The organism is Oceanobacillus sp. HCA-5259, from assembly GCF_037892815.1.
GTDB lineage: Bacteria > Bacillota > Bacilli > Bacillales > Amphibacillaceae > Oceanobacillus > Oceanobacillus indicireducens.
Genome location: NZ_JBBKBV010000001.1, coordinates 115,344 through 297,275, shown reverse-complemented (window position 1 = coordinate 297,275; position 181,932 = coordinate 115,344). Strand labels below are relative to the sequence as shown.

General features: G+C 42.0%; 153 protein-coding genes, 1 pseudogene and 2 riboswitches (1 of these 156 cut by a window edge). Of the genes and pseudogenes, 47 read left to right on the top strand and 107 right to left on the bottom strand.

Annotated features, from left to right (window positions below):
- Positions 1-26 precede the first annotated feature (26 nt).
- Positions 27-1,316, bottom strand: coding sequence for a transcription termination factor Rho (gene rho, locus WKU33_RS01300; RefSeq protein ID WP_156854229.1), 1,290 nt, complete (start codon positions 1,314-1,316; stop codon positions 27-29).
- 195 nt (positions 1,317-1,511) lie between these two features.
- Here rho and WKU33_RS01295 point away from each other — a divergent pair, with 195 nt between their 5' ends.
- Positions 1,512-1,634: a hypothetical protein gene (locus WKU33_RS01295; RefSeq protein ID WP_255454317.1), complete on the top strand. Its 123-nt coding sequence runs from the start codon at positions 1,512-1,514 to the stop codon at positions 1,632-1,634.
- A gap of 173 nt (positions 1,635-1,807) precedes the next feature.
- Here the strand turns inward: WKU33_RS01295 and glpX are convergent, their stop codons facing one another.
- The 17 genes from glpX to WKU33_RS01210 form a co-directional block, all read right to left on the bottom strand.
- Positions 1,808-2,782 (bottom strand): class II fructose-bisphosphatase, encoded by a 975-nt coding sequence (glpX, locus tag WKU33_RS01290; RefSeq protein WP_156854227.1) that lies wholly within the window; start codon positions 2,780-2,782, stop codon positions 1,808-1,810.
- 351 nt (positions 2,783-3,133) lie between these two features.
- Positions 3,134-4,420, bottom strand: coding sequence for a UDP-N-acetylglucosamine 1-carboxyvinyltransferase (locus tag WKU33_RS01285; RefSeq protein ID WP_156854225.1), 1,287 nt, complete (start codon positions 4,418-4,420; stop codon positions 3,134-3,136).
- Positions 4,421-4,552: 132 nt separating this feature from the next.
- On the bottom strand, positions 4,553-5,200 hold the full coding sequence (gene fsa, locus WKU33_RS01280) for a fructose-6-phosphate aldolase (protein ID WP_156854223.1): 648 nt from the start codon (positions 5,198-5,200) through the stop codon (positions 4,553-4,555).
- A gap of 120 nt (positions 5,201-5,320) precedes the next feature.
- Positions 5,321-6,175 (bottom strand): class II fructose-1,6-bisphosphate aldolase, encoded by an 855-nt coding sequence (fba, locus tag WKU33_RS01275; RefSeq protein ID WP_156854221.1) that lies wholly within the window; start codon positions 6,173-6,175, stop codon positions 5,321-5,323.
- Positions 6,176-6,436: 261 nt separating this feature from the next.
- Complete coding sequence (locus tag WKU33_RS01270; protein WP_340452823.1) at positions 6,437-6,811, bottom strand: response regulator; 375 nt, start codon at positions 6,809-6,811, stop codon at positions 6,437-6,439.
- Positions 6,812-7,451: 640 nt separating this feature from the next.
- Positions 7,452-9,059: a CTP synthase gene (locus WKU33_RS01265; protein WP_156854217.1), complete on the bottom strand. Its 1,608-nt coding sequence runs from the start codon at positions 9,057-9,059 to the stop codon at positions 7,452-7,454.
- A gap of 201 nt (positions 9,060-9,260) precedes the next feature.
- The gene (gene rpoE, locus WKU33_RS01260; RefSeq protein WP_229782526.1) at positions 9,261-9,758 is read right to left on the bottom strand and encodes a DNA-directed RNA polymerase subunit delta; all 498 of its coding nucleotides are present in this window, start codon (positions 9,756-9,758) and stop codon (positions 9,261-9,263) included.
- 733 nt (positions 9,759-10,491) lie between these two features.
- Positions 10,492-13,734 (bottom strand): fused isobutyryl-CoA mutase/GTPase IcmF, encoded by a 3,243-nt coding sequence (icmF, locus tag WKU33_RS01255; protein ID WP_156854215.1) that lies wholly within the window; start codon positions 13,732-13,734, stop codon positions 10,492-10,494.
- A gap of 25 nt (positions 13,735-13,759) precedes the next feature.
- Entirely contained in the window at positions 13,760-14,377 is a 618-nt protein-coding gene (locus WKU33_RS01250) for a TetR/AcrR family transcriptional regulator (protein ID WP_156854525.1), read from the bottom strand.
- Entirely contained in the window at positions 14,370-15,317 is a 948-nt protein-coding gene (gene meaB / locus WKU33_RS01245) for a methylmalonyl Co-A mutase-associated GTPase MeaB (protein ID WP_156854213.1), read from the bottom strand. The genes WKU33_RS01250 and meaB overlap by 8 nt, the downstream gene beginning before the upstream one ends.
- Before the next feature lie 199 nt (positions 15,318-15,516).
- On the bottom strand, positions 15,517-16,656 hold the full coding sequence (locus WKU33_RS01240; protein ID WP_156854211.1) for an acyl-CoA dehydrogenase: 1,140 nt from the start codon (positions 16,654-16,656) through the stop codon (positions 15,517-15,519).
- Between the two features lie 12 nt (positions 16,657-16,668).
- Positions 16,669-17,802 carry an acyl-CoA dehydrogenase gene (locus tag WKU33_RS01235; RefSeq protein WP_156854209.1) on the bottom strand — a complete coding sequence of 378 codons (1,134 nt, stop codon included), beginning with the start codon at positions 17,800-17,802 and terminating at the stop codon, positions 16,669-16,671.
- A 33-nt stretch (positions 17,803-17,835) separates the two neighbouring features.
- Complete coding sequence (locus tag WKU33_RS01230; protein ID WP_198042538.1) at positions 17,836-18,687, bottom strand: 3-hydroxybutyryl-CoA dehydrogenase; 852 nt, start codon at positions 18,685-18,687, stop codon at positions 17,836-17,838.
- 14 nt (positions 18,688-18,701) lie between these two features.
- Positions 18,702-19,883, bottom strand: coding sequence for an acetyl-CoA C-acetyltransferase (locus WKU33_RS01225; RefSeq protein ID WP_336251714.1), 1,182 nt, complete (start codon positions 19,881-19,883; stop codon positions 18,702-18,704).
- A gap of 273 nt (positions 19,884-20,156) precedes the next feature.
- On the bottom strand, positions 20,157-22,259 hold the full coding sequence (locus WKU33_RS01220) for a (Fe-S)-binding protein (protein WP_340452818.1): 2,103 nt from the start codon (positions 22,257-22,259) through the stop codon (positions 20,157-20,159).
- Between the two features lie 532 nt (positions 22,260-22,791).
- Complete coding sequence (argS, locus tag WKU33_RS01215; RefSeq protein ID WP_156854201.1) at positions 22,792-24,462, bottom strand: arginine--tRNA ligase; 1,671 nt, start codon at positions 24,460-24,462, stop codon at positions 22,792-22,794.
- The gene (locus WKU33_RS01210) at positions 24,459-24,896 is read right to left on the bottom strand and encodes a DUF1934 domain-containing protein (RefSeq protein ID WP_156854199.1); all 438 of its coding nucleotides are present in this window, start codon (positions 24,894-24,896) and stop codon (positions 24,459-24,461) included. The genes argS and WKU33_RS01210 overlap by 4 nt, the downstream gene beginning before the upstream one ends.
- A gap of 426 nt (positions 24,897-25,322) precedes the next feature.
- Between WKU33_RS01210 and WKU33_RS01205 the strand changes: the two genes are divergently transcribed.
- Both WKU33_RS01205 and mgtE read left to right on the top strand, forming a co-directional pair.
- Positions 25,323-27,353, top strand: a complete 2,031-nt coding sequence (locus tag WKU33_RS01205; RefSeq protein WP_232334277.1) for a transglycosylase domain-containing protein — start codon at positions 25,323-25,325, stop codon at positions 27,351-27,353.
- Between the two features lie 110 nt (positions 27,354-27,463).
- A riboswitch (M-box (ykoK) riboswitch) is annotated at positions 27,464-27,630 on the top strand.
- A gap of 547 nt (positions 27,631-28,177) precedes the next feature.
- Positions 28,178-29,539 (top strand): magnesium transporter, encoded by a 1,362-nt coding sequence (gene mgtE / locus WKU33_RS01200; protein ID WP_156854197.1) that lies wholly within the window; start codon positions 28,178-28,180, stop codon positions 29,537-29,539.
- A 197-nt stretch (positions 29,540-29,736) separates the two neighbouring features.
- Here the strand turns inward: mgtE and WKU33_RS01195 are convergent, their stop codons facing one another.
- The 3 genes from WKU33_RS01195 to WKU33_RS01185 all read right to left on the bottom strand — a co-directional run bounded on the left by WKU33_RS01195 (position 29,737) and on the right by WKU33_RS01185 (position 32,148).
- Positions 29,737-30,249, bottom strand: a complete 513-nt coding sequence (locus tag WKU33_RS01195; protein WP_156854195.1) for a YwhD family protein — start codon at positions 30,247-30,249, stop codon at positions 29,737-29,739.
- 92 nt (positions 30,250-30,341) lie between these two features.
- Positions 30,342-30,839, bottom strand: coding sequence for a YwgA family protein (locus tag WKU33_RS01190; protein WP_156854193.1), 498 nt, complete (start codon positions 30,837-30,839; stop codon positions 30,342-30,344).
- Positions 30,829-32,148, bottom strand: a complete 1,320-nt coding sequence (locus WKU33_RS01185) for an HD domain-containing protein (protein WP_156854191.1) — start codon at positions 32,146-32,148, stop codon at positions 30,829-30,831. The genes WKU33_RS01190 and WKU33_RS01185 overlap by 11 nt, the downstream gene beginning before the upstream one ends.
- 82 nt (positions 32,149-32,230) lie before the next feature.
- Between WKU33_RS01185 and WKU33_RS01180 the strand changes: the two genes are divergently transcribed.
- Positions 32,231-33,073 (top strand): lipoate--protein ligase family protein, encoded by an 843-nt coding sequence (locus WKU33_RS01180; protein WP_156854189.1) that lies wholly within the window; start codon positions 32,231-32,233, stop codon positions 33,071-33,073.
- Between the two features lie 417 nt (positions 33,074-33,490).
- Here WKU33_RS01180 and pta read toward each other — a convergent pair whose 3' ends face one another.
- On the bottom strand, positions 33,491-34,459 hold the full coding sequence (gene pta / locus WKU33_RS01175) for a phosphate acetyltransferase (RefSeq protein ID WP_188855809.1): 969 nt from the start codon (positions 34,457-34,459) through the stop codon (positions 33,491-33,493).
- Positions 34,460-34,864: 405 nt separating this feature from the next.
- Here pta and hemQ point away from each other — a divergent pair, with 405 nt between their 5' ends.
- The 3 genes from hemQ (at position 34,865) to WKU33_RS01160 (ending at position 36,617) form a co-directional block, all read left to right on the top strand.
- A complete protein-coding gene (gene hemQ, locus WKU33_RS01170; protein ID WP_156854185.1) occupies positions 34,865-35,614 on the top strand; it encodes a hydrogen peroxide-dependent heme synthase in 750 nt (249 codons plus the stop codon).
- 154 nt (positions 35,615-35,768) lie between these two features.
- Entirely contained in the window at positions 35,769-36,218 is a 450-nt protein-coding gene (gene gerQ / locus WKU33_RS01165; RefSeq protein WP_156854183.1) for a spore coat protein GerQ, read from the top strand.
- 147 nt (positions 36,219-36,365) lie between these two features.
- Entirely contained in the window at positions 36,366-36,617 is a 252-nt protein-coding gene (locus WKU33_RS01160) for a hypothetical protein (RefSeq protein WP_156854181.1), read from the top strand.
- On the opposite strand, the gene WKU33_RS01155 is transcribed toward WKU33_RS01160, so the two are convergent.
- The 4 genes from WKU33_RS01155 to WKU33_RS01140 all read right to left on the bottom strand — a co-directional run bounded on the left by WKU33_RS01155 (position 36,612) and on the right by WKU33_RS01140 (position 39,727).
- A complete protein-coding gene (locus WKU33_RS01155) occupies positions 36,612-36,980 on the bottom strand; it encodes a DUF423 domain-containing protein (protein ID WP_156854179.1) in 369 nt (122 codons plus the stop codon). The two genes, WKU33_RS01160 and WKU33_RS01155, sit on opposite strands and share 6 nt — an antisense overlap.
- Before the next feature lie 15 nt (positions 36,981-36,995).
- Positions 36,996-37,304, bottom strand: a complete 309-nt coding sequence (locus WKU33_RS01150; RefSeq protein ID WP_336251721.1) for a YwdI family protein — start codon at positions 37,302-37,304, stop codon at positions 36,996-36,998.
- A gap of 461 nt (positions 37,305-37,765) precedes the next feature.
- Positions 37,766-38,068 (bottom strand): phasin family protein, encoded by a 303-nt coding sequence (locus WKU33_RS01145; protein WP_156854175.1) that lies wholly within the window; start codon positions 38,066-38,068, stop codon positions 37,766-37,768.
- Between the two features lie 3 nt (positions 38,069-38,071).
- Positions 38,072-39,727 (bottom strand): ABC1 kinase family protein, encoded by a 1,656-nt coding sequence (locus WKU33_RS01140; RefSeq protein WP_336251723.1) that lies wholly within the window; start codon positions 39,725-39,727, stop codon positions 38,072-38,074.
- Positions 39,728-40,044: 317 nt separating this feature from the next.
- Between WKU33_RS01140 and WKU33_RS01135 the strand changes: the two genes are divergently transcribed.
- Entirely contained in the window at positions 40,045-41,391 is a 1,347-nt protein-coding gene (locus WKU33_RS01135; protein ID WP_156854171.1) for a YjiH family protein, read from the top strand.
- Positions 41,392-41,660: 269 nt separating this feature from the next.
- On the opposite strand, the gene WKU33_RS01130 is transcribed toward WKU33_RS01135, so the two are convergent.
- From WKU33_RS01130 to WKU33_RS01110, 5 genes are all read right to left on the bottom strand, one after another.
- Positions 41,661-42,647, bottom strand: coding sequence for an acyltransferase family protein (locus WKU33_RS01130; protein ID WP_340452813.1), 987 nt, complete (start codon positions 42,645-42,647; stop codon positions 41,661-41,663).
- Between the two features lie 193 nt (positions 42,648-42,840).
- Entirely contained in the window at positions 42,841-44,235 is a 1,395-nt protein-coding gene (locus WKU33_RS01125; RefSeq protein WP_156854521.1) for an L-cystine transporter, read from the bottom strand.
- Between the two features lie 184 nt (positions 44,236-44,419).
- A complete protein-coding gene (locus tag WKU33_RS01120) occupies positions 44,420-44,860 on the bottom strand; it encodes an OsmC family protein (protein WP_156854167.1) in 441 nt (146 codons plus the stop codon).
- A 337-nt stretch (positions 44,861-45,197) separates the two neighbouring features.
- Positions 45,198-45,989, bottom strand: coding sequence for a TerC family protein (locus WKU33_RS01115; protein WP_340452810.1), 792 nt, complete (start codon positions 45,987-45,989; stop codon positions 45,198-45,200).
- Between the two features lie 338 nt (positions 45,990-46,327).
- The gene (locus WKU33_RS01110; RefSeq protein WP_340452808.1) at positions 46,328-48,067 is read right to left on the bottom strand and encodes a phospho-sugar mutase; all 1,740 of its coding nucleotides are present in this window, start codon (positions 48,065-48,067) and stop codon (positions 46,328-46,330) included.
- Positions 48,068-48,238: 171 nt separating this feature from the next.
- Between WKU33_RS01110 and WKU33_RS01105 the strand changes: the two genes are divergently transcribed.
- The 3 genes from WKU33_RS01105 to recQ all read left to right on the top strand — a co-directional run bounded on the left by WKU33_RS01105 (position 48,239) and on the right by recQ (position 52,067).
- On the top strand, positions 48,239-49,342 hold the full coding sequence (locus tag WKU33_RS01105) for an AI-2E family transporter (protein ID WP_445321668.1): 1,104 nt from the start codon (positions 48,239-48,241) through the stop codon (positions 49,340-49,342).
- Positions 49,343-49,663: 321 nt separating this feature from the next.
- Positions 49,664-49,852 (top strand): SE1832 family protein, encoded by a 189-nt coding sequence (locus tag WKU33_RS01100; RefSeq protein ID WP_340452804.1) that lies wholly within the window; start codon positions 49,664-49,666, stop codon positions 49,850-49,852.
- Between the two features lie 70 nt (positions 49,853-49,922).
- Positions 49,923-52,067 (top strand): DNA helicase RecQ, encoded by a 2,145-nt coding sequence (gene recQ / locus WKU33_RS01095; RefSeq protein WP_340452803.1) that lies wholly within the window; start codon positions 49,923-49,925, stop codon positions 52,065-52,067.
- Positions 52,068-52,102: 35 nt separating this feature from the next.
- On the opposite strand, the gene WKU33_RS01090 is transcribed toward recQ, so the two are convergent.
- Complete coding sequence (locus tag WKU33_RS01090) at positions 52,103-53,347, bottom strand: aminopeptidase (protein ID WP_340452801.1); 1,245 nt, start codon at positions 53,345-53,347, stop codon at positions 52,103-52,105.
- A gap of 212 nt (positions 53,348-53,559) precedes the next feature.
- Between WKU33_RS01090 and WKU33_RS01085 the strand changes: the two genes are divergently transcribed.
- On the top strand, positions 53,560-53,904 hold the full coding sequence (locus tag WKU33_RS01085; RefSeq protein WP_156854155.1) for a winged helix-turn-helix transcriptional regulator: 345 nt from the start codon (positions 53,560-53,562) through the stop codon (positions 53,902-53,904).
- 387 nt (positions 53,905-54,291) lie between these two features.
- On the opposite strand, the gene WKU33_RS01080 is transcribed toward WKU33_RS01085, so the two are convergent.
- The 3 genes from WKU33_RS01080 to megL all read right to left on the bottom strand — a co-directional run bounded on the left by WKU33_RS01080 (position 54,292) and on the right by megL (position 57,752).
- A complete protein-coding gene (locus tag WKU33_RS01080) occupies positions 54,292-54,813 on the bottom strand; it encodes an acyl-CoA thioesterase (protein WP_336251728.1) in 522 nt (173 codons plus the stop codon).
- 21 nt (positions 54,814-54,834) lie between these two features.
- Complete coding sequence (cls, locus tag WKU33_RS01075) at positions 54,835-56,271, bottom strand: cardiolipin synthase (protein WP_156854151.1); 1,437 nt, start codon at positions 56,269-56,271, stop codon at positions 54,835-54,837.
- Between the two features lie 296 nt (positions 56,272-56,567).
- Positions 56,568-57,752, bottom strand: coding sequence for a methionine gamma-lyase (gene megL, locus WKU33_RS01070; RefSeq protein ID WP_340452799.1), 1,185 nt, complete (start codon positions 57,750-57,752; stop codon positions 56,568-56,570).
- A gap of 267 nt (positions 57,753-58,019) precedes the next feature.
- Here megL and rarD point away from each other — a divergent pair, with 267 nt between their 5' ends.
- The 6 genes from rarD to WKU33_RS01040 all read left to right on the top strand — a co-directional run bounded on the left by rarD (position 58,020) and on the right by WKU33_RS01040 (position 65,236).
- On the top strand, positions 58,020-58,925 hold the full coding sequence (rarD, locus tag WKU33_RS01065) for an EamA family transporter RarD (protein WP_156854147.1): 906 nt from the start codon (positions 58,020-58,022) through the stop codon (positions 58,923-58,925).
- Between the two features lie 280 nt (positions 58,926-59,205).
- Positions 59,206-59,323, top strand: a riboswitch (SAM riboswitch).
- Positions 59,324-59,443: 120 nt separating this feature from the next.
- On the top strand, positions 59,444-61,153 hold the full coding sequence (locus tag WKU33_RS01060) for an O-acetylhomoserine aminocarboxypropyltransferase/cysteine synthase family protein (protein WP_156854145.1): 1,710 nt from the start codon (positions 59,444-59,446) through the stop codon (positions 61,151-61,153).
- Positions 61,154-61,323: 170 nt separating this feature from the next.
- Positions 61,324-62,208: an SGNH/GDSL hydrolase family protein gene (locus tag WKU33_RS01055; RefSeq protein ID WP_340452798.1), complete on the top strand. Its 885-nt coding sequence runs from the start codon at positions 61,324-61,326 to the stop codon at positions 62,206-62,208.
- Positions 62,209-62,212: 4 nt separating this feature from the next.
- The gene (locus WKU33_RS01050; protein ID WP_156854141.1) at positions 62,213-62,851 is read left to right on the top strand and encodes a YpmS family protein; all 639 of its coding nucleotides are present in this window, start codon (positions 62,213-62,215) and stop codon (positions 62,849-62,851) included.
- Between the two features lie 170 nt (positions 62,852-63,021).
- Positions 63,022-64,647 (top strand): catalase, encoded by a 1,626-nt coding sequence (locus WKU33_RS01045; protein WP_340452797.1) that lies wholly within the window; start codon positions 63,022-63,024, stop codon positions 64,645-64,647.
- Between the two features lie 85 nt (positions 64,648-64,732).
- On the top strand, positions 64,733-65,236 hold the full coding sequence (locus WKU33_RS01040; RefSeq protein WP_188855826.1) for a hypothetical protein: 504 nt from the start codon (positions 64,733-64,735) through the stop codon (positions 65,234-65,236).
- Between the two features lie 118 nt (positions 65,237-65,354).
- Here WKU33_RS01040 and WKU33_RS19035 read toward each other — a convergent pair whose 3' ends face one another.
- The 3 genes and pseudogenes from WKU33_RS19035 to WKU33_RS01030 form a co-directional block, all read right to left on the bottom strand.
- The gene (locus WKU33_RS19035) at positions 65,355-67,574 is read right to left on the bottom strand and encodes a Cna B-type domain-containing protein (RefSeq protein WP_445321670.1); all 2,220 of its coding nucleotides are present in this window, start codon (positions 67,572-67,574) and stop codon (positions 65,355-65,357) included.
- Positions 67,548-72,617: pseudogene (locus WKU33_RS01035) on the bottom strand (Cna B-type domain-containing protein); the annotation flags it as partial. The gene WKU33_RS19035 and the pseudogene WKU33_RS01035, both read right to left, overlap by 27 nt.
- Positions 72,618-73,030: 413 nt before the next feature.
- Positions 73,031-73,663: a hypothetical protein gene (locus WKU33_RS01030; RefSeq protein WP_336251736.1), complete on the bottom strand. Its 633-nt coding sequence runs from the start codon at positions 73,661-73,663 to the stop codon at positions 73,031-73,033.
- A gap of 269 nt (positions 73,664-73,932) precedes the next feature.
- Between WKU33_RS01030 and WKU33_RS01025 the strand changes: the two genes are divergently transcribed.
- Positions 73,933-75,552 (top strand): ABC-F family ATP-binding cassette domain-containing protein, encoded by a 1,620-nt coding sequence (locus WKU33_RS01025; protein ID WP_188855828.1) that lies wholly within the window; start codon positions 73,933-73,935, stop codon positions 75,550-75,552.
- Positions 75,553-75,921: 369 nt separating this feature from the next.
- Here the strand turns inward: WKU33_RS01025 and WKU33_RS01020 are convergent, their stop codons facing one another.
- The 4 genes from WKU33_RS01020 to WKU33_RS01005 all read right to left on the bottom strand — a co-directional run bounded on the left by WKU33_RS01020 (position 75,922) and on the right by WKU33_RS01005 (position 80,384).
- The gene (locus tag WKU33_RS01020) at positions 75,922-76,881 is read right to left on the bottom strand and encodes an L-threonine 3-dehydrogenase (protein WP_336251738.1); all 960 of its coding nucleotides are present in this window, start codon (positions 76,879-76,881) and stop codon (positions 75,922-75,924) included.
- Positions 76,882-76,922: 41 nt separating this feature from the next.
- Entirely contained in the window at positions 76,923-78,116 is a 1,194-nt protein-coding gene (locus tag WKU33_RS01015; protein WP_188855830.1) for a glycine C-acetyltransferase, read from the bottom strand.
- A gap of 276 nt (positions 78,117-78,392) precedes the next feature.
- Positions 78,393-79,187, bottom strand: a complete 795-nt coding sequence (locus WKU33_RS01010) for a LysM peptidoglycan-binding domain-containing protein (RefSeq protein ID WP_340452796.1) — start codon at positions 79,185-79,187, stop codon at positions 78,393-78,395.
- A 309-nt stretch (positions 79,188-79,496) separates the two neighbouring features.
- Entirely contained in the window at positions 79,497-80,384 is an 888-nt protein-coding gene (locus WKU33_RS01005; RefSeq protein ID WP_340452795.1) for a DUF1002 domain-containing protein, read from the bottom strand.
- Positions 80,385-80,798: 414 nt separating this feature from the next.
- On the opposite strand from WKU33_RS01005, the gene WKU33_RS01000 reads away from it, so the two are divergent.
- Together WKU33_RS01000 and WKU33_RS00995 are read left to right on the top strand one after the other, a co-directional pair.
- On the top strand, positions 80,799-82,001 hold the full coding sequence (locus WKU33_RS01000; protein WP_188855922.1) for an MFS transporter: 1,203 nt from the start codon (positions 80,799-80,801) through the stop codon (positions 81,999-82,001).
- A gap of 159 nt (positions 82,002-82,160) precedes the next feature.
- A complete protein-coding gene (locus WKU33_RS00995; protein ID WP_188855923.1) occupies positions 82,161-82,406 on the top strand; it encodes a DUF1450 domain-containing protein in 246 nt (81 codons plus the stop codon).
- 438 nt (positions 82,407-82,844) lie between these two features.
- Here WKU33_RS00995 and WKU33_RS00990 read toward each other — a convergent pair whose 3' ends face one another.
- The 5 genes from WKU33_RS00990 to WKU33_RS00970 all read right to left on the bottom strand — a co-directional run bounded on the left by WKU33_RS00990 (position 82,845) and on the right by WKU33_RS00970 (position 88,576).
- A complete protein-coding gene (locus WKU33_RS00990; protein ID WP_340452794.1) occupies positions 82,845-83,222 on the bottom strand; it encodes a RidA family protein in 378 nt (125 codons plus the stop codon).
- A gap of 46 nt (positions 83,223-83,268) precedes the next feature.
- Positions 83,269-84,615: an MATE family efflux transporter gene (locus WKU33_RS00985; protein WP_340452793.1), complete on the bottom strand. Its 1,347-nt coding sequence runs from the start codon at positions 84,613-84,615 to the stop codon at positions 83,269-83,271.
- 116 nt (positions 84,616-84,731) lie between these two features.
- Complete coding sequence (locus tag WKU33_RS00980) at positions 84,732-86,768, bottom strand: TRAP transporter permease (protein WP_340452792.1); 2,037 nt, start codon at positions 86,766-86,768, stop codon at positions 84,732-84,734.
- Entirely contained in the window at positions 86,761-87,291 is a 531-nt protein-coding gene (locus WKU33_RS00975) for a DUF1850 domain-containing protein (RefSeq protein WP_188855836.1), read from the bottom strand. The genes WKU33_RS00980 and WKU33_RS00975 overlap by 8 nt, the downstream gene beginning before the upstream one ends.
- 244 nt (positions 87,292-87,535) lie before the next feature.
- A complete protein-coding gene (locus WKU33_RS00970) occupies positions 87,536-88,576 on the bottom strand; it encodes a TAXI family TRAP transporter solute-binding subunit (protein ID WP_340452791.1) in 1,041 nt (346 codons plus the stop codon).
- A gap of 291 nt (positions 88,577-88,867) precedes the next feature.
- Between WKU33_RS00970 and WKU33_RS00965 the strand changes: the two genes are divergently transcribed.
- On the top strand, positions 88,868-90,145 hold the full coding sequence (locus WKU33_RS00965) for a hypothetical protein (RefSeq protein WP_340452790.1): 1,278 nt from the start codon (positions 88,868-88,870) through the stop codon (positions 90,143-90,145).
- Positions 90,146-90,206: 61 nt separating this feature from the next.
- On the opposite strand, the gene WKU33_RS00960 is transcribed toward WKU33_RS00965, so the two are convergent.
- Positions 90,207-93,374, bottom strand: a complete 3,168-nt coding sequence (locus tag WKU33_RS00960; protein ID WP_340452789.1) for a DEAD/DEAH box helicase — start codon at positions 93,372-93,374, stop codon at positions 90,207-90,209.
- 73 nt (positions 93,375-93,447) lie between these two features.
- Positions 93,448-94,653 (bottom strand): MFS transporter, encoded by a 1,206-nt coding sequence (locus WKU33_RS00955; RefSeq protein ID WP_340452788.1) that lies wholly within the window; start codon positions 94,651-94,653, stop codon positions 93,448-93,450.
- 745 nt (positions 94,654-95,398) lie between these two features.
- Here WKU33_RS00955 and WKU33_RS00950 point away from each other — a divergent pair.
- The 3 genes from WKU33_RS00950 (at position 95,399) to WKU33_RS00940 (ending at position 99,564) form a co-directional block, all read left to right on the top strand.
- Positions 95,399-96,331: an ABC transporter ATP-binding protein gene (locus WKU33_RS00950; RefSeq protein ID WP_156854104.1), complete on the top strand. Its 933-nt coding sequence runs from the start codon at positions 95,399-95,401 to the stop codon at positions 96,329-96,331.
- A 4-nt stretch (positions 96,332-96,335) separates the two neighbouring features.
- The gene (locus tag WKU33_RS00945; protein WP_232334276.1) at positions 96,336-97,568 is read left to right on the top strand and encodes an ABC transporter permease; all 1,233 of its coding nucleotides are present in this window, start codon (positions 96,336-96,338) and stop codon (positions 97,566-97,568) included.
- An 841-nt stretch (positions 97,569-98,409) separates the two neighbouring features.
- Positions 98,410-99,564, top strand: a complete 1,155-nt coding sequence (locus WKU33_RS00940; protein ID WP_340452786.1) for an N-acetylmuramoyl-L-alanine amidase — start codon at positions 98,410-98,412, stop codon at positions 99,562-99,564.
- A 479-nt stretch (positions 99,565-100,043) separates the two neighbouring features.
- On the opposite strand, the gene WKU33_RS00935 is transcribed toward WKU33_RS00940, so the two are convergent.
- Positions 100,044-100,949 carry a LysR family transcriptional regulator gene (locus WKU33_RS00935; protein ID WP_336251750.1) on the bottom strand — a complete coding sequence of 302 codons (906 nt, stop codon included), beginning with the start codon at positions 100,947-100,949 and terminating at the stop codon, positions 100,044-100,046.
- Positions 100,950-101,084: 135 nt separating this feature from the next.
- Here WKU33_RS00935 and gdhA point away from each other — a divergent pair, with 135 nt between their 5' ends.
- Positions 101,085-102,467 (top strand): NADP-specific glutamate dehydrogenase, encoded by a 1,383-nt coding sequence (gdhA, locus tag WKU33_RS00930; protein WP_340452785.1) that lies wholly within the window; start codon positions 101,085-101,087, stop codon positions 102,465-102,467.
- Between the two features lie 85 nt (positions 102,468-102,552).
- Here the strand turns inward: gdhA and WKU33_RS00925 are convergent, their stop codons facing one another.
- From WKU33_RS00925 to WKU33_RS00910, 4 genes are all read right to left on the bottom strand, one after another.
- Complete coding sequence (locus WKU33_RS00925) at positions 102,553-103,080, bottom strand: CueP family metal-binding protein (protein WP_340452831.1); 528 nt, start codon at positions 103,078-103,080, stop codon at positions 102,553-102,555.
- 104 nt (positions 103,081-103,184) lie between these two features.
- Positions 103,185-103,979 (bottom strand): ABC transporter ATP-binding protein, encoded by a 795-nt coding sequence (locus WKU33_RS00920; RefSeq protein ID WP_340452784.1) that lies wholly within the window; start codon positions 103,977-103,979, stop codon positions 103,185-103,187.
- Positions 103,980-103,982: 3 nt separating this feature from the next.
- On the bottom strand, positions 103,983-104,966 hold the full coding sequence (locus WKU33_RS00915; protein ID WP_156854090.1) for an ABC transporter permease: 984 nt from the start codon (positions 104,964-104,966) through the stop codon (positions 103,983-103,985).
- Between the two features lie 230 nt (positions 104,967-105,196).
- Positions 105,197-106,195 (bottom strand): ABC transporter substrate-binding protein, encoded by a 999-nt coding sequence (locus WKU33_RS00910; protein WP_340452783.1) that lies wholly within the window; start codon positions 106,193-106,195, stop codon positions 105,197-105,199.
- A gap of 261 nt (positions 106,196-106,456) precedes the next feature.
- On the opposite strand from WKU33_RS00910, the gene WKU33_RS00905 reads away from it, so the two are divergent.
- On the top strand, positions 106,457-107,746 hold the full coding sequence (locus tag WKU33_RS00905) for a GGDEF domain-containing protein (RefSeq protein WP_340452782.1): 1,290 nt from the start codon (positions 106,457-106,459) through the stop codon (positions 107,744-107,746).
- 190 nt (positions 107,747-107,936) lie between these two features.
- Here the strand turns inward: WKU33_RS00905 and WKU33_RS00900 are convergent, their stop codons facing one another.
- From WKU33_RS00900 to rlmN, 3 genes are read right to left on the bottom strand one after another with little or no spacing between them, the layout of a single operon-like run.
- Positions 107,937-108,056 (bottom strand): acetyl-CoA hydrolase/transferase C-terminal domain-containing protein, encoded by a 120-nt coding sequence (locus tag WKU33_RS00900; protein ID WP_340452830.1) that lies wholly within the window; start codon positions 108,054-108,056, stop codon positions 107,937-107,939.
- Between the two features lie 34 nt (positions 108,057-108,090).
- Positions 108,091-108,354, bottom strand: a complete 264-nt coding sequence (locus tag WKU33_RS00895; RefSeq protein ID WP_336251756.1) for a hypothetical protein — start codon at positions 108,352-108,354, stop codon at positions 108,091-108,093.
- Between the two features lie 35 nt (positions 108,355-108,389).
- Positions 108,390-109,466, bottom strand: a complete 1,077-nt coding sequence (gene rlmN, locus WKU33_RS00890; RefSeq protein WP_340452781.1) for a 23S rRNA (adenine(2503)-C(2))-methyltransferase RlmN — start codon at positions 109,464-109,466, stop codon at positions 108,390-108,392.
- Between the two features lie 685 nt (positions 109,467-110,151).
- On the opposite strand from rlmN, the gene WKU33_RS00885 reads away from it, so the two are divergent.
- Entirely contained in the window at positions 110,152-111,168 is a 1,017-nt protein-coding gene (locus tag WKU33_RS00885) for an LLM class flavin-dependent oxidoreductase (protein WP_340452780.1), read from the top strand.
- 52 nt (positions 111,169-111,220) lie between these two features.
- Here WKU33_RS00885 and WKU33_RS00880 read toward each other — a convergent pair whose 3' ends face one another.
- From WKU33_RS00880 to WKU33_RS00850, 7 genes are all read right to left on the bottom strand, one after another.
- On the bottom strand, positions 111,221-111,604 hold the full coding sequence (locus WKU33_RS00880) for a Na+/H+ antiporter subunit G (RefSeq protein WP_156854080.1): 384 nt from the start codon (positions 111,602-111,604) through the stop codon (positions 111,221-111,223).
- The gene (locus WKU33_RS00875; protein WP_156854078.1) at positions 111,582-111,866 is read right to left on the bottom strand and encodes a Na(+)/H(+) antiporter subunit F1; all 285 of its coding nucleotides are present in this window, start codon (positions 111,864-111,866) and stop codon (positions 111,582-111,584) included. Before WKU33_RS00875 ends, WKU33_RS00880 begins: the two co-directional genes overlap by 23 nt.
- Positions 111,866-112,348, bottom strand: a complete 483-nt coding sequence (locus WKU33_RS00870; RefSeq protein WP_156854076.1) for a Na+/H+ antiporter subunit E — start codon at positions 112,346-112,348, stop codon at positions 111,866-111,868. The genes WKU33_RS00875 and WKU33_RS00870 overlap by 1 nt, the downstream gene beginning before the upstream one ends.
- 61 nt (positions 112,349-112,409) lie before the next feature.
- A complete protein-coding gene (locus tag WKU33_RS00865) occupies positions 112,410-113,885 on the bottom strand; it encodes a Na+/H+ antiporter subunit D (RefSeq protein ID WP_156854074.1) in 1,476 nt (491 codons plus the stop codon).
- Positions 113,878-114,219: a Na(+)/H(+) antiporter subunit C gene (locus tag WKU33_RS00860; RefSeq protein ID WP_156854072.1), complete on the bottom strand. Its 342-nt coding sequence runs from the start codon at positions 114,217-114,219 to the stop codon at positions 113,878-113,880. The genes WKU33_RS00865 and WKU33_RS00860 overlap by 8 nt, the downstream gene beginning before the upstream one ends.
- A 3-nt stretch (positions 114,220-114,222) precedes the next feature.
- Positions 114,223-114,645: a Na(+)/H(+) antiporter subunit B gene (locus WKU33_RS00855; protein WP_156854071.1), complete on the bottom strand. Its 423-nt coding sequence runs from the start codon at positions 114,643-114,645 to the stop codon at positions 114,223-114,225.
- Entirely contained in the window at positions 114,632-117,043 is a 2,412-nt protein-coding gene (locus tag WKU33_RS00850) for a Na+/H+ antiporter subunit A (protein WP_340452777.1), read from the bottom strand. Before WKU33_RS00850 ends, WKU33_RS00855 begins: the two co-directional genes overlap by 14 nt.
- Before the next feature lie 466 nt (positions 117,044-117,509).
- On the opposite strand from WKU33_RS00850, the gene WKU33_RS00845 reads away from it, so the two are divergent.
- A complete protein-coding gene (locus WKU33_RS00845; protein ID WP_156854069.1) occupies positions 117,510-118,196 on the top strand; it encodes a universal stress protein in 687 nt (228 codons plus the stop codon).
- A 171-nt stretch (positions 118,197-118,367) separates the two neighbouring features.
- On the opposite strand, the gene WKU33_RS00840 is transcribed toward WKU33_RS00845, so the two are convergent.
- Positions 118,368-119,051 (bottom strand): phosphoribosylaminoimidazolesuccinocarboxamide synthase, encoded by a 684-nt coding sequence (locus WKU33_RS00840; RefSeq protein WP_336251759.1) that lies wholly within the window; start codon positions 119,049-119,051, stop codon positions 118,368-118,370.
- A 167-nt stretch (positions 119,052-119,218) separates the two neighbouring features.
- Here WKU33_RS00840 and WKU33_RS00835 point away from each other — a divergent pair, with 167 nt between their 5' ends.
- The gene (locus WKU33_RS00835; RefSeq protein ID WP_340452775.1) at positions 119,219-119,836 is read left to right on the top strand and encodes an NUDIX hydrolase; all 618 of its coding nucleotides are present in this window, start codon (positions 119,219-119,221) and stop codon (positions 119,834-119,836) included.
- Positions 119,837-120,112: 276 nt separating this feature from the next.
- Here WKU33_RS00835 and WKU33_RS00830 read toward each other — a convergent pair whose 3' ends face one another.
- The 3 genes from WKU33_RS00830 to WKU33_RS00820 form a co-directional block, all read right to left on the bottom strand.
- On the bottom strand, positions 120,113-121,633 hold the full coding sequence (locus WKU33_RS00830; RefSeq protein WP_340452772.1) for an acetyl-CoA hydrolase/transferase family protein: 1,521 nt from the start codon (positions 121,631-121,633) through the stop codon (positions 120,113-120,115).
- 140 nt (positions 121,634-121,773) lie between these two features.
- On the bottom strand, positions 121,774-122,418 hold the full coding sequence (locus WKU33_RS00825; RefSeq protein ID WP_188855862.1) for a LytTR family DNA-binding domain-containing protein: 645 nt from the start codon (positions 122,416-122,418) through the stop codon (positions 121,774-121,776).
- A gap of 36 nt (positions 122,419-122,454) precedes the next feature.
- Entirely contained in the window at positions 122,455-122,934 is a 480-nt protein-coding gene (locus WKU33_RS00820; RefSeq protein WP_445321667.1) for a PaaI family thioesterase, read from the bottom strand.
- 342 nt (positions 122,935-123,276) lie between these two features.
- Here WKU33_RS00820 and WKU33_RS00815 point away from each other — a divergent pair, with 342 nt between their 5' ends.
- Positions 123,277-124,338 carry an NAD(P)/FAD-dependent oxidoreductase gene (locus WKU33_RS00815; protein ID WP_336251761.1) on the top strand — a complete coding sequence of 354 codons (1,062 nt, stop codon included), beginning with the start codon at positions 123,277-123,279 and terminating at the stop codon, positions 124,336-124,338.
- A 401-nt stretch (positions 124,339-124,739) separates the two neighbouring features.
- Entirely contained in the window at positions 124,740-125,387 is a 648-nt protein-coding gene (locus tag WKU33_RS00810) for an SDR family oxidoreductase (protein WP_336251762.1), read from the top strand.
- Between the two features lie 289 nt (positions 125,388-125,676).
- Here the strand turns inward: WKU33_RS00810 and WKU33_RS00805 are convergent, their stop codons facing one another.
- Together WKU33_RS00805 and WKU33_RS00800 are read right to left on the bottom strand one after the other, a co-directional pair.
- Entirely contained in the window at positions 125,677-126,255 is a 579-nt protein-coding gene (locus WKU33_RS00805; RefSeq protein ID WP_188855865.1) for a bifunctional transcriptional activator/DNA repair enzyme AdaA, read from the bottom strand.
- A gap of 131 nt (positions 126,256-126,386) precedes the next feature.
- Positions 126,387-127,652: an APC family permease gene (locus tag WKU33_RS00800; protein ID WP_340452769.1), complete on the bottom strand. Its 1,266-nt coding sequence runs from the start codon at positions 127,650-127,652 to the stop codon at positions 126,387-126,389.
- A gap of 240 nt (positions 127,653-127,892) precedes the next feature.
- Between WKU33_RS00800 and WKU33_RS00795 the strand changes: the two genes are divergently transcribed.
- Positions 127,893-128,450, top strand: coding sequence for an AAA family ATPase (locus WKU33_RS00795; protein WP_340452767.1), 558 nt, complete (start codon positions 127,893-127,895; stop codon positions 128,448-128,450).
- A gap of 379 nt (positions 128,451-128,829) precedes the next feature.
- Here the strand turns inward: WKU33_RS00795 and WKU33_RS00790 are convergent, their stop codons facing one another.
- The 9 genes from WKU33_RS00790 to WKU33_RS00750 all read right to left on the bottom strand — a co-directional run bounded on the left by WKU33_RS00790 (position 128,830) and on the right by WKU33_RS00750 (position 138,979).
- Positions 128,830-129,810 (bottom strand): ring-cleaving dioxygenase, encoded by a 981-nt coding sequence (locus tag WKU33_RS00790; RefSeq protein ID WP_340452765.1) that lies wholly within the window; start codon positions 129,808-129,810, stop codon positions 128,830-128,832.
- A 132-nt stretch (positions 129,811-129,942) separates the two neighbouring features.
- On the bottom strand, positions 129,943-130,272 hold the full coding sequence (locus WKU33_RS00785; RefSeq protein WP_340452763.1) for a DUF378 domain-containing protein: 330 nt from the start codon (positions 130,270-130,272) through the stop codon (positions 129,943-129,945).
- A 150-nt stretch (positions 130,273-130,422) separates the two neighbouring features.
- Complete coding sequence (locus tag WKU33_RS00780; protein ID WP_340452761.1) at positions 130,423-133,050, bottom strand: cation-translocating P-type ATPase; 2,628 nt, start codon at positions 133,048-133,050, stop codon at positions 130,423-130,425.
- A gap of 664 nt (positions 133,051-133,714) precedes the next feature.
- Positions 133,715-134,404 carry an LrgB family protein gene (locus WKU33_RS00775; RefSeq protein ID WP_340452760.1) on the bottom strand — a complete coding sequence of 230 codons (690 nt, stop codon included), beginning with the start codon at positions 134,402-134,404 and terminating at the stop codon, positions 133,715-133,717.
- Positions 134,397-134,768, bottom strand: coding sequence for a CidA/LrgA family protein (locus WKU33_RS00770; protein ID WP_198042615.1), 372 nt, complete (start codon positions 134,766-134,768; stop codon positions 134,397-134,399). The genes WKU33_RS00775 and WKU33_RS00770 overlap by 8 nt, the downstream gene beginning before the upstream one ends.
- Positions 134,769-135,031: 263 nt before the next feature.
- Complete coding sequence (pstB, locus tag WKU33_RS00765; protein ID WP_156856224.1) at positions 135,032-135,853, bottom strand: phosphate ABC transporter ATP-binding protein PstB; 822 nt, start codon at positions 135,851-135,853, stop codon at positions 135,032-135,034.
- A 42-nt stretch (positions 135,854-135,895) separates the two neighbouring features.
- A complete protein-coding gene (pstA, locus tag WKU33_RS00760) occupies positions 135,896-136,780 on the bottom strand; it encodes a phosphate ABC transporter permease PstA (RefSeq protein ID WP_336251771.1) in 885 nt (294 codons plus the stop codon).
- 2 nt (positions 136,781-136,782) lie between these two features.
- Positions 136,783-137,736 carry a phosphate ABC transporter permease subunit PstC gene (gene pstC, locus WKU33_RS00755; RefSeq protein ID WP_340452758.1) on the bottom strand — a complete coding sequence of 318 codons (954 nt, stop codon included), beginning with the start codon at positions 137,734-137,736 and terminating at the stop codon, positions 136,783-136,785.
- Positions 137,737-137,974: 238 nt separating this feature from the next.
- On the bottom strand, positions 137,975-138,979 hold the full coding sequence (locus WKU33_RS00750) for a PstS family phosphate ABC transporter substrate-binding protein (protein WP_156856221.1): 1,005 nt from the start codon (positions 138,977-138,979) through the stop codon (positions 137,975-137,977).
- Between the two features lie 221 nt (positions 138,980-139,200).
- Between WKU33_RS00750 and WKU33_RS00745 the strand changes: the two genes are divergently transcribed.
- On the top strand, positions 139,201-139,998 hold the full coding sequence (locus WKU33_RS00745) for an N-acetylmuramoyl-L-alanine amidase (protein WP_340452755.1): 798 nt from the start codon (positions 139,201-139,203) through the stop codon (positions 139,996-139,998).
- A 93-nt stretch (positions 139,999-140,091) separates the two neighbouring features.
- On the opposite strand, the gene WKU33_RS00740 is transcribed toward WKU33_RS00745, so the two are convergent.
- Positions 140,092-141,249, bottom strand: a complete 1,158-nt coding sequence (locus WKU33_RS00740) for an ABC transporter permease (protein ID WP_340452753.1) — start codon at positions 141,247-141,249, stop codon at positions 140,092-140,094.
- Positions 141,239-141,991 carry an ABC transporter ATP-binding protein gene (locus tag WKU33_RS00735; protein ID WP_156856239.1) on the bottom strand — a complete coding sequence of 251 codons (753 nt, stop codon included), beginning with the start codon at positions 141,989-141,991 and terminating at the stop codon, positions 141,239-141,241. Before WKU33_RS00735 ends, WKU33_RS00740 begins: the two co-directional genes overlap by 11 nt.
- A gap of 181 nt (positions 141,992-142,172) precedes the next feature.
- Between WKU33_RS00735 and WKU33_RS00730 the strand changes: the two genes are divergently transcribed.
- From WKU33_RS00730 to WKU33_RS00715, 4 genes are all read left to right on the top strand, one after another.
- Positions 142,173-142,874, top strand: a complete 702-nt coding sequence (locus tag WKU33_RS00730) for a LytR/AlgR family response regulator transcription factor (RefSeq protein WP_336251773.1) — start codon at positions 142,173-142,175, stop codon at positions 142,872-142,874.
- A gap of 82 nt (positions 142,875-142,956) precedes the next feature.
- Entirely contained in the window at positions 142,957-143,955 is a 999-nt protein-coding gene (locus WKU33_RS00725) for a sensor histidine kinase (protein ID WP_340452752.1), read from the top strand.
- Between the two features lie 17 nt (positions 143,956-143,972).
- The gene (locus WKU33_RS00720) at positions 143,973-144,626 is read left to right on the top strand and encodes a lysoplasmalogenase (protein WP_188855875.1); all 654 of its coding nucleotides are present in this window, start codon (positions 143,973-143,975) and stop codon (positions 144,624-144,626) included.
- Between the two features lie 456 nt (positions 144,627-145,082).
- Positions 145,083-145,655, top strand: a complete 573-nt coding sequence (locus tag WKU33_RS00715; RefSeq protein WP_156856217.1) for a CDP-alcohol phosphatidyltransferase family protein — start codon at positions 145,083-145,085, stop codon at positions 145,653-145,655.
- A 58-nt stretch (positions 145,656-145,713) separates the two neighbouring features.
- Here WKU33_RS00715 and WKU33_RS00710 read toward each other — a convergent pair whose 3' ends face one another.
- Positions 145,714-146,277 (bottom strand): NADPH-dependent FMN reductase, encoded by a 564-nt coding sequence (locus tag WKU33_RS00710; RefSeq protein ID WP_156856216.1) that lies wholly within the window; start codon positions 146,275-146,277, stop codon positions 145,714-145,716.
- A gap of 321 nt (positions 146,278-146,598) precedes the next feature.
- Positions 146,599-147,726: an alanine racemase gene (gene alr / locus WKU33_RS00705; protein ID WP_188855877.1), complete on the bottom strand. Its 1,128-nt coding sequence runs from the start codon at positions 147,724-147,726 to the stop codon at positions 146,599-146,601.
- 260 nt (positions 147,727-147,986) lie between these two features.
- Between alr and WKU33_RS00700 the strand changes: the two genes are divergently transcribed.
- Positions 147,987-148,370, top strand: coding sequence for a hypothetical protein (locus tag WKU33_RS00700; RefSeq protein ID WP_188855878.1), 384 nt, complete (start codon positions 147,987-147,989; stop codon positions 148,368-148,370).
- A 67-nt stretch (positions 148,371-148,437) separates the two neighbouring features.
- Here the strand turns inward: WKU33_RS00700 and WKU33_RS00695 are convergent, their stop codons facing one another.
- The 4 genes from WKU33_RS00695 to htpG form a co-directional block, all read right to left on the bottom strand.
- Positions 148,438-148,722 carry a hypothetical protein gene (locus tag WKU33_RS00695; protein WP_188855879.1) on the bottom strand — a complete coding sequence of 95 codons (285 nt, stop codon included), beginning with the start codon at positions 148,720-148,722 and terminating at the stop codon, positions 148,438-148,440.
- Between the two features lie 3 nt (positions 148,723-148,725).
- Positions 148,726-149,136 carry a transcriptional regulator Spx gene (spx, locus tag WKU33_RS00690; RefSeq protein ID WP_156856212.1) on the bottom strand — a complete coding sequence of 137 codons (411 nt, stop codon included), beginning with the start codon at positions 149,134-149,136 and terminating at the stop codon, positions 148,726-148,728.
- Between the two features lie 25 nt (positions 149,137-149,161).
- On the bottom strand, positions 149,162-149,773 hold the full coding sequence (locus tag WKU33_RS00685) for a TetR/AcrR family transcriptional regulator (protein ID WP_156856211.1): 612 nt from the start codon (positions 149,771-149,773) through the stop codon (positions 149,162-149,164).
- Between the two features lie 1,044 nt (positions 149,774-150,817).
- Positions 150,818-152,701 carry a molecular chaperone HtpG gene (gene htpG, locus WKU33_RS00680; RefSeq protein WP_340452749.1) on the bottom strand — a complete coding sequence of 628 codons (1,884 nt, stop codon included), beginning with the start codon at positions 152,699-152,701 and terminating at the stop codon, positions 150,818-150,820.
- 152 nt (positions 152,702-152,853) lie between these two features.
- On the opposite strand from htpG, the gene WKU33_RS00675 reads away from it, so the two are divergent.
- Positions 152,854-153,567: an NAD-dependent protein deacylase gene (locus WKU33_RS00675; RefSeq protein WP_156856209.1), complete on the top strand. Its 714-nt coding sequence runs from the start codon at positions 152,854-152,856 to the stop codon at positions 153,565-153,567.
- 98 nt (positions 153,568-153,665) lie between these two features.
- Here WKU33_RS00675 and adhE read toward each other — a convergent pair whose 3' ends face one another.
- The 3 genes from adhE to WKU33_RS00660 all read right to left on the bottom strand — a co-directional run bounded on the left by adhE (position 153,666) and on the right by WKU33_RS00660 (position 157,664).
- Positions 153,666-156,269 carry a bifunctional acetaldehyde-CoA/alcohol dehydrogenase gene (gene adhE / locus WKU33_RS00670; RefSeq protein WP_188855880.1) on the bottom strand — a complete coding sequence of 868 codons (2,604 nt, stop codon included), beginning with the start codon at positions 156,267-156,269 and terminating at the stop codon, positions 153,666-153,668.
- Between the two features lie 331 nt (positions 156,270-156,600).
- Entirely contained in the window at positions 156,601-156,945 is a 345-nt protein-coding gene (locus WKU33_RS00665) for a hypothetical protein (RefSeq protein WP_188855881.1), read from the bottom strand.
- A gap of 110 nt (positions 156,946-157,055) precedes the next feature.
- Positions 157,056-157,664, bottom strand: coding sequence for a YpjP family protein (locus WKU33_RS00660; protein ID WP_188855882.1), 609 nt, complete (start codon positions 157,662-157,664; stop codon positions 157,056-157,058).
- Positions 157,665-158,062: 398 nt separating this feature from the next.
- On the opposite strand from WKU33_RS00660, the gene WKU33_RS00655 reads away from it, so the two are divergent.
- Positions 158,063-159,475 carry a LysM peptidoglycan-binding domain-containing protein gene (locus WKU33_RS00655; RefSeq protein WP_336251778.1) on the top strand — a complete coding sequence of 471 codons (1,413 nt, stop codon included), beginning with the start codon at positions 158,063-158,065 and terminating at the stop codon, positions 159,473-159,475.
- A 277-nt stretch (positions 159,476-159,752) separates the two neighbouring features.
- On the opposite strand, the gene hprK is transcribed toward WKU33_RS00655, so the two are convergent.
- The 5 genes from hprK to mqo form a co-directional block, all read right to left on the bottom strand.
- Entirely contained in the window at positions 159,753-160,673 is a 921-nt protein-coding gene (gene hprK, locus WKU33_RS00650; protein ID WP_156856204.1) for an HPr(Ser) kinase/phosphatase, read from the bottom strand.
- Between the two features lie 152 nt (positions 160,674-160,825).
- A complete protein-coding gene (locus WKU33_RS00645) occupies positions 160,826-161,335 on the bottom strand; it encodes a QueT transporter family protein (protein ID WP_156856203.1) in 510 nt (169 codons plus the stop codon).
- A 175-nt stretch (positions 161,336-161,510) separates the two neighbouring features.
- Positions 161,511-162,266 carry a 3-oxoacyl-ACP reductase gene (locus tag WKU33_RS00640; RefSeq protein WP_188855883.1) on the bottom strand — a complete coding sequence of 252 codons (756 nt, stop codon included), beginning with the start codon at positions 162,264-162,266 and terminating at the stop codon, positions 161,511-161,513.
- 61 nt (positions 162,267-162,327) lie between these two features.
- Positions 162,328-162,549 carry a DUF2829 domain-containing protein gene (locus WKU33_RS00635; RefSeq protein ID WP_188855884.1) on the bottom strand — a complete coding sequence of 74 codons (222 nt, stop codon included), beginning with the start codon at positions 162,547-162,549 and terminating at the stop codon, positions 162,328-162,330.
- Between the two features lie 142 nt (positions 162,550-162,691).
- A complete protein-coding gene (mqo, locus tag WKU33_RS00630) occupies positions 162,692-164,242 on the bottom strand; it encodes a malate dehydrogenase (quinone) (protein ID WP_340452746.1) in 1,551 nt (516 codons plus the stop codon).
- Positions 164,243-164,704: 462 nt separating this feature from the next.
- Between mqo and WKU33_RS00625 the strand changes: the two genes are divergently transcribed.
- Positions 164,705-166,123, top strand: coding sequence for an aspartate ammonia-lyase (locus WKU33_RS00625; protein ID WP_340452744.1), 1,419 nt, complete (start codon positions 164,705-164,707; stop codon positions 166,121-166,123).
- A gap of 19 nt (positions 166,124-166,142) precedes the next feature.
- On the opposite strand, the gene WKU33_RS00620 is transcribed toward WKU33_RS00625, so the two are convergent.
- Positions 166,143-167,003: a TetR/AcrR family transcriptional regulator gene (locus tag WKU33_RS00620; protein ID WP_336251779.1), complete on the bottom strand. Its 861-nt coding sequence runs from the start codon at positions 167,001-167,003 to the stop codon at positions 166,143-166,145.
- 99 nt (positions 167,004-167,102) lie between these two features.
- Between WKU33_RS00620 and WKU33_RS00615 the strand changes: the two genes are divergently transcribed.
- Positions 167,103-170,186 carry an efflux RND transporter permease subunit gene (locus tag WKU33_RS00615; protein ID WP_156856197.1) on the top strand — a complete coding sequence of 1,028 codons (3,084 nt, stop codon included), beginning with the start codon at positions 167,103-167,105 and terminating at the stop codon, positions 170,184-170,186.
- 122 nt (positions 170,187-170,308) lie between these two features.
- Here the strand turns inward: WKU33_RS00615 and WKU33_RS00610 are convergent, their stop codons facing one another.
- From WKU33_RS00610 to WKU33_RS00585, 6 genes are all read right to left on the bottom strand, one after another.
- Complete coding sequence (locus tag WKU33_RS00610) at positions 170,309-170,662, bottom strand: hypothetical protein (protein WP_340452741.1); 354 nt, start codon at positions 170,660-170,662, stop codon at positions 170,309-170,311.
- A 16-nt stretch (positions 170,663-170,678) separates the two neighbouring features.
- Complete coding sequence (locus WKU33_RS00605; protein ID WP_340452738.1) at positions 170,679-171,128, bottom strand: hypothetical protein; 450 nt, start codon at positions 171,126-171,128, stop codon at positions 170,679-170,681.
- 306 nt (positions 171,129-171,434) lie between these two features.
- Complete coding sequence (locus tag WKU33_RS00600; protein ID WP_188855888.1) at positions 171,435-171,704, bottom strand: (Fe-S)-binding protein; 270 nt, start codon at positions 171,702-171,704, stop codon at positions 171,435-171,437.
- Between the two features lie 14 nt (positions 171,705-171,718).
- Entirely contained in the window at positions 171,719-171,955 is a 237-nt protein-coding gene (locus tag WKU33_RS00595; RefSeq protein WP_268239571.1) for a FadR/GntR family transcriptional regulator, read from the bottom strand.
- 149 nt (positions 171,956-172,104) lie between these two features.
- Positions 172,105-172,731, bottom strand: coding sequence for a fumarylacetoacetate hydrolase family protein (locus tag WKU33_RS00590; RefSeq protein ID WP_188855889.1), 627 nt, complete (start codon positions 172,729-172,731; stop codon positions 172,105-172,107).
- A gap of 620 nt (positions 172,732-173,351) precedes the next feature.
- Positions 173,352-173,672: a general stress protein gene (locus WKU33_RS00585; protein WP_188855890.1), complete on the bottom strand. Its 321-nt coding sequence runs from the start codon at positions 173,670-173,672 to the stop codon at positions 173,352-173,354.
- Between the two features lie 330 nt (positions 173,673-174,002).
- Between WKU33_RS00585 and codB the strand changes: the two genes are divergently transcribed.
- The 4 genes from codB (at position 174,003) to WKU33_RS00565 (ending at position 178,788) form a co-directional block, all read left to right on the top strand.
- Positions 174,003-175,262, top strand: coding sequence for a cytosine permease (gene codB / locus WKU33_RS00580; protein WP_340452736.1), 1,260 nt, complete (start codon positions 174,003-174,005; stop codon positions 175,260-175,262).
- Positions 175,252-176,520 (top strand): cytosine deaminase, encoded by a 1,269-nt coding sequence (codA, locus tag WKU33_RS00575; protein ID WP_340452734.1) that lies wholly within the window; start codon positions 175,252-175,254, stop codon positions 176,518-176,520. Before codB ends, codA begins: the two co-directional genes overlap by 11 nt.
- A gap of 627 nt (positions 176,521-177,147) precedes the next feature.
- Positions 177,148-177,663 carry a DoxX family protein gene (locus tag WKU33_RS00570; protein ID WP_336253342.1) on the top strand — a complete coding sequence of 172 codons (516 nt, stop codon included), beginning with the start codon at positions 177,148-177,150 and terminating at the stop codon, positions 177,661-177,663.
- Between the two features lie 363 nt (positions 177,664-178,026).
- Positions 178,027-178,788, top strand: coding sequence for a transposase (locus WKU33_RS00565; RefSeq protein ID WP_340452731.1), 762 nt, complete (start codon positions 178,027-178,029; stop codon positions 178,786-178,788).
- A gap of 103 nt (positions 178,789-178,891) precedes the next feature.
- Here the strand turns inward: WKU33_RS00565 and WKU33_RS00560 are convergent, their stop codons facing one another.
- From WKU33_RS00560 to WKU33_RS00540, 5 genes are all read right to left on the bottom strand, one after another.
- The gene (locus tag WKU33_RS00560) at positions 178,892-179,470 is read right to left on the bottom strand and encodes a GbsR/MarR family transcriptional regulator (protein WP_340452729.1); all 579 of its coding nucleotides are present in this window, start codon (positions 179,468-179,470) and stop codon (positions 178,892-178,894) included.
- Positions 179,471-179,630: 160 nt separating this feature from the next.
- Complete coding sequence (locus WKU33_RS00555) at positions 179,631-180,293, bottom strand: ABC transporter permease (protein WP_340452727.1); 663 nt, start codon at positions 180,291-180,293, stop codon at positions 179,631-179,633.
- A gap of 1 nt (position 180,294) precedes the next feature.
- Positions 180,295-181,185: an osmoprotectant ABC transporter substrate-binding protein gene (locus WKU33_RS00550; protein ID WP_188855927.1), complete on the bottom strand. Its 891-nt coding sequence runs from the start codon at positions 181,183-181,185 to the stop codon at positions 180,295-180,297.
- A 41-nt stretch (positions 181,186-181,226) separates the two neighbouring features.
- Positions 181,227-181,874 (bottom strand): ABC transporter permease, encoded by a 648-nt coding sequence (locus tag WKU33_RS00545; protein ID WP_156856184.1) that lies wholly within the window; start codon positions 181,872-181,874, stop codon positions 181,227-181,229.
- A gap of 16 nt (positions 181,875-181,890) precedes the next feature.
- A protein-coding gene (locus WKU33_RS00540) for a betaine/proline/choline family ABC transporter ATP-binding protein (protein ID WP_156856183.1) crosses the window boundary here: on the bottom strand, positions 181,891-181,932 show its 3' portion. The gene runs 1,119 nt beyond the window's last position; only the last 42 of its 1,161 coding nucleotides appear in the window; the start codon falls outside the window, past its right edge — the gene reads right to left on this strand; it ends in the stop codon at positions 181,891-181,893.

Below are 181,932 nucleotides of genomic sequence, written 5' to 3'. Positions count from 1 at the left end.
CCAAAAAGTTATACCTAAAGCACGATTTATTTTTCTGTGCGCTTGATGCCTTTGCGTTTCATTTCTTCTTCCATCTCATATAAGAATTCTTCGTTTGTTTTTGTGCTCTTGAGTTTTTTCAGGAAACGTTCAAGAAAATCATTGGAATCTTGCATTGTTCTGCGAAGTGTCCACATTTTATCTAAGTGATCTTTGTCGACGAGTAATTCTTCTTTCCGTGTACCGGAACGCAGAATATCGATCGCTGGGAAAATACGGCGGTTCGCGAGATTACGATCAAGATGAAGCTCCATATTCCCTGTTCCTTTAAATTCTTCATAAATAACATCATCCATACGGGAGCCAGTATCAACTAAAGCGGTTGCTAAAATAGTGAAACTGCCACCTTCTTCAATATTACGCGCCGCTCCAAAAAAGCGTTTCGGACGGTGAAATGCTGCTGGGTCAATCCCTCCAGATAGCGTCCGTCCACTTGGCGGAATAACAAGGTTATAAGCCCGAGCTAGTCGTGTAATACTATCCATCAACACAATCACATCGCGCTTATGCTCAACAAGACGCATCGCACGCTCTAAAACAAGCTCAGAGACGCGGATATGACTTTCCGGTACTTCATCGAAAGTTGAACTTACGACATCGACATCTGGTGCGACAGATCGTTCAATATCGGTAACTTCTTCCGGACGCTCGTCCACTAAAAGGATAATTAATTTTGCTTCAGGATGGTTCTTGGAAATGCTATTCGCGATTTCTTTGATAAGCATTGTTTTTCCAGCTTTTGGTGGGGCGACGATTAACCCACGTTGGCCATACCCAACCGGTGTCATCAAATCTATGATTCTTGTTGATAATTTATCAGATTCTGATTCCAGTTTCATAAACCGGTCCGGATAAAGGGCGGTCAGTGCCGGGAAATGAACCCGGTCTTTTGAAGAATCCGGGTCTTCACTGTTTACAGCATCTACATGGAGCAGACCGTAGTAACGTTCATTTTCTTTAGGTGGTCGCACTTTTCCAGAAATTTTATCTCCATTACGGAGATCGAATCTACGAATTTGGGAAGCTGAGATATAGATATCTTCCGCGCTCGGTGAATAGTTGATGGGGCGCAGGAAACCGAATCCTTCCGACGGGATGATTTCGAGCACCCCATCCATGAACAGGAAGCCATCTTTTTCCGCTTGGCTCTTTAAAATAGCAAAGATAAGTTCCTTTTTCGTTAATTTCGCATAATAGGAAATTTTGTACTCTTTTGCTAATGCATATAATTCTTTTAGTGTTAATGTTTCCAATTGGGAAATTGTTAATTCCGCCATAAATATATCACGCCTATTCTTTTGTCTTTGGTTTGCTATTATTTTATAAATTTATCACGTATTAACGGTCTGTAATACCCCCTCCTCTAAACATGAGTGAAACCCAATATTTGAAGGCTGGGGGATAAACAGTCCGTAAATCCCTGATTCTGTTTAACTAACATTCAGTGAGGGAGATAAGGGTACGCCCACTGAATGAGTTTCACTTTATGTCCATTTCTATGGTTGAATGGTGTTCCTGGAAGAAATGAAGAGAAATTGGAAGTAAGATTGGAAGTGTGCGATTGGCTAGCTTTCATTCTTTTATTGATAGAATAACCAAATAACACGTGTTCTAAACATATCTTATATTACACGTTTACTCTGGATTATTCAACATCTTCTCGTCCATTTAACGTAATATTTTGCTGAAAATTTTCTTATTAGAGGAAATCAGGAGGAAAGAGGTTGGGACATCCACTTAAAGTCTCAACCTCTTCCTTATTCTTAGTCTATTCGGCTTCATTCATTACTAAGTTTGGTTTTTTGATTAGACTATGTTCGCCTTGGATAAAGCGGACGGTGCCGCTTTTAGCGCGCATGACGACACTTTCAGTTGTTGCTTTGGACCCTTTGAACTGGACACCTTTCAGCAATTCTCCGTCGGTTACGCCGGTTGCTGCGAAGATGGCGTCGTCTCCTTTACAGAAGTCTTCCATTTTAAATACTTTATTGATATCTTCTATTCCCATTGCTTTACAACGAGCAAGTTCTTCATCATTTTTCGGCAGTAGTTTTCCTTGGATTTCTCCGCCAAGACATTTTAATGCTGCAGCCGCAAGAACACCCTCAGGTGCACCACCGCTGCCGAGTAAAATATCGACACCTGTCCAATCAAAAGCAGTATTGATCGCACCTGCTACGTCACCATCTGCAATCACTTTAATCCGGGCACCTGCTTCACGGATTTCTTGAATCAGTTTGGCATGACGCGGGCGATCGAGTACGGTGACAAGTACGTCTTCAATTTTTTTATTTTTTGCCTCGGCTACACTGCGGAGGTTATCGATGACGGGTGCGTTAATATCTACTTTTCCAACTGCCGCCGGGCCAACTGCAATTTTATCCATATACATATCCGGAGCGTGGAGCAACGTATCTTTATCCGCAATTGCAACAACTGATAGGGCGTTCCAGGATCCGTGGGCGACAAGGGATGTACCTTCCAGCGGATCGACTGCGACATCCACCTTAGGACCTTCTCCGGTACCAAGTTCTTCACCAATATAAAGCATTGGCGCCTCGTCCATTTCCCCTTCTCCGATTACGACTACCCCTTCCATCGGAATCGTATCAAATACATCCCGCATCGCTGAGGTCGCGGCATCATCTGCATCGTTCTTCTCACCTCTCCCCATCCAACGGGCGGATGATAAAGCTGCTGCTTCCGTTACTCGAACTAACTCCATTGATAAACTTCTTTCCATCTGTTGTCCTCTCCCCTTCAAGAAGTTGTTCAAAAAGTCCGGTGAAAAGGACATTTCGTGAAAAAGGAAGTTCTACTAAAACAATCCACGTCTGTAGACAACGTAGAACTCACCACACACGCAAAAAACTCGTTGCCTCATGTACCGGTCCGACGTACATTCCGGGGCCGGAAGCCCTCGCACCTCGAAATTAGACGCACACCACGTACCAGCGTTGGTGTTGCAATAACGATTAGCGCACACTTAATCGACTTCGGTCCTTTTCATCCTCTTTTTGAACCCTCTTCAATAAAATATCCTCATCCCAAAAGGAAATTTTATTGTATGAACCTACAGAACAGGCATCAAAAGTTACGAATTCTGCAATTGGATAATTTCTTCTTCTGTCATTTCTTCACGCCAAATACTGGCACCAAGAGCGGAAAGTTTCTCTGTAATCTGTTCATAGCCTCTATCGATATGATCTATACCAGTTATCTCTGTGATTCCATTGGCCATAAGACCGGCAACAATAAGGGAAGCGCCTGCTCTTAAATCAGATGCTTTCACCTTCGCCCCTTCCAACTGGACTGGCCCGGAGACGATGACCGAACCGCCTTCCACCTTGATTTCAGCATTCATACGCCTTAATTCATCAATATGCTTTAAGCGGGCGGAATAAATTGTGTCTGTAATGACCCCGGTATCTTTAGCTTTTGTCAACAACGATGTAAACGGTTGCTGGAGGTCGGTTGGAAATCCAGGATATACTAACGTTTTGATATCGACACTATGCAATTTTTTACCCGGTTTAATAAGAAGTTGCTCATCACTCTCTTCAATGGTGACACCCATTTCCCGAAGCTTGGCGATAAGTGATTCGATATGCTGGGGGATGACATTGTCAATCACGACTTCCTCCCCTTGAGCTGCTGCTGCAATTACGTATGTACCTGCTTCAATCCGGTCAGGGATAATCGTATGCGTGCACCCTTTCAGGCTCGGAACCCCTTCAATACGGATTACATCGGTTCCTACTCCTTTAATTTTTGCTCCCATGTTACTCAGGAGGGTTGCTACATCAATGATTTCCGGTTCTTTTGCCGCGTTTTCAATTACGGTTTTCCCTTTTGCCCTTACCGCTGCAAGCATAATATTAATCGTTGCACCGACACTGACGACGTCTAGATAAATCCTTGCACCGCGCAATTCTTCGGCACGAAGGTAAATGGCTCCCTGTTCATTCGTGACGGTCGCCCCCAGTGCTTCAAAACCTTTAATATGCTGATCAATCGGTCTTGGTCCAAGATAACATCCACCAGGTAAGCCGATGACGGCCTTTTTAAACTTGCCGAGCATTGCTCCCATGAAATAATAAGAGGCACGGAGTTTTTTCACTTTCCCGTTTGGAAGTGGCATAGCTACCATGTTTTCGGGGTTGATTGTAATGTCGTTCCCGTTTCGTGATGTTGTTCCACCGATTTCTTCTAAGAGGTCACTTAAAGTGTGTACGTCGGATATGTTTGGCAAGCCTTCGATCGTTACTTCCGAATCGGCTAAAATCGATGCTGGAAGTAAGGCCACTGCACTGTTTTTTGCACCACTTACTCTTATTTTTCCATTAAGCGGATGTCCACCTTCAATTAATATTTTCTGCATATCTTGATTCGCTCCTAAATGAGGCTATTTGAAATCTGTTCTTGAGGCCGGTACTTGATGTCCCGGCCTCAAGTCACTCCGAATGAACAGATTCCCATTCTTTTTATCTTTCCTGTGTTTTTCGATTTTATACTATTTGTTTGCGTTGTTCCAGTCGGCTAGGAAGCGTTCGATTCCTTGGTCTGTGAGTGGGTGTTTCACAAGCTGCTCAAGAACGTTGTAAGGGATCGTTGAAATATGTGCTCCGTTTAAAGCTGCGTCTGTTACGTGCAGCGGGTGGCGGATGGATGCTGCGATGATTTCTGTTTTGACTTCATGACGGTCAAAGATTTCCGCAATTGTCGCAATTAATTCCATTCCGTTATGACCGATATCGTCAAGACGTCCTAAAAACGGTGATACGTACGTTGCACCTGCCCGAGCTGCAAGTAGCGCCTGATTCGCATTGAAGATCAGGGTAACGTTAGTTTTAATATTTAGGTCGCTGAATGCTTTTACAGCTTTTAAACCTTCTAGAGTCATTGGCACTTTAACCGTAATGTTCGGTGCAATTGCCGCCAACTCCTTACCCTCTTCAATCATGCCTTCTGCGTCTTCAGCGATTACTTCTGCACTGACAGAGCCAGATGTTACTTCTGTTGTAATTTCACGAAGCCTGTCATGGAAAGATACGCCTTCCTTCGCTACAAGGGATGGGTTGGTTGTTACACCAGCCAGTACCCCTAGGGCATTTGCCGCTTTGATTTCTTCTATATTCGCTGTATCAATAAAAAATTTCATCGTAATCCCTCCATGTGAAGATTTTTTATCACGTATTAACGATCGATCCGTAAATCCCTGATTCTGTTCAACTAACATTCAATGGAGGGGTAAGGGTACCTCCACTGAATGAGTTTCACTTTATGCTTGTTGAGAAGAACCAAATTCACGCATTTTCTCTTTAACTGTTGCTTTAATTGCTTCTGTACCTGGTCCTAAATATTTACGTGGATCATATAGATCTGGTTTTTCGTTAAGAACTTTACGCACTGCTTCTGCCTGTGCCATTTGGTTCTCCGTATTTACGTTAATTTTTGCAGTTCCAAGTGAAATCGCTCTTTGGATATCTTTTAGTGGAATCCCTGTTCCACCGTGAAGCACAAGTGGGATTTGTACGAGGTTCAGGATTTCTTCCATTTCTTTAAAGCCAAGGTTAGGTTCTCCTTGATATGGTCCGTGAACAGAACCTAATGCTGGTGCAAGACAGTCAACATTTGTTTCGTCAACGAGCTTTTTACATTCATCTTTGTCAGCATACATGATTCCGCCAATGACTCCGTCTTCTTCCCCACCTACTGTACCTACTTCCGCTTCAACGGATACTCCGTGGATATGAGCGAGTTCGACTACTTTTTTCGTTGTTGCGATATTTTCTTCAATTGGTGAGTGTGATGCGTCAATCATAACGGACGTAAAGCCAGCATGAATTGCTTCTGCACATAACTCAAAGCTTGTACCATGGTCTAAGTGAATCGCAACAGGTACGGTTGTTCCGTATGACTCCATTAACGATTTCACCATTGCTACAACTACTTTCAGACCGCCCATATATTTACCGGCACCTGCGGAAACTCCTAGAATAACCGGAGATTGCTCCTCTTCTGCAGCTTGTAGGATTGCTTGAGCATATTCTAAATTATTAATATTGAACTGACCAACGGCATACCCGTTTTCTTTCGCTTTTTCGAGCATGTCTTTCATTGATACTAATGACATGGTAATTCCTCCTTTGATGTATGAAAAGCAACTGCCCAATTCGAATTCGTCCTTCTAACGACATCTTTCGTCTTTAGAGCAAAAAATCCGCATCGGCATTTATACTATAAGAATACCAACTCCTAATCATTGGTGCAACTGATTCTCATACTTGTCTCTTAGATGTAATATCCCCCTATTTCCCCCAAGAAGCCGATTGTAGCGCTGTTACAGGCGATTGACGTCCTTTTGGTTGTGAAAAATGTAACAAAATTTTCGAGTTTACTCCATTAATACATCACCGATCGCATCTTCCACGATAACCGGAATGTCTTCAATATTGAACGGTTTTGCCAAAATTTTCTTCACCTGCGGAAAATCTTGCAGTTCCATTTCAATTTTTTCCACGAGTCCACTCATCACAATTGTTGGGACCGATTGCTCCATTTCTCTTATTCTCTCCAGAACTCCAATCCCGTCGACCAATGGTAACTTGTAGTCCAACATTACTAAATCAAATCGCTTCTCCCCAAGCAAGTCAATAGCTTCCTTCCCATCAGATGCTGTCGTGATCTCATAGCCGGCGTTCATTAAGATGTCAGTAAGCAGTAGGCGTATCCCTGGTTGGTCATCTACAATCAATAACTCCTTTGTCATTATTTTTTGCCCCCTTTTTCATTCTCCCCATTTCTTAAGTTCGCTAAAAAAAGAAAATATCCTGCTTTTTTAATGAATTATGCAAATTGTTTACAGGGAAATATTGGATAAAGACATATTTTTAAGGTCCTAAGTCAATTTTCGCAAATGTTGATTGCTTTCATTCAGCGTAAGTGTCGGCAACTTTCTTCTGGAGGTTCGCAGTCCAGACACCTCTCGCTTTCCGCGGGCGGCTGGTGAGCCTCCTCGTGGGCAAGCCCACTGCGGGGTCTCACCAAGCCTACCCTCCCGCAGGAGTCTCGAGGTGTCTGGACTGCTCCGAGGAAAGGCTAAATTTGGAGCACTATTTTTCAATTTAGGAATAGAATGCTGATCTGAAGAGAATAGTTTCCATTTATAATAATTGCTCCTATCAGTTCAATTGCCCGGCGGACGGTGACTCCTACGGGAATAGCACGAGTCCAGACCTGAGCAGGAAGCGGTTTTCTTCCGAGGAGGCTGAGGCCGTGCCTTAGGATGCGCATCCGTCCGCCGGGCAACTGAACGGTAATTAGAACGCCAATAAAATGAATGCGCAAAATACTTACGCTGAATGAAAGCAATAAGCAAGGGTCAATTAAAAAAGCCGATGCATAAAGCATCAGCTCTTGTCTCCATTTACAATTTTTTCAATAAAACCTTTAAACAGTGGTTGAGGGCGGGTTGGTCGTGATGTGAATTCTGGGTGGAATTGACAAGCGACAAACCACGGGTGGTCTTTTAATTCAATAATCTCTACTAACCTTTCATCGGGGCTAAGTCCTGAAATAATGAACCCATTTTCCTCAAGCTGTTTCCGATATGCATTGTTAACTTCATAGCGGTGACGGTGACGTTCTTCAATCATATCACTTTCGCCGTAAGCCGCTTTCGCTTTCGTTCCCGCCACTAGTTTACATGGGTAGGCACCGAGACGAAGTGTTCCGCCAAGGTCTTCTACGTCCTCTTGTTCTGGACGAAGCGAGATAACTGGATGTGGTGTTTCCGGATCAATTTCTGTAGAGTGAGCATCTTCCAGGCCGAGCACATTACGGGCAAACTCGACTGTTGCAAGCTGCATTCCTAAGCAGATTCCAAAGAATGGAATTTTATTTTCCCTTGCATAGCGAATCGCCTCAATTTTCCCGTCAACGCCTCGAGTACCGAAGCCGCCTGGTACAACAATTCCGTCCACATGAGATATTTCTTCTTCAATCGCTTCTTTTGTTAGTGTCTCTGAATTAATCCAGTGGATATTAATGTCTGCATCATAGTCGTAACCTGCATGTTTCAAGGATTCTACAACAGAAAGGTAAGCATCCTGCAGTTCCACATACTTCCCAACAAGTCCGATGTCAATTGTTTTCGATAGGTTTCTTACCCTTTCAAGCAGTTGGAACCAGTCATCCATTTTTGCTTGCGGGTATTCCAAACCGAAATGCTTCAAAACGATGTCATCCAAATGTTGTTCCTGAAGGGAAATCGGCACTTGATAAAGGGTATCCGCATCCGGCATTTCAATTACCGCATCTTTTGCTATATCACAGAATAAAGCAATTTTTTCTTTTTGTTCTCTGGAAACCTCCACTTCAGTACGAAGCACGATAATATCTGGTTGAATCCCTAGTGAACGTAATTCCTTCACACTGTGCTGTGTCGGTTTCGTTTTAAGTTCACCGGCTGCTGCAAGGTAAGGAACAAGTGTACAATGGATATACATGACACTGTTTCTTCCTACTTCATTTTTAATCTGGCGAATAGCTTCAAGGAAAGGAAGTGACTCAATATCGCCGACCGTACCGCCTATTTCAGTAATGACGACATCCGCATTCGTTGCGCTGCCTGCACGGAAAACTTGGTCTTTAATTTCATTTGTAATATGTGGGATGACTTGGACGGTACCGCCGAGATAATCGCCGCGTCTTTCTTTTTTAATAACGGTGGAATACACTTTACCCGTTGTGATATTACTGTATTTGTTCAGATTAATATCAATGAACCGTTCATAGTGACCAAGGTCCAAATCCGTTTCCGCACCATCATTCGTTACGAAAACCTCTCCGTGCTGATACGGACTCATTGTGCCCGGATCCACGTTGATATATGGATCGAATTTCTGAATGGTCACCTTCAAACCACGATTTTTCAATAAGCGACCAAGTGAGGCAGCTGTAATACCTTTTCCTAATGAAGAGACAACTCCACCTGTAACAAAAATATATTTAGTCACTGCTCTTTCCCTCTTTCTTTCCTAAGATTCTATTTATATGTTGCCCGAAGACAAACATTTATAACTTATTTGGCAGCACCCTCTAAAATAATAAAAGCGCCTTCCCATTTTTTTCTGGGAAAACGCCTGTTTGTCGATTAAGGAGCCCAAATAAAATTCTACTTATCCTATGAAAAAAAGTCAAGTGGGCTTCCTCATTTTTTATTCTTCTTCCTCGTCGTCGAGGTCGATTTCTACATCGAGTTCTTCCTCGTCTTCTTCGTCTAGATCCTCGTCAAAGTCTTCATCGAATTCATCAATTCCCACTATCTCTCCGTCCTCGTCAACCTCTTCTTCGCCAAGCTCAACAAGGTCTCCTTCGTATTCCAGTTCTTCCTCTTCATCAAATTCGTCTGCTTTTTTCTTTTTCCGTTTCTTAGGTGTTTGTGTGATTTGTTCGTCTGCTTGGTCGATTGGGTACCATTCTTTTAGGCCCCATATATTTGAGCCTAGTGTTATAAAGCGACCGTCAACATTGAGCTCTGTGTAGAATTGAGCGATTTGATTTTCTTTTGCTTGTTTGGTTAGTCCTTTTAGTTCTGTAATTTGGTTATAGAGTTCCTGGAAATCTAATGCTTTTTTTGTGTCTTTTAAAATGAGACTGGCTAGGCCGAGCATGGATTTTCCTTTTAATTCTTCGCGGCTGTATTGATCTAACACAAATACGCACTCCTTTTACTGTATATTAATAAATGATTGATTACATTTCTATATTACTAAGATAAACATACCTTTCATTATATACAAGTATGTAGTGTTTATGCTAGGGTTTTTGGCTAAAAAGTTAAGTTTTCAGTGGGATATTTCATATTGACTTCCTTTTTCCAAGGATAAGACGTTGCATAAGGAAAAAAACATCTTTTATTTTCTCTTTTAGACAGATGTAGCGCGGCATTGGGAAAACAAATAACGGTTCTTTTCCCTTTTGGAAGGGAACTGCGTAATAATGGGAAGAGAAATACCGTTTATTTTCCCATTTGAACGGAGGATGCATAGTATTGGGAAAAGAATTGCCGGTTATTTTCCCATTTGAACGGTGGGTGCATAGTATTGGGAAAAGAATTGCTGGTTATTTTCCCATTTGAACGGCGGGTGCATAGTATTGGGAAAAGAAACGACGGTTATTCGCCCATTCGGACAAAGTGACCCTATGATTTGGAAAAGAAACACCGGTTATTTGCCCATTCGAACAAAGTGACCGCAGGATTGGGAAAAGAAACACCGGTTATTTGCCTATTCGGACAAAGTGAGCGCACGATAGGGAAAAGAAACGCCATCCCGAGCAGTAAAATACATAACTACCCTATACACGAAAAATCCGAACAAAACGCTCTCCCTCGATTTGTTCGGATTTACAATCTTAATTATGAACGTTATATTTTACCCAAAAAAATCACATATTCCTTCGATACTGCCCGCCGACTTCATATAAAGCAGTTGTGATTTGGCCGAGGCTCGCAACTTTGACGGTTTCGAGGAGTTCGGCGAAGATGTTGCCTCCTTGGACTGCTACTTGTTTGAGACGACTTAGAGCTGCTTCTGTTTCATCTGCATGCTGCTTTTGGAATTTGCGCAGTTCTGTAATTTGATGTTGTTTCTCTTCCTGGGAGGCACGGGCAAGCTCCATGGAATCAATCTCTTCATCACTTGGCGGGTTCGGGTTTACATACGTGTTCACCCCGATAATCGGAAGTTCACCGGAATGTTTCTTGCTTTCATAGTAAAGTGATTCTTCCTGGATTTTCCCCCGCTGGTATTGCCGTTCCATTGCTCCGAGCACACCTCCACGGTCATTCATCCGCTCAAACTCTTGGAGCACTGCTTCTTCGACAAGATCCGTCAATTCCTCGACGATAAAAGAACCTTGGGTAGAGTTTTCATTTTTCGTCAGTCCGAATTCTTTATTGATGATCATTTGGATCGCCATCGCTCGGCGCACGGATTCTTCTGTCGGTGTCGTGATTGCCTCGTCATATGCATTCGTGTGTAAGGAATTTGTATTATCTTGGATTGCTAGAAGTGCTTGCAGTGTTGTACGAATATCGTTAAAGTCAATCTCTTGGGCGTGTAGGGAGCGTCCAGAAGTCTGGACATGGTATTTAAGTTTTTGACTTCGCTCATTTGCTCCGTATTTTTCCCTTAAAACGATCGACCAAATCCTGCGGGCAACCCGGCCAATTACCGTATATTCCGGGTCCAGTCCATTCGAAAAGAAGAAGGACAGGTTTTGTGCGAATTTATTCACGTCCATGCCCCGGCTTAAATAATATTCCACATAGGTGAACCCATTTGCGAGTGTGAAGGCGAGCTGGGTAATTGGATTTGCACCAGCCTCCGCAATATGGTAGCCCGAGATGGAGACAGAATAATAGTTGCGCACATTTTTTTCAATAAAATATTCCTGGATATCCCCCATCATGCGCAGGGCGAATTCTGTTGAGAAGATACATGTGTTTTGCCCTTGATCTTCTTTTAAAATATCGGCTTGAACGGTTCCGCGAATGGTGGAAACTGTTTTATTCTTAATAGCTTCATATTCCTCATCTGTCGGTTTCCGGCCATGTTCTTCTGTAAATTTATCAATTTGTTGATCGATTGCTGTATTGAAATACATCGCTAAAATAATTGGGGCCGGTCCGTTAATCGTCATAGAGACGGAGGTGAGTGGGTTCGTCAAATCAAAGCCTGCATACAATTTCTTCATATCTTCGAGGGTACATATATTGACGCCACTTTCCCCGACTTTTCCGTAAATATCCGGGCGCTCTGCCGGGTCTTCACCGTATAGAGTAACAGAGTCAAAAGCGGTCGAAAGCCGTTTTGCCTCGGAATCTTTTGATAAATAATGGAATCTCCGGTTCGTCCGCTCTGGCGTCCCTTCTCCAGCGAATTGACGGGTTGGATCTTCCCCTTCCCGCTTGAACGGAAATACTCCTGCTGTGAATGGGAATCTGCCCGGAACGTTTTCTTTCATAAGCCAGCGGAGGCGTTCACCCCAGTCTTGGAATTTCGGGAAGGCGACTTTCGGGATCTTGAGACCAGACAAGGATTCTGTTGTGATTTCCGTAACGATATCCTTATCACGGACTTTAAAGGTCATCGTGTCCTGACTATATTTTTCCTGCGTATCATCCCATGATTCAAGCAGCTCTAGCGAATGATTGCTCAGCTGTTTTTTATATTGGGTTATAGTTTGTTCTAGTAATTCTTTCGCTTCAGGGTCCTCGATGATTTCCAAAGTTCCTTGCAGCTGATACAGTTTTCGCGCTATCTCGCTTTGATTTTCGGTTTGTTTATTATAATCACGGACGATACTAGCAATTTCCCGTAAATAATGGCGGCGATCTCCGGAGATGATTTGATTTTGCTTCTCGGAAAGGACATGCCTTTCAAACTCAACCTCCTCCTCCCATCCGTAGCGCTCGTTCAGCGTATCGATAATGGAAGCAAATAGAGAATTCGTTCCTGTATCATTGAATTGGCTCGCAATCGTTCCGAATACTGGATATTTTGTTTTGTCTTGACCGAAAAGCATGCGGCTCCGCTCATATTGTTTACGTACTTGATTCAACGCATCTTCTGAACCCCGTTGTTCGAACTTGTTAATGACGATAAAATCCGCGTAATCAATCATATCAATCTTCTCAAGCTGAGTGGGAGCACCGAATTCAGCGGTCATGACGTACATGGAAAGATCTGTGACATCGGTAATTGCAGCATTTCCTTGGCCAATCCCGCTCGTTTCCACAATGACAAAGTCAAAACCAGTTGCCCTGACGACATCAAGGACATCATTAATTGCCGTGGAAAGTTCGTCCCGCGATTCCCTCGTTGCAAGTGAGCGCATATAGACGCGATCATGAAAAATAGCATTCATACGAATCCTATCACCGAGTAATGCTCCGCCAGTTTTCCGTTTCGTCGGGTCGATGGAGATGACGGCAATCTTTTTATCGGGAACTTCATTAAGGAAGCGGCGTATGAGTTCATCCGTAAGCGAACTTTTCCCCGCTCCACCTGTACCCGTAATCCCAAGCACGGGAATCGCTTGATCTGCTTTACTGCGAAATTCTTCGAGAAGCTGTTGTTTCTCCTTGGAATCACTCGGCGTGTTTTCCATATACGTAATGAACTTCGCCATAGCGTCCCGCTCACTCTTGTATAAACGCTCTTTCTCCTTTTCAATCTGAAGCGGCGTTGGAAAGTCGCTCGCTTCCATCATTCGGTTAATCATACCTTGAAGACCGTATTTACGACCATCCTCAGGGGAAAATATCCAGTCAACCCCATAATTATGAAGTTCTTTAATTTCCCTCGGGATAATCGTTCCACCTCCACCACCGAAAACTTTAATATGGTCGGCATCGTTTTCTTTTAATAGATCGATAATATATTTAAAATATTCGACGTGTCCGCCTTGATAAGAAGAGACGGCAATCGCTTGAGCATCTTCCTGAATCGCAGCGTAGACGACTTCTTCCACGGAACGGTTATGACCGAGGTGGATAACTTCTGCCCCTGTTGCTTGCAGGATTCGGCGCATTATATTGACCGAGGCATCGTGGCCATCAAATAGGCTTGATGCCGTGACAAAACGAATCGGATTTTTCGGTTTGTAAACTTCTACTTGTTGCATGATGTTTCTCCTCCCCTTTGGATCATCATTTTTTATGCAAGAGGCCATGGAGGTTCAGCTTAATTTGGATATCGATGTATTCTTCTATCGTGAACTTCTGTTGCAGAATCCACCGACGAAAGCCCCACATATGGCCTTGAACAAAGATATTATTCGCTGCTATGCTTACTTCCTCTTCATTTAATGCATCCGGGTAGCAAGAAAGGATAAGCTTCTCAAGCATAGCGACCATATCTTTCTCCTTTTGCAGCACATATTTCCTCGTCTCCTTATTTAAGCCTTTTATTTCTTGATAGAGAACGAGAATTTCTTCCTGCATGTCATCCATAAGCTCATAATAAAACTTGAAAACTGCCTTCAAATTTTCCTCTGAAGGGTTTTCCAGCTGCAGCTCTGTTTCAAAATGATCGCGCACGCCATCATAAATGTAATCGCAAACAAGAAAAAGGACATCTTCCTTCTTTCTAATATATTCATAAAGTGTACCGATACTGAAGCCAGATTCTTTAGCGATTTCCCTCGTTGTCGTCCGGTGGAAGCCCTTCTCTTTAAAAAGCCGAATCGCGCCTTGAATCATCTGATCGCGGCGTTTTTTGATCAGGTCTTCGTCTTTTACGGAGGAGATAATTCGACTCTTATCCATCATCTGTAAAGCCTCCTTCCTTCTTCCATCTTGCGTACCAGTCTATCGCGAGTTTGTAAGGATCCGCATCTGCTTTAATTGGCTCAAGGTGTCTCTTTGATTCGATAAATTGTTTCACCTCTCGCCAAATTTCTTCGCGGATGAGTTCATAGACTTCAAGTTCTTGCTGCATCTTACGTTTTCTTTTTCCTTCGTGGGTCTTGTAGAGATATTCATGATGGTCTTTGATTTTTCCCCACAGTTTATCGATTCCTTTATTTTCCGTCGTGATCGTCTTGATGATCGGGGTTTCCCGTTCTTCGGTTGCGGTGATCATGACAAGTTCTTTCAGTAATGCCTTCAATTTACCGAAGCCTGGGAGGTCTGCTTTGTTGACGACGAAAAGGTCGGCGATTTCCATAATGCCTGCTTTAAAAATCTGGAGCACGTCTCCGCTGTTCGGTGTAAGGACGACGGCTGTTGTGTCGACGATTTTCATGATGTCGAGCTCGGACTGGCCGACACCGACTGTTTCGACTAAAATCACATCAAACCCGTAGGCATCACATATGCGCACCGCATCCTTTGTTGCCCGGGCAAGGCCACCGAGACTACCGCGCGTCGCCATACTGCGGATGAACACGCCGTCATCAAGGAAATGTTCATTCATACGGACCCGGTCCCCGAGGAGTGCGCCACCACTAAATGGACTTGTTGGATCAACCGCGATAACAGCACACGTTTTCCCCTCACTCCGGATCTGGGTGACAAGCCGGTTTACAAGTGAGCTCTTACCTGCACCAGGTGAGCCAGTCAGCCCTACATATACAGCGTGTTTCCGCTCGCTGAACACCGCACTTAACAGCTCCAGCTTTTCCGGATGATCATTCTCCACCATCGTAATCGCCCGAGCAAGCGCACGTATATCCTTTTGTTTCAACCTTTCAACCAACTCATACATGATGCCCTTCCTTTCCACCGGGACATGGGGTCAGAGCTGTTGTCCCAGTTTGCTGGGACAACAGCTCTGACCCTAGTGTCCCACTTCTTACTGGGACAGGTGCTCTGACTCCACTGTCCCGCTTCATACTGGGACAGGCGCTCTGACCCCACTGTCCCGCTTCATACTGGGACAGGCGCTCTGACCCCAGTGTCCCAGGTTATTTTGTGATGGTGCGGCCGATGACGAGGCGTTGGACTTCTTGGGTGCCTTCGTAGATTTGGGTGATTTTCGCGTCACGCATATAGCGTTCGACCGGATAATCTTTCGTATAGCCGTAACCGCCGAAGATTTGGACTGCTTCTACAGTAATCCGCATGGCTGCGTCTCCTGCGAATAGTTTGGACATGGCGGATTCTTTTCCGTATGGTTTTCCGTTACTCTCAAGCCATGCTGCCTGGTACGTTAATAAACGAGCGGCTTCGACTTCTGTTGCCATGTCAGCAAGTTTAAATGAAATTCCTTGGTTATGGGCAATTGGTTTTCCAAACTGTTCTCTTTCTTTCGCGTAATTTATCGATGCGTCGAGTGCTCCTTGGGCAATCCCGACAGCTTGGGCAGCGATTCCGTTTCTCCCGCCATCTAGAGTTGTCATCGCAATTTTAAAGCCTTCCCCTTCTTCGCCAAGTAAGTTCTCTTTCGGTATCCGACAGTTTTCAAAAATTAATTCGGTCGTAGGTGACGAACGAATACCGAGTTTTTTCTCCTTTTTACCAAAGGTGAAGCCTTCTGTTCCTTTCTCCACGATGAATGCACTGATGCCCTTGTGGTTTGCAGCAGGATCCGTTTTCGCAAAAACGATATAGATATCAGCAACTCCACCATTTGTAATCCAAACCTTATTGCCATTTAATATATAATCGTCGCCATCTTTTTTCGCAATGGTCTTCATTGCTGCAACGTCACTTCCTGCACCTGGTTCAGATAAGGCATAGGCACCAAGCGCTTCCCCAGTCGCAAGCAGGTAAAGAAACGTCTTCTTCTGCTCCTCCGTACCGTACGTATAAATCGGCCAGCTAGCAAGGGATAGATGGGCAGACAATGTCACACCGGTAGACGCACAAACACGGGATAATTCTTCAACCGCAATACAATAACTTACGAAGTCTGCACCAATTCCACCGTATTTTTCCGGCCACGGGATTCCAGTCAGACCGAGTTCAGCCATTTTATCAAAAATCTCCCGGTCAAAGCGTTCTTCCTCATCTCTTTCGGCTGCAGTCGGTTCCACTTCATTCATTGCAAATTCGCGGACCATTTTCCGCAGCATTTCCTGTTCTTCCGTCAGTTGAAAATTCATTTTTGTTCACTCCTAATCCAGTAAGTTTTTCGATATGACAACATGTTGGATTTCATTGGTACCTTCATAAATCTGGGTAACTTTCGCTTCCCGGAAAAACCGTTCGACAGCGTAATCTTCGGTATATCCGTAGCCGCCATGTATTTGTACCGCTTCAATCGCGGTCTTCATCGCCGTGTTTGATGCGTACATTTTCGCCATGGATGCTTCTTTGCTGAGCAAAAGATTTTTTTCAACGTGATCTACTGCCCGATAAACTAATAACCTGGCAGCTTCAACCTCTGTTGCCATATCGGCAAGTTTAAATGAAATCCCTTGATGGTGGGCGATTGGCTTGCCGAATTGTTCACGCTCTTTCGCATAATGGATTGCATGCTCAAGAGCGGCCTCTGCAATACCAAGGCCTTGGGCAGCGATACCAATACGCCCGACATTCAGGTTCGCCATCGCAATTTTAAAGCCTTCCGTTTCTCCTCCGAGGAGTTGCTCTTTCGGTACTTTACAGTGGTCAAAATTCAGTGTAACCGTCCCAGTACCATGCATGCCCATCTTCTTCTCAGCTTTCCCAATGGAAAAACCGGAGGTTTCCCTTTCCACGATAAAGGCACTAACTCCAGTCGCCCCTTCACCGGTTCTTGCAAATGTAATGAACGTATCTGCATGGGTACCATTCGTGATGAACAGTTTCGAGCCGTTTAAAATATAGTGATCCCCGTCTCTTTTTGCCGTTGTTTTAATATTTGCGGCGTCCGAGCCCGCACCAGGTTCCGTGAGCGCGAATGCTCCCACGTATTCTCCACTTGCAAGCTTCGGGATATATTTTTCTTTCTGTTGTTCCGTACCAAATTTTAAAATCGGGTTCGTACCAACGGATGTATGAACAGATAAGATAGCGCCGATACCAGCACTCACCTTTGAAATTTCGTTAATAGCGATAATGTACGATGTAAAATCCATTCCACTTCCACCGTATTTCTCTGGAATTGGAATCCCCATTAAACCGAGCTTACCCATTTTCCGGATCACTTCTTCTGGAAAGCGGTCTTCACGCTCCATCCGCTCCACTTCATTCGCAATCTCTGTTTCGGCAAAATCACGGACCATTTTACGGATCATTTCCTGTTCTTCGGTAAATGTCAAATCCATTCCGGTTACCCCCTTTGCTGTTCTCTTGCTGTATTAGCTATATACGTAAAAGCCACGACCGGATTTCTTACCGTGCCAGCCTGCTTTCACATATTTTCTAAGTAATGGGCACGGACGATATTTACTATCTGCAAAACCATCATAGAGCACTTCCATAATGTAGAGACATGTATCAAGCCCGATGAAATCTGCCAGCTGAAGTGGTCCCATCGGGTGATTCATACCGAGCTTCATCACCGTATCAATATCTTCTGGTGAAGCGACACCTTCGTAAACCGCATAAATTGCTTCGTTAATCATCGGCATTAAAATCCGGTTCGCTGCAAAACCTGGGAAATCAGCAACTTCAACAGAAGTCTTTCCTAGTTCTTCTGCCATCTGAGAAATTTTTTCATATGTCTCATCATTTGTTTGAATCCCGCGGATGACTTCGACGAGCTTCATAACCGGGACCGGGTTCATAAAATGCATGCCGATAACTTGTTCCGGACGATTTGTTACAGCGGCAATTTCCGTAATCGGTAAAGATGATGTATTCGTCGCTAAAATTGTATGAGCTGGAGTAATTTCATCCAGTTCACGGAAAAGTTTTGTTTTCACGTCCATATTTTCAACAATTGCTTCGATGACTAAATCACAAGTACGCGCATCTTCTAGTTTCTTTGCTCGCTTTAGATTGTTCAGCGTTGATGCCTTCTCTTCATCTGTGATTCTCGTCTTTTGGACGGCTCGGGTGAGGAGTTTTTCAATTCGTTGTATCCCTTCATCAAGCGCTGTTCCATTTGCATCGTGTAAAAGCACTTCAAAACCAGCTTGGGCCGCCACTTGGGCGATCCCTGCCCCCATTTGACCTGCACCGATTACCATTACGCGTTTAATTGTCATCATCGTTCCCCCTCTTATTTCACTTCAATTAAGATGGCATCTCCTTGACCACCGCCACTACAGATCGCAGCAATTCCGAGACCGCCGCCTCTTCTTTTCAGTTCATGGATAAGTGTTAAAATAATTCTTCCGCCACTTGCTCCGATTGGGTGACCAAGTGCTACTGCCCCGCCATTGACATTTACTTTCTCCATATCAATTCCAGCGATTTCCCCACTTGCGAGCGACACAACAGCGAATGCTTCATTGATTTCATAGAGTTCAATATCCTCTTTCGTATAGCCAGTTTTCTTTAAAAGTTCGTTAATAACAAGACCTGGCGTTTGCGGGAAATTCTCTGCTTCAACGGCAACTTCTGCGTGACCGAGAATCGTTGCGAGCGGTGTTTTCCCAAGTTTCTCTGCTGTATCATCACCCATCACAACAAATGCACAGGCTCCGTCGTTTACGCCTGGTGCGTTACCAGCTGTGATTGTTCCGTCTTTATCAAATGCCGGGCGCAATTTCGCAAGTTTTTCGATACTCGTATCTTTCCGTGGTGCTTCATCTGTATCAATAAGGACCGGATCCCCTTTTCGCTGCGGAATTTCAACAGGGACAATCTCATCTTTGAATTTACCTTCTTCAATTGCTTCAACTGCCCGCATATGACTCCGGTAGGCCCACTCATCTTGAGCTTCGCGGCTGACATCGTATTTATTCGCTGTGCTGTTTCCATAATTCCCCATATGGACACCTTCAAAGGAGCAGGTGAGTCCGTCGTGAATCATTAAATCTACAACAGGTCTGTCACCCATCCGGTGTCCCCAGCGGGCATCTTTTAAAATATAAGGGGCATTACTCATGCTTTCCATTCCACCTGCTACGATCGTGTCCTCATCTCCTAGACGAATGAGTTGATCGGCGAGAGTAACGGCGCGAAGTCCGGATGCACAGACTTTGTTGATTGTTTCTGTTTTCACGTTCCAAGGGAGTCCGGCTTTTCTTGCTGCTTGGCGGGAAGGGATTTGGCCTTGGCCACCTTGTAGTACAGTTCCCATAATCACTTCATCGATTTGGTCACCTTCCAAGTTTGCTTGTTTGACCGCTTCAGAAATAACTTTTCCACCAAGGTCTGTTGCTTGGAGAGGTTGTAATCCGCCTCCGAATCTTCCAAATGGAGTTCTTGCACCTGACACAATTACTGATTTTCTCATTATGATCCTCCTAAAAAAATATATTAGCGCGTCTGATTGATCGCTCGCTCATTATAGGTTAGTAAATTTAGAGGTTGGGAAATAGATTAAAATAGTTCATTTCCCAACCTCAATTTATCACGTATTAACGGTCTGTAATACCCCCATCTCTAAACATGAGTAAAGCCCGAGGTGTGAAGGTGGGGATATACAGTCCGTAAATCCCTGATTCTGTTCAACTAACATTCAGTGGGGAGGGAAGGAATCCTCACTGAATGAAGGTTCACTTTATTATTACGCTGTTTTCTCTTCTTCTTCAGCAAATACGGAGATTGCTAGAATTTCAGCTACGTCAAGCGTGCCGATATCTTCGTCGACTTCTTTCGCTTTTGTTCCGTCGCTGATCATCGTCAAGCAGTATGGACAACCTGTCGAAATCATCGATGGGTTCACTTGTAATGCTTGTTCTGTACGGGCGACGTTGATGCGATTTCCGGTTGTTTCTTCCGTCCACATTAAGCCTCCGCCGGCCCCGCAGCACATGCCGTTTTCACGGGTACGGACCATTTCTACTAATTCCAGCCCCGGAATCGATTTCAAGATTTCCCGCGGTGGGTCATATACGCCATTATATCTGCCCAAATAACAGGAGTCATGGTACGTTAGGCGTTCATTGATCTGGCCGGTTGGCTGCAATTTTCCTTCCATGATTAAATCATAGAGTAATTGCGTATGATGGTAGACTTCCGCTTCAAAGTCAAAGTCTGGATACTCGTTTTTAAAGATATTATAGGCGTGCGGGTCAATTGTAACAATCTTCTTCACATTATATTTATTGAATTGCTTTATGTTCTTTTCTGCAATCTCTTGGAAAAGAAATTCATTTCCGATACGGCGGGCTGTATCTCCTGAGTTTGCTTCAGTGTTTCCTAAAATCGCAAAGCTGACACCTGCCCGGTTCATTAGTTTCGCAAAAGCAAGAGCGATTTTTTGGCTACGGCTATCGTAGGCCCCCATCGAACTTACCCAGAACAGGTATTCAAACTCTTTGTCTTCTTTCTTCAATTCTTTTACCGTCGGAATGTATACTGTTTCATCTTCTTCGCGCCATTTCACGCGATCTTTTTTCGATAGACCCCAAGGGTTACCTTGACGTTCGATATTTTGCACGGCACGTTGGATTTCAGAATCCATCTTCCCTTCCGTCATCACTAAGTAACGACGCAGGTCAATGATCGTTCCAACGTGTTCGTTATTTACTGGGCAAGCATCTTCACAGTTCCGGCAAGTCGTACATGCAGAAAGCTCTTCAGCAGTAATGACGTCACCTGCAAGACTCATATTTTGAATTGTTGCTGCAGCCTCTCCCTCGCTACTGGCCATATTTCCAGTAGAATTCGAGAATGCATAGCTCGGCACCCAAGGTGAATTACCAGTTACTGCTGCTCCCTTTTCTGTAAGATGATCACGCAGTTTAATCATAATATCCATTGGGGAAAGCATCTTCCCGGTACCTGCAGCTGGGCAGACGTCGGTACAACGGCCACATTCCACGCAGGCGTAAAAATCAATCATCTGGTATTGGCTGAAGTCCTCAATTTTCCCTACACCGAAGGAAATTTCTTCTTCCTCGTCTTCCGCGTCCATTTCAAAATCAATTTTTTCTAACTTTCCAGGAACCTTTTTACTTAAAAATACGTTGATTGGTGCTGCAATCAAGTGGAAGTGCTTGGATTGCGGAACGTATACTAAAAAGGTAAGCAACGTGAGCGTATGCACCCACCAAGCAACGAAAAACAGTACCATCGCTGTCTCTGGTGATAGAAAACTAAAAGCTGTTGCAATTAAACTCGCAACAGGCTCTGTCCAGGTTACTGCCCGTTCCTCCCAGAGCATGAGCATCCCATTTCCAGCAAGGACAGAAAGCATGAGTGTCCCGATGAAAATAAGTACAAGACCTGCTTTAAATCCGCGCTTCAGTCGGACAAGCTTTTCCATATAACGGCGGTAAAATGCCCAAAATACCGCTACAAGGATCATCAACGTAACGAGTTCTTGGAAAAAGACGAACCCTGGATAAAGCGATCCGAATGGCAAATGGTTGCCCGGTGATAATCCTTTGATGAACATGTCAATTGCGCCGAACTGGACAAGGATGAATCCATAGAACATCATCACATGAATCGTTCCAGACTTCTTATCCTTCAGCAGCTTCGATTGACCGAAAACAATTTTCCCTACGCGTTTTAGACGTAATTTGATTTCGCCATCAAACTCTGACTTTCTCCCAAGTTTGATATAGGACATTCTCGTTGCAATGACTCTAGCAAATAAATAGATTGCATAGATGGTTACAACTAAGAATGCGATCCAGTTAATAATTTGAAATGTATCCATTTAAATGCCCCCTCTTTTTTCATTTATTCAGAATGATAGCGATTACATGGTGTTCTAAAAAAATTTCTCGTCTGAAATGATATAGATACATATCATTATAGTACATACTACTTTATAGGTGAATGACCATTCAGTCAATAGTTTTGTCGAAATCTTTTAGTTTGTTTTGTCATTCATGCGAGATGGGGATGCTAATTAGGAAAATAATTGCTATTTGTTTGCCCATTCATACTGGATAAACTCGATAATCGGAAAATAATTACCGTTTGTTTTCCCATTCACGCTAGTTCAACACGAGAATGGGAGAATAAACACCGTTTGTTTTCCCATCTACACTGGATCAACACGATAACGGGAAAATAAACACCATTTATTTTCCCACTCAAGCTAGATCAACACGGTAATGGGAAAACATCTACCACTTGTTCCCCCATTAATGTAAGAAGAACCCTAATCATAAAATCTTTCAAACAACAAAAAAGAGCCAAATCAATTCCTTTCACAAAAGAAATTAATTTGGCTCTTATGTTCTTTACATTTTCTCCGGTGCGGTTACGCCGATTAGGTTAAGTGCGTTGGCGATAGTGATACGGACTGCTTTCATTAAGGCGATTCTTGCAGTTGTCCGTTCCGGTGCATCTGCATCAAGTACTTTCTCTGCGTTGTAGAAGCTATGAAGTAAGCTTGCGAGTTCGAATACATAATTCGTTACGCGTTGAGGTGCATGCTTTTCCGCTGCGTCAGCGACCGTTTGCGGGAAGGAGCCGATCTTCATAAGGAGCTCTTGCTCTTTTTCTGATGTAAGCTCTGCAAAATCAAACTTCCCATTAACATCGAAACCTCTTGTTTCCGCTTGAGAGAGCATCGTACAGATCCGTGCATGTGCATATTGCACGTAGTAAACCGGGTTTTCGTTGGACTGAGAACGAGCAAGGTCTATATCGAAATCAAGCTGGGAATCGTTGGAACGGGCGACGAAGAAATAACGGGTTGCATCAATTCCGACCTCTTCCATCAGTTCACGCAAGCTCACAGCTTTTCCGGTACGTTTACTCATTCGTACCTTTTCCCCGCCTTCAAAGAGATTCACCATTTGAATGATTTTTACTTCCAGCTTATCTGCCGGGTAACCGAGCGCTTGAATCGCTGCGTTCATACGAGCGACATAGCCGTGGTGATCGGAACCCCAGACGTTGATGAGTTTATCGAAGCCACGGTCCAATTTATTTTTATGGTACGCGATATCCGGTGTCAGATACGTGTAGTTACCATCCTGTTTAATGATGACACGGTCTTTATCATCACCAAATTCCGTCGTCTTGAACCACGTTGCACCATCTTTTTCATAAATATAGCCACTCTCTTTCAGCTGCTGGACTGCATTCGGTATTTGATCATCTTCATATAAGGTGCGCTCCGAGAACCAGTTATCGAATTCGACATGGAAGTCTTTCAGGTCACGTTCAATATTTCGCAGTGAAGCCTTAAGTCCATACTCTTTCATGTATTCAAAGCGTTCTTCATGAGATTTTTCCAGCCATTTATTGCCGTCTTCTGCGACAATTGCTTTTGCCATATCGATAATGACTTGTCCGTGATAACCGTCTTCCGGCATCTCAACGTCTTCACCGAGCTCCTGCAAGTAGCGTGCTTCAACCGAGAACCCTAGCTTATCGATCTGGCTGCCGGCATCGTTAATATAATACTCCCGTTCGACATTATAGCCTGCCGCCGCGAGCAAACTACTAAGCACGTCCCCATAAGCTGCTCCGCGGGCATGACCAAGGTGGAGGTCACCAGTCGGGTTTACCGAAACGAACTCTACTTGGATACGTTTGCCTTTACCAGCATCACTTTTCCCGTAATTGTCCTGCTCTCTAAGAATTGTCGGGATGATTTGCTCGAGAAGATCATTTTTCATAAAAAAGTTAATAAACCCAGGTCCTGCGATTTCGATTTTTTCAATTGATGCTTCTGTCTCGTTGATCACTTTTACAATCTCGTCAGCAATCTGCCGTGGCGCTTTCTTTGCAATTCGGGCAAGCTGCATGGCAATATTCGTTGCAAAGTCACCGTGGGATTTATCTTTTGGTTTCTCTAAAATAATTTCCGGAAGTTCTTCTGCGCTTGCAAGGTCTGACTTAAGTACGGCTTCCGAAATTTCTTGTTTCAATTTCTGTTCTGTTTGTTCCAGTACGTTCATCTGGGGTCCTCCTCTATAATAATAAGTTCCAATGTATGCTTTCGTTCATCTTGCCCATTTAGTTTAACAGTGTAATCCAGGTTCAATCGCGCTGGTATGCCTTGCCCCAATGGCTGATACATCATCAGCTGCGTGAATGTTTCCATATGCAGGTTTCCATGCGGGTGTTTGTAAACATTTTCTGTTACTTGACCAAGGCGAAATTGCTGATGCATCGAGACGGCACCGGTTCGTTTAATCGTCACTTTCTCTTTCTGGATTGTGATAAGTGATGAAATTTCCATATCATCTATTGTTTCTTCAAACCTTAGTACATCCAGCTTGCCCTTCCGGAAGAATACACCGGTTGCTTTTATATGATTTACTTCCTTGTCTGAAGCATCCTGAATCTTCATTTTCAATTGAAGCGCAACACGCTTTTCTGGCTCGTTCATCCTATCGCCTTTCCTTTTTGAATAATGACCTTATTATATCGGTAAGTTGACATGGTAATCAATAAAAAGATGTGTTTTTCTTTTACTCACACTTTGTTGGCTACTTTTTAGATATATTCCAAGTTGGTGGATTAACAAATCAGGAGGGAAAATCTATTGGTGTTCAGTGCGGTGATCCGGTTTATCCTTGATACATAAGGATTTCAAAAAAATGCACCACGATCATGCAGTCTATATACTTTTGGAGGAATTATTTTGGTTAAAGTTGGTATTATTACAGGAAGCACGAGTAGCTTTGAAAACCGTAAGAGAATTAACGAGTTTGATACACAAGGAATGGGGCGTCCTCCTTTCTTTTTTATTGTTTAAAATCGGCCAATTTCTCCCATACTGTAAAAAAAGCTAGGTTTAGGGAGCTGGGTGTCAGTGAAGAGGCGAAGAAAGCATCGGTTGCTGTGGCGGTTGGTGCGGCTCGGTATTTATATGGTCATAGCGCTTATTCTTTTTGCAGTTTTTTTCTTAGCATTCATTTACCTCTTGGGACCACCCCCAATGGGAGCGGAGCAGGATACGAAGATTTACAGCAGGGATGATGCGGTAATTGGAATTGAGAGCGGGATACGGAACCAGTATTGGGTCGAGAAGGAAGATCTATCGGAAAAAGTGATTGCTGCAACGATTTTAATCGAAGACCATCATTTTTATGAGCATCATGGTTTTGATTTCATACGTATTGGCGGAGCGATTATTAAAAATATCCGTTCTGGTTCACTCCGGGAAGGTGCGAGTACGATTACCCAACAGCTCGCTCGGAATTTATATTTGACCCATGAAAAGACATGGATCCGGAAGTTGAAAGAAGCGTTTTATACCGTGCGGCTTGAGATGCATTATACGAAAGATGAGATCCTGGAAGGGTATTTGAACACGATTTATTACGGTCATGGTGCTTACGGGATTGAGGCGGCGAGTGAGTATTTCTTCGGTAAACCGCAAACGGACCTGTCGTACGCGGAGACAGCGATGCTTGTTGGGATTCCTAAGGGACCGACCTATTATTCGCCTTTTAATAACGAAGCAAATGCCGAAGCACGAAAAGAATTGATTTTAAAGCGTTTATGGCAAGAAAAGATAATCGATGACGCAACATATCATACGGCAATTAGAGAAAAACTTGAGTACCGAACGGATAAAGATGAAGGACGCGAGGAATTTGCCGGGCATTTCCAGGACATGGCGATGAAAGAGGCAGCTGCGATTCTTGGAGTAACGGAGCAATTAATTCGCGCGGGTGGTTATGAGCTCTATACGACGATTGATGAAACCGTTCAGGAACAGGTAGAAACGGCCATGAAGGAAATTATTCCAGAAACGACAGAACTAGAGGCGGGGGTTTTCTCTGTAGATATCCATTCAGGAGAAGTCCTCGCCCTTGCTGGTGGAAGAAGCTATCAGGCAAGTGAATTTAATCGGGTACGGAATGCTTTTCGGATGCCAGGGTCAAGTTTCAAACCTTTTTTATATTATGCTGCACTGGAAAACGGCTTTACACCACTGACGAAATTGATGAGCGAACCGACTACATTCCGGCTCGAGAATGGGAACGTGTATGAGCCGGGAAATTTCAATCATTATTATGCTTATGGGCCTATTACACTCGCCGAAGCAATCGCCCTTTCCGATAATGTGTATGCCGTTCGCACAGGTCTGCAGCTTGGTATCGAACGGTTCATTGATACTGCGCAAATTTTTGGTTTTGAAAAAGAGTTGCCTGCCGTCCCTTCCCTTGCGCTTGGGACAGCGTCTGTTACGTTAGAAGAGCTTGTCACAGCTTACGGGATGCTTGGAAATGGAGGAAAAGAGCTGGAAACATATACGATTCGAAAAATCACGGACAAAAATGGCCAGGTACTATATGAGCGAAAAAGTTCAAACGGACGACAAGTATTGAATGAGCAGACGAGTTTTATTTTGACCCAGCTGCTTACCGGGATTTTCGAACCGAAGCTGAATGGCTATATGCCGGTCACTGGAAGTCCGATTTCCCATCATCTAACAAGACTCTATGCGGGTAAATCCGGGACGACAGAGGCCGATAACTGGATGATCGGTTATAGTCCTTCTGTTGTGACCGGTGTATGGACCGGATATGATGACCACCGCGTTATTACAGCAGTGCAAGAAACGACGTATGCGAAAGAGATTTGGGCCCGTGTGATGGAAAAGGCACATGAAGGGGAACAGCAGGAAAACTTCCCTATCCCAGATGGTGTCGTTGGGGTTCCGATTGATCTTGAGACAGGTTTACGGGCGACTCCCTATTGCGGAGAAAGCCTTATGATGTATTTTAAAAAAGGGACGGAACCAGTTGATTATTGTGAGCCAACAATTGCCCCGGAACAGGAAGATAATGATGATGGATTTTTCAAAAAATGGTTTCAGCTGTTGTTCGAGTAGCTTTTTACTTTCGAGTCTTTGAAAAATATTTTAAGACACGGGAGGTGCAGTAACTTTTCGGTAAGGTTGACTAATGCCCAGAATACCTGTACCATTGTATTCGTATGTAAATAGACCTTCGTTAGGTAAGGCTCCTGTGTTGGAGATACGCTACTGCCCAAAAATGTCCAAAGACGCCAATGGGTCAACAGGAACCATCGACATAAGGTGGTTTTTAATGTAGCTGGATATGATTCCTATGCCACACAGTGCTAAAGCTCTACGATTGGAGGATATTTGATAAGCTTTTTTAACTGTGTTCGTAATCAGAACTCTTCTTAATTATGCTTTTTTCAATACACCTTCTAGCCGTAGAAGGTGTATTTTTATTTTTATGAACAAAGGCGCAAGCGCCCGTTTAGCAACGTACAAACTGGAGCACTCCGGAATGAGATAAAGGAAACATGCCCCTTTAGGGGTATGCCGATGTTGGGCTTTAGCCCGTATTTAAGCGGCCCTCCTTTAGTTTTGAGTTGATGTTGACTTATCGATTGGAGGAGTGTGAAGTTTGGGACTGCGCACTGCTCGTCCCACCAAAAGATCTGCTAGTTGCTGGGCGCTGGAGCCGGACGTGGCTAACCCTGGATACCTAAGATATCACAGCATTTTAATTTGTAGTTTCTTATATATTTAGAAAGGATGTGGGATAGATTGGATCTTATTCCCGAACCCAATTCGGAATCATATTTTTGTTGCATGATGGAAAAGTTAAAACAATTCAGGAGTCTATTCTCACATATTTTTTTATTTTAGTAGATTGACTCCTGTCAAAGGAGGAAATTACGATGGTTAAACTAACCAAAAAAACACGGGAACAATATACAAAATTAATTTTAGATACTTTAGATGCTGGCGATAAGGAAAAGTTTCGAGATACTTTCTTAGACTTACATCCATCCGATCAACTCGATATTTTCGTAAAATTGGATGGTGACGCTAGGTCGCGGGGGTATTCCTATCTTACACCAGGGGAATTTGCAGAGATTTTTGGCGGATTAGACATAAGCGACCAAAAGCTTTTCTTTTTAGAATTGGATGAAGACTACTCTATTCGTATGTTTAATCAAATGTTTACAGACGATGTTGTGAACTTTTTGACAGAAATTAATAGTGAACGAGCTGAAGATATTTTACTCCAAATGGATAAAGAAAAGGCCGAGAAGATAAAAGCTTTGCTGTCCTATGCTCCTAAAACTGCTGGAGCGATTATGACAAAAGAACTGATCAGTATCTCGTCTACAGATACTGCTGCCGATGTATTAGAGATGCTTAGAAAAGAGGCTCCAAGTGCCGAAAGTATTTATTATCTTTATGTAGTCGATTGTGAGGGAATACTAGTAGGGGTCGTCTCCTTGAGGGACTTGATCATCGCTGCTCCCGACGAGGTAATAAAAGATATTATGACTACAAGAACAGTGTCTGTTCCAGAGGATATGGATCAGGAAGATGTTGGCCGGATGATTAAGAAGTATGACTTTCTTGCCGCTCCTGTTGTTTCCAAAGATAATCATCTACTTGGTATTGTTACATTTGATGATGTCATGGATATCCTTGAAGAAGAAGTTACAGAAGACTTTGGAGAAATTTCAGCTACCAAAGGGGCCACAGATTTGACATTAAGTCCATTTACAGCCGCAAAAAAACGTGCGCCTTGGATTATCATTCTCATGCTCTTTGGATTAGTTACCGGTGGTGTAATCAGACAATTTGAGGAAACACTTGAAGCTGTCGTCGTGCTTGCTGCTTTTATTCCTATGATTATGGGTTCTGCGGGAAATATCGGAACGCAATCACTAGCTGTTGCAGTGCGTGGACTAGCACTTGAGACGATTGAAGACGGAGGATTCTGGAAAATGATTAGGCGGGAATTCAGTACAGGAATTCTAATTGGAATTATATGTATGGCACTGATCAGCGTTATGATTACCATTATATTTGGTAACTGGATGGTAGCATTAATTGTCGGTGTGTCCATCCTCTGTACATTCGGTATTTCGGCTGTCATTGGTTCAACTATCCCATTAATCATTAATAAACTAAAACTTGATCCAGCAATTGCATCCGGTCCTTTCATTACAACTGTTAATGACATAGTCGGTCTGCTTATTTATTTCTCAATTGCGACTTCTTTAATGGCGTATCTTTAACAAAGGCGCAGAGCGGACGTGGCTAGTCCTCTCATAAAAAGTAACCAACGAGCAGTGAATGTCCAGTTCAGCTGCTGTTGGTTACTTTTTTGTCCTAGTAATACATTAACGTCCATGTATACTCATTTTACAAATTCCCACGTTAAAGTACAACTTTTTATATCCATTTTTAACATCCGTCACAATTTGTTCACTTTTTATAGAGAGAGGGCTTTTTTCAATTCATCCGAGGAGTTGTTCCACATTTCTTCGTTGAATTCCCTTAAGTAATCACCCAACAGCTTTTTCGAATGGTCATCCATATGGTCGACGACAATCTTCCCTTTTAAAGATTGTTCCATATGTTTCACATGTTCGCCCATTGATTTATAGGCGCGCTTGATTTCCCGGTCGACACGAATCTCACTCGCAGCAACTCCGGCGTAATATGTTCCTTGATCATTGCGATCAAGGTTCACCCACACGATCCAGTACAGCTTCCCATTCGGCACTTCTTCTTTATTCGGTATCCATTTCACCCGGCGCTCGACATCACTCCGCGCATGCATCGCGGCCATGTCAACATATGCTTTATTTTCATTCGGGTCAACGATAATGGATGACATGTTTTCGAGGCTGATCACCCCAGCTCCATATCCACCGTGCCCGTCGGTTGAGTCATCTTTAATGATCGTAAAACGATTTTTCTTTTTCTTCTGTTCATCGTTCATTTGAATAACTCCCTTCCTGATATTTTAAGTTGGGACATGGGGTCAGAGCACCTGTCCCAATCTGGGACAAGTGCTCTGACCCCATGTCCCAGTCACGTGCTGCGTATTTGTTTGATGAATTGGTAGGCTTCGTTTATTTCTGCTTCGGTGAAGTTTTGTTTTGGTTTCATTTGGTGCAGTTTTTCAATCTGCTCGCGCTTATCCAGATGTTCAAAGAAAAGAATCGTGGATACGAGTTCGAGAAATCTGGAACTTCGCAACTGGAGCAGTTCCGTTTTATCCGTAATGTCTGGCATATCGAGGGTGAATTGCTTAAGAAAATCCTCTCCCGCCTTTGTGACATCATAATGATACTGGAAATAATTTGCTTTATCTTCCCGCGTCTCTTCTATAAATCCAAGATTACAAAGCTCCTCTACCCGTAAAGTCAGTTCTTCGGAATAAGGTCCGTAGAAATGAAATTGGTATTTCTCTTCGAACGGGACCGCAGATTTTTGTAAAATATAAATCATCTTCTGTAACTTTTTCCTCCCAGTGACTCCACCTGTCAACTGGAAAAAGTGAATTAATTTTGCATGGTTAATCAACATTGCTACTCTCTCCCTGCCCATAAAGAATTTCCAAAATCGCATTCCTAACCCGCTTGTCTGTCAGGGCCTTCAGCAAATCCTCGGGGAAATATAATTTATGATCGGTCCGTTTTTTCCCTGAAATGGATTCGACAATATCGGAATGCCGGGATAATTCCTTCAGATTCCCATTTGGCATCTGTAAGTGGATTGGCAACCGTTCTTCCTCTTCCCCAGGCCGGTAAAAATCATACGGCAAATCAGAGGAAGAATCAACGACTAAATAGTATTCCGGATCAATGCCCGCTTGCTTGAACAGCCTCATGAGTTCCATGTAGTCATTCATTTGCAAATTCGGATTGAATTCCACATATTTAAGCAACCGGCGATTCATAAACCGCTCACAGAGATCACTTAGAATAGCATCATCTTCCTCTTGCCAGAGGTGAAAATAGTACTGGACGATGGTTTCATCGAGTTTCACATAATCTGCTAGCGTTACATTTTCCTCGAAAAAGGAAATAAAATGAGTCGGTTCCAGTTTGAATTCATAATCCGGATCTTGGTAGAGCGCTTTTGCCCGCCCGAAGATTTTCGATAAAATTACCTCGGCACTGCGGGTAACCGGATGGAAATATACTTGCCAGTACATCTGATAACGGCTCATAATATAGTCTTCCACCGCATGCATCCCGGTCGATTTAATAACGACCTGATCTTCAATCGGACGCATGACACGCAAAATCCGTTCCATATCAAAATGACCGTAGCTCACTCCCGTATAATAGGCATCCCGCTGGAGATAATCCATCCGGTCCGCATCAATTTGACTGGAGATCAAGCTAACAACAAGTTGGTCTTCATATGTTTTCCCAATTACATCGGCAACACGGTTCGGAAAGTCAGGGCCCACCTTCTGTAAGACCTCATTTACTTTCGTATCCCCGACGATAATCGCTTGTGTGAAGTACTCGTGATCCAGTTTGAAAACCTTCTCGAAGGAATGGGAGAACGGACCGTGGCCTAAATCGTGAAGCAGTGCTGCAGAGAGGCATAGCAAGCGTTCTTCGTTATTCCAATGCTCGCGGCCTTTAAAATTATTAAGGATCCGCCGGACGATTTCATAGACCCCGAGGGAATGGTTGAAACGGCTATGTTCTGCACCATGGAAGGTCAGATTCGTTGTGCCAAGCTGTTTGATCCGTCGCAACCGCTGGAACTCTGGGGTAGCGATCAAATCCCAGATGACACGGTCCCGAACATGCACATACCGGTGAACCGGATCTTTAAAAACCTTCTCCTCTGATAATTGTTCATCTTTATATGCCAAATTTTCCACCCGTTTCTTTTCGGTCATTGTTCATTATATTATATAATAGATTCGTACAGGAAAAAAGGATAAGGAGATAACGATGAAAAATTGGGATGAAATAATAAATTATGAAACATTTCGCTATATAGATCATACCAAACTTAAGGAATTCGAGGGGAAACCGAATTCGGCAATCACTTCCTTTGCGATCGATGACTCGATTGCGACAGCGGTAAGTGAGAAAAAGTCCCCTCCTGCAATTCGGCTTTGGGCGCATCCGAAAACGATTGTACTCGGAATCCCGGATGGCAGGCTTCCTTTTATTGATGAAGGTGTTTCTTATTTGCAAAGCTTAGGATATCATGTGATGATACGGAATTCCGGTGGGCTTGCGGTGGCACTTGATGAACATGTGCTGAATTTATCCCTTGTCATACCCGATGTAAAGCATGTCTCCATTCACGATGCATATGACGCGATGTTCCAGTTCGTCCAGCATATGTTCCGCGATTTGACGGCAAATATTGCAGCGTACGAAATCGTCGGCTCTTATTGTCCCGGGGATTATGATTTAAGTATTAACGGGGTAAAATTCGCCGGCATCTCTCAGCGTCGGATTAAGGATGCTGCGGCAATTCAAATCTATTTGGATGTGAGTGGTGATAGTAAGAAGCGCGCACGTCATATTCAGAAGTTTTACAAGTTGAGCAAGAAAGATGAAGAAACAACATTCGTTTATCCTGAGGTGAAGCCAGAAGTGATGGGGTCCCTTTCTGAACTATTGAATTATCCGCTGACGGTCGAGGATGTGAAGCAGCGAACCCTTGATGCTTTAAAGGAATTGAGCGGTGAAATCATTACTACCGAGTTTTCAGAACTGGAAAAGGAAACCTTCATAAAAAGGTACGAACAAATGGTAAAACGAAATGAAAGAATTAAATAAAAGGATAGGGAGCGAGAAAAGGAAGGTGCAGCTGTTCGAGCGATTAGAGAGCTTGTAATCAAACGAACGAGAGAGGGTCACAGCTGTTCGAGCGATTAAAGAGCTTGTAATCAAATGAACAAGAGAGGATCACACTTGTTCGACCGATTAGAGAGATTGTAATCAAATGAACAAGAAGATTGTCACAGCCTTTCGAGCGACTAAAGGACGCCTAAGCTTCCAAATTCGTATCTCCTTCATGTGCGCAGAATTAAAAAGCAGTGAACCAACATATGGTCCACTGCTTGCATTATTTTTATAAAATACGAAATCAATATTCTACCAATCCCTTGTTCCGTCTGCTCGAGCTGATAAGCAAGCTGGGTCAGAGGTGTTCCCCACTTCAAGTGGGACAACACCTCTGACCCCATGTCCCAATTATGCTTGGGCGGCGGTGATGATTGCTAGTTTGTAGACGTCTTCTGTGCTACAGCCTCGGGATAGGTCGTTTACTGGTTTGTTCAATCCTTGTAGAATCGGTCCTACCGCTTCAAAGTTACCGAGACGTTCTGCGATTTTGTAGCCGATGTTTCCAGCTTCAAGGCTTGGGAATACAAAAACATTCGCGTCCCCTTTGATTTCTGAATCTGGAGCTTTTTTCGCGGCAACGCTTGGTACGAAGGCTGCGTCGAATTGGAATTCACCATCAATGACGAGCTCTGGATTATTTTCTTTCGCTATTTGAAGCGCCTCTGCTACACGCTCTGTTTCTTCTGATTTTGCCGATCCTTTTGTAGAGAAGCTTAGCATTGCTACACGTGGATCAATTCCGAAGAGATCTGCTGTGGTTGCACTTTCTGCGGCAATTTCTGCAAGATCGTTTGCGTCAGGTGCAATATTGATAGCACAGTCGGCAAATACATATTTTTCCTCATTTCGGACCATAATGAATACACCGGAAGTTTTCTTCACTCCAGGTTTTGTTTTGATGATTTGTAATGCAGGACGCACGGTGTCTGATGTGGAATGAACCGCTCCACTTACAAGACCATCTGCTTCTCCCTGATACACAAGCATCGTCCCGAAATAATTCTCGGTCTGTAAGATTTCTCTTGCGCTTTCCGGGGTGGCTTTTCCTTTACGGCGCTCGACAAAGGCATCCACCATCGCGGCGAATTCCGAATAATTCGTTGGGTCAACAATCTTACATCCGCTAATATCAAAGGATAAGGATGCTGCCTTGTCTTTAATTGCAGCTTCTTCTCCAATTAGTACAGGGGTAAGAATGCCCTCCCCCGCTAGCTTCGATGCTGCTTCAAGAATACGCTCATCTAAGCTTTCTGGGAATACAATTTTTTTATTTGCAGCTGATACTTTCGGTTTTAGTTGTTCGAATATATCGCTCATATTATTGCCTCCACTAAAATTGACTTTAATTTTATTTTACGCGATTCGACTTGAGATTTAAAGAAATAACCATTGAGGGAGTGCAGATATTCGACAAAGTAATGACAGACACGTTCCGAGGTGAATCAACATTCGTAAATATGTTATAGTAAAACCAGAATTCATTAATTTAAGGTAATGTTCAAATAGGAGGATAAAAAGGACCGAGGTCGGCTAAGAGCGCAACGTCCTGTTGCAACGCCGACACTAGCACGTCCTATGCGTCGAAATTCGAGGCGGCGAAGCTTTGAGCACCGGAATGTACGTCAGTAGGTACATGAGGAGCGAAAAAGCAAGCCAACGAAGAAGTTCGAAGTGTCATTTTTACCGGACTTTTTGAACAACCTCTATAAGGGAGAGATCATAATGGCTGAAGCAGTAGTAACCATGGATGGTTGGTGTAAGTTACATGATACACGTACTTTTGATTGGTCGACATGGAAATTAACATCAGAAGAAGAACGCAATGCGGCAATTCAAGAATTTCAAGAATTAATGAAGAAATGGGATGCTGTTGAAGCAGATAAAGCAGGCAGTCAATCCGTTTATAAAGTTATTGGAAACAAAGCAGATTTACTATTTATTTTCCTGCGTCCGACAATGGATGAGTTAGAAGAGATTAAGCGTGATATTAATAGATCAAAATTAGGTGATTTCCTTATCCCGAGTCATTCGTATGTGTCCATCGTCGAAATGACGATGCATAATCCAATGGAGGAAGGGAAAGACCGGGAGCTATCTCCTCAAGTTGAAGCAAGATTGAAACCAATTTTACCGAAATGGGAGTATGCTTGTTTCTATCCGATGAATCGTCGTCGCGAGCAAAATGCAAACTGGTTTGAAATTTCAAAAGCAGAACGTACTCGCCTGCTTTATGAGCATGGAATGACAGGTCGTAAGTATGCTGGAAAAGTAAAGGAAATTATTAGCGGATCTATTGGGCTTGATGAGTGGGAATGGTGTGTGACATTGTTTGCGCACGACCCATTGCAGTTCAAAAAGATTGTTTATGAAATGCGTTTTGATGAAGTGACGACAAAATACGGCGAATTTGGTGACTTCATCATCGGTGCATACTTGCCAAATGATGATTTCGCAGAATACTTTAGTTTATAAGAGTTTGTATCAAGGGTCCGGAACTTGAAATATAAGTTCCGGGCTTTTTTTGTCATCATTTTGCCCAACTCACATACATATAATTAGTGAATATTCATCCTGACTGTCCGAATGTTTATCATTAATCTTGTTTTATATGAGGAGGTTTTTCAAAATGAGTGAGGAAAAAGAAATAAATCAGAATCAAGAGGAACAAAGCTTTTATAATTATCCTAACCAGGTGTATTATCCGCAGCAACAACAGCAGACTTACGGATTCTACCCGATGTATCCTGCTGTTCGGCAAATGACACCCCCGCAGCAACAAGCAGGAAGCCATGGCATGCTTCCGCTCCAGCAATCGTATATTGAAAATATTTTACGTTTAAATCGCGGGAAAATGGCAACCGTCCATATGACATTTGAAGGGAATAATAGCCGTACTTTTACGGGGATCATCGAAGCTGCGGGGAGAGATCATATTATCTTAAGCGAAGAAGGAACCGGCCGTCGCGTGCTTTTACTCATGGTCTACTTGGATTATGTCACCTTTAACGAAGAAATCAACTACGACTACCCCTTCGCCGCAACGGGTCAACAATTAGCCAACTTCCCACCACGATAAAAACAATAAAGGCGCAGATTCGGACGTGGCTAGCCCTGGATACCTCCTAGGTTAGCCACAGCATTTTTATTTCATCGTACGCTATGCAATAAAATAGGATGGCAAGTTAATTTGCCATCCTCATCTTTCAATAAAGGGGTGAAACCCGTGAAACAGACATATGAAAAAGTTATACAGATTGAGCTCCTAACGTTAGGCCTGTCCGTTGTGCTTGGTTTCATCGCCCTTTTCCAAAGTTCTATCTTCCTTGTCATTTTTTCCTTTTATCTGCTTAGCATTAGCTTAATTTGTGACGCATACAGCCATCAGTACACTTCGTCCCGCATGCTTCAAGGGAAGAAGCAACTCATTCGCGCGGTTGTCATCCTCCTGCTCGCAAGCTCACTCTTCTTTTTATAAATGTTTCAGAACCGCTGTTCCAAGCAGGACCCAACCAACAAGGAAGGAAACCCCGCCAAATGGAGTAATCATCGCAAGTGTCCGAACGCCTGTCGTGGAATATAAGTACAAGCTTCCAGAAAACAGTACGATTCCAAGAACAAACATCCAGCCTGCCCACGTAATACTTGCCGCCTGGACTTTCAACATTAAGATTCCCGTTGCTAGAATCGCTGACGTATGGAACATTTGATAATTAACGGCTTTTTCCCATGTCTCCAATTGCTTTTCCGTAAGTCTACCTTCAAGGCCGTGCGCACCAAAGGCTCCTAAAGCAACGGCCAGAAATCCGTTAATGACACCAACTAGTAACAATGCTTTCATTTTTTCTTATCTCCTTTAAAAGTCAAAAATTGAATCACCATTTGCTCCATCATGATCAATCGTAGCAGGTGCGTTCTGATTCTCTATTACAGTACTCTTCTTCTCCCCAAGCATTGCCTTAATTTCTTGTTCGGAAAACGTATTTTGTGATTGGGATGCTTGGACCTCCCGAACCGGCTCGCCTGCTTCTTCAAGAAATAGTTCAGAGAGCAATTTAATATTATTTATATGCTGAAGGAAATCTTGACCATCCTGTTCCTTAGCTATCGCAGTGTTAAGTTCCTTCATCATTTTAGTTAAGACTGTTCGATTCTCCATGCTCATCCTGTCACTCCTTTAAGTGTTCTGCAGTTCCTTCCATTATAGCACGAGTTGTGCGCTGGATGAACTTGAGAGATAAACAAAGGAGCTGAGCGGACGTGGCTATCGCTAGCAATTCCAGTCATCCCTAGCATCTTTAATTTTTAATTTCCGACACACAAAAAAGCCTCAGCTTACCGCTAAGACTCCTGCTCGGATTTATGAGGTCTGCTTGCTGCCCCTAATTGCTGCTCCTCTAGATACCGATTGTAAAGCCATGACAAAAATTCCAGTTCTCTTTGCTCTAGCGCTCTCCCTAGGACTATTTCCGTGTTTAAGCAAAACTGATTGTATTCTTCCAAAGCTTTACTTCCCCCTTTGAAAGGTCGATTGTTTGGGTCAATTATAAAGTACATTATAGCCTTTTTCAAGAACTTTACAGAAAAAAAAGAACCGGCTGATGATTCAACCAGTTCTCGTTAAGTTTATTCTTGACTCTCCAGTTTTGACTCCAGTTCTGTGATTCGTGCGTGCAAGGCGGCAATGTCCTCTTTTGTAGCAAGACCTAAGTCCTCAGCAGCTCTGCGTTTCTGGTCGTCTTGTTTCTGTGACCATTCTTCCGTTTTTTGTTCTCCTTTTTCAATGAAGTCATTCATCATTTGTTTCGCTTGCTCTTGGGAGATCTCATTTTTAGAAACGAGTTCGTCTAGCTTACTTTCCAGCTTTTCTTTACTTGCAATTGCAGCACCAAGTCCTAGTAAGAAGCCTTTCTTTAAGTAATCTGTCATCAATTACACCCCCTTTTTATTTTGCTTGCGTATCATTCTACGATGGAATAGTAATAGGATATTCAATAAAACAAAAAAAATTACGGCAATGGTCCAACCTGTATAGCGAATAGCAGCTTCATCGATCGCATAGCTGTACACGCTGATTAATGTTCCTACTACTACCATAATAAAGGAAAAAACCTCTAACAGTAAATAGTATTGATGCTTCATTTTTATCTGATTCTTTTCTTTATCCCAGACCCGGTCCCGTTCTCCGCTTTCTAAGAAATTAAGTAGAGCCCGCGGGTAAGACAACAACGGATCAGTCGCACGCCTCACATACTGCTTGGTAACAGATTCGACGATACTCTTCGTGCCGAACCAGTCCTTAATCTCATCTTTCCCCCATTTCACGATATCAATCTCCGGATTAATGGTATATAATATCCCAACGACGATCGATATCGCTCGGAGCAGATAAGCATAATCGGCAGGAAGCTGGATTGGCTGTTCTTTTACAATCTCGCTTATCTCGTCGAATACTTGATTTATCGCCTGTCTATCTAAATTTTTTAATGAAACATCGGAATACATTTCAACGGCATCAATCAACACTTCTTTAATTTTCTTCTTATTCGCGTTCGGGAGGAGGAAATTCATTTTATCCAATGCATCAATGACAATTTCATAATTATCGATAATAAATCCTTGGATGAGCAGTTTAAAATTTTCAGTATCCTGTTTCTTAATCTCTCCAATCATTCCGAAATCAATGATCGCAACGGTACCGTCCTCACGCAGCAGGATGTTTCCCGCATGGGGATCCGCATGAAATTTACCAGGATTCAGGAATTGATCGATGTAAAAATCGAAAAGATTCTTGGATATCTGTTCCCGGTTCAGGTGATGTTCCGCGAAGAATGCAGTATCCGTAATTTTTTCCCCGTGGATCCATTCCATCAAAAGGATACGTTTCGTACATTGTTCTTCATAAAAGTATGGAATATGAATATTCTCCATATCACCATAGCGTCTTTTAAAATACTTTCCGAATTCAAGCTCCTGCCCGTAGTCAAGTTCACGTTCCATGACGGTGACCAGTTCATGATACAGTGCTGTTAAATCAGCTTTCTTCCCAAAGTTTGTAAACACTTTAAGAATCCAGAACACCATCCGCAGTGCGACAAAATCTTTATGGAATACTTCTTCAATCCGGTGGCGCCTTACTTTGATTGCAACTTCTTGGTCATTTTTTAAAATACCGTAATAGACTTCACCAATCGATGCCGAGGCGACTGATTGTTTCTTAATATACTTCACATGTTCATATATGTTCTCTCCCCAGTCTTCCCGGAGAATCTTTTCCGCATATTCAAAAGGCATTGACGGCACATGGTCGACAAGGCCGGTTAACTCTTGGATGAAAACATCGGGAAGAAAGTCGGTTCTTGTACTTAAAAATTGTCCCACTTTAATGAGTACGCCGCCGAGGTTTTCTGCTTTCTCCCGGTACTTCTTCCCGAGCTCTTCAAGCAGTTTGTTCCATTTCTTATTCGTCTGCTCATCCCATACGGAATGAAGGAGCAGGAATAGATATATTCTCGTTATAAATGAAATCGTAAGGGTGATAATTACTAAATAGCGATAAAGGAAATTATATTTGAGCAGCTTCCGCAAATGAACCACCTCTGTTCCTATCTTCCCTACTTTCACCTTATCTTAATTATCCGATTTACACAAACCTAAACTGAAACTTTAATCAATGGAGGTCTTGCTTCATTTCCCACTGATTGTTAGTTGAATGAATCAGGGTTTTAGCGTCCGTTATCTCCCTCCAAAACTTCCTTGACATGACCTAAAGTTTTTGTGGTAGGAGTTTTACGAACGGTTACATCGGGGCAGAAGTTAGAATTCACTGAAATTTTATTCAGCTATTGCATGTTTTATCAGCCGGATGTATAATTATGCAGTACGTTAATTTGGAGGATGAAAAAATGTTAAAAGGATACACATGGAAGAACTATTTATTATTCATTATCCCTTCCCTGATCGGGATTCTTTTATTTATTACCCCGATTTCAACTAGTGACGGGACGACGATTCCAATTGCATTACTTGCGGGATTTATCGAGGATGCACTTGCACCTTATCTATCACTAATTATGTTGCTGATCATCTTGATTACTGCAATCTGTACAATAATCGGCTTTGTATCGCAAGGTAAAGTTTATGCACGAACACCTTTCTTCAAGCAATTATTTACTACTTCATTATTCTGGACGATTACCCGGACGATTGCTGCCGTGTTTGCGATCATGGTCTATTTCAAACTGGGACATGAGGCATTTTATAGCCCGGACACCGGTGGAACATTACTTAATGGTTTATTGCATACGTTATTCGCGGTTTTCTTGTTTGCCGGATTATTTTTGCCATTATTGACGAACTTTGGCTTACTTGAGTTCTTCGGTTCATTGATGACGAAAATTATGCGTCCTGTATTTAAACTTCCGGGACGGTCTTCGATTGACGCACTCGCTTCATGGGTTGGAGATGGGACAATCGGAGTACTACTAACAAGCAAGCAATATGAAGACGGATTTTATACGAAGCGGGAAGCGACGGTAATCGGGACAACGTTTTCCATCGTGTCGATTACATTTTCTTTAGTTGTATTATCCGAAGTCGGACTGGAGCATATGTTTGTTCCTTATTACATCACAATTGTGATTGCCGGCGTTGTTGCTGCACTGATCATGCCGCGAATTCCACCGCTTTCACGAAAAAAGGATAGCTATATCGACGGAAGTAACGATGTTCTTGATGAAACCATTCCTGAAGGATATAACGTGTTGAGTTACGGTCTGAAAAATGCGCTGGAACGTGCAAAGAAAGAAACGAATGCGTCTAAATTCTTTAAAGAGGGCTTCCAAAACATTTTAGATATGTGGATGGGGGTTGCTCCTGTTGTGATGGCATTCGGTCTGATTGCACTTATCATCGCCGAATATACACCATTCTTCAGTTGGATCGGAACACCGTTTATCCCGCTCTTAGAACTTATGCAAGTACCAAATGCTGTGGAAGCATCCGAAACGATTCTAATCGGTTTTGCGGATATGTTCTTACCGGCAATTATCGGTTCCGGTATTGAGTCAGAAATGACACGTTTCATCATTGCCGCTTTATCCGTGACCCAGTTGATCTACCTATCCGAAGTCGGAGGATTATTACTAGGTTCCAAAATTCCAGTTTCCTTCATCGACCTAGTCGTCATCTTCTTATTACGGACGATCATCACACTCCCAATCATCACACTAATCGCACACCTCTTGTTTTAGAAATCGGGACAGAGAGTCAGAGCAGTTGTCCCTCCTTTTGAGCGGGACATGGGGTCAGAGCAGTTGTCCCAGTGAGCTAAGTGAACGGGAGACTCTCATCCCTTCACTTCCGGGATTAAAAAATGAAGAAAGCAGTGGACCATCACCCGGTTCACTGCTTTCTTCATTTTTTGTAAAGATTATAGGAATCCCGTATCGGGACAGTGCCTCTGACCCCGCTGTCCCAGATCTCGAATTGGGACAGTGTCTCTGACCCACTGTCCCAGATCTTAATTTAGTTTTTCTCTTAGGAGGGTGGTGCGGCCTTCAATTAGTGGTTGGAAGATGCCGAGTACTGGTTTCCATGCTAAGAGATAGACGATTCCTGCTGAGATGGCGGCAAGGCCAATGAGGTCGAGTGGACTGTCGACAGAAAATAATCCCGCTTCACGGAAGTATTGGATAAAGAATCCGTGTAATAAATAGACGTAGATTGTCCGGGCTCCAAGATGGGTAACCCCTTTTATCCGTTGTTGCGGAATCCAGGCAAGGACGCTTATAACCATCAATGCCGACCCCGCATAGACGAGCAGACGAACAATTCCTCCATAGTTCTCCACCCCTAAATCACCATACGATTTCGAAGCGAGCAACCAACCGGTATTAATTTCCGGTAAATAATAGATTAAGAAGGCGAACACCGCCATAATGACAATTCCCGCTATTTTGACAGTTCTCTTTTTCACAAGCATGAATTGCTCTTCCGTGAGCCAGTAGCCAATTAGGAAAAATGGGAAAAAGACAAATGTCCGCGACAAACTTAATGTATGGCCAATCTCGCCAAAGTAACCGACCACAATCCCAATCAGTAAAGCGATGCTAATGCCTAGCATTGGTTTTAGCTTCTTAAATTGTTCGAGTAATATGTGCCAGCAAAATAGGCTTATTAGGAACCAGAGCGACCATTGCGGGTAAAATAAGCTCGCCTGCCAGTCCGCTTTACCAATAAGGTAATAATAGCCAGTGTACAACATCTGGAAAATAAGGTATGGCAGAAGTAATTTATTTACGAGTTTCCAAATATATTTGCTATCCCCTGCCCCCCTTGCAAAGAAACCGGAGATTAAAATAAAGGCAGGCATATGGAAAATATAGACCCATGTATATAATGTGTTCATACCAAGTGAATCCGTTGCGAACGGTTGAATCAAATGACCAAATACAACGAGGAAGATCAATATCGTTCTAGCATTATCAAAATACGCATTTCTTTCCATTGTTCTTCATCCTTTTTGTTCATGATTATTTTATTCGTCACTAAAACCATTGTACCCGCTACAGCCCCAAATAGCTGGAATGATGCGGCGTTTTCATTGTTTTGTTAGCCTCATGTAAACTAGATGACAAAATGTAATATTTTTGAAATCAAAAAAAACCATCCCTATGGAGAGACGGTTTTTTCGCGTAAACTTATACGATTGCTTCATCAGCAACGGAATCTTTATCATTAAATTTGTCTGAATCATGTGTGCCGAGAATACGGGATGTAAGTGTGCCGGCAACCATACTTCCATTCACGTTCAAAGCAGTACGCCCCATGTCGATTAATGCTTCAACAGATATCAATAAACCTGCCAGACCGACTGGAAGACCCATGGAAGAAAGGACGATAATTGCTGCAAATGTAGCTCCACCACCTACACCCGCTACACCAAATGAACTAATTGCTGTGATGATAACAAGCGGGATTAGAAAGTCAAATGCCAATGGATTGATTCCTGCGGTTGGAGCGATCATAACGGCAAGCATAACCGGATAAATACCAGCACAACCGTTTTGTCCCATTGTCGCACCGAATGAGGCAGATATATTCGCTGTTCCGTCATCTACTCCAAGTCCGTTCTTCTGTGCTTGAATATTGATTGGAATCGCTCCGGCACTTGAACGGGATGTAAATGCAAATGCAAGGGCAGGGAAAGCTTTTTTCACGTAAATGAATGGGTTCAAACCACTGATTGACACTAGGACCAAATGGATGATAAACATGACAATTAACGCTACATAAGAAGCAAGAACGAATTTACCGAGTTCAAGCACTCCCGCATAGTTCGTTGTCGCAACCATATTTGTCATTAGCGCGAGTACTCCGTATGGTGTTAGACGAAGAATCAATGTAACGATCCGCATGACAACCGCATAAATCGCATTTACACCTTTAACAAAGAGCTCTGCCTGTTCCGGCTGTTTCCTTCTGACACCTAAAACGGCGACACCTGTAATAAATGAAAAGACAACGACACCAATAACAGATGTCGGACGCTCTCCAGTCATATCAAGGAAAATATTGTTTGGAATAAAGTTTAAAATTCGTTGAGGCGTTGTCTGCTCTTCCATATCCGAATAGCGCTCTTCAAGTGCTAACGCTCGGTCACTCTCCGCTTGACCCGATTCAATCTGGTCGGCAGAAAGATCAAAAATAAGTGCAGAGCTAATTCCGACAACAGCTGCAATCATCGTCGTACCAATTAAGATACCGATAACCCAGCCAGCCATTTTCCCAAGTTGTTTCGTTTTCTCCAAGTTGATGATTGCCCGAATAATGGAAACCATTACGAGTGGTACGACAATAAGCATCAGGAGACGGACATATCCGCTTCCTACAATATCGTACCAGTCAAGCGTCCCGGTTAACACATCCGACTCCGCTCCGTAAATAATCTGCAGGACGGCACCAAGAACAATCCCCAGACCCATTGCAGTAAAGACACGCTTCGCAAAGGATACATGTTTTTTCTGCATTGTATACAGCAAGCCAATAATTGCTAATAAGACAATAATATTTATAACTATAAAGACGATATCCATCATTTCCCTCCTAAATTATTATTCCCATAGAATTAGTCTGATATAGACTATACTATGAATTAATCCGATGTGCAAGAAATGAGTTTATCAGGAAAATTTACATGTTTATTAGCTTTTCTTTAAGAGATTAAAGCTTTCTGTAAATAAAAGAAATGATTCCACAATCCGAGGTGGAATCATTTCTTCATCTTAGATTAGCCTTAAGTTCGATTTCAACATTTCCTTTAATTGCACGGGAAATCATACAGCTCGTTTCTGCTTTTTTGACTAACTTTTTCAATTTCGCATGTTCTTCATCCGTTGCGGAAGCTTTTAAGACTACGGTCGGCTTATGGATTATTTTTTTATACGTAAACACACCATTTGTCACGTCGACAATTGCTTCAGCATCGTGGGACATTTCCTCCAGTGGCAAATTCGCCCGTTCGATCATCGCCGCTAGTGTGATGACATAACAGGTCGCAGCTGCTCCAAGCAGCATTTCATCCGGATTCGTACCAATACCCGGACCATCCATTTCTTTAGGGATTGAAATCTCTGTTTTTAAATTCCCAGCATCAATCCGACCGCTACTATTTCTTCCACCCGGCCATTCCGCCTTCAAATAAAAATTATGTTCCGCCATGTAATCACCTCTTAGCCCGATTGTAGCATAATTTTTGCTATTTACTTAACAGGAAGCAAAAAAACAAAGGCGCAAGTGCCCTTACAGGCTAGGTACGCGATTCGTTACGCGGGCGCCTGGGACTGTGATTACTCGTCCCACCGAAGAGCGTTTGTACTAGCACGTCCAGTAGTCGCAGCAACGTACAAACTGTGCCTTACAGGACGGTAGATAGTTCGATGTTGTCCCATACGTGAGCGTACTTAATCAAACTTACCCTTTTATAGTTGCTTAAAAGAAAAAAACCAAGGAAAAATCCACCTCGGTCGTTTTTCTTCATAGCTCATCTATCTAGCATTTATTGAATGTCTTCTGTATCCGTTGTCGTCTTTTTCGATGAGAACCAACCGATGACTGCGATTAGGACGAGCACGATGTAAAACGTTAGCTTCCAGCCCGTTGTATGCGGGAATCCTTGTGGAATAAGCGCAATATCTTTATGGGCTAGGACAAGAACAGCAAGCTTCACCCCGACCCAACCGACAATGAGAAATGCCGCTACCTCGAGACCTGGTCGTTTAGCAAGTAAACCAACGAAAATATTCGCTGCAAAACGCATAATGATTAGTCCGATCATCCCGCCGGCAAAAATAACTGCAAACTGTCCAGCGTCAAGACTTCCAATATGACCGAGTCCAGTAGGCGGCAGGGCTACTGCAAGTGCAACAGCTGCCAATATGGAGTCGATAGCAAAAGCAAGATCGGCGAATTCAACTTTAAATACTGTAAACCAAAATTCTTTCGGTGTTGCTTCCTTGAGGGGTTCTCTATCCCTTGGAATGCTCGCTTCCTCTGGACTTTTCGGTTTGAAACGGTCGTATAAGTTTTTAGCTGCAATTCCAAGTAAGTATATCGCGCCTAGCGCTTGTATCCACCAAAATTCTACGAGGTAAGAAATGACTAATAAAGAACCGAAACGAAGGACAAAGGCACCTGCCAGTCCATAAAACAGAGCTCTTTTTCGTTGTTTTTCCGGTAAATGCCTTACCATAATCGCTAATACGAGCGCATTGTCTGCAGCAAGCAGCCCTTCCAGACCGATTAAAACGATCAATACCCATAAATATTCTAAAATCAAATCTGCACCCATTGGTACACACTCCTTCTCCTGCTTCCCTCAGCGTGGTTTTAGGCACAAAAAAATGGCCTTTATAGATAAAGGCCACAGAAAAAGACCTTTACCTGCGATGGGTAAAGGTCTCGCTAACAACAATTGTTGCCAATCAAGCCGGAGATAGGTATCTCGTAATGACGACTTAAATTGTACAGCTACTCCCCTTTAGGAATCATTAGGAATATTAAACACTATTCTAGTTAAAATGTCAATCTTTACCCCATACAGGGAAAACATATGCGATTTATGAAAACTTTTTCTATTCTACTGTTCCCCAAATCAAAATAAGTATACGTAAATAGGAAAGTTTTCTGCTATTTTTTGATGATTTCTGCAAGAATTTCATCTAGTGCAATTTGTATCGTTTCTAACTTTTTCGTGCTTGCTTCTTCGCTCTTGTCCCGGACACCGTAGTAGTATTTCAATTTGGGTTCGGTTCCTGACGGGCGGAAACAAACCCAGGCGTCTTCTTCAAGAATGAATTTCATCATGTTTTCTTGCGGCAAGTTAATCGTTTCAGTCGTGCCGGTTGCTATCTCCGTACGTTCACTCGTAAGGTAATTCTCGACTTTTTCCACACAGATTCCAGCAACTTCTTCCATTGGCCGTTGACGGATCTCTTCCATAATTTTAGCTATTTGTTCCGAGCCTTCTTTTCCTTCGAGTGTTAAGGAATTGAGCCCTTCGAGGTAATAGCCGTGTTTCTCATATAGAGAATGAAGGGCATCTAAAACAGACTTCCCTTGGCTTTTCCAGTAATGAGCCATTTCCGCAGTTAACATCGCTGCTTGAACAGCATCTTTATCACGGGTAAATCCACTTGCAAGGTAACCGTAACTTTCCTCGTAACCAAACATGAATGTTTCACCAGTTGAATCAAAACCTGCAATTTTCTCTGCGATATATTTAAAGCCAGTGAGTGTTTCAATCGTCTCTACTCCATAGGAGTCAGCAATCGCTCGGCCTAGTTCTGTCGTGACGACTGTTTTAATCATCCGGGCATTCCGGTAAACGTTCAGATTGCTATGGGATAAAATATAATCGAGCAATAAAGAACCGAGCTGGTTTCCAGTAAGGACGACATATTCACCTGCCTTATTTTTAACAGCCGCTCCAAGCCGGTCGGCATCCGGGTCTGTCGCAAGTAAGATATCGGCATTCTCCTTTTCCCCGTACTGTATCGCCAGCTTAAATGCCTGATGTTCTTCCGGGTTCGGTGATTCAACGGTCGAGAATTCTGGATCTGCGACTGCTTGTTCCTCCACAATCGTGACATTTGGGAAATTCAGTTGTTTAAATCCGCGCGCAACCAAGTCTGTCCCTGTTCCGTGAAGCGGCGTGTAAATGATTTTCAGATCCTTTTCTCGTTCAAGTTCTTCCTCGTCCATCTTCGTCATTCCAAAAAGATTTTCCAGGTAAGAGCGGTCTACTTCTTCACCTAGCCAGTAAAGTAGCAATTCATCTTCTAATTCCTTCTTGTCACGGACCGGTACTTGCAGTTCATCCCCTGTCGCTTGAATTGCTGCTGTAATTTGCTCCGCTTCTTCCAGTAAAATTTGGCCGCCTTGTTCGTTGTAGACTTTAAGCCCATTGTATTGTGGCGGGTTATGACTTGCCGTAATCATAATACCTGCTGCTGCGTTCAAGTAACGAACCGCATAGGAAAGGACAGGGGTTGGCCGGATCGATGTAAAGACAGACGCGCGGATCCCATATGCCCCTAATACTTTTGCCGCTTCAACAGCAAATTCCTGGGACATGTAACGTGAATCGTAAGCGATGGCAACACCACGTTGTTTTGCATTCACAACATGCTCCAATAAGTAATTTGCAAGACCATTGACTGCTTTTCTTACAGTATATATATTCATCCGGTTCGTGCCGGGTCCGAGCACGCCGCGGATACCTCCTGTTCCGAACGTCAACTCTTGGTAAAAAGCATCTTCCGTTTCTTTAGGATCGTTTTTCAAATCCTTTAATTCGGCTTGGAGGTTACTATCTAAGTTCTCGAAAGCAAGCCATTTTTCAAAGGTTTGTTCCCAGTTTTTCGCCATTTCGCTCCCCCTAAATATGTATATATATCAAAATATTAACACAGCAGATTCTTTTATTCTATGAATCATGAATAAAATCATGAGTTTTTGTTAATAATACTATTATATAGTATAAATTTAAAAGCACAAAAGCAGGGACAATGAGAATAATAGATTAGTGGGTTCGGGGGTATGGTTTTGGTGAGGAATAAACGTTTTTTTGAAGTGATTGTTGGTCTGATTTTGATTTTCTTATTGATTTGGCTAGTTTCAATTAATGACTTTATATTTATGCCTTTGTTTAAATTGGTTGGCGCGGTAGCATTTCCGATTATCGGAGCAGGGATTCTTTATTATCTGACGAAGCCGTTGATGCACTTTTTTGAACGTTTTAGAATCCATCGTATTGTCGCGATTCTTATGGTATTCGTCATTATTTTGCTCGCCGCCTTTCTCTTTGTCATTTATATTTGGCCAATTGTCCGTGATCAGACGGCGAATCTAATAAAAGGAATCCCGGCGATGGTTAAAGTTGCTGAAGACTTCATCAGTTACTGGGAAACGAATTATACGATCATACCAGATCAAATACTGCAGGCAGTTGATGATTTCGCCGACAAGATTCCTTCTCGCATTGACGATATTATCAATCATTTATTTTCCTTCGTTGGTGGATTGATCGGTCAAGTTATCAGTATTGTAGCAGGGATTGTGCTGATTCCATTTTTCCTTTTCTTTATGTTAAAGGATGGGGAAAAATTATTGCCGTTTATTATGAAATTTTTCAAGCCGAAGAAGGCTTATAATATCCGAAGTTTGTTGCTAAAAATCAATCAAGTCTTAACGGCATTCATCCAGGGACAGTTGATTGTAAGCTTTTTTGTCGGAGTGCTTCTCTTGATCGGGTATTCGATTATCGGTTTGGACTATGCACTAGCACTTGCTTTGTTCGGAATGTTAACGAATGTGATTCCTTATCTTGGACCCTTTCTCGCTGTAACGCCGGCGATTATTGTTGGGACGTTTCAAGATCCATGGAACATTGTTTGGGTATCGATCATTATGATTGTTGCCCAGCAGATTGAAAGTACACTGATTTCACCAAATGTAATGGGGCAAGTGTTGCATCTCCATCCACTTACAATTATTACAGTCATCCTTGCAGCAGGAAGTATCGCCGGCTTTCTCGGCATCCTATTCGCCGTCCCCTTCTATGCCGTCATCCGAACGATCATTATTCATTTTTACGAAACATATGTGGATTCTAAGAAAAATAGAGAAGACGCGTTGTTTTGATCAGTGTGTCTAATTCCGGGAAATACTCTGCGCTTGTACTTTCTCCTGCAGTTCGCAGTCCAGACTAAATTAGAATGAAAATCGAACAATCCACTTCATTAGCTCCGGGAATATAGGGAGACTCCAACAGGCTGAGAGGCATCGATGAGACCCCACAGCGGGCTTGCCTGCGGGGAGGCTCATCAGTCGCCCGCGGAAAGCGCAGTATATTCCCGGAGCGGGGCTAACCCTCTAATTATGGTTTAGCTTTTTCCCTAGGAATCTATCCGAAATCACATTACAATAGATACAAAGGCTTTGGGAAAGGGGACTTTTTAGAAGATGAATAAAGAGCAGCTTTTGGGTAAATTGGATGAACTGAAGTCGGATTACGTCCGGATTCAAGGTGATATGGATAAATTGGAATATGTAAAAGGCAGAGTATCCTCAGCAGAAGGCCAACTCGTACGCCTCGAAGGAGAAATTGCCGAAGTACGCAAACAACTAGAAGAACTCGAGAAAGAAGAGTAAACTTGCAATTTTACTCTTCTTTTTATGTAAAAATATGATACGATTATTTTCATAGAAAGGAGTGTTGGACATGCTCGTCAAAGAAAAAAACATACTGCAAACCTACTTCGGTTATGAAGCATTCCGCCCTGGGCAAGAAGAAGCAATCTCCCATATACTCGAACGAAAAAATACGCTTGCTGTCATGCCTACAGGTGGAGGTAAATCCCTAATCTATCAAATCCCCGGATTATCCATGGAAGGTACTGCAATCATCATCTCCCCTTTAATTTCACTGATGAAAGATCAGGTGGATGGACTTGTATCCCTTGGAATTGCCGCAACCTATATCAATAGCTCCCTGTCTGCCGCTGAACAGGATATGCGGATGCGGGAAATTGCGGCAGGCAGATATAAGTTTGTCTATGTCGCTCCAGAACGTTTTGAGTCCTATCGTTTCACCGAACTGATGCAAGAGATTCATATTTCGCTCGTCGCTTTTGATGAGGCGCATTGTATTTCCCAATGGGGGCATGATTTCAGACCGAGTTACCGCTCGATTGTCCCGCGCCTAAAAGAGTTTGGCAATATTCCTGTCTTTGTCGCGCTTACTGCAACGGCGACAGAGGAAGTTGTTGAAGATATTCAGTCCCTACTAAGCATTCAAAACGAACAGACCGTAAACACCGGCTTTGCTAGGGAAAACCTCTCCTTTCATGTCGTTAAAGGGAAAGATAAGCAGACGTATATTCGCAGCTTCCTTACCGAACATAAAAATGAGCCGGGAATTATTTACACGGCAACTCGAAAACAGGCGGACAATCTGCAAACGCAGCTAAGTCAGCGTGGTTTTTCTGTGGCGAAATATCATGCCGGGCTTACGGAACTCGAGCGGCAGGAGGCTCAATCCGCTTTCCTCCATGATGAAGTGACGGTTATAATTGCGACGAACGCATTTGGTATGGGAATCGATAAATCAAACGTTCGTTTTGTAATTCACTATGCGATGCCGATGAATATTGAATCCTATTACCAGGAAGCAGGAAGAGCCGGCCGTGATGGAGAAGCGAGTGACTGTATTCTTTTATTTTCACCACAGGATGTGCAAGTTCAGAAGTTTTTAATTGAACAATCCATGATGGAAGAAGATGCGAAACAAAATGAATATCGCAAGCTCCAAGCAATGATTAATTACTGTCATACCCACGGATGTCTCGCGAACTTCATCTTGGAATATTTTGATGATGCCACTCCATATGCAAGCTGCGAACGTTGCAGCAATTGCACGGAACTTCAGGAGAAAACTGATATTACGGAAGAGGCGCAAATGATTCTTTCGTGTGTCAAGCGAATGAATGAACGGTTCGGTGTCAGTATGACAGCCAAGGTGCTGAAAGGGTCAAGGGATAAAAAGATTATTCAATTTGATCTAACACGCCTTACAACATACGGGCTGCTTTCTCGGTATACCGAAAAGGAAATTACTGAAATGATTCACTTTTTAATTGCGGAAAATCTGCTGGCAATTGAAGAAGGACGTTATCCAACGATCCGCTTGAATCAGAATTCTGTCGACGTCTTGAAGGGTGAACGACCGGTAGAAATGTATACTGCGCCAATTCCGACAACAGGAGATTCTGATTTCCATGTTGGATTGTTCACCGAACTGCGAGCACTTCGGAAGGATATAGCGGATGAGAAGAATCTGCCGCCGTATATTCTCTTTTCCGACGCTACCTTAAAAGAACTAAGCCGATATTTCCCGCAAACGAAAGAAGAGATGCTGCAAATCAAGGGAATTGGTGAGGTTAAGTTTGAACAATACGGGGAAAGCTTCCTTGCCCTCCTACAAGACTGGCGTGCACGTAATCCAGATGTGGAAGAAAAAGTGCTTATTTCTGCCGACGCACCGGTTGTCCGGAAAAAGGATACAGATGACGAAGGGCCAAGTCATCTCGTTAGCTACAATCTTTTCCAATCCGGCAAAACAATTAAAGAAATAGCTGCAATTCGCGGATTTAAGGATCAAACGATTGAGAATCATTTATTTAAAGCATATAAAGATGGATTTACCCTTGCTTGGAATATCTTTTTTAATGAGGAAGAAGAAGCGGAAGTACTGAAGGCAAAAGAAGGAATTGAGGAAGAACGGTTAAAACCGCTGAAAGAAGCCTTACCTGAAAGCTATACGTATTTGAAAATTAAAGCTGTGTTAGTGAAAAATGGCATGATGTAGTGGGACAAGGGCTCTGACCCCAATGTCCCACTTTTTTATTCCCCTTTTACATTCAGTGCCCATGTACCTTTACGGAAGACAGGTTCGGTTGTGCCGTCTTGTTTGACGCCGTCGATATCAAGCTTGTCGGAACCGATCATGAAGTCGACGTGGATGAGGCTATCATTAACACCGTGTTTGTCCAATTCCTCATCACTCATTTCAGAGCCGCCTTTTAAGTTGGTCGGATAAGCTTTACCCAACGCAATGTGGCAAGAGGCGTTTTCGTCAAAAAGCGTGTTATAGAAAATGAGTCCAGATTGAGATACCGGGGATTCATCTGGGACGAGCGCAATTTCACCGAGACGACGAGCTCCTTCATCGGAATTGAGTAAGTGCTTGAGTACCTCTTCTCCCTCTTCCGCTTTGAAATCGACTACTTTACCATCTTTGAAAGTCAGCTGGAAGTTGTCGATTAAGCTTCCGCCGTAGTTCAATGGTTTCGTGCTTGAAACCGTACCGTTTACACCATATTTATGCGGCAAGGAGAAGACTTCTTCTGTCGGGATGTTCGGATTGAACGTAACACCGGTTTCCGCAACCGCCGAACCACCCTTCCAAATATGCCCTTCTGGTAATTCGAGATCGAGCTCTGTACCTGGTGCTTTTAAGATTAACTTTTTATAATTCTTGTTATTTAGAACTTCACGAGCCTTTTTCAATGTTGCATTATGCTTATCCCATGCGGCAAGCGGATCGGCTTGGTCAACACGGACGATTTTCAAGATGGCTTCCCATAAACTTTCTACCGCATCCTCTGGAGATTTATCAGGGAAAATCTTTTGGGCCCAGTCTTTAGATGGAATGGATATAATTGACCAAGGAATCTTGTCATTCATCGTATATTTGCGGAAATTAACCATTGCTTCAGCTGCTGCTTTATTTGCTGCGGCTACACGAGATGGATCAATATCTTTTAATAAATCCGGGTTTGTCGAACGGATATGAAGGATGGCTGCCCCATCTTCTGCAAATTCATCATGCAATTTAACGCGCCATTCCGGGAATGAAGCAATGACCTCGTCCGGTGCATACTGGTATTTCAAGAGCGTTAACTCATCATCCACCCAGTTGATATGGACATCTTTCGCCCCGATTTCGTATGCCCTCCTTGCCACAATCTTTGTAAAATCTGCACCCTCGAGTGGAGCATTGATCATGAGTGCCTGCCCCTTCTGTAAGTTGACGCCAGTTTTTAAAGCGAGTTCAGCATATTTTTCTTGCAATTCGATACTTGCCATTTTATGACCTCCAATTGGTTCAAATTGTATACATTCTATTATTTCATAAATTGAAGAATTCACCAACTTTTTTGTAGACAAAATCATTGGACCTGCCTTATCCCTTATTGCGAACGAAGCTATTTTATGGTAAACTTAATATTAAGTTACTTTTTGTAATTACTGTAATCCCTTTTCTTAAGGCTTGACATTGGATTAGTGAGGTGATCAATATGGAGGAAATCTTATGTCCACGTTTTGAAAAGGCGATGGGGTTATTAAGTACCCGCTGGGTAGGCTTAATCTTATTTGAGTTGCTGAAAGGGACAAAACGTTTCTCAGAGATGGAAGCTAATTTACCTATTAGTGGCAGATTGCTCTCCGATCGCTTGAAGATGCTCGAAAAAGAAGGTATTGTCGAGCGGAAAATATATTCTGAGTTCCCTGTCCGGATTGAATATTCGCTTTCTGAAAAAGGCCGTGCGCTCGAGCCGGTCATCCGCGAAATTCAGGCTTGGGCGGAGGAGCATGTTACGAAAGAAGAGGTAGAGACGGAGAAAGAGGACAAGGTAAAATAAATAGACAGATGTGCGCCTGATTTCATTACCTTGGGCACATTTTGAGGGCTTAGCGGATTTACTTCCCTAAGCCCTATTTTATATTCACCCAATTTCGCAGCCTGAAAGAGTGGATTACTTTCATTTGGCGTAAGTACAGCTTTCATCTGGGGGTCTGTAATTCCGATACCTCTCGCTTTTTGCGGGCTTTCTTCTAATTTAATTCATTTTCCTAACCCCGTGTTTTGCAACGTTTTTAAAAGGAGGCAATAGTTGTAAAACCATGCCTCCTTTTAAGTTGTAGCGTATGAGTTTGTTTTTTAACATAGGGACACCTCATTTTTGCTATGAGGTTGTTGTGTAGCCGCTCTAAATAGAAAATGATTAAGAGCTGCTGGGTCCTCTCTTCTACTTGTTTCTGTCCCAAATATATTCGGAGCCAATTTTTTGAGCGAAAGTTTTCGATTTATTCCGGCGTTCTCTGCGTTGTTCGGCACGTTCGGGTGCAGACTCGTGCAGCGTCTTCTCATAATCGGTCTCCGGGTAAACTGGCGGGACTGGGGTTGGTCTGCCGTATTCATCAATCGCTACAAAGGTAAGAAAAGCGGTGTTACATACTTCCTTTTCCTCCGTTACGAGATTCTCCGTAATAACCCGGACAAAAACTTCCATCGATGTATTCCGTGTCCACGTAACGAATGATTCGATTAAAATCGCGTCCCCTGCCCGTACAGGGGTTAAGAAGTCAACCGAGTCAATCGACGCCGTAACGACAGGATTTCGGCAATGCTTTACAGCCGAAATTGCCGCTAAGTCGTCAATATGCGCTAAAAGCCTTCCACCGAATAATGTATTATGGACGTTTGTATCCGGCGGGTGAACGTGAGTTGTTTTAATTGCTAATGAGTTGGAACAAGGTTTTGCTTTCATGGTGTCCTCCTTGATGTTCTCTTATAGAACTGGTGATAATAAGCGTGATATCGATTCTTTCAATTTGATTCCAAGCGAGCGTTTCTCATACAGTTTCTTCGTCATTTGTGTGGAGCGGCGAATGTCGTCATGGAATGCTTCGACGAGCTCTTCGGTAATTTCCTTATCATAGATTAAGGCACTCACTTCAAAATTCAGGCGAAAACTGCGTACATCAATATTCGCCGTTCCAACCGTTGATATTTTTCCGTCGACGATTAGTGTCTTCGCATGCATGAAACCGTTCTGGTAAATATAAATTTCTCCGCCTGCTTCGAGCAAGTCCCCACTGTAGGATAAAGTTGCCCAGTAGACAAATGGATGATCCGGTTTATTCGGGATCATGACCTTTACATCCACACCAGATAATGCTGCAAGTCTTAGCGCATCCCGCAAGCTTTCATCCGGAATGAAGTAAGGCGTCTGAATATAAATATATTCCTTTGCCTCGAGAATCATCTTTATATACGCATTCTTTATCTGTTCTAAATCCTGATCCGGACCGCTCGAGACGATTTGCATGCCGGCGTCTCCTGCTTTTTCCGATTGATAATAGTGGTCTTCATAATGGATATTACTTTTAGCTGCTTGGTTCCAGTCAAGGATAAACCGCGTCTGCATCCCTTCGACGGCAGAACCCTTTACACGCAGATGGGTATCGCGCCAGTAACCAAATTTTTTATCTTTACCAAGATACTCATCACCGATATTGAATCCCCCGATATAGCCGATTTTCCCATCAATGATTGCGAGTTTTCGGTGGTTACGGTAATTTATTTTAAAATTGACGAGTTTTGCTGGGAAAAAAGCTTCGACTTGAACACCGGCATCGCGAAGTCGCTTCACATATTTTTTACTTAAACGGCGTGAGCCCATTGCATCATAAAGGAAACGGACGGTGACACCTTCATTGGCCTTCTTGATCATGACATCGGCTAGTTTCATGCCGAGCTCGTCATTGCGAACAATATAATAAATTAAATGGATATGTTCTTTCGCCCGCCGCATGTCTTGCATCAAGCGTTCAAACTTCTCCTCTCCGTCGAGAAGTATATCAACCGCGTTGTTCTGAGATAAAAGGGAAGAATCTGTTCGTAAATTTAAATAAACCAGGCTCGCATATTTTTTCATATCTGCGTCGCTATATTCGAGTTCATCATTTTCAATATCACGAAGCTGAGACTGAACCGCCGCCTTTAATCCGAGTTTACTCTTCGTGTCCCAGACAAAAATCCGTCCATTACTGATTGGCTTTCCAAAGATTAAATAAAGAATAAATCCAGCAACTGGGATAAATAAAAGGACCATAAGCCAAGCCCAGGTGGACGAAGCGTTTTTCCGCTCCAGAAAGATAATCGACAACCCGAGAATGATATTAACTAATATTGTAATGTTCAACAAAATTGCAACTAAACTCATCCAACCAGCCCTCTTCATCAATCAAATCAACTAATATACTATAATATAGCACAACTCCCCCACCACTTCGAGCGGGACATTGGGGTCAGAGCATTTGTCCCGGTGTGGTGGGACATCGGGGTCAGAGCTTTTGTCCCGGTTTCTGTTAGAAAGTGGGGCAAAGCATTTACCTCAATTAATATACCCTACGAAGACAGCTTGAACACAAAAAACATCCTACCCCAAATCGGAATAAGATGCTTCTTTCCATTTATACGTATTAACAGTCTGTAATACCCCACAGAATGAGTTTCACTTTATACATGCTCTAGCGCTTGTTCCAAGTCATCCCAAATATCTTCCCAAGCTTCAAGCCCGATCGAGAGCCGGATCAATTGATCGGTAATGCCCATCTTTAAACGAGACGCTTCCGGCACGACTGCATGTGTCATTGTTGCTGGATGTTCAATCAATGTCTCCGCATCCCCGAGACTCACTGCAATTTTAATAAAATTCAAGCGGTTCATAAAGTGCTGGGCATCTTGTTTACTTCCTTTTATTTCAAAAGAAATCATTCCGCCACTCTTACGCATCTGCTTTGCTGCAATTTTTCCGTCACTTGATTCCGTATCGCCCGGAAAATATATCGAAGCAACTTTTGGATGCCCTTTTAACTTTTCAAAAATATTAGCTGCATTTTCACAGTGGCGGTCCATTCGAATGGGCAATGTTTTCAAGCCGCGGAGCAGCAACCACGCATCAAATGGTGACATTATTCCGCCAATGTCCTTACGTGCGGTGATTGCCAAATCATCAATAAAATCTGCTTTACCGACGACAAGACCAGCAATGACATCACCATGGCCTCCAATATATTTCGTAGCACTATGAAGAACGACGTCACAGCCTAAATCAAGCGGGCGCTGTAAATAAGGTGTAGAGAACGTATTGTCCACGACGACTGGAATACTATATTCTTTCGCAACTTTTGTTACAAGTTCCAAATCAATAAGCTTCATTGTGGGATTGATCGGTGTTTCAACATAAATCAATGCGGTTTCTGGTTTTATTTTAGCGTGGATTGCATCTTCTGAGTCAAGCAGGGAGAAGTCTGACGTGATATTGTATTTTTCCTTCATCAGTGTTAATAATCCGTACGTGCAGCCGTAAAGCCCAGCAGAGCATAGAACATGATCATTTGCCTTCGTTAAGTATAATAAAACCGCCGAAACAGCCGCCATACCTGAAGCAAAAGCAAGACCTTTCTCTCCATTTTCAAGCCTGGCAATCCGCTCCTCAAGGACACGAACGGTCGGATTTCTTAAACGCGAATAGACAAATCCCTCCTCTTCCCCGCTAAATCGTCTTTCGCCTTGTTCTGCCGTGTCAAAAACATAAGTGGATGTTTGAAATAGTGGAATGGACAGACTTCCGAGCATTTCCTTCTCATCATAACCCTCATGAATCACTGCAGTTTCAAACCTTTGATATTTCTTTGTCATATGCTTCCTCCCCTTTACTTCTCATTTCAAAATGAAGCAATATCTCTATAACTAGCATACAAGAAAAAACACTATTATGAAAGCGTTTTCCGAGGGAGTTGGGACACTTGGGGTCAGAGCATTTGTCCCAATGGGACAGCTACACTGACCCCAATGTCCCACCTACCAGCGGGACAAATGCACTGACCCCCCGTCCCGATTCTTGCGTAATTAGTCTTAATATTGTTTTTATACTTACAGAGGGGTTAGGATGGGGGATTGGTGACGATGGAATCGAGGGAAATGAAGTTAGGTACGTTATATACGTTTAGTGCATATTTGCTTTGGGGTTTCTTAACAATGTACTGGAAACTTCTCGATCATGTGAATCCAATGGAAACGCTCGCCCATCGAATTGTCTGGTCATTCATTTTCATGATTGCTTTACTGCTTACAATCAAACAATTCCGTTCGTTTCTCCATACGTGCCGAAATTTATTACGAAATCCAAAGGACCTACTAGCTATTGCAGCTGCTTCAATTCTTATCTCGACGAATTGGTTCTTATTCATTTGGGCAGTCGCGAATGGTTACGTCCTCCAAGCAAGCCTAGGCTATTATATTAATCCATTAATGAGCATTTTCTTAGGTATTGTCGTTTTAAGGGAACAAGTAACGATGCGACAAGGATTTGCCTTTCTTCTGTGTGCCATAAGTGTCCTTTATCTGAGCGTATCAAGCGGTGTCTTTCCCTGGGTCTCACTCGCCCTTGCAACAAGCTTTGCAATCTATGGGCTTCTAAAAAAGAAAATCAACATTAGCTCCACCCATGGCCTAACGATTGAAACGATGCTAGTTACACCAATTGCAGCGGGCTACCTTTTCCTGCTACCACGTCAAGCTTTCACTCTGTCCTCTGCTATATCCGGGACAAATCTTTTACTTATTGGCGCAGGGATCGCCACAGCAATTCCACTTTTATTATTTGCTAATGGAGCAAAAGCAATTCCGCTATCTATGGTAGGGATTTTACAATTCATTACACCGACGATCATGCTCTTCCTAGGAGTATTCGTCTATCATGAAGCTTTTTCAATAGAAAAATTTATCGCCTTTTTATTTATCTGGTTTGCATTAATTCTCTATTTAAGCTCGGTATATCATCACCCAGCGAAAAGACAGGCAAATACATAAGAATGGGGTCAGAGCACTTGTCCCAGTGGGACAGATACACTGACCCCAATGTTCCAGCGCCTGCGGGACAATTGCTCTGACCCCCATGTCCCAGACCAGCGGGACAAACGCTCTGACCCCATGTCCCGGTAACCCCATGTCCCGGTATCAATCTTTTTTAAAAAACCAACTAAAGGGGTTGACATTAGTCTGGATTAAACGTTATAATCATCTGTAAATTTATAAAAGATTTTTAAGTAGCGCAATTAACGCGCTTCTAGCAAATCTGAAGCAAGAAATCTTCTTATCAAGAGCGGCGGAGGGATTAGGCCCGATGAAGCCCGGCAACCTTGAAGTAAGCAATTTTACTTTTAATGGTGCTAAATCCTACAGATCTACCCGGATCTGGAAGATAAGAGGAGGATATGTATAGTAAACTATACGCCCCTCTTCTTAAGGAAGGGGGGCGTTTTAATTATTCCCCTCTCTCCAAAACATACCAAAGCTACATATTTTTCAAAACCAAGGAGGAATTATCAATGTCAGAATTCAACATTTTCAATTTAGAAACACAAGCTCTTCACTCTGGTCAGGAGGAAGCAGATCCAACATCACGGGCAAGAGCGGTTCCGATTTATGAAACAACTTCCTATGTTTTCCGGGATACGGAGCATGCACAAAATCTTTTCGGGCTCACAGAAGCAGGAAACATTTATACAAGAATCACCAACCCGACCGTCGGAGCTTTTGAACAACGGATTGCGGATCTTGAAGATGGTGTAGGAGCAGTGGCAACATCTTCTGGAATGGCTGCTATTACGCTCGCTATTCTAAACATCGCTGGAACCGGTGATGAAATCATTGCGGACAGCAATCTTTACGGTGGAACGTATAACCTGTTCCTAAACACCTTACCGAAATACGGAATCACATTTAAGCTAGTAGACGGAACAAACCCGGAGAATTTCCGTGCAGCAATCACGGATAAAACGAAAGCAATATTCGGGGAAACGATTACGAACCCAAGCTTGAACGTATTTGATATTGAAGCAGTTGCTGAAATCGCGCATGAAAATGGGCTTCCACTCATTATCGATAATACATTTGCAACCCCATTCATCACAAAACCAATTAGCTGGGGCGCAGATATTGTGATCCACTCGGCAACGAAATGGATTGGCGGTCATGGTTCAACTATCGGCGGTGTCGTTATTGACGGTGGACGCTTCAACTGGGATAACCCGCGTTTCCCTGAGTTCACAACACCGGACGATAGCTATAAAGGTTTAAAATACGCAGATGTAGGACCGGCTGCATATGCAACAAAATTACGTGTTCAACTTCTACGTGATATTGGTGCATCACTAAGTCCAAAGAGCGCATTCACTTTCATTCAAGGGCTAGAGTCTTTACAAGTACGTATTGATCGTCATTTGGAAAATACGAAAGAGGTCGTTAAGTACCTAAAGAACCACCCAGCTGTTGAATGGGTCAACTATCCAGGGCTTGAGGAGCACCCATCCTATGAATTGGGGAAAAAGTATTTAAACCGAGGCGCAGGATCTATAATTACATTTGGTATTAAAGGTGGCCGGGAAGCAGGACGTAAGTTGATCGATAACATTACCCTCTGGTCCCATGTGGCAAACGTTGGAGATTCGAAATCCCTTATTATTCATCCCGCTTCAACGACACACCAACAACTAAGTGCAGAGGACTTACAAAAGAGTGGTACGCCTGAAGAGCTTGTCCGGCTATCAATTGGTCTTGAGTCAACGAAAGATATCTTGAAAGACCTTGACCAAGCTATTGCAAAAGCAACTGGTGAAGCACCACAATTCACACCGACTGCGGATGACGCAGCTAACTGGTTGCTCCATTCGCCTTTCGATCGCTCCAATGGGTTGAGAAAGAAAACAATTGCAGTTACTGGTGTTGATGAAGCAACCGAGAAGAAGTTGCGTAACTACGGTTTTGAAGTTGTAGCGGTTGAGGAGCCAAAACAATTGAATGGCACTTCCGAAACACTTGATGCTCTTGTAGTAAATGCAGAAGAACTTCCGAAAGAAACAATCGAGCAACTTATAAATAAAGAAAGTAAAATTCTTTGGATTGAAAATAACATCGATGATGCAGCAGCAGAATATGCACAAGCAGCAGGCATTCACGTGATCGAAAGCAAGTCCATTGCGGATGAATTAGACCGTATCCGTGGCAGTAAAGCAGCAAAAGAAGCAATCGAAATATAACAATTTTTTTATTAAAGAAACGAATGCAAGGTGCGTTCGTTTCTTTTTTGTTCCTGTCTCCTCGTTTAACTTCAACTTTTTGTGCGTAGAATAATTGGGTAGATAGAGCATACTAGACAAATTAAATCCACGTTTTATACTGGTAGTAGACAGATTATAGGTGTGATACGATGAAAAAAATATTATTTATTCTTTTTGCAATCATTCTTTTAACAATAGGAATACTTTATTATATCGATGGTCAGCCCCCAGCATTAACCCAACCGTTGATCCCTGAGGAAAATGCAGAAGAATTGAAGGAAGAAATCGAACCCGAACAAGATGAACTGGAAGATAAGGAAGAAACTGAAGAAGAGGAAAACAGCTTTTCCGAACGATTATCCCATATTGTCCGAGAGACGATTGGCCGGATTTTCCAACGGGAAGTGAAAATTGTTGCGATTGGTGACTCGTTGACCCGTGGAGTTGGTGATGCAACAAATAGTGGCGGCTATGTCGGCATTTTAGAGCGTTCCATCAATCAAGAGGACGAGATTGCAACATTTGAAAACTTCGGTATTCCCGGAAATCGGACGGATCAGCTTTTAATCCGCTTGGGGCAACCTGAAATCATTGAAGCACTGGAAGAGGCAGATATTGTTCTCGTCACGATTGGCGCCAATGACATCATGCAAGTGGCAAAAGAAAATATTACGAACCTCGAAATGGATGACTTTATTGATGAACATAGCGATTATGAAGAGCGGCTTGAAGAGGTTCTTAAAAGGCTCTCTGATATTAATTCAAATGCCGATATTTACTTGCTTGGGATCTATAATCCTTTTGAAAAGTATTTCCAAGATATCGAGGAATTAAATCAGATTGTAAATACATGGAATGAGACAGGAAGCAGCTTGGCGAACGAAATAGATAATATTACTTTCATTCCGATTATCGATTTATTTGCAGGGAATGAAGACCCTATATTTGCCGATGATAATTTCCATCCGAATTATACGGGATATTATTTGATGGCAGAGCGTGTGTTAGACTATATTTCTAGAGAAGAAGGTTGACAGCATGGCGAGAACCGATAAGCACCGACAGAAGATCAATTGGAAAACAGGTTTTTTCTTGATTTTAGCATTGAATATTGCCGGCCTCCTGCTGCTTGTCAGTTTGATCTTTTGGCCGGCGGAAGATGTGGAATTACCTAGTGAATCAGCGGAGATCAAGCAGGAAAGCTCCCAATTCATTGTAAGGACATCAAAGCAAAATTTAAATAATCTAATTAACGCTTATATTGAACATCTAACTGAAAATACACGGCATAAGTACCGGATTGAATTGGAAGAAGATGTGCATCTGATTGGAGAACTGCCAGTGTTTTCAACGACGGTCCCCCTATCTATGCATTTTGAACCGGAAGTCGCCCAAAATGGGGATATTATTTTAAAACAAGAATCTATTTCACTTGGATTGCTGGAATTACCGAATCGGAGAATTATGCAATACTTGGCTAGATACTTACCAATGCCAGATTGGGTTACTGTCAATCCAAATGAAGAAGAGATTTATATTGCCATTTCCGACATGGATATTCGCAGTAACTTCGAACTAGCCGTCGAAACCATCGACCTGAAAGAAAACAACCTCGCCTTCCGCATCAGCGTCCCATACGAAACATTCGGCATCGAAAGCTGGAAAATGTTCCCCTGATCGGGACACGGGGTCAGAGCAGTTGTCCCTCCTTTTGAGCGGGACATGGGGTCAGAGCAAATGTCCCAGATATTTGGGACAAAAGCTCTGACCCCATGTCCCGTTTTGCATGAAATCTTCTTATCTGGGTAGGCTATTCATTGATAACTTTAGGAAATGAGGGACGAACAATGAGTAAAGAGCTACCCAAAGATGATTACGAAACGCATAAGGAAGATGAGAACACGTTAACGACACGGCAAGGGCATCCGGTTACGAATAATCAGAATATCCGAACCGTAGGAAATCGCGGACCGGCGATGCTTGAAAACTATGACTTTATTGAGAAAATCAGCCATTTCGACCGTGAAAAAATCCCAGAGCGGATTGTCCATGCTCGAGGTGCCGGGGCTCATGGTTATTTTGAAACGTATGGAACGGTCGGTGATGAACCGGTTTCTAAATACACACGAGCGAAAGTTTTTCACGGCAAGGGGAAACGAACTCCTGTATTTGTCCGCTTTTCCACTGTTGTACATGGGAACCATTCTCCAGAAACTGTCCGTGACCCGAGAGGATTTGCAGTGAAATTTTACACAGAAGACGGGAACTGGGACTTAGTCGGAAATCATATCAAAATATTTTTCATCCGAGATGCGATGAAGTTCCCTGATATGATCCACGCATTCCGCCCAGACCCTGTGACCAACGTTCAGGACAGTGAGCGTTTCTTTGATTTCTGTGCGAACTCGCCGGAATCTTTCCATATGGTGACTTTTATTTATTCGCCCTGGGGAATTCCAGCCAATTACCGCATGATGCAAGGTTCCGGAGTGAACACATATAAATGGGTAAATGCTGAAGGTAAAGCAGTTCTCGTGAAATACCACTGGGAGCCGAAACAAGGAATCAAGAATCTCACGATGAAAGAAGCTCAGGAGATCCAAGGGAAAAACTTTAACCATGCAACACAGGATTTATATGAAGCGATTGAAAAAGGCGATTATCCCGAGTGGGAATTATTCGTCCAAATCATGGAGGATGGACCACATCCGGAACTTGATTTTGACCCGCTCGACGATACGAAGCTCTGGCCGGATGATCAGTTCCCGTGGCTTCCAGTTGGAAAAATGGTACTTAACCGTAACCCGGAGAACTATTTTACCGAAGTGGAACAAGCCGCTTTTGGAACGGGAGTACTTGTGGATGGCTTAGACTTTTCTGAAGACAAGATGCTCCAAGGCCGCACCTTCTCCTACTCTGATACACAACGATACCGTGTTGGCGCAAACTATTTACAACTGCCGATTAACGCAGCGAAAAGACGGGTGGCAACTAACCAGGAGGGCGGCCATATGCGCTTCGATAACGATAAAGGGCCTAAACAGAATTTGCATGTGAACTATGAACCATCCAGCTTGGGCGGGCTTGAAGAAGCCGAACAAACCGGGAAAGAGTACACTCCGTTTGTGGAAGGTAATATTGTCCGTGAATCCATTGACCGAGACGATAACACGAAACAAGCTGGGGAAACCTATCGTAAGTTCGAGCAATGGGAGAAAGATGAGCTTATTAATAATCTCGTGAACGACCTTTCTACCTGTGCGAAGGTAATTCAAGATAAAATGATTGCGCTTGCGGAGTCAGCAGATGAAGAGTATGGCCGAAGATTACGCGAAGGTCTAGAACTTACAAGTAAACAAGAATCTTCCACCGGGATGGAGGCTGCAGAAGAAATGCATCCACTCGGTGCAAAAGACGCAGACAAAGCAGTAGATGAAGCAATCCGAAAAGGCCACGACGCCGAACCATATTAAATGGGACAAATACTCTGACCCAATGCCCCTCTCCACTCTATTCAACTTCGATTCCATCTAATGTTTTATTATTTTTTTATGTGGAATGAGTAACTATGGAGTTGATACTGTGTTTGAGTGGGGAGACTTTATTACAGCGTTCTGGGCTTTTTTCGTAAACCTTCCATTAGTGACATTCATTCATCAACTAGGGCATTATTTGATGGCCCGTTTATTCGGTGGGCGTTCGGAGATAGTTCTGGGTCGAGGAAAGCAATTATTTAGAATCGGCGCTGTAAAAGTGAATCGCTTTTATTTCCTTGATTCATTTTGTCACTATGAGTCGCTAAAAGTGAATTCAAAAGCTTCACATATCCTTGTATATGCTGGGGGTGTGTTGCTTAATTTATTTTCTCTGCTACTAATCAATATCTTAATTATGAGCAACACACTGCCAGAGACTTCTTTTTTCTACCAATTCGGTTATTTTACAATCTACTTCATGTTTTATTCCCTCTTTCCCATCCAATATTCGGAAAAACATGCGAGCGATGGGAAGCAAATTATTAATATTTTAAGAAACAAATCAGCATCTAATATTTTTGATTAAAGCGGGACATTGGGGTCAGAGCATTTGTCCCGCCTCTTGGGACAAATGCTCTGACCCCATGTTCCACTGGAAAATAGACTCTAACTGTCATTTAGACGGTTAGAGTCTTTTTGTTTATTTATGCGGATTTTCTTCGTCGATAGATTGTAATGGCCGCTGCCAGAACAATTAAGCCGATTCCGATAGCCAACAAATTAAAGATATTTGTCGCTGTTCTTGGAAGTTTGCTGCCTTTTCCAGAATCTGAATCTGTTCTATCCACACCTGCTGATGTTTCTTTCTCTTCTTTATCAACTTGTGTGCCCGGAGTTTTATCTTTGTCTTCCCCGTCCTTTGGATCTTCTGCACCTTCCTCAACCCCTACTGTATACGTGTTCGTAATATCGTAGCCGTTGATCGTTGTTTCGTAATCTTTCACTGCTTCTTCCTCAATGGTGTAAACATATGCCGCACCCTCTTCGTCAAACGCTGGAAGATCGGTGAAGCTGTATTTCCAGTTGTCTGTTACCGTTACTTCTTTCGTATCGATGACGACATTATTCTGTAAAAGATGGACTGTGATGGATTCCGGCCGCACTTCTTCGCTGTCACCAACCCATGTTTTCACACCTTCTACATCCATCGTACCGACACGGAGGTTCGTTATGTTATAACCATCAATGATTGTTTCATATCCTTCTACCGGGACTTCTTCAATCGTGTAGATAATCTCTTTACCAGCACTGTACTTCGGCAAGCCTGTAAATTGATAGCTCCAGTCTTCTGCCTCCGTCGCATTCATGCTCGCAACAACTTCACCGTTTGCCAAGAGATCAACTGTAATCTCTTCCGGTCGGTCATTCGCTTGGTTGTCACCATCGAGCCACGTCTTCTCACCGGAAATAGTAATGGTTTCTGGTGTGTAGCTGTTTGAAATAATGATGTTGCCATGATTTTCATCATTGATTTCTGTATCATACTCCGGTACTTCTGTTAATTCTTCTACAGAGTAAACAATCGTTTCGCCTGCAGCTTTCTCGTCAAGCTTAGTCCAAGTATGCGTCCAGTTATTCTCTTCTGATAATTCAACAGGGTCACCAACCGGCTTACCATTGGCAGTTAGCTGAACTTCGATAGCATCAAGTCGCTTGCCATCTTGGTTACCAGCATCATCCCAATGCTTTGTTACAGTTACTGCGGTCTCGCCTGGTGTGTAATGGTTTGTAATATCATAACCATTGATTTCTTGCGTGTAATCCGTGACCGTATTTTCTGTAACCGTGTAAGCAATTTCTTCGCCGTTATCGTATTTCGGTAGATCTATAAAGCTATAGCTCCAGTTATCTTCTGCTGTTACTTCTACAGAATCAAATTGATTGCCATTTGCTAAAAGATTGACCGTGATTGAGTCTGGGCGAACGCCGTCTTGGTTGTCAGCATCATCCCACGTTTTCGTGCCGGTTACTTCGGTTAGTTCTGCTGTATGGCTGTTTGTAATGTTAAAACCATTAATTATCGTGTCATAGCCTTCCACCGCATCTTCAGTGATCGTGTAGACAATTTCATTACCATTTTCGAATTTCGGTAAATCTGTAAATTGATACTTCCAATCGTCTGCCTCCATCACGATAGCTGTTTTAATTAATTGATCGTTGCCGTATAGATTCACAGTAATCGAGTCTGGACGAATTCCATCTTGGTTATCGGCGTCATCCCACGTTTTAGTCCCACCGATATTGATCTTTTCCGGTGTATGGCTATTTGTAATAATGATGTTCCCACTATCTTCATCATTAACTTCTATCTCATACCCTGGTAAATTGGTTAATTCTATTATAGAATAATCAATTACTTCTCCTGCTGCTTTTTCATCGAGTTCTGTCCATGTGTAAGTCCAGTTATTCTCTTCTGATAATTCAACAGGGTCACCGATCGTATCACCATTTGCTGTTAACTGTACTTCGATAGCATCAGGGCGTTTGCCATCTTGATTATCTTTATCTTGCCAATTTTTAGTAACCGTGACACTTGTCTGTCCAGGTGTGTAATGGTTTTTAATATTATAACCATCAATTTCTGTTGTATATTTGTCTACTGAGTTTTCAGTAACGGTATATACAATTTCTTCACCGGCATTATATTTCGGTAAGTCTGTGAAGCTGTATTTCCACTTGTCTTCTGCAGTTACCTCAGCAGAATCAACTTGCTCACCATTTGCTAGTAAATTTACAGTGATGGAATCTGGACGTTTACGATCTTGGTCGTCACCATCATTCCATGTTTTTGCTCCAGAAACTTTAGTTACCTCAGGTGTGTAGCTGTTTGTGATGATAATGTTACTGTGATCCTCATCATTCACTGCCATATCATATTCCTCTAGTTCTGATATTTCTTTTACGGAATACTTGATTGGTTTTCCATCACTATTTAATGGTAGCTCTGACCATGTGTGAGTCCAATTATTTTCCTACGTTAACTCGATTGGTTCACCAAATGATTCGCCATCTGCCGTTAATTGTGCTTGAATGCTTTCTGGACGATTACCATCCTGGTTATTCGCATCATCCCAATGCTTCGTCACAGTGACTACTGTTTCTTCTGGTGTGTAGCTGTTCGTAATATTATAGCCGTCAATTTCTTGAGAATAATCTTCTACCGTACTCTCTGTAACGGTGTAGGTAATTTCTTTTCCAGCTTTATATTTTGGCAAACCTGTAAAACTGTACTTCCAATTGTCTTCTTCTGTTACTTCAACAGAATCAAGTTGCTTACCATCTGCTAAAAGATTTACCGTAATAGTTTCTGGGCGATTACCATCTCGGTTATTGGCGTCATCCCATTTTTTTGTGCCTTCTACATTAATTAATTCCGGTACATGGGTATTTGTAAGCTTGAAATCAAATGGATTTTCTTCATTAACTTCTACTTCACTTTCATAACCCTTAACAGCTACTTCCTCGATTGTGTAGGTGATTTCATTCCCTGCACGGTCTGTTGCTGGTAATTCAGTGAATGCACCTTCCCAGCCGTTTTCTGCATTTAGAGTTAATTCAAGATCTGTTTCCTCATTATTTGCAAGCAGTTTCACTTTGATAAAATCAGGACGCAAGCCGTCTTGGTCATTTGCATCTACCCATTCCTTATTCACAGAGACAGTTACTTGTTCAACCTGATATTCGTTTGTAACAGTTAAGCCATCTCCTGATATTGTCTTCTTAAAATTGTCTGGAACCTGAACTTCATCAACCGTGTAATCATATACCTTTCCATCAATATCTGTTACATCTAAATCAGTCCAAGTATATTCTGTTTCTCCATCTTCTAAGGTAACAGGTTCACCATAGGCTTCCCCACCTCTATATAATTGAAGCTGGATAGAATCTGGTCTAACGGATTCTCCGTCCTTCCATACCTTAGTTCCAGTTATATCTTTTTTTTCCTTTGTATTCTCAAAATCTACTTCAAAAACTTTTTTGTTGTTACCATATGGTTCATCCACGTTCATTTCTATTTCTTCATTTGATAAAACATATCCATTTGGTGACTCCACCTCTATAAGATAATAGGTTCTAAGAGGCAAGTTACCTATTTCCAGAACACCATTTTCTGTAGTGAATTCATCTCCAAATTGGACTCTTTCACCATTTAAGTCAAACTCAAGGATAAAGGTAGCTTCATTATTTGCAATTACTTCTTCTTCCTCAGAGTCTACCTTTGTAACCACAATTGCTCCTCTTTTTGGGTTAAATTCTCCGCCTACCCAAGAAAATTCTCTTGCACTTATACGTTCAGATTCAACCGTTTTTTCATCGATGCCAGTTCCTTTAAAACTAACAGTATTGTTAACTTCACCATCTGTTTCTGTTACAACAGTTGTGTAGTTTAACACTAAGGTCTCTTCTAGATCATCTAATAATTTGATTTCTAATATGGTCTCGTCATTCTCATTTACGGTTACTTCAAGAGAGTAATCTTCGCCTTTCACTAAAGTGGGTTCACCCAATTTAGTGATTTTCAGACTGTCTTCAACGTAAACTAATCCGGGACTTATCGTATCTGTAATGACAACATCCTGCAAGATAGTTGATAGACCTTCATTCACAGTAACTTGCCAGTCAATTTCCTCTCCGGTGAAAACTTGATTACCGTCCAGTCCAATCGTTCCTTTTTCCAGGAATCGATTATGTTTGTCATAATTAACCGTTCCTGAGTAAAGATATTCATCCCCGCCAACTTTAACTTTTGCGTTGTTTGTGTATTTTGGTTGCGAAATATTTGGAACTGTTGTTGTAAATTCGATGACATATCTTTCTTTTACTTCAAAATTATCATTAAATGTTAAAGTGAACTCATCACCTTCAACGGTAACTGTATAGTCATCTATCTCAGGTCCTGTAATGTTTGTTCCACCATTAGCAGCTACCTCATAGACTGATACTTTGATACTGTTTGGATCAATCGTTCCTTCATAAGCCAATGTATCTGTAATGACAACACCCGGTCCAAGGTTTTGCTTTTGGTAGTTCGTATATAGCTGCCAAGCAATTTTTCTTTCTGAACCACTTTGCCAGCCATCAACCAGGTTTCCTTTACTGTCTTTGCGGACACGTTGGCCTTCTTTTTTACCACTGTTCCAAGAATCTTCTCTCACTGTTGTTTGTGCATCTCTCTCTACTGTAAAATCATTATTATTTACAGTTTTTCCGATGAATGTAGCTTGGTTTTTATAAATTCTCGCTTGGTTTTCTTCACCTATATGCGGATCTGGATTATGACCTTCAACTTCTAATTGTGGATCATATGACGTTTTATACGTTATATTAACCTGAGCATTTAACGGTAAGCTATCTCCAGAAAATTCAAGTATAAATCCTTTGTGATAGCCAGTCTCTTCCCCCTCTGTATTTGGCGATAAATTATAATCTATACCTTCTTTAAGAGTTTGATTTCCAATGGTTACTTTTAGTGTTTCCGGTAACAGTATCAACCCTTTGTTAGGAAAGGTGTCAACTATTTTTAATTCAGCTATATCTTCTCTTATTGGATTAACTGTAAGATTCCAATCAATAGTTTTCTCATTATAATCTATCCCACCAAATTTTTTGGCAAAGCTATTTGCTGGGGGCGTTATTTCATGATTATCACCAGGTGTACCTTCACCGATGCCATCACCTTCCATAAAAGCGGCATTGTCAAAGTTATCGATCTTAAAGTTTTCAATTTCAGTTGTATAGGTAATTTTAATATGTTTGTCACCAATATTTCCTAAGTCTATTCTAACTTTCTGTTTTCCATCATCTGCATCTGAAATTGTTATACTTTCAGCCGTAATTTCATTTCCTTCTTCATCTTTTATAAGAATATCATCTTCAGAAATGTTCAATCCCGCTGGAATCAAATCGGTTACAACAACATTATTTACTGGATGTTTCGCTTTATTAACATCAATCGTCCAAGTAAGTGTTTTATTGTCATAATCTACATTGGAGTTTCCTGATTTTTCAAGGAGTGACTGTCTCGAATACTCTACCTTCGCATCATCTTCCCCTATTTTCATTTCTCCATCGTATAATTCAGTGTGATTCGTAAATTCATTGTCAAGTTGATAATCCCCATCATTAACTTTTGACCAGTCGATATTTGTGCTAAATGTAATTTGATAAATTTCATCAGATCCTACTTGACCTAAATTGATTGGGAACTTCTCAGCACTTCTTTCTTCTATCCAATTCCAATTGCTATTAAACTTATGAACTTTTATAGATCCTTCTACTAAACTCAATTCATCTGGTAGTTCATCCCTTACAATTGCCTCATCAATCTCACCACCAGATTCATTAACTATAATCGTCCAGTCTATTTGTCCAGTTTTATCATTATACACTCCACTTTTTTCTATTGGATTGCTTCGCTCAAGTCCACCTACAGTTGCCTCCGCATGTAATTCCGAACCTTCATAAGAAAACAATGCGTCATTTGTAAAACTATCAATCGTATAATCTTCTATCGTTGTTGTATATTGAATTCTATAACCTTGGTATGGTGCTATATTTTCAAATTCAATATTAAATTTATTGCCATCCACTTGCGGATTTGCATTAAATTCATCACCAACGCGCTTATCTCCATTCAATCCAACAGATAATTTATTGATAACAAAATCTCTTGGTACACCTAAGCCATCTGGAATAACATCCTCTAAAGTTGCATTTGTCATTGGTTCCTCATGGTCATTCATAATATCGATTGTCCAAGTTATTTCTCTTGCATTCAAATCTCGATCAGGATGACCTTCTTTTGTGATAGCACTAATATCCCCTTTTGGTTTTGCAATGACCGTAAGTGTTTTATCACTTTTATCATTAAAATGGATCTCTTGTATTGTATTTTCTTGGAATTTTTCTAAATTAAATTGTAAATTTAAACCTACAAAGCCGTTTTGAACAGCACTATCTTCAATATTTTCATTAAAGACAAATCTAAGTTCGCCATCAATAATACTATACTCTCCAACATTTACACCGTCAGTTATTATTGGTTGATTTGTTATATTAACCTGTTTAAATATGTCCGGAAGCTGCATCGATACGGTGTCACCGCTTTTAGCATGGTTGTCTGTTTCCCAATGAAATTCTATTTGGACTACAGTACCGTCATCTATATCAATGATAGAACCGTCTTCTATCTCATTACCATCAAATGTAAAGCTTTTAAAGGTAAAGATATTCTTCAATTCAGCAAACGTACCAGCTGTTCTTTCCTTCTCCTCTTTCTTTTCTGCTGATTTATCTTCTGAATCTTTTTCATCAGTAAGTTCTTCATCTTCCACATTTGCTATATCTTGCTCAGTGGAATCCTCTTCAGATGTTTCTTCGTTTCCCACTTCCTCTGAAGCTTCCTCGTCTTCTTCAAGAGTTTCTTCTACCACATTAACCTCCTCTTCAAGATTTGTTGTAGATTCATCTTCCTCTTCAGCAACTTCTTCTGAGCTAACATCTTCACTTTCCACATGTAGCTTCGTCGCCTCCACAACAAATTCTCCCTTAGCGTATGGATATTCTTCCGTTGCTTCCTCGAAGGTTACCACTACGGTATTGTTTGTTGTAGCTGCATATTCCCCAATATCCACTCCCTCTTTCGTAAGAAGTCTTCCTGTTTGATTCTCATCTATTGACAGATCATCAGAAAGTTGAAGCGAGTCCGTGTTTCCTGGTTCAATCTCTAGATGTTCGATGGACCAATTAATTTGTACGTCGACCAATTCAACTGTTCCATGCCAGGAATCCTGTTGTTCGCCTGTCTCTTCGGCCACAATACCGGTAAAGACAGAGTCATTATAACCTGTTGCAAAAATCTGGCCCGGATAAGCAAAACTGCTTAGCAAGGTTTGAAACAGTAACATTACTGCGAACAATATACTGATTCTACTGCCCATTTCCCTAGACATTCCTCGTATCCCTTTCCCTTCATTTTTTACCAAACCTAAGTATAGATATGCTTTCTAAACAAAAACTATACAAATCTTTTGAAGGCCATCGAAATTATTCGAATTATGAGTACAAGGAACTATCTTGGCGGTGAGTATTTAATGAAAAACCTTTGTCCTTTATAGAGAACGGTCTAACAGCTTATTGTTCACATCAAAAAAAGTCCCAACTCCTAAAGAGCTGGGACTCCAAATCTTCCTTATTATATACTTTCTTCCTTTCACTCAGCACACTTCACCCTCCTTCCGCACCTGTTCCACCAAAACAAGCGATTCTTAACGATAATCCATAAAAAAAGGAGCCTCTCGCTCTGCAGCGACGGTTCCTCCTATTTAATGACTAAACGTTTAAATTTATTAGATATATGAAATAAAAATGATTGCTTTGGTATGGTGCGTTCACCCAGGACTAGCTGGGGTGCCGGAAGCGGTTGTAAGCTTTCTCTGTAATATTTTAGTTTCCCGTAGTAGATCAGTTTGTTTTCCAATGACTTCCGGATATCATACGGTGTTATAAAATAGGTCGGCTTTTCAAAATTGAATTTCGCTGAATCTTGGACTACAGTCGCCACAAATTGGGAACAGAATAAGGCCGAACGCCGTTTTATTTTAACTCGGAACAGAACACCGAACAATCCGATGAAATTATAACGATATTCATGCTGCCTCATCTCTATCTCTTGTATTTTCCTCACCATCGTTCGGTATTCTTCTTCACTGACCGTTTGTGAATAAACGGCACAGTTCGCGTTTGCCATGAAGTCACTCGTTATATCCTCTTGGACAAACCCACCAATAAATGGATTTTTAGGCCGTTTCCTACCAAAACTATATACTGTTGTAAAATCCTTCGTAAAGGATATGGAGACATGATTCAAATCCCGCCTCGTAAAGAAGTTGATCACTTTTGCTAAACTGGTTCCCGTATCTGTAAATAGAAAATAAATCTCTCTTTCTTTCATTATCATTCCCCCTTTCTTCAGTCCATATAAAGAGGCGAGCTACAATCTACTATTACACAAAAATCATTTTTCGCCAAGTTCTTTTTTTAACCATTTTATTATTTTTTTCGGGTACTTGTTCAATCCCTGTTAAAATGCGTAAGACAAGCGATTTTTCATTGACGAATCCCTTCAAATAACGTAAGCTTACTGTGGATAGTTACGATTAATACGAATCGTGCAGGTTGTTCGTTTTAAACAGCCTGGATTTTTTATAATGGAGGATTTATATGATTACAGTTACAAATGTCAGCTTACGTTTCGGCGATAAGAAGCTGTTTGAAGATGTCAATTTGAAATTTACTCCAGGTAACTGTTATGGAGTAATTGGTGCGAATGGTGCAGGTAAGTCCACTTTTCTTAAAATTTTATCCGGCGAGATTGAGCCTCAGACTGGAGGAGTGTCCCTTACTCCTGGCCAGCGGCTTGCTGTATTAAAACAGGATCACTTCGCTTACGAAGAATATCCAGTGCTTGAAGTCGTTTTAATGGGTCATAGTAAATTATACGAAGTAAAGCAAGAAAAGGATTCAATTTATATGAAAGAAGACTTCTCTGAAGCTGATGGAATTCGAGCTGCTGAGCTTGAGGGCGAATTCGCGGAAATGAACGGCTGGGAAGCAGAGTCTGATGCTGCAATTCTTTTGAAAGGATTAGGTATTGGTGAAAAGCTTCATGATAAGTTGATGTCCGAGCTTGCAGATGATGAGAAGGTTAAAGTCCTGCTTGCCCAAAGTTTATTCGGGAATCCTGATATTCTCTTACTTGACGAGCCGACGAACGGTCTTGATATCCAAGCGATTCAGTGGTTAGAAGAATTCCTGATCAACTTTGAGAATACCGTCATTGTCGTCTCCCACGATCGTCATTTCTTGAACAAAGTTTGTACTCATATTGCTGACGTAGACTTCGGTAAGATTCAGATTACGGTCGGAAACTATGACTTCTGGTATGAATCGAGTCAATTAGCGGCACAAATGGCAGCCGACGCCAATAAGAAAAAGGAAGAGAAGATTAAAGAGCTCCAAGCCTTTATCGCTCGTTTTAGTGCGAATGCCTCGAAGTCAAGGCAGGCGACTTCCCGGAAAAAGATGCTTGATAATATTACGCTTGATGATATCCAGCCTTCTTCGAGAAAATATCCATATGTTGCTTTCACACCGGAGCGGGAAATCGGGAATGACTTACTGCGCGTAGAAGGGTTAACGAAGAAAATTGGCGATACGGTCGTGCTTGATAATGTAAGCTTCATCATGAATAAGGATGATAAGATTGCACTCGTCGGCCGCGATGATATTGCGAAAACGACATTGTTTAAAATTTTAATGGGTGAAATGGAACCTGATGCTGGGACATTTAAATGGGGCGTGACGACTTCCCGGTCCTATTTCCCAAAAGACAACTCAGAGTACTTCGAGGGAGTAGAATTGAATCTTGTTGACTGGCTCCGGCAATACTCACCAGAGGACCAAACAGAAACATTCCTCCGTGGCTTCCTAGGGAGAATGCTGTTCTCCGGAGAACAGGCGTTGAAGAAGGCGAAGGTCCTTTCCGGTGGAGAAAAAGTTCGCTGCATGCTTTCGAAAATGATGCTTTCCAATGCGAACGTGCTTCTCTTGGATGAGCCGACAAACCACCTGGATTTAGAATCGATTACATCCCTAAACAATGGATTGATCAAATTTAAAGGCTCCATGCTGTTTACATCTCATGACCATCAATTTGTAAATAGTATCGCGAACCGCCTGATTGAAATTACACCAAGCGGGATTGTCGATAAACAGATGAGCTACGATGATTATGTGCGTGATCAAGCATTGCAGAAAGAAATCGATAAAATGTATGCATAAGATGAACGTTCCTCTTTTTATGGAGGGACGTTTTTCGTATTGCATCATACTAAAATAGCGATTTGTGCTCGGGTGCTGGGTGCTAGAGCACTTATAATCGGTTGAGGGAACTGACTTTAGTAGTGGCTCGAACGGATAGAACTTCTGTAAACAACAAAAGATTTGACGTCAGCAGTATTCCTAACGACTAGTGTACTCCTTATCAACCAAAGGAACGATGTCAGCGGCTGTTCAAGCGATTAGAGCACTTCTATTCAACCAAAGAAACAGCGTCTGCAGCTATTCAACTACAAAAGTATTTCAACAAGAAAAAGACATGAACGAAATACACACGTATTTCTTCATATCTTTTTTCTGATTCGCTTAATCTCAAGATACATAGTTTAACCCTAATTTATTACTTAACAGCTCAAGCATTTCCTTCGCCATTTTTTCCAAATCATAATTATATTTAAATCCCCACTCTTCTCTAGCCGCTGTTGCGTCAAGGCGGTTCGGCCAGCTATCCGCAATCCTTTGCCGGACCGGGTCGACTTCATAAGTCATCTGGAAATCCGGGATATACTGTTGAATCACCTCCCCGAAATCTTCTGGGGCGGCGGAGAATGCTGTAATATTAAATGCGTTTCGGTGAATGAGTTTATCCGGATCTGCTTCCATTAAATCAATCACCGCCTGAAGCGCATCGGGAAGATACATCATATCCATATATGTCCCCTCAGCAATATAGCACTTATATTTTTTATTTTTCAGTGCTTCATAGAATATCTCGACAGCATAATCGGTCGTGCCTCCTCCTGGCAATGTTTTGGAAGAAATGAGTCCAGGATAACGAACACTTCTCGTATCAACACCATAACGCTCGAAGTAATAGTCCGCGAGTAGCTCTCCCGCCACTTTATTAATCCCATACATCGTGGTAGGCCGTTGCAATGTTTCCTGTGGGGTGTTTTCCTTTGGTGTTTTCGGACCAAAGGCACCGATGGAACTTGGTGTGAAAAACTTTAGATTAAGCTCGCGAGCAACTTCTAAGGCGTTTACCAAGCCGCCCATGTTTAATCTCCAGGCAAGCCTTGGCGTTTCCTCTGCTTTAAATGATAATATTGCAGCTAAGTGCAGCACCGTATCCACTTGATGCTTTTTCGCAGTTTCATAGAGATGCTTCTCATCCATGACATCTACTATTTCAAATAAGGAATCTTCTGACCCATCTTGCGGTTTCTTAATATCTGTCGCAACCACATTATTTTCTCCATAAAGCTCTCGTAGTTTAATCACCAATTCCGAACCGATTTGGCCGCATGCGCCTGTTACGAGAATTTTTTTCATGGCAAAATTCCTTTCACTCTTTTTCTATATCTATATTCTTCTTATTCAATCATGCCCATCTCTTTCCCAATTCTTTTATAAACTTCAATCGCCTCATCAAGCATTTCCTTCGTATGTGCTGCTGTTGGCATATTGCGGACACGTCCAGTACCCCGCGGAACCGTCGGGAAGACAATCGATTTTGCATAGACACCAGATTCAAACAAACGTTTGCTGAATTCCTGTGTCACTTTCTCCTCGCCGATAATGACTGGGGTGATTGGTGTTTCACTATTCCCAATATCAAAGCCTAACTTTTTCAATTCCGCTTTCAAATAAGCACCATTTTCCCAAAGCTTCTCAACTAATTCATTGCTTTCCATTAATAGTTCGATTGCCTTTGTACTCGCTGCTGCATCTGCCGGGGTAACTGCTGTCGAGAATAAAAACGGACGAGAAGCGACCTTCAACCAATCAATCAGGTTTTGTTTCCCTGCTACATAACCTCCGACAACGCCAATTGCTTTTGATAACGTCCCCATCTGCAGGTCAACTTTATCCTGGAGACCGAAATGTTTTACTGTTCCGGCACCGTTTCCAAGTACACCAGACCCGTGAGCATCATCGACATATGTGATGAGGTCTAGTTCTTCCGCAATCTCCACGATTTCAGGAAGTTTTGCAATGTCCCCATCCATTGAAAAAACGCCGTCCGTTATGACCATAATTTTATTATATTTACCAGACTCAACCGCTTCCTTTGCTTGCTTTCGTAAGTCATTCATATCCGAATGCTTATAGCGAATGATTTTCGCTCGGGAAAGCCGGCAGCCATCAATGATCGAGGCATGGTTTAATGCATCGGATAAAATAGCGTCATCCTTGTTCATGACAGCCGAAATGGCAGCCATATTACAATTAAAACCAGACTGATAGGAAATTGCCGCTTCTGTTCCTTTAAATGCTGCTATTTTTTCTTCTAACTTCTGATGTAAATCAAGTGTGCCATTGATCGTTCGGACTGCCCCTGCTCCTACTCCATGGGTGTCAATTGCCTCTTTCGACACTACTTTAAGCGTATCGTTCGTTGCAAGTCCCAGATAGTTGTTTGAGGAAAGATTGATCAGCTTTCGGCCGCCGATTTGTATCTCCGGTCCATTCGCTCCTTCCACCGTATCAATTTCATTATATAAACCCCTGTTCTTTAAATCTGCAATATTATCACGCAGAAACTGCTCCAACGCTTTACTAGACATATGAATAAACCCTCCCTAACACAATGATGTATGCGCTTACTTTTCTCTCTATAAGTTTAACATAGACACGAGCAAAAGTTAAAAGCTACCCCGATTTTTTCCTCCATAAAGTGGAACTTCATTCATTGGGGGTATTACAGACCGTTAATGCGTGATAAACTTCCTGTCACTCTAATCGCATTCACCAAAGGAAATATATAAATTAAGCACAAAAGGAAAGCACCCCATTTAAATGGATGCTTTCCTTTTTATCTATGTGTTAGTATTCTAAATCTATTACTCTACAATTGTTACGTTAACAGTACGCACACCCCAGTTAGTTGCTTCGCCTTTCGATGGGACGTGAACGTCAATTTTATTTCCTTTAATTGCTCCGCCGGTATCACCTGCAATTGCGTAACCATAACCTTCTACATGAACTTTCGTACCTAAGGGAATCACACTTGGGTCTACCGCGATTACTTTAGCGTTCGGATCCTTATTCAAGTCAATGCCAGTGGCAGTAACTCCTGAACAACCATCACAACTTGCTGTATATGCAGTTGATGTTACGGAAATTGTTTTCCCCTCGGGCTTTTGTTCTTTTGTTTTATTAGATGAATCTTCTTTATTGCTGCTTGTTTGTTGTTCTGGTGCCGGTTGTGTTGCTTGTGCTTCTTCCTTCTTCGCAGCCGGTTGTTCTTCTTTTGCTTTAGGAGCCTCGCTTACCGTTTGATCGACAGCTACACCTTGGATTTCTAATTTCTGACCAATGACAATCAGTTCTGAATCCAAGTCATTCCACTGTTTTAGTTCCTCGAGGGAAACTTGGTGTTCTTTTGCGATGCTGAGTAAGGTATCTCCTTGTTGTACGACGTATGTGTTATTTATATATAAAGTTTGCTTTGGTTGAATTACTGTCGTTTTTAAATCATTGACTTGGACAAGTTTGTCAACCGTTGTATTGTACTCATTTGCGATATCCCATAGGTTTTCTCCTGATTGAACTTCGTGCTGTTCTGCTGAAGCAGTAGTTACAGCTGCACTTGACAAGACTAATCCCGTCACTAAAGCCGCTACTATTTTCTTCAAATCAATTCCTCCTTAATTTCTGACAATCACTATAGTACCACAGGAAAAAGAGGAATACAGTTACAGGAGAATTAAGAGTCCGTGACAGGAGTTACAGTTTTCCTACATAATCGCCTAGGTGTAATGTTCTTGAAATATTAGCAGGTATAAGCATAAAAGTATATTACAATATTACAAAAAAAAGACAGGGAGTATAAAACACCCCTGCCTTTGTACTTACACGAGGAACCACAAAATGGAAATGCTGCAGATAACTAACTATGAGAGTACTAGCCACGTCCGCTCTGTAAGGGCACTTGCGCCTTTGTTTTAGTTAAATAATCCTTTAAAGAAATTGCTCAATGCTCCGAACATCTCGGAGAAGAAGTTGGCAACTTTTTTCCAAAATCCTTCATCAAGACCTAGCTCTTCAGCCCGATCAGCAACACTTTTTGCGATATCCTTTAATTGATCACGCACACTACCGAAATCAATATCCAACTCGCGCATCCGGTCCACTAGGTTGATCAACATTTGCCTGTCTTCATCACTTAAATTGATTTCCAGTCTACTTAATTGTTCAGACACAATTTCTTCTACTTCTTCCCGCGTTACCGGGTTCTGTTCGGCGATCATTTGCTTAATTTCCGTTAAAAGATGAGCGACATCTTCTTCTGAGACATCTTCATTTTCAGCGAGATCTGTCGCTACAACGAGCTCATCATTTGCAAGCTCCATCCGCTCCTTATCGAGCTCTACCCCTTCCACATCATACGCTTTATAAATACCAGTTAGTGCCGAGTGTCCGGTTACCGCAACTGGCGAGACGACATCAACCGTCACATTTTCAGCACCGGCAGTAAGCAGTGCGTTCTCGTACATTTCACTTGTTACCTTCGTAATGTTTCCCGGTGTCAAGATATTAACGACGAGCCCTTCTCCGCCATTGTCCATCGTAATCAGTGCAGAAGAATACATATTCGCATTTGGGTTCCCGTCAATGTAATTCGCATAATCTTGTCCGGTCACATCATGTTCTTCCACCGCAGCATTCTCACCAATCTTTAATGCAGCCCGGACTTCCTGACGCTGGGACTCTGAAAGTTTCTCCCCATAAATGAGGATGCTTTCAGATACGGCCCCTGCAGGTGTAGCAAGGCCGACCGATAATACTGCTATTAATAGAAGGGATAATATCGATTTTGTTAGTTTTCGCATTGTAAACACTCCTTTAGTAGAGAAGTTAACTGTCTTCTTCCCTTGCTCCCTATTTACAGAAAGGGAACTTGCACTTATTATACCTTTTCTCTGGAAAAATGAACACTATAAAATAGCCGCCTTTACATTTTGGAACTTTATGTATTTATAATAGTAGTACTGGAGATAAGATTACTCCATCAAAAAATTTCAGGAATATAGATAGCTAGATAGGGAGATTTAACAACCAGCAACGGCCCGATTGGCTCACGTAACATTCAGAGGAAAGACCCTCTAAATGAAGTTTCACTGTATGAGCTAATCCCTTTATTTTTACTTCGGGATACGTTATATTTAGAGTAACGAAACATTTCGTTGGAAGGAAGGGCATTACAAATTAGTTATCATCGAATAACAAATCGGAATTTGGCAATCATGTGGTTTGCTAACTTTTTTGTTAGCGGAAGTATGACAATGGTAGTTCCATTTATTTCATTGTACATCGCTTCAATGGGTAATTTCTCTGATGCGTATGTGCAAACGTGGTCGGGACTGACATTTGCAGTTACGTTCATTACTGCATTTATCTTTTCACCGATCTGGGGTAAAATTGGCGACCGTTACGGAAGAAAAAAGATTTTGATCATGTCCGCCGTCGGGATTGGACTATCTGTACTATTGATGGGGTTTGCCACAACAGTTTGGCAGCTTTTTTTATTGCGATTAATTATGGGAATTGTGACAGGCTTTATTCCAATGTCCCAGGCGCTTATAGCTGTTCAAACACCTAAAGAAACAGCTGGTAAAGTACTTGGCACCCTACAGACAGGTAGTGTCACCGGTGCATTAATGGGACCAATGCTCGGCGGGGCTTTAGCAGATGCGTTTGGATTTATGAATACATTCAAATGGGTATCCGTTACAATCTTCATCTCTGCTATTCTCGTATTCTTCGTTAAAGAAGTTCAAATTAAAGTTTCAAAAGATGAACGAGACTATAAAACATATACTAGTAAAGAAGTGCTGAAGCATATTATCAGTAGACCGGTACTGCTTGTCGTTATGTTGTTATCGTTACTCATACAAGTGGCGCATTTCAGTATCCAGCCAATCCTCTCTTTATTCGTAGAGGAAATTCATGGACCAGTGAACATCGCCTTTTTCGCCGGAATGGCATTCTCGGCAGCAGGACTCGGGAATCTTCTATTTTCGCGCAGATTAGGTAAGCTCGGAGATAAGGTTGGTCATGTCAAAGTACTAACGGTCCTCTTATTCGCTGCAGGGCTTGTCTATTTACCAGGCGCCTTAGTCTCAAGTGTATGGCAGCTTGTTATTCTAAGATTCCTGCTTGGTGTCGCTCTCGGTGGAATTGTGCCACTTAGGATCGCTTATATCCGGCAAGCCGCTCCACTATCGATGCAAGGGGAAGTCCTTGGTTACAATACCAGCCTTCGCTTTTTAGGTAACGTCATCGGACCTGCACTCGGTGGTCTGATTGCAGCATCATTCGGTTTCTCTGCCGTCTTCTATATTACAAGCGGACTACTTATCCTAAGTGGTGTCATCATGCTTTACACATGGTACACATCCGAATACGAAGAAAAAGATTCGAAACTGTTTTCTATGCTTAAACAATAAATAGACGAATAAACAAACAGGCCGGAACAAAAGCTTAACGCTTAGTTCCGGCCTTTCCATGCAGAATTATTGCATTTAGACAAGCATCCGATTATACTAGCAACAATAATAGGACAACATAGGCATACAAGTTTAGCCTACAGAGAAAGTGTGATGGAATTGGGAATTGTTGTCGTAGAAATTTGCGATGGAAATACCATTACGTTAGTCGATGTTGAAGGTATTTTAGAATCCGAATTTCCGGAAGTTGCAGTCATCATGAATGAATGCTTGAACTTCTGTGGATTATGTGCCGTCCGCCCGTATGCATTAGTCAATAACAAGAGAGTCTTCGGGAAAACACCGGAAGAATGCCTTGATAAAATAAGAGTTGCCATAAAAGAAGAACTTGCTCAATTTGAATGAGCAAGTTCTTCTTTTTTCATTGCTACACCGCACAGGTTGCGCTGGTGCAAACGCCCTTCGATGGGAAGAGTAATTGCAGTCCCACGTGTTGCGAAACGAATCGCGTTTTTAACCTGCAAGGGAGCTTTCGACTTTGTTCGTCATTTCCCAGGAAATAATTTGGTCCCTTTTGTCGAAAAAAGCCGGCGCTTATCACGTATTAACGGTCTGTAATATCCCTTACTCTAAACATAAGGGAACCCAATATGCGAAGGCTGGGGATAAACAGTCCGTAAATACCTGATTCTGTTCAACTAACATTCAGTGGGGAAGTAAGGATTCCCCACTGAATGAGTTTCACTTTATCACGTATTAACGGTCTGTAATTTCCACTCCTCTAAGAACACTCCATATTCCGGACGGACAGCGAATTAAGTCAAGAATAGGAAATCCCCTCGATTACCCGATATGCGCAATGCAATCAATTTCCACTAGAACATCTTTCGGTAACCGGCTCACTTCAATTGTAGCTCGTGCCGGATAAGGCTCGATTAAGTATGAACCATAAACTTCATTCACCGAGCCAAAGTGTTCCATAGAGCTTAAATAAATCGTAAATTTAACCGCTTGGGAAAAATCGGTCTCCGCTTCTCTTAAGATTGCCTTTAGATTTTCCATTACTTGTTCTGTCTGTTTCTCAATACCTTCTGCGATCTCCCCTGTTTCCGGATCGACTGGAATCTGTCCGGAAATATATAGGAATTCTCCTGCCTGGATCGCTTGTGAATATGGCCCGATTGCTGCTGGTGCATTTTCTGTGTGAATTGCTTTTACCAATGTAAATTCCTCCTTTTTCTGCAACTAATTCTATTCTATCATTATACTAATTATCTTTCGATTCGAATAAGTCTTTTTCTCGGAATCTTCCATAACGATAATATAAAAATGCAAAAATACTGCTAATCATAAAGCTTACACCCATCCCCATCGCAATCCCTGTTTCACCGAACCACTTAGAGAAGAGCCAAGTAAGCGGATAACGCAACACCCAAAAGGATAATAAATTTAAGATGAGCACTTGATACATCGCTCCTGCTGCCCGTACAACTCCATTTAAAATAAAGTTAATTCCTAAAAATGGATAACAGAGTGCAATAATCGATAAATATCTGGCACCGAAACCAACTGAGGTCTCATCGCGCGTAAACAATTTGATTCCATATTCACCAAATAAAATAATGAATATGCCAATCGTAACCATAATCGCAAAGTTAAATAACACACCGTATTTTGCAATTTTGTCTACCCGTTTCCAGTTTCTTACTCCTATGTTTTGTCCTGCCATGCTCGTTATAGCTGTACTTAATGCTTGTGCGGGGAGCATGATAATACTATCGAGACGTTGCGCACTTGTAAACCCGGCAACAACCGCTCCTCCAAATGACGTAACGACACTCATGATTGCAGCGGAACCGGCTGAAATAACCGCCATCTGCAGACCAGATGGAATACCAAGGTGAAAGATCAGACGAATATCTTTTATAGCAGGAATGGTTGGAACGGTAAACGGTGCCAAGCGCTCACGTCTCATATGAAAGAATCCATATAGAAATGCAAGTCCCTGAGACACAATCGTTGCATAGCCAGCCCCTTGAATTCCCCAGCCAAACGCCGAAATAAATAACGGATCAAGGACAATGTTTGCAAGTACGGCGACTGTTACAAACCGAAGTGGCGTCTTACTATCACCAAGTGCACGCATGACCGTACTGATGAAGTTGTACCCAAATAAAAATAAAATCCCCATGAAATTAATTTGGAGATACGCCTTTGCATCATGTAACATCGTTTCCGGCGTGCCTAATAGATTCAATAATTGTTCAGCGAAGAAGAAACCAATGATACCGAGGAGGACAGCGAGTGAGGTCAAAAGCACAACAAATGCGTTCAAATAGCGCTTCAAGCCATCATCATTCTGCTTCCCCTTTTGCTGGGAAAGAATTGTGAGCGCCGCATTATTTAGTCCGATAATAAACGCGAGAACAGTGAATAGAATCGTACTAGATATTCCAATTGCTCCAAGCGAAGTTGCGCCGAGTAAGTTACCAACCCATAAACTATCGATAAATTGATAGGATGTCTGCAGTAAGTTCGTAAGCAGAATCGGCCAGGAGAAATAGAATAATTGCTTTAAAATATTTCCTTCCGTAAAGTCATATTGCCTTTTCATATCCAACCAGCCTTTATATCAATATTTAGTCTATCCTTCATGATACCGAATTGATAATAATAAGCAAAAGAGAGGCTCCTGGATATCAGGGCCTCCCTTCTCTTATAAACTTTCATTCACGCATTTGCCGCTTGCTTTTCCTCATTGCTGTTAGTTTTATTTTTACCCATGAACTGAATCACAAGCATAACTGCGAAAATAATTGCTCCAATCAGGTCAGAGTTTCCTTCTGGGTACATGAGCAAGATACCCGCAACAAAGGCAATGATCCGCTCAAACCAGGCCAGCTTCCGGTACCAATACCCGATTAGGCCTGCTCCAATTGCAATCATACCGGTAAGAGCCGTAATAATAATCCATGTCAAGCCTAGAAAGGTGACATCGATCATCAAGAGCTGTGGTTCAAAGATAAACATATACGGGATGATAAAGGCTGCAATTGCAAGCTTCGTCGCATTCACTCCCGTACGTATCGGTTCCCCGCCCGATATCCCCGTAGCTGCAAAAGCCGCCAGCGCTACTGGCGGGGTAATATCCGCCACAATTCCAAAGAAGAACACAAACATGTGGGCGGCTAGAACTGGAATCGCCATTTCTAATTGATCACTCAATGTTAAAATCGCCGGTAAAGCAATCGTTGAAGTAATAATATAGTTAGCAGTTGTTGGTGACCCCATTCCAATAATAATAGAAGTAATCATCGTAAAGAATAGGGTAAGCAAGATAAGCATCATATCATTAAATGCAATACTTTCCGCGAGCCCAACTAAACTGTTTCCTAATTTCAATCCGAGGCCACTTCTTGTCACCACTCCAACAATAATCCCTGCACAGGCTGTCGCTGCCGCTACACCTAATGCCGTCCGCGCGCCGTCCGTTAACGCAGTAAGTAATTTACCAAGAGTAAATTTGCCATTCTCATCAAGGAACATATTCGTATCTTTACTGAACATACTTACAAGAATCGCAGCAAGGATACCATAAAGAGCAGTCCGCTCAATACTAAAACCTTCAAACAGGAAATAGACAATCGCTAGAATTGGTAAGAGCAAGTACAGTTTTTTCAACACTTGCACTTTATCCGGCAGCTCTTCTTTTGGCAATCCAACTAACCCTAGTCGTTTCGCTTCCAAGTGAGTCATCACCCAAATACCAGTGAAATAAAGTAATGCGGGGATAACCGCTGCTTTAGCAATATCCCAATACGGAACGCCCGCAAATTCAATCATAAGGAACGCTGCTGCCCCCATAATCGGTGGCATAATCTGCCCTCCAGTTGAAGAGGCTGCTTCCACCGCACCAGCAAAGTTTGGTCTGTATCCGAGCCGTTTCATCATCGGAATCGTATAAGATCCAGTTGTCACCGTATTCGCTACAGAACTTCCGGAGATTGTACCATTTAAAGCACTTGAGAAAATCGCTACTTTAGCAGGTCCTCCAACCCGGCGTCCTGCAATTGCCAGTGCCAAGTCATTAAAGTAAAGTCCAACACCTGTCTGAACTAAAAAAGCCCCAAATAACAGGAATAAGAAAATATAAGTGGAAGACACTTGAATCGGTGTTCCTAAAATTCCTTCCGTCGTAAAGAACATCGTATTAATCAACTGATTTAACGTCATCCCACGGTGTGCGAGCATCCCTGGCATGGACTGACCAAAGTACGCATAGGCAAGAAACAAGGATGCAATAATGACGATTGGCAAACCAACCGCTCGTCTTGCTGCTTCTAAAACGAGCAGAATTGCTATTCCTCCAATAATCATTTGCGTGTTATCAATACTACCGACCTTTACTACTAAATCATCATAGAATAAGGGCCAGTATGCACAAACGATAATAGACAAGATTATGAGTATCCAGTCATACCATGGAACACTTGATTTCTTTAATCCCTTTTTCGCCGGGAATAGTAAGAAAATGAGTGATAAAGCAAATCCTAGGTGAATCGTCCGTTGGATATATGCCGTTTTGGCACCAAATGCTCCGGTGTAAAGATGGAATAAAGAAAAAGCAATCAGGGTAAGAAAGACAACCCATCCAAGAATCCCACCTAACTTTCTCTGGTTTGATTCCGTGTCATATTTCTCCATCAACTTCTGCTGTTCTTCTTCCGACAATTGTTCAACGTCAACCTTTTCATTTTTGTCACTCATCTATCTTCACTCCTTTCAAGTATTTCCATAACGGAAGTTTATCTATTTTCACCGTATACCATGCACCCGGTTCAAAGTAATCATTGAACCAGACCATCTGCACTTCATCATCACCCGCATATTGCCAGCGGAGCCGATGTTCGGACACGGTTTTTCCATTGCGGATAAGCAGAGATTCGAATATGTTATTCATATTACCAATGTGATACAACCCATCCTTCACTTCGAATGTCTGACCTTCCTCCGCATTGGAAGGCATCCCAATTCCAAAAGATTCAAAAATCATTTCATATTGTTCAATATTTAAATCTGCTGTTACGACATATTTCTCCTCAACATCTGTCAGGTGGATGGAATGAGTAAATATAATATCGAATTGATCCCCTTCATTCATCGGTAGAAAAGCGGCAATCTCCTCCGTATTTTCGTTATAAAATACGAGTGCCGTGTGCGTGGGGATAAATAAAATGAGGACAATAAGCACTAGGATTATAAAGGCAATAATCATCTTTTTAAATTTCATTCTATGTAACCACCAGTTTTTTCGTCAATAAAGTGAAACTTCATTCAGTGGGGGTTTCTTCTCCCCCCCACTGAATGTTAGTTGAACAGAATCAGGGTTTTACGGACTGTATACCCCCACCTTCACATGTAGGGTTACCCTCATGCTTAGAGGTGGGGGTATTACAGACCGTTAATACGTGATAAAACGGCCGGCGTTCAAAACTAATCTACCGTCTTGATTGCCGGCCACGAAATTCAGTTAATTATTCATCAAGCACTCCTGCTTCTTTGAAGTAACGCTCCGCACCTGGGTGGAAATCGATTCCGATTCCTTCAACACCTGTTTCTGGTGTAATAAATTCCCCTTTAGAGTGTGTAATCGTGTCCGCATTATCATAGATTGCTTTCGTAATGTCATAGACAACATCTTCTGATAAGGAGTCTGTCACCGCAAGCATTGCAAGAACTGCTACAGTCTTGATCTCTTCATCTACACTACTGTATGTCCCCGCAGGAATCGTGTCCTCTGCATAGTATGGATATTTTTCAATAATGGCATCAATCTTGTCTTGCTCAATCGGTACGACGGAAACTTCTGTTGTAGCACCTAAGCCTTCAACTGCCCCAGTAGGTGTACCTGCAGTGATGAATGCTGCATCGATATTACCGTCTTGAATACCGCCAGTTGATTCGTCGAAATCCAAATGCTGGGCATCGACATCATCCATTGTCATATCGTAAGCTTCGAATATCTGTTCAGCGTTGATATAAGTACCTGATCCTGGTGCACCTACAGATACCTTTTTACCCGCAAGGTCTTCCACTGATTCGATACCTGAATCTGCTGTTGTTACAATTTGCACCGTTTCCGGATAAAGGGATCCTATTGCCAATACATTGTCAACCGGTTCACCTTCAAACGCATTAATTCCTTCTACCGCGAAAGCTACGACGTCTGTTTGTACAAAAGCAAGCTCTGCCTCGCCTTCTTTAAGGGCAATAACATTATCCGCAGAAGCATTGGAAGACGGAGAATCTGTTTGAATCCCTGTCTCACTCGTGATAATTTGCGCCATTTCTCCGCCAAGCGGGTAATAAGTACCGCCCGTTCCACCCGTAAGCATACTTAGAAAATCGGGCGTATCTTCTCCCGTTTCTACATCCTCAGTGCCTTCATTACTGGCTTTGTCGCCGCCAGTATCCCCAGTTGCATCTCCTTCGTCATCTCCTCCGCCACAAGCTGCCAAGAATAAAGCAAGCGCTATCAAAAGAACGGAGAAAATAGATAATTTACTCTTTTTCACCTTATATCCCCCTTTCGTTATACGTAAAATTCTAACAAAAGTCTCTATTTTGTCAATATAATTCTTGTAAACTATCGGCAAGTTAGCAATTTTCTATAGGAATTTAACGATAATTACCATACAAATCACGAATTAGGTTCGTACTATTCCTTTCTAACTACTCTACCTGCTTTAAGTAAAAAATTCAACAAAAATGTATCCGTTTTCAATTCACTTCTTGACAATATTACGAAAATTCAATATGATAGTGTGTAAATATTTTGATGTTTCTCATGATTGGAGGTTAATGAGATGAAAGTAAAGATAGCTGTGTTCGGAATACAGGAAACAATTGACCGAGTTTATGCAATTTTACCAGAAGATGCCGAGATTGAATTGTTGCCTTTCGTTTATTCCAATGTGAATGAGACAACCTCTCTCCTTGATACCGTTTATAATTGTGATGTTTACTTATTTACAGAATATCTCTCTTATCTATTTGCCCGAAATCAAATTGAAAGGAAACGCCTGCCAACCGTAGCGATTGAATTGGACCCGTATAGGATAAGCGCGGCCCTCTACCGATTACAAGCGGAAGGTCCAGTTAAACGAATTGCTTTCGATTTGTTTGATGAAGCCTACCTAAGAGATGTAAAAAGTGAGCTAGACTTGGAAGACGGACAGATTCACTCATACCTGCATGACTCGTGGGAGAGACCAGATATAGACAGCCTGCTCACCTATTACACTACGCTTTGGCAAAAAGGGAATATCGATCATGTTCTTGCAAGTACAGCAGAAATCACTGCAGCTCTTCAGCAAAAAAATATCCCAGCAAGCACCATTCACTTACCTAATCTCCGGCTGAAACAAGCGCTAGAGAAAGCCATTTCACTTGCCAAATTAAGTGAATCGGAAAACACACAGATGGTGACTGGCTATATTTCAATCCAAGGAATTGATGAAAACACAGAAATCGTCGGACATCGTTTAGATATTTTAAAGCAAATCAGGAGAATCGTAGCACGGTTTACCAATCGGACAGATTCAACCTTCACAGAGACGAAGGAAAGACGATTTATTATATACGGCAGTGAGAAGCTACATAAGCATTTGAAAGAACATTACCGTTCATTTCCTTTATTACAAGAAATGAAAAGCAGTAAGCTTCCTGTTTATCTTGGATTCGGACTAGGGCTCAGTGCACTCGAAGCCGCGAAAAATGCCGAAATAGCGCATGAAAGCTGTCTACGAAGTGATCATAGTATTTGTTATATCACAAATGAAAGACAAGAAATGATTGGACCGATTGGCGTCGAAAAGGAGATTGACACATCAAGTCTATATCAAGCATTGATCCACGATGCTCGATTGAATAATGAGCTTTCGTATAATTTTATTGATTTTATTACCAACCGAAATAATGAACCATTCTCAACAAATGATGTGGCATTGTTTTATCAAGTAACGAAACGGAGTGCTGAACGGACGGTAAATAAGTTACTAACAGGGGATGTCATAAGGGTAGCTGGTGAAGAACGACCCTATAAAAAAGGGAGACCACGCAAGTTATTTACGCTGAATCATTAATGCAAACAAAAAACCTCCATATTGCCCCTAATAAAGGGTCATATGGAGGATTTCTTTTCATTTACAAACTCAATAATTCCCGAATATCATCTTCGCTCAGGCTGCTTAGCATTTGTTCGCCTGGCTGAATGACTTGGTTGATGAGTTCACGTTTTTTCTGTTGCAATTCGTAGATCTTTTCTTCAATCGTTCCTTCTGCAATGAGACGGATGACTTGAACGATATTTTTCTGTCCAAAGCGGTGGGCTCTGCCGGTTGCCTGATCTTCTACGGCCGGATTCCACCAGAGGTCATATAAGATAACCGTATCCGCACCGGTCAGGTTCAACCCGGTTCCCCCTGCCTTTAGCGAAATAAGGAAGACACTCTTCTCCCCGCCGTTAAAGCGTTCGCTCATATGCTGACGTTCCTCGGAAGCCGTATCTCCGCTCAGGTAAAAGAAATCGATTCCTTCTTTATTCAGTTCCTTAATAATCAATTCATGCATACTCGTGAATTGGGAGAATATCAGCATTCGTTTGTCGTTTTCAAGAGCTGTCTTCACCGTTTCCATTAATTGCATTAGCTTGCCCGACTCCCCTTGATAATTCTCAATAAATAAAGAGGGGTGACAGCATAGCTGCCGCAATCTTGTCAGTCCTGCGAGAATCTTCATCCGGTTCTTATTAAAGCCACTATCTTGAAGTGACTCAGAAGCGTCTTGCTGTACTTGCTGCAGATAACCGACGTACAATTCCTTTTGTTCCTTGGTCAACTCAGAAAGACTAACAGATTCAATTTTATCCGGTAATTCCTTCAATACATCCTGCTTTAAACGGCGTAAAATAAACGGTCTTGTGATACTTGCAATTCTCTCATTCGAAAGCTGCTTGAAACTTCGTATATTCGGCATTAAGCCTGGCAAAACGACTTGAAAAATGGCCCATAATTCTTCAATCGAGTTCTCAATCGGTGTCCCACTTAAAGCAAAGCGGCGAGAAGCATTGATCTGACGGATTGCCTGGGACGTCTTCGTTGCATAGTTTTTAATATATTGGGCTTCATCCAGGATCAATGTTTGAAAGTCGAGTTGGCTATATTGTTCGATATCCTGACGTACTGTTGAATATGAAGTGATCCAAACATCGACATCCTGCTTATTCTCGATTTTTTCAAGTCTTTCTGCCGGTGTCCCGGTTAATATTTCAACCTTTAAATGTGGTGTGAATTTATCGAATTCATTCTTCCAATTATAAACAACCGATGATGGAGCGACGACTAGATGCAGCTTGTCACTCGGTTCAGATGCAAGATAAGCGATTGTCTGCAATGTTTTCCCAAGCCCCATATCATCTGCCAAAATCCCACCTAAGTGATAACGACTGAGTGACTTGAACCATTGATAGCCTGTCAGCTGATAATTCCTTAAATCGGCGTCCAGATTTTCCGGCAATTTATCTACATGTTCTTCTGGTGAACGCAAATAATGAATGAGTGAGCGGAATTCCGGGTCATAGCTTTTTTTCGTATCGATCAGTTCATCAATTTGCGTACTCCGGTAGAGCGGCATTTGCACGTTTCCGCTGGTCACATCCTGTTTTTTTATATCCAGCTGATCGAAAAACTCATTTATAGAGGAAAAAGCATCATTTTCAAGCGAGAGGATTGCCCCACTATTTAAACGGTAAAACCGTTTCTTTTCAATAACTGCCTGTAAAATTGAATCCACTTCCGATTCATCCACTCCGTCAATATCAAAGCTGATTTCAAGCAGATTGGAAGCCGAATCGAGATTCACGTTTGTTGTAGCTGTCGGTTCATGCTCTACAATCATATACTTCAAATCAGACGTCAGAAACAATTCCACTTTGTCCGCCAACAGTGGGAGGATTTTATAAAGGAATTCATAAAGCTCCTCTTCTTCTATTGTTTCCAGATAGAGTTCCTTCCCGTTATACCGGAAATTCGCATGCTCAATCAGCTCCATAATTTCCCGTTCTTTCTCCACTTCACGGATAATGATCACATCATTTTGCCCGCGTCCATTAAATGGGTTAACGAGATGCTTTCCGTATTGATATTCCAACTTTCCTTTCACTACCTCATCCTGCAATTCAAGGTAAAGTTTCGCTTGAAGTGGCACCTGAATGACTTCTTCAATAATATTCTCTGCAACCGTGACAGCACCTACCGTTTTTAAAGACGGAATGACTTCGGAAAAGAAACGGTCTGCCTGCTGCTTTGAAATCGCAAGGGCATGATGATTAATGTTAAATTTAAACAAGCTGGCAACAATCTCGGTTTGTTCTGGAGTAATGAAATAAAAGACCCCATTATTCAACAGCATATTATATTCCTTTAAAATAGACATACCGCTGCCTTCTTTAAGCCGCAGCAAAATGTCCGCTTCGTTACTTTTTTCAAGCATAAATTGAAAAGGGAATCCCTCTTCAGCAATCGTTACATCCTCATACGTCCGGTCCGCAACTGTAACCGTTGTCTTCCGGTTTGCAAGCTTCATGAGCAAATCACGCGCGGCAAGAGGCGGAATTGTCATATACCGGTTGTCGGCTGAATTTGTCATCGAATAGAACGTGGAGTGGTAAATATTTTCATTCTTCCAGATCGCATGTAACATCCGGAATACTTCCTCATCCAACTGCAGAAGATAATTTTCCTCTGGCCTGAATGTGAAGTTCTTCGTGAAAAAGTATTCTTTACCAGAAAGGACTGCATCGATTAGTTCAACCAGTTCTTTTACCACATAAGTGCGATTCTCTCCGAATTTCAATTCAATGAGTAAATTGCCACTATAACTAACATGCAAATGATACTCTACCTGTACCGGCGTCTGGTCCATGACAAGGCTCGGATTTTTCTGGTCTAATTGCTGCAGCTCGCTAATCTGCTCAATGAACCGGTCTGTAATTTTATAATCATAGGAAACTGCCTGTTCCCCGGACCCGTCCTTCGCTTGTATCATTAGCAAAGTTGCTACAATATGCTTACAGGAGCCATATGTGTCGAACGCTGGGCAATCACAATACGTTTCAATCATTCCTTTATTGATGCCTTTTACATCGATTTCCACAAAATAATCTTCCGTACCGGTGACGGTTGTTGTCCACACACCATGATTCCTGTCATAGAGCGGTTCACTGACTCTGCCCTTGTTATAATAATCGACTCCCCGACGGTAGATGACCGATGGGAATAATCTGCTGATATTAACATCCTTTAATGGTTTCAAGATCCTACTACCTGCCTTTATGTTATTGCCTTAGTTCCATTTTAAAGGAAGCAAGGATAAAAGTGAAAAGAAATCATATTACGCTCCGCTGCCGTTTTCCTTTTAGATAAAAATAAATATAAATGATGATGGAGCAAAGAATGGAGATCGATGATGCAATATAAATCGATGCGTAATTAATATTCGATGCGAGCATCCCGAAGAAAATCGCAGCAACTCCAATCCCTAAGTCAAAGAAGGAAAAGAATGTTGCGTTCGCCATCCCTTTCCGGTTCGCTTCCGCCCTATCTACCGCCCAGGCCTGAAGCGCCGGTTGTACTGTTCCAAAACCAAATCCATACAACGCTGCTGCAGTCAACAAAATCGTCTTACTTGGTAACCAAGCGAGTAAAAGCATGGCAGAAAAGATGAAAAGAGCACCTGGAATGAAGACATAGAGATGCCCTTTCTTATCATAAATCTGTCCTGCAAAGAGCCGGGAAAACATAAGGAAAATCGCGTAAACAAGAAAATACATTGTAATCCCTTCTACATTCCGCTCTAGTGCATGAAGTGGTAAGAAGGTAGCGATCCCGCCAAATGTCGCCGTAATGAAAAACATAAGGATCGAAGGCTGTAACGCAGTCTTCTCAAGCACATCAAAACGAGCAGGTTTTGATTGTGTCTCCGGTGCTTCTACCTTTTTATAACGTATGCCAAGGGATAAAAGTAATGCAGTAAGTCCAAGTGTTGCGCAGATGAAAAAGATATCCCGAAACGAAATGATGCCAACAAGGGATAAACCGAGGGACGGCCCCATGGCAAGGGCAATATTTCCAGATAATCCGAAATACCCCATCCCCTCTCCTCTTCTCTTAGGTGGAATCAAGTCTGTTGCAATTGTTCCTCCTGCAGTCGTAGAAAATCCCCAGCCTGCACCCTGAATCACCCGTACTAATCCGAGTAGAAAAATACTTGCAAGGAACCCATAAATCCCCATTGTTATTACAAAAATAGCTAACCCAATAATATATACGAAGCCACGCCCTTTTGTTTCCAATGCATGGCCAGCGAATGGTCTTAATAATAATGCCGAAAAAGTAAAGATCCCAACAATGATACCAACCATCTGGTCACTGCCACCAAGCTCCTTTACATAGAGCGGGAGTGTTGGCAGCGTCATTTGGAAACCAAGAAAAATAAAAAAGTTAGCTAACCAAATAAATATAAAATCCTTTGTCCAAATTTTTTCCTCTTTTGGTCTCGAGTATGCTCTTGCCTCTCCCATTTGATCAGACATCCTCTCCTAAATGCTTAATACTAAATTATACCGGATTACTTCGAGAATGGAAATATCTTAACTTGCGCATCTGTAAATGAGAAAGCAAATCATCCTTATCAAGCGCCCGCATGGTAGATTGCTTTCTTTCAGTGTAAGTGCAACTTTCTTCTGGAGGTTCGCAGTCCAGACACCTCTCGCTTTCCGCGGGCGGCTGGTGAGCCTCCTCGCACGCTTTGCGCGCTGCGGGGTCTCACCTAGGCCTATCGACGAACAGGAGGTTCTAATGCCGGCATTGGTCACAGGACGTGACCGTACTTAGCCGGCCTCCCGCAGGAGTCTCGAGGTGTCTGGGCTGCTCCGAGGAAAGGCCAAATTTGGAGCACTATTTATTATTTCTTAAATAGAACGCTTATTATGGTGGGATATTTTCCATCAACAATAACACTCTCTACCAGTTCAGTTGCCCAGTGGACGGTGACTCCTGCGGGAATAGCACGAGTCCGGAGACCCCGCAGGGCGGTAGCCCGAGGAGGCTTCGGCTGTGCCCACGGAAAGCATCCGTCCACTGGGCAACTGAACGGCGGTTAGAACGCCATAATTAGTGAACGAGCCAGATACTTACGCTGAATGAAAGCAAGTAAGTTACTTTGCTAAGAAGAATTTTTTAAAAAGTGCGCCACTATGAAACTTTTATCTATTCCATCCGTATAACCTACTACGGCGAAGCATACATATTTTATATTGGAAAGGAGTCTATACCTGTATGGAAACGATGTTGGAAGTAAAAGGACTTAATAAATCCTTTAAAGACAAACAAGTTTTAAAAAACATATCCTTCGAAGTAAATAAGGGTGAAATAATGGCCATCCTTGGGCCGAACGGAGCAGGGAAATCAACAACCATCCGTAATATTATGGGAATCATGTATCCCGATGAAGGAACTGTAACATTCCATAACCACCAAGGAAAAGGAATACCACAAAATAAAATTGGCTACCTTCCCGAAGAACGGGGCTTGTACAAAAATGTGAAAGTGATGGACATCTTGCTTTACCTTGCTGATTTAAAAAGTTACCCCTTGGACAAGGCAAAGAAACGTATTCTTGATTACTTGAAAAAGTTTGACTTGGAAGGAAAAGAAAATGTCAAAATGGAAGAATTATCAAAAGGAATGGGACAGAAGGTACAATTTATCGGCGCAGTCATCCATGAACCGGAGTTATTAATCCTCGATGAACCTTTCTCCGGCCTTGATCCAGTGAGTCAGGAAATTTTCAAAGATGAAATTCGAAGTCTCCGGGATAATGGCACTGCTATTTTACTTTCTTCTCATCAAATGAACCTGGTCGAAGAAATGTGCGACCGTTTATTTATGATTCAGCGTGGAGAAAAGATCATTTATGGGTCACTCTATGATGTAAAACAAGAATATGCGAATTTCAAATGTACCATTCGTGGAAGCAATGAAAGAGGTACACTCGAGACGATTCCTGAAGTTGAAAATATCGAACAGGACGGCGATGTAGCCATTCTTTACTTAACGAAGGATGTTAATCCAAACCGTTGGCTGAAACAACTGCCAGACGATGTTACGATTCAGGAGCTGGCGATTGACCGAGTATCTCTCCATGAAATCTTTATTGATATCGCTACAGATAAACGCTTAATGTCGGAAGAAGGTGAAATCCATGCGTAATGCAATGAAAGTTGCGAAATGGGAAATCAAGCGAAATATGAAAAATAAAACCTTTCTAATCGGGTTATTCCTTACTCCCCTATTAATCGTCGGTTTCGGCTTGATTGGCAGCTGGATTGGAGGCAGTTCTGACGATGACTCTCATGAAGATGAGATGACTGTTTTTATTAATGATGAGATTGGTATCATAGATGAACTTACACAATATGCTTCTGAAAGTGGACTGGAATGGTCTATAGAGGAAGCGAATGTGGAAATTGGCGACGTTGCTGCTGAGTTAGATGGTGCGGAGGATACCGCCTATATTTTATTAAATGAAGCTGCTTTAAATGATGGTGTCGTTCCAGTATATATCGCGGAAGATGTCGATCCATTCTTTTCAAGTCAACTAGCAATTTTCCAAGGGCCAATCCTCGCCCATCAGATGAAAGCGCTCGGGTTAACGGAAGAGCAATCGCTTGCTGTCTCTCGCGGGATTCAGTTTGTCGAAATGGATGCAGAAGAAATGACGAACGACAAAGCTCTTGAAGACGAGGCATCCGGTGAAGACTTCCTAGCGGGAATCGTCCCAGCAGCCTTTGGAGGAATTATTTTCATTTCGATCCTTTTCACCGGGATGGCAATGTTCCAAAGTGCATCCCAGGAGAAAAAAGATAAAATTGCTGAAATCATTCTCTCTTCCGTCACTCCTGAGGAATTGATGCAAGGGAAAATTATCGGTTATTTCGTCCTTGGACTTGTGCAGGCCGCTGTATTGCTTGTATTTTTAGTGCCAATGATCCTGTTTCTAACCGATGTTCCGCTATTTGAGTATCTGTTCGTCCCAGAGACTCTTCTATTCGTACTCCTTGCCGTCTTAAACTACTTAATGTTCGCAGCAATCTTTGTCGGAATTGGGGCTACGATTGAAGATGTGACGACTTCAGGAAATTTCCAAGGAATCGTCATGATGCTTCCGTTCTTGCCATTTATTTTCATCGGTCCGGTCGTTGGGGATCCTTCTGGCTTAATGGCACAAATCGGTACCTATATTCCATTCACGGCACCAGGTGTATTACTGCTCCGACTCACGATGCTCGATGTTTGGCCGTGGCTTGAGATTAGTATTTCACTTGTAATTATTATCGTTAGTGTCCTTGTATTTATTCGACTTGCTGGTAAGATCTTCAAAGTCGGAATTCTTATGTATGGGAAGAATGCAACTCCCGGAGAAATTTGGAAATGGTTAAAAGCGTGAAGTACTTTTTCCATTTAATCTAGAAATATACTATAATACTAGTATAATAGTATTCACTTGTAGGGGGTAATAAGTATGTTAATGTATGTTATAGCCTTGGGTATAGGAGTATGTGTTAGTTTAATTATCGCAAGCGAAGTATGGGATTAATAAGCATAAGCATGTACAGAGCGCATCCGCTAAATGGATGCGCTCCTTTTTTATGTAAAAACTTAGTCCCAAAAAAGCCTAGAAAAGCTATGAATCACCTTCATTCAGCATTAGTGCAACTTTCTTCTGGAGGTCCGCAGTCCAGACACCTCTCGCTTTCCGCGGGCGGCTGGTGAGCCTCCTCGGGCTAACGCCCTGTGGGGTCTCACCAAGCCTATCCTCCCGCAGGAGTCTCGAGGTGTCTGGACTGCTCCGAGGAAAAATCCAATTTGAAACACTATTTTTCATTTAAGAATAGACCGCTGATCTTGAGACGAGATAGTTTCCACTCATAATAATTGTCCCTACCAGTTCAGTTACCTGCAGGACGCTGAATCCCGCGGGAAAGCGGAGACGATGAGGCCCGTAGGAAGTGCCTTTCTTCCGAGGCAGACTAAGAACACTCTCGTATGGGGTAACGTCTGCATAAACACGTCGAGACTAAGGCCGTGCCCAACTAAACGCTGAATGAAGTAATCGGCAGTTACGTTCATTTAGTTAATTAGCTTTTCCAGACCTTTTTCCTATATTTTCTGAATAGTCCTTTATTATCATTCTTGATTTATTTCTCTTATTCCCTTGTTTACTATATTCATTCATATTATTATAAAACTATTAATCTAATTTTTTCCAAAAGTAGCAGGAGGCATTTATGAAGAACCTCAAGATTAGCTTTATCGTAATAGTATTACTTACTTTCTTTATTCATGTGGAAAAAATGGAAGCAGCAAGTGGACAAACCTATGAAGTCGGGGCTAACATACTCCACGTTCGCGAAGATCCTGCAGGTGATGCAAGGATTATCGGGTTACTAAATAAAGGGGATAAGCTCACCGCCTTTGGGGAGCAATATGGCTGGGTGCAGACGTATTATGGCGGAAGCACCGCCTGGGTCGCGAAACATCATTTAATTCCTACCGACTCTGCAGTCACCACAGCAAGTTCTGATCAAGCCGCTACAACAAAAGCGTCTGAGTCAACAACCGCCGGCCAGATTACCGTTACGGCACCGAGTGTGAACATTCGCTCTGGTCCAAGTCTGGATCATGCAGTCATTGCAGGGTCAGTACAAGGGGAAACATTTCATACAATCTCCGTTTCCGGGGATTGGGTAAATATTAAGCTGCCTAACGAAGATACAGGCTGGATTGCTGCTTGGCTAACAAGTTCGCAAACAAACATGGCAAGCACAAGTGAGACTGCAACAGAAACGGGAACTACACAAGTTGCAAGTGCCAGTACGGAACAAGTTGAATCTTCAGCAAACAGCTCCCTTTCCGGTTTTAACATTGTGTTGGACGCCGGGCATGGCGGAAAAGACCCTGGTGCAATTGGTCTTAGCGGGATACACGAGAAAGACCTCGTCCACCAAACGACTAATACAATTGCGCAAGTGCTGCGGAATTACGGGGCAACCGTAATCGAAACACGGACATCGGATTATTATTCATCATTGGATGAGCGAGCAAATTTGAGCAATGCCTATGACACGGATGCTTTCATCAGTATCCACTATAATTCGTTCCCTATCGTTTCCGTACAAGGAATTAATACGTTCTATTATAGTGATGCGGGGTATCAGTTAGGGAAGCATGTTCATTCAAATCTTAGTTCTACTGTTCCTTTAACGAATCGAGGACTGGGACAGACAGGTTATAAAGTATTGCGCAATACAGATGCACCAGCCATTTTACTTGAGCTAGGATTCATTACAAATCCGTATGATTTATCCGTGATTCAAACTGCCGATTACCAGCAGACAGTTGCTGAATCGATTGCACAAGGATTACTAAACTATTTTCATTAAAAACAAATCCCTTCACCATTTTCGGCTGAAGGGATTTCTTAACTTAAGTATCCAGGGCTAGCCACGTCCGCTCTGCGCCCAACAACTATCAAACTTCACACTCCTCCAATCAATAGAGAAGAATTGCCGAGCAGTCTTTATAAGGCTTAGTCGCACTTATACCCTTGTGGTGAAAGTCAACCCAGAACTAGGGGAAATTCGATTAAGTACGCCCCGTCGTGGGAGGCACAGTTTGTACGTTGCTACGAATCAGAGGATGTGCTAATACAAACGCTCTTCAGTGAGACGAGTAATCGCAGTCCCAGGCGTTGCGAAACGAATCGAAGCTATATAGAACGATTGAACTTACCCAGGTCTATGTTTATGATAAAGAAAGCGAGCAGTATAAACTCTGCTGAAAAGTCGATTCCGAACTCGCGATTGATGCTGAAACCGGGGAATTGCTTAATATGGAATCACTGAATTAAATAATGTAACCATTATTGCTTAAACTGTTCTAAACGGCTGAAGAAATCAACGACAAATTCATAAAAGATTTTCTCCGTCGGTAGTAATTCTCGGTCGGCGGGAATGATCATCCCAACCGTGCGGGTAACGACTGGATCAATTAATGGAATTCGGACCGTTGCCCGTGGTTGATTGTCGACGAGGGTGCTTTCCGGAACAAGAGAAATGCCTAGACCTGCCGAGACGAGCCCCTTGAGTGCATCAATATCATCCCCTTCAGACGTAACCTTAGGTGTAAAACCAACTTGTTCACAAGCCTGGACGAGAATACGTCTTAAGATAAAGCCTTCCGGAAACATGATAAAAGATTCCTCGCGCAGATCCGTGAGCTGTAATGCACGTTGATTTGCTTTTGGATGATTCAGGGGTAATAAGGCGACGACTTTTTCCGTTGACAGCACCTTCCCCTGTAAGCGAGCTTCATCCACTGGCACCGGCGCAAGTAATGCCATATTCGTCTTCCCTTTCAATACATAGTTTTTTAATTCATAATAATTCCCTTGAATTAATTTAAATTTAACTTCCGGGTAATTCCTGCGAAAGGCAGAGATCAATGTCGGCAAAATATACAATGCCAACGTACTGACGAAGCCAATATGGATCGTTCCCTTCTCGGGGTCGGTATATTCATGAATGACCTGTTCCGCATCTTCAATCACATGGATCGCCTGCTCCATATGCTTTAAGAAAATTTCTCCAATTGGAGTGAGCCGGACATTTCTCCCTTCACGAATAAATAAACTAACCCCAAGTTCTTCTTCAAGCTTCGCAATCTGCCGGCTAACCGCAGACTGGGCAACATGCAGGTGATTTGCGGCATCGGTTACATGTTCTCTTTTCGCTACTTCAATAAAGTATTTAATCTGTCTTAGTTCCATGTATTTCAGCCCTCCTATGCTTATTATCTCATATCGGCATTGATTATATCTATTATTTATATTGTTTAGATAGATATAAAAAGGTAAAATTGAAATATAGTTATACGTACAGATATAAGGAGGATTGGCAAATATATGAACACAATCAGTAACCAACTAGATACTGAGAATAAAAAAGTATCCACATATCTCGATGAAATTTATCGTTCGGTTGTGAAACGAGATCCGAATCAACCTGAGTTCCACCAAGCTGTTGCTGTCTTCCTCCAATCGATTCTCCCTCTATTAGAAAAAGAACCTCATTACATGGAATTGGGTATCCTCGAACAAATCGTTGAACCCGAACGCGTTATTTCTTTTCGCGTCACATGGGTGGATGACAACGGAAAAACCCAAGTAAACCGTGGGTATCGAGTACAATTCAATAGTGCTATCGGGCCTTTCAAAGGTGGTATCCGCTTTGACCCAAGCGTTAACTTGAGTATCGTAAAATTTTTAGGATTTGAACAAACATTTAAAAACTCACTAACCGGCCAACCAATCGGCGGGGCTAAAGGCGGGGCTGACTTCGATCCAAAAGGAAAGTCGGATAATGAAATCATGCGCTTTTGTCAAAGCTATATGACCGAGCTCGCCAGATATATCGGACCTGACATTGACGTTCCTGCCGGCGACCTTGGAGTCGGAGCAAAGGAAATTGGTTATATGTTCGGCCAATATAAACGAATACGCGGTGCTTATGAGGCTGGAGTAATTACTGGAAAAGCTCCCGTTTATGGTGGCAGTCTCGGAAGAACCGAAGCAACCGGTTATGGAACGATTTATTTCTTGAAAGAAATGCTGAGAGACATCGGCCGTAACATTAGCGGAAGTTCCGTCGTCGTTTCCGGTTCCGGTAATGTATCGATTTATGCGATGGAAAAAGCGAGCCAGCTTGGAGCGAAAATTGTCGCTTGCAGTGATACTTCCGGCTACATTTATAATAAAAATGGTATTGTCGTTGAAGTACTTAAAAGGATTAAGCAAGTTGATAAAGGCAGAGTTAGTGATTACCTGGCATTCGATCCAGATACAACATTCCATGAGAACTGTAAAGGTATTTGGAGTGTCCCTTGTGACGTTGCCTTACCTTGTGCAACTCAGAACGAACTAGATGAAGAAGATGCGCTTGAACTTGTCAAAAACGGTGTCATCGCCGTTGCGGAAGGGGCAAACATGCCATGCACGCAAAAAGCAACAAATGTATTGCTCGAAAACGGTGTAACGTTCGGACCGGCCAAAGCAACAAATGCTGGTGGAGTGGCTGTTTCCCAGTTGGAAATGGCACAAAACAGCATGCGTCTCAAATGGACATTTGAAGAAGTGGATGAACGCCTCCAAGATATTATGATGAACATTTATGAAAATTGTGTAGATGCAACCGAACAATTTGATAATGCCACGAACTTAATCCAAGGTGCAAACATTGCCGGATTTAAGAAAGTTGCCGATGCAATGATAGCTCAGGGCGTTATCTAAAAAGTTATTAAAAGACCTGCCATTCTTCTTGATTGGCAGGTCTTTTTTATAAATAAGGACACTCGTGATTTCAGTCGTGAGAGGTTCAAAGCAATTGCATCGTTGTAACACACGTTCCATCACCTTCATAAGTGGATAGAACTTCTTCTGCTGTTTTACCTTCATACGATATTTTCACTTCAAATTCATCGTTACGCGGCAACCAGAGATCAATAAATCCATTGTCCATCGTTTCCACTGTTTCATTGACGACGATGTTGCCCTCGCTATCCGTAATTTTCACTGCAAATGCTTCTTTTACCATCTCGCCCTGGCACCCGGTTAAGCTATGATCGAAGCAAGGATGGGTTACTTCTTCAAATGGTGCGATCGATAGGAAGAATTTATCTTCAGGAAGGTCATAGATTTCTTCTTCATTATTCTCATTTGTCACAATCAACTCCTTAGAGGTGATGGATGCAGAGACATCCTTAAACGTACCAGTACTGTATTCATAGACTAATTGTTCAATATCACGTGATGCTTCTTCGGTTCCCGATCCCTCTTCTTCCGCGTTGCAAGCAGCCAAGATAAGACCCGCTAGTAGAAGGATAATCATTGCCATCTTTTTCATCATTTTTTCCACTCCCACGGTATAAATAAAATCTTATACCCTCATTTTAGCATGGTAACAATCATACTGGAATAGGGATAAATGAAGATTACTTGACAACTTGTTTACCCTAAAACGACACGGTCATCCTCGAATTGTACCTTGCGAATCCGCTGGAATTCGTGCAAGAGATCTTCTACAGTCAATCTCTGCTTATCAATCCCATTTGCTTCAAAAATAATTTGTCCTTTATCCATCATGACTAGCCGGTTTCCGAGATCAAGGGCTTGTTGCATGTTATGGGTCACCATCAATGTTGTAAGCCCCGCATCCGCCACGACTTTTTTCGTAAGATCCGTAATTAACTCCGCCCGGGATGGGTCAAGGGCTGCCGTATGCTCATCCAGCAAGAGAATATCTGGGTCGGTAAAAGTTGTCATGAGCAGAGATAGCGCCTGCCGTTCTCCACCTGACAGCAACCCAACTTTTGCTGGCAGACGATCTTCCAAACCAAGATTCAATGTCTGCAAGTATTCTTTGAACATTTTCTTGCGATGTTTCGTAACACCAAAGGTTAATTTTCGTTTCTTATTTCTTGAATAGGCCATCGCTAAATTTTCCTCAATCGTCATGGATGGTGCCGTCCCTGCCATCGGATCCTGGAAAACCCGGCCGATAAAACGGGAGCGTCTGTACTCTGAAAGGTGGACGACCTGTTTTCCGTTAATGAGCACATCTCCAACATCAGGTAAAAGTTGGCCGGCAATAACGTTCATGAGTGTGGACTTCCCCGCTCCATTACTGCCGATAACAGTGACAAAATCCCCTTTTTCCAAGCTTATGTTAATATTGTTTAATGCCTTCTTTTCATCAACTGTCCCTTCATTAAAGACGACGGAAATTTTTTTCACATCAAGCATTTCTTAACCAACCTCCTTGATATCTTGCTCTAAAGCCCGTCGCTTTTCAATTCGGCGCTTCTTCTCGCGCTGGGCCTGGAGAATCTTCGGTGAAATAAGCGCTATAATAACGATAATCGCCGTAATGAGCTTCATGTCGCCTGTTTCGAGAAAATCAAATCGTAATGCAAGTGTCACAATTATTCGGTAAATGACCGCTCCTCCGATAACTGCGAGGGTTGCTCTGGCAATTGTCTTCGTGCCGAAAAGCGCTTCTCCAATAATGACAGAGGCAAGACCGATAACAATCATTCCGATTCCCATTCCAACATCAGCGAATCCACCAAGCTGGGCAATTAACCCTCCAGAAAGTGCGACTAGCCCATTGGATAAGGCAACTCCGAGAATCGTCAAGTTATCCGTGTTCGCAGACAAACTACGAATCATCCGCTTATTATCTCCAATCGCCCGGATTGCGAGTCCGACCTCTGTCTTTAGGAAATAGTCGGTAACTAGTTTAATAACAACCGTCACAAGGAGCATAACAATTAAAATTGCCCATGTACTTGGCGGCCGGTCAATCCCGAAGATACCTAACATACCATTTAGGCTGTTATCAATCGAAGTCCCCCATACACGTCCCAATTGGTCGAAAATAGTTGATTCCATATGGAGGGATAAGGTCGGTTGACCGAGAATACGAAGGTTGATCGAATATAAAGCTGTCATCATGAGAATTCCTGCTAAAAGAGCATTCACTTTTCCTTTTGTATGCAGTAATCCTGTTAGTGTGCCCGCAACAAAACCTGCAATACCAGCAAGAATCGTAGCGATAATTGGTGGAACTCCATTAATGATGGCTAGTGCAGCCACAGCAGCACCTGTGACAAAGCTTCCATCAACGGTTAGATCAGGGAAATCAAGAACTCGGAATGTCAAATAGACACCAAGTGCCATTATTGCATAAATAATCCCTGATTCTACTGCGCCAAACATTGAAATAAACATAATTTGTACTCCCCCTGCTGACTTCTTTCGATATAGTAAGAAGATAAGCCGCCAATGTTAGCGGCTTATCCCCTGTTTTTACTCCATAAAGTGAAACTTCATTCAGTGGGGAATTCCTTCCCTCCCCACTGATTGTTAGTTGAACAGATTCAGGGATTTACGGACTGTATATCCCACACCTTCCCATCTTGGGCTTCCCTCATGTTTAGAGGTGGGGATATTACAGAACGTTAATCCGTGGTAAATTGTGCATCTTCATCCCAGTCGGAATGCCATTCGACGTTTTGTGCTTCAGCTGCTTCCTTATTTATGAACAGTTGCATTTCTGCAGGATATTCTACCGGGATTTCACTTGGTGATTTGTCATTAGTTAAAATATCAACAGCCATTTCACCTGTGCGGTAACCTATCGTATGATAATCTATTCCGTATGTTGCGAAGCCGCCTTTAGCAAGGGAGTCTGGTTCTCCGACAATGAGCGGGATGCTATGTTCATTAGCAACACTCACAACACTATCGAATGCTGAAACTACCGTGTTATCTGTAATAATATAAAACACATCTACATCTTCCACTAACGTAACTGCGGCTTGTTGCACTTCCGATGTATTAGCCACAGTACGTTCAACAACCGTAAGATCGGTTCCTTCCGCCACTTCTTTCACTGTGTTCACTTGAGTTACAGAGTTTTGCTCCCCGGCATTATAAATCATCCCAATCCCTGCACCTGGAAAATAATCGGCAATAAACTGCACTGTTGATTGGATTCCTTCTGGGTGTAAGTCTACTACCCCCGTTACATTACCTCCAGGCTCTTCCATCGACTCAACAAGCTTTGCCTCAACAGCATCTGTCACCGATGTAAAAAGGATCGGAATCTCACTCGTTGCTTGTAATGCGCCAAGTGCACTTGGTGTAGAGTTTGCAAAGATAAGATCCACTTCATCCGCAACAAAACCGTCGGAAATCGGCTTTACGTTATTCTGATCGTTTTGCGCAGTTTTGAAGTCATATTCTACATTCAGCCCAGCATCCTCGAGTGCTTGCTGGAACCCTTCATATGCAGCATCAAGTGATGGGTGCTCAGCAATTTGCGTTGCGCCAATTTTGTATACTTCCCCATCCGTATTTTCATTCTCATTGCCTTCTGATGACTTCGTATCATCGGAACCACAAGCTGCAAGAAGCAAGATTCCAATTGTAAACAATAACAAAACTAGCTTTCTCATCCACTTTTCCCCCTATGTGTATTAACGCGTTAAAGTAATAATGCATAGAGCGATTTTACCATATTTTCTGTATTTAAGATAGACTTTTTTAAAAAAATTCTGTTAATAGTTCCGGGACAGGGGGGTCAGAGCATTTGTCCCACTTCGTGCGGGACAAATGCTCTGACCCCCTGTCCCAATTTAGAGTTTTATGGTATGATAATTAAGTACTAGGGATTTGGACTCATTTCTTTCTATTGTAATGGGAAGGGGAAAATAGAGATGACAAAACGATTGAAAGCTTATATTTTATTCGTTTTTTTCGTTTCATTTGGAATAGCGATATTTTCCGGACCAATTCACATTGATATAACATTATACACCCAGTTACTAGTAATTTACTTACTATTCACTACATTTTACTCGCATTTAAAAACAATTGTTAAAACCGGTCGGGTCAATATTGATTATAGTGTCTCATATGGTCTTTCATTCGGACTTGCCGCTGGACCACTCGGGCTTTTCTTATTTGAAGTAATCAACCGATTTTATGTTTTTCTTTACCGGAAGAAAACAGATACGGCTGATGAAGATGAATTTTTACATACCTTTTATAATATTGGAGCGCCGACCATTCTTCATTCGCTCGGATTTTACTTGTATTATTGGCTTTTTCCGTACTTCGATCAAATACCATTATTTGGTTTTTGGATTCTCCTTATTTTAATCGTATTTCTGATCGATATGCTTTCTTCTGTACTGCTTCTCGGGGTATTTTATAGTATGGGAGATATGCAGACCCGAGTGGATAGCATTAATTTTATCAAAGCAAGAAGTAAAGCAGACTCACTCCAAAAAGCAATTTCAAACGGACTTCTGTTTATTTTCATTACGGAAGGACGCTGGGAATTGATGCTCGCCCTCTTCCTTTTAAATTATTTATCTAGCCGTGCTGCTGTACTTAAATCACAAAGTATCCAACATAAGATGGAACGCGACCGTTTCGAGCAAATGGCTTACACCGACTTCCTGACGAAGCTCCACAACCGCACGTATATGAATAAGGTGATGAATGAATTGAACGGCTCAGATGAAACGATTGGTATTGCTGTTTGTGATATTGATAATTTCAAGCAGATCAATGATACGTATAATCATACAGTCGGGGATTATGTCATCCATCATGTTGCAAAACGCCTGAAGAGTTTACTTGGGGAAAATGACTTTTTGTTTCGCAGTGGCGGAGAAGAGTTTACCATTATTTTGCGAAATCGATCCTTTAGTGAATGTGAGGCATTAATAAAGACCATTCAACATGAAATCGAACAGCTTCAGATTGTTACGAAGTACCGTTCTGAAGAAATTTTCATCAGCTGCACAGCTTCCTTTGGCATGTATTATTTCACTACCTTAGAGAAGATAGATATTAAGCAGGGCTATGTTCAAGCAGATGACCTACTTTACAAAGCAAAAGGGCTTGGAAAAAACCAGGTTATTTCAAAAAATGGCATACGCAATGAGCCGCCCTGTGATCGGTTCGAAAGCAATGTTTCCAATGCAGAAGTAAAGTAAAGTAAAATAAAAACAACCAGTTGCGCCCGGCTGTTTTTTATCACGGATTAACGGTCTGTAATATCCCCACTTCTAAACATGAGGGAAAACAATATGTGAAGGTGGGGATATACAGTCCGTAAATCCCTGATTCTGTTCAACTAACATTCAGTGGGGAGGTAAGGAAACCCCCACTGAATGAAGTTTCACTTTATATAATAATATTTCGTTTTTTTGCTTCGAATAATAGTTTATCTCGGAATTTTGGATGAGCTAACCCAATTAGTGCCTTGGTACGTTGACCGAGTGTTTTTCCACGTAAGTTTGTGATTCCATACTCTGTAGCGATGTAATTAACATCATTCTTACTCGTCGTTACAATCGAACGAAACCCCCGTTATCTCAGGATACTCTTCCCTATAAGCACCCATTGGCAGCCAGTCTAAAAGTGTATGATAATAAATGTCGGTCAAGTTCTCTTCCTTTATATACTGATCGAGCGCTGCAATAATCCTAGGTGGGGTGGATAGACCGATATCAGATCCACAGACCCAGCCTGATTTAACTTGCTGGGCAATCCCCTCCGCTGTTGTCTTCTTTGCTTCATACTGCGCTAAGTAACCATTCATCTGTTTTATAATCCTTTCCCTCGATTAACCTCAGATTAAACCGCTTTTGTTTTCCTTGTTTTCGCGATTTGCTTACTTCTTAATTGACCACATGCCGCATCGATATCTGCTCCATTTTCCCAGCGAACACCACTATTGATCCCGCCTGCTTTCAATGTTTGGTGGAATTCCTGGATTGCCTCAACATGACTTCTTTCATACTGGATATGTTCATCGACCTTATTATATGGAATCAAGTTCACATAGGCTAAGTGACGGTGATTGTAAAGAAGCTTGACGAGTTCTCTCGCTTCTTTCTTGCGATCATTGACACCCTGCAGCATAATATATTCATATGTTATTCGACGATTTGTCTTCTCCAAATAATAATCAACCGCCAGCATGAGCTTCTCGATCGGGAATGCTCGGTTAATTTTCATAATTTGCGTACGCAGTTCATTATTTGGAGCGTGCAAGGAGATTGCAAGATTCACTTGGATTCCTGTATCGGCAAACTCATAAATCCTATGGGCAAGACCACTTGTTGATACGGTAATATGGCGGGCGCCGATATTCAAGCCCTTATCATCGTTTACAATGTAAAGGAAGTCCATTAAATTATTAAAGTTATCTAACGGTTCACCAATTCCCATGACAACGATATGACTGACCCGCTCGTTCTTCCCTTTCAAATCTAAATTCTTCTGAACATGCATGATCTGCTCCACGATCTCGCCACCCGTCAAGTCTCGGCTCTTCCGGAGCAATCCACTTGCACAGAAGGAACAGCCGATATTACAACCGACCTGTGTCGTCACACAGACGGAAAGACCGTAATCAAACCGCATAAGCACTGTTTCAATCACGTTCCCGTCCGCAAGCTTAAAGAGATATTTAACCGTTCCATCTTTAGATTCTTGTTTAACTTCTTCTTCTAATGTAGTAAGGCAATAATTTTCTTCCAATAATTGAATTGTCGATTGATTGACATTGGACATGTCGGAAAACTGATTTACTCTTTTCTTGTAGACCCAGTCCCATACTTGATTCGCTCGAAAACGCTTCTCGCCGTTTTCAATCAGCCAATCTTCCAATTGCTTAAATGTTAATTCATAAATGGATAGTTTAGTCATGATGTTTCCCCATTTCTTTTCCTTTTCCTTCTCTCATCTTACTTTAATCTTTCGGTAGTAGCAAATCGGATTCTTCTGTATAAGCGGATAATTGGACGGCATTTATTGCAAAGCTTATCCTTTATAGTAATGACTCCATTCTCACAATCTGCACAGGCTAAGTATATCTTTCATTATGATTGCTTTCATTCGGCGTAAGTATTTTGTGCATTCATTTTATTGGCGTTCTAATTACCGTTCAGTTGCCCGGCGGACGGATGCTTTCCACGGGCACGGCCTCAGCCTCCTCGGAAGAAAAACGCTTCCTGCGGGGTCTTCGGACTCGTGCTTTTCCCGTAGGAGTCACCGTCCGCCGGGCAACTGAACTGGTCTAAAGGATTATTTTAAAAAGAAATTATTCCGTTCTGATAAGGATTGTACTTCTGAAATATTAAACAGTAATCCAAATCACGCCTTTCCTCGGAGCAGTCCAGACACCTCGAGACTCCTGCGGGAGGATAGGCCTGGCGAGACCCCACAGCGCGATAGCGCGAGGAGGCTTGCCGGCCGCCCGCGGAAAGCGAGAGGTGTCTGGACTGCGGACTTCCAGGAGAAGGTTGCACACACGTACGCTGAATAAAGCATCATAAGGTTGAACAGGTTTCGGATGTGAGAGTGGAGTAATGAGATTAAAGGAGTGAGTGGATTGCAACATGAACATGCTAAAGTTTTTAATAAAATCCCTTTATCTGTACTAGACCTTGCACCAATTCGCCAAGGTTCAAATGCAAGAGAATCGTTTAAGGAAAGTGTTGAACTTGCTCAACATGTTGAAAGATTAGGCTTTAACCGCTATTGGTTCGCTGAACATCATAATATGCCTGGTATCGCAAGCTCTGCGACATCTGTTCTCATTTCTCATATTGCCGGGAATACGAAGCATATGCGGGTTGGAGCTGGCGGTATTATGCTGCCAAACCATGCAACACTTGTTATCGCCGAACAGTTCGGTACACTCGAATCGCTTTTCCCGGGAAGAATCGACCTTGGACTCGGCCGGGCACCCGGAACAGATCAGGCAACAGCCTTTGCCCTTAGAAGAACACTGAATTCTGGACCAGAGGAATTTCCGATGCAAGTAAATGAATTGCAGGATTATTTTTCCGATGAACCGAAGACACATGTTAAAGCTATTCCCGGTCAAGGATTGAATGTTCCAATCTGGCTGCTTGGCTCCAGCGACTTCAGCGCAAGACTTGCTGCTCATAAGGGACTGCCCTTCTCTTTTGCCAGTCACTTTGCACCTGCCTACACCATTCCGGCATTGAAGCTTTATCGGGCCAACTTTGAACCGTCCGATACGCTCGCTAAGCCATATGCGATGGTTGGGGTAAACGTGATTGCAGCGGATACGAACGAGGAAGCCGAGTATCTGGCAAGCTCCCAATATATGCAATTCCTTAACTTGCGCCGCGGGAAACCAAGACAACTTCAGCCACCCATCGAAAGTATGGATAGTGTATGGTCTCCAATGGAAAAAGCCGCTGTCTATGAATCGCTCGATCCACGGACGACAATTGTCGGTGATAAAGATACAGTTAGGGAACGTCTCATCGCATTCCAAGAGGAAACACAAGCAGATGAAATGATTATCGGATCACAGATTTTCCATTTGAAAGATCGCCTGCGTTCTTATGAAATCGTAGCAGAACTATTCGATTGATTACAAAAAAGGGCATAGCTTTCTGGTAGACGCAGAAAGTTATGTCCCAATTTCAATTTGTATTATCTTCTTCCAATTCTTCTTTTTTCCCATGGATTACTTCTTCTAAATCATCTTCGAGTGTGATATCCGCTAACTTCACTTTACTCCGGTAAGCAGCTCTTGTAACCAGGTGACCAGATACAGGAGCAGTTAAGAATACAAAAACAATCCCTAGTACAAGGCGTACACTGAAGTAATTTTGACTTTCCAAAATATAAATCAACGCACCTGTTAAAGTGAGTAATACACCAAGTGTAGAACTTTTCGTTGCTGCGTGAGAGCGAGTATAAACATCAGGAAATCGAATATTCCCGATGGCACTGACAACCGCAAACAATGAACCGATAAAAATTAAAATGGCACCGACATATTCAATCATCACGCTTACGTTCAATGATAACACCCCTCTCTATATACTTCGTGAAGGAAATCGTACTAATGAACGCAAGGATAGCAAGCACGAGTATCACTTCTAAGAAAGCACGAGTATCAAGGAGTATTGAAATAATCGCCAGTGATGAAATGATTTGAACACCAATCATATCAAGGGAAAGGACGCGGTCCGGTAAGCTCGGTCCGATAATAATCCGGATGAGTGTAATGGCAATCGCCACCCCGAACAGAATGAGCGACGTAACGAGTAATGTGTTAATCATTAGCGCGTCACCTCCATAATTGCTTTTTCGAAAGTATGCAAGGATTTGAGCAACATTTCTTTCGATTCCTCGAGATCCATCCCATGGATATATAAGTAATCCTCTTCAGGTGCTACTTCCATGACCACTGAACCCGGCGTCAATGTTAGGAGTAATGAAATCGCAGTGATTTCCCATTCTCCCCGCATTTGCGTCTCATATTTAAATATGCCAGGTTTATAGGTTACTTTCGGGCTTAATATATGTTTCAATACCCAAATGCTGGATGAGAATGTCTCACGGATAAAGATGAGTAGTAATTTGAATAAAGCCCACGGACGGGCGAGATAGAATCGCTCGCCGAATAGTCGGTGCATCAAGAAGACGATTCCGATTCCGACAATATATCCGAACACGAATGTTGTGAATTGCAGTTCGGGTTCATCACTAATAAATACCCATAATATAGCAATAAATACGTTTAGAAAAAATTGTGCTGGCATCCATAGTCAGCTCCTCTTTTGACTGCTGCTCATTGTTGCTTCCTAACGAGCAGCAGATTAATTACTCCAATACAGCATCAATGTAAATTTGTGGGTTGAGCAGTGTATTGGCTGCATCGGCTACGAAGGGAGCGAAGTACTCTGCTCCGAGTCCAAAAGTAAACATAAGTGCTGTGAACAAGCCAAATGAAACCATCCAGCCCTTCTTCATCGGTACCTCGTCATCAAAACTGATGATTGTCTCTCCCCAAAAGCTATTCAAGAAAACTCTTAAGAGGGAATAAAGGACAAAGATACTGGAAATAAAGCCGAGCGCGAGCAGAATATAAGAGCCCGCTTCAACTGCCCCTTGACCAACAAGTACTTTTCCGATAAAACCGCTCAGCGGCGGTACCCCGGCTAAAGATAGCATAACGATAAAGAACATCCAACCGAATACAGGATAGTTACGGATTAAACCACTCATGTTATCAAGCCGCTTCTCTCCTGTCACGGTAATCATAGTCCCAGCAAGCAGGAAGAGCAGGGATTTTGCGACCATGTCATGCATCAGATAATAAACCGCACCTTCCAGTGCTTCCTGTGTCATGACGGCAAGCCCCACTAAGATAAATCCAACCGCAATAATGACGTTATAAGCGACAATTTGCCGGATATCTTTATAAGCAATCGCTCCAATACTCCCCATAATGAGTGTCAAACCAGCTAAAATCCCGATGATCGTATGGGTAATTTGCGGTTCATGGTAAAAGATCAACGTGAACACACGGATCATGACGTATATTCCTACCTTTGTCAGCAATCCTCCGAACAAAGCTGCAACAGCAGTTGGTGGGGCACTGTATGAACCTGGTAACCAGAAGTACAGAAGCAATCCGGATTTCAAAGCGAAAACAATCAGGAATACAAGACTCGTCACTGTCAGTAATGGTGTCTGTCCAGATTCACTGATTAATACTGAAATATGCGCCATATTCAAGGTTCCAAGCTGTGCATACAAATATGCGATAGCCACGAGGAAAAACCAGGAAGAAATAATATTAATAACGACATATTTAAGCGATTCTCTTAGCTGCATTCGTTTTCCGCCGAGGACGATTAATACATAAGAAGCGAGTAGCATAATTTCAAAGTTTACATAGAGGTTGAAAATATCGCCTGTTAAAAAGGATCCGTTAACACCTGCGAGGAGGAAGTTAACAAAGGAGTAGAAATACATATACTCTATTTTCTCGCCAATTGAAGAAAAAGCATAAATTAAACAAATTAATGTCACGATACTTGCGACGGTCACAAGAATGACTGCAAAAGAGTCTGCTACAAACAGAATTCCAAATGGCGGCTCCCATCCCCCAAAATCGAGTCGGATGATGCCGTCCGTCTGAATCCACTGCAACATATAGATACTTATTCCGATTGTCACGAGCAATCCTAGGACGGTTAATACCCGCTGTGTTTTTATATATGGTCTTAAAAAGATCAGAATAATGCCAAGCATAATTGGAAGAGCCATCGGCAGTACAATAATATTATTCATACTTCCTACCTCGCAATTCTTCCATATTGTCCGTTCCAAGCGTTTGATAAGCACGGTATGCAAGTACAAGCACAAGGGCCGTCACCGCAAAGCTGATTACAATTGATGTTAGAATCAACGCTTGCGGGAGCGGATCAACAAATGTACTAACGTCGTCATCTCCCAAAATCGGCACATTCCCCTTCTTCAGTCCGCCCATCGTAATGATTAATAAATGTGCGGCGTGGGAATAGACGGCCGTTCCGAGAATGACACGAATCACACTTTTCGATAAGACGAGATAAGTCGCAATCGTGACCAAAACGCCGGTTAGGATGATCATCAATGTTTCCATAGCCTACACATCCTCACTAATACTTAAGATAATCGTAATTACAACCCCAACTACCGCGAACGATACACCAGCTTCAAATATCGTCACAGTACTTAGTTCAATTTCCCCGAAAAAAGGTACTACAAAATTACCGAAGCTTTGAGTAAGAAATGGCACATCAAATACAAATGCACCAAAGCCCGTCCCAACTGCTAGAAATGCTCCAAATGCAGCAACCTTTTTGAAATCGAGCGGAATACCCTTCTTGATCGTTTCAATATCAGTTACGAGAAGCAGCAGTACAAACGCAGCTGAAAGGGCAAGTCCGGCAATAAATCCACCGCCCGGACTGTTATGCCCCGCGAAAAACAGGTAAACAGCCAAGGTCAGGATAATAAATACAGCAAGCTTCGTAACGGTACGCAAAATGACATTATTGATTTTCAAACTTATCCCCCCGATTTCCTGCCTTCAGTTTAATAATGGAGTACACTCCAATTCCGGCAATGAGGAGCACAACAACTTCAAGCATCGTATCAAACCCACGGAAGTCACTTAGAATCGTATTCACGATGTTGCGTCCGCCTGCAAGTTCATAAGAGTTCTCGAAGTATGTCGAAATCCGGTCAAACAAACGATTATTTTGAACTGCCAAAGCCACGGCAGTAAACGATGCACCAAAACCTATTGATATAAGCAATTTCGACAGATTTATTCTCCGTGGTTCGTTTTCCTTCTTCCATTCCGGTAAGAAATAATAAGCAACAAGGAAGAGAACGGTTGTTACCGTCTCAATGACCATTTGCGTTAGTGCAAGGTCGGGCGCTCGGAAGATAACGAATAACAGCGCAACTCCGTAACCCAAAACACTATTTAGGAGAATAGCAGTGAGCCGGGATTTTGCAAACAGAATGGAAATAGCCGCAATAATCAGCGTCAGTGCAATGATCCATTCAAAAATTGATATCTCCGCATTACCTGAGATCGTAAAGTCATATGATCCCGTCAAGACAAAGGCTCCTGCCACGAGCAGGATAAAGAATAAATAAATATACATTAAATAATGACGTAAAAGACCTGTCATATAACTGTTCGTAAACTTCCTGGACGATTTAACACTTTGCTCCAGTGTGAAGTTATACAATGTATTCAGCGACCAGCCTATCGGGAAAATCGCATAGATCCAGCGCCAAGCTCTTGGGAAGGAATAGAGCAAGATACCGAGCACGACGACACCAATTGTCATCCAAAGTGCTGTATTAAGCCCATGCCAAGCCGATATTTCTACACCTAAATTCATTTCTGTTACAAGGGTCGGGAACACACTTTCCACCGCTGGACGGATAATATAATTTCCAAGCATGTTCGGCATGAGGAAAATAAGCACGACGAGTCCTGCCAAAATAACAGGAGAAATCAGCATACCGCCAGGTCCTTCATTTGCCGGTCGTTCCAGCCTTTCTTCCTTATATGGTCCAAGAAAAGTCTGAAATACGATAATCATGCTGTACACAAAAGTGAAAATACTTGCCACCCATGCTACTATCGGAATCAAATTACCGATTGTATCCATATGAAATATACCAAGCTCGGTAATATCAACGGCTGCTTGGAAGAACATTTCCTTACTTAGAAAACCATTGAATGGAGGTAAACCAGCCATGGAAAAACTTCCAATCAAAGACACGGTAAACGTAATCGGCATAATTGTCGCCAAACCTCCGAGTCTTCTGATATCCCTTGTCCCTACTTCATGGTCCACAATTCCAACTGCCATGAATAATGCACCCTTAAAGGTGGAGTGGTTCACAAGATGGAACAATGCGGCGAAGGTTGCTTGCGAGTAAAAGACAGATTCTGTAGAATAACCGAAGTGAAGGGCAACGGAGCCCATTCCGAACATACTCATAATCATCCCAAGCTGACTAATCGTAGAAAAAGCAAGAAGAGCCTTAAGATCTGTTTGCCGCACAGCCTGAAATGAACCCCAAAACAGCGTAAACAACCCTACTCCAGTCACAATCCAGAACCATATCCCCTCACCACCAAATACTGGTGTAAAACGGGCAACCAAATAAATTCCGGCCTTTACCATTGTCGCAGAGTGTAAATACGCGCTGACCGGCGTCGGCGCTTCCATCGCATCCGGCAACCAAATATGGAATGGGAATTGAGCAGACTTTGTAAACGCCCCAAAGAGGACGAGCAACATGGCCGGCACAAACAAGCCGTGCCCCGTCATCTCCGGCATGATCTGAATAACTTCCCGCACACTCAGCGTTCCAGTCATTGTATAGATCATTAAAAATCCGATAAGCATACCAAAACCGCCACTTACCGTGATAAGTAATGATTTCTGCGCTCCTTCCCTGGAACGCTTCCGCTGATACCAGAATGCAATTAAGAGGAAAGAAGAAATACTTGTCAGCTCCCAGAACACATAAAGCACCATCATGTTGTCAGATAGGACGACCCCAAGCATCGCACCCATAAACAACATTAAATACGTATAAAAATGTCCCAGCTGTTCATTTTCAGACAAATAGTAAATCGAGTATAGGATCACAAGTGTTCCAATACCCGTAATAAGTAAAGCTAAAATTAAGCTAAGCCCATCCAAATAAGCGGTAAAGTTAATTCCATAGGAAGGAATCCATGAAATGGTGTGCAAAAAAGTCTTACCGTTTGCAATCTGAGGTATATAAAACAAAAGATAGCTAAATAATGATACAGCAACAATCATCGGTAATAATCCGATATGTAGCCGCGTTCCTTTTTTATAGAAAAGCGGGATAAGCATTGCAGCTAAAAAGGGTATAAGTACGACGAAATTCAAAGTTCCCAAAATCAAACCTCCAATCAAAAGTCACTTGTCGACTGCATAAAACATACAGGATTTCTTCAAGAAACATGCCGGTGTTGTTGTATATATGAAGTTATTTCATGATACCTTGACTTAATAAGTTAAGCGTATGATAATTAAGGGGCAACAAACCATTCGGAAACAAAGAATGTTGAATAGTATGTTATAAAATATTATGTGATTTTGTAGTAAAACCTATGTGGAATTGATATTACAAGTATTAATTATACATGAATATTAAACTGCTTGCACTTCAGAAGACTGGCGAGGCCTAAAAATAAATTTGTGTATTACTATTTTTCCCCTTTCCACATACTTATAACATGAAGTAAATTTTTCCGATTAGGTCTTCACGAACATTAGAATACATGTTAAAATGATACAGTTTCATCAAACAAAGTGAATTAAGCAGCAGAGTAATTAGGATAAAGAGGTGAATTTTGCCATCATGAAAAATATTAAAGGCCGTATGGATGAAAGGATTTTAGTCTGTGTTTACTATGGGCCAAATGGTGAGCGATTAATCCGGAGAGGACATAAACTTTCTCAAATTATGAATTGCCCATTATATGTGCTGACAGTAGACCCGCTGCCATACGACGACTTCGATGCGGAACGATCGAATTATGTGGAGGCTTGGGAAGAGTTATGCGATCAGCTTGGTATCGAAGAATTCATCTTGCGCGATAACGAAAAACGCCCGGTTGCAAAAGCAATAGCTGAAGTCGCCCATAGCCGGAACATCACGCAAATTGTTGTCGGGCAGACACCACAGAGCCGCTGGGAAGAAATTACAAAAGGTTCCTTCGTCAATTCAATTTTGAAAGAAATAACATTTGTCGATGTGCATATCGTATCCGTCGACCGTTCCCTAAAGAGCGATACCGATACGGATTTTGAAAAAGGCGTTCGTGCATTTTTAATCAAAGACGGGGACGATTACCGGATTACCTTCACAAGGGCGAGAGAAAACTTATATGAAGGAATCTTTTATAAAGAAATCGGCACAGACTTTAACAATGGGATCTTTAAATTTGTAACAAAGCATGGTAAAACTCGCCAACTCCATATAACAGACGACCTAGCAATAGGGGAAATCAAAGATGAACCGAATGTGAAAGTTGAGAAGCATTAGGGTAACCAAGAATAAAGGAGAAAGCGCCCTTACAGTAAGTTTAGCGGGCGCTTGCGCCGGACGTGGCTAACCCTGGATACCTAAGTTAGCACAGCATTTAATTTAAACGTTTCCTATACAACAAACAAAAATACCCGGAACGAGCAGCAATGCAAGGTTCCGGGTATTTTTTTATTCTATGGTCATGATATTCGCGAGTTCAATTGGGTCGATTGCTTTGCCATCACGGTAGACACGCATGTTGCCGCCGGAGATTTCGTCGATTAAGATAATATTCCCTTCTTTATCACGGCCGAATTCAAGTTTAATATCGTAGAGCTCAATATTTTTCCGAGCGAGTTCTTCCTTAATAATATCGGAAATATCAATAGTTAATTGTTTTAACGTCACATAATCCCCGCCGGAAAGAATACCGAGCATGCTAAGTGCGTCCCTGCTGATTGGTGGGTCATTACGCTCGTCATCTTTCAGCGTAACCTCCACAAACTTCTCTAGTTCTTGCCCTTCCTCCACGTATTTGCCATAGCGACGGAGGAAACTGCCAGCTGCCCGGTAGCGGCAAATAACTTCCAAACCATCACCGAAAGCATCTGCCGGTACAACGGTCATCGTTGTCCTATCTAAATCACTAGCAATAAAATGAGTTGGAATATTTCTCTCCTTAAGTATTTCGAAAAATAATGTGGTAAGCTTCAGCCCAGCCTGACCTGCGCCTTCCATTGTCATCCCAACCGTATTCGCACCCGGGTCAAAAACACCAGCATCCCCTGTCACATCATCTTTAAATTTCAATAAATAATTACCATTATCAAGTTCATAGACATCTTTCGTCTTACCTTCGTATAGTCGCTTCATTTTATCCCTCAGTTCTATGGGTGTATTATGCCTATTATTTTAGCATAGAAATTTGCGCTTGAAAAAGAACATGAGCTAATGTACGCTTTTGCACAAGCAGACAAAAGAATATTTCCATATTTTCATGTATAATAGTAATCAAGCGAAACATGCACGGAGGTGACGTAATGGATGCATCTAAAATACTTGCTAAATTAGAAAATAGAACACCCCGGGTTATGGGCGAACAACATTATAGACAATCTGCCGTACTTCTCCCCCTCACAACCATTCAGAATGAAACCCATATCCTATTTGAAGTAAGGGCGATGCATATGCGGAGTCAGCCTGGAGATGTCTGTTTCCCTGGTGGGAGGATCGACCCGCAAGATCCAAGCCCGAAGCATGCAGCAATCCGGGAAACAACGGAAGAGTTGGGGATTAGCGCTAAGAATATTGAAGGGTTGACCCCTCTTGATTATATCGTTAATGACAGTGGCCGCATCATTTATCCCTTTGTAGGAACCTTGCTTCACTCGGAAACAATCGTTCCAAACGAAGCTGAAGTCGCTGAAGTATTCACCGTCCCGCTCAATTTCTTTCTAGAAACGGAGCCGGAAATTTATAAAGTCCGTGTCCACGTGACGCCAGAAGATAATTTCCCATTCGACCGCATTGTCGGTGGCAAAGACTATAAATGGAGCGCAAACCATATCAATGAAATCTTCTATCAATATAACGGCAAAGTAATCTGGGGACTAACTGCAAGAATACTCATGCACTTCCTTCAGCTCATTAGAAAATAAACGAGACTAGAGTCAGTGCATTTGTCCTAATTCATAAATGCAACAACGTAAAAAGGCATATACGCTTCCTGCCCGAAGCATATATGCCTTTCTTTAACGACGTCTGGCTCCAGCGCCCAGCAACTATCAAACTTCACACTCCTCCAATCGATAAGTCAACATCAACTCACTGCGTTCGTTGTGTTTCCTTTATCTCATTTCGGAGTGCTCCAGTTTGTACGTTGCTAACCGGGCGCTTCCGCCTTTTTATATAATTAACCCCTTTTTGTTTGAAACCTAACCCTCTACTTTTTCTACAACACGTTCTCTCATTGTTCCGTTTTTCATAAAGTTTGTATGCCAGGAGAGTGCTTTCTCAAGGACATGCGGTGTCTGCCCTCCGCGTCCAAGTGCTTCCTGGTAATATGCCCAAAGCTGTTCCCGATACATCGGATGGGCACAGTTTTCAATAATGAGTGGAACTCGTTCTCTTGGTGCGAGTCCCCGTAAGTCAACATACCCTTGCTCCGTTACAATAACATCTACATCATGTTCCGTATGATCAACGTGTGATACGAATGGCACAACACTAGAGATGTCGCCATTTTTTGCAATTGACTTCGTAACAAAAATTGCAAGTCTTGCATTACGAGCGAAATCTCCTGATCCACCGATACCGTTCATCATTTTCGTTCCGGTAACATGTGTCGAGTTCACGTTTCCATAAATATCTAGCTCAAGTGCTGTATTAATCGATAGGAGACCTAGTCGACGGATAAGCTCTGGCTGGTTGGAAATTTCCTGTGGGCGGATGACAAGCTTATCCCGGTATTTCTCAAAGTCACCGAAGACAGTTTCCATCTTTTCTTCCGATAAAGTAATGGAGCAGGCAGAAGCAAAATCGACTTTCCCCGCATCGATTAAGTCAAATACAGCGTCCTGCAATACTTCGGAATAGACTTCAAGATTTTCAAATTCCGACTCCAGCATCCCATGCAATACTGCGTTCGCTACCGTTCCAATACCCGACTGCAATGGCATAAGTTTTTTCGTTAAGCGCCCATCCTCGATTTCTTCCCTTAGGAAATCAAGCAAGTGATCTGCAATTTGCTGCGTTTCTTCATCCGGCGGTAAAATAGTCGATGGATAGTCCAACTGCTCTGTAAAGACAATTCCTTTAATTTTATCTATATCTAATGGAATTCCGATATCTCCGAGACGATCGTCTACTTTCGTTAATGGAATCGGCTGTCTTTTCCCTTGCACTTCCGGACTGTACAAGTCGTGTACTCCCTCAAGACTTTCCGGTTGAGCTGTATTGATTTCAATTATCAAATGGTCCGCCGCTTCAACAAAAGCTAGGTTGTTCCCAACGGATGTACTTGGGATCAGTAATCCATCTTCCGTTATCGATACGCCTTCGATGATTGCGTAATCGACTTCAATTACACCCGAACGCAAGAGTTCAGCAGTATGAGACAAGTGCTGGTCGGCAAACAAATGGTCTCCTGAGTTAATTGCTTTACGCATTGCTGAATCAGCCTGGAAAGGAACTCGTTTGTTCACAATGCCCGCTTCTGCCATCATCTTATCAATATCAGAGCCGAGGGAGGCTCCCGTGTATACGTTTACTTTTATGTCCTCGCCATCTTTCGCTCGCTCCACTAATGCTCTCGGTACTGCTTTCGCATCGCCTGCCCGCGTAAAACCACTCAAGCCTAGTGTCATTCCATCTTCAATCCATGATGCCGCAACTTGCGCAGAAGTAACGCGATCATGAAGATCCGTAAGATGTATGCGCTTTAATCTTTCCCGCATGAAAATTTCCCCCTTCTCTAAAAAGATCTCTTACAAATAATTTTACAAGAGAAGTAGGGGGAAATTGGATTTCCGGGATAGACTTCATATTTATTTGATTAAAACAAGCCTAATTGTGAACAAACCATGAATTTTTTGCATTAAAACCCTAACAATTTTCGGAAATAACTAGAATAGGATTGACTTACTGGAATCTTCTCCCCGCCGATCATCGATAATAATAAAGTCGAATGCGTGTCAGGGAAAATTTCTTTAATATGGTGTACATTCACGATAAAAGAACGATGGCAACGTACAAATATATCCCGAGGTAATAAATATTCAAATTCCTGAAGGGTGTTCTTATGTGTCCCATAATCATGTTCAGCGATGACGTGGGTTTTCCTATCTTTCGCTTCTAAAAACTGCACTTCCTGAAAAGGAATCGGTTTCCAGCCATCTTCCGTCCGCACCGTCACGACCGATTTCCCATCGGTGAATGCTGGATAAATAGCCGTCACACAACCAGCCACTTCTTTTCCTTCAAAATAAGGTACAGCCATTCCATGATAAGGCACACCGAATACAGAACGGTCGATGAACTCGGAGGATTTTTGCTTCGTTGCAATAGCTTGATATGCGATCGTTCCTTCCTTAATTGGATCTCCTGGCGTAATTTTTAAATCGATTCGTTTACTCCTGCGATAATAAATATATTCCTTCGTATCCGAGACTGCGATGGATACTTCATCAGAAAAAAGTTCGCCCATGACATCCAATAAGGAATCTAAATTCAACATCTTCATGTTCCACCTCATCATTCGTTTAAAGCTTTATACTTACTATGCATTCTGGAAAGTTTTCGGCATGACGACTGCGACAACTTCCCCTTTAACAACACATTCCTCACCGGCAAAGACCTCAGCATGTACTTTCCACTTCTTCGGATGAACTTCTTCTACCGTCCCAATCGCTGTCAAAGGTACACCTTGTGGAGTCGGTTTCATAAAATCCAGATGGAGCGATGCTGTCACAAATCTTGGAGGTTCTGCCCCGTTCCCCGGTTCGTGACCATTTTTCCGGTGCAAGGCCAATGCTGCCGACCCTGTTCCATGACAATCAACAAGCGATGCAAGCACACCACCATAGACAAAACCTGGTATTGCCTTATGTTCGTCTTTCGGCTGATATTCTGTCCTCGTCTTCTCCCCTTGCCAAAACGTCCGGAAATGATGCCCCGCTTCATTTAATCTGCCACACCCATAACACCAAGCAAACTCATCTGCATATTCATCTTGGATCGCAATTCTTTCCTGCACCATCACTTTTCCCCCTTGTATAATTACTCTTCCACACATTGAAAAACTACCTTTAGTATATCATATATCTATTTGGTTGCCCTTTCACATGTTTTAACGACTGAGGCCGTTAGTAGCGGAATTTACTTAACTTTGGTAATCTATAAAGTGGAACTTCATTCAGTGGTGCGAGCTTTTCTCCCCTGCTGAATGATCTAAGCCAATCGGTCCGTTACTGGTTGTTAGGTCTCCCCTTTCGTATTAACGAGTTAACTAGCGTTTGAAGTTGGGAGGGCTTACAGCGAGTTACACAGTGATAGATTGGGAGATAAATCGTGATGCGAACAAACTTGAGGGGGTTATTTCATGAAGAGGCTAGTAATACTAGGCGGGGGTTACGGCGGGATTAAAGTGCTCTCCGGATTGCTAGAAAATTATCTTCCAGACGATATAGAGATTACATTGATTGACCGGAACCCATTTCGTTCCTTAAAAACTGAATTCTATACTATTGCAGCCGGAACGGTCGCTGATTCAGAAGTACGTGTGGAATTCCCGGAGGACAAGCGGGTCCAGTATATGTTTAAAGAAGTTACAAAAATTGATACAGAAAATAACAAAATCATATTCGAAGACCCAGAAGATACACTTCACTTTGATTACTTGGTAATTGGACTCGGTTGCGAAGACAATTATCACGGCGTTAAAGGGGCCATCGAATATACAGAAAGTGTTCAGACCTTTTCTAAGGCAAGACATACAGGCGTCGCGGTCGGTAACTTGAATGCTTACGGTAAGGTTACTGTTGTAGGAGCTGGTTTGAGCGGAATTGAAGTAGCTTCTGAAATCCGCGAAAGCCGGCCGGACTTGAACATTCGTCTGCTCGACCGGGGACCGACTGTTTTGAAAGCATTTGATGAGAAAATCCAAAATCATGTAGAAAGATGGTTCATTGCCAATGATGTCGATGTCATTCATCACTCCAATGTTGAATACGTAGAAAAAGACGGTGTGTGCAATAATGGTGTCTGTTACTTGAATGATGTCACTATTTGGACCGCTGGTGTAAGACCTGTCTATCTTGTCCGTGAACTGCCATTCAAAAAAGACATGCATGAAAAGATCATCGTTAATGAATATTATCAAGTACCAGAGCAACAAAATATTTTCGTCCTTGGTGACTGTGCCGCGTCCGAGCTTTCGCCAAGCGCCCAGCTTGCAGGGGCCCAAGGAGAACAGCTTGCTGAAATCTTACTCGCACTATTACGCGGCAAAACTCCGAGAAAACCACGCCCAATCAAGTTAAGAGGCACACTTGGATCCCTCGGGAAATCGGATGGTTTCGGTAATATGATGACAATGCCAATGACCGGGCTCCTTCCCCGCTTAGCGAAGTCTGGCGTATTATGGTTGAACAAACGTCACTAATGTTAATAAATCTCACGCTATATTAAGGGTAAACCATACTTTAGAGGAGTGAGATCATACGTTTCATCTTCAAGCTTACTGTCAGTTTGATCGCCGCATTCCTGTGGTTTTTCGAACACTCCAAATCAATAGCTTGAATTCTTTTCATCATTTTGCAAAAATAAAACAAAGTAATAAAAGAACAAAGGCGGAAGCGCCCGTTTAGCAACGTACAAACTGGAGCACTCCGGAATGAGATAAAGGAAACACAGCGAACGATAGTGAGTTGATGTTGACTTATCGATTGGAGGAGTGTGAAGTTTGATAGTTGCTGGGCGCAGAGCGGACGTGGCTAGACCTGGTTAGCTAAGTTATCACGGCATTTTTATTTTATAGTTTCTCATTAGAAAGGGGAAGAATTCATGAACGTGTTGTTGATTGGAGCAAATGGTCAAATAGGAAAACATATCATCCAGCTCGCGAAAGACGAAGCTGATATTTCCTTAACGGCAATGGTACGTAAAGAAGAACAGCTAGATGAGTTGACAGCAAATGGTACAGATGCAGTACTGGCAAACTTAGAAGGTTCGGTTGCTGATTTAGAGAAAGCAATAGACGGAGCAGACACTGTTATCTTCACAGCAGGATCAGGCGGTCATACAGGAGCTGATAAAACAATTCTCGTTGACCTCGACGGCGCAGTGAAAGCAGTTGAAGCTGCTGAAAATGCTGGTGTTGAACGTTTCATTATGGTCAGCGCATTCCAGGCACAGAATCGTGAAGCTTGGGCGGAAAGTCCAATCAAACATTATATGGCAGCGAAGCATTATGCTGACCGCTTCCTCTTGGATAGTAAATTGAAGCATACGATTATTCGCCCGGGAAGGCTAGAGAACGAAGCAGGCACTGGAAAAATTCAAGCAGGTGACTTGAAGGAATATGGTGCAATTGCGCGAGAAGATGTTGCGAAAACGGTAATCGCGAGCTTAAAAAATAAAAACACCGAAAACACGTCCTTTGATATCATTTCGGGTAAACAGTCGATTGAAGACGCGATTAAAAACTTATAAAGTGAAACTAACATTCAGTGGAGAATTCCTTACCTCCCCACTGAATGTTAGTTGAACAGAATCAGGTATTTACGGACTGTATATCCCCACCCTCACATGTTGGGCTTCCCTCATGTTTAGAGGTGGGGGTATTACAGACCGTTAATACGTGATAAAAATGTAATAAAACTCGAATCAGCGTGCATGATGCTCATTCGAGTTTTTTTATTCGAATGACTTTATATGTGATTTAAGGACAGGATTGTTCAATAAGAAACTGCTTATTGTACATAAATTTCTACATGGTCTCTTAATTTACCTTCTTATTGTTAATTCTAAATTGGTGAGGTGAGCAGCCACATATTTTTTTAAAGTGTTTGTAGAAACTAGAAAGATTCTTGTACCCTATCTGAAAGCATATTTCCATGATGTTATGATCTGTATTCAATAATAAACTCTTGGCTTTATGAATTCTTATATTTTCAAGGTATTTGTGTGGCGTGCTACCTAAATTTTCTTTGAATATTCGACTTAAATGATAGGGGCTTACGCCAATTTTGACAGCAAGGTTGTTCAAGGTGACTTTTTTTTCATAGTTCTTTTCTAAATAAAATTTTGTTTTCTCCACTACTTCTTGTTGAGGGTCATAAATGTCAATAAAAAGCTCAGGTCGACATCTTTTACATGGTCGAAATCCTTGTTGTAGAGCTTCCATAGCATTTTTAAAAAAACATATATTTTCATAGTTAGGGGTTTTGGATTTACAAGATGGTCGACAAAAAATACCAGTTGTCTTTACGGCATAAAAAAACTTACCATCATATCTTTTGTCGCATGTAACTATTGCTTTCCACTTTACTTCGAATGAAAATAGATTATTTGATTTCATGGATTAAATTCTCTCCAATTGATAAAGTTTCTATTAGCTAATACCGCCAGGAAAGTTTCTATTAGCTAATACCGCCAGGTAAGCTTTACATATCACCAATAAACCATTATGTTAACTTTAATTTTCATTGACTAACTTGCTTTCTTCAAGGATAGAAACCTTTTTTGAAATGTCATATAGATAACATATAAAGCGGTAATGATTATAGGGACAAAGATGTATAATTGAAAAAACGGTAATACAAGGATACAAAAGATTAGTGAAAATAAAGAAGACCACCAGGGTAAGGTTTTATTTTTAAAAAGTTTAACACCAGCAGCCATAGAAAAAATATACACTAACACTCCTAACGAAGTCGGAATAAATAAAATATCGTTAAATGTCATTGTCAAGTATTCTGTAATAATAACTCCGATACCTGCAAAACCAATTACAAAAACAACCATACGTCTTGGGACTTGTTTAGTTGGATGCATATGTGATAATTTTTTTGGAAACGCACCATCTCTACTCAAAGAGTATCCGAGTTGCGCTAGGCTTGCTACAAACGCATTTGAAGTTCCTATACATATGAAAAATGCCGAAATAGCGGTCACAATTTGTGCACCTACTCCTAGTGCTTCCTCCATTATAACGCCAATTGGTGAAAGATTACTCTCAATACTTCCGTATGTCCCGGTTCCGATTGTTACAAAACTTAGCGCTAAAAATAATATCCCTATAATTATTACACTAATAATGGTACTATTAACAATATTTTTATCTGGATCTTTAAAGTGATTAGCAAGATTACAAATAGCTTCCCATCCAAAAAATGCCCAAAATATTGCTGTTATTGCTGTTCCAATTGAGTACCATCCATTAGAGGCAAAGGGAGTAAAATTTTCCAATCTGATGCTCGGTATTGAAATTATGATGGTAATTGTAAGCATTAATAGTAAACAACCACTTATGATTAACGCAACTTTACCACTAACCTTAATTCCGTTATAATTTGCTGTACCTGCAATTACTAAAATGATCAATGCAATTAAAGTTCTTGCTAGATCAGAAAATCCAAATGCTTGACTAATGTAAAATGCCCCAGTTAAAGATACAATCGTTTGTCCAACTGCAGCAGTGACAAAGTAAAACCAACCTACAATATTTCCGGAATGAAATCCAAATGATTTCCTTACAAAAGTTGCAGCACCCCCAGCATCTGGGTATTCACGTGCTAGACAAGCAAATGTGTAGGCGAGTGGAAGATTAGCAAGAATTACAATTATCCAAGACAATATGGATGCAGGACCTGCAATAGAAGCTGTAACCGATGATATAAATAGAACACCCGATCCAAGTATTGCAGCAATATACAATGCTATACCTTCATATAAACCAATAGAACGCTTTCCCATAAATATCCCCTCTTTCAATTAAAACATTAACACTTCAAGGGATTTAATTTCTTCTCTTTTCTTGCGTTCTAATTCCCTATTGTTAATTTCGTAATAATAATTTTCATTGGCATATAGTTTCTTGAGAGTCATTGGGATAGCTATTCAACTATAGGGCGCGTCAATCAAAGAAGGGTTAACGCTCTTTTCATTTAATGTAATAATGGGGCAGGTTTGTTTCAAAAGAAAAGGAGGAAATCAATGAAATTCGTACTTATATTTGGACCTCAGGCTGTTGGAAAAATGACAGTAGGGCAGGAATTAGAAAAGATAACCGAATTGAAATTATTTCATAACCATATGACCATCGAATTACTTGAACCATTTTTCGGTTTTAGTCCAGAAATGTGGAGATTATCAACTCTATTTAGGACGGAAATATTTAAGGCAGTAGCTGAGAGTAAACAAAAAGGCTTAATATTCACCTATGTATGGGCATTTGACCAACAAGATGATTGGGATTATGTAGATAATATATGTGAAATTTTTGAATCCAAGGAGGCAAGTATTTATTTTGTAGAATTAGAAGCCAATCTTGACGAAAGAGTGGAACGAAATAAAAGTCCACATCGTCTGGAACATAAGCCTACAAAAAGAAATGTTGATTGGTCAGAAAAGGAAATAAAGGAGACAATGAAAAAATACAGATTGAATTCCAAAAAAGGTGAAATTAAAAAGGAAAATCACATAAGAATTGATAATACTAATTTGAGTCCTATGGAAGTAGCTAAGATTATTTCAGAAAGATTTAATTTATAACCTTATGAATAAGAGAGCCTTAAAATAATCAATCTCTTTATTATAAAAAGTCTTGCTATATCTAAAAGTGAAGAATCCATTTTGATTAATCTTTTTTCAAAATGGATTCTTCTAATTACAGTAATATGCGGGGTTGTGATGTACTTTTAGCTTTTAACCAAAAAATAATCCACCCTTGAGTTGGTCGCTCGAGTGGATTATTTGCTGCCAGTCGCCCTTGCAGGGAACCTAGCTATTGGATAGACAGAAGGTAGTAGCACATCTTCTGTCATTTTTAATTTATTCAATTTCTAATATTAGAATACCCCAACTTAATGGAAAAGAATAAGTAAAGATTGAATAAATCTTGTTTATTATCCAGTCTATCACGGTCTCATTCCTAATATTCCTTTTCAATTTTCTTTGTACTTCTCACCGTATCAATCGGACGGACCATCTTTTCGATCTGTTCGCGTTTCGGCTCTAAGAACGGTGGCAAGGATAGCTTCTCGCCTAGTGTTTCGTAAGGCTCATCCCCCATGAATCCCGGACCATCCGTTGCAAATTCAAAGAGAATCTGTGGAGCTACCCGTGCATACAAGGAACCAAAGAAGAAGCGATCAACAAACCCGGACGTTGGGAAACCAAAGCTATCCATCCGGTCTATCCACTCATCAAGAACAGAGCGGTCCTCTACTCGGAAAGCTGCATGGTGAACGGTACCGAAACCTTGACGGTGCGGCGGCATTACTACGTTTTTCTCCACTATCACTTGGGCACCATTTCCACCCTCGCCGACTTCAAATAAGTGCGCGCCATCCTCTTCTGCAATCTCTTTAAAAAGCAAGACCTTTTCCAGCATTTCTTTAAAATAATCGAACTGGCTCACGCGGATAAAAATTGGTCCAAGGCCAGTAATCGCATACTCTAACGGGATAGGGCCATTCTGCCATGGAATACCGGAAGCAATTCCTTCATTATTTTCATCTGAAATAAGCTGGTAGTTCTGATCATCAAAATCAACAAATGAGATCGTCTTCTTACCAAATCGTTCTTTAATTCCAGTATGTTTCACTTCAAGACGGTCAAAGCGTTTTACCCAGTAATCCAGGGCTGCATCACTTGGCACGCGGAAAGATGTTTTATAAATCTCATCGGTCCCATGCACCCCTTTAGGTATACCTGGAAAATCAAAGAATGTCATATCTGTTCCAGCATTTCCTTCATCATCGGCGAAAAATAAATGATACGTTTGAATATCGTCCTGGTTCACTGTTTTCTTCACAAGGCGCATTCCTAACACATACGTAAAAAACTCATAGTTCTTCTCGGCACTACTTGTAATCGCGGTTACGTGGTGAATTCCTTTTAAATGATTCATTCATTACCCTCCACAAATTCAGTTTATATTAATTAAAGTATTTTTAATTCATTATATGTAGATAATAACAGCTGTAAACATTCTTGTCAACAATAAAATAACCCCTTCTATTTGAAGTGGGTTATTTTACATTTACAGATCATCTCTGTCTCGTGGTGGGTTTTCGTTTGCTCGTTCTCTACGATACTCTGGGTCAAAGTCATCGGCAAATTCCGTTCCGAATGTCGCCTGGTTCGTTGCCTGGACGCCGCGATCCATATCTGTATCGGTTTCTGGATCAAAGAAAAAGCTTAGACAAATTAATCCGCTTAAACCGACAAGTCCATACACAAGTCGAGAAAGACCCGCGGCCTGTCCGCCAAAGATGCTTGCAACGAGGTCAAATTGGAATAAAGCAATAAGTCCCCAGTTAATCGCTCCAATGATTACAAGTGCCAATGCAATTTTTCGTAAAGTATGCATTGTCAACACCTCCTAAAATAGTTACAATCATAGCTTTACAAATAAACTGTAAATTATTCATAATAAAGATGAATGTGCCCGTTTAGGATCCCATTATTTTATAATTTTTAAAGCACAAAAAAAGCAGTAAGGAATTTTCCTCACTGCCGCTTACAAGGTCTTTTCTAGCCGTGTTTGAATAACTTTCGCAATCTCCATTGCTATTAGGGCTATAATGGAAAGTCCGATACTGATCGCGAACTCCCGGAAACCAAATTCTGGTGGGATATTGAAGATTTCTCTTGCAAATGGCAATGTCGTCATACCGTATAAGAGAAAACCTATCACAACGGCGCCGAGTACATATTTATTTTGGAAAAAGCCTGCGCCGATTGCTGTCTGTGTATTCGAACGGGTTGCAAACGTTTGTAATGTCCGGGAAAGGATGAGCGTTGAAAAGGCCATTGCCACCCCCATTTCCGCAGAGTGACGGATTCCAAGATAAAAGGCAATAATGACAACGGTCGCAATCATAACACCTCTTGTCGTGACAGCCCGTAATGTCCCACCTTCAAAAATGCCTTCATCTATTTTCCTCGGTTTCCGGTCCATAATATTCGGTTCCGGCTTTTCCATCCCGAGTGCAATTGCCGGAAGTGAATCATTTACCAGGTTGATAAATAAAAGCTGCAAGGCAGTAAACGGATTCGGTAAATTAAAAATAACCGCGTACAAAATAGCGATAATCGCTCCTAAGTTCCCAGCAAATAAATAACTGATCGCTTTTTTAATATTGTCGTATACCGTGCGCCCAACACCAACCGCTCGGACAATCGAAACAAAATTATCATCGGTTAAAATCATCGCAGCAGAGTCTTTCGCTACATCTGTTCCACTTCCCATTGCGACACCAATATCAGCCTGTTTCAATGCCGGTGCATCGTTCACACCGTCTCCAGTCATCGCTGAAATCTTACCTTTCCGTTGCCAGGCCTGGACAATCCGAATTTTATTCTCTGGTGAAACACGAGCATAAACAGATATCGATGTTAACTTCTCATCCAGTTCCGCATCACTCCACCCGTCCAATTCTTGACCGGTAAGCGCGATATCTCCTTCCCGCGCAATACCGATATCTTTCGCAATTGCCTGGGCAGTTGTTTTATGATCACCAGTAATCATGACCGTTCGGATTCCTGCATTTGTCGCCTCGCAAATCGAGTCATATACCTCTTCCCGAGGCGGATCAATCATCGCTGTGAGACCTATGAGGACAAAATCAAATTCATCTTCTGCGGTAACGGTCACCGTTTCTTCTGGAAGCTTTTTATAACCATAGGCAAGCACACGAAGGGCCTGATTGGAAAATTCCTCATTCATTTCGGTAAATTTCGAGAGTAATTCTTCAGTTGCCGGAACTTCTTCGCCAGCCTGTAAAACATGGCTTGCCCGATTCAGTATAATATCCGGTCCACCCTTTGTAAGGAGCAAGCGCTCTCCGTGAATCAAATGAATTGTTGACATGAGCTTCCGGTCTGAGTCAAAAGGCAGTTCTCCGAGGCGGGCGTAAGTTTCCCGAATTTCTTCATATCCTTTCCCCTGCTCATTGACGAAATGGATCAGCGCTGTTTCCGTCGGATCACCGATTTCATTTCCGTCCGGATCTATCCTTGCGTCATTACAGAGGGCAGCAACATTGCGCAACATCTGCTTTGCCTTCTTAGCCGTTTCCTCTTCCTTCCCTAACACAAAATAATCAGTGACCGTCATTTTATTCTGGGTTAATGTTCCAGTTTTATCTGTACAGATGACACCGGCACTGCCCAACGTTTCAACGGCAGGAAGTTTTCGGATGATGGCATGCTGTTTTGCCATTTTATTCGTACCGACGGATAAGACAATTGTAACGATCGATGATAAAGCTTCAGGTATCGCTGCTACCGCAATCGCGACGGAGAACATTAATGCGTTCAATAATGCTGTTCCGGTTGCTACTTCTGAATTCCCGAACCATATTCGCAGCGCCTGTATGGCAAAAATTAAAATACAGAGGATTAAAATGCCGAGACCAAGCTTTTTCGAAAACACCTCAAGTTTTTGTTGCAGCGGGGTTTGCTTTGCTTCCGCCGTTTGAATCAGGTCAGCAATTTTTCCAATCTCCGCCTGTTCAGCCGTACCTGTTACAACAAACCTCCCACGGCCATTTACGACGAGAGAACTGCTATAAACAGAGTTAAATCGATCCCCGAGTGGAGCTTCTCCAGATATCGTTTTCGTATTCTTCAAAACGGCTTCAGACTCCCCGGTAAGCATGCCTTCATTTACCCTAAGCGATTCGCTTGAGATGATTCTCCCGTCAGCAGGAATATAGTCTCCTGCTTCGAGCAATACGATGTCTCCTGGCACGAGTTCCCGGGCTGGTATTATCGTATTGGTGCCATCCCGAATGACCTTCGCTTCCGGGGCTGACATATCCCGTAATGCCTCGAGCGAGCTTTCTGCTTTTTTTGTCTGAATGACACTGATCACGGAGTTTATAATGAGTACGAGGAAAATAATGAGCGATTCCGCGATTTCACCGAGCAAAATCTGAATGCCTGCCGCAGCAAGCAGAACAATGACCATCGGATCCTTGAAGGTTTCGAGGAATAATTTCCAAGTTGCGACTTGTTCTTTATCTGCTAGTTCGTTATAGCCAAATTCCTTTACTCGTTTCTCTGCTTCGTTTTGTTTTAGTCCTTCCGTGGTTGCTTCAAGTTCTTCCAGTACTTCTGTTGTGTCCTGTTGGTAATATGCCATCGCGCTTGTTCCTTTCTCCTGGATTGAATAAAAGGTTCACTATAATGAATACCACAATTCAAACATTCTATTCTTTTTTATAAAACCTAAAAAATCAAAAAACGAATTGCTTTCATTCAGCGTGAGTGTATGCAACTTACTCCTGGAGGTCCGCAGTCCAGACACCTCTCGCTTTCCGCGGGCGGCCGGCAAGCCTCCTCGCGCTATCGCGCTGTGGGGTCTCGCCAGGCCTATCCTCCCGCTGGAGTCTCGAGGTGTCTGGACTGCTCCGAGGAAAGGTCAAATTTGGAGCATTATTTTTCATTTTAGTAAGAGGACGCTTATCAGTGACATATTTTCCATTAATAATAATCCTTTCTACCAGTTCAGTTGCCGGTGGACGGTGACTCCTGCGGGAAAGCGGAGACGATGAGACCCCGCAGGAAGTGCCTTTCTTCCGAGACAGACTAAGAACGCTCTCGTATGTGGCAACGTCTGACATTAACATCCTGTGCGTCGAGGCTTCGGCTTTGCCTTAGAATGCGCATCCGTCCACCAGGCAACTGAACGGCGATTAGAGAGCCCGTCTGGGGAGCGCGCAAAACCCTTACGCTGAATGAAAGGAATCGTGGGTTTCCTATATTTTGCAAAGATACATCTTGCTTGTCTCAAGCTATTTGTTGGATTACAAAAATAACAAGGCGCATAACGGTGCAAGGATGGAAACGATGATCGCGCTGAGTATCATTGCAATGGAACTTATGGAACCTTCTAAGGCGTCTCTATCCATGCTCGTAGCTGTACCGATTGCATGCGAAGCGCTCCCCATACCAATTCCTCTTCCAATCGGTCGCTCCAATTTAAAGAGTTTAAATATAACTGGACTAATAATTGCCCCGGAAACTCCAGCTATGACAACGAAAACTGCTGTCAAGGATAGCGGTCCTTCCAATGTCTCACCAATAGAAATCGCTACTGGAGTCGTGATCGATTTTGGCAGAAGTGCAAGGATCAGTTCCCTCTCGAAGCCAAGCGCTTTTGCCATGAACAGACCTGTCGTTACCCCCACGAAAGCACCAATCGTGACTCCTGCGAAAATTGGTTTCATGTATTTCTTCAGCATGTCATAATGCCTATAAAGTGGTAACGCAAGCGCTACTACCGCCGGCCCCATCAGAAATTCAATCCACTGACCGCCAATCATATATGTTTCATAAGGGATATCAAAGAGAAGTAAAGCGAGAATCATAATCGCAGAAACAGCGACAATCGGGAGAGTGAGCGGTGATTGAACCTTTTTATGGATAGGAAGAATAAGTGAATAGATAATGATGGTCACAGTAATTGCGATTATACCAATTGCAATTTCATTCATGTTGTGTTTCCTTTCCGTGGGCCAGCTGTTCACTAACCGCTCCGCCTACTCCCATGACAAGCGCTGTGCTGATTACTGTAATAAGGAGAAGGAATATCCCTTTTCCTCTAAACAATTCAAGGTATTCCATAAATCCGATGGTCACCGGAATAAAGAATAAGGTGAGATGTCTTAACAAAAGGGAAGTCCCTTCTTCCATCCACTTTATTTTAATGATTCCCATTTTTAATAGAAGAAATAAAAGAAGCATACCAATGACACTGCCTGGTATGAGTATGTGAAAAACTTCCTGAAGAAAGTTCCCAATCAGGAGTAAAGCATATAAGAAGAAAATATGAGTAATAATGCGAAATACGCCAACCAACTGCAAAAGCTCCTTCCTTCAACAAACAGTCTATCCCAAGTATAGCAGAAAGTTGAAGGTTTATCAATAAAGTGAAACTTCAGTCAGTGGGGTTTCCTTACCTCCCCACTGAATGTTAGTTGAACAGAATCAGGGATTTACGGACTGTACATCCCCAACATTCACATCTTGGGCTTCCCTCATGTTTAGAGGTGGGGGTATTACAGACCGTTAATACGTGGTAAAACGAGACTAGCACGAATGCCAGCCTCGTTTTATTCATTCTAGCCAAAGCGACCGGAAATATAGTCTTCGGTGCGGCTGTCTTTTGGATTGGTGAAAATTTTATCCGTTTCATCAAACTCGATAACTTCCCCATTCAAGAAGAACGCCGTTTTATCTGAAATGCGTGCAGCTTGTTGCATATTATGTGTAACGATAACGATGGAATAATCTTCACGCAGCTCTTGAACAAGCTCCTCAATCCGGAGCGTTGACTTCGGATCAAGTGCTGAAGTGGGCTCGTCCATTAAAATGACGTCAGGTTCAACCGCTAGACAACGTGCAATACAAAGTCGTTGCTGCTGTCCGCCCGAAAGACCATATGCATTCTCATTCAAGCGGTCTTTCACCTCATCCCAAATGTAGGCACCACGAAGGCTCTTTTCCACAATTTCATCAAGTATTTTTTTATTTTTAATTCCATGGATTTTCGGCCCGTAAGCAATGTTTTCATATATCGACTTTGGGAAGGGGTTCGGTTTCTGGAAAACCATGCCGACTTGGGTCCTTAAATCTTCGACACGGAAATTTCGATCTAAAATATTTCTGTTTTTATACTTGATTTCACCTGTTGTGCGAACACCTGGAACAAGTTCAACCATGCGATTCAATGTTTTAATATATGTTGACTTTCCGCAACCGGATGGACCGATGACGGCGGTGACTTCCTTTTCTTTAATTGATAGATTAATATCCTTTAATGCATGGGTGTCTGAATACCATAAATTCAACTGGTTTGTTTCAAATACGGCACGCTTCTTTTCTTGTCGGCCAGTCTTTTTGACGACCTGATCATTTAATTTTACCGTGATTTTCTGACTCATTATGTTCTCTCCTTAAAAACGTGACTTGAATCAATTAATCGCTTAATAGCGTTGTTGGAATTTATTTCGGATGAAAATGGCTACGGAATTGAGTAAGAATAATAGGACGAGCAACACGATAATCGTAGCAGCTGCAAGATAAGTATACTCAGCAACTAAGGATGCATCGAGTGTCCAGTAATAAATCTGCATCGGGAGTGCCGTAAATGTATCGAATAAGCCACCTGGAAACGGGATGAGCAATGCAGGAATCCCAATAACTGTAAGGGGCGCTGTCTCCCCGATTGCCCGCGATAATGCAAGAATCGAGCCCGTCAAAATTCCTGGTAGTGCTGCTGGCAGGATAATCTTCTTCACCGTCTGCCATTTCGTAGCCCCCATACCATAGCTTGCTTCACTTAAAAAATTAGGAACTGCACGAATCGATTCTTGAGCTGCAACAATAACAATCGGCAATACTAAGAGTGATAATGTTAAACCACCTGCCAACACGACGTTACCGAAATCAAGGGCACGGACAAAAATTGTTAGTCCTAGTAAACCATAAACGATTGATGGCACACCGGCTAAGTTTGATATATTTGTAGCGATAAAGTTTTGAAAACGGCCAGGCTTTGCATAAAGTTCGAGATAAATAGCAGTTCCCACTCCTATAAATAAAGTGACCGGGATGACGACAAGCATGAGCCAGGAGGTTCCAAGAATTGCCCCCATAATTCCTGCACGATCAGGGTCTGTCGATAATCTACCCGTTATAAAATCCCAATCCAACCAAGCAATACCTTGAGAGAATACGCGAACAAGTAATACCGCTAAGACAATTAAGCCAAATAAGGTGGAGAGTAAAAAGATGAATTTTAAGATTGAATTATTGCGTACCCGTGATTTCATCCGCTTCTCTACAACTGCTTCATCAACATATCTCATAATCAATACTCCTCCCTAAATTTACGAGAGAGATATCTTGCTAGGATATTCATTAATAACGTAAAAATAAATAATGTAGCTGCGACAGCATAAAGACTGTAATAAATAGTCGAGCCTGCCGGAGCGTCACCTGAAGAAACTTCTACGATATAAGCAGTCATCGTCTGCATCGATTGGGTGACGTCAAAAGTGAAGTTCTTTGAGCTACCACTCGCAATCGTAACAATCATCGTTTCCCCGATTGCCCGTGAAATACCAAGTACAAAGGATGAAATAATTCCAGACAGTGCTGCCGGGATGACAACTTTAAACGTCGTCTCCAATTTCGTGGCACCTAAGGCGAATGCACCTTCCCGCATACTATTCGGCACGGAACTCATAGCATCTTCAGACAAAGAAGCAATCATCGGGATTATCATGACCCCCATTACAAGACCAGGACTCAAAATATTTGTCGCTCCTACTTCTGGAAAAATGCTACGGATAAGTGGTGTAACGAATGTGAATGCAAAAAATCCATATACGATTGTCGGAATCCCCGCGAGAATTTCAAGCAGCGGCTTCAATACCCGCCTTACCCTGTCTGATGCATATTCACTTAAATAGATCGCCGACATAATCCCAATCGGGCCTGCGACGAGCATTGCGATAAAGGTTGAAATCAGTGTACCGTTAATTAATGGCAGCACACCAAATTCAGGATTTTGACTCATCGGTTTCAACACCGTTCCAGTAAAGAATTCCCAAACCGGAACACGCTTAAAGAATTCAATTGCTTCCGTAAATAAAGTTATAATAATTCCTACTGTTGTCAGAAGAGAGATAGATGCGATAAGAAGAAGAAAAGTTGGAATGAATTTTTCCGTATAATTAGAGAGACTTTTCTTTTTTTTCTTTTCCGCAATCATTTCTCTTACATTCACAGCGTTTTTGTTTGTATCGCTGTTCCCTGCCATTTCCGTATACTCCTTCCCAGAATAAAAAGTGAAACTTCATTCCGTAGGGTTTCTTTATCACCCCTCGGATTGTTAGTTGAGCCGTATCAGGGATTCCTGGGGCTACCCCTTTTCTCAAATTTTTATTTATCCACATTTAGAGGTGGGGTACTACAACCCATTCATGCGTGAAAAATTCACAACAAGATGAGAGCAATTTTTTGCCCTCATCTTTAATGTTTACATGATGTTGCGTATTTTACTGAAGAGCTTCTAATTCTTCAACCAATGCACTTGCTTCCTCTTCAGGTATTGGTGCGAATCCAGTTTCACCAGCAAAGTCTGCCGCATTCTCCATACAATAGATTGCATAATCAAGGACTTGTGGCTTCTCCTTGGAGTTGTTTACATTTAGATACGTAAATACTGGTCGCGTGAAGTCCGCATAATCGCCATCCTCCGCAATCGTATCCAATGTCGGTTCAACCGGACCTTCACCAAAATCAACTTTAACTGCTTGTACTTGGTCTTGGTTGTTTACATAGTAACCGAATCCGAAGAATCCGATGGAGTTTACATCTTCAGAAATTAGTGTTACGAGTGTTGAATATTCTTGTTGCAGGTTAACATCTTCTCTTAAGTCTTGTTCTTCTAAAATATTTTCATAGAAGAATTCGTACGTTCCATGGTTTTCATTCGGTCCGTACGTGCGGATTGGCTCATTCGGCCAGTCTGCATTTACGTCAGACCAGTTTGTATATTCACCTAAGAAAATACCAATGATTTGATCTGGAGTCAGTTCTGTTGCCCAATCGTTCTCTGGGTGGGTTACAATTGTCAAACCATCTAGTGCTACTTTCAATTCTTTCACTTCTATTCCAAGTTCCTCTGCTTTTGCTAGTTCTTCTTCTTTAATCTCACGGGAGGCATCATTAAAGTCCGTTCCGCCCTCTTCCAGGAAACGTTTGAAACCAGCACTTGTGCCCGCTCGACTAACTTCGACCGATACACCTTGTTGTTCATTAACCATATATTCTTCAGCAAGTCTAGACATTAATGGAAATACAGTTCCAGAGCCGTCAATTTCAACAATACCTTCCAGCTCTTCGGATTCGCCTTCTTGTGTTTCTATTGAATTGCCACTTGTTTCTTCTGACAATTCCTCTGAACCTGTGTCATTACCGTTATCTGTTCCTCCGCATGCTGCAAGCACTGTAACGAATGCTCCGATTACGAGGAACATAAGGAATTTCTTGAGTTTCATACGACTTTGTCCTCCCCAATAATAGATGGATTTTATCTTGAGCGCTTTTCGCTCTCAAGTACTAGTATAGTGTCCCAATGTAAAGGAAGTATTAGTCGAATGTAAAGCTTGTGTAAATTTACGGAGCTTCTATAGTATATGCAGCTTTCTTCTAAATCTATGCCCCTTTCTATCATTTCCTTTCGATTATAGAAATGGATGGATAATGAAAAGAAAGGGAGATGAAAGAGATGAAAATTTATCTTGATGCCGGACATGGTGGGGAAGATTCCGGTGCGATCGGAAATGGTTTGCAGGAAAAAGAAGTGGCTCTTGATTTGGCGCTTCGGATTCGCCGTATGCTTCGCGATTATCCGCAAGTTTTAGTGAAATTGAGCCGAACGACTGATGCCACGAAGAGTCTTCGTGCGAGGACAAATGAAGCGAACAGCTGGGGGGCAAATCTTTTCTTGTCGCTTCATTGTAATGCTTTTAATGGACGAGCCCGGGGATATGAAGATTTTATTTATAACAAATTGCCGGCAGGTTCTGTTACAAGAAACTATCAAACGATTCTCCACGAAAAAGTCCTGCGAGCAATTGGCATACCAAACCGGGGGAAGAAACAGGCCAACTTTCATGTCCTGCGCGAATCAAAAATGCCGGCGATTTTAACAGAGAATGGCTTTATCGATCATCCGGAAGATGCGAAATTGATGAAGCAGGCGGCCTGGAGAGAAAAAGTCGCAGCCGCGCATGTAGAGGGGTTAGTTGAAATCTTTAACTTAAAAAGCTCTAGCTCTAGTAAAGAGGGATACCAATTAATTGCCGGTTCCTATGCACAAAAAGCAAATGCAAGTGCAAGACAAGCACTACTCACTTCAAAACAAATCCCGGCCACGGTAAAAGAAGCGTCGATAACTGGAAAAAAGCTATACCGTGTCATCGCCGGCACCTATCCGAGCCGATCTGCAGCAGAAATCGAACGCAAACGCATCTTGCAAATGGGGATTGAAACATTCATCTTACAAAATAGTTAAACACTCGACAGAACAGCCGGGCATATTATGATGTGCCCGGCTGTTTAAGTATGCTTTATTCAAGCATTAGATGGCTCTATTGAGTCTTTTATTTTAATTCATCACCCATTTATCCTTACTAAATAGGATTCTGCTGATGATGAAGATAATGATGATACAGACGAGATTACTGCCAATCGTCATAAATATATGCCCATAATTCACCACACCAAACAATAATTCCGTAAGAATCGCAAAGATATTTACAAATGGCAGGATAAAATGATTCATCGTAAACTCATTCACACCAAGACCACTAATCATCATCATCGGGAAAATGAGCACCATCATAATCGGTGTACTATAACTCTGTGCTTCTTTTACTGTTTTACCCACAATACTTGTGATCATTAAGAGAGCACCAACGAAGAATGAATAGACTAGCGTCACAAGTGCGCCCATTCCAATGATCGCAACCATATTATCACCGAACGAAATTGCAGCTTTCAAGTGTTCCGTAAAGAAAGCTATCTCAATTGCAACGACTGCGAGCGTAATAATTCCAATAATGACTCCGACAGAAGATATCGTTAAATATTTTGCCATTAGTAACGTAGAGCGATTTACTGGCGTCATAAGAAGTGCTTCCATCGTTTTCTTTTCCTTTTCACCCGCAAAGATATCTGCTGCCGATGGACCAGCTCCCACTCCAATAGCAATCGATAGAATAAGTGGGATCAACAGAGCCAGCACCTGGATATTACTATCCTCCGTGTTCGTCTCCCGTTGCTCCACTGCAACCGCCTGAGTGATGGATGGATCGATATTCGCTTGTTGCAGTCTTTCTGCGACAACAATCTGTTCATATTCTGCAAGCTTGCCACTTACAAGATAAATAAGATTAGAAGATTTTTGACTGAATGTATCCCCGATCAGCTCCACATTGCCAGCTTCTCCCGCTTGCACTTCCGCGTCAAAGTTATCTGCAAACACAATTGCTGCTTGAACTTCTCCATCGATAAACGCCTGTTCCGGATTTTCCGCACGTAAGAGTTCCACCTTATCCAATGTTCCAAGTATTGTTTCCTGTTCAGCGGAAATGTCTTCTTCCACAGCCAATGTGTATGTTTCATCTTCCCCGTCACTAATCAAACTTTCATAGAAAAAAGTTAATGCGGACATCATAAGAATCGGTAACAATACGGTTAATAGCAATGTCCGCTTATCACGGAAGGAATCAATCATTTCTTTTTTATAAATTTTAAATAGCATAGCCATCCGTCCCCCTTACTAATTTACTCATAAAGATATAGTTTAAATCCCGACTGTTTTCCTCTTCATATAAGGCCTCTTTCTCCCCATGGTAGATAAGTTCACCTTTATGGATCATCGCGATATGGTCACAGAGCATATCAACTTCTTCCATAATGTGGCTGGAGAAGATAATCGTTTTTCCTTGTGTTTTTAGCTCCTGGACGAGCTGGCGAAAAACGTTGGAAGCGGTGATATCGAGTCCGGTTGTCGGTTCATCGAAGAGAATAATTTCCGGATCATGGATGATTGCACGAGCGATCGCCATCTTCTGACGCATCCCTTTAGAGAAACCGTCCACTTTCCGGTCAAGAAAGTCGCGCATACCGAACATTTTCGTCAGTTCATCAATCCGCACCTTTGTCTCATGCTTGCTTAAATGATAGAGCGCTGCAAAGTATTCGAGATTCTCTCTAGCGGTCATGCGGTTATAGAGCCCAGTCTCTCCGCCGAACAAGACACCCATCCGCTTTTTAATTTCATCTGGTTTCTTTACTGTGTCATAGCCTTTTACAACAATTTGTCCTTCTGTCGGTGTAAGCAATGTTGCGATGGAACGGAGAAGCGTCGTTTTCCCTGCTCCGTTCTCCCCTAATAGACCGACGATCTCTCCTGCATGAACTGTAAAGGACACATGGTTTAAAGCAGTTATTGAGAGTTTTTTATCTTGAAATCGTTTCGTCACGTTTTGAATTTCAATCATTTCGTTCCCATCCCTTTTTTGATTTGTTACATTCATTGTAAGCAAAACCATCGTCTCTTTCACCGGACATGTCGCGAATCATTCCTTTGATGTCGTGAAAATGCCTTATTCACGCTTCGAGATGGTATAATGAAGAAAAACGATTGCGTCAAAAACAATAGAAAGTACAGGTGTTGCACGTATGCTGAAGGTTGGAATCGTTGATGACCGTCAGATTGATTTAGATAAGGTGGTTGGGATTGTTTCACGTATTGATGATGTGGAGATCGTCTTCGCCACCACATCCGCAGAGGAAGCGTATAAACGGATTAAAGATGAGGAAATCATGCTGCTCGTCGCCGATATTGAAATGCCCCATCTTTCCGGCTATGAGCTCGCAGATATTATTCATTCCCATGCGCTTCATATTGAGGTTATTTTTGTAACAGCAAACAGCGGGTATGCGGTTCATGCCTTTGAAATCAATGTACATGACTATATTATGAAGCCCTATACGAAAAATCGGCTCACGACATCAATTAAACGGATTATGGAAAAGTCCCGGCAAGCGGAAATTACAGGGAGACTTTACATTAAACAGAAGAACAACATTCATATTATCCAGAAAAAGGATATCATTTTCATTGAACGAACAGGCAGGTCATCCACAATTTTTACAAAAAGTGGAACCATTAAGACATATCAAACGTTAAAAGAATTAGAGGGAGAGCTAAGGGAAAGGGATTTTCTTCGCTCACACCGTTCCTTTATCATCAACATCCACTACATTCAAAATTTCGAGCTCTACGCGAAAAACTCCTTCATCGTGAACTTTGACGGCATAGAAGAAACCGCAATGATTACAAAAGAAATGGTCAACCACTTGCAGCAAAATTACTTTTAACACCGGGACAACTGCTCTGACCCTCTGTCCCAGTGCGGGACACGGGGTCAGAGCAGTTGTCCCGATTGATAGGAGGTTGGAAATGGGGATTGTGCGTCTTTATTGGGTGAGTGTTGTCTTGCTTTTCGCGTTTCATTTGGAGCTTGCGGGGCGAGCTTTACCTTTTGATTTTCCCTTTTATGTATCAATTATTGTAGCTTTGTTCCTTGTTTTTCTACTTCAAAGAAAAATGATCGTGCAGATTGAGGCGCTTGGAGCAAAGGTGAATTTGGGGTTATACAGTATCCAGCTACTTGTTTTATTCATCTATTTATTAAGCGGGCCTGGCCTGATTTCACTTATTCCATTTCTCCTCTTCCTTTCCGTTGAAATAATGAGACTTACATTGGGCCGGAAGCTTTATCATAAGGATGAGCTTATCCATTCCCACACAAGGGAAATTGAGCAGATGAATGAAGCCTTTCTCATCGTCCGGAAAGAAAGACATGACTTTTTAAAACATATCTCTGCGATGCATTATATGCTTGAAAATAAGAATCATAAAGAAGCAACAACGTATTTAAATGAGCTTGTGGAAGGGTATAAGGAAACAAACCTGTCCATTCAAGGAGAAAGAGGAACGGTTGCGGGTATTCTGCATCAAAGTTACCGCAAAGGAAAAGATAATGGGATTGAAGTAACGTACGATCTCGAAGCGGCAATTTCAAGCTTGCCACTTTACGATCGAGATTTAACTGAACTAATCGGGAATATACTGGATAATGCGCTGGAAGCAAGCGCCGAATGGCAAAAAGAGACCGGAAAACAGGCCCATATTACATTACAGACTTCAAAACGGAGCGGATTATTTATTTTAAGCTGTAAAAATTACACCCTCCCCATACCGAACGATGTACTTGATCATTTATTTACGAAACAGGCGAGAACGACCAAATCAGGGGATCATGAGGGACTTGGTACACAGATTATCGCACAGATTACCCAGAAACATGCAGGATATCTTGATTTCGTTTATAAGAACCAAACCTTTACACTGCAAATTAAATTGCCTGCCATCTTGAAATCGGTCGACACGGAATAAAGACGAGGAGGAGCACAATGGTTCTTTACCGCTTACCGCTAATGATACTGACGCTTAGTCTCGTATATATTTTCATCGCTCCCGATGAGCCTTTTACGTTCAAACTCTTTTTTAAACTATTGCCAATGATTGTCATTATACTTTATGCATTTCGGATTGCTCCAGAAAATAAAAGATGCGTCCATTGGTTCATCATGCTTGGTCTCGTCTTTTCGATGATTGGCGATGCGACACTGCACTGGTTTCTCATTGGTCTTGTCGCCTTCTTTATTGCCCATATTTGTTATGCTATCGGCTTCCTCAAAGTTGCCAAATTCACGAAGCGGCGGATACTTGCCGCAATTCCAATTGGTATCTATGCTATTATTTTCGGGATATTCCTTATACCTGCGTTAACGGATGCCGGAGAGCAAGTACTTGCGGTCCCAGTCGTTGCTTATATTATCATTATTTCACTAATGCTCTTGGCTACAATTTTAACAGGCAATCGACCGGCGCAATTCGGGGCATTGTTATTCGTTATTTCTGATTCGATTCTTGCTTGGAATATGTTTGTGGCGGCCGTTCCATTTGCGGAGGCCCTTGTCATGCTCCCCTACTATGCAGCTCAATTTTTCATTGCAGTTAGTCTCTACTCGCTCATTGAACAAGACAAGCGCATCGTTTGGTAGCAAAATAGGAGTGTAAAACAACTATTTTTGATATGCTTATAAGGTATTATTCAACTTTTACAACAACCTAACCGTATAATTACTTTCATTCAGCGCAAGTGTTTCGCACGTTCTGTTATGTAAGAGCACTAATCGCCGTTCAGTTGCCCGGCGGACGGATGCGCATCCTAAGGTACAGCCGTAGCCTCGACGCACAGGAAGTGATAATACAGGCGTTGCCACATACGAGAGCGAACTTAGTCTGCCTCGGAAGAAAAGCACTTCCTGCGGGAGCTTAGGACTAATGCTTTTCACGCAGGAGTAACCCGGCCGCCTGTGGAAAGCGAGAGGTGTCTGAACTGCGGACCTCCAGGTAAGAGTTACTCTTACACTGAATGAAAGTAATTCCTAGTTTTTATAAAACTTATAAGTTGCAAGAGTTGGGTAATGTAGTTCTAAACATAGGGGGAATTTCATGTGAAGTTAACAACAAGGGAAGTTTTATCCATCCCAAATATTTTATCTTACATCCGGATTCTTCTGATTCCTGTATTTGTCTATCTTTTCATTCATGCAACGGACACAAGCGATTATTATCTTATCGGCATTATTATTCTTTTATCTGGTGTAACCGACGCATTGGACGGATGGATTGCCCGGACATTCAATCAAATTACAGAACTCGGGAAAATCGTTGACCCGATTGCAGATAAATTAACACAGACAGCGATCGTCGCCTGTCTATTGTTCCGCTATCCATATATGTGGATTCTGTTTATCCTCTTTGTCTTGAAAGAGTTGTTTATGGGAATCAATGGACTCATTCTTTTAAAACGCGGGAAAAAATTGGACGGAGCGAAGTGGTTTGGGAAAGTATCAACGGCTGTTTTTTACCTAGCGATGGGAATTTTAATTACATTTCCCAGCCTAGATACGTATTTTATCGCATTCCTCATGATTGTAACGGGTATATTCCTATCCATTTCTTTCTTGATGTATATCCCGGAATTCCTGAGATTATATGAAAAAAGAGAAGATGCTGTGCGTTAAGCTCAGCATCTTCTCTTTCATTTATAAGATCATTCATGAGGATTTTGTGGTCAGCAAATTAGCCTCGTAATGATTTCAAAGCACTGCTCCAAGCAATGACTTGATCTAACATTTGGTTTGCATTATCTGCATGGTAATCAGCTGGCTTGAAGACGGAGAAGTTTTCAAAGTCAGCTAGTAGTGAGAATGTAACTGCAGTACGAACGTCTGCTACTTGTAATTCACCAAGAATCAGGCGCATGTTCTCATGAGCACGGGTTCCGCCAAGGCTTCCGTAACCAACAAATCCTGCCGCTTTATTATTTACTTCTGGATTTAAGTAGTCAAGCGCGTTCTTCAGTGCACCACCGATTGCATGGTTGTATTCTGGAGTGATGAAAATATATCCGTCAAAAGAAGCCATTTTATCAGACCAAGCTTTGATAACTGCATTTGCCTTTTCTTTTTCAGCTTCCGGTAAGCTTTCACCTAGGAATGGTAAACGGTAATCCGCTAGGTCTACTAGCTCATATTCTACATCTTGATCCTTGCGATTGTTCGCAAAGTCAAGTGTCCAATTTGCTACTTGTTCCCCATTACGTCCTTCACGAACACTTCCTAAAATAATACCAATTTTTAACACTCGAATTCCCCCTGTTATCTATAACTTACTTTTAGTTTAATTCAATATAAATGAATTACGCTTATTAATATACCATGATTTTTTTCATGTTGCAATCTTTTTGTTCTCTTTTATTATTTACTTATCATTTGTAAGTTTAATAACATAGGCGCAGAGCGAATTTTTATTTTATCACGTATTAACGGTCTGTAATACCCCCTCCTCTAAACATGGGGGAAACCCAATATGTGAAGGATGGGGATAAACAGTCCGTAAATTCCTATTCTGTTCAACTTACATTCAGCGGGGAGGTAAGGATACCCCCACTGAATGAGTTTCACTTTACCCAATATAAACTCTTGGAACACGTTTCCCGATGAGACAAATGATTTCGTAATGGATGGTTTGTAGCTGTTCGGCTATTTCGTCGAGGGAGATGTAGCCTTCTTTTTCCTCACCAAATATCGTTATAATATCGTTATCCTGTACCTCGTCAATACTTGTTACGTCCACCATCGTCTGATCCATACAGATTCTCCCGACAATCGGCACCCGCTGCCCCCTTATCGTCACCTCACCACGATTGGACAGCTGACGAGAAAGCCCATCCGCATATCCAACTGAAAGAGTGGCAATCAGCGATTTTCTCTTGGGCTGATATGTACAACCATAGCTGATTGACTCTCCCGCCTCTACTTCCTTAATTAGCACCGCTTTCGTCTGGAATGTCATTGCCTGGGTCAAGCTAATCACTTTCTTCATATGTTTTGCTGGATAAAGACCATACATACCAATCCCAACCCGACACATATCCAAGTGCATCTCTGGAAAACAAATCGTTGCCGCACTATTACAACAATGCTTCAGCGGGGCGGAATAACCATGTTCTGCTAAATAGTCCGTCACTTCAAGGAAACGCGCAAATTGCATCCGTGTATACGTTTCATCTACATTGTCCGCGTCTGCAAAATGAGTATAAATCCCTTCAAGTTCGATCCACTTGCTGTCAATGCCCTTCACTAATTCAAGTGCTTCTTCCTTGGTCTGAACGCCAACCCTTCTCATCCCTGTATCTATTTTCAAATGGACCTTAACTGCTTGCTGCAATTCTTCACAGGCGGTAACAAGTGCGTCCAACACATCCTTGCTATAAACGGTGAGCGTAATTTTATTTATAATCGCTTCCTTTACAACTTCCGGTTTCGTATAACCGAGCACAAGAATCGGGGCTTCGATACCAGCCTTTCTGAGTTCAATCGCCTCATCAAGCAATGCGACACCTAAACGATCGGCACCAGCCGCTAAAGCAGCCCTCCCGACTTCCTCCGCACCATGCCCATAGCCATCCGCTTTTACGACAGCAAGTAGTTTACTATTTTTATTCATATGTTGTTTAAAGACTCGCGTATTTTCTCGGATTGCAGCTAAAGAAACTTCAACCCATGTATCTCGGTAACTTAATCGTTTCATCCGACAAACTCCTCTGTTCTTTCATTATCTTATATTTTACCATTTCCCAACATCCTCTGGATAGGGCATACTTTTCCAATTGGAACAATATATATTATGAAGGAGATGAAATAAAAATGAGGAAGTATTTCTGTTTCACTTGAAAAATATGCTAAAAAAGGCTTAGGTTGGGTAGAGTAACTCAGCATTTCAGTCTGCTTCTATTTTCCTGTCAACCAGTTAAAAATCGTAAGAAATCAGCAAAAAAGGAGTGGATAACGTTGGGTGCGAAATGGATAAAAATTGCCGCTCTTTATTTTATTATCGGAATTGGCTTTGGGTTATTTATGCTTTACACGATCCAGCTTCAATGGGGGGCAACGCACGCTCATATTAATGTTGTCGGCTGGCTGTCTACTGGTTTAATTGGTGTTATTTACTCGGTTTACCCAAAAGCGGGAAATAGCCAACTTGGTAAATTACAATTCTGGCTTCATCAAATCGGCTTACCTTTTCTCCTTATCGGGATGATGATGATTTATCTTGATGTACCGCTAATCGTTCTTGAAATTTTCGTGTCTGGTGGTGGGGTTGCATTTTTAATCTCTGTTGTGCTGTTTATTATCAATCTATTCCAGAATGTGCACGCTTCAGAAAGTAAGTAATTATTTAGGGCATGCATTCCTTTCGATTTTTTATAAAAATAAGGTAAACCCAGTCTTAGGGTTTACCTTATTTACTATATGCTTTAAAAACTTCAATAAATTGTTCTGGAGAGCTTTTAACAATAAAGGAGTATACACCTTTGTTCGTATGTACATACAACAGTCCACCTTTTGTTCCGAGCAACCGGTAGGACAAATCGTGAATTGTATCGATTGGAAACTCACGATGTTTCGTCACCAGTCGATCCTCATACAAATACATCATACGTTGTTCTTCAGTATTTGTTTGGGTGAGGGAATCGACGGTACGAATAACTTTCACATACGATTGTTCAGCCAAGAGTTGCGCCATAAATTACCCTTCAGCAAGTTGCAAATGATTTAATCTCCATTGCAACCATTGGTATTCGCGTGTTTTTCTCGGCAGGAATTGACGGATATCATCCTCATGATAGCCTACTTGCAGCCTCTTCTCGTCAACCATAATTGGACTACGCAACAGACGAGGATGCTTGTGAATCAGTTCCAATAATTCCTGAAGCGGTAATGCTTCAATATCTAGATCAAGATCTTTATAAATCTTGGATCGTGTTGATATAATTTCATCCGTTCCGTCAACGGTCATGCGTAGGATTCCTTGAAGTTCCGTTACGGTTAACGGATACTTCAAAATATTCCGCTCCACATAATGAATGTTTTGCTTTGTAAACCATTGCTTCGCTTTCCTAGTCGATGAACATGCAGCTCCATAAATTGTCACTGTCATATATCATACCCCATTTCAAATTGGTTTATTTTGCTATGCCTTTTTTCAATAAGTTCATTTCTGCTATAAAGCTTTCAATTGCTTCTTGATCGGATAGCTCTTTCGTAAACTTCTCGACAAAATTGCGGAATGCAACTGCCGATATAATGTGGATGACATGGGTCAGTTCGCTGTCTGATTCGATATTTAAAAGATCTCTATTAATTAGTTTCGTAATTTCTTCCATACCATCTTTTTTCAGATTGCTTTCAATTATTTCATTGAAGATGGTTTCAATCTGATGGGTTACGTTAAGAAGAGCATTCCGGAAAAAGTTATACTCCTTTTCATCAGGTAATTCAATAAGCAGATCATAGTAAAAAGCAGTGATTGCTTCGAATAAGTCTCCCTGATGTGTATGCAGTTGTTGAATAAACTGTTTGTTTCTACGGCTTGCCTGTTCCTTGAGAATATAGTAATAGGCGTCTTCTTTATCTCTGAAATATTGATAAAAGCTTCCCCGAGATATCCCTGCTGTCTTTACGATATTTGCGATGGAGGCCTCGTATAAAGGAACTCTAGAAAATTCTATTTCCATTGCCTTAATTAAGGATTGACGCTTTTTCTCTGGCAGATTAAAAAATGTTGCTTTGGGCATTCCTTTACCTCCATTTCTACCAGATAATGACACGGTGTCATCTTATATTTTTATAATAAATGACACCGTGTCATTTGTCAATGCAATACGGGGTATTCCTAACTTTTTACTTACTTATTCCACAATTACCTCTTTAAATAGTTATTACCTTAAATCGCTATCGTAAAACTCCTACTTTCTTCCCGAATCCCGCAGTTTTGCAAATATGTACCTAGACACTATTTTTTAAATAAAAGCTTTTTAAGCTGAACGGATGATTACTTTCATTACGGCTTGAATGCAACCTACTTCTGGAGAGCCACATTCCAGGTACCTCTCTTTTTCCGCGGGCGGCTGCCTAAGTCTCGACGCATAGGATGTCGCTAATACAGACGTTGCCACATACGAAAGCGTTCTTTAATTAGTGAACGAGCAAACACTTACGCTGTATAAAAAAGTAAGTAAGTCAGTTGTTCCTTTTGAGAGGGGTATTAGGAGATCGGAAAAACATCTATATGTGTCTGAAACCATAATGGATAGTTGGTTTTACTAACTACGCGAGGGAATAGTTCGCTATTTTAGGCTGTGAAAGTTGAAAGTAGTCAGCTATACATGAGCGTGGTGTATTTTCTAGAGCGATGAAATTTATGCTACATAATGGGTGAAACAGGAGGAGTAGAAGCATGGTCTTTCCTGGCCTATTACGGAATACGCCAGGAATGAGCCTCGCTTTTGTTTTAGGATCTTCTGGTTGACTGACGCAAGATGAAGACAATGAGGCCGAGGAATAAGACAGGTAGGATAATACTTAATAACATGAAATCACTTCCTTTCAGATACTTTCAATCGACTATGAAAACTAGTCTACCCGTCTGGAGGTAATTTCTAACATAGATGGTAAATTGTTTACTACAAATTTTGGGTTACGTTCCATCATATCAAAAACCCAATACAATTGCAAGGCGGATTTTTAATGAGCTTTTTGCGGTGTACCATTTTTTCGCGAAAGCTAGGTAGATAAAAAATGGTACCTTTCCAGATATACGGAAAAGTACCATCAGAATATTAAAGCATCACTTTACAAATATCATTCGTGAAAGCAACCGGATCTTCAATTGGAAGACCTTCGATTAGTAATGCTTGGTTATATAATAGATTCGTGTAAAGTTTCAAATGCTCGTCGCCTTGCTCTTTCGCTTGCTCTAAAGCATTCATAATTTCGTGATCCACATTAATCTCCAATACTTTATCTGCTTTAATTTGCTGATCATCGGGCATGGAATTAATGATTTTTTCCATTTCAATTGAAATATCACCATCTGCTGTAAGCACAACCGGATGAGATTTCAAACGTTTTGAAGCACGGACAGCTGTAACCTTATCCCCTAATAGCTCTTTCATTTTCGTAAACAGCTCTTCGTGTTCCTTCTCTGTTTCTTTCTCTTCTTCCTTCTCTTTCTCATCTTGTTCAATGCCAAGATCGCCACTTGAGACGTTTCTAAATTCCTTCTCTTTATAGCTCATGAGCATGCGGATTGCGAACTCATCAATTTCGTCTGTGAAATATAGAATTTCATAACCTTTATCTTTTACAAGTTCAGTCTGCGGAAGCTTGTCCACGCGGTCAACGCTATCGCCTTGTGCATAGTAAATATATTTCTGCTCTTCTGGCATGCGCTCAACGTATTCATCCAAAGTAACTAATTTCTTTTCTTTCGATGAGTAGAATAATAGCAAATCTTGCAGCACTTCTTTATGCTGGCCGAAATCGCTGTAAACACCGAATTTCAATTGCTGGCCAAAGGATTGGTAGAAGCGTTCATAAGCTTCCCGGTCATTATTCAGCACTTGTTTCAGTTGCTGCTTGATTCGTTTATTAATGTTTTTGGCAATTGTTCTTAACTGGCGATCATGCTGAAGCATTTCCCGCGAAATATTTAAAGAAAGATCCTCGGAATCTACTAATCCTTTCACAAAACCGAAATAGTCCGGCAGCAGCTCTGGACTTTTCTCCATAATAAGTACGCCGTTCGAATAAAGCTCCAATCCTTTTTCATATTCCTTCGTATAGTAGTTATATGGTGCGCTCTCCGGGATATAAAGAATCGCATCATAACGGACCGTACCATCAACGGAAAGATGGATATGTTTTAACGGTTTATCGAAACCATAATGCTTCTCCCGATAGAAGTTTTCATAATCCTCGTCGGTAAGCTCACTCTTATTCTTCTTCCAGATTGGGATCATTGTATTCAAGGTTTCTTCCGTAATGACGTCTTCATATTCGTCTTCCGTGCCTTCTTTCAGCTTACTTTCCGTCACGTCCATTTTTATTGGATAACGGATAAAGTCGGAGTATTTCTTCACGATTTGTTTGAGTCGGTATTCTTCTAGGAATTCATCGTAATTCTCTTCTTCCTCATTTTCTTTGATTTTGAGGATAATTTTAGTGCCTACTTCGGCTTTTTCTGCCGGTTCAATCGTGTACCCTTCAGGCCCAGTTGATTCCCATTTATAAGCTTCTTCACTATCAACAGAGCGACTGATGACGGTTACTTTTTCCGCAACCATGAAGGCCGCATAGAAGCCGACACCGAATTGCCCAATGATGTCATGGCCGTCTTTAATTTCATTCTCTTCCTTAAATTGATGGGAGCCGCTTTTTGCGATGATACCGAGGTTGCTCTCCATCTCTTCTTTTGTCATCCCGATTCCTGTGTCGGTTATGGTTAATGTTCGTGTATCTTTGTTCGGGTCAAGTTTGATAAAATAACTGTCTTTATCAAACGTGAGATTGTCATCTGTAAGTGCCCGGTAGTATAGTTTGTCGATTGCATCGCTCGCATTGGAAATCAATTCTCTTAGGAAAACTTCACGCTGCGAATAGATGGAGTTAATCACCATATCTAGTAGTTTCTTTGATTCCGCTTGAAATTCTCTTCTTTCCATCGTCTCTCTCCTCTTTCGTTAAAAAGTAAGAAGCAATATATACTAATCCATCTATTTTAATACCATATCCTTTCTATGAAGTCAATCAACTTGGGTCTCTGCAAGCTTCCTGAATTCACGGTATACTAGGGGTACAAGTAAGGAGGAATGACATGCTTAAGAATTGGTTGGAGCAGTCTGATTATACGGTCGTATTTACCGGAGCGGGGATGTCGACAGAAAGTGGCCTCCCGGATTTTCGGTCAGCAAATAAGGGGTTATGGACGAAGAAAGACCCCGCGCAGCTTGCAAGTACCGATGCACTCAACAATAATGTGGAAGAGTTTATTGCATTTTACCGGGAGCGTGTACTCGGAGTGAAGGAATATGGACCACATAAAGGACATTCGATCCTTGCCAATTGGGAGCGTTCCGGCAAAGTGAAGTCGATTATTACACAAAATGTCGATGGATTCCATCAACTTGCAGGCAGTAAGCAAGTCGCAGAGCTTCATGGTACCTTGCAGAAGTTGCATTGTGAATCATGCGGGCGCCAGTACGGTAGTGAGAAGTATGTGAAAGAGGCATTTTACTGTGAGGAATGTAATGGTGTGTTACGGCCTTCGATTGTTTTATTCGGGGAAAGTCTACCAGTCGATGACTTTGAATTTGCACTACAGGAAACAGAAAAAGCAGATTTGTTCATTGTGCTTGGCTCTTCCCTCACCGTTACGCCGGCGAACCAGTTTCCAATGCTTGCGAAAGAAAATGGTGCGAGATTGGTCATTGTTAATGCAGAAGATACCCCGCTTGATCGGTCCGCCGATTTGATTATTCAAGATAAGAAAATTGGTGAGCTTTTGCAAGAACTGGATGAGAATCTATAAGAAAAAATAAAACAGACGTGGTAGCTCCCTCTCCTTATGAGGGTAGATACCACGTCTTTCATTTCTATTTTCCGGTTTTTCTCGCCCTCTTCTACTAGCTAGACACCTTTAAATGCTTTTCTATAAACATCGGCCAGTTCTGTGACGAGAGGTAACTTCGGATTTGCTGTTGTACATTGATCTTCAAAAGCTTTATCAGCTAAATGATCCACTTTTGCTTCAAATTCTTTCTGGGTGACCCCATTTTCTTCAATACTCATCGGGATATCCAATTCTTTTGCCAGTTTAATAATGGCTTGTACCAGATTTTCCACCCCTTCTTCGGTGGTAGCAGCTTGTAAGCCAATCGCTTTGGCAATCTCCGCATAACGCTTATCTGCAATGAAATGTTCATATTTAGGGAATGAGACAAATTTCGTCGGCTTCGTTGCATTATATCGAATGACATGAGGTAACAAAATAGTATTAGCACGGCCATGAGCAATGTTAAATTCACCGCCCAGTTTATGTGCCAAACTATGGTTTATCCCTAAGAACGCATTGGTAAATGCCATTCCCGCAATGGTCGAGGCATTATGCACCTTTTCACGGGCCTTCTCATTTGATCCATCATGATAGGCTTGCGGTAAATATTCAAAGATAAGCTGAATAGCCTTGATTGCCAACCCATCTGTAAAGTCATTAGCCATATTGGATACATAAGCTTCAATCGCATGGGTTAAGACGTCCATTCCGGTGTCAGCTGTAACTGTTTTCGGTACACTCATTACAAATTGCGGGTCAATGATTGCTACATCCGGTGTCAGCTCATAGTCAGCCAGCGGATACTTTATATTATTCTCTTTATCTGTGATGACTGAAAAAGATGTGACTTCGGCTCCAGTCCCAGAGGTTGTTGGAATCCCGACAAATTGCGCCCGTTTTCCGAGTTGCGGGTATTTATAAGCACGTTTACGGATATCCATGAATTTCTGTTTCAAACCGTTAAAGTCTGTTTCAGGATATTCATAGAATAGCCACATCGATTTAGCGGCGTCCATGGGTGAACCACCACCAAGAGCAATAATGACATCCGGCTCAAATTCTCTCATCTCCGCCGCACCCCGCATGACGGTTTCTTTAGAAGGATCAGGCTCAACGTCTGAAATAATTCTACAATGGACATAATCTGGACGTTTTCTTAAGTAATATAAGACCTTATCAACGTATCCCAATTTGACCATCATCGGATCCGTTACAATGATAGCCCTTGAGATATTCGGCATCTTCTCAAGATATTGAACGGCATTTTTTTCAAAATATATTTTTGGTGGAACTTTAAACCATTGCATATTAACACTTCTTTTCGCCAATTTTTTGACGTTATATAAATGAACAGAGCTCACATTGCTAGACACAGAATTTCCGCCGTATGAACCGCACCCAAGGGTCAGTGACGGGGTATACGCATTATATATATCGCCAATTGCCCCTTGAGATGATGGCTGATTAACAATCAAGCGTCCAGCTTTCATCCGCTGACTGAATTCATCGATGACCTTCTGATCTTCAGAATGGATCACAGCAGAGTGACCAAGTCCACCAAATTCAAGCATTTCCTCACACCGTCTGAGTCCCATTTCTGTATTGTTTGCTTTATAACAGGCAAGCACGGGACTGAGCTTTTCCCGTGACAGTGGATAATCGGGACCCACTCCGGTTAATTCAGCGACCAATATCTTTGTGTTTTCCGGAACAGTGACTCCTGCCATTTTCGCAATAGTAGCTGCACTCATTCCAACTATCGCCGGATTAACAGAAGCCGTATTTTCATCAATGACCAGTTTTTCGACTTTTACCTTTTCTGTGGCATTTAAAAAGTAACAGTTCTGAGCAATCATCTCTTGTTTCACTTTTTCATAGATTGGCTCATCGATAATTACAGCTTGTTCGGAAGCACAAATCATGCCATTATCAAAAGTTTTAGATAAAATGAGATCATTGACTGCTCGTTTGATATACGCTGTTTTTTCTATATAACAAGGGACGTTACCTGGTCCGACACCTAGGGCTGGTTTTCCGGAACTGTAAGCGGATTTCACCATACCAGATCCACCTGTGGCTAAAATGAGCGCGATGCCCTCATGTTTCATGAGTGCTTGCGTTTTTTCCACAGCCGGTTGGTCAATCCACTGAATGCAGTGTTCAGGTGCACCGGCTTTCACAGCAGCTTCATATAGGACTTGGGCTGCCTTAGCACTTGATTTTTGTGCCCCAGGGTGAAAAGCAAAGATAATCGGATTACCCGTTTTAATAGAGATAATGGATTTAAACATTGTCGTAGAAGTCGGATTCGTGATAGGAGTAATTCCAGCAATGACTCCAATAGGTTCCGCAATTTCAACGATACCTTCCATTTCATTTTCATTCATGACCCCTATTGTCCGTTCATATTTAATGTTGTGGTAAATATATTCCGTCGAAAACATGTTTTTAATAATTTTGTCCTCGTAAACACCGCGTTTTGTTTCTTCTATAGCTAACTTGGCCAATTCCATATGTTTGTCCAAGCCCGCTAAAGCCATTTCTTTAATAATGTTGTTAATTTGGGCTTGATCCAGCATTTTCATTTCCTTTAATGCCTTATTCCCATTAACGACCAGGGTATCAATGCTCTCACCCGCTGATTTAACTTGTTTCTTTTCAAGTGTTTTTGTAGTCATGGTAAATCCTCCTCATCTTATATTGTGAAACATTGAGCATGTTGTTTTAAAAAAATATAGCCTATTGCTATCCAACTAAATATCATGTGAGGCTGAGAAAATAATGTCTGTTAATTAACCGTTAAACTCACCTCGCTTCTTTGTGAACCGTTGATCATATTATTGCGTAATAAGATTTCTATCTCTTTCAAATTGATCATACCACCTGTAAACGCTTCCTGTTTCGGCAGATTATGACAAATCGGTGAAGTTATTCTATACTATATTCAATGCACATATTTTTTTAACAAAACTCTCTTTTTTCACTGTATACTCATTTATACCTTCCTGTTTATGCCTTACAAAGGATTTCTTTATATGGCTCTAGCCTTGTTTCCTTTACAATATCTTTTTTAACTCTGAGAAACTCTTCTGTCCATTCGTGATTATGAGGTACCAGTCTAACTTCATTTCTTTTTAAACCTAATCTCATTAAGATATTCTCCCTTCTCCTAATCCATAAATAGAAACTCCCGCGGGATTCTTCGGTGCTGAATTCCAAGTTACTCACATCTTCCATGGTTTTCGCCGATAATCTCAGGCTCAACTTCTCTTTATCCTCAACAAGGGGTGTAATTGACAAGGCGGCAGGATTCACTTTATCCCGGTGTAACCGTCCGTAAAACTCCCACCTCAAAGCTTTAGGTCATTCAAGAAAGTTTCAACAGCTAGCAACTAACGGCTTGCTGGGCGCGCGAATATATAAAAAGAGGTGGGGACAGCTTATATCCTCACCTCTTTTAATCTTTATGCCATCCACTTAGGTGGTGTATTTTTATCCCAGTAAATTTCACCGAGGTTGTGATGCTCTCTGAAGTCATCGTTTTGAAGATGATAGTGGAAGTTGAAATAGTAACCTTCTAATGGTCGATTGTCACGACGGACGTGGAACTGGACGACATCTTCTTCCGTACGATAATCGGTTACGTGAAAGATTCGCTCACCGTAGCCCTTTGCTGGTTGTTCCGTAATTCCATAATAACGAACCGCCTCATCCCCTGCTTCAGCAGCTAACTCTTCCAGTACAGACTCCATTTTCGGCAAAATTACCGCAGAAAACTCATCCTCCACTTGTTCAGCAATACGCGGACCAAATTTCAGCATGCTTTGAATTTTCGCCTGTTCTTGTAACTCCCGTAAATAATCCGGTTCTGTTTCGACTTCAAGCATTGTTTCATAGCTTTCGAACGTCGCTTCACTTGCCCGGACTTCAGTCGCTTGATCGAATTCTGCTTTTGAGGAGAAAGTATCTTTATTATCTTCTGCTTCAATTTCCAATAACGAAGTCGGCGTGTACATTCCGAGTGTTGCAATCGCAATCAATGCAACGAGCGCTTTTTTCATCCACAACTTCATGGCCATCACTTCCCAATCATTTCCTTACTATAAGTTTAACATGTTATGGGCAGATGTCTATTGGGAAAATGGTTTATTTCGTTAACTTTCTATTAATTTTCTGGGACAAAGGCGTAAGCGTCCGTTTAGCAACATACAAACTGGAGCACTCCGGAATGAGATAAAGGAAACACAACGAACGCAGTGAGTTGATGTTGACTTATCGATTGGAGGAGTGTGAAGTTTGATAGTTGCTGGGCGCTGGAGCCGGACGTGGCTAGCCCTGGATACCTAAGTTATCACAGCATTTTTATTTTATAGTTTCCTATTCTGGGACAAATGCTCTGACCCTCTGTCCCTACACATTCTCACTTTTTGGGCATAGGATATTGGAGCGAAATGTAAGAGGGGGAGTTTTTGTGATTATTCACGTTGTGGAGCCGGGGGATAATTTGTATGGGTTACATGAACGATATGGGGTAAGTATGACGGAGTTATTGCGGGTGAACGATTTGCCGGATCCGGAACGGCTTGTTGTTGGTCTGGCGTTACTTATTCCGATTAAGGGAACGTGGCATACGGTAAAGGCTGGAGAAAGCTTGTGGAGTATTGCTGCTAATTTTGGATTGGCTTTAAATCAAGTATTACAGGCAAACCCCGGGGTCAATCCCGAGGCGCTCATGCCAGGACAAAGAATATTTATTCCGCTTGCACGTCACAATGTAGCGCCTGGCGAGACACTTGCAAGCATTGCGAATCAGTACGGAGTATCGGTCTATGCACTCGCTCAGGAGAACGCCCTTACGATAACCGAGCCTATCTTTACTGGGCAAACGCTCTTTATTCCACGGGGGAAACCAATTATTGATGTCAATGCATATTCCTACCAGCAAGATGCAGCAGGTGCCCAGTCAATCCGTGAAGTTGGGGAACTGCTGACATTTGCGAGCCCGTTTGCCTATCAGGTTCAAGCGGACGGAAGCTTGGAGCCTTTTCCAGATGAACAGATGATTGCCGCAAGTTATGAAGAGAATGTTTTGCCAATGATGTCGATCTTAAATTTCACTTCAGAAGAAACCGGTTCATCGCTCACCCATACGATTCTGACGAGTAACCAGCTAATGGATACGTTATTGACAAACATCCTCAATGTAATGAACGAAAAAGGCTATCGAGGGTTAAATATTGATTTTGAAAATGTATTACCCGAAGATCGGGAGCGTTTCAATAACTTTATACAATTGGCCGTCAACCGCCTCCATCCTGAAGGGTATTTCGTTTCGACTGCGGTAGCCCCGAAAACAAGCGCTGACCAACCTGGATTATTGTATGAAGCCCATGATTATGCAGCCCATGGAAGAATTGCCGATTTCGTTATCTTAATGACATATGAATGGGGATACCGGCTCGGTCCGCCTCAAGCGATTTCACCACTAAACCAGATGCGGCGGGTTGTAGAATATGCCCTAACCGAAATGCCCGCAGAGAAAATATTCCTTGGTTTCCAGATTTACGCGCGGGACTGGAAGTTGCCTCATGTTCAAGGTCAAGCCGCCCAAACATTCAGCCCTCAAAGGGCAGTGGAACTCGCTACCAAGTATAATGCAGAAATTCATTTTGATAGAGTTGCCGCTTCTCCGTTCTTTCGCTACACGGATGAAGAAGGTGTAGATCATGAAGTATGGTTTGAAGATGCGAGAAGTGCTCAAGCCAAGTTTGATTTGGCAAAAGAGTTCAATCTTGGCGGGATCAGTTATTGGGCACTCGGCTACCCTTTCCCACAAAACTGGGAATTGCTGCGGGATAACTTTACGGTGAGGAAGAGAATCTGAAAGCGCAAAGGCGGATTCGCGGGCGCCTGGGACTGCGATTACTCGTCCTACCAAAAGATCTTCTAGTTACTCGTCGTATTGCAAGCTTTCTGGGTGGAGAAACTCTCCTCGCAAAGCTGCAAGAAGATTACCCTTAGGAGCTTACTCAAGAAGGAATTAAATTAGGCAATGCTTGAGCGCAGAGCGGACGTGGCTAGCCCAGGATACCTAAGTTATCACAGCATTTTAATTTATAGTTTCTTATCCAACGAGGAAAGGACAGCTTGATGGGCTGTCCTTAGTCATTTCCGTTATAATTTTCCGTTCGGTTGATGAATTCTTCGGCAGCACTGTAGCCTTGTTGTTTTAGATACCAGCTGTTTGCTGCTGCTTCAATTAAGCCTGCAACATCTCTTCCCGGCTGGAGCTGGATTTTAATATGAGGAATTTCAACTCCCATATAATTCGTATATTCTGTCTTTAATTCAAGATCATTGTTCAGCTCATTAGCTCCCCATTTGGTAAGCTCAATATCAAGGGCAATCCTCGTTTCTTCCTGGAACGCTTTCCTTCCGTAAACACGGACGATATTTAACAGTCCTACACTTCTTAGAGCAAGGAATTCTTTATTCATCTCATTATGTGTTCCAAGAATCGTCCGGTGACTGAGTTTTCTCAGCACGACAATATCATCAGCAACAAGACGATGCCCGCGCCCAATGAGCGTATAAGCGGTTTCACTTTTTCCGATTCCCGATTCACCGCGCAGAAGAATTCCAATACCGAACACATTCAGGCAAACGCCCGGTACAGCAATCTCCTCCGCAAGTGCTCTACCTAAATAAGCGTCCAATTTAGAAATGAACTCATACGTAGAATCATTCGTCCGAAGCAATGGAATTCGCTCCTGGTTGCAGTACTGTTCAAGATAGGTCAATTCTTCCTGCCCCCGCGTCACAATAAAGCAAGGAGGATGATAATTGACAATGTTGCCGATTCTTTGTTTCCTTTCTTCCACACTAAGCGATTTCAAGTAATTTATTTCCGTTAGTCCGAGAACTTGCACGCGTTCCGTTGGGAAAAAATCAAAATAACCGATAAACTCGAGGCCAGGCCGGTGCGATTTATTCTTCGATACCTTTCTGTCGAGACTATCTTCTCCTGCGAGAATTTCCAAGGATAATTCTTTCGCAATTCGTTCTACACTAATCGTTTTCACTTTTCCACCTAATTTCTCTTTTTCATGTGAGTATCCGTTTCAGCGATAATGGTATCTATTATACAATATATTACCACATATATTAAGGAAACATGGAAATTTAACAAAAATAATAAAAGCCAGATCGGAAGTCCGAAAATCTGGCTTTAAACTCATTGGGTCAAATCTATCTTTTTACTTGTATAGTACATAATGAATCCGCCAATTGTCATGGAGAGTAACTCACCAATAGCAACCGTAAGATAAGACCACCAAAATGGCAGATCGAATATTAAATAAAGTTGCACAGCGACACTAAACATCGATAACGTAGCGATAAAAGCTGTGACAATAAATTTAGCTTTTACATTTTTTATATTCTTGGTCACTGCCCTAGCGACAAGCAAAACTGCAAGGGTCGCGAGTCCGCCAATTGGCACATCGATAAACCACATCGGTGACATGAAGTTTGCAATTACAACTCCCAAGAAAACTGCAACGACATATCGTTTGTGAAATAATGCCAAGTAATTGAACATTTCGGATAAGCGGAGCTGGATTGGCCCAAAGCTAATGACAGATAAAATGAGGGTGACCGCCATATATAATGCGGCAACTAAGGAAATTTTCACTATACTCCTTGTAGAAGTCAGTGACTCTTCGTGTGCTATAGAACTATTCATTTGATAAACTCCTTTGTAAAATAGCAAATTGCTATTTTAGTAATAATTATGGCCAAAGGATCGGACAAGTGCCCTACAAAGTGCCATAATACAAGCAAAAAAGCTTGCCAGATGAGTATAACAAAAAACCCTTCTTTTGCATAGAAGGATTTTTGTGGAAAATAGTTATGATACGCTATTTAACAGTCCAACCGCCATCGACTGGAATGACAGCACCATGAATATAACCTGCCGCGCTGCTAGCAAGATATAAAGTAAGGTTCGCAACCTCTTCTGGTTCAGCCCAGCGCCCAGCCGGCGTCTCTTCTGCTACCCAGCTTGCCATCTCGCCTCCATTTACGAAGTCCTTAGCATTCATTGGAGTCCGGATCGCCCCAGGCGCGATCGCGTTTACCCGGATTCCTTTTCTGCTGAAATCATAGGCAAGTTGCTTCGTATAGCCAACAATTGCATGCTTTGAAGCTGTATACGCTGCTCCTCCGCCTCCCGCGACAAGCCCGGCAATCGATGCAGTATTCACAATAACCCCTTGTTCCCATTTCAACATATGGGGAAGGATATAATTCGTAACGTGGTAGATTCCTTTTACGTTTGTATTAAATACGTCATCCCATAATTCCTCTGTCGTATCGAGCGTCGTTTTGTAATCATCGAGGATGCCTGCTGTATTCACCAGAATATCAATTCGGACATATTCCCTTAACGCTTGATGGACAGCTTCTGCGACTTCTGACTTTTCCGCGACATTCGCACACCAGAACGCAAATGTCTCCGGATATGCCTGTTTTAATACCTGCAGGCCGGTTTCATTCTGATCCACCCCAAAAACAGAAGCGCCTTGCTTTAAGAAGGCTTCTGCCTGTGCATATCCAATACCCGAAGCTGCACCTGTAATAAAAACTGTCTTCCCGTCATACTCTGAAAAATTCAAGCATCATCATCCTTTTAACATTTTTTATATTAAAAAAGAGCCCATTAAAAAAGGCTCGTCTTTATTTGACTACTTCCCAATCTTCCGCAAGCAGGTCACAAACAGTCGGAGTGAACATTGTATACCCTTCACCCTCGACATTTATTAATAAATATGGATTCAGTTTTTCACCATCGATTGTACTTTCACCAACAAGTTTGACATATAATTCAGCACCCGGCCAATCGGAACGGATTATCTTTTCACCTGCACGAAGACGTGGCAAAACCTCTTCAAATTTCATTGCGAAACCACCCTTTCTTTATATATAAAAGTATAGAGGATACATGAATTGATTTCAAATTTACCGGGACACGGGGTCAGAGCATTTGTCCCACTGCTCAAAAAAACACCCACATACTTGCGGGTGTTTCTCAAATTATTTATTATACACTTGCCAGCAATTCGGGTTCTTTCGTTTCGTTTAACTCAAGTGCTTTAGAGGTTGATTCTTTGATTTCACGCAGTAATTCCGGATTTTCACGTAATTTCATTCCATAGGATGGAACCATTTCTTTAATTTTCGGTTCCCATTCTTCCATCCGTTCCGGGAAACAGCGATTCAAGATATCCAACATAACCTGTACGGCAGTGGATGCACCTGGTGAAGCACCGAGTAATGCAGCAACTGTTCCGTCCGCACCTGTAATTACCTCGGTACCAAACTGTAATGTTCCTTTTCCGCCGTGATCCGTATCTTTAATGACTTGGACACGCTGTCCAGCAACAATCAAGTCCCAGTCCTCACTCTTCGCATTCGGAATGAATTCACGAAGTTCTTTCATCCGCTGTTCTTTTGATTGCAGCACTTGTGTCACTAAATATTTCGTAAGCGGCAACTCCTTCGCTCCTGCTGCAAGCATCGTAAATACGTTGCTCGGTTTTACCGAAGTAATTAAGTCCATATTGGAACCCGTCTTCAAGAACTTTGGTGAAAATCCGGCATACGGACCGAATAATAATTGCTTCTCATTATTGATATAGCGTGTATCCAAATGCGGTACGGACATTGGTGGTGCACCGACCTTCGCTTTACCGTACACTTTCGCATTATGCTGTTCCACGATGTCTGGATTATTACATACCATGAAGATTCCGCTAACCGGGAACCCGCCGATATGCTTGCTCTCTGGAATGCCTGTTTTTTGTAAAAGATGCAAGCTACCACCGCCACCGCCAATAAAGACGAATTTCGCAAAATGGCTTTCCGTCTTACCAGTTTCCAAGTTTTTCACTTTGACTTCCCAGCCTCCCCGTTTTTGCTTCAGATCTTCCACTTCATGATTGTACTGGATATCTGCTCCAGTCTCGTCTAGATGTTCAAATAACTTCCGAGTTAAAGCGCCAAAGTTCACATCTGTTCCACTATCAATCTTCGTCGCGGCAATCCCATCTTCAAGTACGCGGTCATTCATCATAAGCGGCAGCCATTCCGCTAATGTTGCAGGGTTCTCCGTGTATTTAATATCTTCAAACAAAGGATTTTCCTTCATCAATTCATAACGTTTCTTTAAAAATTCGACATTCTTTTCACCTTGGACTAAGCTAATGTGCGGCAACGCTCTAATAAACTTCTCCGGATCCTGCAATAAGCCTTTCTTTACAAGATAGGACCAGAACTGCAAGGAAACTTGGAACTGCTCATTCACATTATTTGCCTTTGTTACATCGATTGTGCCATCTGGATTTTCAGTCGTATAGTTTAACTCACATAATGCGGCATGCCCTGTACCAGCATTATTTAATTCATGTGAACTCTCTTCCCCTGCTTTCTCAAGCTTCTCAAACACTGTAATGTTCCACTCCGGCGCCAATTCATGCAATAGCGTACCAAGCGTTGCACTCATAATTCCAGCACCGATTAAAATAACATCTGTGTTCTCCCTTTTATTCATACTATCCTCTTCCTTATCTGTATATTTTGAACAACGGCGCAAGCACCCTTACAGGCTAAGTACGCGATTCGTTACGCGGACGCCTGTACCAGCGTATCCAGTAGTCGCAGCAACGTACAAACTGTTCCTTCCAGAACGGAAGGTAGTTCGGTGTTGCCCCACTGAATGAGTTTCACTTTATAGTTTCCTTTGCTCCTCCAAAAAATGAAAGTGCTTCCACAAATTCAATTGACTTAAGAACCCAATAGATTCTGCCCATAGATAAATTCATATAGTTGTAACACTATTATTTTAGCATATTCCCTAAATCTGCTCCAGCATTCCGCATGAAAACAGTTTTTTATGATTAAATGAGGAGCAATAACGGATAAGTTATCCATTATTCGTCTTAAAAGCTTGTCAAGCTACTGACAAGTGATAAGAAAAATTGTACAATGGAATATGAATTGTTCATGATATTCAACATAACGGTATGTTAAATATAGAATGGAAAGGGATGCGGGAATGGAAGTACGTGTGGAGAAAGATTTTTTAGGTGAAGTAGAGATACCTGACACCGCCTATTATGGTGTACAAAGCGTGAGGGCAAGGGATAATTTCCCCATCACAGGCTACAAGACGGATGTGACACTTATCCGGGCAATTGGTTTTGTTAAAAAAGCTGCTGCGATGACGAATGCCGAGCTCGGTCAACTGGATAAGCAGCTCGCTGAAGCAATTGTAACAGCTTCGGAGGAAATAATTAGCGGGAAATTTGATGACCAATTTATCGTCGACCCAATTCAAGGTGGAGCGGGAACTTCCTTCAATATGAATGCAAATGAAATTATCGCGAACCGAGCACTCGAATTATTAGGCGAAAAGAAAGGCAACTACAGTATTATTAGCCCGAACTCGCATGTCAATATGGCACAATCAACAAATGATGTTTTCCCAACTTCAGTAAATATAGCACTTATCGAACGCCTACATCATCTCGTTGATAAAATTGCCAAGCTTGTCGATGCCTTAAAGTCAAAATCTGAGGAATTCGATAATGTCATTAAAATGGGAAGAACCCATCTGCAGGATGCTGTTCCAATCCGTCTTGGCCAAGAATTCATTGGCTACCATTCTGTTATTGATCGTGACCTAGAGCGAATCAGTAAATCAATCAAACGCTTACGCTCCATCAACCTCGGTGGAACATCTGTTGGAACTGGACTCAACGCCCTGCCGGAATACACGGAGAAAGCTGTTGACTACTTAGCAGAACTCACAGGCTTTGAACTGAAAAGCAGTGAGAGCCTGATTGATGCTACTCAGAATACAGATGTCTATACCGAAGTGTCTGGCATGCTGAAAATCCATGCATTAAATATATCGAAAGTCGCTAATGACTTACGCCTGATGAGTTCCGGTCCGACTGCAGGACTTGGAGAAATCAATCTTCCGGCACGTCAAAGCGGCTCTTCCATCATGCCAGGTAAAGTAAATCCGGTTATTTGTGAAGTAATTAGCCAAGTCGCTTATCAAGTTGTTGGGAATGACGCAACAATTGGAATGGCAGCAGAAAACGGACAGCTTGAATTGAACGTAATGAAGCCGGTCCTTGTATTCAACCTTCTCGAATCCATTTCTATTTTAGAAAATGGAATTCAGATCTTTAAAGAATATGCTATTGAAGGAATGACTGCGAATATCGAACATTGCCGGAATATGGTCGAACGCAGTATTTCTCTCGTAACCGCGATTAATCCATATGTTGGTTATGAAAAAGCAACTGAAGTCGCCCGGATTGCAATTGAGACAAATCGTCCGATCCGTGAAATCTGTATTAAAAACGGAATTCTTACAGAAAAAGAAGTCGATACGATCCTCGACTTAAATAACTTAACTTCCCCTGGAATTGCTGGGAGAGATAAAGTATATGCAGGGAAATAAGTAATTAAAAACGGTCGGTTCAGGAACTATTCCTAACCGACCATTTATTTTGCCGTTCAAAATAATATTGCAGTACATAGGTAGCCCGCTTGCATTGGGGGTGTGCTTCGATATTTTTCAGTAATCCTTTAATAACCGCTTGATGCAATGAGGGATTCACCAGCTCGTTTTTTAACATAAGAATGGATTCTTTTTCCACAGATTCTTCCAGCAAAGCAATCGTCTCATCAAGAATCGCGTAAACCCTCTCCTTTGTAATCGATGTTCCCTGTGACCCTTTTAGCATAATGTAGGCATCTTCTGTAATTGCCGGTTGGCTCGTATGTTTAGCCAAAATATGCGTCTTTTCTACAAGTGATTCAGCGAGCTGTTTTGCGTCAAAGGGCAGATCTGTAAGTAGCAATATTTCCATATAACTCTTCATGAGGCCAAGAATCGTATAGACAAGGTCATATTTGTTCTCCAACACTTTTTCTCCATACACCTTTTCAAGCATCGTTAAAATCAATTCTTGCATCCGTTCATTATAGCCACTGATTTGCGTAATAAATTCCTCATCCAAAAAGTGAACTTGCTCTTTCATAAAGATTTTTGCGAATCCCGATTGCTTCAAAAAGCGTTCAAAGTGATATTCATAAAAATTATAGAGTAGTTGATCGGAAGCGCCTTCACTGACCACTTGGTCAACACCGGTAATAAACTCCCGTAAAAATTTATGAATTAAGGCCATAATCAGTTCATCCTTCGATTTGAATGAAAGATAAAAGGCTCCTTTTGATATACCAGAACGTTCCGTGATTTCTTGGACAGATGTTGCACGGAACCCTTGCTCAGCAAAAAGCTCCATTGCTTTTTCCATAATTAACTTTCTTTTTTCCATTTTTATCGTCCTGCTTTCCGCTATTTCTATTGACTTCTGACCTGCTGGTCATATATTATAGAAAAATGAGTTTAAAATGTCAACAAAGGGACGGTGCAAATGAAAAGTATAGCTAATTTCGTTATGAAGAACAAACTTGCGGTATGGTTACTCACCATTATCGTAACTGCTAGTGGTATTTATGCCGGGACTCAGATGAAAACAGAGTCCATTCCAGATATATCCATTCCTTATTTAATGGTGATGGATGTTTATCCAGGGGCAACCGCGGAACAGGTGATGGAGGATATATCCATCCCGCTTGAACGAGCGGTTGAAGACCTGGAAGATGTAAAAAATGTTTACTCTGACTCCTCTTCCAGCCTTTCCAGTATTCAAATTGAATATGAATATGGAGTTGATATGGCGGAGAAACGTCGTGAATTGCAGGACGCAATTGAAGGCGTCAACCTGCCAGAAGATGCCCAAGAACCGACGATTACAGCAATTAGTCTTGATATGATGCCGGTTCTTGCATTAAGCATCAGTAGTACAGAAGAAGACATTGTCGAGCTTACATCAACTGTAGATGAAGTCATTCTGCCAAAAATTGAAAAGTTGGACGGAGTAGCCTCTGCTACAATGGCCGGTCATCATGTAGAAGAAGTACAGCTTACATTCGATGAAGCCGCCATGGAAGAACTCGAGCTCGATGAAGAAACGGTAAGAGATATGATCCAGGCAAGTGACATGGCCGTTTCCCTCGGTCTGTTTGAGTTTACAGAAGGAGAAGAAGCTGTTGCCGTTGACGGGAAATTCACGACGGCGGAAGAACTGGAAGAGATGGTTATTCCAGTCACACCATCAGAAGAAAATCCTGTACCATTTGTAGAACTTGCTGATATTGCAGAAATCGAAACAGTCGGTAAGGTCGAGTCCATCTCCCGTACAAACGGAGAAGATGCGATTGGGATTCAAATTGTTAAAGGCCAGCAAGCAAACACAGTTGATGTTGTTAATGCGGTCAAGGATTTAATGGAAGAAGAACAGGATCGATTGGACGGACTTGTTGTAGATGTTTCGCTTGACCAAGGAGAACCAATTGAAGATTCCGTTAGCACAATGGTGGAAAAAGCACTATTCGGTGGAATAATTGCTGTTATGATTATCCTGCTTTTCTTACGGGATATTAAATCCACAATTATTTCCATCATTTCCATTCCAGTTTCTATTTTCACGGCTTTCCTGATCTTGAACTGGCTGGATATTACAATGAATATTATGACCCTCGGTGCGGTAACGGTTGCCATCGGACGGGTTATTGACGACTCGATAGTTGTTGTTGAGAATATTTATCGACGACTTCACTTGAAAGACGAACAACTTAGAGGGCGTGCATTAATCCGTGAAGCAACCATTGAGATGTTTAAACCTATCCTTTCGTCCACTTTAGTGACGATTGCGGTATTTGCCCCAATGGTCTTTATCGGTGGTATGGTTGGCGAACTATTCATGCCGTTTGCTTTAACGATGTCTCTAGCATTGCTCGCATCCTTACTTGTCGCAATTACAATTGTTCCGGCGTTATCCCATACATTGTTCAAGAAGAAATTATATGGTGACCGGACTGAAGTGAAACATAAAAAACAAGGAAAAATAACACAGGGATATAAGAAGTTCCTGAACTGGACATTAAATCATAAATTCATTACATCCTTTCTTGCAATTGCCCTACTCGTTGGAAGCTTATTCTTAACACCATTGATTGGCTTCAGTTTCCTAGGCAGTGATGAGGAAAAAGTGATGTATATCACCTATTCACCAGAACCAGGTGAGTTAATGGATGATACACTTGAAAATGTGGCAGAAGTAGAAGATAAGCTAATTGCCCGGGATGATACAGAAATTGTCCAGCTTTCCATTAATGATTCCACATCTCCTGAATCAGCGATGATGGGTACTGGTGGCGGCGGAGCACTAATCTTCGTTACGTTCGATGAGGATATGGAAAACTTCCCTGAAGTACGAGATGAAATTAAAGATTATATTACGGAAATCGGCCACTCTGGAGAATGGATCAGCCAGGACTTCTCTATGGATATAGGCTCGAATGAGCTAAGCTATACATTCTACAGTGAAAATCGAAATGATTTAAATGAAGCTGTTCGGATGGTTGAAGAAGTTATGACTGAAAATGAGCGCTTGGAAGATGTAACGTCGACTGCAGAAGGTGCATACGTCGAGCATATCTTGAAAGTTGATCAAGCGGATCTCCTGCAATATGGTTTAACAACAGGACAAATCGTCGGTATACTAAGCAATTCCTCTACAGAAGATGTACTGACAACGGTAGAAAAAGATGGTGAAACTCTTGACGTTATCGTTCAGCAAGAAGCAGAAACAGAAGCAACTTCAATTGATGAATTACTTGAATTAGAAGTACCTGTACCTGCTCAGCCAGGAACCGTACTTCCGTTATCTGAATTAGTATCTGTGGAAGAGGATTCAACGGTTGCTACATTGTCCAGAAGTAATAACCAATACTATGCGACCGTATCGGGAACGATTCTAGATCAAGATATTTCACAAGCAACTTCAGAGCTTGATGAGGCAATTGAAGATCTTGAACTGCCTCGAGGTGTGGAAGTAGGCATTGCCGGGGTTGCAGCTGATATGGAAGAAACATTTGAAAAGCTTGGTGTTGCGATGCTTGCCGCAATTGCGATTGTTTACTTCATCCTAGTTGTTACCTTTAGTGAAGGAATTGCCCCATTCGCAGTTCTATTCTCCCTTCCATTTGCAGTTATTGGATCTTTCATTGGTCTATACTTGACTGGTGACACCATTTCCGTAACGGTAATGATGGGACTCTTGATGCTAATTGGTATCATTGTCACGAACGCGATTGTGCTTGTCGACCGGATCATCCGGATGGAACGCAGCGGTATGTCGCTTCGTGAAGCGATTATCGAAGGTGGAGGCACACGTCTCCGTCCAATTCTGATGACAGCTATCGCGACAATCGGAGCCCTTATCCCACTTGCTGTTACAGGTGGCGGAGGACTTGTATCAAGAGACTTAGGTATCACCGTTATCGGTGGACTCGCAAGTTCGACACTCCTTACACTCATTATCGTACCAGTGGTATATGAAATGTTAAGTAAACTCTTTAAGAAAGACCGTAAAAATATTAGAGAAGATTAATCGAAAAGGACGACCAGAATATTCTGGCCGTCCTTTTTAATTGGCGGGAGGGACATTGGGAGGGACATTGGGGTCAGAGCATCTGTCCCACTGGGACAGATGCTCTGACCCCAATGTCCCGATTAAAATCCGAAATCTATTCCAGTTAGTAGGTACGTGGCGACGAGCAGTACTAGCAGGTAGCCTGCGCTGAGCCAGAACATGTCAAACTTCGGTTTCTTCACATTAACCAAGAATAGATAAATATGAATCATACCAAAAAGCATCAGACCAAACACATACATAATCATAAAGTATTCAATAGCAAGTAAACCAAAAAGTACGAAAACGATACAAAATACGAGCACAAACGGGATGTTTACTGTAACGTATTTCGTCAGCAATAATTTATGTTCCATTTTTCGGTTTCCAAAATAGGATAGCATGTAATATAAAGTAAAATAGCCAACCGCAAACGTGACGAGCCAACCAAACATCGTCTTGAAAAGAAACTCAATCCCTATCGAACTGCCAAAAAAGCTTCCTAAACCACCAAACATATTGTCCATAAGGTTTTTCACAGAGAAATATGCGAACACTCCAAGGATAAAAGATAAAAGATAAAAGAACGAATATAATGACACTTGTTTCTAAACTAATTGAACGGTTGGAGTTAATGACCGAATGCGGTTTGATAATCGCATCTTTTAATATCCCTTTTGATTCATTCAGACTCCTATCAAAATTGAAATTTACTTTTTTATCTTTGGAATCTGTTTCTTTTTGCTGATTTTCATTTACATTAGATGGTTGTTGAACGTTCTCTTGATGTGTGGGTTGGATCTCTTCTTGGCAAGTTGAAGCATGCTGATGAATAGTTTGTTCTTGCGGAGAAGCTGTAGACTTCTCATCTGTCCCCTTCTCGTAATCCCCTTCTAACTGTTGACCATTGTTTTTGTCCATGCTGCTGGTTCCTCCCTTTTTAGTATACTTTTTATACTATATATCACCCTACTACACGCAACATCTACGATAATAGGATGTTCCCTAGCCGAAGTCGGATGGGAAAGTGCCACCATTTTCCATTCTCTTTTATCCAACCATAACTCTAACCAAATCACAATGGACTTATGACATAGGCACATCGATTGAAAAAGCGCGGATTATTGATGTATCAACAAATCCCGCGCTTTTTAATTTTTTGGGACAGGGGGTCAGAGCATCTGTCCCAGTGGGACAAATGCTCTGACCCCAATTGTCCCACTCGGACTATTCAATATAATTTACGATATTATAAATACCCGCTGAACCACAGCACATATTTTTGTCTGGCAGTTCGAGATAAGTAATCCCTAGCAACTCCAGCGGCTTATTCTCCCGTTTTTGAACATTTGTCATATGGCGGGACGGCTGGTAGGTTATAACTTTATTAATCTCTTTCGTACACGGTAAGCGTAATTCTCTCAAAATGACACTAATATCCACATTCTTTCTAGCAAATTGCTCTGCTCGTTCCGCCCAGTCTGTATCATCCGCCAATAACTTATCGTATTCTACGAGTTGTGCGCCACAGCCCCCGATGCTGTTAATTTATACAATAAATCTTGCCGGGAATCTTCATTGATAAACATACCGACGCCAGGCCGGACGGTAATGATGCCGGAAGATTCCAGAACGGTTACAGCTTCTTTCACGGACGTCTGGGAGATGCCGAACATTTCCGCAAGTGCTCGCTCGGATGGAAGATTTTCCCCTGGGGAAATTTGTCCGTTTGCAATGGAAGTTTTGATTTGTTGTATATCGTTTGATAGATTCTTTTTCGTTTTTTAATTGGTGCAAATTCCATAGAAAACCTCCAATCTGGCCAGTGGCTAGGTGGACAGTCCACAATCGGTTTAGAAAAAAGAAACATGACATTCCTGTTTCCTTTTTCTAACACTTATGATCGTTTGCTTACCGTAAATCTGCCTTTTACTTCATTTCCCCATTTTAATGTGTATTCTTCTCCGTCTGTAATCGGTCCAACGCCCTCGGGGGTACCAGTATAAATGATATCGCCTTTTGACAAACCAATTTCTTCATAGATGTATTCTAGCAACGCTTGGAAACTAAAAATAACGGATTGGATATTTCCCTGCTGAACCGTCTCCCCGTCACGTTCCAAGGAGAATTCCACATCTTTTATTTGTTCCACACCAGGAAAGTCCCAAAACCCCGTCACAATTGCTGCATTCCTGAATCCTTTCGCAACAAACCATGGATGCCCCTTTTTCTTTAGATTCGATTGAATATCTCTTAGTGTTAAATCAATACCTAGCGCCATTTGTGTAACGATTTCCTCTACCGTGAAACCGCGCTCCACTTCATTCCCGATATAAAGGACAATTTCCAGTTCATGATGGATATCACCGCGATTAGCTGGAAAAGATAAGACGCTACCATCCGCAGAAGCAAGCGCACTTGTCGGTTTTGAAAATACTAAAGGTTGATCTGGTACTTCGTTTCCTAGTTCCAGCGCATGATTTTTATAATTACGTCCGATACAAAATATGTTCTTAATTTCCATGATTTTTCCTCTCCTTCCTTCAGCTACATAACACGGGGATGATTCAACTTGATACGTGCTTTCGTTAAGTGACCCGCTACTGCTGCTCGAGCTACCTCGGCATACTCTTACGTCCGTTACTTTCGCTCCCTTGAAGTTCTGCCTTATCTCGTACAGTCGCATACACATCCCCATGATGATTATTTAAAGCTAGAATACATCGTTTTTTGAAATCTGTCATCTTCTCCTTTGGGACATGGGGTCAGAGCATTTGTCCCATCTGGGACAAGTGCTCTGACCCCAATGTCCCACTGTCTGACTTTAAATTATGGAATAAACAGCATACAGGCAAACACCTTGCACTTGAATGGATGAAACGGAGAAAATGGATAATCTGTAAGGTGCAGAAAGTAATGAGGAAATACGTGGAAAACCTTCCGGATAAGATGTTGAAAACGGAACATCCACCTTTGTAACGGTATTGGGAAGGGAAGACGCGAGGAAATTGTGGGACGATTACTTCCCAAGCTGCCGAAACGCTAAATCAAATAAATCTCATTATTTGAGCGGGACATGGGGTCAGAGCTTTTGTCCCAGAAATCTGGGACAAGTGCTCTGACCCCAATGTCCCGCACGTTGTGTTATTTTTTTGCGACGACTATCAAATAGCCTTTGTCGAGTTCTGCTTCATATCTGTCTGCCTCTGCTTCTGTAAGGCCAAGGTTTTCAAATTGATTCCGGAGTTCGTCACCACGGGAACGGAAGACATTTGCGATTTTATCCAGGATGCCCTCTTCCTCCATGCCTACTTGATTCACATGCAGATTTTCTGATAGCTTGTCCGTTAGGTCTGGCTCGTGGGCAATAACATAAATTTCATCTTTTGTATAACCTTGTAGCATTAATTGGTCGATCTTCTCTTTTGCCTTCACACTATTTTCAACAACATAAACATTTTCCATTATTAAAAACCTCCTAAGCAGTTTACTAGTTTATGCTTCTCTTTTGCTTTCATTCTATGTTTAACCGCTTCAGAGAAAATAAAACATTTTCTTGCGGAATACGAATTACCCTGCTATAATGAACACTAACTAAATACTGGTATCTTTAATTCAGTCCTGTGAGGCTGACAAGAACAGCGGGTAAGTAGAGGATGCGTCTGCAATCGATATACTGTAGATGCCTATCTTTATATTTAAAAGAGGCTAATTGTCAGCATATACTGATGATTAGCCTCTTTTTTACTTCCTCATGTATAGAAAATGGATACCAGCTAATGAGGAGGATACAAAATGAAAAAATTTGATCCGGAATTTTCTCGGCAAGCTGTCCCAATGGGAAATCGTAATAGCTTTTGGAAAATCTTATCTGTGATGCTTGGAATGACATTTTTCTCAGCAAGTATGCTCGCAGGTGGAGAGCTCGGACTTGGTCTCACCTTCACACAATTTATGCTAATTGTTTTGATTGGGAACTTCATTTTAGGAATTTACACTGGTTCCCTTGCTTTTATCGCGGCTAAAACTGGTTTATCGACCCATTTGCTAGCAAAATATGCCTTTGGAGAAAAAGGTTCACACCTGCCTTCTTTCCTGCTTGGCTTTACACAAGTCGGCTGGTTTGGGGTTGGGGTTGCCATGTTTGCGATTCCTGTTGCAAAAATTCTCGGCTGGAATGTGTACGCCCTGATTTTCCTGTTTGGGTTTGCGATGACAGCGAGCGCATTGTACGGGATGAAATCGCTCGTCCTACTTGGATATATTGCAGTACCAGCGATTGCGATGCTTGGTACATATTCCATGTTTCACGCGACAGAAGTAATTGGTGGTCTGCAAGGTCTCATTTCCTACGAACCCGTAACATCTATTTCCGTGGCAGCTGCGCTTACGATTTGTATTGGATCTTTCATTAGCGCCGGCTCACTCACACCGGACTTTACCCGTTTTTCCAAATCACCACGCCAAGCCGTAACGGCAACGGCCATCGCCTTTTTACTAGGTAACTCACTCATGTTTATTTTCGGTGCTTTCGGTGCGATGGCATATGGCCTTGCTGAGATTTCCGAAGTTCTCTTTCTACAGGGATTGGTTATCCCAGCGATTGTTGTCCTTGGCTTAAATATTTGGACAACGAATGACAATGCGCTTTACGCTTCCGGATTAGCCTTTGCTAATATCACGAACATGCCGAAGAAATTATTTGTCATCATCAATGGACTCGTCGGAACGCTTTTTGCAATGTGGATGTACAGTAATTTTGTTGGATTTCTCAATGTGCTTGGAGCGGCAATTCCTTCCATTGGAGCGATTATAATTGCAGACTATTTCTTTATACGCAAGCGGAAATATGCTGAATTTGAGAAGATGCATTTTCAAAAAGTGAACTGGATTGCGATGATTGCTTGGGCAGCCGGAGTTAGTTTGGCCCAATTCGCACCAGGGATCAGTCCGTTAAATGCCCTGATTGGCACTGGGATGGTATATATTATATTAACGAAAATTTTACCTGAAAGAATTTTTGTAAAAGGGGTTGCTATGACAAATGATCATTAAAAATTGTACATTACGTGGACAAGATGGTACATTCCATATCATGATTCAAGATGGTGTTTTTGAAAAAATTACCGCAGATGAAAAGGAGTTGCCCGAGGATAAGGAAATCCTTGATGTCGGGGGTGCTTTCGTCCTTCCACCGTTTATCGAGCCTCATATTCATTTGGATACGACATTGACAGCTGGAGAGCCTGAGTGGAACAAGAGCGGTACATTGTTTGAAGGGATTCAGCGCTGGACCGAGCGGAAGGAAACATTGACGGAAGAAGATGTAAAAAAACGGACGAAAACCGTGCTCGAATGGCAAATCGCCCAAGGGATTCAGCATGTCCGGACCCATGTTGATGTGACAGATCCTGATCTGACGGCTTTAAAGGCGATGCTTGCTGTGAAGGAAGAGATGAGCAATTATCTCGACCTGCAAGTCGTAGCTTTTCCGCAAGAGGGAATTCTATCTTATCCGAACGGTGAAGAGCTTCTTCGGGAGTCGCTCAAGCTTGGAGCTGACGTTGTTGGCGGGATTCCTCATTTTGAATTCACTCGGGAGTATGGCGTCGAATCCTTGAAGATCGCTTTTGATCTTGCCGAAGAATATGACCGGCTAATCGATATCCATTGTGATGAAATTGATGATGAGCAATCCCGATTTGTTGAAGTTGTTGCTGCGGAGGCGTTAAAGCGTGGGCTAGGTGCAAAAACGACTGCAAGCCATACAACAGCGATGGGATCTTATAATAATGCTTATACGTATAAATTATTCGGATTATTGAAGAAGGCAGACATTAACTTTGTATCGAATCCGCTTATTAACATTCATTTACAGGGGCGTTTTGATACGTATCCGAAACGGCGGGGACTCACACGGGTAAAAGAGTTGCTGGAATCGGATTTGAATGTTTGCTTCGGTCACGATGATGTTTTTGACCCGTGGTATCCTTTAGGAACTGGAAATATGCTGCAAGTATTGCATATGGGCATCCATGTCGCGCAGTTGATGGGCTATGAGGAAATTGTTAATTCAATCGATTTGGTTACTGCAAACAGTGCACGCACCTTGCATATTGAAGATCGGTACGGAATTGAAGCTGGAAAACCAGCAAACTTTATTGTTTTAGGGGCAGAAAATGAGTATGAGGCGATTCGGAAACAAACAATTGTCCGCTACGCCTTCCGAAACGGTAAGAAAATCGCCGAAACAAAACCAAGCGAAACCCATATCAACCTCAACACAAAAAAAGAAATCACCTTTACAAGATAGACAAGTGGTGGGACATTGGGGTCAGAGCACTTGTCCCAAAAAAAGCGGGGACAGTTGCTCTGACCCCAATGTCCCTCTATTATTTATTAGCTTATTAAGATAACGAGTGGTTTCTACGATTTTTTTAGCTTCAATGTTTTATAGATTTTACTCAAATTATAGCGAACAGATTCAGCCGGCAGTTCCAGTTCTTAAGCAATTTCTTGATTGTTTTTCTTTAGAAATATTAAGTATAAGATGTCTAACTCACTAATGGATACTTCAATTTTTCGTTTACTTAAGCCTTCTTTCAAGATCAATTTCCTTAGTAAATCAACTCGATGAAGGCTCTTGATTAACTCATGAGCAATTTCCCCGGAGAGGATATATTGATGTATATCGCGCACCGAGCTAAGGAATTTTTCCGGTGAAAGGTCTTGAAGCAGAACAATTTCTAAACGGGAAAGGGACAAGGGGGTCAGAGCATTTGTCCCAGAGATTCTGGGACAAATGCTCTGACCCCCTGTCCCCATTTTTAAATTGTTACAATGCGGTGAAGTATATTGCATTTTCACGTTGAATACAGTATATTTAAATTGTAAGAGATAGTGAAATATTTCACAATATAATATGTGAGGAGATAAACAAATGAAAAACTTTATTAAAGGACCTCAGATGGCGGTTGTTTGGACAGTATTGCGGGTTTGGTTAGGTGTACAATGGTTGACTGCGGGTTGGGGTAAAGTAGTTGGCGGATTTGATGCCGGCGGGTTTCTGCAAGGTGTACTTGCCAATGCAACAGGCGAAGCCCCTACAGTACAAGCATGGTACGCAACATTTGTCGAAGGCTTTGCTATTCCGAATGTCGGTTTAATAAATATCTTGATCCCGTGGGGAGAACTCTTGGTAGGTATCGGTTTAATACTTGGTGCAGCTACTATTCCTGCTTTAATCGCTGGTGCATTCATGAACCTTAATTTCTTACTTGCAGGAACATTGAGTACAAACCCTATGCTTTACACGCTTGCGATTGTGCTTTTATTCACAGGTGCAGCAAGTTATTACTACGGTGTCGACCGTTTTATTGCTCCATATATCAAAGCACGCTTCAATAAAAAAGCAAAAACAAAACCAACAGATAAAACAGTTAACTTCCCAGCATAAACTGGGACAAATACACTGACCCTGTGTCCCGATTGGGACATGGGGTCAGTGTATTTGTCCCGATTAATATATTATTAAAAGTTTGGCGATTTACGTTTTCAGTTGGTTTATCTGAGGTAAATGATACTTTTGATCTCTTACATTACGATGATAATTCCCTTTTCCCCCTCTATTTTCCAGAAATAGCTCCCCCTTTACTGTAAATCCTCTATTTGCTTCTTCTTTTCGAACCGTCTATGATAAATGCTAGCATCCTTTCCCCGTCTTTTCTCCTATATACCCTATCATTAATTCTTTCAACATCTCATCTTTTTTCAGAAAAGCATATCTTTTTTAAATAAACCAGGAAGGGAGGATATTTTTGTGGCGAGAAAGCCGCGTAAAAAAAGTTTAAGTGGGATTTATCATGTCATGCTGCGTGGGATTAATAAGCAATCAATTTTCGAGGATAAGAATGACAGATACAGATTTATGCAGACATTGGCATATGTTAAAAAGAAAAGTGGTCTTTTACTCTATGGTTATTGTTTAATGGATAACCATGTCCACCTGTTGATTGAAGAAAGAGAAGAATCAATTTCTAAAGCGGTTCAGCGCCTAAGTTCAAGTTATGTTATTTGGTACAATCGGAAATACGATCGAACAGGTCACTTGTTTCAAGGAAGATTTAGAAGTGAAACAATAGAGTCTGTCCGCTCTTTTTTAAAAGTACTTCGTTATATTCACCAAAACCCCGTTCAGGCGGGACTTGCTAGTGACGCCATAACATCTAAATGGACAAGCATGCAAGAATATTTAGGCAAACCTTCACTTGTGGATACCGAAGTTGCCGTTCAATTATTCGCTTTAGACAGGGAGAAAGCAATTCGATTATTTATCGAATTTATGCTGCTTCAACATGAAGATGAGTTTATGAATAATACAGGCAAAAAAGTTCTTGAGGATGCAGAAGTTATGAATTTTCTAACGGAGATAGGTATAAGCAACATAAGCCACTTGCAAAAAATGGGGAAAAGTGAAAGAGATGCAGTCATTCGTGAATTAAAAGCACTAAAAGGTATCACCATTCGACAACTCTCACGCATTACCGGAATCCCAAAAAGTGTCATCGCTCGTGTGAAATAAAATGGGACATTGGGGTCAGAGTAAATGTCCCACTGGAACAAGCGCTCTGACCCCAATGTCCCTCTCCCACTGGGACAAATCCTCTGACCCCAATGTCCCTCTCCTAATCATCAAGAAGTGGAATGTCCTGATGTTTCGTTTCATTGGTGCGATTTATTGGAACGTGGTTGAAGATTTCACCACTTTCAAAGAACTCGGCAACTCTGCGAATCCAATCGTGGTAATCCATCCACTCCTGTAACTCTTCAAGTAGGTCGTCAACCTGCTTTTCTTCCTCTATCGATAATTCCGGGGATTCCTTTATTTGTTTTAATCTATTTTTAAGCCTTGGCTCAAAGCTTCTGTTGCGCATAATCGCTTTTTGCCAAGAGGAATTGAATAAGGTAATAAAGGTTTCGTAATGATCTTTTTCAAGTTGATATAAATCTTTCCGCACACCTTTTTTGAAAACCCGGACAAGCATATCCATATCAAGCATTTCGCGAACCACTTGACTCATCCGTGTTTTACTCATTCCAGTTTCGGCGGATAACTCATCGAGTGTCATCGGCTCACGATTCAAATAAATAATCCCCAGTATACGTCCGACAGTCGCAGAGACCCCGAATGTGCTCATGAAATCGGAAATTCGATCAATAAATTGTGTTCGTATCTCATTAATATTCTCTCTATGAATTGTCATCGTTCTCCTTCCTTCAGTCGCTAGCCAAACTATAGTAGTACGTAAACTCTTTGCTGTTATTACTATAATATGTTTAAGGCGGATTAAAAAGTATTTTCAATCGAAATTCCAAGAAAAGTACCCAATGATTGGGACAAATGCTCTGACCCCATGTCCCATTCTAGGAGGCTTGCGGCTTGGACGGTTTTACCGGGTGAAGTTTCCGTTCAATCCAGCCCATCACCAAGTCTGCAATAATCGCCATAAAGGCTGTCGGGATTGCCCCAGCTAAAATAATTGCTGTCCCGTCCGTTGCATTCGTGCCAGTAATAATAATAGCGCCAAGACCGCCTGCACCGACGAACGCACCGATCGCCGCAATCCCGATGCCAATGACAATAGCGGTCCGAAGCCCAGCCATTATAACACTGATCGCTAACGGCAACTCTACCATTCGCAGTACTTGAAAGCGTGTCATGCCAGATGCATAAGCCGCTTCCACAACATTTTCATCTACACCTTTCATGCCAACATACGTATTTTGCGTAATCGGCAAGATGGAATAAAGCGCCAAGGTGAATACCGCCGTATTTACACCGAGTCCAAAGACCATCATAATAATCGCCATAGCACCTAACGCGGGAATCGTCTGAATAATACTTCCGAGGGACAATACCCATCCACTCAATTTACCGTATTTAGCAATGAGGATACCGAGTGGAATTGCGATAATAGCTGCAAATAATACACCATAAGCAGCCATCAAGAAATGTCTGTAAAATTCAACCCAAATATAACCCGCATTCATACTGACATAGGTGAAGAACTCTTGCAGTATTTCCATCTCACTCTTCCCCCTTTACGTCTTCAAAATAATTGTTTTCCTCGAGGAAATCCTTCGCTACTTGCCGAGGATTAATCAGCAAAACATCTGCCTGATAATTCAATTCCTGCATCTGTTCTGTAGAAATTTGCCCGTGCAACCGTTCAAGCATGTGAACCATTTCCGGATATTGCTCTAACGTTTCATTCGCAACGACAGGTGACGCATCGTATGGCGGGAAAAAGCGACGGTCGTCTTCAAGCACTTTTAAATCAAATTCTTTAATTCTACCATCTGAAGAATAGGCAAGCACAACATCCATACTACCTGATGCCGCGGCTTGATAAACGAGCCCAATGTTCATCGGATATACTTCTCCAAAGGAAAAATACATTTCTTGAAATCCATCATACCCGTCCCCTTTCCGGTTGACCCATGAGTTATCCACGCCAAAGCGCAAATCATCTGCAAAAGGTTCCAAATCGGAAACGGTTTCGATATTATTTTCTTCGGCAAATTCAGAGGTAATCGCAATTGCATACGTGTTTTCAAAACCATAGGTTGGCCCCCATAGTTGGTTGAATCGCCCTTCAAATTCCCGTTCCACAATTTCCAATGCCGCATCGGGATCTCTCACAGGTTCCATACCGAGTGCCCCGGATAAATCCGTCCCTGTGTATCTTGAAGCCGTGATATCCAGATCACCTCGCACCATTCCTTGATGCTGAACGATGGAAGAACCAAGATGTGTCACGAGTTCTGTATTTGCACCAGTCTCTCTTTCTATCATAAGCGACAACATTTCTGCTAATATATGAGATTCTGACGTTGCTATTGCCCCGATTTTAATCGTATTAGCGGCCGAACCAGTAAGTCCTGGTAAGGAGCAGCCAGTTAGCGTCAGAAGTAACATGAGTCCTATAATTCCTTTTCTCAAGTAATCCACCTCCAAAATTATCCTGCTGCTTTATATGATTCTCTTAATCCTTTTGGCATCATTCTAGTTTCTAGACCAGCAAGGGACCGATCAGCAATGACAGCAAGAATCGTTGCCGGAATGGTTCCAGCTAAAATTAAATCCGGACGATAAAGGTTTAGGCCATCGAAAATAAAGTCACCAAGCCCTCCCCCGCCGATAAATGCAGCTAAGGTTGCCCAACCGATGAGATAAACGGTGGACAAACGTATTCCTGCCATAATCACCGGTAAAGCAAGAGGAAATTCCATTTTTAAAATAGACTGCCATGTGCTCATTCCCATACCTTTCCCTGCTTCAACAACGGACTGATCGACTCCCTGGACGCCGACATACGTATTTCGTAAAATCGGCAGCAAGGAATAGAAAAATAATGCGACGATTGCCGGCAATTTTCCAACTCCCAAAAAGGGAATAAAAAAGGCAAGTATAGCCAAGCTTGGAATTGTTTGTAGCACCCCAATGAAAGAAATAAAGCGATCAGCAAACTTTGGTGCCCTGGATAGTAAAATTCCGAGCGGTACAGCTACGACAATTCCTAGTACAATTGCTGCGAGAGAAATATAGAGATGTTCCCACGTTTTAAATAGCAATTCACTTCCATGGGTTGAAAAAAATTCCATCATTTATATACACCTCCTATTATGCTTGAATTTCAGGTTCAGAATCTTCCAGTTCCATTCC

Coding starts and splice junctions, on each gene's coding strand:
- WKU33_RS00675 (WP_156856209.1), top strand. CDS start 152,854: ATGCTTAAGAATTGGTTGGAGCAGTCTGATTATACGGTCGTATTTACC.
- WKU33_RS01210 (WP_156854199.1), bottom strand. CDS start 24,896: ATGAACGAGCCAGAAAAGCGTGTTGCGCTTCAATTGAAAATGAAGATT.
- WKU33_RS00955 (WP_340452788.1), bottom strand. CDS start 94,653: ATGTCTGATCAAATGGGAGAGGCAAGAGCATACTCGAGACCAAAAGAG.
- pta (WP_188855809.1), bottom strand. CDS start 34,459: ATGAGCGATATATTCGAACAACTAAAACCGAAAGTATCAGCTGCAAAT.
- WKU33_RS01115 (WP_340452810.1), bottom strand. CDS start 45,989: ATGGGTGCAGATTTGATTTTAGAATATTTATGGGTATTGATCGTTTTA.
- WKU33_RS01195 (WP_156854195.1), bottom strand. CDS start 30,249: ATGAACGATGAACAGAAGAAAAAGAAAAATCGTTTTACGATCATTAAA.
- gerQ (WP_156854183.1), top strand. CDS start 35,769: ATGAGTGAGGAAAAAGAAATAAATCAGAATCAAGAGGAACAAAGCTTT.
- meaB (WP_156854213.1), bottom strand. CDS start 15,317: ATGTATGAGTTGGTTGAAAGGTTGAAACAAAAGGATATACGTGCGCTT.
- WKU33_RS00910 (WP_340452783.1), bottom strand. CDS start 106,195: ATGAGAAAGCTAGTTTTGTTATTGTTTACAATTGGAATCTTGCTTCTT.
- WKU33_RS00840 (WP_336251759.1), bottom strand. CDS start 119,051: ATGAAGCGACTATACGAAGGTAAGACGAAAGATGTCTATGAACTTGAT.
- pstB (WP_156856224.1), bottom strand. CDS start 135,853: ATGAGTCAGAAAATCACGGTAAAATTAAATGATCAGGTCGTCAAAAAG.
- pstA (WP_336251771.1), bottom strand. CDS start 136,780: ATGAGATATGTTGATGAAGCAGTTGTAGAGAAGCGGATGAAATCACGG.
- rarD (WP_156854147.1), top strand. CDS start 58,020: ATGGAATCGAGGGAAATGAAGTTAGGTACGTTATATACGTTTAGTGCA.
- WKU33_RS00905 (WP_340452782.1), top strand. CDS start 106,457: ATGACAAAACGATTGAAAGCTTATATTTTATTCGTTTTTTTCGTTTCA.
- WKU33_RS00750 (WP_156856221.1), bottom strand. CDS start 138,979: ATGAAACTCAAGAAATTCCTTATGTTCCTCGTAATCGGAGCATTCGTT.
- WKU33_RS01080 (WP_336251728.1), bottom strand. CDS start 54,813: ATGAAAGCAAAACCTTGTTCCAACTCATTAGCAATTAAAACAACTCAC.
- WKU33_RS01050 (WP_156854141.1), top strand. CDS start 62,213: ATGGCGAGAACCGATAAGCACCGACAGAAGATCAATTGGAAAACAGGT.
- WKU33_RS01125 (WP_156854521.1), bottom strand. CDS start 44,235: ATGGATATCGTCTTTATAGTTATAAATATTATTGTCTTATTAGCAATT.
- WKU33_RS01090 (WP_340452801.1), bottom strand. CDS start 53,347: ATGGCAAGTATCGAATTGCAAGAAAAATATGCTGAACTCGCTTTAAAA.
- pstC (WP_340452758.1), bottom strand. CDS start 137,736: ATGGCAGGGAACAGCGATACAAACAAAAACGCTGTGAATGTAAGAGAA.
- WKU33_RS00915 (WP_156854090.1), bottom strand. CDS start 104,966: ATGTTTATTTCAATGTTTGGCGCAGTAGAATCAGGGATTATTTATGCA.
- WKU33_RS00775 (WP_340452760.1), bottom strand. CDS start 134,404: ATGAATGAAATTGCAATTGGTATAATCGCAATTACTGTGACCATCATT.
- htpG (WP_340452749.1), bottom strand. CDS start 152,701: ATGGAAAGAAGAGAATTTCAAGCGGAATCAAAGAAACTACTAGATATG.
- WKU33_RS00615 (WP_156856197.1), top strand. CDS start 167,103: ATGAAAAGTATAGCTAATTTCGTTATGAAGAACAAACTTGCGGTATGG.
- WKU33_RS01285 (WP_156854225.1), bottom strand. CDS start 4,420: ATGCAGAAAATATTAATTGAAGGTGGACATCCGCTTAATGGAAAAATA.
- WKU33_RS00805 (WP_188855865.1), bottom strand. CDS start 126,255: ATGAAATCAAATAATCTATTTTCATTCGAAGTAAAGTGGAAAGCAATA.
- WKU33_RS00835 (WP_340452775.1), top strand. CDS start 119,219: ATGGATGCATCTAAAATACTTGCTAAATTAGAAAATAGAACACCCCGG.
- WKU33_RS00745 (WP_340452755.1), top strand. CDS start 139,201: ATGAAAGAGATGAAAATTTATCTTGATGCCGGACATGGTGGGGAAGAT.
- WKU33_RS00790 (WP_340452765.1), bottom strand. CDS start 129,810: ATGAATCATTTAAAAGGAATTCACCACGTAACCGCGATTACAAGTAGT.
- WKU33_RS01030 (WP_336251736.1), bottom strand. CDS start 73,663: ATGAAAGAAAGAGAGATTTATTTTCTATTTACAGATACGGGAACCAGT.
- WKU33_RS01000 (WP_188855922.1), top strand. CDS start 80,799: ATGTGGTTTGCTAACTTTTTTGTTAGCGGAAGTATGACAATGGTAGTT.
- hemQ (WP_156854185.1), top strand. CDS start 34,865: ATGGCTGAAGCAGTAGTAACCATGGATGGTTGGTGTAAGTTACATGAT.
- WKU33_RS01060 (WP_156854145.1), top strand. CDS start 59,444: ATGTCAGAATTCAACATTTTCAATTTAGAAACACAAGCTCTTCACTCT.
- WKU33_RS00935 (WP_336251750.1), bottom strand. CDS start 100,949: ATGGAACTAAGACAGATTAAATACTTTATTGAAGTAGCGAAAAGAGAA.
- glpX (WP_156854227.1), bottom strand. CDS start 2,782: ATGGAAAGAAGTTTATCAATGGAGTTAGTTCGAGTAACGGAAGCAGCA.
- WKU33_RS00795 (WP_340452767.1), top strand. CDS start 127,893: ATGAAATTCGTACTTATATTTGGACCTCAGGCTGTTGGAAAAATGACA.
- WKU33_RS00720 (WP_188855875.1), top strand. CDS start 143,973: ATGGTTCTTTACCGCTTACCGCTAATGATACTGACGCTTAGTCTCGTA.
- WKU33_RS00685 (WP_156856211.1), bottom strand. CDS start 149,773: ATGCCCAAAGCAACATTTTTTAATCTGCCAGAGAAAAAGCGTCAATCC.
- WKU33_RS01295 (WP_255454317.1), top strand. CDS start 1,512: ATGAGTTTCACTTTATGTCCATTTCTATGGTTGAATGGTGTTCCTGGA.
- WKU33_RS01100 (WP_340452804.1), top strand. CDS start 49,664: ATGAATAAAGAGCAGCTTTTGGGTAAATTGGATGAACTGAAGTCGGAT.
- WKU33_RS00895 (WP_336251756.1), bottom strand. CDS start 108,354: ATGAATGGTTACTTAGCGCAGTATGAAGCAAAGAAGACAACAGCGGAG.
- spx (WP_156856212.1), bottom strand. CDS start 149,136: ATGACAGTGACAATTTATGGAGCTGCATGTTCATCGACTAGGAAAGCG.
- WKU33_RS01015 (WP_188855830.1), bottom strand. CDS start 78,116: ATGTCTAGTAAAGCGTTGGAGCAGTTTCTGCGTGATAATATTGCAGAT.
- WKU33_RS01180 (WP_156854189.1), top strand. CDS start 32,231: ATGAAAAATTGGGATGAAATAATAAATTATGAAACATTTCGCTATATA.
- WKU33_RS00820 (WP_445321667.1), bottom strand. CDS start 122,934: ATGGTGCAGGAAAGAATTGCGATCCAAGATGAATATGCAGATGAGTTT.
- codA (WP_340452734.1), top strand. CDS start 175,252: ATGATCATTAAAAATTGTACATTACGTGGACAAGATGGTACATTCCAT.
- codB (WP_340452736.1), top strand. CDS start 174,003: ATGAAAAAATTTGATCCGGAATTTTCTCGGCAAGCTGTCCCAATGGGA.
- WKU33_RS01055 (WP_340452798.1), top strand. CDS start 61,324: ATGAAAAAAATATTATTTATTCTTTTTGCAATCATTCTTTTAACAATA.
- WKU33_RS00570 (WP_336253342.1), top strand. CDS start 177,148: ATGAAAAACTTTATTAAAGGACCTCAGATGGCGGTTGTTTGGACAGTA.
- adhE (WP_188855880.1), bottom strand. CDS start 156,269: ATGACTACAAAAACACTTGAAAAGAAACAAGTTAAATCAGCGGGTGAG.
- WKU33_RS00980 (WP_340452792.1), bottom strand. CDS start 86,768: ATGAGTGACAAAAATGAAAAGGTTGACGTTGAACAATTGTCGGAAGAA.
- WKU33_RS01155 (WP_156854179.1), bottom strand. CDS start 36,980: ATGAAAGCATTGTTACTAGTTGGTGTCATTAACGGATTTCTGGCCGTT.
- WKU33_RS00735 (WP_156856239.1), bottom strand. CDS start 141,991: ATGATTGAAATTCAAAACGTGACGAAACGATTTCAAGATAAAAAACTC.
- icmF (WP_156854215.1), bottom strand. CDS start 13,734: ATGCAACAAGTAGAAGTTTACAAACCGAAAAATCCGATTCGTTTTGTC.
- WKU33_RS01145 (WP_156854175.1), bottom strand. CDS start 38,068: ATGACAGATTACTTAAAGAAAGGCTTCTTACTAGGACTTGGTGCTGCA.
- WKU33_RS00780 (WP_340452761.1), bottom strand. CDS start 133,050: ATGGCATATTACCAACAGGACACAACAGAAGTACTGGAAGAACTTGAA.
- WKU33_RS00550 (WP_188855927.1), bottom strand. CDS start 181,185: ATGTTACTTCTGACGCTAACTGGCTGCTCCTTACCAGGACTTACTGGT.
- WKU33_RS00965 (WP_340452790.1), top strand. CDS start 88,868: ATGAAAGTAAAGATAGCTGTGTTCGGAATACAGGAAACAATTGACCGA.
- WKU33_RS00950 (WP_156854104.1), top strand. CDS start 95,399: ATGGAAACGATGTTGGAAGTAAAAGGACTTAATAAATCCTTTAAAGAC.
- WKU33_RS01020 (WP_336251738.1), bottom strand. CDS start 76,881: ATGAAAAAAATTCTCGTAACAGGCGCATGCGGCCAAATCGGTTCGGAA.
- WKU33_RS00865 (WP_156854074.1), bottom strand. CDS start 113,885: ATGAATAATATTATTGTACTGCCGATGGCTCTTCCAATTATGCTTGGC.
- WKU33_RS00585 (WP_188855890.1), bottom strand. CDS start 173,672: ATGGAAAATGTTTATGTTGTTGAAAATAGTGTGAAGGCAAAAGAGAAG.
- WKU33_RS01250 (WP_156854525.1), bottom strand. CDS start 14,377: ATGGATAAGAGTCGAATTATCTCCTCCGTAAAAGACGAAGACCTGATC.
- WKU33_RS01235 (WP_156854209.1), bottom strand. CDS start 17,802: ATGGATTTGACATTTACCGAAGAACAGGAAATGATCCGTAAAATGGTC.
- WKU33_RS01085 (WP_156854155.1), top strand. CDS start 53,560: ATGGAGGAAATCTTATGTCCACGTTTTGAAAAGGCGATGGGGTTATTA.
- gdhA (WP_340452785.1), top strand. CDS start 101,085: ATGAACACAATCAGTAACCAACTAGATACTGAGAATAAAAAAGTATCC.
- WKU33_RS01040 (WP_188855826.1), top strand. CDS start 64,733: ATGAGTAACTATGGAGTTGATACTGTGTTTGAGTGGGGAGACTTTATT.
- WKU33_RS01120 (WP_156854167.1), bottom strand. CDS start 44,860: ATGGCGGAACATAATTTTTATTTGAAGGCGGAATGGCCGGGTGGAAGA.
- WKU33_RS01220 (WP_340452818.1), bottom strand. CDS start 22,259: ATGGATACATTTCAAATTATTAACTGGATCGCATTCTTAGTTGTAACC.
- alr (WP_188855877.1), bottom strand. CDS start 147,726: ATGAAACGATTAAGTTACCGAGATACATGGGTTGAAGTTTCTTTAGCT.
- WKU33_RS01225 (WP_336251714.1), bottom strand. CDS start 19,883: ATGAGAAAATCAGTAATTGTGTCAGGTGCAAGAACTCCATTTGGAAGA.
- WKU33_RS00875 (WP_156854078.1), bottom strand. CDS start 111,866: ATGATTAACACATTACTCGTTACGTCGCTCATTCTGTTCGGGGTGGCG.
- WKU33_RS00815 (WP_336251761.1), top strand. CDS start 123,277: ATGAAGAGGCTAGTAATACTAGGCGGGGGTTACGGCGGGATTAAAGTG.
- recQ (WP_340452803.1), top strand. CDS start 49,923: ATGCTCGTCAAAGAAAAAAACATACTGCAAACCTACTTCGGTTATGAA.
- WKU33_RS00695 (WP_188855879.1), bottom strand. CDS start 148,722: ATGGCGCAACTCTTGGCTGAACAATCGTATGTGAAAGTTATTCGTACC.
- WKU33_RS01135 (WP_156854171.1), top strand. CDS start 40,045: ATGTTAAAAGGATACACATGGAAGAACTATTTATTATTCATTATCCCT.
- WKU33_RS01150 (WP_336251721.1), bottom strand. CDS start 37,304: ATGAGCATGGAGAATCGAACAGTCTTAACTAAAATGATGAAGGAACTT.
- WKU33_RS01025 (WP_188855828.1), top strand. CDS start 73,933: ATGATTACAGTTACAAATGTCAGCTTACGTTTCGGCGATAAGAAGCTG.
- WKU33_RS00810 (WP_336251762.1), top strand. CDS start 124,740: ATGAACGTGTTGTTGATTGGAGCAAATGGTCAAATAGGAAAACATATC.
- WKU33_RS00830 (WP_340452772.1), bottom strand. CDS start 121,633: ATGCGGGAAAGATTAAAGCGCATACATCTTACGGATCTTCATGATCGC.
- argS (WP_156854201.1), bottom strand. CDS start 24,462: ATGAACGTACTGGAACAAACAGAACAGAAATTGAAACAAGAAATTTCG.
- WKU33_RS00940 (WP_340452786.1), top strand. CDS start 98,410: ATGAAGAACCTCAAGATTAGCTTTATCGTAATAGTATTACTTACTTTC.
- WKU33_RS00985 (WP_340452793.1), bottom strand. CDS start 84,615: ATGAAAAGGCAATATGACTTTACGGAAGGAAATATTTTAAAGCAATTA.
- WKU33_RS01105 (WP_445321668.1), top strand. CDS start 48,239: ATGGTTTTGGTGAGGAATAAACGTTTTTTTGAAGTGATTGTTGGTCTG.
- WKU33_RS00800 (WP_340452769.1), bottom strand. CDS start 127,652: ATGGGAAAGCGTTCTATTGGTTTATATGAAGGTATAGCATTGTATATT.
- WKU33_RS00870 (WP_156854076.1), bottom strand. CDS start 112,348: ATGCCAGCACAATTTTTTCTAAACGTATTTATTGCTATATTATGGGTA.
- WKU33_RS00555 (WP_340452727.1), bottom strand. CDS start 180,293: ATGGAAATACTGCAAGAGTTCTTCACCTATGTCAGTATGAATGCGGGT.
- WKU33_RS00825 (WP_188855862.1), bottom strand. CDS start 122,418: ATGAAGATGTTGAATTTAGATTCCTTATTGGATGTCATGGGCGAACTT.
- WKU33_RS00645 (WP_156856203.1), bottom strand. CDS start 161,335: ATGAATAGTTCTATAGCACACGAAGAGTCACTGACTTCTACAAGGAGT.
- WKU33_RS01230 (WP_198042538.1), bottom strand. CDS start 18,687: ATGACAATTAAACGCGTAATGGTAATCGGTGCAGGTCAAATGGGGGCA.
- WKU33_RS00785 (WP_340452763.1), bottom strand. CDS start 130,272: ATGCATACTTTACGAAAAATTGCATTGGCACTTGTAATCATTGGAGCG.
- WKU33_RS01190 (WP_156854193.1), bottom strand. CDS start 30,839: ATGTTGATTAACCATGCAAAATTAATTCACTTTTTCCAGTTGACAGGT.
- WKU33_RS00605 (WP_340452738.1), bottom strand. CDS start 171,128: ATGGACAAAAACAATGGTCAACAGTTAGAAGGGGATTACGAGAAGGGG.
- WKU33_RS00590 (WP_188855889.1), bottom strand. CDS start 172,731: ATGGAAATTAAGAACATATTTTGTATCGGACGTAATTATAAAAATCAT.
- WKU33_RS00845 (WP_156854069.1), top strand. CDS start 117,510: ATGAAAAATATTAAAGGCCGTATGGATGAAAGGATTTTAGTCTGTGTT.
- cls (WP_156854151.1), bottom strand. CDS start 56,271: ATGAGTTTAGTTGCAATTTTGTTGAACATTACAATATTAGTTAATATC.
- megL (WP_340452799.1), bottom strand. CDS start 57,752: ATGACAAAGAAATATCAAAGGTTTGAAACTGCAGTGATTCATGAGGGT.
- WKU33_RS00560 (WP_340452729.1), bottom strand. CDS start 179,470: ATGACAATTCATAGAGAGAATATTAATGAGATACGAACACAATTTATT.
- WKU33_RS00945 (WP_232334276.1), top strand. CDS start 96,336: ATGAAAGTTGCGAAATGGGAAATCAAGCGAAATATGAAAAATAAAACC.
- WKU33_RS01045 (WP_340452797.1), top strand. CDS start 63,022: ATGAGTAAAGAGCTACCCAAAGATGATTACGAAACGCATAAGGAAGAT.
- WKU33_RS00725 (WP_340452752.1), top strand. CDS start 142,957: ATGGGGATTGTGCGTCTTTATTGGGTGAGTGTTGTCTTGCTTTTCGCG.
- rlmN (WP_340452781.1), bottom strand. CDS start 109,466: ATGACTAAACTATCCATTTATGAATTAACATTTAAGCAATTGGAAGAT.
- WKU33_RS00660 (WP_188855882.1), bottom strand. CDS start 157,664: ATGAAGTTGTGGATGAAAAAAGCGCTCGTTGCATTGATTGCGATTGCA.
- WKU33_RS00545 (WP_156856184.1), bottom strand. CDS start 181,874: ATGATGGAATTTTTTTCAACCCATGGAAGTGAATTGCTATTTAAAACG.
- WKU33_RS00925 (WP_340452831.1), bottom strand. CDS start 103,080: ATGAAAAAGATGGCAATGATTATCCTTCTACTAGCGGGTCTTATCTTG.
- WKU33_RS01270 (WP_340452823.1), bottom strand. CDS start 6,811: ATGACAAAGGAGTTATTGATTGTAGATGACCAACCAGGGATACGCCTA.
- WKU33_RS01110 (WP_340452808.1), bottom strand. CDS start 48,067: ATGGCGAAAAACTGGGAACAAACCTTTGAAAAATGGCTTGCTTTCGAG.
- WKU33_RS01240 (WP_156854211.1), bottom strand. CDS start 16,656: ATGAATTTTCAACTGACGGAAGAACAGGAAATGCTGCGGAAAATGGTC.
- WKU33_RS00610 (WP_340452741.1), bottom strand. CDS start 170,662: ATGTTTGGTTGGCTCGTCACGTTTGCGGTTGGCTATTTTACTTTATAT.
- WKU33_RS01005 (WP_340452795.1), bottom strand. CDS start 80,384: ATGCGAAAACTAACAAAATCGATATTATCCCTTCTATTAATAGCAGTA.
- WKU33_RS01130 (WP_340452813.1), bottom strand. CDS start 42,647: ATGGAAAGAAATGCGTATTTTGATAATGCTAGAACGATATTGATCTTC.
- WKU33_RS00740 (WP_340452753.1), bottom strand. CDS start 141,249: ATGCTATTTAAAATTTATAAAAAAGAAATGATTGATTCCTTCCGTGAT.
- WKU33_RS00625 (WP_340452744.1), top strand. CDS start 164,705: ATGGAAGTACGTGTGGAGAAAGATTTTTTAGGTGAAGTAGAGATACCT.
- fba (WP_156854221.1), bottom strand. CDS start 6,175: ATGTCATTAGTATCAATGAAAGACATGCTCGAAAAAGCGAAAGAAAAC.
- WKU33_RS00860 (WP_156854072.1), bottom strand. CDS start 114,219: ATGGAAACATTGATGATCATCCTAACCGGCGTTTTGGTCACGATTGCG.
- WKU33_RS00635 (WP_188855884.1), bottom strand. CDS start 162,549: ATGAAATTTGAAGAGGTTTTGCCACGTCTTCGTGCAGGTGAAAAGATA.
- WKU33_RS00620 (WP_336251779.1), bottom strand. CDS start 167,003: ATGGAAAAAAGAAAGTTAATTATGGAAAAAGCAATGGAGCTTTTTGCT.
- fsa (WP_156854223.1), bottom strand. CDS start 5,200: ATGAAATTTTTTATTGATACAGCGAATATAGAAGAAATCAAAGCGGCA.
- mgtE (WP_156854197.1), top strand. CDS start 28,178: ATGGTTAAACTAACCAAAAAAACACGGGAACAATATACAAAATTAATT.
- rho (WP_156854229.1), bottom strand. CDS start 1,316: ATGGCGGAATTAACAATTTCCCAATTGGAAACATTAACACTAAAAGAA.
- WKU33_RS00975 (WP_188855836.1), bottom strand. CDS start 87,291: ATGAAATTTAAAAAGATGATTATTGCCTTTATAATCCTAGTGCTTATT.
- WKU33_RS00920 (WP_340452784.1), bottom strand. CDS start 103,979: ATGCTTGATGTGAAAAAAATTTCCGTCGTCTTTAATGAAGGGACAGTT.
- WKU33_RS00730 (WP_336251773.1), top strand. CDS start 142,173: ATGCTGAAGGTTGGAATCGTTGATGACCGTCAGATTGATTTAGATAAG.